This window comes from Acidovorax sp. Leaf78 (assembly GCF_001422735.1).
In the GTDB taxonomy this organism is placed as follows: Bacteria; Pseudomonadota; Gammaproteobacteria; order Burkholderiales; family Burkholderiaceae_C; genus Acidovorax.
Map to the genome: position 1 here is coordinate 509415 of NZ_LMLZ01000001.1, position 205274 is coordinate 714688.

At 64.9% G+C, this 205274-nt stretch carries 188 protein-coding genes and 1 tRNA gene (1 of these 189 only partly in view); 107 read left to right on the top strand and 82 right to left on the bottom strand.

What is annotated here, in order from left to right; genetic code table 11:
- On the bottom strand, nucleotides 1–344 hold the start of the coding sequence (locus ASF16_RS02250) for a catalase (RefSeq protein ID WP_056161990.1). 1783 nt of this gene lie to the left of the window's left edge; 344 of the gene's 2127 nt are visible here — the first part of the coding sequence; the start codon lies at nucleotides 342–344; its stop codon lies beyond the left edge, outside the window.
- A gap of 269 nt (nucleotides 345–613) precedes the next feature.
- Here ASF16_RS02250 and ASF16_RS02255 point away from each other — a divergent pair, with 269 nt between their 5' ends.
- A complete protein-coding gene (locus tag ASF16_RS02255; RefSeq protein WP_056161992.1) occupies nucleotides 614–2080 on the top strand; it encodes a rhomboid family intramembrane serine protease in 1467 nt (488 codons plus the stop codon).
- On the opposite strand, the gene ASF16_RS02260 is transcribed toward ASF16_RS02255, so the two are convergent.
- Both ASF16_RS02260 and ASF16_RS02265 read right to left on the bottom strand, forming a co-directional pair.
- Nucleotides 2072–3394 carry a tol-pal system YbgF family protein gene (locus tag ASF16_RS02260; RefSeq protein WP_056161993.1) on the bottom strand — a complete coding sequence of 441 codons (1323 nt, stop codon included), beginning with the start codon at nucleotides 3392–3394 and terminating at the stop codon, nucleotides 2072–2074. The two genes, ASF16_RS02255 and ASF16_RS02260, sit on opposite strands and share 9 nt — an antisense overlap.
- Before the next feature lie 15 nt (nucleotides 3395–3409).
- Complete coding sequence (locus ASF16_RS02265; protein ID WP_056161995.1) at nucleotides 3410–3949, bottom strand: hypothetical protein; 540 nt, start codon at nucleotides 3947–3949, stop codon at nucleotides 3410–3412.
- Between the two features lie 173 nt (nucleotides 3950–4122).
- Between ASF16_RS02265 and ASF16_RS02270 the strand changes: the two genes are divergently transcribed.
- From ASF16_RS02270 to ASF16_RS02290, 5 genes are all read left to right on the top strand, one after another.
- Nucleotides 4123–10140, top strand: a complete 6018-nt coding sequence (locus ASF16_RS02270) for an MG2 domain-containing protein (protein WP_056161997.1) — start codon at nucleotides 4123–4125, stop codon at nucleotides 10138–10140.
- A gap of 189 nt (nucleotides 10141–10329) precedes the next feature.
- On the top strand, nucleotides 10330–10779 hold the full coding sequence (locus ASF16_RS02275) for an SRPBCC domain-containing protein (protein WP_082516712.1): 450 nt from the start codon (nucleotides 10330–10332) through the stop codon (nucleotides 10777–10779).
- A 150-nt stretch (nucleotides 10780–10929) separates the two neighbouring features.
- A complete protein-coding gene (gene pbpC, locus ASF16_RS02280) occupies nucleotides 10930–13227 on the top strand; it encodes a penicillin-binding protein 1C (protein WP_156371893.1) in 2298 nt (765 codons plus the stop codon).
- Between the two features lie 309 nt (nucleotides 13228–13536).
- A complete protein-coding gene (locus ASF16_RS02285; RefSeq protein ID WP_056162002.1) occupies nucleotides 13537–15819 on the top strand; it encodes a diguanylate cyclase domain-containing protein in 2283 nt (760 codons plus the stop codon).
- A gap of 284 nt (nucleotides 15820–16103) precedes the next feature.
- Nucleotides 16104–17276 (top strand): alpha-hydroxy acid oxidase, encoded by a 1173-nt coding sequence (locus tag ASF16_RS02290; RefSeq protein WP_056162004.1) that lies wholly within the window; start codon nucleotides 16104–16106, stop codon nucleotides 17274–17276.
- A gap of 65 nt (nucleotides 17277–17341) precedes the next feature.
- Here the strand turns inward: ASF16_RS02290 and ASF16_RS02295 are convergent, their stop codons facing one another.
- The 4 genes from ASF16_RS02295 to ASF16_RS02310 form a co-directional block, all read right to left on the bottom strand.
- Entirely contained in the window at nucleotides 17342–19792 is a 2451-nt protein-coding gene (locus ASF16_RS02295; RefSeq protein WP_156371847.1) for a TonB-dependent receptor, read from the bottom strand.
- Nucleotides 19793–19991: 199 nt separating this feature from the next.
- Nucleotides 19992–20921: a FecR family protein gene (locus ASF16_RS02300; protein WP_056162008.1), complete on the bottom strand. Its 930-nt coding sequence runs from the start codon at nucleotides 20919–20921 to the stop codon at nucleotides 19992–19994.
- Complete coding sequence (locus ASF16_RS02305) at nucleotides 20918–21502, bottom strand: RNA polymerase sigma factor (RefSeq protein WP_156371895.1); 585 nt, start codon at nucleotides 21500–21502, stop codon at nucleotides 20918–20920. Before ASF16_RS02305 ends, ASF16_RS02300 begins: the two co-directional genes overlap by 4 nt.
- 109 nt (nucleotides 21503–21611) lie before the next feature.
- Nucleotides 21612–22355, bottom strand: coding sequence for an IclR family transcriptional regulator (locus ASF16_RS02310; RefSeq protein ID WP_056162010.1), 744 nt, complete (start codon nucleotides 22353–22355; stop codon nucleotides 21612–21614).
- 142 nt (nucleotides 22356–22497) lie between these two features.
- On the opposite strand from ASF16_RS02310, the gene ASF16_RS02315 reads away from it, so the two are divergent.
- The 6 genes from ASF16_RS02315 to ASF16_RS02340 all read left to right on the top strand — a co-directional run bounded on the left by ASF16_RS02315 (nucleotide 22498) and on the right by ASF16_RS02340 (nucleotide 28747).
- Entirely contained in the window at nucleotides 22498–24060 is a 1563-nt protein-coding gene (locus ASF16_RS02315) for a class I adenylate-forming enzyme family protein (RefSeq protein ID WP_056162012.1), read from the top strand.
- Nucleotides 24057–24872 carry a citryl-CoA lyase gene (locus ASF16_RS02320; RefSeq protein ID WP_056162013.1) on the top strand — a complete coding sequence of 272 codons (816 nt, stop codon included), beginning with the start codon at nucleotides 24057–24059 and terminating at the stop codon, nucleotides 24870–24872. The genes ASF16_RS02315 and ASF16_RS02320 overlap by 4 nt, the downstream gene beginning before the upstream one ends.
- Nucleotides 24869–25693 (top strand): hypothetical protein, encoded by an 825-nt coding sequence (locus tag ASF16_RS02325; RefSeq protein ID WP_056162015.1) that lies wholly within the window; start codon nucleotides 24869–24871, stop codon nucleotides 25691–25693. The genes ASF16_RS02320 and ASF16_RS02325 overlap by 4 nt, the downstream gene beginning before the upstream one ends.
- Before the next feature lie 45 nt (nucleotides 25694–25738).
- A complete protein-coding gene (locus ASF16_RS02330) occupies nucleotides 25739–26605 on the top strand; it encodes an SDR family NAD(P)-dependent oxidoreductase (protein WP_235507227.1) in 867 nt (288 codons plus the stop codon).
- 76 nt (nucleotides 26606–26681) lie between these two features.
- Complete coding sequence (locus ASF16_RS02335) at nucleotides 26682–27674, top strand: tripartite tricarboxylate transporter substrate binding protein (protein WP_235507228.1); 993 nt, start codon at nucleotides 26682–26684, stop codon at nucleotides 27672–27674.
- 122 nt (nucleotides 27675–27796) lie between these two features.
- Complete coding sequence (locus tag ASF16_RS02340; protein ID WP_056162017.1) at nucleotides 27797–28747, top strand: DMT family transporter; 951 nt, start codon at nucleotides 27797–27799, stop codon at nucleotides 28745–28747.
- A gap of 27 nt (nucleotides 28748–28774) precedes the next feature.
- On the opposite strand, the gene ASF16_RS02345 is transcribed toward ASF16_RS02340, so the two are convergent.
- Complete coding sequence (locus tag ASF16_RS02345; RefSeq protein ID WP_235507229.1) at nucleotides 28775–29158, bottom strand: cytochrome c family protein; 384 nt, start codon at nucleotides 29156–29158, stop codon at nucleotides 28775–28777.
- 219 nt (nucleotides 29159–29377) lie between these two features.
- On the opposite strand from ASF16_RS02345, the gene ASF16_RS02350 reads away from it, so the two are divergent.
- From ASF16_RS02350 to ASF16_RS02370, 5 genes are all read left to right on the top strand, one after another.
- Nucleotides 29378–29953, top strand: a complete 576-nt coding sequence (locus ASF16_RS02350; protein WP_056162019.1) for an RNA polymerase sigma factor — start codon at nucleotides 29378–29380, stop codon at nucleotides 29951–29953.
- 16 nt (nucleotides 29954–29969) lie between these two features.
- Nucleotides 29970–30761 carry an anti-sigma factor domain-containing protein gene (locus tag ASF16_RS02355; RefSeq protein ID WP_056162022.1) on the top strand — a complete coding sequence of 264 codons (792 nt, stop codon included), beginning with the start codon at nucleotides 29970–29972 and terminating at the stop codon, nucleotides 30759–30761.
- 205 nt (nucleotides 30762–30966) lie between these two features.
- Nucleotides 30967–31899, top strand: coding sequence for a DUF3034 family protein (locus tag ASF16_RS02360; RefSeq protein ID WP_056162023.1), 933 nt, complete (start codon nucleotides 30967–30969; stop codon nucleotides 31897–31899).
- 31 nt (nucleotides 31900–31930) lie between these two features.
- Nucleotides 31931–32419: a group 1 truncated hemoglobin gene (locus tag ASF16_RS02365; RefSeq protein ID WP_369817102.1), complete on the top strand. Its 489-nt coding sequence runs from the start codon at nucleotides 31931–31933 to the stop codon at nucleotides 32417–32419.
- Nucleotides 32420–32424: 5 nt separating this feature from the next.
- Complete coding sequence (locus ASF16_RS02370; RefSeq protein ID WP_235507230.1) at nucleotides 32425–33177, top strand: plastocyanin; 753 nt, start codon at nucleotides 32425–32427, stop codon at nucleotides 33175–33177.
- A 297-nt stretch (nucleotides 33178–33474) separates the two neighbouring features.
- Here ASF16_RS02370 and ASF16_RS02375 read toward each other — a convergent pair whose 3' ends face one another.
- The 8 genes from ASF16_RS02375 to ASF16_RS02410 form a co-directional block, all read right to left on the bottom strand.
- The gene (locus ASF16_RS02375) at nucleotides 33475–34464 is read right to left on the bottom strand and encodes a c-type cytochrome (protein WP_056162029.1); all 990 of its coding nucleotides are present in this window, start codon (nucleotides 34462–34464) and stop codon (nucleotides 33475–33477) included.
- Nucleotides 34465–34680: 216 nt separating this feature from the next.
- The gene (locus ASF16_RS02380) at nucleotides 34681–35751 is read right to left on the bottom strand and encodes an ABC transporter substrate-binding protein (RefSeq protein WP_056162030.1); all 1071 of its coding nucleotides are present in this window, start codon (nucleotides 35749–35751) and stop codon (nucleotides 34681–34683) included.
- 43 nt (nucleotides 35752–35794) lie between these two features.
- Nucleotides 35795–36973: an FAD-binding oxidoreductase gene (locus ASF16_RS02385; protein ID WP_056162033.1), complete on the bottom strand. Its 1179-nt coding sequence runs from the start codon at nucleotides 36971–36973 to the stop codon at nucleotides 35795–35797.
- Nucleotides 36970–38376, bottom strand: coding sequence for an NAD(P)/FAD-dependent oxidoreductase (locus tag ASF16_RS02390; protein WP_056162035.1), 1407 nt, complete (start codon nucleotides 38374–38376; stop codon nucleotides 36970–36972). The genes ASF16_RS02385 and ASF16_RS02390 overlap by 4 nt, the downstream gene beginning before the upstream one ends.
- On the bottom strand, nucleotides 38373–38699 hold the full coding sequence (locus tag ASF16_RS02395) for a (2Fe-2S)-binding protein (protein ID WP_156370855.1): 327 nt from the start codon (nucleotides 38697–38699) through the stop codon (nucleotides 38373–38375). Before ASF16_RS02395 ends, ASF16_RS02390 begins: the two co-directional genes overlap by 4 nt.
- Nucleotides 38700–38714: 15 nt before the next feature.
- Complete coding sequence (locus ASF16_RS02400) at nucleotides 38715–39509, bottom strand: ABC transporter permease (RefSeq protein WP_056162039.1); 795 nt, start codon at nucleotides 39507–39509, stop codon at nucleotides 38715–38717.
- 5 nt (nucleotides 39510–39514) lie between these two features.
- On the bottom strand, nucleotides 39515–40411 hold the full coding sequence (locus ASF16_RS02405) for an ABC transporter permease (protein WP_056162041.1): 897 nt from the start codon (nucleotides 40409–40411) through the stop codon (nucleotides 39515–39517).
- On the bottom strand, nucleotides 40408–41502 hold the full coding sequence (locus ASF16_RS02410; protein ID WP_056162044.1) for an ABC transporter ATP-binding protein: 1095 nt from the start codon (nucleotides 41500–41502) through the stop codon (nucleotides 40408–40410). The genes ASF16_RS02405 and ASF16_RS02410 overlap by 4 nt, the downstream gene beginning before the upstream one ends.
- Nucleotides 41503–41796: 294 nt before the next feature.
- On the opposite strand from ASF16_RS02410, the gene ASF16_RS02415 reads away from it, so the two are divergent.
- The 4 genes from ASF16_RS02415 to ASF16_RS02430 all read left to right on the top strand — a co-directional run bounded on the left by ASF16_RS02415 (nucleotide 41797) and on the right by ASF16_RS02430 (nucleotide 45779).
- Nucleotides 41797–42669 (top strand): IclR family transcriptional regulator, encoded by an 873-nt coding sequence (locus ASF16_RS02415; protein WP_056162046.1) that lies wholly within the window; start codon nucleotides 41797–41799, stop codon nucleotides 42667–42669.
- Between the two features lie 71 nt (nucleotides 42670–42740).
- The gene (locus ASF16_RS02420) at nucleotides 42741–43376 is read left to right on the top strand and encodes an N-acetyltransferase (protein WP_082516694.1); all 636 of its coding nucleotides are present in this window, start codon (nucleotides 42741–42743) and stop codon (nucleotides 43374–43376) included.
- 288 nt (nucleotides 43377–43664) lie between these two features.
- Complete coding sequence (locus tag ASF16_RS02425) at nucleotides 43665–45164, top strand: GGDEF domain-containing protein (RefSeq protein ID WP_056162048.1); 1500 nt, start codon at nucleotides 43665–43667, stop codon at nucleotides 45162–45164.
- 207 nt (nucleotides 45165–45371) lie between these two features.
- On the top strand, nucleotides 45372–45779 hold the full coding sequence (locus ASF16_RS02430) for a hypothetical protein (protein WP_056162051.1): 408 nt from the start codon (nucleotides 45372–45374) through the stop codon (nucleotides 45777–45779).
- Between the two features lie 72 nt (nucleotides 45780–45851).
- Here ASF16_RS02430 and ASF16_RS02435 read toward each other — a convergent pair whose 3' ends face one another.
- Nucleotides 45852–46634, bottom strand: a complete 783-nt coding sequence (locus ASF16_RS02435; protein WP_056162052.1) for a sigma-70 family RNA polymerase sigma factor — start codon at nucleotides 46632–46634, stop codon at nucleotides 45852–45854.
- A 90-nt stretch (nucleotides 46635–46724) separates the two neighbouring features.
- On the opposite strand from ASF16_RS02435, the gene ASF16_RS02440 reads away from it, so the two are divergent.
- The 3 genes from ASF16_RS02440 (at nucleotide 46725) to ASF16_RS25825 (ending at nucleotide 49032) form a co-directional block, all read left to right on the top strand.
- Nucleotides 46725–47321, top strand: a complete 597-nt coding sequence (locus tag ASF16_RS02440; protein WP_056162054.1) for an ATP-dependent Clp protease proteolytic subunit — start codon at nucleotides 46725–46727, stop codon at nucleotides 47319–47321.
- A 350-nt stretch (nucleotides 47322–47671) separates the two neighbouring features.
- Nucleotides 47672–48577: a hypothetical protein gene (locus ASF16_RS25820; RefSeq protein WP_156371849.1), complete on the top strand. Its 906-nt coding sequence runs from the start codon at nucleotides 47672–47674 to the stop codon at nucleotides 48575–48577.
- Complete coding sequence (locus ASF16_RS25825; RefSeq protein ID WP_156371851.1) at nucleotides 48577–49032, top strand: hypothetical protein; 456 nt, start codon at nucleotides 48577–48579, stop codon at nucleotides 49030–49032. The genes ASF16_RS25820 and ASF16_RS25825 overlap by 1 nt, the downstream gene beginning before the upstream one ends.
- Before the next feature lie 8 nt (nucleotides 49033–49040).
- Here ASF16_RS25825 and ASF16_RS02445 read toward each other — a convergent pair whose 3' ends face one another.
- On the bottom strand, nucleotides 49041–49943 hold the full coding sequence (locus ASF16_RS02445; RefSeq protein WP_056162609.1) for a LysR family transcriptional regulator: 903 nt from the start codon (nucleotides 49941–49943) through the stop codon (nucleotides 49041–49043).
- 255 nt (nucleotides 49944–50198) lie between these two features.
- Here ASF16_RS02445 and ASF16_RS02450 point away from each other — a divergent pair, with 255 nt between their 5' ends.
- From ASF16_RS02450 to ASF16_RS02480, 7 genes are all read left to right on the top strand, one after another.
- Entirely contained in the window at nucleotides 50199–51743 is a 1545-nt protein-coding gene (locus ASF16_RS02450) for an aldehyde dehydrogenase family protein (protein ID WP_056162056.1), read from the top strand.
- Nucleotides 51744–51899: 156 nt separating this feature from the next.
- A complete protein-coding gene (locus ASF16_RS02455) occupies nucleotides 51900–53090 on the top strand; it encodes an FAD-binding oxidoreductase (protein ID WP_056162058.1) in 1191 nt (396 codons plus the stop codon).
- A 186-nt stretch (nucleotides 53091–53276) separates the two neighbouring features.
- The gene (locus ASF16_RS02460) at nucleotides 53277–54191 is read left to right on the top strand and encodes an amino acid ABC transporter substrate-binding protein (RefSeq protein WP_056162060.1); all 915 of its coding nucleotides are present in this window, start codon (nucleotides 53277–53279) and stop codon (nucleotides 54189–54191) included.
- Nucleotides 54188–55429, top strand: a complete 1242-nt coding sequence (locus ASF16_RS02465; RefSeq protein WP_056162062.1) for a pyridoxal phosphate-dependent aminotransferase — start codon at nucleotides 54188–54190, stop codon at nucleotides 55427–55429. Before ASF16_RS02460 ends, ASF16_RS02465 begins: the two co-directional genes overlap by 4 nt.
- 45 nt (nucleotides 55430–55474) lie before the next feature.
- Nucleotides 55475–57172, top strand: coding sequence for a thiamine pyrophosphate-binding protein (locus ASF16_RS02470; protein ID WP_056162064.1), 1698 nt, complete (start codon nucleotides 55475–55477; stop codon nucleotides 57170–57172).
- Nucleotides 57173–57302: 130 nt separating this feature from the next.
- Nucleotides 57303–58376 carry a M48 family metallopeptidase gene (locus ASF16_RS02475; protein ID WP_056162065.1) on the top strand — a complete coding sequence of 358 codons (1074 nt, stop codon included), beginning with the start codon at nucleotides 57303–57305 and terminating at the stop codon, nucleotides 58374–58376.
- A gap of 174 nt (nucleotides 58377–58550) precedes the next feature.
- The gene (locus ASF16_RS02480; RefSeq protein ID WP_056162067.1) at nucleotides 58551–59747 is read left to right on the top strand and encodes a DNA polymerase IV; all 1197 of its coding nucleotides are present in this window, start codon (nucleotides 58551–58553) and stop codon (nucleotides 59745–59747) included.
- A gap of 166 nt (nucleotides 59748–59913) precedes the next feature.
- Here the strand turns inward: ASF16_RS02480 and queF are convergent, their stop codons facing one another.
- The 4 genes from queF to ASF16_RS02500 all read right to left on the bottom strand — a co-directional run bounded on the left by queF (nucleotide 59914) and on the right by ASF16_RS02500 (nucleotide 66105).
- Complete coding sequence (gene queF / locus ASF16_RS02485; RefSeq protein WP_056162069.1) at nucleotides 59914–60759, bottom strand: NADPH-dependent 7-cyano-7-deazaguanine reductase QueF; 846 nt, start codon at nucleotides 60757–60759, stop codon at nucleotides 59914–59916.
- A gap of 94 nt (nucleotides 60760–60853) precedes the next feature.
- Nucleotides 60854–61708, bottom strand: coding sequence for a 2OG-Fe(II) oxygenase (locus tag ASF16_RS02490; protein WP_056162070.1), 855 nt, complete (start codon nucleotides 61706–61708; stop codon nucleotides 60854–60856).
- 149 nt (nucleotides 61709–61857) lie between these two features.
- Nucleotides 61858–62628 carry a peroxide stress protein YaaA gene (gene yaaA, locus ASF16_RS02495; RefSeq protein ID WP_056162612.1) on the bottom strand — a complete coding sequence of 257 codons (771 nt, stop codon included), beginning with the start codon at nucleotides 62626–62628 and terminating at the stop codon, nucleotides 61858–61860.
- A gap of 267 nt (nucleotides 62629–62895) precedes the next feature.
- Entirely contained in the window at nucleotides 62896–66105 is a 3210-nt protein-coding gene (locus ASF16_RS02500) for an Rne/Rng family ribonuclease (RefSeq protein ID WP_056162072.1), read from the bottom strand.
- A 598-nt stretch (nucleotides 66106–66703) separates the two neighbouring features.
- Between ASF16_RS02500 and ASF16_RS02505 the strand changes: the two genes are divergently transcribed.
- The 4 genes from ASF16_RS02505 (at nucleotide 66704) to ASF16_RS02520 (ending at nucleotide 69893) form a co-directional block, all read left to right on the top strand.
- On the top strand, nucleotides 66704–67717 hold the full coding sequence (locus ASF16_RS02505) for an RluA family pseudouridine synthase (RefSeq protein WP_056162074.1): 1014 nt from the start codon (nucleotides 66704–66706) through the stop codon (nucleotides 67715–67717).
- A gap of 8 nt (nucleotides 67718–67725) precedes the next feature.
- Nucleotides 67726–68400, top strand: a complete 675-nt coding sequence (locus ASF16_RS02510) for an HAD family hydrolase (RefSeq protein ID WP_056162076.1) — start codon at nucleotides 67726–67728, stop codon at nucleotides 68398–68400.
- Nucleotides 68401–68405: 5 nt separating this feature from the next.
- Nucleotides 68406–68777 (top strand): Rieske 2Fe-2S domain-containing protein, encoded by a 372-nt coding sequence (locus ASF16_RS02515; protein WP_056162078.1) that lies wholly within the window; start codon nucleotides 68406–68408, stop codon nucleotides 68775–68777.
- Nucleotides 68778–68843: 66 nt separating this feature from the next.
- Nucleotides 68844–69893 (top strand): S49 family peptidase, encoded by a 1050-nt coding sequence (locus ASF16_RS02520; RefSeq protein WP_056162080.1) that lies wholly within the window; start codon nucleotides 68844–68846, stop codon nucleotides 69891–69893.
- Nucleotides 69894–70061: 168 nt separating this feature from the next.
- Here ASF16_RS02520 and ASF16_RS02525 read toward each other — a convergent pair whose 3' ends face one another.
- The 3 genes from ASF16_RS02525 to ASF16_RS02535 form a co-directional block, all read right to left on the bottom strand.
- On the bottom strand, nucleotides 70062–71240 hold the full coding sequence (locus ASF16_RS02525; RefSeq protein WP_235507231.1) for a toxin-antitoxin system YwqK family antitoxin: 1179 nt from the start codon (nucleotides 71238–71240) through the stop codon (nucleotides 70062–70064).
- 54 nt (nucleotides 71241–71294) lie between these two features.
- Nucleotides 71295–72071, bottom strand: a complete 777-nt coding sequence (locus tag ASF16_RS02530) for an SAM-dependent methyltransferase (protein WP_056162085.1) — start codon at nucleotides 72069–72071, stop codon at nucleotides 71295–71297.
- A 154-nt stretch (nucleotides 72072–72225) separates the two neighbouring features.
- Nucleotides 72226–72825, bottom strand: a complete 600-nt coding sequence (locus ASF16_RS02535; RefSeq protein ID WP_056162087.1) for a Maf family nucleotide pyrophosphatase — start codon at nucleotides 72823–72825, stop codon at nucleotides 72226–72228.
- A 25-nt stretch (nucleotides 72826–72850) separates the two neighbouring features.
- On the opposite strand from ASF16_RS02535, the gene ASF16_RS02540 reads away from it, so the two are divergent.
- From ASF16_RS02540 to nagZ, 22 genes are all read left to right on the top strand, one after another.
- On the top strand, nucleotides 72851–73402 hold the full coding sequence (locus tag ASF16_RS02540) for a DUF177 domain-containing protein (protein WP_056162089.1): 552 nt from the start codon (nucleotides 72851–72853) through the stop codon (nucleotides 73400–73402).
- Between the two features lie 184 nt (nucleotides 73403–73586).
- Nucleotides 73587–73769, top strand: coding sequence for a 50S ribosomal protein L32 (gene rpmF / locus ASF16_RS02545; protein WP_005794249.1), 183 nt, complete (start codon nucleotides 73587–73589; stop codon nucleotides 73767–73769).
- A gap of 105 nt (nucleotides 73770–73874) precedes the next feature.
- Entirely contained in the window at nucleotides 73875–74930 is a 1056-nt protein-coding gene (gene plsX / locus ASF16_RS02550; RefSeq protein ID WP_056162092.1) for a phosphate acyltransferase PlsX, read from the top strand.
- A complete protein-coding gene (locus ASF16_RS02555; RefSeq protein ID WP_056162095.1) occupies nucleotides 74930–75907 on the top strand; it encodes a beta-ketoacyl-ACP synthase III in 978 nt (325 codons plus the stop codon). The genes plsX and ASF16_RS02555 overlap by 1 nt, the downstream gene beginning before the upstream one ends.
- Nucleotides 75908–75967: 60 nt before the next feature.
- Nucleotides 75968–76918 carry an ACP S-malonyltransferase gene (gene fabD / locus ASF16_RS02560; RefSeq protein ID WP_056162097.1) on the top strand — a complete coding sequence of 317 codons (951 nt, stop codon included), beginning with the start codon at nucleotides 75968–75970 and terminating at the stop codon, nucleotides 76916–76918.
- Nucleotides 76915–77661: a 3-oxoacyl-ACP reductase FabG gene (fabG, locus tag ASF16_RS02565; protein WP_056162102.1), complete on the top strand. Its 747-nt coding sequence runs from the start codon at nucleotides 76915–76917 to the stop codon at nucleotides 77659–77661. Before fabD ends, fabG begins: the two co-directional genes overlap by 4 nt.
- A 102-nt stretch (nucleotides 77662–77763) precedes the next feature.
- On the top strand, nucleotides 77764–78003 hold the full coding sequence (gene acpP / locus ASF16_RS02570) for an acyl carrier protein (RefSeq protein ID WP_003058049.1): 240 nt from the start codon (nucleotides 77764–77766) through the stop codon (nucleotides 78001–78003).
- Between the two features lie 48 nt (nucleotides 78004–78051).
- Nucleotides 78052–79296, top strand: coding sequence for a beta-ketoacyl-ACP synthase II (gene fabF, locus ASF16_RS02575; RefSeq protein ID WP_056162105.1), 1245 nt, complete (start codon nucleotides 78052–78054; stop codon nucleotides 79294–79296).
- 195 nt (nucleotides 79297–79491) lie between these two features.
- Nucleotides 79492–79998 carry a hypothetical protein gene (locus ASF16_RS02580; RefSeq protein WP_056162109.1) on the top strand — a complete coding sequence of 169 codons (507 nt, stop codon included), beginning with the start codon at nucleotides 79492–79494 and terminating at the stop codon, nucleotides 79996–79998.
- A gap of 13 nt (nucleotides 79999–80011) precedes the next feature.
- Nucleotides 80012–80638: an RNA polymerase sigma factor RpoE gene (gene rpoE, locus ASF16_RS02585; RefSeq protein ID WP_056162119.1), complete on the top strand. Its 627-nt coding sequence runs from the start codon at nucleotides 80012–80014 to the stop codon at nucleotides 80636–80638.
- A gap of 51 nt (nucleotides 80639–80689) precedes the next feature.
- A complete protein-coding gene (locus tag ASF16_RS02590; RefSeq protein ID WP_056162122.1) occupies nucleotides 80690–81322 on the top strand; it encodes a sigma-E factor negative regulatory protein in 633 nt (210 codons plus the stop codon).
- A 39-nt stretch (nucleotides 81323–81361) separates the two neighbouring features.
- A complete protein-coding gene (locus ASF16_RS02595; protein WP_082516696.1) occupies nucleotides 81362–82453 on the top strand; it encodes a MucB/RseB C-terminal domain-containing protein in 1092 nt (363 codons plus the stop codon).
- Between the two features lie 165 nt (nucleotides 82454–82618).
- The gene (locus ASF16_RS02600; RefSeq protein ID WP_056162125.1) at nucleotides 82619–84091 is read left to right on the top strand and encodes a Do family serine endopeptidase; all 1473 of its coding nucleotides are present in this window, start codon (nucleotides 82619–82621) and stop codon (nucleotides 84089–84091) included.
- A 512-nt stretch (nucleotides 84092–84603) separates the two neighbouring features.
- The gene (gene lepA / locus ASF16_RS02605) at nucleotides 84604–86412 is read left to right on the top strand and encodes a translation elongation factor 4 (RefSeq protein WP_056162127.1); all 1809 of its coding nucleotides are present in this window, start codon (nucleotides 84604–84606) and stop codon (nucleotides 86410–86412) included.
- Nucleotides 86412–87389 (top strand): signal peptidase I, encoded by a 978-nt coding sequence (lepB, locus tag ASF16_RS02610; RefSeq protein WP_056162130.1) that lies wholly within the window; start codon nucleotides 86412–86414, stop codon nucleotides 87387–87389. The genes lepA and lepB overlap by 1 nt, the downstream gene beginning before the upstream one ends.
- Nucleotides 87390–87424: 35 nt before the next feature.
- Nucleotides 87425–87790, top strand: a complete 366-nt coding sequence (locus ASF16_RS02615) for a DUF4845 domain-containing protein (RefSeq protein ID WP_056162617.1) — start codon at nucleotides 87425–87427, stop codon at nucleotides 87788–87790.
- A complete protein-coding gene (rnc, locus tag ASF16_RS02620; protein ID WP_056162132.1) occupies nucleotides 87790–88473 on the top strand; it encodes a ribonuclease III in 684 nt (227 codons plus the stop codon). Before ASF16_RS02615 ends, rnc begins: the two co-directional genes overlap by 1 nt.
- Complete coding sequence (era, locus tag ASF16_RS02625; protein WP_056162136.1) at nucleotides 88470–89480, top strand: GTPase Era; 1011 nt, start codon at nucleotides 88470–88472, stop codon at nucleotides 89478–89480. Before rnc ends, era begins: the two co-directional genes overlap by 4 nt.
- Before the next feature lie 142 nt (nucleotides 89481–89622).
- On the top strand, nucleotides 89623–90390 hold the full coding sequence (gene recO / locus ASF16_RS02630) for a DNA repair protein RecO (protein WP_056162139.1): 768 nt from the start codon (nucleotides 89623–89625) through the stop codon (nucleotides 90388–90390).
- Nucleotides 90387–91175 (top strand): pyridoxine 5'-phosphate synthase, encoded by a 789-nt coding sequence (locus ASF16_RS02635; RefSeq protein WP_056162141.1) that lies wholly within the window; start codon nucleotides 90387–90389, stop codon nucleotides 91173–91175. The genes recO and ASF16_RS02635 overlap by 4 nt, the downstream gene beginning before the upstream one ends.
- A gap of 67 nt (nucleotides 91176–91242) precedes the next feature.
- Nucleotides 91243–91659 (top strand): holo-ACP synthase, encoded by a 417-nt coding sequence (acpS, locus tag ASF16_RS02640; RefSeq protein ID WP_056162146.1) that lies wholly within the window; start codon nucleotides 91243–91245, stop codon nucleotides 91657–91659.
- 51 nt (nucleotides 91660–91710) lie between these two features.
- Entirely contained in the window at nucleotides 91711–92802 is a 1092-nt protein-coding gene (nagZ, locus tag ASF16_RS02645) for a beta-N-acetylhexosaminidase (RefSeq protein ID WP_056162148.1), read from the top strand.
- Nucleotides 92803–92964: 162 nt separating this feature from the next.
- Here the strand turns inward: nagZ and ASF16_RS02650 are convergent, their stop codons facing one another.
- From ASF16_RS02650 to ASF16_RS02710, 13 genes are all read right to left on the bottom strand, one after another.
- The gene (locus ASF16_RS02650) at nucleotides 92965–93666 is read right to left on the bottom strand and encodes a mechanosensitive ion channel family protein (protein WP_235507239.1); all 702 of its coding nucleotides are present in this window, start codon (nucleotides 93664–93666) and stop codon (nucleotides 92965–92967) included.
- A 62-nt stretch (nucleotides 93667–93728) separates the two neighbouring features.
- Complete coding sequence (locus ASF16_RS02655; protein WP_056162151.1) at nucleotides 93729–94766, bottom strand: diguanylate cyclase domain-containing protein; 1038 nt, start codon at nucleotides 94764–94766, stop codon at nucleotides 93729–93731.
- 71 nt (nucleotides 94767–94837) lie between these two features.
- A complete protein-coding gene (gene lysS / locus ASF16_RS02660) occupies nucleotides 94838–96382 on the bottom strand; it encodes a lysine--tRNA ligase (protein WP_056162154.1) in 1545 nt (514 codons plus the stop codon).
- Between the two features lie 80 nt (nucleotides 96383–96462).
- Nucleotides 96463–97095: a sugar transferase gene (locus tag ASF16_RS02665; protein ID WP_056162156.1), complete on the bottom strand. Its 633-nt coding sequence runs from the start codon at nucleotides 97093–97095 to the stop codon at nucleotides 96463–96465.
- An 8-nt stretch (nucleotides 97096–97103) separates the two neighbouring features.
- Nucleotides 97104–98285, bottom strand: coding sequence for a DegT/DnrJ/EryC1/StrS aminotransferase family protein (locus ASF16_RS02670; RefSeq protein ID WP_056162158.1), 1182 nt, complete (start codon nucleotides 98283–98285; stop codon nucleotides 97104–97106).
- A 35-nt stretch (nucleotides 98286–98320) separates the two neighbouring features.
- Nucleotides 98321–99649: a UDP-glucose/GDP-mannose dehydrogenase family protein gene (locus ASF16_RS02675; RefSeq protein ID WP_056162174.1), complete on the bottom strand. Its 1329-nt coding sequence runs from the start codon at nucleotides 99647–99649 to the stop codon at nucleotides 98321–98323.
- A 64-nt stretch (nucleotides 99650–99713) separates the two neighbouring features.
- On the bottom strand, nucleotides 99714–100409 hold the full coding sequence (locus ASF16_RS02680; RefSeq protein WP_056162177.1) for a bifunctional 2-polyprenyl-6-hydroxyphenol methylase/3-demethylubiquinol 3-O-methyltransferase UbiG: 696 nt from the start codon (nucleotides 100407–100409) through the stop codon (nucleotides 99714–99716).
- Nucleotides 100406–101440, bottom strand: coding sequence for a glycosyltransferase family 2 protein (locus ASF16_RS02685; protein WP_056162620.1), 1035 nt, complete (start codon nucleotides 101438–101440; stop codon nucleotides 100406–100408). The genes ASF16_RS02680 and ASF16_RS02685 overlap by 4 nt, the downstream gene beginning before the upstream one ends.
- A gap of 14 nt (nucleotides 101441–101454) precedes the next feature.
- Nucleotides 101455–102537 carry a glycosyltransferase gene (locus tag ASF16_RS02690; protein ID WP_235507232.1) on the bottom strand — a complete coding sequence of 361 codons (1083 nt, stop codon included), beginning with the start codon at nucleotides 102535–102537 and terminating at the stop codon, nucleotides 101455–101457.
- Nucleotides 102530–103141 (bottom strand): acyltransferase, encoded by a 612-nt coding sequence (locus ASF16_RS02695; RefSeq protein WP_056162184.1) that lies wholly within the window; start codon nucleotides 103139–103141, stop codon nucleotides 102530–102532. Before ASF16_RS02695 ends, ASF16_RS02690 begins: the two co-directional genes overlap by 8 nt.
- Entirely contained in the window at nucleotides 103125–104357 is a 1233-nt protein-coding gene (locus ASF16_RS02700; protein WP_056162186.1) for a lipopolysaccharide biosynthesis protein, read from the bottom strand. The genes ASF16_RS02695 and ASF16_RS02700 overlap by 17 nt, the downstream gene beginning before the upstream one ends.
- A complete protein-coding gene (locus tag ASF16_RS02705; protein WP_056162189.1) occupies nucleotides 104354–106261 on the bottom strand; it encodes a nucleoside-diphosphate sugar epimerase/dehydratase in 1908 nt (635 codons plus the stop codon). Before ASF16_RS02705 ends, ASF16_RS02700 begins: the two co-directional genes overlap by 4 nt.
- 49 nt (nucleotides 106262–106310) lie before the next feature.
- On the bottom strand, nucleotides 106311–106952 hold the full coding sequence (locus tag ASF16_RS02710) for an LON peptidase substrate-binding domain-containing protein (RefSeq protein ID WP_056162191.1): 642 nt from the start codon (nucleotides 106950–106952) through the stop codon (nucleotides 106311–106313).
- A gap of 383 nt (nucleotides 106953–107335) precedes the next feature.
- Here ASF16_RS02710 and ASF16_RS02715 point away from each other — a divergent pair, with 383 nt between their 5' ends.
- The gene (locus ASF16_RS02715) at nucleotides 107336–107893 is read left to right on the top strand and encodes a YggT family protein (RefSeq protein ID WP_056162192.1); all 558 of its coding nucleotides are present in this window, start codon (nucleotides 107336–107338) and stop codon (nucleotides 107891–107893) included.
- A 156-nt stretch (nucleotides 107894–108049) separates the two neighbouring features.
- Here ASF16_RS02715 and accD read toward each other — a convergent pair whose 3' ends face one another.
- The 15 genes from accD to grpE all read right to left on the bottom strand — a co-directional run bounded on the left by accD (nucleotide 108050) and on the right by grpE (nucleotide 125775).
- Nucleotides 108050–108922 (bottom strand): acetyl-CoA carboxylase, carboxyltransferase subunit beta, encoded by an 873-nt coding sequence (accD, locus tag ASF16_RS02720; protein ID WP_056162197.1) that lies wholly within the window; start codon nucleotides 108920–108922, stop codon nucleotides 108050–108052.
- A gap of 173 nt (nucleotides 108923–109095) precedes the next feature.
- On the bottom strand, nucleotides 109096–109917 hold the full coding sequence (gene trpA / locus ASF16_RS02725; protein ID WP_056162200.1) for a tryptophan synthase subunit alpha: 822 nt from the start codon (nucleotides 109915–109917) through the stop codon (nucleotides 109096–109098).
- Nucleotides 109914–111191: a tryptophan synthase subunit beta gene (trpB, locus tag ASF16_RS02730; RefSeq protein WP_056162203.1), complete on the bottom strand. Its 1278-nt coding sequence runs from the start codon at nucleotides 111189–111191 to the stop codon at nucleotides 109914–109916. The genes trpA and trpB overlap by 4 nt, the downstream gene beginning before the upstream one ends.
- Nucleotides 111169–111957 carry a phosphoribosylanthranilate isomerase gene (locus ASF16_RS02735; RefSeq protein WP_082516697.1) on the bottom strand — a complete coding sequence of 263 codons (789 nt, stop codon included), beginning with the start codon at nucleotides 111955–111957 and terminating at the stop codon, nucleotides 111169–111171. Before ASF16_RS02735 ends, trpB begins: the two co-directional genes overlap by 23 nt.
- Nucleotides 111954–112775 carry a tRNA pseudouridine(38-40) synthase TruA gene (gene truA, locus ASF16_RS02740; protein ID WP_056162205.1) on the bottom strand — a complete coding sequence of 274 codons (822 nt, stop codon included), beginning with the start codon at nucleotides 112773–112775 and terminating at the stop codon, nucleotides 111954–111956. The genes ASF16_RS02735 and truA overlap by 4 nt, the downstream gene beginning before the upstream one ends.
- A gap of 52 nt (nucleotides 112776–112827) precedes the next feature.
- On the bottom strand, nucleotides 112828–115467 hold the full coding sequence (locus ASF16_RS02745) for a FimV/HubP family polar landmark protein (RefSeq protein ID WP_056162208.1): 2640 nt from the start codon (nucleotides 115465–115467) through the stop codon (nucleotides 112828–112830).
- Between the two features lie 288 nt (nucleotides 115468–115755).
- Nucleotides 115756–116913, bottom strand: coding sequence for an aspartate-semialdehyde dehydrogenase (gene asd / locus ASF16_RS02750; RefSeq protein WP_056162211.1), 1158 nt, complete (start codon nucleotides 116911–116913; stop codon nucleotides 115756–115758).
- A 380-nt stretch (nucleotides 116914–117293) separates the two neighbouring features.
- Nucleotides 117294–118370, bottom strand: coding sequence for a 3-isopropylmalate dehydrogenase (leuB, locus tag ASF16_RS02755; RefSeq protein ID WP_056162214.1), 1077 nt, complete (start codon nucleotides 118368–118370; stop codon nucleotides 117294–117296).
- A 76-nt stretch (nucleotides 118371–118446) separates the two neighbouring features.
- Nucleotides 118447–119097, bottom strand: a complete 651-nt coding sequence (leuD, locus tag ASF16_RS02760; protein WP_056162217.1) for a 3-isopropylmalate dehydratase small subunit — start codon at nucleotides 119095–119097, stop codon at nucleotides 118447–118449.
- Between the two features lie 10 nt (nucleotides 119098–119107).
- The gene (locus ASF16_RS02765; RefSeq protein ID WP_056162220.1) at nucleotides 119108–119236 is read right to left on the bottom strand and encodes an entericidin A/B family lipoprotein; all 129 of its coding nucleotides are present in this window, start codon (nucleotides 119234–119236) and stop codon (nucleotides 119108–119110) included.
- A gap of 87 nt (nucleotides 119237–119323) precedes the next feature.
- Nucleotides 119324–120745: a 3-isopropylmalate dehydratase large subunit gene (leuC, locus tag ASF16_RS02770; RefSeq protein WP_056162223.1), complete on the bottom strand. Its 1422-nt coding sequence runs from the start codon at nucleotides 120743–120745 to the stop codon at nucleotides 119324–119326.
- A 33-nt stretch (nucleotides 120746–120778) separates the two neighbouring features.
- On the bottom strand, nucleotides 120779–121735 hold the full coding sequence (locus ASF16_RS02775; RefSeq protein ID WP_056162226.1) for a LysR family transcriptional regulator: 957 nt from the start codon (nucleotides 121733–121735) through the stop codon (nucleotides 120779–120781).
- A 210-nt stretch (nucleotides 121736–121945) separates the two neighbouring features.
- Nucleotides 121946–123091, bottom strand: coding sequence for a molecular chaperone DnaJ (dnaJ, locus tag ASF16_RS02780; protein WP_056162229.1), 1146 nt, complete (start codon nucleotides 123089–123091; stop codon nucleotides 121946–121948).
- A gap of 84 nt (nucleotides 123092–123175) precedes the next feature.
- Nucleotides 123176–125155: a molecular chaperone DnaK gene (gene dnaK / locus ASF16_RS02785; protein ID WP_255354928.1), complete on the bottom strand. Its 1980-nt coding sequence runs from the start codon at nucleotides 125153–125155 to the stop codon at nucleotides 123176–123178.
- Between the two features lie 59 nt (nucleotides 125156–125214).
- Nucleotides 125215–125775, bottom strand: a complete 561-nt coding sequence (gene grpE, locus ASF16_RS02790; RefSeq protein WP_056162235.1) for a nucleotide exchange factor GrpE — start codon at nucleotides 125773–125775, stop codon at nucleotides 125215–125217.
- Between the two features lie 316 nt (nucleotides 125776–126091).
- Here grpE and rpsF point away from each other — a divergent pair, with 316 nt between their 5' ends.
- From rpsF to dnaB, 5 genes are all read left to right on the top strand, one after another.
- Nucleotides 126092–126526, top strand: a complete 435-nt coding sequence (gene rpsF, locus ASF16_RS02795; RefSeq protein WP_056162238.1) for a 30S ribosomal protein S6 — start codon at nucleotides 126092–126094, stop codon at nucleotides 126524–126526.
- Nucleotides 126527–126540: 14 nt separating this feature from the next.
- Nucleotides 126541–126831 carry a primosomal replication protein N gene (gene priB, locus ASF16_RS02800; protein WP_056162241.1) on the top strand — a complete coding sequence of 97 codons (291 nt, stop codon included), beginning with the start codon at nucleotides 126541–126543 and terminating at the stop codon, nucleotides 126829–126831.
- Between the two features lie 17 nt (nucleotides 126832–126848).
- Nucleotides 126849–127130, top strand: coding sequence for a 30S ribosomal protein S18 (gene rpsR, locus ASF16_RS02805; protein WP_044397946.1), 282 nt, complete (start codon nucleotides 126849–126851; stop codon nucleotides 127128–127130).
- A 12-nt stretch (nucleotides 127131–127142) separates the two neighbouring features.
- Nucleotides 127143–127595, top strand: coding sequence for a 50S ribosomal protein L9 (rplI, locus tag ASF16_RS02810; protein ID WP_056162244.1), 453 nt, complete (start codon nucleotides 127143–127145; stop codon nucleotides 127593–127595).
- Between the two features lie 170 nt (nucleotides 127596–127765).
- Nucleotides 127766–129190 (top strand): replicative DNA helicase, encoded by a 1425-nt coding sequence (gene dnaB / locus ASF16_RS02815; protein WP_056162249.1) that lies wholly within the window; start codon nucleotides 127766–127768, stop codon nucleotides 129188–129190.
- Nucleotides 129191–129385: 195 nt separating this feature from the next.
- Here dnaB and ASF16_RS02820 read toward each other — a convergent pair whose 3' ends face one another.
- The 4 genes from ASF16_RS02820 to ASF16_RS02835 all read right to left on the bottom strand — a co-directional run bounded on the left by ASF16_RS02820 (nucleotide 129386) and on the right by ASF16_RS02835 (nucleotide 132884).
- Entirely contained in the window at nucleotides 129386–129775 is a 390-nt protein-coding gene (locus ASF16_RS02820) for a hypothetical protein (protein WP_056162254.1), read from the bottom strand.
- A 1-nt stretch (nucleotide 129776) separates the two neighbouring features.
- The gene (locus ASF16_RS02825) at nucleotides 129777–131594 is read right to left on the bottom strand and encodes a PhoH family protein (RefSeq protein ID WP_056162256.1); all 1818 of its coding nucleotides are present in this window, start codon (nucleotides 131592–131594) and stop codon (nucleotides 129777–129779) included.
- Between the two features lie 207 nt (nucleotides 131595–131801).
- The gene (locus tag ASF16_RS02830) at nucleotides 131802–132287 is read right to left on the bottom strand and encodes a peroxiredoxin (RefSeq protein WP_056162260.1); all 486 of its coding nucleotides are present in this window, start codon (nucleotides 132285–132287) and stop codon (nucleotides 131802–131804) included.
- Between the two features lie 225 nt (nucleotides 132288–132512).
- Nucleotides 132513–132884 carry an Mth938-like domain-containing protein gene (locus ASF16_RS02835; protein WP_056162263.1) on the bottom strand — a complete coding sequence of 124 codons (372 nt, stop codon included), beginning with the start codon at nucleotides 132882–132884 and terminating at the stop codon, nucleotides 132513–132515.
- A gap of 154 nt (nucleotides 132885–133038) precedes the next feature.
- Between ASF16_RS02835 and ASF16_RS02840 the strand changes: the two genes are divergently transcribed.
- From ASF16_RS02840 to moaD, 7 genes are all read left to right on the top strand, one after another.
- Nucleotides 133039–134292, top strand: a complete 1254-nt coding sequence (locus ASF16_RS02840; RefSeq protein ID WP_056162265.1) for a pyridoxal phosphate-dependent aminotransferase — start codon at nucleotides 133039–133041, stop codon at nucleotides 134290–134292.
- Between the two features lie 33 nt (nucleotides 134293–134325).
- Complete coding sequence (locus ASF16_RS02845; RefSeq protein ID WP_056162268.1) at nucleotides 134326–135342, top strand: DUF1176 domain-containing protein; 1017 nt, start codon at nucleotides 134326–134328, stop codon at nucleotides 135340–135342.
- 71 nt (nucleotides 135343–135413) lie between these two features.
- Nucleotides 135414–136748: a homoserine dehydrogenase gene (locus ASF16_RS02850; RefSeq protein WP_056162271.1), complete on the top strand. Its 1335-nt coding sequence runs from the start codon at nucleotides 135414–135416 to the stop codon at nucleotides 136746–136748.
- Entirely contained in the window at nucleotides 136748–138184 is a 1437-nt protein-coding gene (gene thrC, locus ASF16_RS02855) for a threonine synthase (RefSeq protein WP_056162274.1), read from the top strand. Before ASF16_RS02850 ends, thrC begins: the two co-directional genes overlap by 1 nt.
- 287 nt (nucleotides 138185–138471) lie before the next feature.
- Nucleotides 138472–139026 (top strand): molybdopterin-guanine dinucleotide biosynthesis protein B, encoded by a 555-nt coding sequence (gene mobB / locus ASF16_RS02860; RefSeq protein WP_056162277.1) that lies wholly within the window; start codon nucleotides 138472–138474, stop codon nucleotides 139024–139026.
- Nucleotides 139027–139057: 31 nt separating this feature from the next.
- On the top strand, nucleotides 139058–140293 hold the full coding sequence (gene glp, locus ASF16_RS02865; protein WP_056162280.1) for a gephyrin-like molybdotransferase Glp: 1236 nt from the start codon (nucleotides 139058–139060) through the stop codon (nucleotides 140291–140293).
- A gap of 189 nt (nucleotides 140294–140482) precedes the next feature.
- A complete protein-coding gene (gene moaD, locus ASF16_RS02870; RefSeq protein WP_056162283.1) occupies nucleotides 140483–140734 on the top strand; it encodes a molybdopterin converting factor subunit 1 in 252 nt (83 codons plus the stop codon).
- 33 nt (nucleotides 140735–140767) lie between these two features.
- Here moaD and dapA read toward each other — a convergent pair whose 3' ends face one another.
- The 3 genes from dapA to ASF16_RS02885 all read right to left on the bottom strand — a co-directional run bounded on the left by dapA (nucleotide 140768) and on the right by ASF16_RS02885 (nucleotide 142640).
- Nucleotides 140768–141688, bottom strand: a complete 921-nt coding sequence (gene dapA, locus ASF16_RS02875; protein ID WP_056162286.1) for a 4-hydroxy-tetrahydrodipicolinate synthase — start codon at nucleotides 141686–141688, stop codon at nucleotides 140768–140770.
- 314 nt (nucleotides 141689–142002) lie between these two features.
- Complete coding sequence (locus ASF16_RS02880) at nucleotides 142003–142374, bottom strand: hypothetical protein (protein ID WP_056162289.1); 372 nt, start codon at nucleotides 142372–142374, stop codon at nucleotides 142003–142005.
- Nucleotides 142375–142385: 11 nt separating this feature from the next.
- A complete protein-coding gene (locus ASF16_RS02885; RefSeq protein ID WP_056162292.1) occupies nucleotides 142386–142640 on the bottom strand; it encodes a hypothetical protein in 255 nt (84 codons plus the stop codon).
- A gap of 77 nt (nucleotides 142641–142717) precedes the next feature.
- On the opposite strand from ASF16_RS02885, the gene ASF16_RS02890 reads away from it, so the two are divergent.
- From ASF16_RS02890 to ASF16_RS02910, 5 genes are all read left to right on the top strand, one after another.
- Nucleotides 142718–142948, top strand: a complete 231-nt coding sequence (locus tag ASF16_RS02890; RefSeq protein WP_056162294.1) for a hypothetical protein — start codon at nucleotides 142718–142720, stop codon at nucleotides 142946–142948.
- A 35-nt stretch (nucleotides 142949–142983) separates the two neighbouring features.
- Nucleotides 142984–143460: a molybdenum cofactor biosynthesis protein MoaE gene (locus ASF16_RS02895; RefSeq protein ID WP_056162627.1), complete on the top strand. Its 477-nt coding sequence runs from the start codon at nucleotides 142984–142986 to the stop codon at nucleotides 143458–143460.
- A 251-nt stretch (nucleotides 143461–143711) separates the two neighbouring features.
- A complete protein-coding gene (gene clpB / locus ASF16_RS02900) occupies nucleotides 143712–146318 on the top strand; it encodes an ATP-dependent chaperone ClpB (RefSeq protein WP_056162298.1) in 2607 nt (868 codons plus the stop codon).
- 86 nt (nucleotides 146319–146404) lie between these two features.
- Nucleotides 146405–146770: a hypothetical protein gene (locus tag ASF16_RS02905; protein ID WP_056162301.1), complete on the top strand. Its 366-nt coding sequence runs from the start codon at nucleotides 146405–146407 to the stop codon at nucleotides 146768–146770.
- A gap of 262 nt (nucleotides 146771–147032) precedes the next feature.
- On the top strand, nucleotides 147033–148472 hold the full coding sequence (locus ASF16_RS02910; protein ID WP_056162304.1) for a coniferyl aldehyde dehydrogenase: 1440 nt from the start codon (nucleotides 147033–147035) through the stop codon (nucleotides 148470–148472).
- On the opposite strand, the gene ASF16_RS02915 is transcribed toward ASF16_RS02910, so the two are convergent.
- Complete coding sequence (locus ASF16_RS02915; protein ID WP_082516698.1) at nucleotides 148444–150408, bottom strand: hybrid sensor histidine kinase/response regulator; 1965 nt, start codon at nucleotides 150406–150408, stop codon at nucleotides 148444–148446. The genes ASF16_RS02910 and ASF16_RS02915 overlap by 29 nt on opposite strands.
- Entirely contained in the window at nucleotides 150395–151030 is a 636-nt protein-coding gene (locus tag ASF16_RS02920; protein WP_056162307.1) for a response regulator transcription factor, read from the bottom strand. The genes ASF16_RS02915 and ASF16_RS02920 overlap by 14 nt, the downstream gene beginning before the upstream one ends.
- A 242-nt stretch (nucleotides 151031–151272) precedes the next feature.
- Here ASF16_RS02920 and ASF16_RS02925 point away from each other — a divergent pair, with 242 nt between their 5' ends.
- From ASF16_RS02925 to ASF16_RS02935, 3 genes are all read left to right on the top strand, one after another.
- Nucleotides 151273–151875, top strand: coding sequence for a hypothetical protein (locus tag ASF16_RS02925; protein ID WP_056162310.1), 603 nt, complete (start codon nucleotides 151273–151275; stop codon nucleotides 151873–151875).
- Between the two features lie 186 nt (nucleotides 151876–152061).
- Entirely contained in the window at nucleotides 152062–152586 is a 525-nt protein-coding gene (locus ASF16_RS02930) for a GNAT family N-acetyltransferase (RefSeq protein ID WP_056162314.1), read from the top strand.
- Nucleotides 152587–152778: 192 nt separating this feature from the next.
- Nucleotides 152779–153954, top strand: coding sequence for a class I SAM-dependent methyltransferase (locus tag ASF16_RS02935; protein WP_056162317.1), 1176 nt, complete (start codon nucleotides 152779–152781; stop codon nucleotides 153952–153954).
- Between the two features lie 196 nt (nucleotides 153955–154150).
- On the opposite strand, the gene ASF16_RS02940 is transcribed toward ASF16_RS02935, so the two are convergent.
- Nucleotides 154151–154762 carry a hypothetical protein gene (locus ASF16_RS02940; RefSeq protein ID WP_056162320.1) on the bottom strand — a complete coding sequence of 204 codons (612 nt, stop codon included), beginning with the start codon at nucleotides 154760–154762 and terminating at the stop codon, nucleotides 154151–154153.
- Between the two features lie 269 nt (nucleotides 154763–155031).
- On the opposite strand from ASF16_RS02940, the gene ASF16_RS02945 reads away from it, so the two are divergent.
- Nucleotides 155032–155985, top strand: a complete 954-nt coding sequence (locus ASF16_RS02945; RefSeq protein WP_156371857.1) for a tRNA-dihydrouridine synthase — start codon at nucleotides 155032–155034, stop codon at nucleotides 155983–155985.
- Nucleotides 155986–156127: 142 nt separating this feature from the next.
- Here the strand turns inward: ASF16_RS02945 and ASF16_RS02950 are convergent, their stop codons facing one another.
- The 10 genes from ASF16_RS02950 to ASF16_RS02990 form a co-directional block, all read right to left on the bottom strand.
- Nucleotides 156128–158089, bottom strand: coding sequence for a phospholipase D family protein (locus tag ASF16_RS02950; protein ID WP_056162629.1), 1962 nt, complete (start codon nucleotides 158087–158089; stop codon nucleotides 156128–156130).
- 145 nt (nucleotides 158090–158234) lie between these two features.
- Nucleotides 158235–159437 (bottom strand): ammonium transporter, encoded by a 1203-nt coding sequence (locus ASF16_RS02955; protein WP_056162323.1) that lies wholly within the window; start codon nucleotides 159435–159437, stop codon nucleotides 158235–158237.
- Between the two features lie 120 nt (nucleotides 159438–159557).
- Nucleotides 159558–160424 (bottom strand): RibD family protein, encoded by an 867-nt coding sequence (locus ASF16_RS02960; RefSeq protein ID WP_082516700.1) that lies wholly within the window; start codon nucleotides 160422–160424, stop codon nucleotides 159558–159560.
- A gap of 252 nt (nucleotides 160425–160676) precedes the next feature.
- On the bottom strand, nucleotides 160677–161129 hold the full coding sequence (locus ASF16_RS02965; protein WP_056162327.1) for a type IV pilin protein: 453 nt from the start codon (nucleotides 161127–161129) through the stop codon (nucleotides 160677–160679).
- Between the two features lie 23 nt (nucleotides 161130–161152).
- The gene (locus tag ASF16_RS25195) at nucleotides 161153–164545 is read right to left on the bottom strand and encodes a pilus assembly protein (protein WP_369817100.1); all 3393 of its coding nucleotides are present in this window, start codon (nucleotides 164543–164545) and stop codon (nucleotides 161153–161155) included.
- 333 nt (nucleotides 164546–164878) lie between these two features.
- Nucleotides 164879–165655, bottom strand: coding sequence for a PilX N-terminal domain-containing pilus assembly protein (locus ASF16_RS02970; RefSeq protein ID WP_156371859.1), 777 nt, complete (start codon nucleotides 165653–165655; stop codon nucleotides 164879–164881).
- 6 nt (nucleotides 165656–165661) lie between these two features.
- Entirely contained in the window at nucleotides 165662–166624 is a 963-nt protein-coding gene (locus ASF16_RS02975) for a PilW family protein (RefSeq protein WP_082516701.1), read from the bottom strand.
- Nucleotide 166625: 1 nt separating this feature from the next.
- The gene (pilV, locus tag ASF16_RS02980) at nucleotides 166626–167276 is read right to left on the bottom strand and encodes a type IV pilus modification protein PilV (RefSeq protein ID WP_056162333.1); all 651 of its coding nucleotides are present in this window, start codon (nucleotides 167274–167276) and stop codon (nucleotides 166626–166628) included.
- Nucleotides 167264–167848, bottom strand: coding sequence for a GspH/FimT family protein (locus ASF16_RS02985; protein ID WP_235507233.1), 585 nt, complete (start codon nucleotides 167846–167848; stop codon nucleotides 167264–167266). The genes pilV and ASF16_RS02985 overlap by 13 nt, the downstream gene beginning before the upstream one ends.
- 29 nt (nucleotides 167849–167877) lie before the next feature.
- Nucleotides 167878–168507: a GspH/FimT family pseudopilin gene (locus ASF16_RS02990; RefSeq protein ID WP_082516702.1), complete on the bottom strand. Its 630-nt coding sequence runs from the start codon at nucleotides 168505–168507 to the stop codon at nucleotides 167878–167880.
- 591 nt (nucleotides 168508–169098) lie between these two features.
- Between ASF16_RS02990 and rpsO the strand changes: the two genes are divergently transcribed.
- The 22 genes from rpsO to ASF16_RS03100 all read left to right on the top strand — a co-directional run bounded on the left by rpsO (nucleotide 169099) and on the right by ASF16_RS03100 (nucleotide 189789).
- A complete protein-coding gene (rpsO, locus tag ASF16_RS02995) occupies nucleotides 169099–169365 on the top strand; it encodes a 30S ribosomal protein S15 (RefSeq protein WP_005793232.1) in 267 nt (88 codons plus the stop codon).
- A 215-nt stretch (nucleotides 169366–169580) separates the two neighbouring features.
- On the top strand, nucleotides 169581–171830 hold the full coding sequence (gene pnp / locus ASF16_RS03000; RefSeq protein WP_056162341.1) for a polyribonucleotide nucleotidyltransferase: 2250 nt from the start codon (nucleotides 169581–169583) through the stop codon (nucleotides 171828–171830).
- Between the two features lie 107 nt (nucleotides 171831–171937).
- A complete protein-coding gene (locus ASF16_RS03005) occupies nucleotides 171938–172924 on the top strand; it encodes an NAD(P)H-quinone oxidoreductase (protein ID WP_156371861.1) in 987 nt (328 codons plus the stop codon).
- 2 nt (nucleotides 172925–172926) lie between these two features.
- Nucleotides 172927–173676, top strand: coding sequence for a triose-phosphate isomerase (gene tpiA, locus ASF16_RS03010; RefSeq protein WP_056162640.1), 750 nt, complete (start codon nucleotides 172927–172929; stop codon nucleotides 173674–173676).
- Nucleotides 173677–173718: 42 nt separating this feature from the next.
- Nucleotides 173719–174096 (top strand): preprotein translocase subunit SecG, encoded by a 378-nt coding sequence (gene secG, locus ASF16_RS03015; protein WP_056162347.1) that lies wholly within the window; start codon nucleotides 173719–173721, stop codon nucleotides 174094–174096.
- 114 nt (nucleotides 174097–174210) lie between these two features.
- Nucleotides 174211–174295: transfer RNA gene (locus tag ASF16_RS03020), tRNA-Leu, on the top strand.
- Nucleotides 174296–174368: 73 nt separating this feature from the next.
- Entirely contained in the window at nucleotides 174369–174728 is a 360-nt protein-coding gene (locus tag ASF16_RS03025; protein WP_055393226.1) for an NADH-quinone oxidoreductase subunit A, read from the top strand.
- 33 nt (nucleotides 174729–174761) lie between these two features.
- Nucleotides 174762–175241, top strand: a complete 480-nt coding sequence (locus tag ASF16_RS03030) for an NADH-quinone oxidoreductase subunit B family protein (RefSeq protein ID WP_007849129.1) — start codon at nucleotides 174762–174764, stop codon at nucleotides 175239–175241.
- A gap of 10 nt (nucleotides 175242–175251) precedes the next feature.
- Nucleotides 175252–175860, top strand: a complete 609-nt coding sequence (locus ASF16_RS03035; RefSeq protein ID WP_056162643.1) for an NADH-quinone oxidoreductase subunit C — start codon at nucleotides 175252–175254, stop codon at nucleotides 175858–175860.
- 27 nt (nucleotides 175861–175887) lie between these two features.
- On the top strand, nucleotides 175888–177141 hold the full coding sequence (locus tag ASF16_RS03040; protein WP_056162350.1) for an NADH-quinone oxidoreductase subunit D: 1254 nt from the start codon (nucleotides 175888–175890) through the stop codon (nucleotides 177139–177141).
- Nucleotides 177138–177677: an NADH-quinone oxidoreductase subunit NuoE gene (nuoE, locus tag ASF16_RS03045; protein ID WP_056162352.1), complete on the top strand. Its 540-nt coding sequence runs from the start codon at nucleotides 177138–177140 to the stop codon at nucleotides 177675–177677. The genes ASF16_RS03040 and nuoE overlap by 4 nt, the downstream gene beginning before the upstream one ends.
- Nucleotides 177674–179029: an NADH-quinone oxidoreductase subunit NuoF gene (gene nuoF, locus ASF16_RS03050; RefSeq protein ID WP_056162355.1), complete on the top strand. Its 1356-nt coding sequence runs from the start codon at nucleotides 177674–177676 to the stop codon at nucleotides 179027–179029. Before nuoE ends, nuoF begins: the two co-directional genes overlap by 4 nt.
- A gap of 14 nt (nucleotides 179030–179043) precedes the next feature.
- Entirely contained in the window at nucleotides 179044–181179 is a 2136-nt protein-coding gene (gene nuoG, locus ASF16_RS03055) for an NADH-quinone oxidoreductase subunit NuoG (protein WP_056162358.1), read from the top strand.
- Nucleotides 181176–182252: an NADH-quinone oxidoreductase subunit NuoH gene (gene nuoH / locus ASF16_RS03060; protein ID WP_056162361.1), complete on the top strand. Its 1077-nt coding sequence runs from the start codon at nucleotides 181176–181178 to the stop codon at nucleotides 182250–182252. Before nuoG ends, nuoH begins: the two co-directional genes overlap by 4 nt.
- Before the next feature lie 13 nt (nucleotides 182253–182265).
- Nucleotides 182266–182778 (top strand): NADH-quinone oxidoreductase subunit NuoI, encoded by a 513-nt coding sequence (gene nuoI / locus ASF16_RS03065; RefSeq protein ID WP_056162364.1) that lies wholly within the window; start codon nucleotides 182266–182268, stop codon nucleotides 182776–182778.
- Nucleotides 182779–182828: 50 nt separating this feature from the next.
- Nucleotides 182829–183500: an NADH-quinone oxidoreductase subunit J gene (locus ASF16_RS03070; RefSeq protein ID WP_056162366.1), complete on the top strand. Its 672-nt coding sequence runs from the start codon at nucleotides 182829–182831 to the stop codon at nucleotides 183498–183500.
- Entirely contained in the window at nucleotides 183497–183805 is a 309-nt protein-coding gene (gene nuoK, locus ASF16_RS03075; RefSeq protein WP_056162369.1) for an NADH-quinone oxidoreductase subunit NuoK, read from the top strand. Before ASF16_RS03070 ends, nuoK begins: the two co-directional genes overlap by 4 nt.
- 31 nt (nucleotides 183806–183836) lie before the next feature.
- The gene (nuoL, locus tag ASF16_RS03080) at nucleotides 183837–185891 is read left to right on the top strand and encodes an NADH-quinone oxidoreductase subunit L (RefSeq protein ID WP_082516703.1); all 2055 of its coding nucleotides are present in this window, start codon (nucleotides 183837–183839) and stop codon (nucleotides 185889–185891) included.
- Nucleotides 185892–185904: 13 nt separating this feature from the next.
- Nucleotides 185905–187380: an NADH-quinone oxidoreductase subunit M gene (locus ASF16_RS03085; protein ID WP_056162374.1), complete on the top strand. Its 1476-nt coding sequence runs from the start codon at nucleotides 185905–185907 to the stop codon at nucleotides 187378–187380.
- A 29-nt stretch (nucleotides 187381–187409) separates the two neighbouring features.
- Nucleotides 187410–188903, top strand: coding sequence for an NADH-quinone oxidoreductase subunit NuoN (gene nuoN, locus ASF16_RS03090; RefSeq protein WP_056162376.1), 1494 nt, complete (start codon nucleotides 187410–187412; stop codon nucleotides 188901–188903).
- Nucleotides 188904–188922: 19 nt separating this feature from the next.
- Entirely contained in the window at nucleotides 188923–189228 is a 306-nt protein-coding gene (locus tag ASF16_RS03095) for a DUF2818 family protein (protein WP_056162380.1), read from the top strand.
- A gap of 57 nt (nucleotides 189229–189285) precedes the next feature.
- Nucleotides 189286–189789 (top strand): DUF1178 family protein, encoded by a 504-nt coding sequence (locus tag ASF16_RS03100; RefSeq protein ID WP_056162381.1) that lies wholly within the window; start codon nucleotides 189286–189288, stop codon nucleotides 189787–189789.
- 221 nt (nucleotides 189790–190010) lie between these two features.
- Here ASF16_RS03100 and ASF16_RS03105 read toward each other — a convergent pair whose 3' ends face one another.
- A complete protein-coding gene (locus ASF16_RS03105) occupies nucleotides 190011–191825 on the bottom strand; it encodes an ABC transporter transmembrane domain-containing protein (RefSeq protein WP_056162384.1) in 1815 nt (604 codons plus the stop codon).
- A 505-nt stretch (nucleotides 191826–192330) separates the two neighbouring features.
- Here ASF16_RS03105 and ASF16_RS03110 point away from each other — a divergent pair.
- The 5 genes from ASF16_RS03110 to ASF16_RS03130 all read left to right on the top strand — a co-directional run bounded on the left by ASF16_RS03110 (nucleotide 192331) and on the right by ASF16_RS03130 (nucleotide 197107).
- Nucleotides 192331–193101, top strand: coding sequence for an ABC transporter ATP-binding protein (locus ASF16_RS03110; protein WP_056162387.1), 771 nt, complete (start codon nucleotides 192331–192333; stop codon nucleotides 193099–193101).
- Nucleotides 193101–193814: an ABC transporter ATP-binding protein gene (locus tag ASF16_RS03115; RefSeq protein ID WP_056162392.1), complete on the top strand. Its 714-nt coding sequence runs from the start codon at nucleotides 193101–193103 to the stop codon at nucleotides 193812–193814. The genes ASF16_RS03110 and ASF16_RS03115 overlap by 1 nt, the downstream gene beginning before the upstream one ends.
- Before the next feature lie 65 nt (nucleotides 193815–193879).
- Nucleotides 193880–195079: an ABC transporter substrate-binding protein gene (locus ASF16_RS03120; RefSeq protein ID WP_056162395.1), complete on the top strand. Its 1200-nt coding sequence runs from the start codon at nucleotides 193880–193882 to the stop codon at nucleotides 195077–195079.
- Nucleotides 195080–195205: 126 nt separating this feature from the next.
- Nucleotides 195206–196090 (top strand): branched-chain amino acid ABC transporter permease, encoded by an 885-nt coding sequence (locus tag ASF16_RS03125; RefSeq protein WP_056162398.1) that lies wholly within the window; start codon nucleotides 195206–195208, stop codon nucleotides 196088–196090.
- A 15-nt stretch (nucleotides 196091–196105) separates the two neighbouring features.
- Complete coding sequence (locus ASF16_RS03130; protein WP_056162400.1) at nucleotides 196106–197107, top strand: branched-chain amino acid ABC transporter permease; 1002 nt, start codon at nucleotides 196106–196108, stop codon at nucleotides 197105–197107.
- A gap of 65 nt (nucleotides 197108–197172) precedes the next feature.
- On the opposite strand, the gene ASF16_RS03135 is transcribed toward ASF16_RS03130, so the two are convergent.
- The 4 genes from ASF16_RS03135 to ASF16_RS25835 all read right to left on the bottom strand — a co-directional run bounded on the left by ASF16_RS03135 (nucleotide 197173) and on the right by ASF16_RS25835 (nucleotide 200570).
- Complete coding sequence (locus tag ASF16_RS03135; RefSeq protein WP_056162405.1) at nucleotides 197173–198309, bottom strand: lipocalin-like domain-containing protein; 1137 nt, start codon at nucleotides 198307–198309, stop codon at nucleotides 197173–197175.
- A gap of 37 nt (nucleotides 198310–198346) precedes the next feature.
- Nucleotides 198347–199435 carry a PLP-dependent cysteine synthase family protein gene (locus ASF16_RS03140; RefSeq protein ID WP_056162408.1) on the bottom strand — a complete coding sequence of 363 codons (1089 nt, stop codon included), beginning with the start codon at nucleotides 199433–199435 and terminating at the stop codon, nucleotides 198347–198349.
- 178 nt (nucleotides 199436–199613) lie between these two features.
- Nucleotides 199614–200081 (bottom strand): hypothetical protein, encoded by a 468-nt coding sequence (locus ASF16_RS26625; RefSeq protein WP_156371863.1) that lies wholly within the window; start codon nucleotides 200079–200081, stop codon nucleotides 199614–199616.
- A 36-nt stretch (nucleotides 200082–200117) separates the two neighbouring features.
- The gene (locus ASF16_RS25835) at nucleotides 200118–200570 is read right to left on the bottom strand and encodes a hypothetical protein (RefSeq protein WP_156371865.1); all 453 of its coding nucleotides are present in this window, start codon (nucleotides 200568–200570) and stop codon (nucleotides 200118–200120) included.
- A gap of 1178 nt (nucleotides 200571–201748) precedes the next feature.
- Between ASF16_RS25835 and ASF16_RS03150 the strand changes: the two genes are divergently transcribed.
- On the top strand, nucleotides 201749–201994 hold the full coding sequence (locus ASF16_RS03150) for a hypothetical protein (RefSeq protein WP_056162415.1): 246 nt from the start codon (nucleotides 201749–201751) through the stop codon (nucleotides 201992–201994).
- 106 nt (nucleotides 201995–202100) lie between these two features.
- Here the strand turns inward: ASF16_RS03150 and ASF16_RS27070 are convergent, their stop codons facing one another.
- The 4 genes from ASF16_RS27070 to ASF16_RS27080 form a co-directional block, all read right to left on the bottom strand.
- Nucleotides 202101–203174 carry an RHS repeat-associated core domain-containing protein gene (locus ASF16_RS27070; protein ID WP_082516705.1) on the bottom strand — a complete coding sequence of 358 codons (1074 nt, stop codon included), beginning with the start codon at nucleotides 203172–203174 and terminating at the stop codon, nucleotides 202101–202103.
- A 70-nt stretch (nucleotides 203175–203244) separates the two neighbouring features.
- The gene (locus ASF16_RS25840; RefSeq protein ID WP_156371867.1) at nucleotides 203245–203571 is read right to left on the bottom strand and encodes a hypothetical protein; all 327 of its coding nucleotides are present in this window, start codon (nucleotides 203569–203571) and stop codon (nucleotides 203245–203247) included.
- Nucleotides 203568–204446: an RHS repeat-associated core domain-containing protein gene (locus ASF16_RS27075; RefSeq protein ID WP_082516706.1), complete on the bottom strand. Its 879-nt coding sequence runs from the start codon at nucleotides 204444–204446 to the stop codon at nucleotides 203568–203570. The genes ASF16_RS25840 and ASF16_RS27075 overlap by 4 nt, the downstream gene beginning before the upstream one ends.
- Nucleotides 204447–204553: 107 nt before the next feature.
- Nucleotides 204554–205210, bottom strand: coding sequence for a hypothetical protein (locus ASF16_RS27080; RefSeq protein WP_369817104.1), 657 nt, complete (start codon nucleotides 205208–205210; stop codon nucleotides 204554–204556).
- Between the last annotated feature and the right edge of the window lie 64 nt (nucleotides 205211–205274).

The window sequence follows — 205274 nt, forward strand, 5'->3', positions numbered from 1 at the left end:
GCCGTGGTGTAGTCGCGCAGCGAATGGGTCAACTCGAAAAACCCGTGGGCGCCAGAGCCGCGGGCGTGCACGATGCGCTCGGGGATGCGCTCGTGGTCGAAGTGCGTGATCTTCTCGCGCAGGATGAAGTCTTCGAGCAGCGCAGGGCCGCGGGGCGAGGGGCGCAAAGAGTTCTGGTTGTCCGCTACCGGGATGCCCTGCTGGGTGGTCAGCACAGGGTGCTTGCCACCGGCTTGTTGCTGCAGCTCACCTGCGTTGCCGCGGTAGGTGTCGGACTGTGTGGAAGACGGGTAATTGGACGGCGATCTCTTGGTCGCGTTGCGCGACGTGGGGGCTCGTGCCATGGGTGCGCTCCTGGTGGATGTTGAAAGACGGGACAAACGGCAATCATTCGCGGGCTTGGCTGCCTGACAGGTAGGACGCCGCCCTATCTCTCCGTCCTCGGCAGTAGGAAATGTGGTTTGTGTGTCGGGAGACAGGAGCTCGCGGCTTTGCCACGCTGCGTAGCATTCCGCTGGCGCACACTCGGCGACGGCATGCGCCGCACGCGCATTGCCTGCACCGTCGGCCCTGTCTTCAGTGCACGTCGTCCGACCTTTATTCCTGTCGATCCATGTTCTACGCCATCCCCCTTGAAAGCCGGCCCACGTGGCGCAACCCCCCGTGGATGACGGTGGTGCTGATCCTCGTCAACATGCTGGTGTTCTGGGGGCCACAGCGTTCGGAAGAGAAGGCCCAGGACCGGGCGGCCCAGTTCTACCTGGCCAGCCCGCTGCCGGCGCTGGAGCTGCCGGGGTTTGTGGCTTGGCTGAAGACGACAGGATCGCCCAGAGCCAAAGCCGCCCAGGCTGCGTATGAGGCCAAGGAGCACGGGATACTGCTGCAGGCCATGGAGCAGGAGCCGGAATTCATGGCACTGCTCAAGGCAGACCGTGTTGTGGAGCCCAGCCATGCCATGCATGCGCAGTGGAAGACCCAGCGCCGCCAGTACGAAGCCCTTCAGCCACCGCCTTTCACGCACCGCTGGGCACAAAGCTACGAAAAGGATGCTGAATTTCGGCCGGTCACCTGGCTCACCGCCACCTTTTTGCACGGCAGCACGGGCCACCTTCTGGGCAACATGATCTTCCTGTTTCTCTTCGGCTTTTCGGTGGAACTTGCGTTGGGGCGTGGCACGTACCTCGCGTTCTACCTTCTGGGCGCGGTGGGTGGATCGTTGCTGGCGGGCTGGGTGTACGCGGGCAAAGGCAGCTACGGCCTCGGAGCGTCGGGCGCCGTGTCGGCCCTGATGGGAATGTACGCGGTGATGTACCGCCTGCGGCGCATCCGGTTTTTCTATCAGCTGTTCTTCTACTTCAACTACGTCACCGCGCCGGCGTTGATCCTGCTGCCCGCCTGGATCGCGAACGAGTTGCTGCAGCACTTCAGCAGCGGCGAGCCCGTGGCGTACATGGCCCACCTGGGCGGCTTGGTGGCGGGTGCACTGCTCATGGCCGCAGCCATGCGGGTGCGTCAGGTCCGGTTGCCCGAACCCGAGGCAGACCGGGCCGCCGACCCGTTCGATGCGCATGTGGCGCGTGCGCGCCGCCTGTCCGAGGCCATGCAGTTTGAAAAGGCGGCGGCCGAATGGCGCGCGGCGGCGCGACTGCGCCCGGACGACGCGGACACGCTGCGGGCCTGGTTCGGCGTCGCCCGGCTGATGCCGGCCAGCGACGGGTTTCACCGCGCCGCGCACCGCATCTTTCGCCTCAGCGCCACCGACGCCGCCACGCTGCAATTGCAGCACGCGAGCTATCAGACCTACCTGGACCAGGCCAAGCCGGGCGTCCGCCTCAAGCCCGACGACATGGCGAGGCTGGTCCGGCGCTTCGCGCGAGCGCACCACTTCCAGGATGCACAAAAACTTTGTCTGGCCCTGGTCCAGACGGCGCCGCACAACCCGGGCCTGGGCGACACCATTTCTGTGCTGGTCAATGGCCTGATGCAGGCGGGCCAGCGGGCGGAGGCGGCCGTCTGGCTACCGCATCTGCAGCGGCTCCTGCCGCAGGACGCGGTGACCCGCGCGCTGCAGTCAGGATGACGCGGCAACAGCGGTGGTGGCGGGCGCGTTGCGCAACAGCCAGCGCACTTCCTGGGTGGGTTCGCTGTCGGGGTAACGTGATTCCAGCGTCTTGAGGATCTGCTGCGCCATGTCGGCACGGCCCAGCCCCTGCACCAGGGCGCGTGCTGCCAGTTCGTAGGCCTGCGGAACGCTGTCGTGCCCGCGAAAGCGTTTGTCGAAGCCGGAGATCAACGCCAACGCGGCCCGCGCGTCCCCGGCGCGCCATTCGGCGTTGGCCAGCGCCAGGTTGGTGGGCGCATCGCCGACCACGAAGCCTGCGTCCTGTTTCCGGCAGGCCTTGTACACCTGAAGCGCCTCGGACGGCTGGCCTCGCCGCACCAGCAGGGCCATGAAGCGCTGCGCATGGTCCGTCAGCGATGCGCTCTTGTTCGCCAGCAGCAGGACGCGGTGGTACCGGCGCTGCGCAGCCAGTTCATCGGGTCGGGTGCGCTGGTCTTCGTAAGCCATGCCCAGGGCGCCGGCCACATCGCCGTCGGTAATCATCCTTGCCACCTGGGCGTCGGTCTCCTGCTGGGCGATCTGCTCGGGGGAGCGGCGGTCAGGTGCTGCACCGTCCCCGTCGTCGCCGCCGCCGGGCAGCAGGTCGACACCGAAGGCCGCGTGGTGCTGGTACATCGTGTAGCCCAGCAGGCTGGCCATGACCCAGCTGAAATAGATCAGCGCCAGATTGATCAGCGGCAGCAGAATCAGCCCGCTGAACAGCGGCAACAGCAACCCGATGGCCACCTGCGCTCCGGTCGACAGCAGGAACAGGAAGAAGCACAACAGCGCGTAGGGCCAGCCGATGATGCGGATGGTGTCCCACAGCGCGGCGGGCTTGAGCGACTCGGCGATGCTGCCGGTCTGCACCAGGAGCATGACGGTGGCGGGCAGCGTGAATGACATCACGAAGATGCCGAGGGTGGCCAGCAAGGGGCTGACGTACGACAGCCAGCCCAGCGCGAAGCCCTGCACGACCAGGATGACAAACAGCTTCCAGGGCAGGTGGGTCCACTCGTCATCGAGCTCGCGCGGAAAATCCGCAGCGCGGGAGATGCCCCGCGACCCCAGGGCAGTCACCTTGAACCCGTAGCGCGAGCTGGCCAGCATGATGCCGACCTCGATCAGCAAGATGGCCAAAAAGTCCGGCAAGAAGAACACCAGTTTGAACAGCAGGCTGCTCATCGCGAGCAGCGTGCCGTAGGTCAGGGGCTCGGTCTGCAGGGGGAAGGCAAAGAAGGTGTTGATCCGGTGCCAGAACGGACGGGGTGCGGTCGCGGCCTCGTGCTGCATGGGGACGGCCCGGCATTACTTGGAGAAGAAGTCGGATTGCGACATGCCGCGCCCACCTGCCACGCGCACCACTGTGCGCTGGTCGGACCGCAGGAGCTTCATCTGGCCCATCTCGCGCACCACCTGGTCGTTGAAGGTGCCGCTGAACTGCATCACGGTCTCTCCCATCTTGAGCAGGCTGGTGCCCTTGACCTGGGCGCTTTTGCGGCTGGGGTCGATCACGATGCTGTCGATGTGGAACTCGTACTCGATCGTCAGCACGCCGCCCATGCGGTCACCGATCCGCTCGAACATCTGCAGGCTGGTCTTGAAGGCCTCGCACTGCTGGCGCTGGTTCAGCGTGGTGCGCTGCGTCTGCCCGTTCATCACCGTCTCGTCCTGGATGATGGCCTGGGAGCTGAGCTGTTTGCACAGCAGTTCTGCATCCCGCTTGTACAAGGCGTGCGCACCGTCGTCATAGAACGCGCGCACCATTTTTTCGTCCAGCGTGCGGCCGCCGGCAAAGTAGTACCAGGCGCCCACGCACAGGGCGACCACCAAGATGATCTTTTTCACGACTCCCTCTCACTCTAATTTTGCGGCGCAGTATAGCGGCGGGTGCGCAGCGTTTTGTGCCGTTGATACGCGCCCGTGCGAACGGCTTGTTACGTTCGGTTGTCGCGTTGCGCCAGGCTGCCTGCGGCAGATCGGCTACGCTCGCGGTCGAGTCGGACGGAGAGATATCCATAATGAATTTGTTTCAAAATGCTCTGGTGCTGGTTTCTGGGGCACTCGTATCGCTGAGTGCCCAAGCCTTGCAGATCACCAGCTTTTCGCCCCAGGGCGAGGTGGCGAAGGTGCGCCAGGTCGTGGCCAAGTTCGATGCCGCGGCAGTCAACTTCGGCGACCCCAAGGCCCCGGCGCCCATCGCTTTGAGTTGCAGCGACGCCAATGCCACCAAGGGCACGGGTCGCTGGACGGGGGAGAAGGAATGGGTGTTCGACTTCGAGCGCGACCTGCCGCCCGGCGTACGCTGTACCGCTACGGTCAAGCCAGGATTCAAATCGGCCGCTGGCGCTGAATTGACGGGCGCCAAGAGCTATCAATTCAATAGCGGTGGGCCGTTCGTGCAGAACATGCGCCCTGGCTCTTACCAGGACATCGACGAAGAGCAGTTCTTCGTGCTCCAGTTCAACGGCCCCGCCACCACCGCCAGCGTGCAGGCCAATGTGTGGTGCACCGCCGAAGGCGTGGGTGAGCGCATTCCGGTGCGCATGATCGAAGGCGCGCAGCGCGCCGAAGTCCTGAAGATGCTCGGCCTGGACAAGAGCGCGGCGAAAGAGCCGCTGCAGTACGCCACGCTGGCCTGCAACCGGCGACTCACGTCGGGCTCGCGCATGCAGGTGGTGTTCGGCAAAGGCGTGGCCACACCGAGTGGTGTGGCCAACACGGTGGAAAAACGCTTCGACTACAAGGTGCGCGAGCCGTTTTCGGCGGAGTTCAGCTGCGAGCGCGAAAACGCCCAGGCCGCCTGCCTGCCGATCCGCCCCATGACGCTGTCCTTCAATGCGCCGGTGCCGCGCAAGCTGGCGTCGGCCATCCGCCTGAAGTCGGCGAAGGAAACGCTCAAGCCGCAGGCCGCCACCGACAAGGAAGAGCAGCAGGCGGACGCACTGGTCACCAGCGTGCAGTTCAGCGCACCCCTGTCTGAAAACACCGCCTTCACGCTCGAGCTGCCCAAGGATCTGAAAGATGCCTCGGGCCGCGCGCTGACCAATGCCGACAGCTTCCCGCTCAAGGTCGCCACGGGCGGCATGCCGCCGCTGGCCAAGTTTGCCGCCGCGTCTTTCGGCGTGGTGGAGCGTTTTGCCGAAGGCCCCGCATCCGACAACCCGCCCGCGCTGCTGCCGGTCACCCTGCGCAACGTGGAAGCCGCCCTGCGCGTGCAGGGCCTGCAGCCCGGCACCCCGGGTGCGGCAGCGCCCGCGGGCAAGGTGAGCACCTTCAAGCCCGGCACCGACGCCGACATCATCGCGTGGTTCCGCAAGGTCCGGCGCTATGACAACTACAACATCGAACGCAAGCAGGCGCGCCAGGACGTGACAGGCCCGCTGCCCAAGGTGCTGGACAACGACCGCGAGTATGTGCAGACCCGCATGCTGTCGCTGCTGGCCGGCAAGGGCGGCGTGAAGACGCTGGACCTGCCCAAGCCCGCCAGCACCGATGCCCGCCCGTTCGAGGTGGTGGGCATTCCGCTGTCGCCCGGCTTCCACGTGGTGGAGATCGCATCGCAAAAGCTCGGCGCATCGCTGCTGGACGACCGCCACGGCGATAGCCGCACGATGTACGTGCGCACCTCCGCGCTGGTCACCAACCTGGGCGTGCATTTCAAGCTGGGCCGCGAGAACGCCATGGCCTGGGTGACCACGCTCGACAAGGGCCATCCGGTAGAGGGCGCCAAGGTGCGTGTGTCCGACTGCCGTGGCAACGAAGTGGCCACGGGCGTCACCGACGCGCAGGGCCTGGCCCGGCTCGACGGTGTCTCGACCGACTCTCCCACCTGCAGTGAATCCGGCGGATACGGCGAAGGCGACGGCAGCCGCGGCTACTTCGTGAGCGCCCGCCACAAGGGCGCCGACGCAGTCGAGGACATGGCCTTCACCTGGAGCGACTGGCAGCGTGGCATCGAGCCCTGGCGCTTCAATGTGCCCACCAGCACCACGGCCGAGCCGGACGAACGCGCCCACACCATCTTCGACCGCACCCTGTTCCGTGCGGGCGAGACGGTGTCGATGAAGCACCTGCTACGCACCGAGACCCGCAAGGGCTTCGGCGTGCCCGCTGCGGGCCCCGACACCCTGGTCATCACCCACGTGGGCAGCGGCCAGCAATTCACCCAGCCCCTGGCCTGGCGCACCACGCCGAGCGGTGGCCTGAGCGCGCAGAACACCTTTGCCGTGCCGCCCGCCGCCAAGCTCGGCCTGTACCAGGTCGAGCTGCGCAACCAGTCCAACAACGGCCGCAGTTTCAGCTCGGGCGAGTTCCGGGTGGAAGAATTCCGCCTGCCGGTGCTCGAAGGCCGCATTGCGCCCGCCGACAAGAAGGCGCTGGTGCGTGTGCGCTCGGTGCCCACCGATGTGCAGATCAACTACGTGGCCGGCGGTGGCGCCGCCAACCTGCCGGTGCGTGTGTCGGCCATGGTGCGTGGCAAGACGCTGAACTACAGCGACTACGACGCCTTCAGCTTCAACCCGCCCCGCAAGCGCGATCAGTCGAACGCCAACAGCGACGACGAAGAAGCCACCGCCAGCCAGGATGCGCGCGTGATTGCTGACAAGCTCCCGCTCACGCTGAACAAGGACGGCGCGGGCAAGGTCACCATCGACAACGTGCCAGAGGCGCGTCAGCCGCAAGAGCTGCTGATGGAAGCCACCTACGCTGACCCCAACGGCGAAGTGCAGACCATCCGCAGCACGCAGGCCCTGTGGCCCGCGGGCGTGGTGGCCGGTATCAAGACCGAGGGCTGGGTATCGGCCCGCCAGAAGATCCGCTTTCAGGCGCTGGCACTGCAGCACAACGGCAAGCCGGCCGCCGATACGTCGCTGCAGGTGCAGGCCATGGCGCGCATCACCACCACCACGCGCAAGCGCATGGTGGGCGGCTTCTACAGCTACGACAACCAGACCGAGACCAAGGACCTGGGCACGCTGTGCAGCGGCAAGAGCGACGCACGCGGCCTGCTGCTGTGCGAGTCCAAGCTCGACGAAGCCGGCGAGGTGGAACTGGTGGTGACGGCCACCGACAAGGACGGCAACACCAGCGTGGCCGCATCGTCGGTGTGGGTCACGCGCCAGGGCGAGCTGTGGTTTGGCGGCGAGGACCACGACCGCATCGACCTGTTACCTGAAAAGAAGAGCTACCAGCCGGGCGAGACCGCCAAGTTCCAGGTGCGCATGCCGTTCCGCTACGCCACGGCGCTGGTGGCGGTGGAGCGCGAGGGCATCATCGACACGCAGGTGGTGCAGCTCAACGGCCAGGACCCGACCGTGAGCCTCAAGATTCAGCCTGAATGGGGCCCTAACGTCTACGTGAGTGTGCTGGCCCTGCGCGGCCGGTTGCGCGAGGTGCCCTGGTACAGCTTCTTCACCTGGGGCTTCAAGTCGCCGCGTGAGTGGTGGACGTCGTTCTGGTACGAGGGCAAGGAATACCAGGCGCCCACCGCGCTGGTGGACCTGTCCAAACCCGCGTTCCGCCTGGGCCTGGCCGAGATCCGCGTGGGCACGCAAGCCCACCAGATCGACGTGAAGGTCACGGCCGACAAGGAAAGCTACGCCGTGCGCGGCAAGGCGCAGGTCACCATCACCGCCACGCTGCCGGGCGGCAAGCCCGCCGCCAATGCCGAGGTGGCTGTGGCCGCCGTGGACCAGGCGCTGCTGGAGCTGATGCCCAATAATAGCTGGAACCTGCTCGAAGCCATGCTGCAGCGTCGCAGCTGGGGCGTGGAGACCTCCACCGCGCAGATGGAGATCATTGGCCGACGCCACTACGGCAAGAAGGCCGTGCCCGCGGGCGGCGGCGGCGGCAAGTCGCCCACGCGCGAACTGCTCGAGACGTTGCTGCTGTGGCAGCCCGCCATCGTGCTTGATGCCAACGGCCAGGCCAAGGTGACGGTGCCGCTCAACGATGCGCTCACCACCTTCAAGATCGTGGCGGTGGCCGATGCGTCCACTGGCCTGTTCGGTACCGGCAGCACCAGCATCCGCGCCACGCAGGACCTGCAGATCATCAGCGGCCTTCCGCCGCTGGTGCGCGAGGACGACCAGTTCCGCGCCCAGCTCACGCTGCGCAACACCACCAAGGCGGCGATGAAGGTCGAGGTGACCCCGCGCGCCACGCTGCTGGACTTGAAGCCGCAGACGGTGGACATACCGGCCGGCGAGGCACGCGAGGTGTCGTGGAACATCACGGCCCCCGCGCAGCTGGCACAGACCCGGTCGGAGTCCATCCTGTGGGAGATCGAGGCCAAGGACTCGGTCAGCGGTGCGCGCGATGCCCTGAAGGCAAGCCAGCGCATCATCCCGGCCGTGCCGCTCACGGTGCAGCAGGCCACGCTGGTGCAGGTAGACGGCAGCTTCAACCTGGACGTGAACCCGCCCGCCGATGCGCTGCCGGGCCGCGGCGGCCTCAAGATGTCGCTGCAGCCCAAGCTGGCCGAAGGCCTGCCCGGCGTGCGTGACTGGTGGGCCCGCTACCCGTTCGCCTGCCTGGAGCAAAAGACCAGCAAGGCCGTGGGCCTGCGCGACGGCGCGCTGTGGCAGACCGTGGTGGCGCAGCTGCCGACCTACCTGGACAGCGACGGCCTGGCCAACTACTTCCCGCCGCGCGATGGCGACGCCAACCGCGGCAGCGACACGTTGACCGCCTACGTGCTGGCCGCTACGCACGAGGCTGCGTCCGTCAACCCGGCCTTCGCCCTGCCCGACGCAGCCCGCGCACCCATGGAGCGTGGCCTGATCGCGTTTGTGGAAGGTCGCATCCAGCGCGACTTCTGGAGCCCGCGCAAGGATCTGGACATGCGCAAGGTGGCCGCGCTCGAAGCGCTGTCGCGCTACGGCAAGGCCCAGGGCCGCATGGTCAGCAGCATCACCATTGCGCCCAACCAATGGCCCACGCACACGGTGATCGACTGGGTCAACGTTTTGAAGCGCGTGGCCGATGTGCCCGAGCGCGACAAGCGCCTGGCCGAAGCGATGCAGATCCTGCGCAGCCGCCTGTCGTTCCAGGGCACCAAGCTCATCTTCAGCACCGAGCAGGATGACTACTGGTGGTGGCTGATGCAAAACGGCGACGTGAATACTGCGCGCCTGATGCTGGCCGTGATGGACGACCCGACCTGGAAGGACGACATGGGCCGCCTGGCCAACGGCTTCATCAGCCGGCAGCAGGGCGGTGCGTGGCACACCACCACGGCCAACCTGTGGGGCGGGCTGGCGCTGGAAAAATTCAGCGCCAAGTTCGAGGCCACGCCGGTGTCCGGTATCACCAAGGCTGCCATGGGCGCCAACAACGCTGCGGTGGACTGGAGCAAGGTCGAGCGCGTGAAGACCACCGACCTGACGGGCGCTGCGCACCAGACCACCTGGTTCGGTGCCCCCGCATCGGCGGGCAACCTGAAGAACAACGGCATGTTCCTGCCCTGGTCATCGGCTGCAGGCAAGGCGGGTGGCAAGGAGCAACTGGCCGTCACGCACCAGGGCCCCGGCAAGCCATGGCTCACGCTGCAGTCGGTGGCCGCCATCCAGCTGAAGGCACCCTTTGCTGCGGGGTACAGCATCACCAAGACGGTGACGCCCGTGGAGCAGGCCAACAAGGCGCTGCCGCCCGGCCAGTACACCCGCGGCGACGTGCTGCGCGTGACGCTGGAGGTGAACGCCAGCGCCGACATGACCTGGGTGGCCATCACCGACCCGATCCCGGGCGGCGCCACCATCCTGGGCAGCGGCCTGGGCCGCGACTCGGCCATCGCCACGCAGGGCGAAAAGGCGCGCACCGGCCCCGGCTGGCCCGCGTTCGAGGAGCGCAGCTTCGAGTCCTTCCGGAGCTACTACGAGTACCTGCCCAAGGGCACGGTCAAGATGGAATACACCGTGCGCCTGAACAACGTGGGCGACTTCGCGCTGCCCCCGAGCCGTGTGGAAGCTATGTACGCGCCCGAGATGTTCGGCGAGACACCGAATGCGCGGGTGAAGGTGGAGCCCGGCAAGTAAGGCCGCAGCGGGGCGGGCCCCAGGCCTGCTCCGGCCTTCCGGGACCGCCCGTCTTGGCCCTGCCTGGCGTTTGCAAATGGGCATGGGTATGGCCTGTATGCACTGCGGCGGCGAATCGGCGCGCCCCCGGTTCACCGGCATTGCCACCGGTATTCCCGGCACAATTTCCGTCCCCAAGGACCCATGACCATGACCGATGTTTCCATCAGCCCCGCGCCGTCAGGCGACCCGCTCACCGTTTCTGTAGAAGTGGGCTGCGACGCGCAGCGCGCCTGGCAGGCCTTCATCAGCCCGGCCGCCATCACCGCCTGGAACTTCGCCAGCCCCGAGTGGTGCTGCCCGCGGGCCGAGAACGACCTGCGTGTGGGCGGTGCCTTCAGCTACCGCATGGAGGCCAAGGACGGCTCCATGGGTTTCGACTTTGCCGGCACCTTCACCGAGCTGGTGCCCCACCGGCGGCTGCGCTACGCCCTGGGCGACAGCCGTGAGGTCGTGGTCGAATTCATCGACCTGCCTGGCGGCCGCACCGAGGTGCGGCAGTCGTTCACCCCGGACACGACCTTTCCGCCCGAGCAACAGCGCGCGGGCTGGCAGGCGATTCTGGAGAACTACAAGAAGTTTGTGGAGCCCGGCGGCTGATGGGCATGGCGCAGACCGCTGCGTGGCAGCTGGCAGCAGTGCACCGGCCGGGCCGTATCCATGGGCTGGCCTAGGTTCGTGCCGGCCCCGCGGGTGCAGAGCGGGGCTCTGCCGGCTGTGGCGCGGCCTCTGGTCGTGCTGGCGGTGTGCATGCTGCTGGGCGCGCCACACGCCCACGCCCTGCCGTCCTACGACGAGGTGCGGGCCGACTTCAAACCGTCCGACACCGTAGTGCTCTCGCGCGAAGGCGAGGTGCTGCAGCGCCTGCGCACCGACACCACGGTGCGGCGGGGCCAGTGGGTGGCCTTGGCCGATGTGTCGCCCGCACTGCGCACGGCGCTGGTGCTGAGCGAAGACAAGCGATTCTTCGAGCACAGCGGCGTGGACTGGCGCGCTGCGTCAGCCGCCGCCTGGGGCAACCTGTGGAACCAGCGCACGCGCGGCGCCAGCACCATCACCATGCAGCTCGCAGGCCTGCTCGACGGCGACTGGCGGCAGGGGCCGGGCGGGCGCACCGTGGTGCAAAAGCTCGGCCAGACGGTGGCCGCGCAGGTGCTGGACCGGCGCTGGCGCAAAGACCAGGTGCTGGAGGCGTATCTCAACCTCGTGCCGTTTCGCAGCGAACTGGTGGGCATCGATGCGCTCAGCCGCACGCTGTTCGGCAAAGCTGCCCACGGCCTGGACGACCGCGAGGCGGCGGTGGCGGCGGCCCTGGTGCGGGCGCCCAACGCGCGCCCCGCGCTGGTGGCCCAGCGGGCCTGCGGCGTGCTGCGCGACATGCAGGCCCAGCCGCCGCCAAGAAAGCTGCCCGCCACCGCGGGTGCCCCCGCATCGCAGGCCCAACCACCGCGTGTGGACTGCGATGCCCTCGACCTCTTCACCACCGCCGCGCTCCAGCGCCGCGCATTCGATGCCAGCGAGGGCGTGGCGCCGCATTTCGCGCGCTATCTGCTGCGCCAGCGTTTCAAGGACGGTGTGGCGGTGCCCGAGCGGGTGCAGAGCACGCTGCGCGCACCGCTGCAGCGCTTTGCTGTCAGCACCCTGCAGCAGCACCTTCGCGAACTCCGCGGGCGTAATGTGGAAGACGGCGCCGTGCTCGTGCTCGACAACGCCACGGGCGAGGTGCTGGCGTGGGTGGGCTCGTCCGGGCAACTGAGCCAGGCGAGCGAGGTCGATGGCGTGCTGGCGCTGCGCCAGCCGGGCTCCACGCTCAAGCCCTTCTTGTACGCGCAGGCCATTGCCGAGCGGCGGCTCACGGCGGCATCGCTGGTGGACGACTCGCCTGCCCACATCGCCACGGCGGGCGGTTTGTACATTCCGCAAAACTACGACCGGCAGTTCAAGGGCTGGGTGTCGGCGCGCACCGCGCTGGCCGCGTCGCTCAATGTGCCGGCGGTGCGCACGCTGGTCATGGTCACGCCCGACGCATTCCACCGGCAATTGCGCGCAGTGGGCATGCCGCTGCGCGAGAGCGGTGATTACTTCGGCTACAGCCTGGCGCTGGGCAGCCCCGAGGTGCCGCTGGTGCACCTGACCAATGCCTTTCGCACACTGGCCAACGGCGGGCAACTGAGCCCGGTGGACCTGGCCGCGCCCGCTCGTGGCCGGCCCCCTGCCTTCACGGCGGCCATCGACCCGCGAGCCGCGTTCATCGTGGGCGACATCCTGTCGGACGGCAATTCCCGCGCGCGCACCTTCGGCACCGACAGCGTGCTGGCCACACGCTTCTGGACCGCAGTGAAAACCGGCACCAGCAAGGACATGCGCGACAACTGGGCCGTGGGCTGGTCCGAGCGCTACACCGTCGGCGTGTGGGTAGGCAACGCCAGCGGCGCCGCCATGCACGACGTGAGCGGCACCAGCGGCGCAGCGCCCATCTGGGCGACCGTGATGGGCTTCTTGCATGCGCGCGAGCCCAGCCGTGCGCCCAAGGCACCTGCAGGCGTGCTCAAGGCTGCGGTGCGGTTTGGCCCCGGGCCCGCAGCCGCAGAGGCGCGCTCCGCCCAGCCGCTGGAGGCTGCTCGGGAGGAGTGGTTCTTGCAGGGTACGCAGCAACCCCTTTTTGCTATTGATTCAATAGCTGCTGGCGCCGATGTAGCAAGCGGTAGGGCCGCAAAAGACCCCAAACATGCCGCGCGGAAGCTGCCCGATGCCCCGCCCGGCGGGCCAGCGCGCATCACCGCCCCCGCCAGCGGCACCATCATCGCGCTGGACCCGGACATCCCGCCCGCCCGCCAGCGCCTGCAGTTCGCTGCCACGGGCGACGGCCTGCTGTGGCGGATGGACGGCAAGCCCCTGGGCCAGGGTCCGCGCGTGGCCTGGCTGCCCTGGCCCGGCCGGCATGTGGTGCAGATCACCGATGCCAAGGGCCAGGTGCTGGACGAGATCCGCCTGGAGGTCCGCGGCGCGGGTGTGGCGGCCACGCCGCCCCGGGGCTCTGCGAATTGACGGCGCCTGGCGCGGCAGCTACGGTGTGACTGACCGCACCAGGGGCTTTGCTGGAGCGCCTTGGCGGTATCGGGTTGAAGCCCGGCGACCAGCGTGGCGCGTCGACTGACCGCACAGGGCGGCCCTGCAAGGTCACTGTGCAGGATGACCGTGCGGGAGCCCGTGGATAGCTGGTCCGATGGTCAGAGGGTCGATGGTCAGAGGGTCCGATGGGGCGGGTGGCCGGCGTGGCAGCAATGCCATGCAACACCTGGTGGCATGTCAGCCAGCCGACAACGCCCCCCACTAGAATGGTTACCAAATATTTCTATGCCGTTCCTGCGCCAGTTCTTCTCCCACCGCCTTATCTGGTTGGCGCTGCTGTTGTCGCTGGGGATTGGTGCCCTGTTCGCCCGCACGATCTGGACGATCCGCACCGACGAGTGGAACTACGCCAGCCAGACCAACAGCAATCTGGTGCACACCCTGGAGCAGGGGCTCAGCTGGTCGCTCGACTCCATCGACAAGTCATTGGAGGGCGTGGCCCGCGAGGTGGCACGCAGCGATGTGTGGGCCCTGCCGCCCGACCTGCGCAACCGCGTCATTTTTGACAATTCGCTGCGGGCGCGCGGCGCGGGCGACGTGTTCGTGCTGGATGCCACGGGCAGCATCGTGCTCGACTCGGGCGCCAGCACACTGCGCCGCGCCAGCCTGGCGGACCGCGACTACTTCCAGGCCTTCGCCAAGGACGGGCACCAGGGACTTTTCATCGGCAAGCCGGTGCCTTCGCGCGTGACCGGGCTGAACGTGCTGCCCATGGCCCGCGCGTACCGCCACCCGGACGGCAGCTTTGCCGGCGTCGTGGTCGGGGCCGTGCGCCTAAGCTACTTCAATGAACTCTTCGGCTCGCTCGACCTGGGTGCCAACAGCGGGATCAATCTGTTTCGCCACGACGGAGTGGTCATCTCGCGGTATCCGTACGGCGATTCGGACGTCGGCAAGACCATTGCGGGATCGCCCAACCTGGAGCGCTTTCAGCGCGAGGGCAGTGGCGCGTTCGTGGGCGTGGCAGCCCTGGACGGGGTCGAGCGCCTGTATGCCTTCCGGCAGGTGGGCTCCTACCCGCTCATCATCAATGTGGCGCAGGCGACCGAAACGGTGCTGGCCAAGTGGTACCGCAGCGCGACCGTGCTGGGCGGTTTCGCGCTGCTGCTCATGCTCGCCTGCGTGGCCCTGGCCGCCATGTTCGTGCGCGAACTCACGCTGCGCCAGCAGGTGTCGGCCCAACTGCGCGAGGCCGAGCACCATCTGCGCACCATCCTCGATAACCTGCCGTCGGCTATCAGCTACTGGGACAGGGGCCTGCACAACCTGTTTGCCAACCAGGTGTACTTCGAGTGGTTCGGCGTGATGCCCGACAAACTGCGCGGTCAGCACGTGAGCCAGTTGCTGGGCCCCGATGTCTATGCGCAGAACCTGCCTTTCATGGAGCACGCGCTGGCGGGAGAGCCCCAGTTGTTCGAGCGCGCGCTGGTGGACGCGCGCGGCCAGGTGCTCCATGCCCTGGTGTCCTACCTGCCCGACGAGGTCGATGGCCAAGTGCGCGGATTCTTCGTACAAGCCACCGACATCACCGAGCGCAAGCGCATGGAGGATGAGCTTTTTGCCGAGAAGGAGCGCGTGCGCCTGACCCTGCAATCCATCGGCGATGCCGTGGTCTGCGCCGACGGGCAGGGCGCTGTCACCTACCTCAACCCTGTCGCCGAGCGCCTGACCGGCTGGCAGGCGTTTGACGCAGCGGGCCGCCGCATCGACGAAGTGGTGGTGCTGCGCAGCCCGCACAACGATGCCGTGCTGGCCAGCTCACTGCTGGCAGCCATCCAGAGCGGCGAGGGCGCCGATTCGGTGCGCGGCGTGATCGTGCACCGCACCAGCGGCCAACGGTTCCAGGTCGAGAAAACCTCCAGCCCGATCACCGACCGCCACGGCCAAGTCACCGGCGCCGTGGCCGTGCTGCGCGATGTGACCGAGGCCGTCGTCATGGCCGAACGCATGGCCCACCTGGCCCAGTACGACGCGCTGACCGACCTGCCCAATCGCGTGCTGTTGCAAGACCGCGCGCAAATGGCCATCACCCAGGCGCGGCGCGACGGCAAATGCCTGGCCGTCATGTACCTGGACCTGGACGGCTTCAAGGCCGTGAACGACAGCCTGGGCCACGACGTGGGCGACCTGCTGCTCGTGCAGTTCGCCCAGCGCCTCAAAGCCGCGGTGCGCGCGTCCGACACCGTGTGCCGCCAGGGCGGCGACGAGTTCGTAGTGCTGCTGCCCGGCCTGGAGGGCGTGGAGCCCGCCTGCGGCGTGGCCCGCAAGATCCTGGCATCGTGCGATGCCCCCTTCGAGCTGGCCGGCCGCATGCTGCCCATGGGCCTGAGCGGCGGCATCGCGCTGTACCCGCAGCACGGCGACACGTTCGACGCTTTGTCCCGCCACGCCGACAGCGCCATGTACGCCGCCAAGCGCGGCGGGCGCATGCGCTTCATGCTGTACCGCGGGCCTGACGCGGAGCCCGAGGTGGTGCAGGTGGACCCAGTCATAGGCCAGGACGCGTGATCGCCGCGGGCACCGCTTCGCTGGCGTTGCGCGTGGGCATGAACCAGCGCATGGGCATCCAATGCAGTTGCTATTAAATATGTAGCTGACGGCGCCCGCCCAGTGAGCGGTAGGGCTCTGAAAAGCCTGAAGTTCCACGACGGGTGCTGCGCGCACGCACCATCGGCGATGGAAATTTGTTGCAGCCCCGCGCAAATAATTTTGATGGCCGCGCCGCGCGCAACTGCCTACCATCCGGCGAGGCTTTAAAAACCGTTCAACGTCTTTTTGCTCTGGAGTGCCGCGTGCCTGACCTGTCCAAAATCACCAGCATCGAAGACCTGCGCGTCGTCGCCAAGCGCCGCGTGCCGCGCATGTTTTACGACTACGCCGATTCAGGCTCTTACACGGAAGGCACGTACCGCGCCAACACGCAGGACTTCCAGTCCATCAAGCTGCGCCAGCGCGTGGCGGTGAACATGGCGGGCCGCAGCACCCGCACCACCATGATCGGCCAGGACGTGGCCATGCCTGTGGCGATAGCGCCCACCGGCCTCACCGGCATGCAGCACGCCGACGGCGAGATCCTGGGCGCGCGCGCTGCCAAGGCCTTCGGCATTCCGTTCACGCTGTCGACCATGAGCATCTGCTCCATCGAAGACGTGGCCGAGCACACGGGCCGCCACCCGTTCTGGTTTCAGCTGTACGTGATGCGCGACCGCGACTTCATCGAGCGCCTGATCGACCGCGCCAAGGCGGCCAACTGCTCGGCGCTGCAGCTCACGCTGGACCTGCAGATCCTGGGCCAGCGCCACAAGGACATCAAGAACGGCCTGTCCACGCCGCCCAAGCCCACCATCGCCAACATGCTCAACCTGGCCACCAAGCCGCACTGGTGCCTGGGCATGCTGGGCACCAAGCGCCGCACCTTTGGCAACATCGTGGGCCACGCCAAGGGCGTGGGCGATTTGTCATCGCTGTCGTCCTGGACGGCCGAGCAGTTCGACCCGCAGCTCAACTGGGGCGATGTGGAGTGGATCAAAAAGCGCTGGGGCGGCAAGCTGATCCTCAAGGGCATCATGGATGCCGAAGACGCCCGCCTGGCCGTCAACAGCGGGGCCGATGCGCTCATCGTCAGCAACCACGGCGGCCGCCAGCTCGACGGCGCGCCATCGTCCATCGCCGCGCTGCCCGGCATTGCCGAAGCGGTGCGCCAGGCGGGCGGCGGCATCGAGGTGTGGATGGACGGCGGCATCCGCAGCGGCCAGGACGTGCTGAAGGCCCGCGCGCTGGGCGCACAGGGCACGCTGATCGGGCGGAGTTTCCTGTATGGGCTGGGGGCCTATGGCGAAGCGGGGGTGACGCGTGCGCTGCAGATCATTCAGCGGGAGCTGGATATCACGATGGCGTTTTGTGGGCACACCAACATCAACACGGTGGACCGGTCGATTTTGTTGCCGGGCACATACCCGGTGTGAAGGCCCGGGCGGGAGCCACGGCTGCAGCAGGCCGGTGCGCTGCTGGCCATGGCCGCGTTGCCCTGTCAATACTTGTAGCTCAGCGTGGCCATCACGCTGCGCGGCTCGCCGTAGTAGCTCTGGCGCGTCCAGCCATCGGGGCGGTCGAGATACTTGCGGTCCAGCAGGTTGTTGACTGTCACGGTGACGCGCGTCTTGGGCGTGATCTGGTAGCCGGCCTGCAGCGACAGCAGCGTCACGCTGCCCTGGCCCCAGTGTGCGCCATCGATGTTGTTGAAGATGGCACTGCGCACGCGTGCCCCTGCGCCCAGGCTCCAGCCGCCGTCAAATCGGTAGTCGGTCCACAGCGAGAAGCTGTGGCGCGGAAACACGGTGGTGAAAGGCTTGCCCTCCTGGTCGGGCGATGAGCGCAGCACCCGTGTGGTGTTGTACCCGTAGCCCGCGGTGAGGTTCCAGCGCGGCGACAGGCGGCCGGTCAGTTCGGCCTCAAGGCCCTGGCTGCGTACCTTGCCCGCGGCAATCGACGCTTCCGGGAAGTCCGGGTCGGTGATGGCGCGGTTCACATCCTCGATGCGGTAGATGCCGACGCTGCTGGCCAGCTTGCCGTCCAGATGCTCGCCCTTGATCCCCACCTCGACCTGGTGGCCCGCGCGGGGCTGCAGGTAGGCGCCGCTGCGGTTGCGCGAGGTCTGCGGATTGAAGATGGCGCTGTAGCTGCCGTAGGCAGACCAGGTGGGCGACAGCTCGTACACGGCCCCTGCATAGGGCACGGCCTTGGCGTTCTCGCGGCTGTCGTTGGCGCGGTCGATCAGGTCGCGGCTTTCGTACCAGGTCACTCTGGCGCCGGCCAGCAGCACGAGCGGTTGCGAGATGCGGATGCGTGCCTGGCCGAACACCGCGCTTTGGCGCAGATCGTTGTTGGCATAGGCGGGGTCGATGGTGACATCGGGCCGGGGCACATCGGGGTTGGGCGCGAAGACGTTCAACAGGAATCCGTTGTCTCCCCAGGTGCTGCCGTTGTAGGCATCGCGGCTGGTGCGCCGCTGGTGGCTGGCCCCCACCACGAACTCCTGCTTGAAGCCGCGCCATTGCACCGGCAGCGTCAGCATGCCTTGCAGGTTGGTCTCGCTCTGGTGGCGGAGGTAGAAGTAGGGCGATACCGTCATGTCGCCTGTGGCGCGGTCGACGTAGCTGTTGCCGAACCCGAGGGTGGTGTTCTCGTTGCTGTCCAGGTAGTTGGCGGTCAGGACCGCCCGGCCGCCGCCCTCCAGCCTGTGCTCCAGTTCGGCAAAGCTGCGGCGCATCAGCTGGCTGCTGCGGTTCCACAGAGCGCCAATGTAGGTGGATCGGTCCAGGTCGGGATACCCACCATCGGCATAGGCCGCGTAGCCCCAGAACGGGCGCCGGAGCGCGTGCTGCGCGCTGTGTCCCACAGACAGCGTGGTGTTGGGCGTGAAGTCGTATTCCAGCGTACCGTAGCCCAGCGGCTGGCGCGTGAAGGCGTGGTCGGTGACATAGTGCCGGTCTTCGTAGGCGGCCACCAGGCGTCCCCGCAGGCGCCCCTCTGCGTCCAGCGGACCGGTGATGTCGGCCTCTGTGTAGTAGTGGTTCCAGGAGCCGGCCGATGCACGCGCGTTGAAGCCGAAGATCGGCTGGGCGCGCTTGCGCACGAAGTTGACGGTACCGCCAGGGTCGCCCGCGCCCTGCAGCAGGCCGGCCGGGCCGCGCCAGACCTCCACCCGGTCGAACATCGCCAGCGCAAAGTCGTTGTCTCCGGTCTGCACCGACGAGGACACGCCATCGATCTGGTAGCGGTCGATGCCGTAGCCGCGCGACTCCACGGTGAAGCGACCGGTGCCGTAGGTGGTCACCTTGAGCGCGGTCGTGTACTGCATGGCGTCCTCCACGCGCAGGAAGTTCTGGTCTTCGATACGCTGGCGCGTCACCACGCTCACCGAATTGGGTATTTCGCGCGGCGCCTGCTCCATGAGGCCCAGGGTGGTGGTGCGGGCTGCATATTCGGGCAGCCCCTCGGTGGTGGCGCTGGCCTCCGCGGCCGCGGTCACCTTCACTTCATCCAGCGACGCGGCAGCGCCGGGTGCGGCGGAAGGCGCAGCCTGGCCCGCCTGCTCCACCACAAAGGTCTTGCCGCCGTCCGCGGGACGCGCGGCCAGGCCGCTGCCTGCCAGCAGTTGGTCCAGCGCCTGCCTGGCGGTGTAGGTGCCGCGCACTGCGGGGGCAGTGCGCCCGGCCGACAGGCTGCTGGCAAATACCACCTGAACGCCCGTGCGCTGGGCAAGGGCGTTGAGCGATTGCGCCAGTGGCGCTGCAGGCAGGTCCAGAGCCACCGGTGCCACAGCGGCGCCCGGCGGGGCCGCGGTCGGGACAGGCTGAGCCTGCGTGGCCATTGCGATCAGGGCGCTGCAGGCCAGCGCGGTCAGGCGCCAGCCCTGACCCGGGGCAGTGGGCGTGTGGCGGTGGGTGGCTCGGGGCTGCGGACGCAATGGCAGGGGCACGGGAATCTCCTCGTTGATGGTGGGTTCGCTGCCTGCAAGGCAGGCGCTCACGGGGAGTGCCGTTTCTCGGTGCCCATCACCCTACCCAGCGTCACAAAAAAATTTTCCGCTTTGTGCTGGATGACTTTTGCTATGAATTAAATAGCTTGTTGCGCTGGATGGACGAGCGGTAGCACAGGTTTTCATTCAGAAAGGTGCCTCAAGGCCTGCCTGGCCTGGGCAGCACCCAGCGTTCTCCGTCGGCGTCAGGCGGCGTGTCCACCCGCACAGGCAGGAAGCTGGGCAGCAGGGTCAGCAAAGCATCGGCATTGGCCGTGCGGTACACGCCGGAAACCTCCAGCTGCGCCAGCGAAGCATCTCCCAGCCGCACCGGGCGGCCGCTGTAGCGGGCGATCTCGGCCAGCACCTCGGGCAGGGGCGTGTGGTCAAACACCAGGTGCCCATGCCGCCACGCGGTGGCGTCCGTGGCGTTGACCGGCGCTGTGCTGCCCAGTGTGCCTGCCTGCACGTGGATTTGATCATTGGCTTGGAGCGTGGCATCCGCATGGTTGCCAGCCACAGCCACGCGCCCGCGCAGCACCGTGACCATGACGTCGTCGCCGCGCCGGCGCACGTCAAACGCCGTGCCCAGCACACGCACCTGGGTGCTGCCCGCATCCACCAAAAAAGGACGCCACCGCGAGGCCTGCACATCAAACAGCGCCCGACCCTCTTGCAGGACCAACCGGCGTGAGCGCAGGTGGCGCGACACCGTCAGCCGTGTGGAGGTGTCCAGCTCGACCACGCTGCCATCGGCCAGTTCCACAGAGGCGCGCCGGTCGGGCCCGGTGGCGATGTGCTCGGTGCGCCAGGCCGGGTCTTGCCACGCCAGCAGCGCGGCCGCGGCCGCCGGCAGCGCGACTGCCAGCAGGCGCGCAGGACGCCGCCGCTGGCCAGCAGTGGCGCCGTCGCGCGTGGCGTGGGGCAGTGGGGACAGCGCCTGCGGAGGCAGCGGAAAGCGCTCCTGCAACGCGGCGCGGTGCCGGGCCAGCGCTGCGTCAGCATCCGGCGATGCCGCCTCTGATGGGGCCGAGGAGGGTGCGGTGGGGCCTGTGGGCGCGATGGGCTGGCTCCTGCGGTGTGCGGTCATGGACGGGCCTCGCGCACTGCATTGGCACCGCAGGTGGCGATGCTGGCCGCCGGCGAACAGCTGCGTGCCAGCCGGGCCCGGGCCAGGTGGGTCCGGCAGGCCGCCATGCCTGCATGCAGGTGCTTTTCCACAGCCTTGCGAGAGATGCCCAGGCGCAGGGCGACTTCGGCGTGCGGCATCTCGTGGATCTTGTGCATCACGAATACCGTCTGGCAGCGCGGGGGCAGAGCCGCAATGGCGTCTTCCAGCCACCGCAGTTCGCGCTCGGCGTCCAGCTGCCGGCCCACATCGGGTGTGTCACACGCGTGGTCCGGCACATCGCCGGTGCTGTCGATGCGCGCGCGGTACGCGTCTTCGGCCCTGCACCGGTCCACCGCCATGTCGTGCGAGATGCGCCTCAGCAGTGCCAGCGGTACGCGCACCGGGCTGGTCGGTGGCTTTTCGAGGATGTGCACGCACACGTCGTGCACCACCTCGCGCGCAAAGCCTGCATCACCAAAGCGCCGCCGGACATGGGCGATCAACTCGTCGTAGTGGTGCGCCAGGGCACCCAGCAGGGTCAGGGGCGGCTCGCGCAGCACGGGCAAGGCAGTCGGAGTGGTGAGTGATGCGAATTATACGAATGAGAATTGTTATCTTTTGATGCGCGGCGTTTGTCTGGTCACTCGCAGCCTGCAGTCGCGACGGCTCCTACAACCCCTTTTGCAACCCCGCAATCTCCCGCTGCAGCGTCTGCACCACCATCCCCTCCCGCGGCTGCATCCGCGCCGTCATCGCACTCACGCTGATCGCACCGATCACGACACCGCCACGGTCGTGGATCGGCACCCCAATGCTCGTCACGCCCGCCACCGCATAGTTGGTGATGCTGGCGTAACCCTGCGCGCGCGCGGTCTGAATCAGCCCTAGCAGGGTCTCCCGCGTCAAGCCGCCGTAGGCATGCAGGTGCGGCTCGATGCGGTCCAGCACGTCCGGCAGCTCGTCCGGCGGCATGAAGCTCAGCAGCGCCAGCCCGCCGCCGCCGATGCCCAGCGGGCGGCGCTTGCCCACTTCCACGGTGAGCACCTGGATCGGAAAGCTGCCCGACTGCCGGTCCAGGCAGAACGAATCGGCCCCGCTGCGCACCACCAGAAAGGCCGTGTCTCCCGTCTCGGCGCTGATGCGCGCGAGGTACGGCGCGCACTGGTCGCGCAGGTGGAAGTGGGTGGAGGCGACCAGCCCCAGCTCATACGCGAAGTGGCCCAGGCGGTAGCGGCGCTGGGCGTCCTGCATCACCAGGCCGCCTTCGACCAGTTGCTTGAGCAGGCGGTGCACGGTGGGTTGCGCCAGGCCGCTGGCGGCCACCAGCGCGGACAGGCGCGCGCCGGACTTGTGTTCGGCAGAAATCAGGCGCAGCAGCTCGATGGCGCGGTCCAGGCTTTGTACGGTGGTCATGGCAGCATCAAATTCACGGTTAATCCGTATGGCGGACTTTAAGCCTTTGCTTGCAACGCATTGGTTGCAATAATTTGCATTGATTTTGCTACCGATTGTGCTGGTGGCAAGCATAAAAAAGTCCGTATCCCGGAATATCTGCATGTACCCCATCGACTTCTTTCACCGGGCCGCCCGGATGTATCCCCAGCGCACGGCGCTGATCGGCGGCGGCCAGGCCCTGACTTACACCGAGCTGGCGGCACGTGTGAACGCGGCAGCCTGCACGCTGCAGCAGTTGGATGCAACGCCCGGCTCGCGCGTTGGCATCTGCGCCGGCAATACGGTGGAGCACATCGTCGCGCTGCTGGCCGTGCTGGCGGCGGGCAAGGTGTGGGTGCCCCTCAACTGGCGCAACCCGGCGGCAGAGCTCAACCGCATCATTGCCTTTACCGACCCAAGCATCGTGCTGGCAGAACCCACCCATCTGGGCTCGCTGGACCTGGCGGGCGTGAAGGCCGTGCTGGCGTTGGGTCAAGGCAGCGAAAGCGGCGAAATTGGCGAGTGCGGCGACATCTATTCGACCCTGGACGTGGCCGCTGCCGCGCACACCGGTCAGCAGCCCCGGCCCCATGGCCGCTCGCGCGACGAGGCGCAGGCCATCAAGTTCACCGGAGGCTCCACGGGCGTGCCGAAGGGCGTGATGCAGCCCTACCGCGCGTGGGTGACCACGCTGGTCAACCAGATCCACGCGTTTGGCTTCGATGCGGACGACCGCTACCTCATCTCGGCGCCAGTCACGCACGGCACCTCTACCTACCTGCTGCCCATCCTTGCGCAGGGTGGCTGCCATGTGCTGCCGGGCAGCAACAAGCCGGCCGAGTTGCTGCGCAGCTTTCGTGAAGACGGCATCACCACCACCTTCATGCCGCCCACGCTGCTGTACATGCTGGTGGCCGAGGCGCATGGCGAGCGCCTTCAGCTGCCGCGCCTCAAGCACCTGATCTACGGCGGCGCGCCCATGCCGCCTGAAAAGATCCGTGTGGTGCGCGAGTGCTTCGGCCCCGTGCTGGAGACCACCTACGGCCAGACCGAGGCGCCGCAGGTGGTCAGCGTGATGCGGGCTGAAGACTTTGCGGACGAGGCCAACTGGCGCTCCGTGGGCCGTCAGGGCCTGCTGACCGACATGGCCATCATGAGCCCCGAGGGAGCGTTGCTGCCCACGGGCGAGGCGGGCGAGATCGTGGTGCGCGGCGACCTCATCATGAACGGCTACTGGAAGGCACCCGACAAGACGGCCGAGACCATCATCGACGGCTGGCTGCACACCGGCGACCGGGGCTATGTGGACGAGCGCGGCTACCTGTTCCTCAAGGACCGGCTGCGCGAGGTGGTCATCACCGGCGGCTTCAACGTCTACCCCATCGATGTGGAGAGCGTGCTCGACCAGCACCCGGCGGTGCACGAGTCCGCCGTGTTCGGCATCGAGGACGACAAGTGGGGCGAGGCCGTGCACGCGGCGGTGCAGCTCAAGCCCGGCGCGCAGGTCAGCGCGCAGGAGATCATCGCGTTTGCCAAGGAGCACCTGGGGTCCGTCAAGACGCCCAAGGCTGTGCACTTCTACGCCGACCTGCCGCGCAGCGTGGCGGGCAAGGTGCACAAGGTGACGCTCAAGGCCGACATCACGCGCCTGCTGCGCCAGGCCAGCCAGGAGAGGGTCGCATGAGCCAAAGCAGCAACAAACCCACCGACCGCCCGTACACCGAGCTGTGCACGCATTCGCAGACGTCGATCCACTACCGGGGCGACAACCTGGCCGACGATGTGCTGGGGCAGCGCGGCTTCACCGATGTGCTGTTCTCGCAGATCTTGAACCGGCGGGCTGATGCCGACGACCTGCGCGTGCTGGACGCAGCGCTCATCGCCATCATGGAGCACGGCCTCACGCCCAGCGCCATCGCCACCCGCATGGTCTACATGAGCTCGCCCGAGAACATCCAGAGCGGCGTGGCCGCAGGCCTCCTGGCCGTGGGCAGCCAGTTCGTGGGCACGGTGGAAAATTCGGCCATCCTGCTGCGCCAGCTCATCGATGCGCCCGAAGGCGTGGAGGCCGCCGCACGCGCCGCGGTGCAGCGCTACCGCACCGAGCGCAAGCCCATCCCCGGCTTCGGCCAGCACATGCACAAGCCCGACGACCCGCGCGCCGCCAGGCTGCTGGCCATCGGCCGCGAGCACCCGCGCTTCGAGGGGCGCTACCTGCACGCCATCGAGGTGCTCTCGCGCGAGGTGGATGCTGCCTTCGGCAAGCACATCACCATCAACGCCACGGGCGCGGTGGGCACGCTGCTGGGCGAGTTGGGCGTGCCCCCGGCGTTGATGCGCGGCTTTGCCGTCATCTCGCGTGCGGCGGGGCTGGTGGCGCACATCGCTGAAGAGCAGCGCGTGCCGTCCGCCCGCTTCGTGTGGGACCTGGTGGACCAGGAGGTGCCGTACCGCGGCACGGGCGAAGGCCACAACAAGGACCGGAGCGGCGAATGAGCGGCGGCACCCTGGCCCACGACGTACTGGTCTGCGACTCGGTCACCCGCATGGGGCCCGGCGTGCGCGGCCACGTGGCGGTGGCCGCATCGCACGGCGGCGTGTTTGCGGTGCACCTGGCCCTGACCGAGGGGGTGGCAGGCCTGGTGGTGTGCGACGCCGGCGTGGGCCTGGAGCGCGCAGGCATCGCGGGGCTGCACTACGCGGACAGCCTGGGCGTGCCCTGCGCGGCCATCCACCACCGGTCGGCCCGCATCGGCGACGGGGCCGACTGCGCGGCGCGCGGGTTGATCTCGTTCGCCAATACACGGGCGGTGGAGCTGGGCGTGCGCGTGGGCATGCCCGCCATGGAGGCCGCGCGTTGCATGGCGGCGGCACAGCTCGGCGCCGTCGACCCCGGTCCATCGCCCGGCGAGTCGCGCAAGGTGCTGCCGGGCACGCACGGGCACCGCGCCGTGGTGCTCATCGACTCGGCCTCGCTCGTGGACGAAGAAGACGCGGAGTCGGTGGTGATCACCGCATCGCACGGCGGACTGCTGGGCGGGCGGTTCGAGACCGCCATCAAGCTGCCGGTGTTCGCTGCGCTCTACAACGACGCGGGCATCGGCTGCGATGGGGCCGGCGTCTCGCGCCTGCCGGCGCTCGATGCTCGGTCCATACCCGCTGCCACGGTGGCTGCCAGCAGTGCCCGCATTGGCGACGCGCGGTCCGCATGGGAGACGGGGGTGATCAGCCGCGTGAACCAGGCGGCCTACGCCCTGGGGGCGCGCGAAGGGCAAGGCGCACGCGACTGGGCCGAACTCATGGCGGCCGTGCACTGAGCCTGAAGACCCGGCACCCACCCACAAAGAAAGAGACATTCATCCATGGCGACCACAGCACATGCAAGCAGCCCGGCAGCGTCGGCCGCGTACTTTCCGCCGCTCGATGCGCTGCCGGGCCGGGGCCGTGTGGCCGGCAAAGTCGCGCTGGTGTTCGGTGGCGGTTCGTCCGGCCCCGGCTGGGGCAACGGCAAGGCCGCAGCCATGGTGTATGCCCGTGAAGGGGCGCGCGTGGCGGTGGTGGACATCCGCCGCGAGGCGGCCGAGGAAACCCGTGCCCAGCTGTACGCCGAAGGCTTCGACACCGAGGCCTATGCGGCCGATGTGACCGACTCCGCCGCCGTGGCCGACGTGGTGCGGCGCGTGCATGCGCGCTATGGCGCCATCGACATCCTGCACAACAACGTGGGCATCACACGCATGGGCAGTGTGGTCGACATGGACGAGGCCACCTGGCAGCAGGTGATCGACACCAACCTCACGGGCGTGTTCCTCACCTGCAAGCACGTGGTGCCGGTGATGCTGGCGCGGGGGCGTGGCGCCATCGTCAACATATCGTCGCTGGCCTCACAGCAGATCAACAGCTACCCGTACACACCTTACTACGCGGCCAAAGCGGGGCTCAACCACCTGACGCGTGCGCTGGCCGTGCAGTACGCGGCGCAGGGCATCCGCGCCAATGCGGTGCTGCCGGGCGTGATCGACACGCCGCTCATCCACCAGCAGATCGCCGGGCAGTTCGCCAGCACCGAAGACATGCTGCGCACCCGCAACGCCGCCAGCCCGATGGGCCGCATGGGCCAGGCCTGGGACGTGGCCTACACGGCGCTGTTTCTGGCGAGCGACGAGGCACGCTACGTGACGGGCGTGTGCATTCCGGTGGATGGTGGCAAGGCCTGCACGGGCAAGTAGAGGCCGCCCAGGTTTCAGTTTCAGGTTCCAGGATTCATTGATCCTTTTATTCCAACAATCGCAGGAGACAACACCTATGAACACGCAACGAATGAACCGCCGCACGGCCGCAGGCGTCGCACTGGCACTGCTAGGGGTCGCAGCCGTGCTGCCCGCCGCCGCGCAGGGCGCCTTCCCCGACAAGCCGATCAAGCTGGTGGTGCCCTTCCCACCGGGCGGCACGTCGGACATCAGCGGCCGGGTGCTGGCCGATGCGCTGTCCAAGGAGCTGGGCCAGCCGGTGATCGTGGAGAACAAGGCCGGTGCGGGCGGCTCGGTGGGTGCGCGCTTCGTGGCCGAGGCCAAGGCCGACGGGTACACGCTGCTGCTGGGCACCACCAGCACCAACGGCACGAATTCGGCGGTGTACAAGAACCTGAGCTTCGATGCGCTCAAGAGCTTCACGCCCATTACGCGCATCCTGTCGGTGCCGGGGGTGCTGGCCATCAACAAGAGCTTTCCGGCCAAGAACTATGCGGAGTTCGCCAAGCTGGTGGGGCAGTCGCCGGGCAAGTTTTCGTACGCATCGTCGGGCAATGGCGGCGCCACCCACATGGCCATGGAGTACTACAAGTCGCTCAGCGGCCTGCGCGTGGTGCATGTGCCATACCGCGGCACGGGCCCGGCGCTGAACGACGTGATCGGCGGCCAGGTCGAGATGATCTACGACACCCTGGCGTCCTCGATGCCGCACATCAAGTCGGGCAACCTGGTGCCCATGGCCCTGGCCACGCCCCAGCGCCTGAAGGAGCTGCCCGACGTGCCCACGTTTGCCGAGCTGGGCCTCAAGAGCGCCAACGAAGGCTTCTGGAACGGCGTGCTGGCCCCCGCCGGATTGCCGGCCGATGTGCTGGAGAAGCTGCATGGCGGCATCGTGCGTGCGCTGCGCACGCAGGCCGTCCAGGACAAGTTCGCCGCGGCCGGTGCGATCACGGTCGAGGACACGCCCGCAGCCTTCACCAAGATCATTGCCGACGACATCGTGAAGTGGAAGAAGGTGGCCGAGACCAGCCACATCACGGCCGACTGAACTGCTCACGCTTTGACGGACCGGCTCGCTGGCGGTGTGGCGCGCCGAGCCCTCGCGCCCCTGCATGGCCGCACTGCCCATTGGCGTCGGGCGGCGCGCCAGGGGCCCGCTATAACCCTTGCATGACTCTTTCCTGGATTGCCTGGGCGTGGATACCGCTGACGCTGTGGGCCGCATTGGCACAGACCGCACGCAACGCCGCCCAGCGCTCGCTCACCGCCGAGCTGGGCACGCTGGCTGCCACGCTGGTGCGCTTTCTGTACGGCCTGCCGCTGGCCACGGCCTGGGTGGCGGGGCTGACCTTCTGGGGCGCGGGCGGCATTCCACAGTTCAACGGGGTGTATGCCGCGTGGCTCGCCATGGGCGCGCTCACCCAGGTGGGGGCCACGGCGTTCCTGCTCTTGGCCATGAAGGAGCGCAACTTCGTGCTCGCCGTGGCGTATTCCAAGACCGAGGTACTGCAGGTCGCGCTGTTCTCGGCCGTGCTGCTGCACGAGCTGCCCGGGCCGCTCGCGCTGGGCGCCATGGCTGCGGCCACTGTCGGCGTGGTGCTGCTGTCGCTGCCGCCGGGCGGTTGGCGGGCGCTGCGCGCCGGGTCTTCGGCCACGGCAGGGCAGGGCAGCGGCCGACTGGTGGTGTACGGGCTGGCTTCGGGCGCGTGCTTTGCGCTGGCGAGCGTGGGGTTTCGCGGTGCATCGCTGGCGCTGGCAGACGCCAACGCGGGCGTGGCGCCGTGGGTGGCGGGCGCCTGGGGCGTGTTCTGGGCGCAACTGCTGCAGTCGGTGGTGCTGGGCGGCTGGCTGCTGGCGCGGCAGCCCGGGGTGGCCGGCGCCATTGCGCGGGCCTGGCGCATGTCGGTGGTGGCGGGGTCGATGGGTGCGGTCGCGTCCATCGCGTGGTTCACAGCCTATGCGATGCGGCCCGCGTCCGACGTGCGCACGCTGGGCCTGGTCGAAGTGCTGTACAGCTACCTGGTGTCGCGCCGCGTGTTCCGCGAAAGCCTGACCCGCACCGAAGGCGCCGGGCTTGCGCTGGTGGTGGCCGGGCTGGTGGGCATCTGCGCGCAGTGGTAGGTAGGTAGTTAGGCTTCGCAGCCAGCGTCAAGGCAGGCGCTTCAGGGTGGCCAGGTAGGCCACCACGTCTTCCCGGTCGCGGTCATCGTCCAGGCTGTAGTCCATGCCCTGGCCGGGTATGAGGGCCTCGGGGTTGGCCAGCCAGGCTTTCAGCGTGGCCCGTGTCCACAAGACCTTGCTGTTGCGCAGTGCGGGCGAATAGTCGAAGTCCTTGAGCGCGCCAGCGCGGCGGCCCACCACGCCTCGGTGCGCGGGGCCGTCCTGGTGCGTGTCGGTGCTGTGGCAGCTGGCGCAGTGGGCGGTGTATACGGCGCGGCCGCGTTCGACCGACTGGGCCAGGGCGGGGCCGCCAGCAGCCCAGAGCAGGGCGGCGAGCAGCGCGGTGCACCCGGCGGTGCGTGTACGGGCCACTGTGTGGCCTGAAAAGGTAGGGGTCATCAGGGGTTTCTGGTGGGGCTACCCCTGCTGTACGGCCCAAAAGTCGGTCTGGATTCACGGCGTCGCAATGCCGGTCGATATTTCTGCCGCACACCACAACTGCGGCTGAATCCAAAGCGTCGGCTGTGGCGTATTCACCTACAGAAGATGCCTTTGCATCGTGAAGATCGACCAATCCCAGAGAATGGGCGCATGAGCACCCTGCACACCGACAGTGACCTGATGAACCTCCTAGACCGCATCGCCGCGCAGGACGACACTGCGCTCAAAAGCCTGTACGAGAGCACCTCGTCCCGGCTTTTTGGCCTGGCGATGCGCGTGGTGCGCAACCGCGATGCGGCCGAGGATGTGCTGCAGGAGTCCTTCCTGACCATCTGGCGGTCCGCCGGCAACTACCGCGCATCGCTCAGCCCTCCGATGGCGTGGATGGGGCTCATCGTGCGCAGCCGGGCGCTCGATGCCCTGCGCAAGCGCACCAGCGACCGGGCCGACCTGATGAACGAGCTGGACGACGCCCTGGCCGACACGCTGGAAGGCGATAGCACCAACCCCATGGACGCGACCGACGCGAGCGAGCAGGCCTTTGCGCTGCACCAGTGCCTGGGCAAGCTCGACAACAAGCAGCGCGAGGTGGTCAGCCTGGCCTACCTGCGCGACCTGAGCCACGGCGACCTCGCCGAGCAGCTCAAACTGCCTTTGGGCACCGTGAAGACCTGGATCCGGCGCGGGCTGGAGCAGTTGCGCGCCTGCATGGCGCGGTATGCCTGAGCCAGGAGGACTCGCCATGAATATCTCCCGACACCCTGAACTGCTCGACCGGCTGGCGGCCAGCTACGCACTGGGCACGCTGCGCGGCGGCGCGCGCCGCCGGTTCGAAACCCTGGCCCGTGACCAGGCCCCCGTGCGGGCCGCTGCGCTGGTGTGGCAAAGCCGGTGGTCCGGCCTGACCGAGCTGCAAGAGCTGGCCCAGCCGTCTTCGCACGTCTGGACCCGCATCCACAACCTGGTCGAGGCGGACAAGGCCGCGCAGGCCATGCAGGCCGCCCATGCAGCCCCGGCGCCAGCGCCCGCCAGCAGCTGGTGGCACAGCCTGCTTGTGTGGCGCGGCGCGGCCGCCGCAGGTGCGCTGGCCACGGTGGCGGCGGTGGCCGTCGGCGTGCAGGTGCACGGCGCGCTCAAGGCCACGTCGGGCCAGCAGATCGCCACGCTGCAGCAGCAACTGCAGGCCACCCCGCAGATCCAGTACGTGGCCGTGCTGGCGGACGACAAGGCGGCTGCATCGATGCTGGTCACCTTCGACCCCAAGAACAACCAGTTGGTGCTGCAGCGCGTGGGCGGCTTCCAGGAAGGCGCCGACAAGTCGCTGCAGCTGTGGGCACTGCCGCCCTCGGGCGGGCCGCGGTCGCTCGGAGTGCTGGGGCAGGAAAAGCTGCTCAAGCTGGTGGCGGGCGAATCCGACGTCCGGCAGGTGCCGGCGCTGGCCATCAGCCTGGAGCCCAAGGGTGGCGTGCCCAGCGCCACAGGGCCCACCGGGCCGGTGCTGTTCAAGGGCGAGCTGATCCAGCGCACGCTGTAGCGTTCGTCGCGTTAATCGCGCCCTTCGCGTTCCACGAGGGTGGGATGCGCGGGCGCCATGGCGCCTGCGGACCAGACCACTCAGCGTTTCGACCTTCCTCAGTGGCCCGCAAAAATTTCTGTCGTTTTTGAATCCAGCGTGTTCTGCGGTCCGTAAGTTGGGTGCAACATCCACTTACAAGCATTCCAACCGTTGGGAGATCACGATGAAACACAGGCTCCACTGCATCCTGCTGGCCGCGCTGGCCCTGGGCGCCGGCCTCGCGCAGGCCGACACCGGCAAGCTCTTGCTGACGGGGGGCGTCAGCACCATAGGCGGGTCGGCCGGCGGCGGGCTCACGCCCTGGGCCGTGATCGGCACCAACGCCACGGCGGGCGAGGTCGGCTACAGCGGCTACGTCATGCGGGCGGCCACGCAGGACTACAGCCTCAACGGCTACGGCGTGGCCGTCGGCCTGCATGACCGGGTGGAGCTGTCGCTGGCCCGGCAGGATTTCGATGCCTCGCCCGCGCTGGCGCTCAACGGCATCGCGCCCTTCGGCGTCACGCCCGGCCAGCACATCAAGATGGACGTGGTCGGCATCAAGGTGAAGGTGGCGGGCGACGCCATTCTGGATGCCGACAGCCTCATGCCGCAGATCGCGGTGGGCCTGGAGCACAAGCGCACGCACCCGGGCTCCATCGGGTCGGTGCTGGACTTTCTGGGCACAAGGACCAGTGGCACCGATGTGTATGTGAGCGCCACCAAACTGCTGCTCGCGCAAAGCCTGCTCGTCAACGGCACGCTGCGCTACACCAACGCGAACCAGAACGGCCTGCTGGGCTTCGGCTCGGCCGCACCGGGCAAGAACAGCCGCAGTCTGCAGCCCGAGTTCTCCATCGCCTATTTGTTGAGCAAAAACCTGGCCGTGGGCGCCGAGTACCGCTTCAAGCCCAACAACCTGCAGGCGCTGGGCGCGGCCGCCGGCCTGGGCGCCGCGCTGCGCGAGGACGACTGGAAGGACATCTTCATCGCCTGGGCGCCGACCAAGAACGTGTCGCTCACGCTTGCCTACGTGGACCTGGGGCGCATCGTGCCGGGTATCACGAACAACCGCCGCCAGACGGGCTACTACCTGTCTGCCCAAGTCGCGTTCTGATGTACCGAGTGACGCACCGGAGTACCCCATGATGAACAAACACCACCTTCTCGCCTTGGGCCTGGCCGTGATGGCCTGCATGGGCGCCCCTGCCGCCCTGGCCCAGGCTGCGCCATCGTCCACCGCGACCCCAGCCACCAACGCTGCCGCAACGTCAGCACCCGCAGGCCTGTACCTAGCGCTGGGCGAAAAGCCCGGCATCGCCCGCCTGATGGACGACTTCGTGAACCGCGTCGTGAAGGACCCGCGCATCGGCGGGCACTTCAAGGACGTGAAGCCCCAGGCGCTCAAGGAAAGCCTGACGGACCAGATCTGCCAGATCAGCGGGGGGCCTTGCAAATACGAAGGCGCCGACATGAAATCGGCCCATGCCGACATGGACATCAACAAGGGCCACTTCAACGCCCTGGTGGAGGTGCTGCAAAGCGCCATGGATGCCCAGGGCATACCCTTCGTCCAGCAAAACCGCCTGCTGGCCCTGCTCGCGCCCATGCACCGCGACGTGATCACCATCCGTTGAACGCCATGAAAAATACTATAGTTTTGATAGCTGCTTGCGCAGTATGGACGAGCGCCAGCGCCGGAAATGTCCAGATCCAGGTGCTGGACCGCGACGGCAAGCCGGTGCCCGACGCCGTGGTGGTGGTCTACCCGGGGGCCGCTACAGGCGCGCAGCCCAGCCTGCTGCAGGCCAGCCCCACCATCGAGCAGGAAAAGATGCGCTTCGTGCCCGCCGTGACGGTGGTGCCCGCGGGCGCCACGGTGCGCTTTACCAACCAGGACCGGTGGGACCACCACGTGCGCGGCAACCCCACCGGCGCGGCGGCGGCGGGTGCTGCTGCTCCATCTGCCAGCAGCAACTTCGAACTGCGCCTGGCCGGCAAGGCCGACGGCAAACCCGCCAACTTTGCCGACGTGAAGCTCGACGCGCCCGGCGTGGTGCTGCTGGGCTGCCACCTGCACGGCTCCATGCGCGGCCATGTGTTCGTGACCGATTCGGCCTGGACGCTCAAGACCGACAACGACGGCATCGCGCGCTTCCCGGCTGTGCCGGACGGCGGCGCCCAGGTGCGCGTGTGGCACGCCGAACAACTGGTGGACCTGCCGCGCAAGGCGCTGAACGTGGTGCCCGGCCCGGTGCTGGACACCGTGCAGCTGAGCGTGGTGCCCCGTGTGCGCCGCGCGCCGGCCGCCACGCCGTCCAACACGCCGGGCGGACCGGCGGGGTCGTACAGCCTGGCGCCTGCGCATGGCGGGCATGTGCATTCAGGGAGCTAACCTGTCCTGGCAGGGCAGGGCGTTCATGCTCGCCTTCGCCTTACCCCTGCCGCGCCTGCACCGCATTGCACCACCCACACCGTTCACGCTGACCTGATCGAAGCGCAGCGCAGGGCTTCGACCAGCTCAGCCCAACGGTGTGTGGTCCGAGCGAATGGTGACCCGAAAGATTGATTGCCCTAGCGGGTGGTTACCTGAAACGACAGTTGCCCGAGAGGCTGGTCGGGTGAAAGCATCGTTTTCGGAGCGGCGGGCGGGGCGGGCAGTTCAGCCTGCGCCGCTCACTCCTTGCGCGCCTCACCCCGGCAGCCTGAGCCCCATCGGTGTCGACGGCACGGTGTTGGCGCTGCTCTTGTCACCGCCCAGCGCCGGGGCACTCACGCTGCCCTGTTTAACGCTGCCGGCCGGTGCATTGAGGTACAGGTACAGCGCCTGTGCATCCGTGTCGCTCAACTGTCCCAGCGATTCGAACGGCATCACCTGGATGGGCGTGCCGTCGGGCCGCTTGCCGGTGCGCAGCATCGCCACGAAGCTGGCGGCACTGGGGTAGCGCGCCATGGCGCTGTCGGCGTGCTGGGCGCCGGGGCGGATGTCCGCGGCCGCAGGCCAGTCGGGCGGGCCGCCCGGGATCTTGCCGCCTTCCAGCGTGGCGCCGTGGCAGCCGATGCACATGTTGGCCACATATTGGCCGTTGGCCAGCGTCACGCCGGCCGGCACGGGGCGTGATGGCGCCAACTGGTGGTCGATGCGCGCAGCGGCGTCGGGGATCACGCCCAGGCCGTACAGCACCCAGGCGGGGCGGGGCAGGTCCACCACGGCCTGGGCCGTGACTTCCTGGGGCGGCAGCTGGCGCACGTATGAGACCAGCGCGTTCAAGTCGTCGTTGGTGAAGCGGTTGTAGTCTTCGCTGGGCATCACCATCACCGGGCGGCCGTTGGGTTTGACGCCGTGGCGGATCACGCTGTTCCAATCCTCGGGCTGGTAGCGGCCCACCACGCCCGCCGATGTGATGTTGGGTCCGACGATGCGCGTGCCCTTGCCGTCGTTCACGAACTCGCGGCCCGCTCCTTGCGCGCCATGGCAGTCGGTGCAGCCGCGCGATGCATACAGGTAGCGGCCGCGTTCGATGGTCTGCGCATCGGTGGTGTACGCCACGGGGCGGGGCTTGATGTCGATGTAGCGGTTGCGCCGCTGCTCTGCCAGGTACAGGCCGGTGGCTGCGGTGGCGGCAACGATCACGCCCAGCAGCAGTGCGCTGCCTGCAGTCCATTGAATCCAGCGTTTCATGGTGGGGCCCCTCTCCTTTGACTTCGACTTCGAATGAATTCCGTGTTCAGGCGGCGGATTCTGAAGTCGAAGAAGCGTTTTGGGGCACTCAGCTTTCGCAGGGTATGGCGGGGCCGGTGACATTTGTCACAAACAGCCCGGCCGCGTGGAGCGGCGCCCCAGCCGCTCCAGCGCCCAGCGCTCAACGCTCAACGCTCAACGCTCAACGCTCAACGCTCAACGCTCGATGGTCTTGTTCCAGCGCGTGTTCCAGGCGGGGCGGTTCGCGTTCACGCTGTCCCAGTCCAGCGTCACGGCGTTCTTCATCCATTGGCTGATCTGCGCGACCTGTGCCGCGCCCTCGCCCACGGCCGGTGCCTTGGGGTTGGTGGGGATCTGCGCGCCGAACTGCAGCACGTTGGCCTGCGCCAGCGGGCTCAGCAGAAACTCGGCCAGCTTTTGCGCCAGCTCGGGCTCGCTGTTCTTGGCGATCACGCACTGGCCGGTCATGAGCACCACCGAGCCTTCCTTGGGCTGCGCGTACTCCACCGGGATGCCCTTGGCCTTGAGCGCTGCCACCGCGGTGGGCGTGAGCGGGAACATCGCGGCTTCACCTGTTTGCACCATCTCGGAGATCTTGGCGGAGCTCGGGATGTACTCGAGCACGTTGGGGCCGATGGTCTTAGCCCAGTTGTTGAAGCCCGGCTCCACGTTCTTGTCATTGCCGCCCTGGATGCGGTTGAACATCAAAAAACCGTGCAGCCCGAACGACGACGACGGCATGGACTGGAACACCACCTTGCCCTTGTACTTGGGGTCCGCAAAGTCCATCCACGAGGTCGGCGCAGCCCAGCCCTTCTCGGTGAACATCTTGGTGTTGTAGGCGATGCCGGTCATGCCCAGGCTCACGCCGCTGGCCAGGTCGTCCTTGAAGCGGGCGGCCGGGTAGATGTCGTTCAGGTGCGGGTTGGGGCGCTGCTTCTCGCACAGGCCCATTCCCATCGCGCGCACCATGATGCCGTCATCGAGGAACATCACGTGCATCTGCGGCCGGTCCTTGTTGGCCTGCGCCTTGGCCAGGATGTCCGACGACGTGCCGGGCACCACCACGACCTTCACCCCATGCAGCTTCTCGAACGCCGGGAACACGTACTGGGTGTACGCCTTCTCCATCGTTCCGCCGTTCATGCCGATGTACAGCGTCTTGGTTTGTGCGGTGGCGGTACCGGCGGCCGCCAGGGCGATGGCAGCCGCCGCAGCCAGCAGGCCACGGCGCGGGGAGACGTTCGTGCGGAAAGCGAAGTTCATGGTGATTGCCTTTCGGTGGGTCAGGGGGTGAAGGATCGGCGGCTCAATGGGCCGGCACTGTGGTTATCGGGGTGGCGTTATCGACAGGCGTCGGTGGTTCGTCGAATCGCGCCAGAGAAAACGCGTCGATCGGTGTGCTGGTGTGCCCGTCGCGCGCCAGTTCGGCCAGCACTTCGCCCACGGCAGGGCCGATCTGAAAACCCGCGCCCGCAAAGCCGAAGCCGTGGATCAGGCCGGGCTTGGTGCGGCTCTTGCACAGCACGGGCTGGCGGTCGGGCAGGTAGCCTTCGGTACCGCTCCAGGTGCGGATGAAGTGCGCGTGCTTCAGGGCAGGCAGCAACTCGACCGCCTGCACGGTGAGCGACGCGATGGCGCTGCGCTCCGAGCGTGCGCGGTCGCCGTCGAGCCAGAAGCCCGACCCGCCGCCCAGCACCAGGTTGCCCCGCGCCACCTGGCGGCAGTAGATGCCACCGCCTTCCACGCCCAGGCTCCACTGCATGAAATAGGGAAGGGGCTCGGTGACCATCATCGCGGGGTGGCCGGAGCGCAGCGGCACCGGCTCGCCGAACTGCTCGGCCATGGCGCCGGCCCAGGCGCCCGCGCAGTTGAGCACCACCGGCGCCTGCACCTGCAAAGCCTGGCCAGAATGCAGCGTGAACAACTGCCGGCCATCGTGTTCGATGTGTGTGAGGGGCGATCGCTCGAAGATCTGCGCACCGGCACGCTGTGCAGCCAGCGCGAACGCGGGCGACACCAGGCGCGGGTTGGCCTGCCCGTCGTCCACGCACAGCGACCCTCCCACCGCCTTGCCGCCCAGCCACGGGCACTGTGCCCGCAGGCGCTCGCCGCTGATCAACTGGATGCCCAGGTCGAAGTCCCGGCTCAAGTCGGCGTAGTGCTCCAGCGAGGCCATGTCGACGTCGCTGCGCGCGATCTTGAAATGTCCGGTGCGCGCATATTCGCCATCGGTGCCGATGAGCTCGGGCAGGCGTGCCCAGATCTCGTGGGCGCGCTGGGCCAGTGGCAACTGGCTCAACGGGCGCCCTTGGCGGCGCACCCCGCCGTAGTTCACGCCGCTCGAGCGCGAGCCGCACAGGTCGCGCTCGAGCAGCACCACGTCTAAGCCCTGGCGGCGCAGGGCCAGCGCGGCTGACGCGCCCACGATGCCGCCGCCCACGATGGCGACGTCGGTTTTAATGGTGCGAGGCGTGCTGCTGCTCATGCGCTGGCTCCCGCGTCGGTGGCCTGCCGTGCCTGCAGGTGGATCGGTATCGGCTTGATCGGCGCCTGGCCGCGCAGCCGACCCACCCGCTCCACGGGTTGGCCGGTGGCCTGGGCCAGGATCTCGGCGGCTGCCACGCCGCAACTGCGGCCCTGGCAGCGGCCCATGCCCACGCGGGTGAGCGCCTTCAGGCGGTTCATCTCATCGGCGCCGGTCTCGCGCACGCAGGCGCGCAGCTCGCCGGCCGTGATGTTCTCGCAGCGGCACACCACCAGCGCGTCGGGCGCGTGCGCGGCCCAGTCGGTGGGGAAGGGAAACGCGCGCTCCAGCCCGTGGCGAAACCGCACCAGGCGATGGAGCTGTCCCTGCAGCGCCTGCATGCGCGCCGCATCCACGGCCGTCCCGTGGTCCTGCAGCAGTGCCAGCGCGGCCAGCTCGCCGGCCCACTCGGCCGCGTCGGCACCCAGGATGCCCGCGCCGTCGCCCGCCAGGTAAACGCCCTGCACGCTGCTGCGGCCTGCGGCATCGCGCTCGGGCAGGTGGGCGCGGTGCATCGGTGCCCAGGCAAAGCGGCAGCCCAGCAGGTCGGCCAGCTGTGTTTCGGAGCGCAGTGCGTAGCCAAAGCCCACGGCGTCGCAGTCCAGCGTGTGTTCGCGCCCGGCGCCATCGGCCCACACCACGCCCGCCACGCGGCCGTCGCCCAGCACGCGCACCGGGCGGATGCCGCTGTGGATGGGAACGCCGTGCGCGCGCAGCCAGCCCACGTAGTACACGCCTTTGGCAAACACCGCCGGCTGCGTGAGCATGGCGGGCACGGCGGCCAACTGGTCGGCCAAGCGCGCGGTGTCGAGCACCGCAGCCACCATGGCGCCAGCCTTGGCGTACTGGTAGGCCACCAGGTACAGCAGCGGGCCCGTGCCCATCAGCACCACCCGGCTGCCGATGGCACAGCCCTGGAACTTGAGCGCCACCTGCGCGCCGCCCAGCGTGTAGACCCCCGGCAGCGTCCAGCCCGGCAGGGGCAGCACGCGGTCGGTGGCGCCGCTGGCCACGATGAGCTGGCCGTAGGGCACGGTGCGCGTGGTCTGCGTGGGGCCGTGCAACACGTCCAGCAGGCCGCCCTGCGCGTTCCACACCAGGCTGTCGGGCTGGTAGTCGATCTGTGCGTGCAGGCCGTCCAGCGTGCCGTGCAGTGCGGTGGCACGCGCGGCCTCGGTGCCGTACAGCGTGGCGGGGGTGCGCTGGAAGTGCGCAGGCGGGCGGCGGTAGATCTGCCCGCCGCCGCGCGCGGCTTCGTCGATCAGCACCGGCCGCACGCCGTGGGCCGCCAGCGTCTGCGCGGCGCGGATGCCGGCCGGGCCTGCGCCCACGATCACGGGTTGCAAGGCAGGCGCCGTCGTCATGGCTGGCCCCCGCTAGCAAAGGTGGCCGCGTCGGCGGCTTCGGTGCGCAGCGCCATGCCGGGTGTGATGAAGGTGCTGCAGGCGCGCAGGCGCTCTCCGCTGTCGGTCGTCACCCAGCAGTCCTGGCAGGCACCCATCAGGCAAAAGCCCGCGCGCGGCTCGTGGCTGAACTCGTTGCGGCGCAGCTGTGCGCGCTGGGTGAGGATGGCCGTCAGCACGGTGTCGCCTTCCAGTGCCGTGGTGGGGCGCCCGTCCAGCGTGAAGGGAACGGCGCGGCGCGTGGTCTCTGCCACGCGGTGCAGCAAGGCGGTATTCACAGTCATCGCAGTCGCGCTCATCTACTTCCGTCCTACCAGCACGCGGTCCAGGCCATACACGCGGTCCAGCAGCACCATGGCAAAGGCGGTCACCGCCACCATCAGCGCCGACACGGCCGCCATCAGCGGGTCGATGGACTCGGTGGCATACATGTACATGCGCACCGGCAGCGTCACCGTGCTGGGCGAGGTGACGAAGATCGACATGGTCACTTCGTCAAAGCTGTTGATAAAGGCCAGCATCCACCCGCCCGTCACGCCCGGCAGAATCATCGGCAGCGTGATGCGCGTGAACACCTTGGCCTGGCTGGCGCCCAGCGACAGGGCTGCGTGCTCTGCGCTGCGGTCAAACCCCACCAGCGCCGCCACCACCAGACGCAGCGTGTACGGCGTGACGATGAGCGCGTGCGCCACCACCAGCCAGCCAAAGCTGCCCGTGCCGCCGATCAGCGCGAACAGGCGCAGCAGGGCCACACCCAGCACCAGGTGCGGGATGATCAGCGGCGACAAAAACAGCCCATTGAGAAAGCCGCGCCCGGGGAAGTCGTAGCGCGTGATGGCAATGCCCGCGGGCACTGCCAGCACTGTCGCCAGCGTGGCAGACGCCAGCGCCAGCCACAGGCTGTTCCAGAACGACTGCATGAAGTCCGGGTGGTCGAACACCGCCTTGAACCAGCGCAGCGAGAACTCGGTGGTGGGCAGCGTCAACGTGTTGTGCGGCGTGAAGGCGACGATGCACACCACCAGCAGCGGGGCCAGCATGAAGGCGATGACGAGCGCGTTGAACGCGAGGGCGATGGGGCCGTTTTTTTGCATCGCGTTCACCCGAGAGATTTTTTGTACCGACCTTCAACCAGACGGTTGTAGCTCAGCATCACCACCAGGTTGGCCACCAGCAAGGTCAGCGCAATGGCGGCGCCCAGCGGCCAGTTCAGCTCGTGCAGGTACTCGTCGTACACCACCGTGGCCACCATCTTCAGCCGCCGCCCGCCCAGCAGGCCGGGAATGGCGAACGAGCTGGCTGCCAGGCCGAACACGATCAGGCTGCCCGACAAGATGCCCGGCAGCACCTGCGGCAGCACGATGCGCCGCAAGGTGGTGAAGGGCGAGGCCTGCAGCGACAGCGCAGCGTTCTCCACGCCCGGGTCCAGCTTCTGCAGCGATGTCCACACGGGGATCACCATGAACGGCAGCATCACGTGCACCAGCGCCACCACCACGGCGATCTCGGTGTAGAGCATCTTCACCGGGCCGATGCCGACCAGGCCGAAGGCCGCGTTCACCAGCCCCTCGGGACCGAGCAGCATGCTCCAGCCAAAGGCCCGCACCACCACCGACACCAGCAAGGGCGCCAGCACCACCAGCAGCAGGATGGAGCGCCACGGGTTGCGCATGCGGCTGAGCACGTACGCCTCGGGTGCGCCAATCGCTACGCAGATCAGCGTGACCAGCCCGGCGATCCAGAACGTGCGCCAGAAGATCGCGTGGTAGTACGAATCGGCAAACACATGGCGGTAGTGCTCCAGCGTGAACTCGCCCGCCTTCACCCCCGTGGCCGGGTCGAACGCGTTGAACGACAGCACCGTCGTGAGCGCCAGCGGCACCAGCAGCAGCACGGTGAACAGCAGCAGCGCAGGGCCGGACAGCCACCAGGGCATGGCCTTCTTGCCCAGCAGCGGGTGGGGCGCTGCGGACAGGGTCGATGGGGCGGCTGTCATGGCGTGGCCTCGGCCTCGGCGCCAGCCACCGCGGATTCATCGGCGGGCAGCAGGCGCATGCAGTGGTCGGGCCAGTCCAGGCCGGTGCGGTCGCCTTCGTCCAGCGCGTTGCGGCCGTCGTTGGGCACCAGCACCATCACGTCGCCCAGGGGCGTGCCCACGCGGTACAGCCACTGGCTGCCCAGAAAGAAGCGTTCGCGCACTTCGCCGTCGATGCGGCCCTGCACTGCGGGCACCAACTGCAGCTTTTCAGGCCGCACGCTCAGCAGCACGGCCGCGCCGGGGCGAAACTGCGCGCCGTCCACCCGCACCTCGATGGGCCCGGCGCCCACATGGGTGTGGGTGCTGTTGGCCGATGTGACCTTGCCAGGCACCAGGTTGGCCTTGCCCACGAAGGTGGAGATGAAGCGGGTGCGCGGGTGCTCGTACACGCGGTGTGGGTGGTCGATCTGCGTGGCGCGGCCGGCCTCCATCACCACCACGCGGTCGCTGATGGACATGGCTTCGCTCTGGTCGTGCGTGACCATCACCGTGGTGGTGCCCACCTTGCGCTGGATCTGGCGCAGCTCGAACTGCATCTCCTCGCGCAGCTTGGCGTCGAGGTTGGACAGCGGCTCGTCGAGCAGCAGCACGGGCGGCTCGATGACCAGTGCGCGCGCCAGGGCCACGCGCTGGCGCTGGCCGCCCGACAGTTCGCGGGGGTAGCGCGTGGCGTGCGGCTCCAGGTGCACGAGGCCCAGGGCCTGGGCCACCCGGTCCTTGCGCTCGGCCTTGGGCACCTTGCGCATCTCCAGGCCAAAGCTCACGTTGTCGGCCACCGTCATGTGCGGAAAAAGCGCATAGCTCTGGAACACGATGCCCAGCCCGCGCGTGTTGGCCTTGGCGTGGGTGATGTCGCGCCCGTCCAGCTCGATGCGCCCGCTGCTCACCGCCTCGAAGCCCGCGACCATCTGCAAGGTGGTGGTCTTGCCGCAGCCCGAGGGGCCGAGCAGGGAGACGAATTCGCCTTTTTCCACCGTGAGGTTCATGGACTGCACCGCGCAGGTGCTGCCGTAGAACTTGGTCACGTCGGTAAGTTGGAGGAAGGACATGGGGGCCTTTCTTCGGGTTCCGGTTTCTTGCCAGGCGCGTGCTCTGACGGCGCGGCGCATGGATGTCTTTGTGCCGGGCGGCCTTTGCCAAACAAGGTGCCTTGGCACCGCTGCACCGCGGCGGTGCATGGGATCGTTCAGGATGGGGGTGCCCGGCGTTTTCAGTTCACTCTATTGCAACAACTGAACCAGATCGCACCGGGTATTCCACTAATCAGAATTTTTATTCAAATTATTCCGATCATTGGAATGTGATGGGTAAAATGGAACCCATCTATTCCGCAGGAACCACGCATGGAAGCAGCAACCGCAGGCACGGGCGGTGTCCCCCGGGTCTTTGCCCTCATCCGCGCCCTGGTGGCCGTGCAGGCCGAGGGCGGCCGGGTCACCCAATTGGCGCGTGCTATCGGTCTCACGCAGGGCACGACGCACCGTTTGCTGCAATCGCTGGTGGCCGAAGGCATGGTCGAGCAGGACGAGCGCAGCAAGCTCTACCGGCTGAGCATGGACTTCTTCGCCCTGGCTGCGCGCGCCGGCAACCCGGGCGACCTGCGCAGCCTGTGCCGCCCGGCATTGCTGCGGCTGTGCGGCAGCCTGGGCGACAGCATCTTTTTGCTGGCGCGCAGCGGCTTCGACGCCATCTGCCTGGACCGCAGCGAGGGGCCCTTCCCGATCCGATCGTTCACCGGCGACATCGGTGGCCGCGTGGCGCTGGGGGTGGGGCAGGGCGCGCTGGCCATCCTGGCGTTCCTGCCCGAGGCCGAGCGCGAAGAGGTCATCCGCTTCAACCTGTCCCGCGTGCGCGAGTACGGCGTGTACGACGAGGTGTATTTGCGTACCGAGATCGAGCGCGTGCGCCAGCAGGGCTACGCAGGTCGCAACACCGGCCTGCTCGAAGGCATGGCCGGTGTGGCCGTGCCCATCTGCGACCGCGAAGGCCGCGCCGTGGCGGCGCTGAGCGTGGGCACCATCGCCGACCGCCTGAACGCCGACCGCATGCCCACCGTGGTGGAACTGCTCAAGCGCGAGGCGGCCGCGATCGGGCCGAAGATCAATCCGTTCGATGCGACGCTGAGAAGGCCTGCGCAGAGCCTGGCGGGCTCGCCGCCCGAGCAGCGGTTTATGCCTGGCGCAGACCCGGCCTTGCTGCCGGGGCGTCCCGACTGACGAGCAACCGCGCGCATCCTGGCCTGCCGCTGTGCGATGCGCGCCCTGGCCTGCCACACACCACAACGCAGATGCACACACACCCTACATCCTCATCGCTGCCACCGCTGCCCGAGCCATCGCCGGTGTGCGACGCCCTGGCCACCGCGCTGATGGACGACCCGTTCTACCAGGCCGTCACCGTCGACAGCGCACACGACCCCGCACTGCGCCACCGCGTGCTGGCGCAATACTTTGCGCTGGCCATGGACGAGGCCAATGCGGTGGGCGAGGTGATGGTGTCGGGTGATGACGGCGCAGCGCTGTGGGCCACCAGCCGGGCCACCGCCAGCGAGAAGGCGGTGCACAGTGCGCGGCGCACCGAGGGCCTGGCCCGGTGCCTCGGCCCCATGGGTTTTGACAACTACCAGCGCATCGGTGCCGCGATGGAGGCGCAGGTGCCTGACCCGCTGCACGCTGCGTGGTACCTGTCGATCCTGGGGGTGCGCCCCGCAGCGCGGGGCCGCGGCGTGGCGCAGCGCTTGGTTGCGCAAACCTTGGCCCGCGCAGATGGGGCAGGCGCCACCTGTTATCTGGAGACCTTCAACGCGCTCAGCCTGGCGTTCTATCGACGCCTGGGCTTCGTGCGCGAGGTGCCCTGTGTGGAGCCTGTCTCGGGCCGTGCCTACTGGCTCATGGTGCGCGAGGCCAGGCCGCCGCGCGACTGATGGCACCGGGGGTGGGCGCCGTGAGACGCCGCAGCGTGGTGCCACGTCTTCCCACCCTCTGCGCACCTGCCCCCTGCAATAGCCTGTACCGGCCTGTACCGGCCTGAATCGACGCTGGCAATGGGGTGATCCGCCCGTTCATTCCGTGATTGATGCCGCGGTTTGTCCATAGTATGGTGGGCCTACAAGAGAAAAAGTCATGCAGCAGGAGTAGCCTCGTGCGAGGTCCTGCCGGTCTGGCAGGGGAGCGCGCGGACGAAGTCCGGCATGTGAGAGGGAAGCAAAAAGATGAAGCGTGATGTGCGCCTGGCGGCGCTGTTGTTGATCGCCGTGTACCTGTCGGTCGCCTCCACCACGGCGTGGCAGATCTGGTCCGCGCGGGATCACTCGCTGGCAGAAACCGACACCCAGAACCTGAACCTGGCCCAGACGCTCAACACCTACACCGAAGGCGTCATCACCCAGAGCGCCATGCTGCTGCTGGACTTCAGCGAGCGGCTGGAGGCCGAGGGCGCCGGGCCGGACCACCTGCAGCGCCTGCAGCGGCTGATCGACCGGCAGGAGCCCCTGCTCAACCAGCTCAACAGCCTGGTCATCTATGACGACTCTGGCCGCTGGCTGATGACGTCCACCGGCAAGGTGCCCGCGCAGGTCAGCGGCCTGGACAGGGCATTCTTTGCGCACCACCGTGGCAACCCGTCGCCCGAGCCCTTCATCGGCCCGCCCATCCAGAGCCGCTCCACCGGGGACTGGGTCATCACCGTGAGCCGCCGGTTCGACGGCCCAAACGGGCGCTTTGCGGGCGTGGTGGTGATCAGCCTGGGCATCAAGAGTTTTCTGGAGCAGTTCGGCAAGGTCGATGTCGGCACGGAGGGCGCCATCGGCCTCACCACCACCGGCGGCCAGATGCTGGTGCGCTACCCCTACCGTGAGCAGGACATGGGCCGTGACTTCTCCAAGTCTGCCAACTTCCAGCGCTTCTATTCGGGTGCAACCGCCGGCACTGCGTCGTTCAAATCCGGCATCGACGGCATACACCGGCTGTACGCTTATCGCAAGAGCGACCGCTATCCCCTGACCACCACGGTGGCCGTGGGCAAGGACGAAGCCCTGGAGGGCTGGTGGCGCCAGGCGCTGCTGACGGCGGGCGTGGTGGGTGCGTTGCTGGTGGGCATCACGGTCATCGGGTGGCACCTGCTGATCGACATCCGCCGCCGCACCCGCGCCGAGGCATCGCTGGTCGCCGCCCGGGAAGACCTGCTGCAGGTGAACCAGAAGCTCGAAGCCCTGGCCGCGCAAGACCAGTTGACGGGCCTGGCCAACCGCCGGTGTTTCGACGACACCCTGCACACCGAATGCCGGCGCGCCAGCCGCGAAGGCAAGCCGCTGTCGCTGCTGCTCATCGACGTGGACCACTTCAAGGGATTCAACGACACCTACGGCCATGTGGAGGGTGATGCCTGCCTGCAGGCCGTGGCCCGGTGCCTGGTGCAGCATGCCCAGCGCCCGGGGGACCTGGTGGCGCGTTATGGGGGCGAGGAGCTGGCGATCATCCTGCCCAACACCGACCTGGACGGGGCGCTGGTGGTGGCCGAGGTGGTGCGCAGGCAGGTCGAGGCGCTGGCGGTGCCACATACCGGCAGCGCGTTCGGCTGCGTCACGGTGAGTGTCGGGGCCGCGACGATGGCGGGGCCCTATGCGGAGGGCTGCGAGCGTCAACTCATCGAAACGGCAGACGGCGGCCTGTACCGTGCCAAGACGGCGGGGCGCAACCGGGCTGCGGTTTGACCTGCCCGTAGCGGCCACGGGCGGAGCAGGTGTCCTTGGGCGACACCCGCAGGTCACAACGATGGTGCAGTTCAAAAGCGAAAAGCGAAAGGCGAAAGGCAATCGGCTGGTTCGGTAATGCCGAATACCCAGTTCGGTTCAAGCTGGTGTGTCTTGCCGCCTGCCGTCCCCATACTCGGCACTTGCCGTTTTGAAAGGACGCATTCGATGTTTTACGCAATCAGCTGGTTTCTGTCGTTCATGCTGCTGGCCCTGTGGTCTGTGGTCTGCTGGGGCGTGCATGCGGTGACGCTGTGGGCCGTGTCCAGCGCTGGGGTGCTGTCGGCGGGGACGTCGGCGATGAACGCCGTCTTGCTGCCCGAGTGGATCCGGGCGTGGATGCCGCCGCAGCTGGCACGGGAGCTGGAGTCCGTGATCGCCTCGGCGGGCCCGGTGGTCCAGGGCGCCCTGGAAGCCGTTCCAGCGCTGTCCGGCACGGTGTCGGTTTTGGCATGGGCCCTGTGGGGCCTGGGGGCCGCCGTATTGTTGGCGCTGGCCATCGGTGCCCACGTGTTGATCGCGCTGTGGAAGCGCGGCAGCGCCGGGCCGCGCGCAACCGCTGTGCCCGTTCGCTGACGGATGCTTGAAGATGGCCGCTGCGCCTGGCCTGCATTGCAGGACGGCGCAGCGGCCTTTTTGCGTCTGGTACTACTGCAGCGCGGTGTGCAGATCGCACTCGGTGTTGCGCACCCCCAGCGGCAGCACGCACAGGGCCACGCCATCGAGCGTGAGCACCAGGCCCAGCTGGCCGCCCACCTGCACCACCCCGCAGGACGTGGTTGGCATGCTGGTGGTGGCTGGACGGGTGATGGCCGAAGACGCGCTGATGGGGGGCTGGCGCAGCATGGCCCACAGGGTTTGCGGGTCGCGCCATTGCAGGGACTGCAGGTACGCCCGCAGGACGGCAGGGTCGTGGCCCTCGCTGTCGCCCTGCACCGGGGTGTGCTCGCCACGACCTGCTGCCTGCCGCAGCTTGTGCAGTGCCCGGCGGATGTGCTGCCGGCTGGCAGCTTCGGTGCGACCGCTCGCCGATGCGATCTCGGCATGGCTGACCTCGAACACTTCGTACAGCAGCACGGCAGCGCCCTCGGCGGGGCTCAGGCACGCCGCCAGCTGGCGCAAGGCGTGGGCCACCTCTTCGGCCAGCGCCGCATCGCTCTCGGCCGACGGCGCCGCGGCGTGCGCCTGTGGCGTGGCCAGCCACTGCTGCATCCAATCGCGTCTGCGCAGCCGGTCGATGGCCAGGTGGCGCACCACGGTCAGCAGCCAGGCCTGGGCGGTATTGAGCGCGCGCGTGTCGGCCTCCAGCGCGCGGATGTAGGCGTCCTGCACCGCATCCTCCGCCTCTGCCGGGCCCAGCAGCCGCGTGGCGGCCCGCACCAGGCGGCTGCGGTCGGTGTCGATCAGGGCCATCCGGTATTCGTCGTGCATCGGCAAATCTTGCCACAGGCCTGCTGGGCGCGCGGATGTCACGAAACCGGCGCGCCGTTCGTCAAGGCAGTTCCACTACGAGGATTCACCGTGAACAGCCCAGACACCCCCGCACCGTCCAGCGCCACCGAGCCGCGCACCTCCTACCTGGAGGAGAAAGCCTTCAAGGCCCGCACCCTGCTGATCTTCGGCACCGTGACCGATGTGATCGCGGCCGATGTGACGCGCCGCCTGATCGCGCTGGACGCCGAGAGCGCCGACCCCATCGACGTGCTGGTCAGCTCGCCAGGCGGGCACCTGGAGTCTGGCGATGCCATCCACGACATCGTGCGCTTCATCGGTGCCCCGGTGAACATGATCGGCACCGGCTGGGTGGGCAGTGCCGCCACGCACCTGTACCTGTCCGTGCCCCGCGAGCGGCGCTACTGCCTGCCCAACACGCGCTTCCTGATCCACCAGCCCAGTGGCGGTGCGGGCGGGCCGGCCAGCGACATCGCCATCCAGGCCCGCGAGATCGTCAAGGCCCGGGAGCGCATCGCACGCACCATCGCGCGCGAAACCGGCAAGCCGCTGGCCGTGGTGCTGGAAGACATCGAGCGCGACCGCTGGTTGTCGGCCGAGGAGGCGGTCGAGTACGGACTGGTTTCGAGGGTCATCGAGCGCAAGATTGAACTCAGGGCCACTTAAAGTTGCGCGTGTTGGTCAAAAAAGGTGGCGCGCTACACGGGCTCTAAGGTCGTCAGCACCACTATTGCATCGCGGTGTTGGGGGGCTATTGTTGAGACCCTTCGCTTTCAATGCTGAGTTAGCAGCGGAGCATCATTCATATTCCTTTTGGTCAATTCCGCTTTCAGTATTGGTTAGCGTCCAGCGGCAACGCACAACACCGTGCCTCGCGCCCGCGACGGTTGGCTCGACATTACCGCGATGATTGGCGATTCGATAAATAACAAAATTTCATATTCTGTTCGATAAAGGCATATCCGATTTAAAGGCTGTGCGAGCACGAGCTCCCATGATAATTTAATGCACAGTGCGTGGATTTGGCGGGCAGATCCACGCCCCCAGGCTCAGCACGAGCCAATGGCGGTATTAAAATTCGTGAGGAATTCAAGTTGGTAGTTCAGAAAAAGACTGTTGAGCAGGTCGCGCAGAAAGCAAGTATCTGTCTAAAAAATAGAGAGAATGTACCGACCGCTCCGCTTTGGCATCTGGGGAAGGCTAAAGTCTTCGGTGTGACAGAGAGTTTTGATTTGGTGCAAAGTACAATTGACTATCTTGCCTGTAAAGCCAAAATAAACTCCAGTTTTACAGAGGATGAAAAAGAATTCTTAGTCAATATTTATGAGGCTTTTTGGTGGGGTGGTAAGTATCTGGGTTTTTCTGAGGCGGCGCTGCTCGCCAATCATTATGTTCATGGCGGCGGGCATGAGGTTATACTGAATCCATTTGTCTATCGGTATTCTGTTATTGTTCAAGATGCAATTGTTGCTTTGAAGAAATATATTTCAAATAGACAAAATACCAATAAATTTTTTGCGATTGCTAAAACGTCTGACGTGGAATTTCAACGTTCCAAATTTGCGGATCCTCTCCGCTCGCAAAATCGGCATAAACCCACTCAAGGAAACATGGTCACAAATGATGGTACTTTGAAGGCTGAAGAAATCAATGTTCGCTTGAAATATACTGACAACCGTTTTTACTTGATGGCGGCGACTTCGTATCAAAGGAATTTATTCTTCACTCGTTGGAGTGTCAGCAGTCTATATGATTTTGTTGATTATGCCGATGAGCAGGATGATAAAAATATCACCGAAATACCTCTGAATGGTCGGAAATTGCGATTGCCAGATGGGTTGTCTAACCATATGGAAAAGATAGGGATTGCAAAGAAATTTTGGTACCGTGTTGAGTGGCATGAGCATTGGAGGGTGGGGTAATGCGTTTAATGTTGAAATTATTATTTTTTTTACCTTTGTTGGTGATCTTGTTGGTAAGTTTCGTTGCTTGGAAATCAAGGTCTGGGCATGAATGCTTCGTATTTGCGGATTCTTATGTCGAAATTGCTCAGTTAAATATCGATGGCCGCAAGCACTATCTATATTCGATGGTCTCAGGATTTCAGGACAAGTCGAGGGGCGTGGCAATTTCAAATGACGTTATTCCTGAAATAATGTGCGATTACTCAAGCACTGGTCGTCGAATCAATTTGACAGATATCGAGGAAGGCCAGGCCATAAAAAAACTGGTCATCAGGCGAGTGGCCCCCTCTGACTTTCGGCTCGACGTCATTTATGGAGGACCGGCGCGAGCCAGTCAATTTCCTGGGATGTCTGGTGTCATCATTGAGATAGATGGCAAGCCAATCCATCGAATATCACAGCAGCCGCGGTAAACACCCGTCTATTGCGCCCGCCCCGCGCATTCCCCCACCACCCAGTCCCTGAATGCCTTCACCAGCGGCGTCTGCGCCCGCGCCTCCGGGTAGACCAGGTAGTACGCATCGGTGCTGGTCAGCACCTGGTCCGACAGTTCCACCAGGCTGCCGGCTGCCAGCTCCTGCGCGATCAGAAACCGCGGCAGCAGCGCCGCGCCCAGGTGGGAGACGGCGGCCTGGGCGATCATGGCGAAATGCTCGGACTGCGGCCCGCGCAGCGCCAGCGCGGCCGGGGCGCCCACCAGGTCGAACCATTCGGCCCACTGCGTAGGGCGGGTGCTTTGCTGCAGCAGCACCACGCGGGTCAGGTCCTGCGGGGTGTGAATGCCGTGGCGGTCGCGGTAGGTGGGGCTGCACACGGGCACAGTCTCTTCGTGCATCAGGTATTCGCACACGGCGCCAGCCCAGTGCGGGGCACCGAAGTGGATGGCCGCGTCGAATGGCGTGCCCGCAAAGTCGAAAGGCTCGGTGCGGGCCGAGAAGTTGACCATGGCCTCGGGGTGCAGCGCCATGAAGCCCGCCAGCCGCGGGATGAGCCAGCGGGTGGCCAGGGTGGGCAGCACCGCCAGGTTGAGCAGGCCGTCGGTGCTGGCAAAGGCCATGGCCTTCTGGGTGCTGGCCGACAGCTGCTGCAGCACGGCCTGCACGTCGGCGGCGTAGACGCGGCCGGCGTCGGTCAGCACCACGCGCTGGCGCACGCGGTGAAAGAGGGCGGTGCCCAGTTGCTCCTCCAATTGGCGGATCTGGCGCGACACGGCGCTTTGGGTGAGGTGCAGCTCCTCGGCGGCGCGCGACACGCTCTGGTGGCGGGCCGCGGCTTCGAAGGCCAGCAGATCGGCGGTGGAGGGTAGGAAGGAGCGGCGCAGCATGGTCATGCGTAGGGGGAATGATGAGCGTCGGCAGGGCGTGGGCTGGCCGCACTGCTGGCGCTGGCTGGTTGTGCGGCGGTGGTCCCGGTATTTTCGGGTACTTCATTCTCGAATGTGATCAAGTAGTTCCGTTTTTTTGCTATCCAGCACTGCGGTATTGGCGGATATTGGCGGGCATCGGCGCACCTGCGGCATCTTGCGGGCTGCGCCTGTTCATCTTTTTTGTCCTTGTCGTTCCGATCTTTGCGAGCCGCCATGTCCGCCACACCTGCTGCCACCTCCCTTGTGCCCGAAGTCGATCAACTGCTGCAGCGCCTGGGCGTGCCACGTGCGGCCTACAGCGGCGGCAGCCTGCAGGTGCGCTCGCCCATCACGGGCGAGGCCATCGGTGCTGTGCCAGAGGCCTCGCCGGCCCACGCCACGGCCGCCATCGGCCGCGCGCACGCCGCGTTCCAGGTGTGGCGCGATGTGCCAGCGCCCCGCCGCGGCGAGCTGGTGCGCCTGCTGGGCGAAGAGCTGCGCGCCGCCAAGGCGGACCTGGGCCTGCTCGTGACCATCGAGGCCGGCAAGATCCCATCCGAGGGCCTGGGCGAGGTGCAGGAGATGATCGACATCTGCGACTTTGCGGTGGGCCTGTCGCGCCAGCTGTACGGCCTCACGATTGCCACCGAGCGCCCGGGCCATCGCATGATGGAAACCTGGCACCCGCTGGGCGTGTGCGGCGTGATCTCGGCCTTCAACTTCCCGGTGGCGGTCTGGTCCTGGAACGCCGCGCTGGCGCTGGTGTGTGGCGATTCGGTGGTGTGGAAGCCATCTGAAAAGACCCCCCTCACGGCCCTGGCCACCCACGCCATTGCCCAACGCGCGGTGGCCCGCTTCAACGCAGCCGGTGGCGGCGCACCCGAAGGCCTGCTGGAGCTGCTCATCGGCCAGCGCGACATCGGCGAAGAGCTGGTGGACGATGCCCGCGTGCCGGTGCTGTCGGCCACGGGCTCCACTGCCATGGGCCGTGCGGTCGGGCCGCGCCTGGCGGCGCGCTTTGCACGCGGCATTCTGGAGCTGGGCGGCAACAACGCGGCCATCGTGGCACCCACGGCTGACCTGGACCTGGCCCTGCGCGGCATTGCGTTCGCTGCCATGGGCACGGCGGGCCAGCGCTGCACCACGCTGCGCCGGCTGTTCGTGCACGAGAGCATCTATGACCAACTGGTGCCCCAGCTGGCCAAGGTGTACGCCAACGTGCAGGTGGGCGACCCCCGCGCGGCCGGCACCTTGGTGGGCCCGCTGATCGACCGCCAAGCGTTCGACGGCATGCAAAAAGCCCTGGAGCACAGCCGCGCACTGGGCGCCACGGTGCACGGCGGTGGCCGTGTGGAAGGCATCGGCGGTGCCGACGCGCACTACGTGCGCCCCGCGCTGGTGGAGCTGAAGGCGCACGAAGGCCCAGCCCTGCACGAGACCTTTGCGCCCATCCTGTACGTGGTGCGATACAGCACGCTGGACGAGGCGATTGCGATGAACAACGCAGTAGGCGCGGGCCTGTCGTCGTCGATCTTCACGCTCAATGTGCGCGAGGCCGAGCAGTTCATGTCGGCCGCGGGTTCGGACTGCGGCATCGCCAACGTGAACATCGGGCCCAGCGGTGCCGAGATCGGTGGCGCGTTCGGCGGCGAGAAGGAAACCGGTGGCGGGCGCGAGGCCGGGTCCGACAGCTGGAAGGCCTATATGCGCCGCGCGACCAACACCATCAACTACTCGACCGCACTGCCGCTGGCGCAGGGCGTGACGTTCGATGTGTGACCTTGAGTCACCCCTGAGTCGCCTGCGGCGCCTTCCCCCGAAGGGGGACGCCGCCAGCGCGGCGGGGCGGCCCTTGCGCGGCGGCCGCTGGCCCACGCCGCGCCAGTCGTGAAGTTCCATCGGCAAACTCATTGTTGTAGCGTGTGAACGGTACCCATGGCCTCTGATTCCTCTCACTTCGTCATCATCGGCGGCGGCGTCATCGGCAGTGCCATTGCGTACTTCCTCACGCTGCAGCAGCCGAGCTGCTCGGTGGTGGTGGTCGAGCGTGACCCGACCTATGCGCGCGCATCGTCCGCGCTGTCGGCAAGCTCCATCCGCCAGCAGTTTTCTACTGACATCAATGTTCAGATCTCTGCCTACGGCATCGGCTTTCTGCGCCATGTGAACACGCTGCTCGCCTGCAACGGCGACGCGCCGGATGTGGGCCTGCACGAGGGCGGCTACCTGTACCTGGCCACCGCGGCCGGCGAGCCCACGCTGCGCGAGAACCATGCGCTGCAAAAGCGGCACGGCGCCGATGTGGCGCTGCTCAGCCCGCAGCAGCTGGCCGGACGGTTCCCGTGGCTGGCGCTGCAGGATGTGGCTCTGGGGTCGCTCGGGCTGTCGGGCGAGGGCTGGTTCGATGGCTACCTGCTGCTGACCGCGCTGCGCAAGAAGGCGCAGAGCCAGGGCGTGCGCTATGTGGCCGATGAAGCCGTGGGCCTGCAGATGGCCGGCAGCGACGGTGTGCAGCACGTCACCAGCGTGCAACTGAAAAGCGGCGATGCCCTCCCGTGCAGCTTTGCGGTGAATGCCGGCGGCCCCTGGGCGGCTGCCATTGCGGGCTGGGCAGGCATCGACCTGCCCGTGGTGGGCAAGCGCCGCACGGTGTTCCACCTGGCAAGCCCCGCGGCGCTGCCGGGCTGCCCGCTGCTCATCGACACCAGCGGCATCTGGCTGCGGCCGGAGGGCCCGGGCTTCATCTGCGGCTTTGCGCCGCAGGCCGACAACGACGCCGACTTTGCGCCGCTGGAGCCGGAGCACCACGCGTTTGAAGACCACGTGTGGCCGACCTTGGCCGAGCGCATTCCGGGCTTCGAGGCACTGCGCATGCAGGGCGCCTGGGCGGGCTACTACGAGATGAACACCTTCGATCACAACGCCATCGTGGGCCTGCACCCGGCGTGCGACAACTTCGTGCTGGCCAACGGGTTCTCGGGCCACGGCCTGCAGCAATGCCCTGCCGTGGGGCGAGGCCTGGCCGAACTGATGCTGACCGGGCGCTACCAAAGCCTCGATCTGTCACCGCTGTCCATCGAGCGCATTGCACGCAACGAGCCGCTGCTGGAAAAGAACGTGATCTGAATGCGTGCCGCAACCCGCAGCCTGCAATCCTCCGTCCGGAACATGCTCCGACCCAGCGCCAGGCTTCGACAAGCTCAGCCCGAACGGTCGGGGTGAGCCCTGAAGCCGGGCGCCTCCCCAAGCGGGGCCGCAGTACCTTTTCTCTCTTTCCCTTTGCCAACCACAACACCACCGGAGACAACGACCATGGCAACTTCCCGCACCCCCTTCACCGCGCTCGCCGCAGGCCTGACCCTGGCTTTCGCCACCTTGGCGCCCGCGAACGCGCAGACACCCACCACCCCCACGCTGGAGAAGATCAAGGCATCCGGTAAAGCCGTGCTGGGCGTGCGCGAGACCTCGCCACCCATGGCTTACGCGCTGGGCGCGAATGAAAAGTACGTGGGCTACCACGTGGAGCTGTGCGAACGCGTGCTGAAAGAAATCGTGCCCGACGCCAAGCTCGAATACATGGCCGTCACCGCGCAGAACACGCTGCCCCTGGTGCAGAACGGCACGCTCGACATCGGCTGCGGCCCCACCACCAACAACACCGCGCGCCAGCAGCAGGTGGCCTTTGCGGTGACGACCTATGTGAGCGAGGTGCGCATGGCGGTGCGCAAGGATTCGGACCTGAAGTCCATCAGCCAGCTGGGCAACCGCACGATTGCAGCCTCCACCGGCACCACAGCCGTGCAGCTGCTGCGCAAGCAGGAGCGCACGCTGGGCGCACCCGTCAAGACGGTGCTGGGCAAGGACCACCACGAGAGCTTCATGCTGCTCGAATCCGGCCGCGCCGACGCCTTCGTGCTGGACGACAACCTGCTGGCGGGCCTGATCTCCAACTCCAAGGACCCGTCGGCCTACCGCATCGTGGGTGAGCCGCTGGGCGCCGAGCCGATCGCGCTGCTGTTCCGCAAGGACGACCCCACCTTCAAGGCTGCGGTGGACGGTGTGCTCACGCGCCTGATGCAAAGCGGCGAGATGGAAAAGATCTACACCAAGTGGTTCGTGAACCCCATTCCGCCCAAGAACATGAGCCTGAACCTGCCGCTGGGCACCACGCTGCGCCAGCTGTTCGCCACGCCCAACGACAAGCCCCTGGAGTCCTACCAGCAATGAACGCCGCCATCCCCGCCACGGCCCTCCCCGCCACCGCCTTTCGCGCGGCCGACCGCATCAGCGCCATCGGTGTCTCGGACATCGTGCGCATCACGCAGGCCGCCAATGAATTGAAGCGCCAGGGCCAGCCCGTCATCGTGCTGGGCCTGGGCGAGCCGGACTTCGACACGCCCGTGCACATCCAGGAGGCTGCGCAGCGCGCCATGGCGCGGGGCGACACGCATTACACCGTGCTCGACGGCACGCCCGAGCTCAAGGCCGCCATCCAGCTCAAGTTCCGCCGCGACAACGGCCTGGATTTCGCCACCCACGAGATCACCGTGGGCGCCGGCGCCAAGCAGGTCATCTACAACGCGCTGATGGCCAGCCTGAACCCCGGCGACGAGGTGATCCTGCCCGCGCCGTACTGGACCTCGTACGCCGACATGGTGCTGATCGCCGGTGGCGTGCCGGTGGTGGTGCCGTGCAGCGAAGACAACGGCTTTCGCATCACGGCGCAAGAGCTGGATGCGGCCATCACGCCGCGCACGCGCTGGGTGTTCATCAATTCGCCATCCAACCCCAGCGGCACGGCCTACAGCGCCGAGCAACTGCGGCCCCTGCTGGAGGTGGTGCTGCGCCACCCGCAGGTGTGGGTACTGGCGGACGACATCTACGAGCACATCCTGTACGACGGCCATGCGTTTGCCACGCCAGTGGTGGTGTTGCCTGCGCTGCGGGACCGCACGCTCACGGTGAACGGCGTGTCCAAGTCGTACGCCATGACGGGCTGGCGCATCGGCTACGGCGCGGGTCCGCGCGCGCTGATCGCGGCCATGGCGGTGGTGCAGAGCCAGGCGACGTCGTGCGCGTCGTCCATCAGCCAGGCGGCGGCGGTGGCGGCGCTCACCGGCCCGCAGGACATCGTGGCCGAGCGCTGCCGCGAGTTCCAGGCGCGGCGCGACCTGGTGGTGGCATCGCTCAACGCATCGCCGGGCCTGCGCTGCCGCGTGCCCGAGGGTGCGTTCTACACCTTTGCCAGCTGCGAAGGCGTGCTGGGCCGCACTACACCGGGTGGCGCGCTGCTGCGCACGGACGCCGATTTTTGCGACTACCTGCTGCGCGAGTTCCACGTGGCGGTGGTGCCGGGCAGCGTGCTGGGGCTGGCGCCGTATTTCCGTATCTCGTACGCTGCGTCGATGGCTGATCTGCAGGAAGCCTGCGCGCGCATCCGCCGTGCGTGCGAGGCGCTGCGCTGACCCGCCTGTTTTTCTTGTTTGATTTCTCGTTCCGGACCTTTTGATATGACCACGCCTTCCACCTCCAGCCCCGCCCAGAGCCGCACCGGCGGCCAGATCCTGGTCCAGCAGCTCATCACCCACGGTGTGCAGCAGCTGTTTTGCGTGCCGGGCGAGAGCTACCTGGCCGTGCTCGATGCGCTGCACGATGCGGACATCGGCGTGACGGTGTGCCGCCAGGAAGGCGGCGCGGCCATGATGGCCGAGGCGCAGGGCAAGCTCACGGGGCAGCCGGGCATCTGCTTCGTGACGCGCGGGCCGGGCGCGACCAATGCGTCGGCGGGCGTGCACATCGCGCACCAGGACTCGACCCCGATGATCCTGTTCGTGGGCCAGGTGGCGCGCGGGGCCATGGGGCGCGAGGCGTTCCAGGAACTCGACTACAGCGCGGTCTTCGGCACCATGGCCAAGTGGGTGGTGCAGATCGACGACCCGGCGCGCGTGCCCGAACTCATCTCGCGCGCCTTCCACGTGGCCACCTCGGGCCGCCCCGGCCCGGTGGTGGTGGCCCTGCCCGAAGACATGCTGACGGAGGCGGCCACCGTGGCCGACGCGCTGCCCTACCAGGTCACCGAAACCCACCCCGGCGCCGCGCAGATGGCCGAGCTGGCCGAGCGCCTGGGCAAGGCGAAGCAGCCCGTGGCCATCCTGGGCGGCAGCCGCTGGTCTGAGCAGGCGGTGCGTGAGTTCACGGCGTTTGCTGCAGATTGGTCGCTGCCCGTGTACTGCTCGTTCCGCCGGCAGATGCTGTTTGCGGCCACGCACGCCTGCTATGGCGGCGACCTGGGCCTGGGCGTGAACCCCAAGCTGCTGGCGCGCATCCGCGCATCCGACCTGGTGCTGGTGGTGGGCGGGCGCCTGTCCGAAGTGCCGTCGCAGGGCTATGAGCTGTTCGACATTCCCACGCCCGCGCAGCCCTTCGTGCATGTGCATGCCGACGCCGATGAGCTGGGCAAGCTCTACCGCCCCACGCAGGCCATCCACGCCACGCCGCAGGCCTTTGCCGCGGCCTTGAACGCGGTGCGCCCTACGGCGCCGGTGCCGTGGAAGGCCCACACCGAAGCCGCCCATGCCGACTACCTGGCCTGGAGCGACCCGGCGCCCATCCGCATCCCTGGCGACCTGCAGATGGGGCAGGTGATGCAGCACCTCAAGGACGTGCTGCCCGCCGACACCATCTTCTGCAACGGTGCGGGCAACTTCGCCACCTGGATCCACCGCTTCTGGCCCTTCACCACGTTTGCGAGCCAGCTGGCGCCCACCAGCGGGTCGATGGGCTACGGGCTGCCCGCCGGTGTCGGCGGCAAGCGGCTGTGGCCGCAGCGCGAGGTGGTGATCTTTGCGGGGGACGGCGACTTCCTGATGCACGGCCAGGAGTTCGCGACCGCCGTGCAGTACGGCCTGCCGATCATCGTGGTGCTGCTGGACAACGCCATGTACGGCACCATCCGCATGCACCAGGAGCGCGAGTACCCGGGCCGCGTGAGCGCCACGGCGCTCAAGAACCCCGACTTCAAGGCCTACGCCCAGGCCTTCGGCGGCCATGGCGAGCGTGTGGAGCGCACCGAAGACTTCGCCCCCGCGCTGGCCCGCGCACGCGCGAGCGGCCTGCCCAGCGTGCTGCACTGCCTGATCGACCCCGAGGCGATCACGCCCACCGGCACGCTGCAGGGCATCCGCAAGGCGGCGCTGGCCAAGCAGTAGGCGGCGGCCCCGAGCGGGTGGGCGCGCGCGGCCAGGCCGTGCCATTTGTTACACGATGGTGGGGCGCGGGGCCCGGGTGGGGCCTTGGGGCGTGGAATGATCCACGTCCCCATCCATTTCACACGTTCCCATGCCCGCCCACAAACATGCCGACGCCCTGGTGTATGCCAGCAACCAGGTGATCCTGACCGACATCTCGTACACATCGTTCACCTACCCGGGCGACCAGGAGGCGCTGGCGGCGCTCAAGGGCATTCCGGGCGCGGGGCAGCTGCTGTCGTGGCTGGACGCCAATTTTTCCGAGCAGATCACGCACCTGAACAACAACGAGCAGATGGTGCGCATCAACGCCAACAACTATGGCTCGCTGTATGCGCTGGTGGAGCGTTGCTGCGCCATCCTGTCGTGCAAGGTGCCGGATGTATACATCACCACCAACCCCGAGCTCAACGCCTATACGTCGGGCCAGCGGCGCACCTGCATCGTGCTGCACAGCGGCCTGGTGGAAGCGCTCACGCCCGACGAGCTGTGCTTCGTCATCGGCCACGAGGTGGGTCACATCAAGGCCGCCCACGGGCTGTACCGGCAGCTGGGCGACATGCTGATCCGCTACTGGGACATCTTCGCGTCGGTCGTGCCGATCCCCGGCGTGGGCATGCTGCGCATTCCGCTGCTGCTGGCGTACTGGGAGTGGTACCGCCGGGCCGAATTCACCTGCGACCGCGCGGGCCTGCTGTGCCTGCAGAACCTGGGACCCGGCCTGAGCGCGCTGGCCAAGCTGTCGGGCAAGGTCACGGGCTACGAAGACGAGCGCAACATCGAAGAGACCATCGCACAGACCGAGGCCCACAAGGAGGTCAACAAGCTGGTGCAGCTGGTGTCCATCATGGAAAACTCCAGCACCACGCACCCCTTCATCCCGGTGCGCCTGAAGGCCCTGAAGGAGTACGCGGGCGGCGAGCAGTACCGCGAGATTCTGGCGGGCAACTACCGCCGGGACGTGCCGCAGCTGGCCGCTGCGCCTGCTGCACTGGCCGCGCCCGGCGACGAGGCTGCGGGCGGCGATGCGGCTGCGCTGCCGCAGCCCGGCGCCGCCGCCAGCGCCGGTGCCGGTGCTGCGGACGCCGCTGCGCCCTTGCTGGCCGCAGGTGCGCAGGCGGTGGACAAGTGGAAGAACTCGGCCGCCGGCCTGTTCAAGCGGTAGGCTGGAATGGCGGGGGCCGCAGGATAGGCCTGCACCCCGCCTGCGGCGCAGACACCGCGCAAAATAGCGGGTGTGACCGATCCTTCGCCCGACGCCTCTGCGCCTTCATCTGCTGACGCGCCATCTGCCGCCACGGCATCCACTGGCCGCCTGCGCCGCATCGCACACCTGGACATGGACGCGTTCTTCGCGTCGGTCGAGCTGCTGCGCTACCCGCAGCTCAAGGGGCTGCCCGTGGTCATCGGCGGCGGGCGGCGCAAGGTGGACGAGTTGCTGCTGCGCGGCCCGGACGGCACCGAGGAGCGCGAGCGGCGCTTCATCCCGGTGGAGGACTTCCCGCTGCTCAAGGACTACGTGGGCCGCGGCGTGATCACCACGGCCACCTACCCTGCGCGCCAGTTCGGCGTGGGTTCGGCCATGGGCATGATGAAGGCGGCCCGGCTGTGCCCGCAGGCCATCGTGCTGCCGGTGGACTTTGACGAGGTGCGGCGTTTCTCGCGCCTGTTCAAGAGCACCATCACCGACATCGCGCCGGTGATGCAGGACCGGGGCGTGGACGAGGTGTACATCGACTTCACCGACGTGCCCGGCGGCCAGCGCGAAGGGGGCCGCGTACTGGCGCGGCTCATCCAGAAAAGCATCTTCGACGTGACGGGGCTCACCTGCTCGATCGGCGTGGCGCCCAACCGGCTGCTGGCCAAGATGGCGAGCGAGTTCAACAAGCCCAACGGCATCTCCATCGTCTACGAGGACGACCTGCAGACGAAGATCTGGCCCTTGAACGTGCGCAAGATCAACGGCATCGGCCCCAAGGCGGGCGAGAAGCTGGCGGGCCTGGGCATCCACACCATCGGCGAGCTGGCCGCGCAGGACCCGCAGTGGCTGATTGCGCGCTTTGGCAAATCCAGCGGCGCCTGGATGCACCGCGTGGCCTGGGGCCGCGACGACAGCCCGGTGGTGACCGAGAGCGAGCCGGTGAGCATGAGCCGCGAGACGACGTTCGACCGCGACCTGCACGCCGTGCGCGACCGGGCGGAGCTGTCGGCCATCTTCACCGACCTGTGCGAGCGCGTGGCGGGCGACCTGCAGCGCAAGGGCTATGTGGGCAAGACCATCGGCATCAAGCTGCGCTACGACGACTTCAAGATCGCCACGCGCGACCAGACGCTGGACCGCTACACCCAGGACGCCGCCACCATCCGCCGCACGGCGGGCCTGTGCCTCAAGCGCGTGCCGCTCGACCGGAAGCTGCGCTTGCTGGGCGTGCGTGTGGGCACGCTGGAGCGGGTGGGTGAGGTGCCGGACGGCCCCCCGGAGCCGCGCGCGAGCCGGGTGCGCGAAGCGGACCCCCACACCCGACCGCTTTTTTAGGGGGCCGGTCCCGTTGCACTCGAACAATGCGTTCGGGCTGAGCCCTTCGACAGGCTCAGGACAGGCTCAGGAGAGGCTTGTCGAAGCCTTGCGCGGCGCTTCGACAAGCTCAGCGTGAACGGTTTCAAGTGCTTTTATGCCGACCCATCGGGGGTCCCCAGCAGGGCTACTGCCGCGCCGTGCGCACGTTGCGCGGCAGGCCTTGCGGGTGGCTGGTGCGCAGCGGGTTGATGTCCAGCCCGCCGCGGCGCGTGTAGCGCGCATACACCGTGAGCTTGATGGGTTTGCAGCGGGTCCACACGTCCATGAAGATGCGCTCCACGCACTGCTCGTGGAACTCGTTGTGGTTGCGAAAGCTCACCAGGTACTGCAGCAGGCCTTCCTGGTCGATCTGCGGGCCGCTGTAGCTGATCTGCACGCTGCCCCAGTCGGGCTGGCCGGTCACCAGGCAGTTGCTCTTGAGCAGGTTGCTGGTCAGCACCTCGGTCACGGGCGGCTGGCCCACTTCGGCGGTCAGCAGCTCGGGGGCGGGCTGGTACTGCGTGCATTCCACGTCCAGGCGATCCAGGCTCAGGCCGTCGAGCTCGTGCACGGGCTCCTGGTCGAACAGCTCGGGGCCGATGAGCCGCACACCCACGGTGGCCGGGTGCTCGCTGCCGCGCCAGGCGGCTTCGCTGATGTCGGTGCGGATGCGTGCCTGCACCTCGGCCGCATCGGCAAAGCGCGTGTTGTTGAAGCTGTTCAGGTACAGCTTGAAGGATTTGCTCTCCACGATGTTGGGCGTCTCGCACGGCACGGTGATGTGCGCCAGCGCCACCTGCGGCTTGCCGCGCTGGTTGAGCCACGACAGCTCGAACGCCGTCCACAGGTCGGCCCCGAAGAAGGGGGCTGCGCCGGTGACGCCGATCTCGGCCCGTTTGCCCGCCCGAGGGATGGGGAACAGCAGCGATGCGTCGTACTGGTCGATGTAGGCAGAGGATTTGCCGAGTTGGGATTGTTCTGGGGTGTTCATGCGGTGCCCGTGGACGGTGGCAGTTGGTTTGCTATGTTTTTAATAGCTGCTAGCGCTTATGGGGCAAGCGGTAGGGGCTGTTTTATTCAAATTTTCACTTGAATTCGCGCTCGCGCAGCCACTTGGTGGCGATCCACTTCTCGCCAGCGATCACCGGGGCGCCGCCGTGCAGGGTGCGGGTGGAGGGGTGGGGGCGCTCGTAGCTGAAGAACACGGCGTTGCCGCGCTGCGGCCCGACCTCGACATGCACGTCGGGGAAGGTGGTGCCGCCGCCTTTCTCGGGCGTGTTCAGGTACATCACCAGCGTGCCCACGCGCTGCCCGCCGCGCTTGACGATGGTGGGCGTGCCGGGCTCGGCCGGGTCGAAGTAGTCGTAGTGCGGCTTGTACTCTGCGCCAGGGCGGTAGTGCAGCACCTGCAGGCCTTCGCCGTTTTCTATGGGCCAGTTCAGCAGGCGGGCAATGCGCTCTTCGATGCGCTGCAGCAGTTCGCCTTCGCCGCGCTGGAAGAACATGCCATCGCTGGTGCGGTCGTCGTTGATCTCTTCGCCGCCGGTCTTGATCGCCACCGTGAGGGAGCGCGCCATGCGCGGCTCTGCCAGGGCGATCAGCGCATCGCACTCTTCGGGCGAGAGCAGGTTGCCAAACACCACGATGCGCGGCTGGGCCATGGCCAGCAGCACAGGGACCACGCGGTCGCCGCAATCCACCTGCGCGGGCGAGTCGCCCAGCTGCGGCTCGGGCACCGGCACGGCACTGGGCTGGCCTTGCTGCACAGCCAGCTCGTTGAGGTGGTCCTGCAGCGTGACTTCCATGGCATCGGCAGCCACGTCTTCGTCCCAGCCGGCATCGCGCATCGACTTCAGCACCACCGGCGCGGCATAGCCGGCCTGGGCCTGCTCGATGATCCAGCGGCGCAGTTCAGGGGTGATCGTTTGGGCGGTCGTCATATCAGCTCTCCATACAACAGGCACAACCAGAGGCCGGCACGCGCACGGTGGCGGGCTGTGCCGGGCCAGGGACGCCGTCGTCCCCCTGCACGCGCGCTGTGCGGCCAAGGGGCAACGGAAAGGCGGCGAAGCCGCTCAGGGCCATGCCCTCATCCTCTGCGAAAGACGAGGCGCTCCGGCGAGGAGGCCCCGGGGGCGAAAGCATAGCCGTCCAGGTCAAAACCTTCCAGTTTGTGCGGTGTCGCCACGCGGTGGGTGATGGCGTAGCGCGCCATCAGCCCGCGTGCGCGCTTGGCATGGAAGCTGATGATCTTGTAGTCGGTGCCCTTGAAGTCTTCGAACACGCAGTCGATGACGCGCGCCTTGAGCGCCTTGCGGTCCACGGCCTTGAAGTATTCCTGCGAGGCCAGGTTGATGACCACGGGCGTCTTGTCGGCGCGCAGGCGGGTGTTCAGGTGCTCGGCAATCTGGCTGCCCCAGTAGTCATACAGGTTGCTGCCGGCCTCGGTGGCCAGGCGCGTGCCCATCTCCAGACGGTAGGGCTGCATGCGGTCCAGCGGGCGCAGCACGCCGTACAGGCCGCTCAGGATGGCCACATGGCCCTGGGCCCAGGCCAGGTCCTCGGCGGACAGCGACCGGGCCTGCAGGCCGTCGTACACGTCGCCGTTGAAGGCCAGTGCCGCCTGGCGCGAGTTGGTGGCCGTGAAGCGCGGGCGCCACGCCTGGTAGCGGGCCACGTTGAGCGCGGCGAGCTTGTCGCTCAGGTCCATGAGCGAGGCAATGCTTTGCGGCGAATGCGTGCGCAGCACGTCGATGAGGGCTGTCGACTGCGGCACGAACTGCGGCGTGGTGTGCGGCAGGCCCTCGGGCAGGGGCGTGTCATAGTCGAGCGACTTGGCGGGCGAGAGCAGGAACAGCATGGGCAGGGCCGGGCGGGTGGTCGAAGGGTCGGATGGCGGGTGCGGCAGGCTGCCTGCATCGGCGATGCGGCAACCATGGGGCAGGGGGCGGTCGCCCTGGCGGCAGGGCTGCGGGGCGACGGACAAAATGGTAACTGCTGGGGCGGGCTTTGGCGCGGGCCAGGGTGATTTCGGTGGGCCGCCCCGCGCCCATGAAAAAAGGCGGCCCAGAGAGCCGCCTTTTTCGGGGTCACGCTGTGCCAGCGTGACTTGGGGCCGAAGCCGCGATCAGGCCGCGGGCGGCTTCTCGAACGGCAGGGTCAGGTCCGACAGGTCGCGGCGGGTTTCCACCAGCACCAGCGGGCCTTCGTCCAGCACCACCACGGGTGGGCGCTCGCGCGGCACGCGGATGGGGGTTGGCTCGGCAGCGATGGCGGCCTGCACGGCAGCGATCTTGTCTGCGTCCGAGTTCACCCACTGCAGGCCCGACGAGGCAGCAACCTGCTGCAGGTCGCTCACGGGCAGCGTGAAGGCTGTCACACGGGGCATGGACTCTGCGGCTGCGGCAGCGGGGGCTGCCGAGGGTGCGGCTGCCCGGGGTGCCACTGCCACCGGAGCTGGTGCAGGTGAAGGTGCGGGCGCAGCCACAGGAGCGGGCGCCGCGGCGGCAGGTGCCACCTGAGCAGGTGCTGTCACCGGGGCGGGCACTGCAGACGCTGTGGGCACTGCCACCGCGGGTGCGGCGTCTGCAGGTGCGGCAGGGACTGCTGCGCTGAAGTAGCTGCGGCGGGGCTGCTCGTCCTGATCGCCAGCGGCTGCGGCCACAGGGGCTGCGGATGCGGACACAGATGCGTCTTGCGGCGTGGCCACGGTGGGGTCGAAGTCCAGCATGGTCGAAGCTGCGTTAGCGGCGTCGGCATTGTCGCGGGGGCCACGGTCGCCACGTTCGCGGCGGTCACGGCCATAGCGGTCGCGGGAACGGCGCTCGCGGCGCTGCTCTTCGCTGACGGGGCCGCCGTTGCCATGGCCATTGCCTGCGGTTTCGTTGCCGGTCAGGTCCAGGTCGGGCAGCGCGGTCAGGGGCGAGGTGTCGACGAAGTCGCCGGCCACCGGTGCCGAGCCTGCTGCGCCGGCTTCCTGGCCTTCGGCGTTGCGGGGGCCGCGTTCGCCGCGGTTGCCGCGCTCGCCACGTTCACGGCGTGGGCCGCGATCGCCACGGGGCTGCTGGCCGGGTGCTGCATCGGCAGCGGAGCCGTTGCCGGGGCCGTTCGGGCCTTCCACCTGGGCTTGCGCTGCGGTGTTGTCACCGTTCATGCCAGCGGCCTGGTTGCGGCTTTCGGCGTCGCGGCGGCTGCGGCCACCGTCGCGGCCATTGCGGCCTTCACGGGGTTCGCGGCCGCCTTCGCGGGGTTCGCGGCCTTCGCCTTCGGGGCGGCGTTCTGCGTCACGCTGTGGGCGACCCTCAGCGTCGCGGGGGCCGCGGCCTTCGGCCGGGCGCTCGCCACGGGGGCGGCGGTTTTCACCGTTGCCTTCGCGGTTGCCGTCACGACCACCGCCTTCGCGCTGTCCGTCGCGGCCGCCACGGCCACGGCCGCGGCCTTCGCCGTTGCGTCCGTCGCGGCGGGGCTCGCCACGGCTGGTGGTGTCAGCGACTGGGGCGGGCGCCGGGGCTGCCACGGGTGCCGGGGCTGCGGCTGGTGGGGTGCCAAAGCCGAACAGGCTCTTGAGCCAGGCGAAGAAGCCTTGCTCCTGCGGTGCTGCGGGGGCGGGTGCCGCCGCAGGGGCTTGTGCCGGGGCGGGTGCGGGTGCGGCTGTGCCTGCGCCATGGCGCGGTGGCTGGCCGGCGCGCGGCGGGCGGGCCGCACCTTCGGGGCGAGGCTCGGCCATGGGGGCGGGCGCATCGGGCAGCACGCCCTTGATGACGGGGGTTTGCTTGTTGGTCGGCTCTTGCGAGCGGCGCGTCACGGCGGTCGGGTCTTCCACTTCTTCGGCGAGCTTGTAGCTGGCTTCGATGTGGTCCAGACGCGGGTCGTCGTGCTTCAGGCGCTCCAGGCGGTAGTTGGGGGTTTCCAGCGTCTTGTTGGGCACCATCAGCACGGCCACGCGCTGCTTGAGTTCGATCTTGGCGATCTCGGTGCGCTTTTCGTTCAGCAGGAACGAGGCCACTTCCACCGGCACCTGGCAGTGCACGGCAGCCGTGTTGTCCTTCATGGACTCTTCCTGAATGATCCGCAGGATCTGCAGGGCCGAGCTTTCCGTGTCGCGGATGTGGCCCGAGCCGCCGCAACGGGGGCAAGGGATGGAGGAGCCTTCGGACAGGGCGGGCTTGAGGCGCTGGCGGCTCATTTCCATGAGGCCGAACTTGCTGATGGTGCCGAACTGCACGCGGGCGCGGTCCTGGCGCAGCGCGTCGCGCAGGCGGTTTTCCACTTCGCGGCGGTTCTTCGACTCTTCCATGTCGATGAAGTCGATGACGATCAGGCCGCCCAGGTCGCGCAGGCGCATCTGGCGGGCCACTTCGTCGGCGGCTTCCAGGTTGGTGCGGGTGGCGGTTTCCTCGATGTCGCCGCCCTTGATGGCGCGGGCCGAGTTCACGTCCACCGAAACCAGCGCTTCGGTGTGGTCGATCACGATGGCGCCGCCCGAGGGCAGTTGCACGGTGCGGGCGTAGGCCGACTCGATCTGGTGCTCGATCTGGAAGCGGCTGAACAGCGCGGCGTCGTCGCGGTAGCGCTTCACGCGGGCGGCATGCTCGGGCATGACGTGCGCCATGAACTGGTGCGCCTGCTCGTAGATGTCGTCGGTATCGATGAGGATGTCACCGATGTCGTTGTTGAAGTAGTCGCGGATCGCGCGGATGACGAGGCTCGATTCCTGGTAGATCAGGAAGGCGCCCTTGCCGCCCTTGGCCGCGCCGTCGATGGCGGTCCACAGCTTGAGCAGGTAGTTCAGGTCCCACTGCAGCTCGGGCGCGGTGCGGCCGATGCCTGCGGTGCGCGCGATGATGGACATGCCGTTCGGGTATTCGAGCTGGTCCATCGCCTCCTTGAGCTCGGCGCGGTCCTCGCCCTCGATGCGGCGCGATACGCCACCGCCGCGGGGGTTGTTGGGCATCAGCACGACGTAGCGGCCGGCCAGCGAGACGAAGGTGGTGAGCGCCGCGCCCTTGTTGCCGCGCTCTTCCTTCTCGACCTGGACCAGCAGCTCCTGGCCTTCACGGATCACTTCATTGATGCGTGCCTGGCTGGGCGAGACGCCGGGGGCGAAGTAGCTGCGCGAGATTTCCTTGAACGGCAGGAAGCCGTGGCGGTCTTCGCCGTAGTCGACGAAGCAGGCTTCCAGCGAGGGCTCGACGCGGGTGACGACGGCCTTGTAGATGTTGCCCTTGCGCTGTTCGCGCCCTTCGATCTCGATTTCGTAGTCGAGGAGCTTTTGTCCGTCGACGATGGCCAGGCGCCGTTCTTCGGGCTGCGTGGCGTTGATGAGCATCCGCTTCATGATGCGATTCCTTCCGTGTTTCGCGGACGGCAGCGGTGCAGCTCACCTTCCGACAGGGAGGGCTGCGCGGGCTGCCGCCCACAGTTTCCAAACCAATACAACAAGCTCTACAGGAGCTGTGAATGCCTGGACTGACGCATCGAAACGAAGGGAATTGCCGGGGATGCCAATGATCTGCAGCGCTCTAGCGCAGCATCGTGAGGCAGGGGCGCGTGGATGGGGGCGAGTGGTAGGAGCGCAGTTTTGCTAGCAAAAGAGTAGCTGGTTGCGCTTGCTGGCTGGGCGCTGAGGGCGATTTTGAGCGTGCAGCCAAAGGCCGCAGCCTCCGCCACAAGGTCACCATCCATGCCATCAACAACCACATGCTCGCTTCGATCCGCTGGCAGGTGGCGCCCGGGTGGGGTGCATCTGCCAGCTTCTGGGATTCCGTATCAGTGTTTCAATCTGTCAGCCCGCCGCGCGCTGTGCAGGCCACCACAGGCATCTGGCCTGCAATCTGCGTGCACGACACCCGTTGGCATCGACGTGCCTGAACGTGGGGCAAGGGCTGTGTGGACTAAACTCCAGACAAATCAACCACTTACATGACAACGCGCAGGTGAAACACATTATAGGGGCCAAACCGCCCGCAGCGGCTGCGGGGCTTCCCGCAGTCCGCATGGTGGAGGTCGACGAAGACTCCGCGGGCCAGCGGCTCGATAACTTTTTGATACGCCATTTGAAGGGCGTGCCCAAGACGCACGTCTACCGCATCATCCGCAGCGGCGAGGTGCGCATCAACAAGGGCCGTGCGAGCGCCGACACCCGGGTGGAGGCGGGCGACGTGGTGCGCCTGCCGCCGGTGCGCATCTCCGACAAGGTGGCCGACAAGGCCGAGCGCCCCGCGCCCGCGCGCGAATTCCCGATCCTGCTCGAAGACGAGCATGTCATCGCCATCGACAAGCCCGCCGGCGTGGCGGTGCATGGCGGCAGCGGCGTGAGCTTTGGCGTGATCGAGCAGTTGCGCCAGGCACGCCCGCAGGCAAAGTTTCTGGAGCTGGTGCACCGGCTCGACCGCGACACCTCGGGCATTTTGCTGGTGGCCAAGAAGCGCTCGGCGCTCACCCACCTGCAGGACCAGTTCCGCGAGCGCGAGACCGGCAAGACGTACCTGGCGCTCGTCACCGGCGCCTGGCCGGCCAACAAGAAGGTCATCGACCTGCCGCTGCACAAATACCTGCAGGCCGACGGCGAGCGCCGTGTGCGCGTGACCACGGAGGACGACCCGGACGGCATGCGCTCCATCACGCTGGTGAAGGTGCGCAGCACGATCCCTGCGCGCCAGGCCCAGGGCCTGCCGGTGATGTCCCTGCTGGAAGTGACCATCAAGACCGGCCGCACCCACCAGATCCGGGTGCACCTGGCCAGCCAGGGGCATGCCATCGTGGGGGACGACAAGTACGGTGACTTCGACCTGAACAAACGCCTGCTGAAGCTGGGGATGAAGCGCATGTTCCTGCATGCGTGGCGGTTACAGTTCAACCACCCCGCCTCGGGCGAGCGCGTGGCGCTGAATGCCGAACTGCCGCCCGAACTGGCTGACTTCGTGACCCCAGCGCCCGACCAGGCGTGACACCGCCCATGCCCGCCTCCAGCTTCCGCCCCCGCCGCTACGACCTCATCGCCTTCGACTGGGACGGCACCCTGTTCGACTCCACCGCCATCATCGTGCGCTGCATTCAAGAGGCGGTGCGCGATGTGGGCGGCACCGTGCCGTCCGACAAGGATGCCGCCTACGTGATCGGCATGGGGCTGATGCAGGCCCTGGCCCACGCCGCGCCCGATGTTCCGCCCGAGCGCTACACCGACCTGGCCAACCGCTACCGGTTTCACTACGTGCAGCACCAGGACGACCTGAGCCTGTTCGAGGGCGTGCTGCCCCTGCTGAACGACCTGCGCGAGCGCGGCCACCTGCTGGCCGTGGCCACGGGCAAGAGCCGCCGCGGGCTGGACGAGGTGCTGCACACCGTGCAACTGCGCGGCATGTTCGACGGGTCGCGCACCGCAGACCAGACGGCCGGCAAGCCCCATCCGCTGATGCTGCAGGAGCTGATGGCCGAGTTCGACGTGGCGCCGGGGCGCCTGCTCATGATCGGCGACACCACCCACGACCTGCAGATGGCGGTGAACGCCGGCTGCGCGAGTGTGGGCGTGAGCTACGGCGCGCACGAGCCCGAGGTGTTCGATGCGCTCAAGCCCTTGCACGTGGCCCATTCGGTGCGCGAGCTGCACGACTGGCTGCTGGACAACGCCTGACTGCCATGGCCACCGACAGCATGATTCCCTTGTGCGGCAGCGGCGACCTGGTCGACGGCGGCTTGGCGGTGCCTTTCGATGTGGTGTACGCAGGCCAGACCTGCCGGGCGTTTGCCATCCGCTACCGGGGCGAGCCCCATGCCTATCTCAACCGTTGCACCCACGTGCCGATGGAGATGGACTACCAGGCCAACCGCTTTTTCGATGACACCGGCCAGTGGCTGCTGTGCGCCACGCACGGAGCCGCCTACCTGCCCAGCACGGGCGAATGCGCAGGCGGGCCGTGCCGGGGCGGGCTGGTCAAAATCCCTTTGACGGAAAGCGATGGTGCAGTGCACTGGCATACTGACCACCATCTGCAGCCCATCGCGTTCTGAAAACCCTCCCCACAGGCCCGATGCCGCCGCCGGCCGCGCCCGCTGCACCGTGCCAGGACCCATGACATGACCACCGATTCCCAACAGCCCGGTTCGTCGGGCTTTGACCCCAAGAGCAACCCCGCGCCCGATCTGTGGGCGCAATCAGCTACAAACTCAGGAGCATCTGTGAGCGACTCATCGCGTGAACCCGGCTGGGAGCGCGCCACGCTGGAAAAGCTGGCCTTTGCCACCCTCAATGAGCAGCGCAGTGCGCGCCGCTGGAAGATCTTCTTTCGCCTGACCTGGCTGGTGCTGATCGCCGCCATCGCCTTCATGGCGCTGCGCCAGGCATCGCCCAGCGCCAGCAAGACCTCGCCCCACACCGCGGTGGTGGACATCAAGGGCGAAATCGCCGCCGGGGCCGAAGCCAGCGCCGAGTTCGTGGTGGCCGCCATGCGCAGCGCGCTGGAAGACGAGGGCTCCCAGGCACTGGTGCTGCTCATCAACTCGCCCGGTGGCAGCCCGGTGCAGGCCGGCATCATCAACGACGAGATCGTTCGCCTGAAGGCCAAGCACGGCAAGCCGATCTATGCGGTGGTGGAAGAAACCTGCGCCTCGGCCGCGTACTACATCGCGGCGGCCGCGGACGACATCTACGTGGACAAGGCCAGCATCGTGGGCAGCATCGGTGTGCTGATGGACGGATTCGGCTTCACCGGCACCATGGAAAAGCTGGGCGTGGAGCGCCGCCTGCTGACGGCCGGCGAGAACAAGGGCTTCCTCGACCCGTTCAGCCCGCAGACCGAAAAGCAGCGTGCCTATGCGCAGACCATGCTCGACCAGATCCACCAGCAGTTCATCGCTGTGGTGAAGGAAGGCCGTGGCGACCGCCTCAAGACCACGCCCGATACCTTCAGCGGCCTGTTCTGGACCGGCCAGCAGGCTGTGGAAATGGGCCTGGCCGACAAGCTGGGCAATCTGGATTACGTGGCCCGTGAAGTGGTCAAGGCCGAGGAAATCATCGACTACACCCGCCGCGACAACGTGGCGGAGCGCCTGGTCAAGCGCTTTGGCGCGGCCATCGGTGTGGGCGCGGTGAAGTCGCTGGCCTGGGCCGGCCCTCAGCTGCGCTGAGCGGCTGAGCGGCTGAGCGCCACGGCGCCCGCGCTTTATAGCGTTGCAGTGGCCGGTGAGTCGGTCACCTGACGCGCATCCAGACGCGCAACCGGGCAACCATCAAGCCTTCCAGCCCCGTGCAACGTCATTGTTGCGCGGGGTTATTTTTTTTGGGGCAGGCCCGTATCAGCTGTCGGTTCCGGCAGCTTTGCGCTGGCGGGAGCCGTCTTCCAGGATGGTGTCGTCGGCGATCAGCTTGCCGGATTCATCCCACTGCTTGCGGGCCGTAAGGCGTGTGCGGCCCCGCGCGTCGGGGGTGGAGTACTGCTCCTCCGTCGCCAGCCGGCCGTTCTCGTGGAAGGCCTGCTGCGTGCCCACGGGCCACTGGTCCGCGTTGAGCTGCTCGCGCCGTGCCAGCTTGCCGTCGTCGCGGTACATCTCGCGCAGCTGGCGGGCGTCCTTGCCGCTGCCGCTGACGGTGCTGCGCTCGCGCACGGACCCGTTCAGGTACCAGCGTTCCACCTGTACCTCGCGGCCGTCTTCGAAACTGCGTTGCTCGATAGGCTGGCCTGATGCGCCATAGCGTCTGGCCCTGAAAAGCTGGCCGCGCGTGTCGCGCAGCGTGCGGTCGTCGGGGTTGAAGACACGTTCCTCGCGCAGCACGCTCTTGCCGCCCTCGGTGTAGAAGCTCTTGTGCACGCGCCGGCCGTCCACCACCAGTTGCTGGGCCGACACGACGCCGTCGCTGGACCACTCGGTGGCGCTCAGCAGGCGGCCCTGGTCGTAGCGCAGCTGCGCAGACCGCGCCCCGCTCTCGGCGAACAGCTCGGTGTCGGTGGCGCCGGCGAAGCCGCAGAGCTTGCGGTCGTCGGGCAGCACGCTGCTGCGCGGGCACAGCAGGCGCATGGGCTGGCCCTTGCTGTTGTATTCGACATGGAAAAGCTCTTGCCCCTCGCCATGAAACGACACGCGCTCCACCCGGCCCGTGGCGTCGAAGCGGCGCACAGTGCCCTGGGTGCGGCCGTTGTCGGCGGTTTCCTCGCGGCGCACCTGGCCGTTGGGCCAGAACTCCGCCACCCGACCGTGGCTGTTGCCGCGTTCGTTCACCGTGCGCTCACGCAGCAGCCGGCCCTCGCGGTCGAACATGCGCTCCTGGCCAATGAACTTGCCGTTGCGCAGCTCTTGCTCGCGCTGCAGGTGGCCGGTGTCTTCTTCCCGGCATCGCACCAGCCCCGACTTGCCCGCCAGCTCCGCGCCGTTGGAGACGTTGAGGGGCTTGCCATCCATTTCACAGCGAATAATGGCGCTGGCGCTTGCTCCATAAGCGCTGGCAGCTATAAAAATAGTAGTGACGATGTATTTCATGGGTGTGGCTCCATGGTGCTGTGCGCCGTCGTGCGCTGTTGCACGCTGCTTTTTTTACCGGCCCAGCGCGAACACGACAGGTGTGCGGTTGTCCGGTGCCGCGGGCTGCTGGCGCCATTGGCGGACCAGTTGGCTCTGGATGCGGGCTTCCGGCAGCGTCAGGCCGCTGGCCAGGGCCAGGCGGGTGTGGGGCTGCAGCGCCTGCACCAGGGCCTGCCACAGCGCCGCGTTGCGGTAGGGCGTCTCGATGAACAGCTGGGTCTGGCCGGTTTTCAGGGCCAGACCCTCCAGCTCCTTGATGCGCTGGGTGCGTTCCTGCGCATCCTGCGGCAGGTAGCCCACGAAGGCGAAGTTCTGCCCATTGAGCCCGCTGGCCGCCAGTGCCAGCAGCAGCGACACCGGTCCGACCAGCGGCACCACGCGGATGGAGAGATCGTGCGCCGCGCGCACCACGGATGACCCAGGGTCGGCCACGGCAGGCATGCCAGCCTCGCTGACCAGGCCGATGTCGTGCCCCGCCAGCGCGGCAGCCAGCAGGGGGCGCGCGTCGAACGGCGCGGAGCCCTTGTCGCCGTGGTCGCCCTTCTTGTGCACCTCGCGCGGCAGTTCGGTGATCTGCTGCTGCTGCAGGGGGGCGGCCAGCGGGTGCAGTGCATCGATGCGCTTGAGGTAGGCGCGGGTGCTCTTGGCGTTCTCGCACACCCAGTGCGTGAGGCGCGCGGCGGTCTGCAGGGTGCTGTCGGGCAGGGCGTCCTGCAGCGGGGCGGTGGTGTCGCAGCCAAAGTCGAGCGGGGCGGGTACCAGGAACAGGGTTCCGGTTTTTGTTTTCATTGGGAGTATTTAGTGCGTTGTTCAGGGTCCGAGGACTCAGAATTGGACGCGGTCCATGCCAGTGCACCCGTGGAACTGGCTTTGCCAGGCCACCGGGTGCGTCCCCCTCCCGAAGGAGAGGGGGAAGGCGCGAAGCGCCTCAGGGGGTGCTTGATCACGGCAACACCAGGCCCGCGGCGCGCAGCATGCGGCAGGTGCGGATCAGCGGCAGGCCGATGAGGGCCGTGGGGTCGTCGCTGTGGATGGCGTCGAGCAGCGCGATGCCCAGGCCTTCGCTCTTGGCACTGCCGGCGCAGTCGTAGGGTTGCTCGGCGCGCAGGTAGCGCTCGATCTCTTCATCGGACAAGTCTCGGAATTTCACTTCCACCGGCGCCAGGTCGACCTGCTCGAACCCCGTGGCTGCGCACACCACGGCCACGGCCGTCTGGAAAATCACCGTCTGCCCACGCATCTGGCGCAGTTGCTGGACGGCGCGTTCGTGTTCGCCAGGCTTGCCCAGCGGCGTGCCCGCCAGGTCGGCCACTTGGTCCGATCCAATCACGACGGCCTCGGGGTGCTGCTGCGCCACGGCGCGGGCCTTGGCCAGGGCCAGCCGCAGCGCCAGGGCGCGGGGGGCTTCGCCGGGCTCGGGGGTCTCGTCCACATGGGGGGCGGCCACGTCGAACGGCAGACGCAGCCGTTCCAGCAATTCACGGCGGTAGCGCGAGGTCGAGCCCAATACCAGAGGGCGTTGCAAGGGAGGGGATTGAAGCATGCGCCGATTCTCTTACACTGCCGCCATGACCAAGGAATTCTCCCCTCAACGCCTGGACGTGAAAGCCTTTGCACAGGCGGGCGGGCGGCTGTCGGGCCACGAATCACTTTTGAAGTACGAGCGCCTGGCCCAGGAGGCCAAAGGCCTGCACCCGGACCTGATGGTGGACTGGGAAGCCGTGGGCGAGGTGCGCACCGCGCTGGGCGGTATGGGGCAGGTATGGCTGCGCATCAAGGTCACCGCCAGCTTCCCCATGGAATGCCAGCGCTGCCTGACGCCGGTGGACGTGCCCCTGGAGGTCGACCGCGAGTTCCGCTTCGTGGCCGACGAGGCCACCGCTGAAGCGCTGGACGACGAGAGCGAGGAAGACCTGCTCGCCATGACCCGCGAGTTCGACCTGCGCGAGCTGATCGAAGACGAACTGCTGATGGCGCTGCCCGTGGTGCCCAAGCACGACGAATGCCCGACCTCGGTGCCCATGGCATCGACCGACGACGACTTCGAGGAAGCCAGTGCCGACAAGCCCAATCCCTTCGCGGCCTTGGCGGGTTTGCGCAAGGACACCAAGGGGCAGTGAGCCGCGCGAAGGGGCTTGCCGACCAGGCTGTCGCCTTGTGCCGACATGTGGAGGATGAGTCGCCCGAAAGGGTATAGACAGCCCCCAAAATCATTTGGGTTATAATCGAGGGCTTCACGCGAATCCCCTCGTGTCTTTATGGGCTGATCGCGTATTTACCAACCTATTCAGACCAGGAGCCATCATGGCCGTTCAGCAAAACAAAAAGTCCCCTTCCAAGCGCGGTATGCACCGTTCGCACAATGCCCTGAATGTGCCAGGCATTGCAGTGGAACCCACCACCGGTGAAACCCACCTGCGTCACCACATCAGCCCCAACGGTTTCTACCGTGGTCGCCAGGTGCTGAAGAACAAGTCCGAAGCCTGACCTTCGCACCATCCACAGGCCCGTTGCTACTGAAAGCGTAGCGCGGGCCTTTGTTTTGGTTATTGCATTTCATCGCTGGCCCACGGCCAGTCAGACTAGTCGCCCATGATCACACTGGCTGTTGACTGCATGGGGGGCGACCATGGCCCCCGCGTCACGCTCGCGGCGTGCCGTCAGTTTCTCGACAATCATCCGGATGCTCGCCTGCTGCTCGTCGGCCTGGCGGACAGCCTGCAGTCGTTTTCGCACGATCGGGCCACGGTCGTTGTCGCCACCGAGGTGGTGGCGATGGACGACCCGGTGGAAGTGGCCCTGCGCAAGAAGAAAGACTCTTCCATGCGCGTTGCCATCCAGCAGGTCAAGGACGGGGCTGCCGCGGCTGCCGTGTCAGCCGGCAATACCGGCGCACTGATGGCGATTGCCCGCTATCTCCTCAAAACCCTGGACGGCATCGACCGCCCTGCGATCGCCACCCAGTTGCCTAATGCCTTGGGCGGTGCCACCACGGTGCTGGACCTGGGTGCGAATGTGGACTGCTCGGCCGAGCATCTGCTGCAGTTCGCGGTGATGGGCTCCGCGCTGGTGTCGGCCCTTCAAGAGGGTGGCGAGCCCACCGTCGGCTTGCTGAACATCGGTGAAGAAGTCATCAAGGGCAGCGAAGTCATCAAAAGAGCCGGTGAACTGCTGCGATCTGCTGGCAACGCCGGCGATCTGAACTTTTTTGGCAATGTCGAGGGCAACGACATCTTCAAGGGTACTGTCGACATCGTGGTATGTGACGGATTTGTGGGGAACGTGGCCCTCAAGGCGAGCGAAGGTGTGGCGTCCATGATCATCGGCGCCCTGAAGGCCGAGTTCTCGCACAACATTTTCACCAAAATGGCTGCCATCGTGGCCTATCCGGTCCTAAAAGCGCTGATGAAGCGTATGGACTACCGGCGCTACAACGGTGCGGCGCTTTTGGGGCTGCGCGGACTGGTCTTCAAGAGCCACGGATCGGCGGACACAATGGCTTTCGAGCAGGCTTTGAACCGGGCGTATGATGCAGCCCGCAACAACCTGCTCGACCGCGTCCGGACCCGGATTGCGCATGCGGCCCCGCTCCTCGCGCCCGCAGATGCCCAGACCCAACCTGGCGTAGCGGCGACGACGAGACATTGATGAGACGCTACTCCCGCATTACCGGTACCGGCAGCTATCTGCCCCCGCGCCGGTTGACCAACGCCGATCTGGTAGCTGAATTGGGCCAGCGCGGTATCGAAACTTCGGACGAATGGATCGTGGAACGCACCGGTATCCGGGCGCGCCACTTTGCCGCGCCCGATGTCGGCAGCAGCGACCTGGGGCTGGAAGCCGCACGCAATGCCTTGCAGGCGGCGGGCCTGCAACCCACGGACATCGATCTCATCATCGTGGCCACGTCCACACCGGACATGGTGTTCCCCTCCACCGCTTGCATCCTGCAGAACAAGCTGGGTGCCAATGGCTGTCCCGCCTTCGATGTGCAGGCCGTGTGCAGCGGCTTTGTGTATGCGCTGGCGGTGGCCGACGCCATGATCCAGTCCGGCGGAGCCAGCCGCGCACTCGTGGTCGGCTCGGAGGTGTTCAGCCGTATCCTGGATTTCAACGACCGCACGACCTGTGTGCTGTTTGGCGACGGAGCCGGCGCTGTGGTGCTGGAGGCGTCAGACACGCCCGGCATCTTGTCGAGTGATCTGCATGCCGACGGCAAGCATGTCGGCATCCTGTGTGTGCCGGGCGGTGTCTCGGGTGGGCAGGTGCTGGGCGACCCACTGCTCAAGATGGACGGACAGGCCGTGTTCAAGCTGGCGGTCGGGGTGCTTGAAAAGGCAGCCCATGCCGTGCTGGCCAAGGCGGGCTTGGTCGAAGCAGATATCGACTGGCTGATTCCTCACCAGGCCAACATCCGCATCATGCAAAGCACCGCCAGAAAGCTCAAGCTGCCCATGGACAAGGTGGTGGTCACGGTGGACCAGCATGGCAATACGTCGGCGGCGTCCATTCCCCTGGCGCTCGACCACGGTGTGCGCACCGGTCAGGTCAAGAAGGGGCAGACCCTGCTGCTCGAAGGTGTGGGCGGCGGCTTCACCTGGGGCGCCGTGCTCCTGAAGTTGTAGCTTTCTGCGCTTGCTGGGCAAGCGGTAGGGCGAGATTTCAACCATATTTCTGGATTTTTCATGAAGACTTTTGCATTGGTCTTTCCCGGGCAAGGCTCTCAGTCCGTGGGCATGCTGGACGGCTGGGGCGACAACCCCGTGGTCTTGCAGACGCTGCAGGAGGCCTCGGATGCGCTGGGCGAGAACGTCGGCCAGTTGATCAAGGATGGCCCCAAGGAAGCGCTGGCACTGACGACGAACACGCAGCCTGTGATGCTGGTGGCGGGTGTCGCGGCCTGGCGCGTGTGGCGTGCCGAAGGTGGTGCGCTGCCGGCTGCGGTGGCCGGGCACTCGCTGGGCGAGTATTCGGCGCTGGTGGCTGCGGGCGTGCTCACGCTGGCGCAAGCCGCGCCGCTGGTGCGACTGCGCGCTGCCGCCATGCAGGAAGCCGTGCCGGTGGGTACGGGTGCCATGGCGGCCATCCTGGGCATGGATTCGGCCAAGGTCATCGCCGGGTGTGCCGAAGCACTGGCTTCGTTCGGCCCTGGCACTTCGGAAGTGGTCGAGGCGGTCAATTTCAACGACCCCATCCAGACCGTGATTGCGGGCACCAAGGCGGGCGTGGACAAGGCCTGCGAAGTGCTCAAGGCTGCAGGCGCCAAGCGCACGCTGCCCCTGCCGGTGTCGGCCCCTTTCCACTCCAGTCTGATGAAGCCCGCGGCCGATAAGCTGCGTGCAGCGCTGGCGGATGTGGCGCTCGCGGCGCCGCAGATTCCCGTTCTCAACAACGTGGACGTGGCCCTGCAGCAAGATGCCGACGCGATCCGCGATGCGCTGTACCGCCAGGCTTTTGGCCCCGTGCGCTGGGTCGAATGCGTGCACGCCCTGAAGGCGCGTGGCATCACCCACATCATCGAAAGCGGCCCTGGCAAGGTGCTGGCGGGCCTCACCAAACGCATCGACCCTGAACTGGTCGGTGGCGCCCTATTTGATCCGGCCTCGCTGGCCGAAACCCGGGAGTTGCTGGCATGACGGAAACCTCATCGGCAGCGCAGGTCGCGCTGGTCACCGGCGCATCGCGCGGCATCGGCGCGGCCATCGCGCTGGAGCTGGCCGTGCGCGGCTACCAGGTGGTGGGCACTGCCACTACGGACGAAGGCGCACAGCGTATCAGCCAGGCGCTTGCGGCCTACCCAGGCTGCCGCGGCGCCAATCTGAATGTGAACGACATGGCGGCCATCGACGCGCTGCTGGACACCATCGTCAAGCAGCAGGGCGGTCTGCACGTGCTGGTGAACAACGCAGGCATCACCCGCGACACCCTGGCCATGCGCATGAAGGACGATGACTGGGATGCGGTGCTCGACACCAATCTCAAGGCCGTTTTCCGCATGAGCCGCGCCGCCATTCGTCCGATGATGAAGCAGCGTTTCGGGCGCATCATCAGCATCACCAGTGTGGTGGGCGCGTCCGGCAATCCGGGACAGGCCAACTACGCCGCGGCGAAGGCGGGCGTGGCCGGCATGACGCGTGCACTGGCCCGTGAGCTGGGCAGCCGCAGCATCACCGTGAACTGCGTGGCACCCGGTTTCATCGAGACGGACATGACGTCCGTGTTGGCCGAAGAGCAGCAAAAAGCGCTCAATGCACAGATCCCGCTGGGCCACATGGGCAAGCCTCGGGACATCGCGCATGCGGTCGCTTATCTCGCCTCGCGCGAGGCTGGTTATGTGACGGGGCAGGAGTTGCACGTCAATGGCGGCATGTACATGTAATTAATGAAAGATAACGCCGCTTCATCCGGACGGCGGGCTGTTTAGGGCTTCTCCTTAAGCAGCTAGAATCGCGGATTCATTCACAACCCCCAGAGGGAAACCATGAGCGATATCGAAGCACGCGTCAAAAAAATCATTGCCGAGCAACTCGGAGTGGAAGAGTCCCAAGTCACGAACGAAAAGGCGTTCGTCGCTGACCTCGGCGCTGATTCGCTGGACACGGTAGAACTGGTGATGGCCCTGGAAGACGAATTCGGCATCGAGATCCCCGACGAAGACGCGGAGAAGATCACGACGGTGCAAAACGCCATCGACTACGCCAACACCCACCAGAAGGCCTGAGCGGCGCACTGCGCCTGACTCAAGCGATCAGCTAGAAGGTTTTCACGCATGAGCCGTCGTCGCGTTGTCGTGACCGGCCTGGGATGCGTCAGCCCCGTGGGTAACACGGTGGCCGAGTCCTGGGCCAATATTCTTGCCGGCCAGTCCGGCATTGACCTTATCACCAAGTTCGATGCATCGAACTTCGCCTGCAAGATTGCAGGGGAGGTCAAGGGTTTCGACCTGGAGTCGTACATCAGCGCCAAGGATGCGCGCGCGATGGACAGTTTCATCCACTTCGGCATTGCCGCTGCTGCACAAGCCGTGCAGGATGCGGGCCTGCCGACGGGTGAAGCGCTCAGTGAAGATCTGGCCACCCGCATTGCCTGCGTGATTGGCTCCGGGATCGGTGGCCTGCCACTGATCGAAAACACCCATGCCGAGCTCACCAACCGGGGTCCCCGGCGTGTCACGCCGTTCTTCGTGCCGGCGTCCATCATCAACATGGTGGCGGGGCATGTGTCCATGCGGTTTGGATTCAAGGGTCCTAACCTCGCTGTGGTGACTGCCTGCACAACGGGCTTGCATTGCATCGGCGAAGCGGGCCGCATGATCGAATACGGAGATGCCGACGTGGTCGTGGCGGGTGGTACCGAATCCACTGTCTCGCCGCTGGGCATCGGCGGCTTCGCTGCCATGCGTGCGCTGTCGACGCGCAACGATGATCCCAAGACGGCATCCCGCCCCTGGGACAAGGACCGCGACGGTTTTGTGCTGGGCGAGGGCGCCGGGGTCATGGTGCTCGAAGAGTACGAGCATGCCAAGGCCCGCGGTGCCAAGATTTACGCCGAACTGAGCGGCTTCGGCATGAGTGCCGACGCCGGCCACATGACGGCACCCAACATGGACGGCCCGCGCCGCGCGATGCTCAACGCCTTGCGCAATGCAGGCATGAATGCCGACCAAGTGGACTACCTGAACGCGCACGGCACCTCCACGCCGCTGGGCGACCTGAACGAAACGAATGCCATCAAGGCGGCCCTGGGCGACCACGCCTACAAGACCGTCGTGAGCTCGACCAAATCCATGACCGGCCATCTGCTGGGTGGAGCGGGCGGCATCGAAAGTATTTTCACCGTGCTCGCGCTGTACCACCAGAAGGTGCCGCCCACGATCAACCTGTTCAACCAGGACCCCGAGTGCGATCTGGATTACTGTGCCAACACGGCCCGGGACATGAAGATCGACGTGGCCGTGAAGAACAACTTCGGCTTCGGGGGCACCAACGGCACGCTGGTGTTCAAGCGCGCCTGAACGCGGTGTCCATTGCTTCGCGGTGGACACTGTGGATTGGTCTTTGGGGTGCAGTCTCTTTGCCTGCAGTTCTCAAACACGCCTGGAGCGCCCAGACGGCAGCGCGCTTTGCGTGCGCAGGCAAGGCGGGTTCTCGCAAACGCTGCGCTTGCACGCTTCTGAGTCTCCCGTCTTCAGCGTGAGGCATCAGGCCCCATGAGCAAGCTGGCGCGGTACGCCCCGGCGGTGAACTATCCCTTCGGACGCAGCAGCGTTCTGGCGGCTTTTCTTGTCGCCGTGGCGGCAGGGGGACTCGGCGGATTGGTGGCCTGGGCGTTGCAGGGCGTTCGTGCGGGTATCCAGTGGCCCGTCTGGGTGGCCATGGGCGTGTGGCTGGTAGCCGCGATCAATGCCTTTGATTTCTGGCGCCGTCAGCCTGTGGGCACCCTCCGCTGGGATGGGCAGTCCTGGTCGGTCACTGTGGCTGGCGGACATGCCGATGGGCAGGCCCGGGCACTTTCTGGCCCGCCGGGAATCTTTCTCGACATGCAGTCGCACTTGTGGGTGCATGTTTCGCCCGCGGGGCGTCGCGATCTCTGGCTATGGCTGGAGCGTTCAAGCCAACCCGAGCGTTGGATGGATCTGCGCCGTGCGGTATATTCGCGCGCCAAGCCGGGCGTTGACCCTGACGCAATCGCCCCGGCTGGTAGCCGTGGGGCGTGATTTTCGAGCATCAATGACTGTAAATACGCCTTCCCCTTCCGAGGACAGTGATCTCCAACTGGTGGAGCGCACGGTTGCGGGCGATCAGCGTGCCTACGAGTTGCTGGTCATTAAATACCAGCGGCGCATCGAGCGGCTCATTGGCCGGATGGTGCGCGATACGGACATCATTCCGGACATCGCGCAGGAAACCTTCATCCGCGCCTACCGGGCCCTGCACCAATTTCGCGGAGAGGCCCAGTTCTACACCTGGCTTTACCGTATCGCGGTGAACACGGCCAAAAAAGCGCTCATGGACATGAAGCGCAACCCGGTCATCTCTGAAAACGCGCTGCGAGGGAATGACGACGAAGATGAAACTTCCCGCCTCGGACATGAACTAACCAGCGAAGAAACCCCCGAAACCGTACTCGCTGCCCGAGAAATCGCGCAAGCCGTCAATGCGGCGATGGAGGCCTTACCCGAGGATTTGCGCCAGGCGGTCACGCTGCGTGAGATCGAAGGGCTGAGTTACGACGAGATCGCGCTGGCGATGGGATGCCCCATCGGCACGGTCCGGTCGCGAATTTTTCGGGCGCGGGAGGCCATTTCGGCCCGGGTGCGTCCTTTGCTCGAAAACCAGTCGGGCAAACGGTGGTGAGGTGATGAAATGAACAAGGCTGTAGCAAACATCAAATCGACGGGTAGTTCCATGGCGGACAGTACGGACAAACGAGAACAACTTTCTGCGCTGGCAGACGGGCAGCTGCAAGGCGCTGAACTGGCGGATGCGCTGGCCTATGCGGGCCAGGACGATGAAGCCATGGCCACGTGGGAGCTGTACCACCTGGTCGGCGATGTGCTGCGCTCGCCGGAGCTCGCGCAGTCCGTCGACACGGGTTTCATGAGCCGGTTGCGCACGGAATTGGCCAAGGAGCCGCTGCCGGTGCGGGCGCAGGAGCCCGTGCAGGTGGCTGTGGTGGCCCCTGTGGCAACGGCGGCAGCCAATGCGTCCGTTTTCCGCTGGAAGATGGCCGCGGGATTTGCCTCGATGGCCGCAGTGGCTGCCATCGGCTGGTCGTCGCTGTCCAGCCTGCAAGGCGGGGCAGGGCAGGTGCCGGCGGGCGCGCAACTGGCCCAGCAATCTGCGGAGCGCCCAGCACAGGCGGGCTCTGTGGCAGCGCCCGTGGTGGCGGTTGCCGATGCTGACGGGCAGCAGATCATGATCCGTGACCCGCGTCTGGACGAGCTGTTGGCCGCCCACAAGCAATTTGGAAGCACCTCGGCGTTGCAAATGCCGGCAGGTTTCTTGCGCAATGCCACCTTTGAGACTCCCAACCGCTGAATGCCTGGCCGGCACAGGCATTGGCATTGAGGTGGTGCGATGAACCCGCCAGGAGACGCAGTCAGCCCCGCAATGTTGGCGTATCGATGGCTCAAGGCACCAGTTCGGGCCGCGCTGTGCGTTTTTGGGGTGTCCTGTGCCATGGGGGCGCCGCAGGCAAGCGCACCTTTACCTTCATCTGCGCCTGCATCGGCAGTCGAGGTCGCTGCGGCCCCTGCTGAGCGCAACGTGGTGCAGTGGATCGAGCGCATGCACCGCGCGCCCTGCGCACGGCCCTATGTGGGCACGTTTGTGGTCCTGTCTGCCACCGGGGCCATGGCCAGCTCGCGGATCTGGCAGGCGTGCGATGCCCAGCAGCAGATGGAGCAGGTCGAAGTCCTGAGCGGCACGCCCCGGGTCATCTTCCGGCGCAATGACGAAGTACGCACGTTCTGGCCGCAGACCCGGGTGGTGCGGATGGACCGCAAGGAAGCGTCAGGCCTTTTCCCGCGCGTGCCCGCGGTCAACGGGGCGTCCATTTCCCAGTTCTATGTGTCCAAGCCTCTGGGCCAGGAACGGGTCGCCGGGCTGGTTGCCGAGGTCGTGTGGTTCAAGCCGCTGGATGGTCTGAGGTTTGGATACCGGCTCTGGAGCGAGAAAGAAACCGGTCTGGTCGTCAAGCTGCAGACGCTCGGTCCGGACGGCCGCGTGCTGGAGCAGTCCGCCTTTTCGGAGCTCGACCTCAATGCGCCCGTGCGCGCCGATCAACTCTCGCGCCTGATGGATGCAACCGCTGGCTACAAAGTGGTCGCGTCTGCGGTGGTCAAGACGACGGCCAAGGAAGAGGGCTGGACCCTGCGCCAACCCGTGGCGGGCTTCGTGCCGGTAAGCTGCAACAAGCGCGCCGTGTCTGCCACCGATGATGCCCAAGGCATCCTGCAGTGCCTGTACTCGGATGGCCTGGCGTCCGTATCGCTGTTCATGGAACCGTTCGATGCGCAGCGCCACCCGGCCCAGCCGCAGGTCTCCAGCATGGGCGCCACGCAGTTGCTCGCGCAAAAGATAACGCCCGACGTGTGGCTGACGCTAGTGGGCGAGGTGCCGATGCATACCCTGCGCCTTTTCGCCGGGCAGCTCGAGCGCACGCGTTGATGCGCATGCGGCGTACCGCAGCGCCGCTGGTTCCATGCCGTGCCGTGTCATGCAGTGCCGTCCAGGTTGAATATGCCTCTTGCCGGGGAACCAATTGGACGCACATTCTTCACAGTTACACACAGTTGTATGACGGCGTTCGTCACATTTCACGAAAGGTCAAAGATGTCGAAGTTTGATGGAACCGTGCTGCGCTCGTGGGCGCTTGCATCGGTGTTGGTGGGTGTGGCTGGCACCGCAGGGTTGTTGCCGCAGGTCGCGTTGGCGCAGCCTGCAGCGGCCGTGCGGGGCCTGCCCGATTTCACGGACCTGGTGGATCAAGTGGGCCCTTCGGTGGTCAACATCCGCACCGTGGAGAAGGCGTCCAGCCGGGCGGGCGCGAACGGCATGGACGAAGAGATGCTGGAGTTCTTCAAGCGTTTCGGCGTGCCGATTCCGAATACGCCGCGGCAGCAGCGCCCCCAGCGTCCGCAGCAGGACGAAGAGGCGCAGCCGCGCGGCGTGGGCTCTGGTTTCATCCTGACGGCCGATGGCTTTGTGATGACGAATGCCCACGTGGTCGAAGGTGCAGACGAAGTGATCGTCACGCTGACGGACAAGCGTGAATTCAAGGCCAAGATCATCGGTGCCGACAAGCGCACGGACGTTGCGGTGGTCAAGATCGAAGCCACGGGCCTGCCAGCCGTCAAGGTGGGTGATCTGAGCCGCCTGCGTGTGGGCGAATGGGTGATGGCCATCGGCTCTCCCTTCGGTCTGGAGAACACCGTCACGGCGGGCATCGTGAGTGCCAAGCAGCGCGACACCGGCGACTACCTGCCTTTCATCCAGACCGATGTGGCGATCAACCCCGGCAATTCCGGCGGACCGCTGATCAACATGCGCGGTGAGGTGGTGGGCATCAACAGCCAGATCTATTCGCGCTCAGGTGGCTTCATGGGCATCTCGTTCGCCATCCCGATGGATGAGGCGATCCGCGTGAGCGAGCAGTTGCGCGCGTCGGGCCGCGTGACCCGGGGCCGCATCGGTGTGCAGATCGGTCAGGTCACGCGCGATGTCGCGGAATCCATCGGCCTGGGCAAAGCCCAGGGTGCGCTGGTCACGGGTGTGGAGTCGGGCTCGCCTGCCGACAAGGCTGGCGTGGAGGCTGGCGACATCATCACGCGCTTTGACGGCAAGCCGATTGAAAAGGTGGCAGATCTGCCGCGCCTGGTGGGGAACACCAAGCCTGGCAGCAAGAGCACGGTGACCGTCTTCCGCCGCGGAGCATCGCGCGACCTGTCGCTCACCATCGCCGAGATCGAGCCGGACAAGGCTGTGGCAAAAGCGCCGGAGCGCGAAGAAAAGCCCAAGGCCTCGGCAGCAGCGCAGCAGGTGGGTCTTGCGGTGGCAGAGCTGACCGATGCGCAAAAGAAGGAGCTCAAGGTCAAGGGCGGCGTCGTTGTCACGGCTGCCACTGAAGCCGCAGCGCGGGCGGGCCTGAGAGACGGCGATGTCATCCTGTCGATCGCCAACACCGAAGTAGCAGGTGTGAAAGACTTCGAGTCAGTCTTGGCCAAGGCTGACAAGTCCAAGGCGATCAATGTGCTGTACCGCCGCGGTGAATGGGCGCAATACGCACTGATCCGTCCTGCCCGCTGAGTGCTGTCCTGGGGCGCGTAAAGGGGTGATGACGTGCGTCATTACCCCTTCGGCGTCTCGCCTTTTGGGGTGGTCGCACTATTTTTTTGCAGAGGTGCCCAAGGTCTTTGTGGCGCTTTAAAGTTAGCTTTCGCTTACATCGGTTTCGCTCTATCGATCGATTTCGATAGAATACGGGCACCTGTTCAAACCTTAACGGTATATTGAATGGCGTCGGGTTCACGATGCGGGATGCCAGCGTGCCATGCACAGCTGATCCACAGCTCACCCACAAGTTGTCCAGCGTTGTTGTTGTGCCAATTGTGAATAAGCTGTGCATAAAATTCATGTTGCAGCGTGACAACTCCCCTGAGATGCAGTCGGGCGGGCTTTTTTCAGCGGGCTTTTTGCCTACAATGAAGTTCCAACTATCGCAGTTGCCAATGATTGTTGGTTCAGGGCGCGTCGCCATTCGACGCGCCCTTTTTTCTTGTGCGCGCCGTTTTAATTCAATCACTTGACGTTTTTCGTTGATGAACCACATCAGAAATTTTTCCATCATCGCGCACATCGACCATGGCAAGTCGACGCTGGCCGATCGCTTGATCCAACGTTGCGGAGGTCTTGCTGAGCGCGACATGGAAGCCCAGGTGCTCGACTCGATGGACATCGAAAAAGAGCGTGGGATAACCATCAAGGCGCAGACCGCTGCGCTGCAGTACAAGGCCCAGGATGGGCAGGTGTACAACCTCAACCTGATCGACACCCCGGGCCACGTCGACTTCTCGTACGAGGTGAGCCGTTCGCTGTCTGCCTGCGAAGGTGCATTGCTCGTCGTCGACGCATCGCAAGGTGTCGAAGCACAGACCGTGGCCAACTGCTACACCGCGCTGGACCTCGGCGTGGAGGTGGTGCCCGTGCTCAACAAGATGGATCTGCCCAACGCCGATCCAGAGAATGCGAAGGCCGAGATCGAGGACGTGATCGGCATCGACGCGACCGATGCCATTCCCTGCTCGGCCAAGACCGGCATGGGCATCGACGAGATTCTGGAAGCCATCGTCGCGAAGGTGCCCGCACCGCGCGGCAATGCCGATGGCCCGCTGCGCGCGATGATCATCGACAGCTGGTTCGACAGCTACGTCGGCGTGGTCATGTTGGTGCGTGTGGTCGATGGTCGCCTGCTCAAGGGCGAGCGCATCAAGATGATGGCCAGCGAGGCTGTGTACAACGCCGACAACCTGGGCGTGTTCACGCCCGGCAACGAGCCTCGCAATTCGCTGGATGCGGGCCAGGTGGGTTACATCATCGCGGGCATCAAAGAGCTGCAGGCTGCCAAGGTCGGCGACACCATCACGCTGGAAAAGAAGCTGCCCAACAACGCCGGCCCCGCTGCCCAGGCGCTGCCCGGCTTCAAGGAAATCCAGCCGCAGGTGTTTGCGGGCCTGTACCCGACCGAGGCGAGCGAGTACGACTCCCTGCGCGATGCGCTCGAGAAGCTCAAGCTCAACGACGCGTCGCTGCACTATGAACCCGAGGTGTCGCAGGCGCTGGGCTTTGGCTTCCGGTGCGGATTTCTGGGCCTGCTGCACATGGAGATCGTGCAGGAGCGCCTGGAGCGCGAGTTCGACCAAGACCTGATCACCACCGCGCCCAGCGTGGTCTACCAGGTCGTCAAGGCCGACGGCGAAATCGTCATGGTCGAAAACCCTTCCAAGATGCCCGACCAGGGTCGCCTGGAGGAGGTGCGCGAGCCCATCGTCACGGTGCACCTCTACATGCCGCAGGAGTACGTCGGCCCTGTCATGACGCTCGCCAACCAAAAGCGTGGCGTGCAGATGAACATGGCTTACCACGGTCGCCAGGTCATGCTGACCTATGAGATGCCGCTGGGCGAGATCGTTCTGGACTTCTTCGACAAGCTCAAGTCGGTGTCGCGCGGCTATGCCTCCATGGACTACGAGTTCAAGGAGTACCGCGCCTCCGACGTGGTCAAGGTCGACATCCTGCTCAACGGCGAGAAGGTGGATGCCCTGTCCATCATCGTGCACCGCTCGCAGTCGCAGTACCGCGGTCGCGCCGTGGTGGGCAAGATGCGCGAGATCATCAGCCGCCAGATGTACGACGTGGCCATCCAGGCCGCCATCGGCGCCAACATCATCGCGCGCGAAACCATCAAGGCGCTGCGCAAGAACGTGCTGGCAAAATGCTACGGCGGCGACGTCAGCCGCAAGCGCAAGCTCCTTGAAAAGCAGAAGGCAGGCAAGAAACGCATGAAACAGATTGGCTCGGTCGAGGTGCCCCAAGAGGCGTTCCTGGCCATTTTGCAGGTGGAAGATTGATGCTTCAATTCATGCAGATTCTGACGTCGGCCGTGTTGGCCATTTTTGCCGGCTACATCGGCGCCTGGTATTTCGGCGCGCTCGAAGGCAACTTCGCCTTGCTGCTGTTTCTGGCGACGGTGGTCACGGGGGCGTACTGGCTGGCAGAGCGCTTTTACTTTCTGCCGCAGCGGCGGCGCGCGGCGCAAGCCGTGGAAGACGCCGCGGTGCAGCGCCGTGCCGAACTGGACCGCATGGGCATCCAGAAGGTCGACCTGGATGTCCAGGAGGCCAAGGGCCGCCTGCTCATGCAGCCTTGGTGGCTCGACTGGACCGCGGGCCTGTTCCCGGTCATTGTCGTGGTGTTCCTGCTGCGCTCGTTTTTGTTCGAGCCCTTCAAGATACCTTCGGGCTCGATGATCCCCACGCTACTGGTGGGCGACCTGATCCTGGTGAACAAATTCACGTACGGGGTACGACTGCCGGTGATCCACACCAAGATCATCGAAGGCAACACGCCCCAGCGCGGTGACGTGCTGGTGTTTCGCTACCCGCCACAGCCGACGCTCGACTACATCAAGCGCGTGGTGGGTGTGCCGGGCGACGAGGTGGCATACCTCAACAAGCGCCTCACGATCAATGGCAAGGCCGTGGACACCAAGGCCATGCCCGACTTCTTCGAAGAAGACTCGATGCGCTACTTCAAGCAGTTCGAAGAGCAGCTTGGCGCGCAGCCGCACCGGCTTTTGAACAACCCGGACGTGCCTGCCTTTGTGCAAGGTGCTTCCAACTTTGCGAACCGCCAGAACTGCCGCTACAGTGTGGAAGGGGTGGTTTGCAAGGTCCCTGAAGGCCACTATTTCATGATGGGTGACAACCGGGACAACTCACTGGATTCACGCTACTGGGGGTTTGTCCCAGAGGGCAACATCGTGGGGCGGGCCTTCTTCGTGTGGATGAATTTCGGTAATCTCAAGCGTATTGGCTCGTTTAACTGATGAGCCGGCTGTCTGTACAAATGGAGGGGAAGCACATGCATAGCAACTATTTCGGCCGCCGGTCTCGCCAGCGCGGCCTGTCTTTCATTGGCGTGGTTTTTCTTGGGTTGATTGCAGTTGCAATATTCGCAATTGGCGGGCAGTCAATTCCGATATTTTTGGAGTATCAAGCCGTAAACAAAGCCGCATCCAAAGCGGCCAAGGAAGGCTCGACTGTGAATGATGTCCGCGGGATATTTGATCGCGCGAGCGCTATCGACAACATTAGCGCGATACAGGGCAAGGATCTCGACGTGGTGAAGCGCGGAGACAAGATCGTCGTTTCTTTTAAATACTCCCGCGAAATCGCACTGGCAGGCCCTGCATTCCTTGTCTACCGTTTCGAAGGGCAAACCAAGTAGTGCATCCAGGCCTTCAATCGCTGCAGGCTCGCCTGCAGCACGTGTTTTCCAACCCTGCGCTGTTACAGCGCGCCACGACCCACCGCAGTTTCTCGGCCGATCATAACGAGCGCCTGGAGTTTCTGGGTGACTCCGTCCTGAACCTGGCGGTCGCCAGCCTGCTGTACCAGCGGCTGGCCGACCTGCCCGAAGGTGATCTCTCCCGCGTTCGCGCCAATCTCGTCAAGCAAGACACGCTGCACCAGCTTGCGCAGCGGTTGAAGATTTCCGAAGTGCTGCGCCTGGGCGAAGGCGAGTCGAAATCGGGTGGCCAGCAGCGCCCGTCCATCCTGGCGGATGCGCTGGAGGCGCTCATCGGGGCCGTCTACATCGACGCTGGCTATTCGGCCGCGGAGGCGCTGGTGCACCGGCTCTTCGAGAGCGTCGAAATCAACCCCCAGATGCAGGCGGCGTCCAAGGACGCCAAAACCGCGTTGCAGGAGTGGCTCCAGGGTCGCAAAATGAAGCTGCCGCAATACAGGGTAGTGGCGACGGTGGGCGCGGCCCACCGCCAGACCTTTGATGTCGAGTGCGACATCCCCGAACTGGGCCTGACCGAACGCGGCATCGGTGGATCTCGCCGTGCGGGCGAGCAGACCGCAGCAGCGGCCATGCTGGCCACATTGAAAGCAAAGAACCTATGAACAACGACGCAACCCATGATGTGGCCGGTGAAGAAGACGGCGCGCCAGGCGCCGGTGTCCAGAATGATCTTGAGGCCATGCTGGCTGCCTCCCGCCCGCCTGCGGCGGTAGAAGGCCAGCGCTGCGGGGTGATCGCCATCGTGGGCAAGCCCAACGTCGGCAAGTCCACGCTGCTCAACGCGCTGGTGGGCCAGAAGATCAGCATCACATCGCGCAAGGCCCAGACCACGCGCCACCGCATCACCGGCATCCGCACGCGTGAGCTCACGCAGTTTATCTTTGTCGATACGCCGGGCTTCCAGACGCGCCACGCCACCGCGCTGAACAAGTCCCTCAACAAGACCGTGATGGGCGCGATCGGCGACGTGGACCTGATCCTCTTCGTGGTCGAGGCGGGCAACTTCACGCTGGCCGATGCCAAGGTGCTGTCGTTGTTCAAGCCCGGCATCCCTACACTGCTGCTGGCCAACAAGCTGGACATGATCCACCGCCGCGCCGAGATCGCGCCCTGGCTCAAGAGCATGCAGGAGCGCCATCCGTTTGCCGAGTTCGTGCCCATGTCGGCCAAGAACAAGGGCGATATCGAGCGCCTCTTCGGCATCTGCGCCAAGTACCTGCCCGAGCAGGGCTGGTGGTACGCCGAGGACGAGCTGACCGACCGCAGCGAGAAGTTCCTGGCCTCCGAAACGGTGCGCGAAAAGCTGTTCCGCTTCACAGGCGACGAGTTGCCCTACACCTCCACCGTCGTCATCGACCGGTTCGAGGAAGAGGCGAGCAAGCAGCACAAACGTCTGGTCAAGATCGCCGCCACCATCGTAGTGGAGCGCGACAACCACAAGATGATGGTCATTGGCGACAAGGGTGAACGCCTGAAGCGCATTGGCACCGAGGCGCGGCAGGAGCTCGAAAAACTCATGGACGCCAAGGTATTCCTCGAACTCTGGGTCAAGGTGCGCTCGGGCTGGGCCGACGACGAGGCGCGTGTGCGCTCGTTCGGCTACGAATGAGCCGCCGCCACGACCGGACTGTTCAGTAGCAGCCTGGTCTGGTCGCTTGTCTGTGGAGCCACAACGCCCGGCCTGCCGCTCCCTGTCCGGGGCGGCAGCGTCCCTTTGACGATCCCTCTACTGCATCCAAAGACCCACCACCGTGGCTGCCGCCAAGCGCATCGCCGATGAACCCGCCTTCGTGCTGCACAGCTACGACTGGAGCGAGTCCAGCCTGATCCTGGAGGTGTTCTGCCGCCGGCAGGGCCGCGTGGCGCTGGTGGCCAAGGGGGCCAAGAAGCCCACTTCCAACTTCCGCCCGGTGCTGCTGCCGCTGCAGCCCTTGTTGCTTACTTACACCTTGTCGGGCGATGGCAGTGCCGATATTCACACCCTCAAGGGGGCCGAGTGGGTAGGCGGCCATGTGATGCCCACGGGCGATGCCTTGCTCTCGGGGCTGTACCTCAACGAATTGCTGCTGCGCCTGCTGGCGCGTGTCGACCCGCACACGGCCCTGTTCGACGCCTATGCGGGCGTGGTGCGCGTGCTGGCCAGCGAGCATGGCGATGCCCTGGAGCCCGTGCTGCGCAGCTTCGAGCTGCTGCTGCTGCGCGAGATCGGCCTGTTGCCCAGCCTGGACGCCCAGACCATGACCCTCGCGCCCCTGGAGCCCGCCACCCGCTACACGCTGGTGGCCGAGGGCGGCTTGCGCGCCGCGTCATCAAACGACCGGGCCAGCTTGCAGGGCCACCAGTGGCAGGCGCTGCAGCGGGCCCTGGACAACAGCACCGCCAGCTACACCGCCACACTGCGGGCCTGCGCGCCGGTGGCGGCCGAACTCAAACCCCAGCTGCGCGCCGTGCTGCAATACCATTGCGGCAGCCCGACGCTGCGCACCCGCCAGCTCATGATCGACCTGCAGGCCCTATGAACCAGCCATCCCACACCCGCCAGCCTTCGCACCCGACCACCGCCCTGTCGGTCAACGTCAACAAGGTCGCCCTGTTGCGCAACACGCGCCACCTGGGCATACCCAGCGTCACCCGCGCGGCCGAGCTGTGCCTGACGGCGGGCGCGCAGGGCATCACGGTGCACCCGCGGCCCGACGAGCGCCACATCCGCGGCCACGACGTGTTCGAGTTGGCGGCGCTGATGAAGGCCTGGCCCGACCGTGAATACAACATCGAAGGCAACCCGTCGCAGAACCTGATGGACTTCATCCGCCAGGTGCGCCCGCACCAGGCGACCTTTGTGCCCGACAGCGAAGACCAGTTCACCAGCGACCATGGCTGGAGCTTTCCGCACGATGCCGAGCGCCTGCAACCCCTGATCGCCGAATGCAAGGCGCTGGGCGTGCGCGTGAGCCTGTTCATGGACCCGGTGCCTGAGCAGATGGCCGCAGCCAAGTCCGCAGGCGCCGACCGTGTCGAGCTCTACACCGAGCCCTATGCCGCAGCCTGGGGCACGCCCCAGCAGGCCGAGCAACTGGCACGCTACCGCGATGCCGCCCAGGCGGCGCTGGATGCGGGCCTGGGGGTCAACGCGGGGCATGACCTGAACTGCGACAACCTGGCCGCCTTCGTGCGCGATGTGCCCGGCCTGCTGGAAGTCTCCATCGGCCACGCGCTGGTGGCCGACGCGCTGGAGCTGGGCTATGCCGCCACCGTGCAGGCGTACCTGGCGTGCATCCAGGCAGGTTCGACCGCAAAACGTTGATGCTCCTGATTTGATAGCTGATGGCGCTTGCCAGACAAGCGTTAACACCATTTTTTATTCAACAATCATGATTTACGGCATCGGTACCGACATCTGCGACGTACGGCGCATCGCCGCCAGCCTGGAGCGCCACGGCGACCGGTTTGCCCAGAAGGTGCTGGCCGACGGCGAGCTGGCCACTTGGCGCGAGCGGAGCAGCCGCTGGCCCGACCGGGGCCTGCGCTACCTGGCCACCCGCTTTTCGGCCAAGGAGGCCTTCAGCAAGGCCATAGGCCTCGGGATGCGCATGCCCATGACCTGGCGCCACTGCGAAGTAGCCAAGCTGCCCAGCGGCCAGCCGGTGATCGTGCTGCACGGCGCGCTCAAGGAATGGTTCGAAGCGCGGGGCCTGACGGCGCACCTGAGCGTGACCGACGAGACCGACTACGCCGCCAGCTTCTGCGTGGTCGAGAAAATGCAAGAAAAATTGGCCCCTATCGCTTGATTGACAAGCGCTGGAAGCTATTGTTTGTATAGCAAATTATTTGTGAAACCCATGACCGAACACGCACCCCTGATCCTCGACGTGGCTGGCTTAGAGCTCACCGCCGCAGACCGCCGCCGCCTGGCCCACCCGCTGACCGGCGGCGTCATCCTGTTTGCCCGCAACTGGACCGACCGTGCCCAGCTGCTGCAGCTCACCAGCGCCATCAAGGCGGTGCGCGACGACCTGTTGATCTGCGTGGACCACGAAGGCGGCCGCGTGCAGCGCTTTCGCACCGATGGCTTCACGCACGTGCCGCCGATGCGCGCCCTGGGCGAGCTGTGGATGGACGATGGCAAGGGTGCCAAGGCCATTGCCGGCAGCGGCGCCCTGCGGGCCACCAATGCCGCCACGGCTGCGGGCTATGTGCTGGGCAGCGAGCTGCGCGCCTGCGGCGTGGATTTCAGCTTCACGCCGGTGCTGGACCTGGACTGGGGCGAAAGCGGCGTCATCGGCGACCGGGCCTTTCACCGCGATCCGCGCGTCGTGGCGCTGCTGGCCAAGAGCCTCATGCACGGCCTGCTGCAGGCAGGCATGGCCAACTGCGGCAAGCACTTTCCGGGGCATGGATTCGTCAAAGCCGACTCGCACACCGAAGTGCCGGTGGACAAGCGCAGCCTCAAAGCCATCCTGGCCGACGACGCGGCGCCGTACCCCTGGCTCAGCACCACGCTTACCAGCGTGATGCCGGCGCACGTGATCTACCCCAAGGTGGACAGCCGCCCCGCGGGCTTCTCCCAGCGCTGGCTGCAGGACATCCTGCGCCGCCAGATGCGCTTTGACGGTGCCATCTTCAGCGACGACCTCAGCATGGAAGGCGCACGCCGCCTGGACGGCCAGGTGGTCAGCTACACCGACGCGGCGGTGGCGGCCCTGGAGGCCGGCTGCGACCTGGTGCTGTTGTGCAACCAGAGCGTGGGCGACGGCCAAGCGGTGGATGAACTCATCGACGGCCTGGAAAAAGCCCAGGCGCAGGGCCGGTGGCAGCCGAGCGTGGACAGCGAGTCGCGCCGCCTGGCGCTGCTGCCTGAAACACTGCCCCAGCCGTGGGATGAGCTGATGTACCAGCCAGCGTACATGCAGGCGCTCGACCTGCTGCCCTGAAGAGGACGCACAGGAGGCCGCACGAGAGGCTGACTGTCACCTCTGTGGCGCTGCAGTCCCGCTGCACACGCGGTGCGGGCGCACACCGGATGCGCGGGGATCAGGCGATAGAACAGATGGACAGGCACGGCGCGCACCCCGCGCAGAGCTGCGGACGCCTGTCTAAACCTGTGGTCCAGGGCCGCTGACTGCCACGGCAGGCGTCCCGCTGGCTTCCGCTGGCGATGTTGACGCGGACGTCGAGCCCGATGCCGATGCCGGTGATGCAGCCGGAGCAGCCGACGGGTGCGGCGCCACCGCAGGTGGCACCCCCTGAAACCGCCGCACCACGCGCTGAAACACCAGCGCATTCGGAATCTGCAGCCACGCCACGTGTTCTGCGGTGGCGCCATGGTCTTCCAGCGTGGTGTACAGCAGGTTGATGTCCACCACGCGGCCCTTGGCGCCGGGTTTCTCTGCCGTGTCCAGCACCTCGATATAGTCGCCGATCCGAAACGGCCGCACCGTGAAGATCAACAGCGCGCAAAACAGGTTGGACAGCACGCTCCACGCAGCAAAGAACGCCACCGCGCCCACGGTGGCAAAGCCGGTGAACGCCGTCCAGAGCACGGTGGCCGACACGCCCATGCGTTCGAGCACCAGCAGCAGCGCACTGGCCACGACCACCCAGCGGATCAGCCCGTTCATGGGCACGACCAGTTCGTCGGGCACTTGGTAGTGGGTGCTGGCGCGGCGCACGATGCGGCGCAGTACGCGTTGCAGCAGCCAGGCCACGAACAGGATCAGCAGGATCTGCGTGCCGGGAATGATGACTTCCAGCCAGTCCTGGATCCAGTCGGGCAACCGTGTTTTCAGAACCTGCATGCGCGAGACCGCAGAGCGTGCGTTGCGTTCGGTGGCATCAAACGAGAAGGCGGAAAAGAGACTCAATTGCGCAATTGCTCCAGGGTGTCCATCTGCATTTCAAAACTGAAAAACCGGTTGCGGCCCTGCGCCTTGGCGGCGTACAGGGCCTGGTCGGCCCGCATGATCATGCTCTCGGCGTTGGTGCTGTCGTCGGGCACGCAGGTGGTGATGCCGCCGGACAGGGTGAGCGTAGTGCCCAGGGGAGAGTCGGCGTGGGGCAGGGCGCGCACCTTGAGCAACTGGCCCAGCGCGCGGGCAAAGGTCATGGCGCCCGAGCGCGGCGTGTTGGGCAGGATGAGCGCAAACTCCTCGCCGCCATAACGCGAGGCCACGTCCCGCGGCCGCACGCACACTTCACGCAGCAGCCGGCCCACCTCCTTCAGGCACGCATCGCCCTGCACATGGCCGCTGGCGTCGTTGAAGAGCTTGAAGTGGTCCAGGTCGCACAGCATCAGCGTGAGCGGCGTGCCGTCGCGCCGCGCCGCCAAAATCTCGTTGTGCAGGATGCGGTCGAACCCGCGGCGGTTGACCAGGGCAGTGAGGGCGTCGACCTCCACCATGTCGTTCAGCCGCTGGTTGGCCACATGCAGCTCGGCAGACATGGACACCAGCCGGCGCCGCATGTCCAAGAGGCGCCGCATGGCCCGCAGCTTGGCCATGAGCACGATGGGCTTGACCGGCTTGACGAGGTAGTCGTCGCCGCCCACCTCGATGCCGCGCCACACGTCCAGCTCGTTGTCCAGGCCCGACAGAAAGATGATCGGTGTCCAGTCACCGGCTTCGCTCTCGCGCATCTGCTGCGCGACCCAGTAGCCGTCCTTGCCGGGCAGGCGGATGTCCAGCAGCACCAGGTCGGGCCGATGGGCCTTGAACAGTTGCAGCGCGGCGTTGCCTTCCGGCGCCTCGAAGATGTCGGTGACTCCCGCGTGCCGCAATTCAGCCACCAACGCAGCGCGGACGGAACCCTGGTCTTCAACCACCAGGACCGAGAATCCGCCGCCGCCAGATGCTGGGGGCTGCGTGGGGGGATAGGGCGTGCTGCTCGATGTGAATGGCACGGTGACTCCTCAGGCCTGTTGAACGCGGCAAGGGCGCAATCACCCGGGAAGCCCCGGGTGCCAGCGCTCTTTCAGGATTCGCGGCGCAGCGCAGGGAACAGGATCACGTCGCGGATGCTGGGGCTGTCGGTCAACAGCATCATGAGGCGATCGATACCAATCCCGCAACCCCCTGTGGGCGGCATGCCGTATTCCAGGGCCCGCACGAAGTCGTGGTCGTAGAACATGGCTTCGTCGTCGCCGCCGTCCTTGGCCGCCACCTGGGCCTGAAAGCGCGCGGCCTGGTCTTCGGCGTCGTTCAACTCGCTGAAACCATTGCCGAACTCGCGCCCGGTGATGTACAGCTCGAAGCGCTCGGTCACCTCGGGACGGGTGTCGTTGGCGCGGGCCAACGGCGAGATTTCGGTCGGGTGCTCCATGATGAAGGCGGGCAGCCACAGCTTGTCTTCCACCGTCTCTTCGAAGTACAGCACCTGCAGGCTGGCCAGCGAGCGCGTGGACAGCTTGTTCTTCTCTTCGTTCAGGCCCAGCTTCTTGAGGGCACTGGTCAGCCAGGCGGCGTCGTCCACATGGGCGCCGGCCTCGGTGTACTGGAAGATCGCTTCGCGGATCGTCAGGCGTGCGAACGGCTGCGACAGGTCGACCGCGCGGCCCTGGTAGGTCAGCTGCAACGATCCCGTGGCCTTGAGCGCCACCTCGCGGATCAGCGTCTCGGTGAAGTCCATCAGGTCCAAGTAGTTCCAGTACGCCGCGTAGAACTCCATCATGGTGAACTCGGGGTTATGGCGAACCGAGATACCTTCGTTGCGGTAGCTGCGGTTGATCTCGAACACGCGCTCGAAACCGCCCACGATCAGGCGCTTCAAGTACAGCTCCGGCGCGATGCGCAGGTACATCTCCTGCTCCAGCGCGTTGTGGTGTGTCACGAAGGGCTTGGCATTGGCGCCGCCCGGAATGGGGTGCAGCATGGGCGTCTCGACTTCCAGGAAGCCGTGGCTCACCATGAAGTCGCGCAGGCCGCTCACGGCCTTGCTGCGCGCCATGAAGCGCTTGCGAGCCTGCTCGTCGGTGATCAGGTCCACATAGCGCTGGCGGTACTTCTGCTCTTGGTCGGCCATGCCGTGGAACTTGTCCGGCAGCGGGCGCAGGCTCTTGGTCAGGAGGCGCAGGCTGGTCACCTTGACCGACAGCTCGCCGGTCTTGGTCTTCATGAGGGTGCCTTCGGCGCCCACGATGTCGCCCAGGTCCCAGTGCTTGAAGGATGCGTACAGCTCCTCGCCCAAGGCGTCGCGGGTCACGTACAGCTGGATGCGCCCGCCCACGTCGCCCAGCGATCCGTCCTGCACCGAGGCAAAGCTGGCCTTGCCCATCACGCGCTTGAGCATCATGCGGCCAGCCACCGAGACGGTCACGGGCGTGGCCTCCAGGGCCTCGTTCGTGGTGTCGCTGTGCTCAAGGTGCAGCTGTGCTGCCTTGTGGGCGGGCTTGAAGTTGTTGGGGAAGGCTACGCCGCCGCCATTGGCTTGCACCTCGCGCAAGGCGCGAAGCTTTTCGCGGCGCTCGGCGATGAGCTGGTTGTCGTCCTGGGAAGCGGGGGCGAGGTTCTGGTCTGACATAGGGGGCCGTCGGTACGGTGGCGTGAATTGGGGCCGGGCTCCGCAAAGGCAGGGTTCGGCCAAACCCCTCATTTTATCGGCTATGTGCCGTCTTTTGGCGCCATGTCCCTGTGCGAGCGTCCGCCCCACAGTGCGCCGGCTGTCTGCGCGATGATTTTCAGGTCGCCCCAGAGGGTGTGCGCGCGGGCGTACCGGGCCGCGTACTGCAGCTTGATGGGCAGAATTTCTTGCACGTAGGTCCGCTCGGGATCGCTGCTCTGGCCCAGCAGCGTGCTCTCGTCGCGGAACTCGATGGAGGCCATGTCGGTGATGCCCGGCCGCACGCTCAGCACGATGTCCCGCAGTGCATCGGGGTACAGCGCCACATAGCGGGCCACCTCGGGCCGCGGGCCCACGATGCTCATGTCTCCCACCAGCACGTTGATGAACTGCGGCAGTTCGTCGAGTTTGGTGCGCCGCAGCCAGTGGCCTGCGCGGGTGATGCGGGCGTCCGCCCCCACTGTGATGGCGGGGCCCGCCGCATCGGCACCGGCTTGCATGGTGCGGAACTTATAGATGCGAAACGGCTGCCCGGCACGGCCGATGCGGGTTTGCCGAAAGAAAATGCCACCGGCCGAGTCGAGCCGGACCCACAGCGCCACGGCCACCAGCACCGGCGCCAGCAGCACCAGCGCCAGCGCGGAGAAGGCCAGGTCGAACAGGCGCTTGGGCATGGGGTCGGTCAGCCCAGCACCTCGTGCAGCGCTGCGATCACGCGGTCCTGGTCGGCATCGCTCATCGCGGTGAACAGGGGGATGCTGATCATCGACTGGTAGGCCGCGTCGGCGTCGGGGAACATCTCTGGTGTGAGCTGGTAGCGGTCGCGCCAATAGGGGTGACGGTGCAGGGGTACATAGTGGACGCTGGTGCCGATTCCCCGGTCCGACAGGGCCTGGATCACGTCGTCGCGGCCCAGGCGTGCGCCTTGGCGCAAACGAATGACATACAGGTGCCAGGCATGCGTGTCGCCAGCGGGCGCGTCCGCGGGCAGCATCAGCGGCAACGTGGCCAGCTGCTGGTGGTACCGCGCCGCCAGGTATTGGCGCCGCTGCACAAAGCCCGGCAGGCGCGCGAGCTGCTCCACGCCCATGGCGGCTGCGATGTCCGTCATGTTGTATTTGAAGCCCGGTGCCACCACCTCGTAGTACCAGGCCGGTGTTTTGGACGTGAAGCGGTCGAATGCATCGCGGTTCATGCCGTGCAGGCGCATCACGCGCATGCGTTGGGCCAACTGCGGATCGCACGTGACCGCCATGCCGCCCTCGCCCGTGGTGATGGTCTTGTTGGCGTAGAAGCTGAACACGGTCACATCGGACTGCAGTTGCCCCACCAGCTGGCCCTGCCAGGTGGTGGGCAGGGCATGGGCCGCGTCTTCGACCACCTTGAGCCCATGCTCCTTGGCGATGGCAAGGATCTCGCCCATCTCGCAGGCCAGTCCGCCATAGTGCACCGGCATGATGGCCTTGGTCCGCGGCGTGATGGCGGCGCGGATCTTGGCAGGGTCGATGTTCAGCGTCACCGGGTCCACGTCTACGAGTACGGGGTCGGCGCCCAGGTAGCGAACCACCTCGACCGTGGCAGTGAATGTCAGCGTGGGGGCGATCACTTCGTCGCCAGGTCCGATGCCCAGGGCTTCCAGGGCCAGGTGCAGGCCTGCGGTGGCGGAGTTGACCGCAATTCCCTGTAGCCCATTGCCGCCCAGGTACTGCACGAACGCCTGCTCGAACTCTTTGGTCTTGGGCCCCGTCGTCACCCATCCCGAGCGCATGGCTGCAGTGGTCGCCTCGATCTCGGCAGGCCCGATGTCCGGCCTGGCGAAAGGGATGAAACTGGGCGGCGAAGAAGGGGTGGATGGTTGAGGCATGGGGGCTCGGTGGGCGATCGATGGGGCAGGCCGGGTCAGGGCGCGGCGCGGCCGATGGGGTGGTATTCAAGGCCCAGGGCCTTCATCTCGGCAGGCTCGAAAAGATTGCGGCCGTCGAAGATGACCGGTGCGCGCAGCGTGGCCGCGATGTGGTCGAAGTCGGGGCTGCGAAACTCTTTCCATTCCGTCACGATGATGAGCGCGGTGGCGCCGTCCAGCGCTGCATTGGCGCTGTCTGCAAAGTGCAGGCCTTGGCGGTCGCCCAGCCTCTTGCGCGCCTGCGCGATGGCCACCGGGTCGTACGCGCAGACCTCGGCCCCCCGCTGCAGCAGGTCGTGGATGACGGTGAGGCTCGGCGCTTCGCGCATGTCGTCCGTGCCCGGCTTGAAGGCCAGGCCCCACAGCGCGAATCGCAGGCCGCTCAGGTCGGGCCCGAAGCGCGCGAGCACCTTGCGCACCAGCACCCCTTTTTGCCGGTCGTTGACGGCCTTGACGCCTTCGAGGACCTGCAAATGGTGCCCATGGTCCGAGGCGGTCTTGAGCAGCGCGCTCACATCCTTGGGGAAGCACGAGCCGCCATAGCCGGCCCCGGCGTACAGAAAATGCGTGCCGATGCGCGGGTCCATCCCCATGCCATTGCGCACATGTTCGATGTCGACGCCCAGCGTTTCTGACAGCAGTGCCAGCTCGTTCATGAAGCTGATGCGCGTGGCCAGCATCGCGTTGGCCGCGTACTTGGTGAACTCCGCGCTGCGCACGTCCATCACCACGAAGCGGTCGCGGTTGCGCATGAAGGGCGCATACAGCGTGTGCAGGCGGCTGGCGGCCTCGGTATCGCTGGTGCCGACGATCACGCGGTCGGGCCGCATGAAGTCCTGCACGGCAGAGCCTTCTTTCAAAAATTCCGGGTTCGATGCGATGGAGTAGGCGGATTGCGTGGCGCGCTCGGCCAGCACCACATCCATGGCTTGGCGCACCTTGTCGGCGGTGCCCACGGGCACGGTGCTCTTGGTGACCACCAGCTTGTACTGGTCCATGTGCTGCGCCACGGCCCGCGCGGCGGCCAGCACGTGCTGCAGGTCGGCCGACCCGTCTTCGCCAGACGGCGTGCCCACGGCGATCATCTGGATCACGCCGTGCGCGACGGCCTGGACGACATCAGTCGTGAACTCCAGCCGCCCCGCTCGCGCATTGCGCACCACGATGTCAGACAGGCCCGGTTCGTGGATGGGGATGTGCCCCTCGCGCAGCGCACCGATGCGGTCGGCATCGTGGTCCATGCACACGACGTGGTTGCCCATCTCTGCAAGGCATGCGCCCGTGACGAGGCCTACGTACCCTGTGCCAATGACAGTGATCTTCATATGCGGTGCAGCGCCCTGTGTGCGGCATGCGCGGGGCGACGGGTGTGTGCGGTAGTGTTCATCTTCAAGGTTTGGCCACCCAGGTCAGGCGGTGGGTGCGCAGCGGATGCAGCAGTTGCGATGCCGGTGCAATCATCCACGCCGGCAGCCGCCGCGCGATGGGAGGCGCCAGCGTCAACCGGTGCGATTGCAGTTGCGCCCCGCGGAACAGGGATTGCAGCTCCTGCAACGGGACACGCCGGACGTCGGGGTTGCGGGGATTGTCCACCACAAAGTCGTACACCAGCACGCCCCCGCCCGGTGCCACCCAGCGCCACAGGGTCTCCGCCATTTCGCGGCGGAAGGCAGCGTCGAGCAGTGAACTGAACAGCGTGAAGGCGAGCACCGCATCCTGGCTGGCGGGCGGCACATCGGCGCGGCACGCATCGCCCTCCAGCAGGGTGACCGAACCGGGCAGGAGGTCCCGCGCCAGTGCTGCACGCTCGGGCAGAAGTTCGATGCCGGTCAAGTGGCCCGGGGTGGCGCCCAGGCGGATGAGGTCCTGCAGATTGCCTCCGCTGCCGCAGCCGACTTCCAGCATGCGCCGGTTGCCCAGGTTCGTCCAGCCATGGCCTGCCCAAGCGCGCACGATGGCGCGCAGGCGCTCCTGCTGGGCCTGCAGCGCGGCCGCGTTGCCATACAGGCTGTAGCGGGCCTCGTCGGCGGCTGCATCGCGCCGCGCATAGCGGTCTTTGACGGCCTGGGGTTCGTGCATCGTCATCGGGTGATCCGTGCAAAGTCGGCCGACGGTGTGCGCGACCGCACGATGTCCCACAGGCCCCGCCAGGTTCCCAGGCCATAGCCCACGTGGAAGGTCGCAATGGCCGCGGGCAGGCGGGGCAGCAGGGTCCAATCGCCCGCTGCCTGGGCGGCCGCTGCCGACGCTGCCAGCAGATAGCCGCCATAAGCCAGCGACAGCGCTGCGAAAGGTAGCGCTGTCCAGGCTAGCAGCGCCGTGCTAGCCACGGCAGTTGCCACGAAAATCGCGGGAACGAGCTGGCGCAGGGCCCCCGGCTGGCCGTGCTTGCGCATGACGAAGGGGCGCCAGTAGCCGTACTGCCGCTGCTGCGAGAACAGGTGCCGCAGCGAGTTGCGCGGATGGTAGGTGGAGCGGATCAACCGGCTTTGCCATATGCGCGCACCGGCCAGCCGCAGCCGCAGGTTGTGCTCATCGTCCTGGTTGCGCACCAGGGCTTCGTCGAAGGGGCCGTAGCGTTCGAACACGCCGCGCGGCCAGCAGCCCAGGTAGACGGTATCCACCGCGCCTTCGAACTGCACGTCGCGCGACCGGGCGCCGCCCACCACCCACCGGCACTGGAAGGCTGCCGCCACCGCCGCGCCCGTGCGGCCGGTGCCGCGGGCCACCCACGGCCCGCCCACGTTGTCGGCGCCCGTGCGCGACAGGGCTGCTATGCACTGGGCGAGGTAGTCGGGCGCGAACTGGCTGTGCACGTCCAGGCGCGCAATGATGGCTCCGCGGGCCCGGGCGATGCAGGCGTTCAGGCCGGTGGAGACGATGCGCCCGGGGTTGTCCACCAGCACCAGCCGAGGGTCGCTGGCGCAGCGCTCCTGCAGCCGTTGCCGGGTGCCGTCGTCGCTGTCGCCGTCGGCCACGAGCACTTCCATGCGCCATCCCTCAGGCAGCACCTGGCTGATGGCCGAGTCGCAGAAGGCATCGATGTGCTGCCGCTCATTGCGGCAGGGCACGATGACGCTGATGAGCAGCGGGTTCAAATCACGGTTCTCTGGCATGTTCACGGGTACGTTCACTGTGCGCCTGCCAGTTGCTGGTAGAGCGCATGCATGCGGTTCATCTGGGCGGCACGGTCGCCATGTTGGGCGATGCGCGCCGCATTGTGCTCACCCACCTGGCGCGCTGTGTCGTCGTCGGTCACCAGCGTACGCAAGGTGCCCGCCAGCGCTGCGGCATCGCCCGCCGGCACCAGCCATTGCGCACCGAGCCAGTGCCGGTTGGCCTGCAGGTCGCTGGCAACCACGGCCAAGCCGCAGGCCATGCTCTCGAGCACGGCGACCGAGGTGGCGTCGCTGTCGGGCACCGAGATGGAGATCTTGCAATCACCCAGCACGCGCGCCATGCCCGCGTCGTCCAGCCGGCCATGCAGGTGCACGCACTGCTGCAGACCGGCGGCCTGCACCTGCTGGCGCAGGGCGGGCTCCAGGCTGCCGCCACCGAGCAGGTGCAGGTGCAGGTCGTGGTCCTGCAGCCCGGCACGCAGGCGGGCGAAGGCGTCGATGATGGTGGCAATGCGGTAGTTGGGCTCCCAGGCGCGCAGGCTGACCAGGTGCGTGGCGGGCTTGCTGTGCCAGGGCGTGGGGCGAAAGCGGTTCAGGTCCACGCCCCAGTGGATCTCTTCGGCGGGGCGGGCAGGGCCGAACTGTGCCACGGAATCCATCAGGCTGGCCGAGTCCCCGGTGATCAGGTCCGCGTGCCGCAGCGTCCAGCCCGTGAGCCAGCGCATCCACGGGCTTTTGAGCGGCGTGACCAGCAGGTCGGTGCCCCAGGCCGTCATCACCAGCGGATGTTTGCCGCAGCGCGCCGCAAGATACCCGTACGACGTGATGTAGTGCGCGTGCACGATGTCGGGCGCCAATTCCCGCACGTGGCGCCGCGTTTCGCGGACGCGAAAAAGCCAGTCGGTGGAGCGATGCACCGGCCGCAGCGTGCGGACCTCCACCCCGGGTACCTGCGCGGGCCGGGCTGTGATCAGCGATACGCGCCAGCCGCGCTGCAGCATCTCGCGCGCCCAGCGCTGGACGTGCGGGCTGGTGGCATCGCCGAGCAGGCACAGGTGCCGTGGCGTTCGCGTGGGCTGCGTCATCTCAGTCATGGGCGGTATGCGGACTGGCCGGCGAAAGCGGCCCTGCCCACGATTCATAGTGCGGCACCAGCTCGGGGAACTGCGCCAGCAACTGCGCGTCCAGCGCGCGGACATCGCCGACCTGTCGCGCGGGAGCTCCGGCCATGATGGCGAAGTCCGGCACCTCGCCGCGCACCTGCGCATAGGCGCACACCACCACCCCCTTGCCCAGGCGCGATCCCGCCTCGATCAGGCTGTGCGGGCCGACGAAGGTGTAGGCGCCGATCTGCACCGGGGCGCTGATGTAGCCAGGCTTGGCGGCGCCTTCGTGCGTGGCATAGCCCCGGCCCAGCAGGCGGATGGCGCGGTGGGAGCTGTGGGTCACTATGCTCACGAAGTTGGTGATCTGCACACCTTCGCCGATCTGCAGGCCGCCGGCGGCGTCGATGAAGTTGAACTGCCCGATGAACACATGGTCCGCCAGCTGCAGGCCCTCGGCGCCTTCGATGCAGGTGCTGGGCGCGATGCGCGTGTGCGCGAGCATGCGGCCTGCCGCATCACGCTCGCCGAACACCATGCGGTAGAAAAGTGCCTGCCAGAGGCTGCGACGCCAGCGGTTAAGCAGCGCTCTCATGGGGGATGTCCTTCCAGTTCGCCAGGGCCCAGAAATAGTAGCCAAAGTAGGCCAGCATGCTGGCAGAAATGCCCCATCCTGCGCCGGTAAGGCCGCCCAGGTACAGCCCGGGCACGAGGCCTGCAAAGAACAGGCATTGTCCGACGAGCGCCAGGCGCAGTGCCCAGGCCTGCGCCTTCCAGGCCATGGTCACCACTGCCAGTGGGGAGGCGATGAAATGCAGGGCGATGTAAGGCGCCATGGCGCGGGCGAGTTCGCCGGTCTGCGCCCATTGGTCGCCAAAGGCCAGGGTGAAGAGATACGGCCCCCCCACCAGCAGGGCAGCTGCGAGGGGCAACGCGATGGCCGCCAGCCCCAGCACCGCACGCCGCAAGGTGGTGCGCGCTTCAGCGCTGCCCGTGGCCTGAAGCAACCGCGGGTACAGGGTTTGCGACAAGGCCCCGCCCACCAGCGTGGCCGGCGCCTTGAGGTAGCGCAGCGCCAGAGCCCAGACGCCTGCCGCCGCGTCGCCGGTGAGGGCGGCCACCAGCACCAGGGTGAGGGTGTCCTGCAGCGCGCCCAGGAAGGCGTGGGGCGTGTTGAGCAGTGGAAAGTCCCGGTGCCGCCGGGCAGCCGCAGCCAAGGCAGCCCGCGGCCTGCGCCACAGCCCAGGCCAGCCGCCTGCAGGCGCCGGGCGCGCCAGCAGGCAGGCAGCGGCGAGCGCGGTGGTGGCTGCGCCCAGCATCAGTCCCAGCGGGCCCATCTTCAGCAAGCCGAGCAGCAGCTGCATGATGGCGCCGCCGCCTTGCTGAACCAGCCGGGCCAGTGCCAGCAGCCCGAACCTCTGCGCCCGCGTGGCCCACATCGTGAGCCACTGCACGGTGCCGCCCGCTGCCACGGCCAGCGGCAGGCTCCACGCCAATGGCATCCCTTGCCAAAAAGCCAGCAGTGCACCTGCCGCGGCGGATGCTGCCGTGACGGCCAGCAGGATGCGCGCACACAACCCCATCAGGTCCGCGGCGCCCTCGTCGCTGGTCTCCAGCGGCAGCGCAAACTCGTACCGCGCGCAGGCCACCACCGCGATGTTGGTGGACACCGCCCATAGCAGCGCAAATTGCCCGTAGGCCTCGGGGCTGTAGACGCGCGTGAGGGCAGGGCCCAGCAGCAGTGGAATGGCATGGGCCGCAACGCTGCCCGTGAGCAGAGTCAGCGTGCCGCGCACAAGCCCTGGCTTCATGGCGCTTCCGCGGCTTCGGGCTGGTAGCCCGGCACCAACTGCCGCAGCAGTGCGGTCATGGCGCCGTGGTCCCCCGCCTGGGCGGCCTGCCGCAAGGCCTGTAACGAGGCCTGCAGTTCGTCCCAGGGCCGGTACTCTTCGCGGGCCCGCAGGATGCGGGGGTGGGCCGTGGGCAGCGGGTTGTCGCCGATCAGCAGTTCTTCATACAACTTTTCACCGGGGCGCAGGCCGGTGAAAACGATCTCGATGTCGCCCGCCGGGTGCCGGGCGTCGCGCACCGTCAGGCCCGACAGCGCCACCATGCGCTGCGCCAGGTCCAGGATCTGCAGCGGCTCGCCCATGTCGAGCAAAAACACGTCGCCCCCTTCGGCCATCGCACCCGCTTGCAGCACCAACTGGGCGGCCTCGGCGATGGTCATGAAGTAGCGCGTGACTTCCGGATGGGTCACCGTGACGGGGCCCCCGGCAGCGATCTGTTTGCGAAACAGCGGGATCACGCTGCCGCTGGAGCCCAGCACGTTGCCAAAGCGCACCATCGAAAAGCGTGTGGTGCATTTCCAGGGGCTGTCCGCAGCATCGGCACCGAACGGTGCGCGCGGCGACGCGGCCACGGCCTGCAGCACCATCTCGGCCACCCGCTTGGTGGCGCCCATGATGTTGGTGGGCCGCACTGCCTTGTCGGTGGAAATCAGCACGAAATGGCTGGCACCGTGCTCCAGCGCCACCCCCACCATGGCCAGCGTGCCGAAGACATTGTTCAGAATGCCTTCGCCTGCGTTGGCCTCCACCATGGGCACGTGCTTGTACGCGGCGGCATGGTAGATGGACGCGGGCCGGTACTGGCGGCAGATGTCGGCCATGCGCTCCTGCTGTGTCACGTTGGCCAGCAGGGGGACCAACTCGCAAGTGTGTTCGCCCTGCTGCGCCAGCGCCTGCAGTTCGTGGTGGATGGTGTAGAGCGCGAATTCGCTGTGGTCCACCAGCAGCAATTGCCGGGGTTGCTCGCGCACGATCTGCCGGCACAGTTCGCTGCCGATGCTGCCGCCCGCCCCGGTGACCAGCACCACCGTGCCCTGCAGGTTCCGGCCGAGCAGGCCCGGGTCCGGGGCCACGGGCTCACGGCCCAGCAGGTCCTCGATCTCCAGCTCCTGGAAGTCGGTGACCGTGACGCGCCCGCTGGCCAGGTCCGACAGGCCCGGCAGGGTGCGGATGCGCACAGGCAGGTCCCGCATGCCTTCGATGATCTCGCGGCGGCGCTGGCGTGTGGTGCTGGGCAGTGCAAGCAGGACGTCGGTGATGTCGAGCCGGCGCACCACATCGGCGAGTGCACGCGGCGAGTGCACGCGAACGCCGTTGATGCTGCGGCCGATCTTGCTGGCGTCGTCGTCCACAAAGCCTTTGAGCAGGTACTGGCGCATATTGCCCAGGCCCGCTGCAGTCTGGGCCCCGGCGTTGCCGGCACCGTAGATCAGCAGGCGGTACGGCGCGTGGCGGCTGCGGCCCGCCAGGGCCAGCCAGCCCAGTGCGCGGCTGGCGCCCACCAGCAGCATGAACAGCAGCGGCTGCAGGATGCCGACGCTGCGGGGCACGCCCTCCCATTGCGCCGCGAGCAGGCAGGCCAGCAGCAGCGCGCCGTAGATGGCCACCGCCTTACCCGTGGTGATGAGCGCGGTGATGCCGGTGTAGCGGAAGATGGCGCGGTACAGCCCCAGCTTGGCGAAGATGGGAAACGCGAGCGCAGGGGCCAGTGCGTAGGCCAGCCACTGCATGCCCTGCGGCCAGTGGAAGGTGTCCAGCCGCAGCGTGAAGGCGAGCCACATGGCTGCCAGGCCCAGGCACACGTCCATGACCACGACCACCAGGCGCTTGGCTGCGCGCGACCAGCCCAGGATGCGGTTCAGCATGGCCTTGGGAACCGTCGGTGTGGGCGGACGGCGGATGCCTCGCTGCCCATCATTGCGTGGGTGCAATGCCGGTGCGCTCCAGCACGTCGCCGACCAGCTCCAGCCGAACCAGCGGGTTGTCCAGCTCCATCAATCGCTGCTTGAGTTCCAGGGGCACGGGCAGCAGTTCGCACCAGCGGTTGGCCACCCAGCCGCAATCGTCGAGCTGCTCTGCCGTGGGGACGATGGACGTGGGCGCATCGGGGTCGCGCTGCTGCAGGGTGTGAAGCACCTGGGCCAGGGCGGTCGAGGCTTTCTGCAAATCGGGCGGAATGGGCACGGCCATGTCCTGGTCGAGGTGGTCCACATCGGCGATCCACAGGCCGTGCGGCAACAGGCTGCGCTGCGTGATGCGAAAGCGCTGGCTGCCGCGGCACACCAATGTGATCAGCCCCGGCTGCGGGGTGTCGATCTGCTCGATGACGGCTAGGGTGCCAACGTCGTTGAACTGCTCGTCCGGTGCGCCGGCCTGCCGCACCTCGCGCCCCTGGGTGAGCGACACCACGCCGAACGGCGCACCCGCCTGCTGGCATTTGCGCACCATGTCGAGGTAGCGCACCTCGAACACGCGCAGGGCCAGCACGCCGCCGGGAAACAGCACGGAGCCAAGCGGAAACAAGGGCAGCGATGACAGTGTGAGAGGCTGGGTCATGAATCGGAGATGACGAAGGGCAGCATGTTCATGTCGGTTTCCAAAAACGCCAGCAGGCGCTGCGGGTTGCCCACGGGCCCCGGTGGTTGTCAGGACGTCAGGCTTTGGCGGCTGGCTGGGCCACCCGCCTGCCTGTCGACCTGTCATCAGGGCAGGGGGGGAGGCTCGCAGCCGCTGCGTGGGCAACATCGCATCGTGCAACCGCCTCGTTGCCCGCCGACGCAAGCATGACCCAACGTTCGCACTTCACCGCGCAAAACCCGGGCTGCACAGGCAGGCGGGCCGGGCGATCCTTGGAAACCGATGGGGGAACACCCTACGTCGCTATCATCCCATGACACAGCGTCCTTTCAGCGCCACCCACCTGTTTTTGTCTCATCCCCATGCTCTTTCAGATCGCATCCTTCCTGCTCGACGTTATCGGTGGCCTGCTCACGGGGGCGTGCCTGCTGCGGCTGTACATGCAGTGGCAGCGCATTCCGTTCGCTAACCCCGTGGGTGGACTGATCTTTGCCCTCACGGACTGGCTCATCCTGCCGCTGCGCAAGGTGATTCCACCGGTGGGACGGCTGGATGTGTCGAGCCTGGTGGCCGCGGTGCTACTGCAGCTCACGCAGTACTTCCTGCTCGCCCTGCTGCTGGGCGCCATTGGGGCCGCTTCGGCGTGGGCCTGGCTGCCGTGGCTCGCGCTGTTCGGGCTGGCCCGTGTGGCGGTGTCGGGGCTGATCGGCCTGCTGATCGTCTACGCGGTGATGTCGTGGGTGCAGGCGCGCTCGCCGCTGTCGGATGTCATCGCCCGGCTGTGCGAGCCGGTGCTGCGGCCGTTTCGCCGCATCATCCCGCTGGTGGGCGGCATCGACCTGTCGCCCCTGGTGGTGCTGGTGCTGCTGCAGGTGGTGATGATCGTCCTGGGCCATCTGCAGGCCATTGTCATGCGTTGACCATGCGCTGAACAGCAAAAAATACCCATAAAAAAGGCCTCTACCGCTTGTTCGGTGAGGCCTTATTGCTATCAAAAATATAGTTATATTGCTGCGAACCGACGGCGCAGCCGTGCATCACGCCGTTGCTGGCACTACATCAGCACCGCATCAGCATCACATGACAGCGTCGGCCGGCAGGCGCTGCAGCATGGCCAGGCTGCTGGCCACGGTGTTGCGCAGCTCGCGGCGGTCGCAGATGAAATCGACGGCACCCTTGGTCTGCAGGAACTCGGCGCGCTGGAAGCCCTCGGGCAGGGTCACGCGCACGGTGGATTCGATCACGCGGGGGCCAGCAAAGCCGATCAGCGCCTTGGGCTCGGCGATCACGATGTCGCCCACGAAGGCGAAGCCGGCGCTCACGCCGCCCATGGTCGGGTCGGTCAGCACGCTGATGTAGGGCAGGCCCTTCTTGGCCAAGCGGGTCAGCGCTGCATTGGTCTTGGCCATCTGCATCAGGGACAGCAGGCCTTCCTGCATGCGCGCACCGCCGGTGGCGGTAAAGCAGATGAAGGGCACCTTCTGCTCGATGGCGGTTTCCACGCCGCGCACAAAGCGCTCACCGACCACGGAGCCCATGGAGCCGCCCATGAAGTCGAACTCGAAGCAAGCGACCACCACGTTGATGCTTTTGACCGCGCCACCGATGACGATGAGGGCATCGGTCTCGCCGGTGTTCTCCAGGGCCTCTTTCAGGCGCTCGGGGTACTTGCGGCTGTCTTTGAACTTGAGGGCGTCCACAGGCAGTACTTCCTGGCCGATCTCGTAGCGGCCTTCGGCGTCGAGGAACGAATTGAGACGCGGGCGGGCGCCGATGCGGTGGTGGTGGCTGCAGTGGGGGCAGACGTTCTGGTTTTGTTCCAGGTCGGACTTGTAGAGCACCGTCTCGCAGCTCGGGCACTTGATCCACAGGCCTTCGGGCACCTGGCGGCGCTCGGTGGGGTCGGTTTGCTGGATCTTGGAGGGCAGAAGTTTTTCGAGCCAGGACATGGTTTTCCTCTGTGTGAATGGGCCAGTGGCGGCACGGCCTTGAAACTGGCGCGGCCTAAAGGCCAGGGCTCCCGCGCAAGGGCCGCCCCGCCGCGCAGGGAGCGTCCCCCTTCCCGCGCAAAGCGCGAGAGAAGGGGGAAGCGGCAAAGCCGCTCAGGGGGATGCTCTTTATTTTACGCGTCTAGCGCCTTGCGGATGCCGCGCAGGAAGTCGATGGTCAGGGGCACCACCTTGGCGTGCTCCTGGTCTTCGATCAGCTGGATGATGCGGCTGCCGATGACCACCGCGTCCGCCACCTTGCCGATGGCCTGGGCCGTGGCTGCGTCGCGGATGCCGAAACCCACGCCGACAGGGATGTGCACATGCTCGCGGATGCGGGGCAGCATCTGCTCCACGGCCGCGGTATCAAGCGCGCCGGAGCCGGTCACGCCCTTGAGCGACACGTAGTACACATAGCCGCTGGCCACGCGCGCCACCTGGGCCATGCGCTCGTCCGTGCTGGTGGGGGCCAGCAGGAAGATCAGGTCCATGCCGTGGGCACGCAGGTCGGCCGCGAAGGCTTCGCATTCCTCGGGCGGGTAGTCGACGATGAGCACGCCGTCCACGCCGGCTTCGGCGGCATCGCGCACGAAGGCGCTCTCTCCGCCCGCCTGGCTGTGCACCTGGTCGTAGCGTTCCACCGGGTTGGCGTAGCCCATGAGCACCACGGGCGTGGTGGTGTTGCGCTTGCGGAACTCGCGCACATGGTCGAGCACTTGCACCATGCCCACACCCAGGCCCAGCGCCTTTTCGCCAGCCTTCTGGATCACGGGGCCGTCGGCCATAGGGTCGGAGAAGGGCACGCCCAGCTCGATCACGTCGGCACCAGCCTCCACCATGCCGTGCATGAGGGCAGGCGTGATGTCGGCAAAGGGGAAGCCTGCGGTGACGTACGGGATCAGCGCCTTGCGGCCCTGGGCTTTCAGCTGTTCAAAGGTGGTCTGGATGCGGCTCATGGCTTGGCGTCTCCTGGGGCGCCCTTGACGGTCAGGCCGCGCATGGAAGGGCGGTCGTAGAAATCTTCACCCGACAGGTCAGCCACGGTGCCGATGTCCTTGTCGCCCCGGCCCGAGAGATTGACCAGGATGGCCTGGTCTGGCCGCATGGTCGGCGCGAGCTTGAGGGCATAGGCGAAGGCGTGGCTCGATTCCAGCGCCGGGATGATGCCTTCGGTGCGGCACATGTGGTGGAAGGCCGAGAGCGCTTCGTGGTCGGTGATGCCCACATATTCGGCACGCCCGATTTCTTGCAACCAGGCGTGCTCAGGGCCGACGCCGGGGTAGTCCAGGCCCGCGCTGATGCTGTGCGTCTCGGTGATCTGGCCGTTGGCATCCTGCAGGATGAAGGTGCGGTTGCCATGCAGCACACCCGAGCTGCCGCGCTGCAGCGATGCCGAATGCTTGCCGCTGTCCAGGCCCTCGCCCGCCGCCTCCACGCCGATCAGGCGCGTCTTGTCGAACGGGATGTAGGGGTGGAAGATGCCCATGGCGTTGCTGCCGCCGCCCACGCAGGCGATCACGGCATCGGGCTGCTCGGCGGCGATCTTCTGCTCGGCCAGCATGGCGGGCATCTGCTCGATGGATTCCTTGCCGATCACGCTCTGGAAGTCGCGCACCATCATCGGATAGGGGTGCGGGCCCGCCACCGTGCCGATGATGTAGAACGTGTTGTCCACGTTGGCCACCCAGTCGCGCATGGCTTCGTTCAAGGCGTCCTTGAGCGTCTTGCTGCCGGACTCGACTGGCACCACGGTGGCACCCAGGAGCTTCATGCGAAAGACGTTGGGGCTTTGGCGCTTGACGTCTTCGCTGCCCATGTAGACCACGCATTCGAGGCCGTAGCGCGCGCAGATGGTGGCCGTGGCCACGCCGTGCTGGCCCGCGCCGGTTTCGGCGATCACGCGGGGCTTGCCCATGCGGCGCGCCAGCATGGCCTGGCCGATCACGTTGTTGATCTTGTGGGCGCCGGTGTGGTTGAGGTCTTCGCGCTTGAGATAAATCTGCGCGCCGCCCAGCTCGCGGCTGGTGCGGGCGGCGTGGTAGACCGGCGAGGGGCGGCCCACGAAGTGCTTGAGCTCGTATTCGAATTCGGCGAGGAAGTCGGGGTCGTTCTGGTAGCGGGCGTAGGCCTCGCGCAGTTCCTTGATGGCGTGGGTCAGTGTTTCGCTGACGAAGCTGCCGCCGTAGGAGCCGAAATGGCCTGAAGCATCAGGTTGCTGATAGGAATTCATGAGGGTTCTTTGCAAGTTGGGCATCGGCCGCGCGCACGGCGGCGATGAACCGTTGGATCTTTCCGGCGTCCTTGATGCCCTTCAGGGGCTTGCCATCGGGGCTGTTTGGATCCGTGGCCTCGACGCCGGAGCTGACATCAACCGCCAGCGTGTGGCAACGCGGGCGTACTTGCAAAATGCCATCGGTCACGTTTGCAGGCGTGAGTCCACCAGACAAAACGAGGTGAGAGCTGACGCTTGGTGGAAGGAGTGACCAATTGAATGCCTTGCCGCTGCCGCCGTATCCGTCGACATGGGCGTCGAGCAGGATGGCTTGGGCGTGAGAGTAATCGTGGGCGTATTTTACGAGGTCGAAGCGGGCCGCCCCGTCACCCAGGGGAATCCGCGCTGCCCGCAGGTAGGGGCGCGCGCCCTGGCCGGTGGCTGCCAGGCAGTCCTCGGGCGTCTCGTCGCCATGAAACTGGATGGTAGCGCCCGCTATCAGGGCGCTGGCAGCTATCACATTAGTAGCAGTCTCGTTGACGAACAGCAGTACCGGCGTCACAAAGGGCGGCAGGCGGCGGGCCAGCTGGGCCGCGCGCTCCGGGGTGACCGCGCGCGGACTGGGGGCATACAGCACGAAACCGACGGCGTCGGCCCCGGCCGCCACGGCCGCATCCACATCCTGCTCGCGCGTCAGCCCGCAGATCTTGATGCGGGTGCGGGCGGCGGGCTGCGCCGGCTCAGGATGGGCTTCCTGCGAGAGGGGCGAGTGTGATGTCGTCATGGCAGCCAATCATACGCAGCCGTGCGCTGGGGCAGGCCCCATTCGGCGTCGTAGAGCGGGCCCTGGAAGTACAGACCGTCTGGAGAAAACGTCGGGGCGGCGGCATCGCGCGACCGCGCTGCCAGTACCTGTCCGATCCAGTCCGCAGGCTGGTTGCCTTGGCCGATGGCGACCAGGCAGCCCATGATGTTGCGGATCATGTGGTGCAAAAACGCGTTGGCTTCGAACTCGAAACGCCAGTAGCAGGAGCTCCAGCCCAGCTCCGGGTGGGGCTCGCCCAACCCGCGGCGCGAGATGTCGATGCGCTGCAGCGTCTTGACGGGCGACTTGGCCTGGCAGGCCGAGGCGCGGAACGAGGTGAAGTCGTGCTCGCCGAGCAACTGGTCTGCCGCCTGCCGCATGGCGTCGTGGTCGAGCGGGTGGTACACCCAGCCCACGCGCCCCGCGTCCACGCTGGGGCGCACCGGCGACTGCAGCAGCACGTAGGCATACCGCCGGGCCACGGCGCTGCCGCGGGCGTGAAACCGGTCTGGCACCGGCTGGGCCCACTGCACCGCAATGTCTGGGGGAAGGAAGGTGTTGGTGCCGCGCACCCACGACGAGGCTGCGCGGTCGAGCCCGGTGTCAAAGTGCACCACCTGCATCAGCCCGTGGACACCGGCATCGGTGCGGCCTGCGCACAGCGTGCTGACGGGGTGCGTGGCAAAGCGGCCCAAAGCCGCTTCGAGTTTGTCTTGAATGGTGTTGCCAGACAGCTGGCTTTGCCAGCCGCTGTACGCCTGGCCGTTGTAGCTGACCCCCAGTGCCACCCGTGTCATGGGGCGGCCTGGGTGAGGGGGAAGGACGCCGTGCGGAGAAAACCCGGCCGCATCAGCCCAGTTCGGCCAGCATGCGCTGGGCGCGGGTCTTGAGGGCGCCGCTGGATTCGGCCACCACTTCTTCGATCAGCGTGCGGGCGCCGTCCGTGTCGCCAATGGCGTTGAACTCTTCGGCCAATGCCAGCTTGGTGGCCAGCGGGTCGTCCTGGGCGCTGGCGAAATCGTCCAGCGACGCAGGAGCGGGCACGACGGCCTTGGGCGCTGGCGCGGCCATGGGGGTGGAGGGCGCATTCAGGTCCAGCGACAGATCGCCGAGATCGAACTCCATGGGACCGGAGTCCTGTGCCTGGGCCGACAGCGGGATGGGGCCGGAAGGCGCCATCGACAGGTCGTCCACGCTCGGGAAGTCCAGGTTGGCGCTGGGAGGCGCTGCCGTCATGGGGCTGGGCGCCGTGTCGGGAGAGTTCCATGCCGGCGCAGTGGCGGACGGCAGGTCTGGCATGTCCAGACCCGAGCGCAGCGTCGAAGGCTCTTCGGCGGCAGGGGCCGCACGGCCAGCAGATGCTGCCGCAGCCGCTGCGGCGAAGCCGCCGGGCGCTGCAGGTGCTGCCGACGGTGCATCGGTCAACGCATCGTCGGGCAAGTCCAGGTCAAGGTCCAGATCCAGGTCTGGAGGCAGCGCTGCAGTGGCTGCCGCTGCGGTGCTGCCCGTGAAGGTGCTCGGGAAGCCGCCGGGTGGCAGCGATGGCGATTCGTCTTCGGCCAGGCCGGGGCGGCCGCCGGGCTGGTACAGGCGGTTGTCGGGGTCCAGGTCGCGGCCCAGTTCGGCAATGCGGGCCCAGTCAGGACCCTCGCCCTGCGTGAGCTTGAACACGTCGCCCGCCACGGCTTCCAGGGCCTTGCGGTCCTGGCGCTTGGCGTAGATCTCGCCCAGCTTCACGTGCACCGACACGCGGGCCGGGTTGTGGCGAATGGCTTCCTTGAGGATTTCCTCGGCCTGCAGGTCGCGGCCATAGGCCAGGTACACATCGGCTTCGGCCACAGGGTCCACATCGCCGCCGGCATCGAGCTGGCTGGGCGAGTAGGCCATGGACGAGCCCGTGGTCATTTCGCTGTTGGCGGTATCGACACGCTGTCCACCGCTGGCGCCGAAGAACGAGTCGGGCTGGATGCGGCTTTCGAGGAAGGAGCTGTCCACACCGTTGTTCTGGCGGCGGCGCTGCACCACGCGGTAGGCGCCATAGCCCAGCAGCAGTGCCAGCAGGCCTCCAGCGGCCAATGGCAGGATCGGGTCGTCCATGAGGCCCGAGAGGAAGCTCGATTCCTCTGCGGGAGCAGGTGCCGGAACAGGCACAGGGGTGCGTACGGGCGCCGATGCCGGTGCCGAGGCGGGCTCGGACGCTGCCTCTGCGGGCGTGGCGGCATCGCCAGGTGCACTGGCCGGCGCGGCGGTATCGACCGGGGCCGATGCCGTGGTTTCTGGCGCTGCAGGCGCTGTGGGTGTGGCGGGCACTGCCGGGGTTTGCACAGCCACGGCCGCGGGGGCACTGGCTGCCGCAGCTGGTGCTGCCGCAGCGGGCGTGGCGGAGCTGCCAGCGGGTGCCGAGGCGGCGCCCAGTTTGTTCAGGTCCGTGATGTTCTTGGAGAGCTCGGCCATCCGCGTGGCGGCTTCGCTGGCCTGCTTGTCCTTGGCGACTTGGTCTTCTGCCGCCTTCTGGCCCTTGACGGAGCCCTTGGACAGCGTGAGCTTGTCGGGGGCGGCCGTTGCAGGCTTCTTGTCTTCGACCCGTGTCTGCACGGAGCCCGATGCCGAGCGCTCGGCTGCGGCGACGGCGGTGGAAGGCGCGGCGCCCGCCAGCTTGCGGCGGAAGTCGTTGAAGTCGCGGGCCTGGGCGGCCAGGATCTGGCGGGCTTCAGGGGCCGGCGTGGCCTGTGCGGCGCTTTCGCTCGGCATCTGCAGCACGGCGCCTGCCCGCAGGCGATTGACGTTGCCCTGGATGAAGGCATCAGGGTTGGCGCGCATCATGGCGACCAGCATCTGGTCGAGTGATACGCCCGAAGGACGGTAAGCATTGGCAAGGCGGCCGGCGGTATCGCCAGACTGCACCGTGACGCCGTCTGCCGGAGCGGTGCGGGGCGCTGCCGCGGGGCGTGGGGCTGGCGGTGCAGCTGCCGTGGAAGGCTCGGTCACACGGGGAGTGACCGGCGCGCGCACTGCGGGTGCGCTCTGGGCGGCCGGGGCGGAAATCTGGGGCGATGCCGTCACCGACGGCGCGGGGCGGCGCATCGCTGGCGGATCGAACAGCATGGTGTAGCTGCGCACGATGCGGCCAGAGCCCCAGTTGGCGTCCAGCACCAAATCCAGGAAAGGCTCGTTCACCGCGCGGTCGCTCGACAGGCGAAGGACGGCGGTGCCGTCGGGGCGGCGCTGCAGCTGGATCTGCAGGTTGTTCATGGACTGCGTGTATTCCATGCCCTGGGCGCGGAACACATCGGGAGACGCCGTGGTGGCGCGCAGCGATTCGGCTTCGGCCGGGGTGATCTGGGGCAGGTCGATTTCGGCGCGAAGAGGCTCGCCCAAGGCAGACTGCACAGTGATGCGCCCCAGCGCCAAAGCGGATGCGTCCGTGGCATAAAAGCCAGCCGACGCCACGGCCGCGGCCGCCAGGACAGAGAATTTCCAACGATGCATGTTTGCCAACAACTGATGAGGATTTTTTGCGGCTCGGACGAGCGATGCTTTTTTTGTCATGGTCTGGTCCCGCCCCGGCGCGTGAAAATATGTAAAAAGCACCATAGCATCAATGTTTTGCACTGACAAGCTGAGGTGGCGCGGAAGCTTTGGCAGGCCTGCATGCGCACCAAGTTGGGGCGTCTAGTTGTTGCCAATTGCCAACGTGGCGTAACTGAGTGTGTCCAGATGTCGGCATAAAAAAAGCGCGCTCAGCTGGGGGCTGGGCGCGCTTTTCAAGGGGGCGGATCAGGCTTCGAGCAGGATGCGCAGCATGCGGCGCAGCGGCTCGGCAGCACCCCACAGCAACTGGTCGCCGATGGTGAAGGCGCCCACATATTCGGGGCCCATCGCCAGCTTGCGGATGCGGCCCACAGGGATGGTCATGGTGCCGGTCACGGCCACGGGGGTCAGGTCCTTGATGGTGGCTTCGCGGGTGTTCGGGACCACCTTGGCCCACTCGTTGTCGGCGGCGATCATGGCTTCGATGTCAGCCAGGGGCACGTCCTTCTTGAGCTTGAAGGTCAGTGCCTGGCTGTGGCAGCGCATGGCACCCACACGCACGCAGAAACCGTCGACCGGCACCGCGGCGGATTGGAAACCTTCGCCCTGGCCCAGGATCTTGTTGGTCTCGGCCATGCCCTTCCATTCTTCCTTGGACATGCCCCAGGCGGGATCGTCCTGGCTCTTGCCCAGGCCCAGGTCCTTGTCGATCCAGGGGATCAGGCTGCCGCCCAGGGGCACGCCGAAGTTGGCGGTTTCGGCGCCGGTCAGGGCGCGTTGCTTGGCGATGACCTTGCGGTCGATCTCCAGGATAGCGCTCTTGGGGTCGTCCAGCAGCGAGCGCACTTCGGCGTTCAGCGTGCCGTACTGCGTGAGCAGTTCGCGCATGTGCTGGGCACCGCCGCCCGATGCCGCCTGGTAGGTCTGGGTGCTCATCCATTCCACCAGGCCCGCCTTGTACAGCGCGCCCACGCCCATCAGCATGCAGCTCACGGTGCAGTTGCCGCCGATCCAGTCCTTGCCGCCGTGGGCCAGGGCATTCTGGATGACCGGCATGTTGACCGGGTCGAGCACGATGACCGCGTTCTTCTCCATGCGCAAGGAGGATGCGGCGTCGATCCAGTGGCCGTTCCAGCCGGCCGCGCGCAGCTTGGGGTAGACCTCGTTGGTGTAGTCGCCGCCCTGGGCGGTGATGATGATCTCGCAGCGCTTCAAGGCCTCGATGTTGAACGCGTCCTGCAGGGCAGTCTCGTTCCTGGCCTGGGCAGGGGCCTTGCCGCCTGCGTTCGAGGTGGAGAAGAACAGGGGTTCGATCAGATCGAAGTCCTTCTCTTGCTGCATGCGGTCCATCAGGACCGAGCCGACCATGCCACGCCAGCCGACCAACCCTACCAACTTGCTCATTTCAACGCCCCTTTCAGTGTAAGAAACAGTGCCCGACCGGGACTGACCTTTGCCCCGGCTCGTCTGGGCCAGGGAGGGCGCACGACGATACCGGAGCTGGGTCAGCCCGTAATGGTCGTGGTTTTGGTGGTGATTGCGCGCACAGCCACGCCTGCCAGGGCGGCAGTAGCGGTGTTCAGGTCGAACGGGCGGGCGGCAAACATGGGCGAGATTGTACCGGATCGCATCTGAATACCGCATTTTTACGCCCGAACCGCTGTATTTCAGTGCTGCCCGATGCTTTTGGGCGACAGCTGAATATGCGGCACCCATAAAAAAGCGCCGCGGTGCGGCGCTTTCTCGGGGTGAGGTCGGGGCGGCGGCGGGCCGTGCCCGTCGGCTTATTGCGCCGACAGCGCCTTCACCACGGCGTCGCCCATTTGCGACGTACCCACCTTGGTGGTGCCTTCGCTGTAGATGTCCGGCGTGCGCAGGCCTTGCTCCAGCACCTTTTGCACGGCGGCTTCGATGCGCTTGGCGGATTCATCCTGGTTCAGCGAGAAGCGCAGCATCATCGCGGCCGACAAAATGGTGGCCAGCGGGTTGGCCACGCCCTTGCCCGCGATGTCGGGGGCGCTGCCGTGGCTAGGTTCGTACAGGCCCTGGTTGCTGCTGTTCAGGCTGGCCGACGGCAGCATGCCGATGGAGCCCGTCAGCATCGAGGCTTCGTCCGACAGGATGTCGCCGAACATGTTGCCGGTCACGATCACGTCGAAGGCCTTGGGCTTCTTCACCAGCTGCATGGCGGCGTTGTCCACATACATGTGCTCCAGCTCCACGTCCTGGTAGTCCTTGTGCACGTCGATGACCACGTCCTTCCAGAACTGGAAGGTCTCCAGCACGTTGGCCTTGTCCACGCTGGTGACCTTCTTGCCGCGCTTGCGGGCCGCCTCGAAGGCCACGCGGGCGATGCGTTCGATCTCGGGGCGCGAGTAGCGCATGGTGTCGAAGGCTTCTTCGGCACCGGGGAAGTGGCCGTCCACCGCCGTGCGGCGGCCGCGGGGCTGGCCGAAGTAGATGTCACCCGTCAGCTCGCGGATGATGAGGATGTCGAGGCCGGCAATCAGCTCGGGCTTGAGGCTCGATGCGTCCACCAGTTGCTCGTAGCAGATGGCCGGGCGGAAGTTGGCGAACAGGCCCAGGTTCTTGCGCAGGCCCAGGATGGCTTGCTCGGGGCGCAGGGGGCGGTCGAGCTTGTCGTACTTCCAGTCGCCCACAGCGCCGAACAGGATCGCATCGGAGTCCTTGGCCAGCTTCAGGGTGGCTTCGGGCAGCGGGTGGCCGTGGGCCTCGTACGCGGCGCCGCCGACCAGGGCGGATTCCATCTCGAAATTCAGGTCCAGCACTTCCAGGACCTTGACGGCCTCGGCGACGATCTCGGTACCAATGCCGTCACCCGGCAACACTGCGATTTTCATTATTTGCTTCTCTTTTGATAGCGGCTAGCGCTTGTCCATCAAGCGGTAGCCGTTGTTTTTGCCAAAAACCGGGTGTTCAGGACACCATCGAATGCGCCAGCCAGGGCTTGGCCGCCAGCCGCTCGGCCTCGAAGGCCTTGATCTTGTCGGACTTGCGCAAGGTGAGGCCGATGTCGTCAAAGCCGTTGAGCAGGCAGTACTTGCGAAAGGCGACGACGTCGAACGGGATCTCTTCGCCCTGGGGGCGCACCACGACCTGGCGTTCCAGGTCGATGGTGAGCTGGTAGCCGGGGAAGGCGGCCACTTCGTCGAACAACTGGGCCACGGTGGCCTCGGGCAGCACGATGGGCAAGAGGCCGTTCTTGAAGCAGTTGTTGAAGAAGATGTCGGCAAAGCTCGGTGCAATGACCGCACGGAAGCCGAATTGGTCCAGCGCCCAGGGCGCATGTTCGCGGCTGGAGCCGCAGCCGAAGTTCTTGCGGGCGATGAGCACGCTGGCGCCCTTGTAGCGCGGCAGGTTCAGCACGAAGTCGGGGTTGGGCTTGCGGGCGGACTCGGGGATGCCGGGCTCGCCCTTGTCCAGGTAGCGCCACTCGTCGAACAGATTGGGGCCGAAGCCCGTCTTCTTGATCGACTTGAGGAACTGCTTGGGGATGATCGCGTCGGTGTCGACGTTCTCGCGGTCCATGGGGGCGACGAGGCCCTTGTGCACGGTGAATTTCTGCATGGTGGAGTGCTTATTTGTTGGCAGCGCGCTCGAGCGCGCCACCGGCCCGTTGGACGTCCTGGCCCACGCCCTTGACGGTGTTGCAGCCCGCCAGCAGGAAGGCCAGCGAGAGGGCGATGAATGCGGCGATCTTTGTCATGGCAAGGCTCCTTCAGGCAATGGAGAGGTCAACGGACGGTGTGGAACAAAAGGTGGATGAAAGGCGAATAGGGCGGCCAGCCAGCGCTCAGGAGAACTGGCGCACATCCACGAAGTGGCCGTGCACGGCAGCGGCGGCGGCCATCGCGGGGCTCACCAGGTGCGTGCGGCCGCCGGCGCCCTGGCGCCCTTCGAAGTTGCGGTTGCTGGTGGAGGCGCAACGCTCGCCGGGCTCCAGCCGGTCGGCGTTCATGGCCAGGCACATCGAGCAGCCGGGTTCGCGCCACTCGAAGCCCGCGGCCTTGAAGATCTGGTCCAGGCCTTCGCGCTCGGCCTGCTCCTTGACCAGGCCGGAGCCGGGCACCACCATGGCCAGCTTCACGTTGCTGGCGACCTTGCGGCCCAGGTTCTTCACCACGGCGGCGGCTTCGCGCATGTCTTCGATGCGGCTGTTGGTGCACGAGCCGATGAACACCTTGTCGATGGTGATGTCGTTGATCTGCTTGCCGGGCGCCAGACCCATGTAGGTGAGCGCACGCTCGATGGCGCCGCGCTTGTTGGCGTCCTTTTCCTTGTCGGGATCGGGCACGCGGGCGTCGATGCCCAGCACCATCTCGGGCGAGGTGCCCCAGGTCACCTGCGGCTGGATCTCGGCGGCGTTGAGCTTGACCACGGTGTCGAACTGCGCGTCCGCGTCGGAGTGCAGCGTCTTCCAGTAGGCCACGGCCTGGTCCCATTCCACGCCGGTGGGCGACAGGGGGCGGCCCTTCACGTAGTCGATGGTCTTGTCGTCCACGGCGACCAGGCCCGCGCGCGCGCCGCCTTCGATGGCCATGTTGCACACGGTCATGCGGCCCTCCATGCTCAGGCTGCGGATGGCAGCGCCTGCAAACTCGATGGTATAGCCCGTGCCGCCGGCCGTGCCGATCTTGCCGATGATGGCCAGCACGATGTCCTTGGCGGTCACGCCCTTGCCCAGGGTGCCGTCGACCTGGACCAGCATGTTCTTGGCCTTCTTGGCCAGCAGCGTCTGCGTGGCCATGACGTGCTCGACCTCGCTGGTACCGATGCCATGGGCCAGCGCGCCGAAGGCGCCATGGGTGCTGGTGTGGCTGTCGCCGCACACCACCGTCATGCCCGGCAGCGTGGCGCCGTTTTCAGGGCCGATCACGTGGACGATGCCCTGGCGTTTGTGCATGAACGGGAAGAACGCCGCCGGCGTGATCTGCGCCATGTTGTCGTTCAGCGTGGTGATCTGCTCTTTGCTGATGGGATCGGTGATGCCGTCGTAGCCTTGGTCCCAGCCCGTGGTGGGTGTGTTGTGGTCGGCCGTGCCCACGATGGAGCTCATGCGCCAGACCTTGCGGCCCGCCTCGCGCAGGCCTTCGAAGGCCTGGGGGCTGGTGACTTCGTGCACCAGATGGCGGTCGATGTAGAGCACGGAGGTGCCGTCCTCTTCGGTGTGGACGACGTGTTCGTCCCAGATCTTGTCGTACAGCGTGCGTCCCATGGGTGGCTCTTTTCTTTCGGTGGGGGTTTGATTTTAGTGGCGGTGCTCTGGCGTGTCGGCAGCCGCCTCGCGCGGAGACAGATGCTCTGCCAGCAGGCGGGCGGTGACGGGCAGGGCGTCGAAGTCGCGGGCCACCACGCGCAGTTCGCGGTGCGCCCAAGCGTCCGACAAGGGGACGGCGACCAGGCGGCCCACGCCGCGCATCAGCTCGAAGGCCCGGTCGGGCAGCAGGCCTACGCCCAGGCCGTTGTCGATCATGCGGCACATGGCGTCCAGGCCGGTCACCTGGATGCGCTGGCGCAGCGGCCGGCCAGCCGCGGCAGCCGCCGAGCGCATGGCCAGGCTGATGCTGCTGTTGGCGTGCAGGCCCACGATGTCCCAGTCGAGGACTTCTTCAAAATTGATAGCTGCTTGCGCCGACAGGGCGTGCCCTGCAGGCATGACGAGCACCAAGCGGTCCGCGCGGTAGGGGCGGCTTTGCAGATCTGTGGCGCCGTTGCTGCCGGCCATGTTCACGTTGCAGATGCCCAGGTCGGCCGCGCCTTCCTGCACGGCGTGCAGCACGTCGGTGCTCAGGTGCTCCTGCAGGTCGATCTTGATCTGGCTGTGCTCGCGGGCAAAGGCGCCCAGGTCTTCGGGCAGGAACTGGAAGATGGCCGAGATGTTGGCGTGCATGCGGACATGGCCGCGGACGCCGTCGGCGTATTCGCTGAGCTCGCCCTGCATGCGCTCCAAGCCGAAGAGCACCGTGCGCGCGTGGTGCAGCAGGCTTTCGCCCGCGGGCGTCAGGGTCACGCCGCGGCTGTGGCGGTACAGCAGCGCGGTGTCGACGGCGGTTTCCAGGTCCGACAGGCGCTTGCTCACGGCCGACGCTGCAATGAACTCCCGCTCGGCAGCGCGGCCGATGCTGCCCAGCTCGCACACCGCCACAAACAGCTGCAGCGAAGTCAGGTCAATGCGGCGCGCAAAACTGCGCTCGGAGCTTTTCATCGGGTGTGGGGGTCTTGTGCTTCTCGTTTGGAGAAGGCGTTGCGGTATTTTCTTCTAAATGAACCCGTGTTGTCATCGCGTACCGCGATGTCGTCCATCGCGTGTGCGGTCTTCTCGGGGTGCGCGGGCCGTAAAAAAACCGCACGGGCCTTGCAGGCGCCGTGCGGTTTTTTTTGAGGGGGGTGGGTACCCGTTGGGTACCTTGCCCGATCAGCTGAAGAAGTTCTTCAGCTTGTCCGTCCAGCTTTCGCCGCTAGGCGAATGGCGGCCGCCACCTTTCTTGAGCGAGTCTTCCAGCTCCCGCAGCAGCTTGCGCTGGTGCTCGGTCAGCTTGACGGGCGTCTCGACCGCGATGTGGCAGTACAGGTCGCCCGGGTAGCTGGCGCGCACACCCTTGATGCCCTTGCCTCGCAAGCGGAACTGCTTGCCGGCCTGGGTGCCTTCGGGGATGTCGATGGCCGCCTTGCCTTGCAGCGTGGGCACTTCGATCTCGCCACCCAGGGCTGCGGTGATGAAGCTCACCGGCACCTGGCAGTGCAGGTCATCGCCGTCGCGCTCGAAGATGTCGTGCTTCTTCAGGCGGATCTCGATGTACAGGTCGCCCGGTGGGCCGCCGTTGGTGCCCGGCTCGCCGTTGCCGGTGCTGCGGATGCGCATGCCGTCGTCGATGCCCGCAGGAATCTTCACTTCCAGCGTCTTTTGCTTCTTGATCTTGCCCTGGCCATGGCACGTCGTGCACGGCTCGGGAATGATCTTGCCCGTGCCGCGGCAGTGCGGGCAGGTCTGCTGCACGCTGAAGAAGCCCTGGCGCATCTGCACCGTGCCGGAGCCTTGGCAGGTGCCGCAGGTCTTGGCGGTGGTGCCGGGCTTGGCGCCGCTGCCGTGGCAGGTGTCGCAGCTGTCCCACGAGGGGATGCGGATCTGCGCGTCCTTGCCGCGGGCGGCTTCTTCCAGGGTGACTTCCATGGCGTAGCTGAGGTCATTGCCCCGATACACCTGGCGGCCACCCGCGCCACGTCCGCGCCCGCCCTGCTGGCCGAACATGTCGCCGAAGATGTCGCCGAACGCCTCGGCAAAGCCGCCGAAGCCCTCGGCCCCTGCACCGCCGGGGCCGCGCATGTTGGGGTCCACGCCGGCATGGCCGTACTGGTCGTAGGCGGCCCGCTTCTGCGGGTCGGAGAGCATCTCGTAGGCCTCCTTGGCCTCCTTGAACTTCTCTTCGGCAGGCTTGGCGGCATCCCCCTGGTTGCGGTCAGGGTGGTGCTTCATCGCCAGCTTGCGATAAGCCTTCTTGATCTCTTCATCCGACGCGTTCTTGGGAACGCCCAGGATTTCGTAAAAGTCTCTTTTGGACATGGTCTTTCTGAGCCCGGTTGGAACAGGAACGCCGCGCAGCTCCCTGGGAGCATTGCGCGGCGGCTCGGGTCAACGGGGGCGTGCTCAGCCCTTCTTGACTTCCTTCACCTCGGCATCGACCACGTTGTCGTCGTCCGCAGGCTTGGACGACGAGGCCGAGGCACCGCCACTGGTGGCGTCTGCACCGCCTGCTGCGCCCTGGCCGGCTTGCGCAGCCTGCGATTCGGCGTACATCTTCTCGCCCAGCTTCTGGCTGGCGGCCATCAGCGCGGTGGTCTTCTCGTCGATGGCAGCCTTGTCTTCGCCCTTCAAGACTTCTTCCAGGGCCTTCACGGCGGCCGTGATCGCGTCCTTCTCACCCGCATCGAGCTTGTCCCCATGCTCGGTCAGGCTCTTGTTGACGCTGTGCACAGCTGCTTCGCCCTGGTTGCGGGCCTGCACCAGCTCGAGCTTCTTCTTGTCGTCGGCGGCGTTGAGCTCGGCGTCCTTCACCATCTGCTGGATTTCTTCTTCCGACAGGCCGGAGTTGGCCTTGATGGTGATCTTGTTTTCCTTGCCGGTGCCCTTGTCCTTGGCGCCGACGTGCAGGATGCCGTTGGCGTCGATGTCGAACGACACTTCGATCTGCGGAATGCCGCGCGCTGCCGGTGGAATGCCTTCCAGGTTGAACTCGCCCAAGAGCTTGTTGCCCGCCGCCATTTCACGCTCGCCCTGGTAGACCTTGATGGTCACTGCAGGCTGGTTGTCGTCCGCGGTCGAATACGTCTGCGCAAACTTGGTCGGAATGGTGGTGTTCTTCTGGATCATCTTGGTCATGACGCCACCCAGGGTTTCAATACCCAGGGAAAGCGGGGTCACGTCCAGCAGCAGCACGTCCTTGCGGTCGCCCGACAGCACCTGGCCTTGAATGGCGGCGCCCACGGCCACGGCTTCGTCAGGGTTCACGTCCTTGCGGGGTTCCTTGCCGAAGAATTCCTTAACCTTTTCCTGCACCTTGGGCATACGGGTCATGCCGCCGACCAGGATCACGTCATGGATGTCGGACACGGACACGCCGGCGTCCTTGATGGCCATGCGGCAAGGAGCGATGGTGCGCTCGATCAGCTCATCCACCAGCGACTCCAGCTTGGCGCGGGTCAGCTTGATGTTCAAGTGCTTAGGGCCCGACGCATCGGCAGTCACGTAAGGCAGGTTGATGTCGGTCGAGGCCGAGTTCGACAGCTCGATCTTGGCCTTCTCGGCCGCTTCCTTCAGGCGCTGCAGGGCCAGAACGTCGTTCTTGAGGTTGACGCCCGATTCCTTCTTGAACTCTTCGATGATGAAATCGATGATGCGCTGGTCGAAGTCTTCGCCGCCCAGGAATGTGTCGCCGTTGGTCGACAGCACTTCGAACTGCTTTTCGCCGTCCACGTCCGCGATCTCGATGATGGACACGTCGAACGTGCCGCCACCCAGGTCATACACGGCGATCTTGCGGTCGCCCTTTTCCTGCTTGTCCAGGCCGAAGGCCAGGGCAGCAGCGGTGGGCTCGTTGATGATGCGCTTGACGTCCAGGCCCGCAATGCGGCCGGCGTCCTTGGTGGCCTGGCGCTGTGCGTCGTTGAAGTACGCAGGCACGGTGATGACGGCTTCCGTCACGGGCTCGCCCAGGTAGTCCTCGGCCGTCTTCTTCATCTTGCGCAGGATGTCGGCAGACACCTGCTGGGCCGACAGCTTGTTGCCGCGCACTTCGATCCAGGCGTCGCCGTTGTCGGCGGCCACGATCTTGTAGGGCATCAGGTCGATGTCCTTTTGCACTTCTTTTTCGGTGAACTTGCGGCCGATCAGGCGCTTCACGGCGTACAGCGTGTTCTTGGGGTTCGTCACGGCCTGGCGCTTGGCCGAGGCGCCGACGAGGATCTCGCCGTCTTCCTGATACGCCACGATGGACGGGGTGGTGCGAGCGCCTTCGCTGTTCTCGATCACGCGGGTCGTGTTGCCCTCCATGATGGAAACGCAGCTGTTCGTGGTGCCCAGGTCAATGCCGATGATTCTTCCCATGATTTTTCTCCGTGATGCTTGAATGGTTTGGATGGCTAGTAACTTGTGGATAACTTGGCTGGCTTCAAGCCGTTATCCACCATTTATTTGGGGGCGGCGACGGTGACGAGGGCAGGGCGCAGCACGCGCTCGGCGATCACATAGCCCTTTTGCAGCACGGCGACCACCGTGTTGGCTTCTTGTGTGGAATCGGCAGGTGCAGGCACCATGCTGATGGCCTGGTGCTGGTGCGGATCGAACTTGGCGCCTGCAGCGGGGTTGATGGCCAGGACCTTGTTGCGCTCCAGAGCCGACGTCAGCTGGCGCAGCGTGGCATCGGCGCCTTCGCGCAACTGCTGGGGCGTGGCTTCCTTGATGCCCAGGGCGGCGTCCAGGCTGTCGGCCACGGGCAGCAGGCTCTCGGCAAAGCTCTCGATGCCGAACTTGCGGGCCTTGGAGACTTCGTCCTCGGCGCGGCGGCGGGCGTTTTCAGCCTCTGCCTTGGCGCGCAGGAACTGGTCGGCCAGTTCGGCGCTCTTGGCCTTGAGCTCGGCCAGCTCGCCCTGCAGCCGCGCCAGCTCGTCGGAGGCGTGGGCAGCCATGGCGGCTTCAACTTCTTCGGGGGCGGCGGCGCTCTGTGGGGTGGGTTGGCTGGTGTCTGACATGTCTTGGTCTGAAGGTGAATAAACAGTGAAACAGTGAATACGCGCGGGATGTGGGGACGTGCCCCCTGCATTTCAAGGTGCGGCGCAGGGGCTTATGGCCGCCTCCCCGGGGACGGCGCGTTTTGCTGTAGGGCATGTCGTCCCGCCTGGCGAATTTGCAAGGCCCCCAGGCAATTTGGGTGCCACATTTCGGGGTTTTGCCGGGGCCGGAACAGCCGTGAGTGTACAAGCGGCGCAGGGCGGGCTATAATTGCCGGCTTTGCCTTGCCACACCGCTTCTAGACGCAGCGGGTGGTGTCATCCAAAAGGAGTCTGCATGCGTCATTACGAAATCATTTTGTTGATCCACCCGGATCAAAGCGAACAAGTTCCAGCGATGCTGGAGCGCTACAAGGGCATGATCACCGCTGGCGGTGGCAAGGTGCACCGCGTGGAAGACTGGGGCCGCCGTCAACTGGCGTACCTGATCAACAAGCTGGCCAAGGCCCACTACCTGTGCGTGAACATCGAAGCCGACCAGGCTGTGATGGCTGAACTGGAGCACGCCTTCAAGTTCAACGACGCCGTGCTGCGCCACCTGACGGTTCAGAAGAAGAAGGCCGACACGGGCCCATCTTCGATGATGAAGACCGTCGAGCGCGAAGAAGCCCGCAAGGCTAGCCAGGCTGAATACGCAGCCGCCGGTGGCGAGCGTGGTGACCGTCCTGATCGCGCCGAGCGCCAGGAACGTCCAGAGCGCGCCGAGCGCTGATCCAGCCCGTTGGAGTGGAGAACCGCGTAGTCTTGACCGCATGTATCGCAGAGGCTGAACCCCTGCGCTACACACCCGCCGGATTGCCTGCCCTCACGCTGCGGCTCGAACACGAGTCCCGGCAGACCGAAGCAGGCCACCCCCGCGAAGTCAAGGCTGCCATGAAGGCCGTCGCCTTTGGTGCGATGGCCGAGCGTCTGGCAAGGCAGAACATCGGAAGTCTCTGGACTTTCAGTGGATTTCTGGCTACCCCGCGCAATGGCAAGACCGCAGTGCTGCACATCCAGGATATTCAACAAAATTAATTTTCAAGGGGTCCGCAATGGCCACGTTCAAGAAGTTCAACAAAGACAAGCGCCCAAAGCGCAACACCCAGTCCCTGCTGTTCAAGCGCAAGCGCTTTTGCCGCTTCACGGTGACCGGTGTTGAAGAAATCGACTACAAGGATGTCGATACGCTGCGCGATTTCATCGCCGAAAACGGCAAGATCATCCCCGCACGCCTGACCGGCACGCGCGCCATCTATCAGCGTCAGCTGAACACCGCCATCAAGCGCGCGCGCTTCCTGGCCCTGGTGCCTTACAGCGACCAGCACAAGATCTAAGGAGCACAACCCATGCAAATCATTCTGCTCGACAAGGTTGTGAACCTCGGCAACCTGGGTGAAATCGTCAAGGTCAAGGACGGCTACGCCCGTAACTTCCTGATCCCCGCTGGCCGCGCCCGTCGCGCCACCGAATCTGCCAAGGCAGAGTTCGAAGCCAAGCGCGCTGAACTCGAAAAGGCAGCAGCTGCCAAGCTGGCAGAAGCCCAAGCCCAAGGCGAAAAGCTGGCTGGCACCACCGTCAAGCTGACGCAAAAGGCTGGCGTGGACGGCCGTCTGTTTGGTTCCGTGACCAACCATGACATCGCCGAAGAGCTGAACAAGCAAGGCTACAAGATTGCCAAGTCGCAAATCCGCCTGCCCAACGGCCCTATCAAGGTCGTGAGCGACAGCACGGTGAGCGTGGCTCTGCACACCGACGTGGTGGTGGACGTGACCGTGTCGGTCTACGGCGAAACCGCCTGATCGTCACCCAGTGACTTTTGCAGAAGCCGCCCCCGGGCGGCTTTTGTCTTTGGGTCACCGCTTTTTGTACATGGTTGCCCACGGGTAGTCCACCACTTACCCACAGGTTTATCCCCGCGTATGCCTCGCCAGTGCGGGAGCTGCATGCAGCCTTTGCCCGGAGAACCGTCATGTCCGCAGTCTTTCCCCCCCTTGAGGAGAGTGGTTTCGAGCCACACGTGTCGCAGCCAGACCGCGAGGTGGCCCAGCTGCGCGTGCCGCCGCATTCCATCGAAGCCGAGTCCAGCGTGCTGGGCGGCCTGCTGCTGGACAACAACGCCTGGGACCGCGTGGGCGATCTGCTGGTGGAGAGCCACTTCTACCGCCACGAGCACCAGATGGTGTATTCGGCCATCGGCGCGCTGATAAATGCCAGCAAGCCGGCCGACGTCATCACCGTTTTCGAGCACCTGAAGAATCAGGGCAAGGCGCAGGACATGGGTGGCCTGGCCTACCTCAACAACCTGGCCCAGTACGTCCCCAGCGCCAGCAACATCCGCCGCTATGCCGAGATCGTTCGCGAGCGCGCCATCCTGCGCAAGCTGGTCACGGCGAGCGATGAAATATCGACCAACGCCTTCAACCCGCAGGGCAAGACGGTGGAGCGCATCCTGGACGAGGCCGAGGCCAAGATCTTCGCCATCGGCGAAGAGGGCTCGCGCACCAAGCAGGGCTTCCAGTCGCTGGACACCCTGGTGATCGACCTGCTCGACCGGGTGCAGGAGATGGCAGACAACCCGGTGGACGTGACCGGCGTGCCCACCGGCTTTGCCGACCTGGACCGCATGACGTCGGGCCTGCAGGCGGGTGACATGGTGGTGCTGGCGGCCCGCCCGTCCATGGGCAAGACCTCGTTCGCGGTGAACATCGCCGAACACGTGGCACTCAACGAAGGCCTTCCGGTCGCTATCTTCTCGATGGAAATGGGCGCCGCCCAGCTGGCGGTGCGTATCGTGGGCTCCATCGGCCGGGTGAACCAGGGCAACCTGCGCACGGGCAAACTGACCGACGACGAGTGGCCGCGCCTGACCGAGGCGATTGAAAAGCTGCGCACCGTGTCGCTGCACATCGACGAGACCCCTGGCCTCACCCCCGGCGAACTGCGGGCCAACGCCCGGCGCCTGGCGCGCCAGTGCGGCAAGCTGGGGCTGATCGTGGTCGACTACCTGCAGCTCATGAGCGGCTCGGGCGCCGGCAGCTCCGACAACCGCGCCACCGAGCTGGGCGAAATCTCCCGGGGTCTCAAGATGCTGGCCAAGGAGCTGCAGTGCCCGGTGATCGCGCTGTCGCAGCTCAACCGCTCGGTCGAGCAGCGCACCGACAAACGCCCCATGATGTCCGACCTGCGGGAGTCCGGCGCCATCGAGCAGGATGCCGACATCATCATGTTCATCTACCGCGACGACTACTACAACAAGGACAGCAAGGAGCCGAACGTGGCTGAGGTCATCATCGGCAAGCAGCGTAACGGCCCCACAGGTACCGTGAAGCTGTTCTTCCAGAAGAACCAGACCCGCTTTGAGAACCTGGCGATGGGCTCGGGCGACGATTATTGATAAAAAAATAGCCGCTACCGCTTGTCTATCAAGCGCTAGCAGCTATCAATATGTGAGCATCTTGCGGGTGCCGCTCTGGCACCGCAAGTCGTCTTTTGTCAAAGAGGGCTGGCACCTTGCCAGCCCTGTCACCGTTGTTCAGCTCCGTCCCGCCCCTGTGGCGCCACCGGGGCGCTCCACTGCGTTACAGCTGCTCTACTGCCGCAGCACCTGGATCAGCAAGCCCGCACCCAGTACGCCCAGCACCGCTACCGCAGCGGTCAGGCGCTGGCTGCGCTTTCGCAGTGCTTCCACGGCTTGCACCACCTGGGCGTTCTGCTCGGCCAGTGACTGGATCAGCACGGCGGATGCCTGCTGCTCCTGTTCCAGGCGTACCACGCGGTCCTGCCACTGGCGCAGGGCCGCTTCAGGCGTTGCAGCCAGGCTGGCCGGTGCGCCCGCAGCGGTGTCCGACCCGGCTGCACCACCGTGACCCGCCCGGGTAGAACCCATGAGCTTTCTGGCCGCAGCCAGCACCTGGGGCGTTGCCTCGATGACGTCGCGCCACGGCACCAGCTTGAGGGCGGTAATCCATCCAGCGGCCAACTCAGAGCACCTCGCTCGCGAAGTCGGCCAGGCGCGAGCGTTCGCCGCGCGCCAGGGTGATGTGCCCGCTGTGCGGCCAGCCCTTGAAGCGGTCCACCGCATAGGTCAGGCCTGAGGAGCCTTCGGTCAGGTACGGCGTGTCGATCTGCGCCAGATTGCCCATGCAGATGATCTTGGTGCCGGGGCCCGCGCGGGTGATCAGCGTCTTCATCTGCTTGGGCGTCAGGTTCTGCGCCTCGTCGATGATCACGTATTTGTTCAAAAAGGTGCGGCCGCGCATGAAGTTCATGCTCTTGATCTTGATGCGGCTGCGGATCAGCTCGTTGGTGGCGGCGCGGCCCCATTCGCCGGCATTGCCGCCGTCGCCCTTGGCCAGGAATTCGAGGTTGTCGTCCAGCGCGCCCATCCAGGGGCCCATCTTTTCTTCTTCGGTGCCGGGCAGAAAGCCGATGTCCTCGCCTACGCTCACGGTGGCGCGGGTCATGATGATCTCGGTGTAGCGGCGGTCGTCCAGCACCTGGGTCAGGCCCGCGGCCAGGGCCAGCAGGGTCTTGCCGGTGCCGGCCGTGCCGGTCAGGGTGACGAAGTCGATGTCGGGGTCCATGAGCAGGTTCATGGCGTAGTTCTGCTCGCGGTTGCGCGTGGTCACGCCCCACACCGCGTGCTTGGCCGAGCCGTAGTCCTTGAGCGTCTGCAGCACCGCCGTCTTTTCGCGGATCTCGCTCACGCGGGCGAACAGGCTGGGCTCGCCGGGCGCTTCGAAGTACACGAACTGGTTGATCATCAGCTGGGGTACGATGGGCCCGCCGATGCGGTAGTAGGTGTGCGCGCCGTTCTGCCAGCTTTCAACGTTCTTGCCGCTCTTGGCCCAGAAGTCGGGCGGCAGCGCCAGCACGCCGGCGTACAGCAGGTCGCCGTCTTCCAGAGTCTTGTCGTTCTGGTAGTCCTCGGCGTTCAGGCCCAGGGCGCGCGCCTTGACGCGCATGTTGATGTCCTTGGACACCAGCACCACTTCGCGCGGTGCGTGTTCCTTGCGCAGGGCCTCGACCACACCCAGGATCTGGTTGTCGGCCTTGCCTTGCGGCAGGCTGGTGGGCAGGCTGTAGTCCAGCGGTGCGGTCTGAAAGTACAGGCAGCCGCCGGCAGCGCGCTGCCCGGTGGAGTCAAGCTTCAGGCCGCGCCCGATGTCGGCGCCCTGCACGCCAGCCAGTGCGTCCAGCGAGCGGCTGGTCTGGCGGCCATTGCGGGCGACTTCGGTCATGCCCTTTTTGTGGCCGTCGAGCTCTTCCAGCACGATCATCGGCAGGAAGATGTCGTGCTCTTCAAAGCGGAACAGGCTGGTGGGGTCGTGCAGCAGCACGTTGGTGTCCAGAACGAACAGCTTGGTCGGGCCCTGGGACTTGCTGCGCTTGCTGCGGCTGGCCGATGGCGCTGCTGCAGCCACAGGGGCGGCCACGGCGGGGGCTGCTGCTGCGGCAGGCGCAGCGGTGGTGCGTGCCGGGGCCTTGCGGGCGGGGCTGCGGGCCTCCACCGGGGCGGCTGGCTCGGCCCGGGTGCTGCGCGTGGCCGTGCGCTCTGCCGTGGTGGCGGGCGTTGCGGGTGCGGTGCTGGAGACGACCTGTAAGGAGGCCGTGCGTTCGGCCGCTGTCTTGCGGCCTATGCTGCGTGCCGGTGTCGCCACTTCGGGTGCCGAGCTGATGGCATCGGCTGCTTCTGCAGCGGTGGCCGTAGTGGCCGCTTTGCCGGGGCGGGCGGTCACATCGTAGGCTTCGGGGGCGAGGAGGGCGGCGCGCCGGCTGGGGGCTGGGGGCAGGGGCATGGTGACAGGGCCTCGGTCAGTGACGGTGGAAATATCGAAAGTCAGAAAGCAAAAAGCCGCCTGGAGACCAAGGCGGCTTTTTGGGATGGGGCAGTAGACGTTGCGGGAACCAGGAGCATCAAACCATTATGCCTATTCCTGATGTCAGGCCTGGGCAAAACCGCAGAGCTGTCGCATGGATGCGCTGTGTTCCCGTGCAATCTGCTGTCAGGCGGCTTTTTTCAGGGCCTTGATGGACTTCACGGCCTTGAGGACTTCGTCCACGTGGCCGGGGACCTTCAGGCCACGCCATTCCTGCACCAAAATGCCATCCGGGCCGACCAGGAAGGTGCTGCGCTCGATGCCCTTGACCTTCTTGCCGTACATGATCTTGTTCTTGACCACGCCGAACATGTGGCACATCTTCTCTTCGGTGTCAGCGATGAGTTCGAAGGGCAGTTCGAGCTTTTCCTTGAAGTCGTCGTGCGACTTCATGTTGTCGCGCGACACGCCGAACACGGCGGCGCCAGCCTTCACGAAGTCCTTGTACTTGTCACGGAACTGCATGGCTTCCGTGGTGCAGCCCGGCGTGTTGTCCTTGGGGTAGAAGTAGAGCACCATGATCTGGCCAAGGTGGGTGGTATTGGAAACCTTGAGTCCACCGGTCGCGTTGGCTTCAAATTCGGGGAGGGGTTTGTTGACAACGATCGCCATATCACTTCAATCTCTCAGGATGTAGTCGTTGATAAGCCGGGGGAAGCGGGTGTGTTATTGCTCTTGTGAGTGCCCCCGACCGCAACCCGTGATTTTACTCCGAAATCGATTGCTAACCAAATGTAAGACTGTGTGTCCAAGCCTTTCGCGCACAGGTCACCGCGCGGCAGCGCCCGCGAAAGCGCCGGGCGGCGCCATCCGCTGATCAGGCGGATGGGTTCGGCATCAAGTTTCCAGCAGCAGGGCGGCGACCACGTTGCGCCCTTCGCTTGCCAGGATGTTGTAGGTGCGGCAGGCGGCAGCCGTGTCCATGGTTTCCAGACCCAGCCGGCGGGCGATCAGTGGCGCCAGCCAGGCCGGGGGCGGAAACCGGTTGCGCGTGCCGCTGCCGAAGATGACGAGCTCCGTCTCCAGCTGGGCCAGTTGCGCGAAGTGTTCGGCCGTGAGGTCTTCAAAACGCGCGCAGGGCCAGGCCTCGCGCAGGCCGTTCGAGCCGATGATGACGCTGTGGGTGATCTTGTCGGCGTCCACGCCGATCCAGCCGGGGCCGTATCCGCTGATGGTTTGTGCGTTCGAGCGGTCGGGCTGAAATTTCATGGGTGTCGCAGGCAGCCGTGGCGGGCGGCGGTGTGGCAGCGGGCCTTCGGGAGAAGGGGCCGGTGGTACATCTGATCTGTGGTCAAATTATAGGTTCGCCAAGGTGCCCGCCGCTCTGGCCCGCCACCTGACCATACTCCTTCACCGTCAGCGCATGAAAACCGTCCAGAAATCCGCCAAGCTCGCCAACGTCTGCTACGACATCCGGGGGCCGATCATGGACGCGGCCAAGCAGATGGAGGAAGACGGGCACAAGATCATCAAGCTCAACATCGGCAACCTGGCGGTGTTCGGTTTCGATGCGCCGGAGGAGATCCAGCTGGACATGATCCGCAACCTGCCCAACTCGGCAGGGTATTCGGACAGCAAGGGCATCTTCGCGGCGCGCAAGGCGGTGATGCACGAGACGCAAAAGCAGGGCATCAAGGGCGTGGCGCTCGACGACATCTACCTGGGCAACGGCGCCAGCGAACTCATCGTCATGGCCACCAACGCGCTGCTGGACAACGGCGACGAACTGTTGCTGCCCTCGCCCGACTACCCGCTGTGGACGGCCGCGGCCAGCCTGTCGGGCGGTACGCCGGTGCATTACCTGTGCGACGAGGCCAACGGCTGGATGCCCGACCTGGCCGACATCCGCGCCAAGATCACGCCCCGCACGAAGGGCATCGTGGTCATCAACCCCAACAACCCCACCGGCGCGCTGTACTCGGACGACCTGCTCAAAGGCATCGTCGCCATCGCCCGCGAACACGGCCTCGTGATCTTTGCGGACGAGGTGTACGACAAGGTGCTGTACGACGGCACCCAACACACGGCCATCGGCTCGCTGAGCCAGGACGTGCTCACGCTCACCTTCAACTCGCTGTCCAAGAGCTACCGCTCCTGCGGCTATCGCGCGGGCTGGCTGGTGGTGTCGGGCGACAAGAAACCTGCCCGGGACTACATCGAGGGTCTGAACATGCTCTCGAACATGCGCCTGTGCGCCAACGTGCCCGGCCAGTGGGCCGTGCAGACGGCGCTGGGTGGCTACCAGAGCATCAACGAGCTGGTGGGCGAGGGCGGCCGCCTGCGCAAGCAGCGCGACCTGGCGTACGAGCTCATCACCGCCATCCCTGGCGTGACCTGCGTCAAGCCCCAGGCGGCGCTGTACATGTTCCCGCGCCTGGACCCGGCTGTGTACCCCATCGAGGACGACCAGCAGTTCTTCCTGGAGCTACTGCAGGAAACCAAGGTCATGCTGGTGCAGGGCACCGGCTTCAACTGGGCGGCTCCCGACCACTTCCGCATCGTGTTCCTGCCCCACGAGGACGACCTGCGCGACGCCATCGGCCGGGTGGCGCGCTTCCTGGAGCAGTACCGCAAGCGCAAGCAGGCTGCTGCGGCGGCAGCCTCGGCTGCGGCTTGAGTGGCGCGCCGCCGAGTGAGGAGGGCTTTTCACATGCGTATCCGTTTCGTCGCCCACCGCGCGGTGGCCGTGCTGGCCTTGGCTGCAACGTTGCCGTCCGCGCACGCCGCAGACCCCAAGCCAGAGCCCGTCAGGTTCCAGCACAAGGATTGGGCGCTGCAATGCGACAACACGCGCACCTGCCGCGCTGTGGGCTACCAGTCGGAGGACGGTGATTCCGAACCTGCCTCCATCCTCCTGACGCGTCCTGCAGGCCCGAATGCGCCGGTGCAGGTGGACCTGCAGGTCTATTCCGAAAAGGCCGACCCCGCGGCGCTCGATCTGCAGGTGGGCAAGCTTTCGCTTCGCGGCCTGGAGGGGACCATCCCGCGAGTGCCAGCCGGCCAGGTGCCGCGCCTGCTGCAGGAACTGCTCAGGAACGACGAGGCAACGCTGTCAGCAGGCAACGACCGGTGGACGCTGTCCCTGGCAGGGGCCAGCGCCGTGCTGCTCAAGATGGACGAGGCTCAAGGCCGCATTGGCACGCCGGGCGCGCTGGTGCGGCGCGGTACCAAGGCGGAGTCCTCGGTGCTGCGGCCCGCGGCCGCGCCCGTGGTCAAAGGTGTCTTGCCGGTGGCGCCTCGCAAGGGCGATGGTGCGCTGGCCAGGCCCCTGCTCGCCGAGATCGACCGTGCCAGTGTGGCCGACCAGTGCAACGGCCAGGACCCGCTGAACCCGTCCACCGCCCAGGTCCGCCGGCTCACGGACCGCAAGCTTTTGGTGTCCCTGCCCTGCGGCATGGGCGCCTATAACTACAGCAAACTGCTGTGGGTCGCCAGCGACCTGCCGCCCCACAAGCCCGAGCCTTTGCAGGACGTGGACGGCGAGTTCGATGCTGACACGGGCTCTGTCCATTCGGCTATGAAGGGCCGCGGCATCGGCGACTGCTGGTCGACGCGCGACTGGCAGTTCGACGGGCAGGGCTTCGTGCTCACCCGTGAAGCTGGCGACAGCATGTGCCGGGGCTTTCCTGGCGGCGCCTGGCAGTTGCCGAGCTACGTCACGCGCTGAGGCCCAGCCCCGCTGCGCCGCGGCTGCCTGTCCTCCATTTCAACCCGATTCAACCCTTTTCCAACATCACCATGAAACCCATCCAAGTAGGCCTTCTGGGCATCGGCACCGTCGGCAGCGGCGTGTTCAACGTGCTCCAGCGCAACCAGGAAGAAATCCGCCGCCGGGCCGGCCGCGGCATCGAGATCACCATGGTGGCCGACCTCGACGTGGACCGTGCCCGGGCCGCGGTGGGTGACGGTATCGAGGTCGTGAACGACGCCCGCGCCATCATCGCCAACCCCGACATCGACATCGTCATCGAGCTCATCGGCGGCTACGGCATCGCCCGTGCGCTGGTGCTCGAGGCCATCGCCGCCGGCAAGCACGTCGTCACCGCCAACAAGGCGCTGCTGGCCGTGCACGGCACCGAGATCTTCGCGGCCGCATCGGCCAAGGGCGTGATGGTGGCCTTCGAGGCCGCCGTGGCCGGTGGCATCCCCATCATCAAGGCGCTGCGCGAAGGCCTGACGGCCAACCGCATCCAGTGGATCGCCGGCATCATCAACGGCACCACCAACTTCATCCTGTCCGAGATGCGCAGCAAGGGTCTGGACTTCGATGTGGTGCTGAAAGAAGCGCAGCGCCTGGGCTACGCCGAGGCCGACCCGACCTTCGACATCGAAGGCGTGGACGCCGCGCACAAGGTCACGCTGATGAGCGCCATCGCTTTCGGCGTCCCGGTGCAGTTCGACAAGGCCTACGTCGAGGGCATCACCAAGCTGTCCGCCGCCGACATCAAGTACGCCGAGCAACTGGGCTACCGCATCAAGCTTTTGGGCATCACCAAGCGCGTCGACAAGGGCGTGGAGCTGCGCGTGCACCCGAGCCTGGTGCCTTCCAAGCGCCTGATCGCCAACGTCGAAGGCGCGATGAACGCCGTGGTGGTGCAGGGCGATGCCGTGGGCACCACGCTGTACTACGGCAAGGGCGCGGGCAGCGAGCCCACCGCCAGCGCCGTGATTGCCGACCTGGTGGACATCGCCCGCCTGCACACGGCCGACCCCGAGCACCGCGTACCGCACCTGGCCTTCCAGGCCCATACGCTGACCGACGCCATGGGCACGCTGCCGGTGCTGCCGATGAGCGAAGTGGTCACCAGCTACTACCTGCGCCTCTCCGTGGCCGACCAGGCCGGCGTGCTGGCCAAGGTCACTGGCCTGCTGGCTGAGGCCGGCGTGAGCATCGACGCGGTGCTGCAGCGCGAAGCCGATGAAGTGGGCGGCGAGGGCGCCACCCAGACCGACCTGATCATCCTGACCCACGACACCCGCGAAGGCACCATGGACGCCGTCATCGCCCAGATGCAGGCGCTGCCCACGGTGCTGGCGCCCATCACGCGCATCCGCAAGGAGGAACTGAACTGATGCTGTACATCTCCACCCGCGGCCATGCCGACCGCAAGCATTTCTGCGACATCCTGCTCGAAGGCCTGGCGCCCGACGGCGGCCTGTACTTGCCCGAGCAGTACCCCAAGATCACCGGTGCCGCCCTGACCAAGCTGCGCAAGGCCTACCACGAGCAGGGCTACGCCGAACTGGCCTTCCAGATCCTGTCGCTGTACATCGACGACATCCCTGCCGCTGACCTGAAGGCCATCTGCGCCAAGACGTACACGGCCGAAGTGTTCGGCACGGGCGAGATCGTGCCCCTGCGCCACCTGGAAGACGGCCTGTGGCTCGAAGCCCTGTCCAACGGCCCCACGCTGGCCTTTAAGGACATGGCCATGCAGCTGCTGGGCAACCTGTTCGAGTATGAACTCAAGCGCCGCGGCGAAGAGCTGAACATTCTGGGCGCCACCAGCGGCGACACCGGCAGCGCGGCCGAGTACGCCATGCGCGGCAAAGAGGGCGTGCGCGTCTTCATGACCTCGCCCCACGGCCGCATGAGCGCTTTTCAGCAGGCGCAGATGTTCAGCCTGCAGGACGAGAACATCCACAACATCGCCATCGAAGGCGTGTTCGACGACTGCCAGGACATCGTCAAGGCCGTGAGCAACGACCTCGACTTCAAGCGCAAATACAAGATCGGCACCGTCAACTCCATCAACTGGGCGCGTCTTTTGGCGCAGGTGGTGTACTACTTCGCGGGCTACATCCAGGCCACCGAGACCAACGACCAGAAGGTCAGCTTCACCGTGCCGTCGGGCAACTTCGGCAACGTCTGCGCGGGCCACGTGGCGCGCCAGATGGGCCTGCCGATCGCCAAGCTGGTGGTCGCCACCAACGAGAACGACGTGCTCGACGAGTTCTTTCGCACGGGCTCGTACCGCGTGCGCGCAGCAGCCGACACGCACGAGACGTCGAGCCCGTCGATGGACATCAGCAAGGCCAGCAACTTCGAGCGGTTCATCTTCGACCTGCTGGGCCGCAACGGCCAGCGCACCAAGGCCCTGTTCAGCGCCGCGCTGCAGACCTATGGCCGGTTCGATTTGAGCGCCGATCCGCTGTTCGCCGATGCGGCGGGCAAGTACGGCTTTGAAAGCGGCAAGAGCACCCACGCCGACCGCCTGGCCACCATCCGCGACACCCACCAGCGCCATGGCGTGACCATCGACACCCACACCGCCGACGGCGTGAAGGTGGCGCGTGAGCACCGTGGCGACGCGTCGGTGCCGATGATCGTGCTGGAGACCGCGCTGCCCATCAAGTTTGCAGAGACCATCGAAGAAGCCCTGGGCCACGCGCCCGAGCGGCCCGAGAAGTTCGCGGGCATCGAAGACCTGCCCAAGCGCGTGCAGGTGATGCCCGCCGATGTGGACCAGGTCAAGGCGTACATCCAGCGGGTGTGCGATGACGCCTGAGTGAGCAGTCCAGCGCAGCGGGGCAGGGTCCCGGTGCTGGCGTGCCTTGGCCGTGGCACCGCAGGCGGATTCAGCGGATCGGCAGGGCCCCGGCGCCGCGCTGGCGCCGCCAAGCAGCCGTCGCGGCCCTCGCGGCCCTCGCGGCACCGCTGGCTGGCCGCCACCGCGCGGCTTGACGGCCCCGAGAGCAGCGCTGCAGAGCGTTATTGAGCATAAAAATGGCCGCTACCGCTTGATAGGCATGCGCAAGCAGCTATTAAAAATGTAGCGACCGCAAGGAGCGATGGATGAAGGTGATCGGTTTTGCAGGCTTCTCCGGCAGTGGCAAGACCACGCTGGTCGAGCAACTCATCCCCGAGCTGCGCTTGCGCGGGCTGCGGGTGTCGGTGGTCAAGCACGCGCACCACAGCTTCGACGTGGACCACCCCGGCAAGGACACCTACCGCCACCGCGAGGCCGGTGCGTTCGAAGTGGTGGCGGCGTCCGACAAGCGCCTGATGCTGGTGCGCGAGTTCGAGCGCCCTGCCACGCTCTCGGTGCACCACCTGATCGCCGAGCTGTACGCGGGCGTGGACTGGGTGCTGGTGGAAGGCTTCAAGGACAGCGACCTGCTCAAGGTCGAAGTCTGGCGCGCGCCCGAAGCCGGCCAGACGGCCAAGCCCGTGCGCTACCCCGAGGACGACTTCGTGGTGGCTGTCGCCACCGACGCGCCCGGTGCGCTCACGGTGCCCACGCAGTTGCCCCTGCTCGACCTCAACGCCCCGTCCGCGGTGGTGGACTGGCTGGTGCAGAACGAACAGCGGTTCGAGTACAACGAAGAGCTCTACGGGGCCGGGATGTAGTCCCATTCAAGCGACGGGAATCACCACCACCATGAACCGCCCCCTCAAATCCCTGGACGACGCGCTGGCCGAGCTGCTGGCGCACGCCGTGCCGCCGGCAGCCACGCAGGCGGTGTCCACCTTCGACGCCGATGGCCGGGTGCTGGCGCAGGACTGCGTCTCGGCGCTGCACGTGCCCCCGCAGGACAACAGCTCCATGGACGGCTACGCGGTGCGCCGGGCCGACGTGCCCGCGGCGGGCACGGTGCTGCCGGTCTCGCAGCGCATTGCCGCGGGCAGCGCGGGCGAGCCGCTGCAAAGCGGCACGGCAGCGCGCATCTTCACCGGCGCGCCGGTGCCCGAGGGCGCCGATGCCATCCTGATGCAGGAAGACTGTGAAGCCCTGGCGGACCAGGGCAGCGTGCGCATCAACGCCGTGCCCCAGCCCGGCCAGTGGATCCGCCGAGCGGGTGAAGACATCACCCGCGGTGCCGTGGTGCTGGCCCGGGGCACGCGCCTGACGCCCGCCGAGCTGGGCCTGGCCGCGAGCATTGGCCTGCACGCGCTGCAGGTCGCACGCCGGCCGCGCGTGGCGCTGTTTTCCACCGGCGACGAGCTGGTGATGCCCGGCGAGGTGCCGCCCGAGCAGATGCGCCCCGGCGCCATCTACAACAGCAACCGCTTCTTTTTGCGCGCCATGCTGCAGCGGCTGGGCTGCGAGGTGACCGACCTGGGCATCGTCCCGGACCGGCGCGACGCCACGGTGGAGGCGCTGCGCAGCGCCAGCGCAGACCACGACCTCATCCTCACCAGCGGCGGCGTGTCGGTGGGTGAAGAGGACCACATCAAGCCCGCTGTCGAGTCGCTCGGCCGCCTCGACCTGTGGCAGATCGCCATGAAGCCCGGCAAGCCGTTCGCCTACGGCCAGATCCCGCGGGCAGAGGGCGCTGCGCACTTCATGGGCCTGCCCGGCAACCCCGTGTCGAGCTTTCTGACCTTTGCACTGCTGGTGCGGCCGTTCGTGCTGCGCCTGCAGGGCGTGCAGGACGTTGCCCCCAGGTCCATCGCTGCCCGCGCCGATTTCAACTGGCCCAAAGCCGACAAACGCCGCGAATTCCTGCGCGTGCGTCACAACGCAGCCGGCGGGCTCGACCTGTTCGCCAACCAGAGCTCGGGCGTGCTCACCTCGGCCGCTTGGGGCCATGGCGTGGTGGACAACCCGGCGGGCCAGACGATTGCCGCTGGCGATACGGTGCGGTTCATCGCTTTCTCGGAGCTGCTGGAATGAAACACCCCCTGAGTCGCTTCGCGCCTTCCCCCTCTCTCGCATTGCTATGCAATGCGGAAGGGGGACGCCCCCAGCGCAAGCGCTGGATACGCCGCCTTCGCGGCGGGGCGGCCCTTGCGCGGGGGCGCTGGCTCAGAGCGTGCCAGTTTCATGCGCTGCAAATGACGCGCCGCGTTATGGAAAACTGAGATGAAAGTCGGTATACGTTACTTCGCCTCCATCCGCGAGGCCATTGGGCACGGCAGCGAGGCGGTCGAGACCTCGGCCGCCACGCTGGGTGCCCTGCGCGACGAACTGATCGCCCGCGGCGGGGCCCACGCCAGCAGCCTGGCGCGCGGCCGGGCCGTGCGCATGGCGCTCGATCAGACCTTGAGCGATGAATCCGCCATCCTGGCCGATGGGGCCGAGGTGGCGTTTTTTCCCCCGGTGACGGGCGGTTAGCTGGGCGCACTTTCTCGCGCGCGGCCAGTCACCTCAAAGCGCCTGCAAACGATCTTGCAGCGCCTTCGAGGCCGGCATCATCGGCGCGCGCAGTTCGCTGCGCATCCACCCTTCATGCGCCAGCATCGCCTTGAGCGGGGCCGGGTTGGGCTCGGCAAAACATGCGTCCACCCAGGGTTGCAAGGCTTGCCACACCGGGCGTGCTGCGGGCAGGTCGCCTGAGCGCAGCAAAGCCGTCAACTCCACAAACTGCGGTGTTTGCCAGTGCGCGCTGGCCGAGATGGCGCCGGCGCCGCCCAGGGCCAGCGTGTGGAATATCTGCGCGTCTTCGCCCGTCAGCACCTGCAGCCGGCCATCGGCGATCAGGGCCTGCGTCTTGGCCGGGTTGCCACCGCAGTCCTTGATGCCCTGGATGCGCGGATGCGCCGCCAGCGCCAGCAGCGTTTCGGTGGTGATCGTGGCACCCGTGCGGTAGGGAATGTCGTAAATCAGCACGGGCACCGCGCTGGCGTCGGCCAGGGTGCGAAACCAGTGCAGCAGGCCTTCTTGCGAGGGGCGAATGTAGTGGGGGGCGGACACCAGCAAGCCCGCCACCGGGTAGTGCGCCAGCGCGCGCACCTGCTCCAGCATCTGGCCCTGGTGGTAGCCCGACAGGCCCATCACCACGGGCAACCCCTGGGCGGCGCCCAGCACGGTCTCCAGCACCTGCAATTGCTCGGCCTTGTCGAGGGCCGCCGCCTCGCCGGTCGAGCCGCAGGCCACGAAGCCCGCAACACCGTCGGCACAGAGCCGGGCGGTGAGGGCGGCCAGGGCCGGATGGTCCACGGCACCATCCTTGAACGGCGTGACCAGGGCGATCCACAGCCCGCTGAAGACGGTGCGGGTGGGTGCAGGGAGTGTGGCCTCGGGTGTAGTGGCGAGGGCAGCGGGGGAAGGTGTCGTCAGTGTGCGCATGCGCAGGGTCCTTTCAAGGTTCGACCAAGGGAAGAACCGTCCGAAAAAGAACGCGCGGAATGCCGGGGAGGGAAGAAAAAGAAAGCGGGATTTCTCTACCAGGTGGTTCCGTCGCTCATCCGGACGGAACCACAGCTCCGGTCAGATGAGCTCTGGTTTTTTGGCTTTGACCACGCACTGCAAGGCCACCGCGGGAGCGGTGATCAGGGCAGAAATGCGGTGCGTGGGCATGGGGCGCAGTATAGCGACGAGCCTGCAAAAAGATGTCTGATGGGCGCCACGGCAGGCAACGGGCTGATGCAGGCCAGCGGGCCTCAGCGCTCCTGGCCTGGTGCGGGTGCTTCGGCTGGGTTCCCTGGATCGTCGGCAGGTGGCGGCGGCAGCAGCTCCGGGCAAGGCCAGTTCAGCATCTCTGCCAAGCGCGTGACGATCCACGTCGCCTCGGCCACCGACACGCCCGATTCGGCGCTGCACAGCCCGGCGTGGATGCGCCGCAAGATCTCGGCCTCCGACGGCGCCTGCACGTGGTACAGCGTCTGCGCATGCTCCACCAGGTGGCCCGCCAGGTCCTCGCACAGTTCGTAGCGGGTGCGCACCACGGCGGGCTTCCCCGTCAGCCGGTTGCGGGTGTCGCTGTACACGGCCATGAAGGAGGGCGGGACGTGGATCTGGTTGTCGTCATCCATGGGCGTCTCGCTCAATCGGGCGTGAACAGGCGCTCGAACCGGGCCTGGTCGGCAGGCAGCTCAAAGCTCACCACCTGGCCCATCTTCATGTCCGACAGCCGGCACGCCGCGAACAGCGTGGTCTTGCCCGCCAAGTCCATCACATCGAGGTCGATGATGGCGTAAGGGTAGGGCACGAAGACCTGGTGCTCGAACACGTCCTTGTGCGCATTGCGCGGCGAAGGGTAGAGCTTGTAGAGGTCGGTGGTGATGGTTTGCGTGGCCATGGAGGTGGGGAAGCGCCCTGCGAGCGGGCACTGGGGGTAAAGTGCGGGCCCATCGTACAGACAATCACACATCCTCCATGGCAAAACCCAAAAGTGAATGGCCCGGCAAAGTCCTGGCCCTGGTGCAGGGCGGCAACATCGACGCCGCCATCGCCCAGATCAAGGTGGCCCCGACCGTGGGCGACGTGACGCGCCTGCAGGCACTACTGGCCAAGCTGCCGCCGAAGCCGGCGCTCGCGCAGTTGAACAAAGTGGTCGAAGAAGAGCTCGCCCTGCTGGCCGCGCCCCGGCTGCACCGCTCGCCATGACCACGCCGCGCGACTTGCCCCCGGGTGCCGTCACCATGGCGTCGCCCCGCGTTTCCATCCAGACGCAGGACTTCGACCTGTCCACCGAAATCGCCGCGCTGCGCAGCCATAACAAGGGCGTAGGCGCGGTCTGCAGTTTCATCGGCACGGTGCGCGATCGCAATGAAGGCGATGCCGTGTCGTCCATGGAGCTGGAGCATTACCCCGGCATGACCGAAAAATCCATCGAGGCCATGGTGGACGAGGCCCTGCGCCGCTTCGACATCTTCGGCGCCCGCATCATCCACCGCGTGGGGCTGCTGCAGCCGCTCGACCAGATCGTGCTGGTGGCCGTGACCAGCGCGCACCGCGGCCAGAGCTTTCAGGCCTGCGAGTTCTTGATGGACTACCTCAAGACCCAGGCCCCGTTCTGGAAGAAGGAAGAAACCCCGCAAGGCGCCCGCTGGGTGGATGCGCGGGTGAGCGACGACGCAGCGCTGGCACGCTGGGGCATCACGGCGCAGAACGCATAGGGCTGCCCGGGGCTGCCGCAAGCTGCCGTTCGGCTGCGGTGCACCTGGCGCATGGGTGCAAGCAGATCATTTCAGGTCAAAAATGCCTCTGCCGCGCTTTGGGTAAGCGCAGAAAGCTATTAAAAATATAGCAATGGGATGCGACGCACTCACGGGAGTTTGCTGACCCGCGTCATCACTGGTCGAGGTGACTGTCTTGAAATCGGGCATTTCCCGCCCCAATTGGTCTGCAATTCGGAGGACATTCACCCATGCGTCTCGACAAATTCACCACCAAGTTTCAAGAAGCCCTGAGCGACGCCCAGACCCTCGCCCTGGGCAGTGACCACGCCTACATCGAGCCCGTCCACGTCATCGTGGCCATGCTGCGGCAGGACGATGGCCCGCGGGCGCTGCTGCAGCGCGCCGGCGTCAATGTGCAAGGTTTGCTGGCCGCGGCAGAGTCCGCTGTGCAGCGCCTGCCCCAGGTGCAGGGCAACGACCAGGTGCAGGGCGGCCCGGAGCTCGGCCGCGTGCTGCAGGCCACCGAGAAGGAAGCCATCAAGCGCGGCGACCAGTTCATCGCGAGCGAGCTGTTCCTGCTGGCCGTGATCGACAGCAAGGGCGAGGCGGCGCGCATCGCCAAGGAAAACGGCCTGACCCGCAAGAGCCTGGAGACCGCCATCGACGCGGTGCGCGGCGGCCAGAAGATGGACAGCGCCGAGGCCGAGGGCCAGCGCGGTGCCCTGGCCAAGTACTGCATGGACCTGACCGAGCGCGCCCGCATCGGCAAGTTGGACCCCGTGATCGGCCGCGACGACGAGATCCGCCGTGCCATCCAGGTGCTGCAGCGCCGCACCAAGAACAACCCCGTGCTCATCGGCGAGCCCGGCGTGGGCAAGACCGCCATCGTCGAAGGCCTGGCCCAGCGCATCGTGGCGGGCGAGGTGCCTGAGTCGCTCAAGGGCAAGCGCGTGTTGTCGCTCGACATGGCCGCCCTGCTGGCCGGTGCCAAGTACCGCGGCGAGTTCGAAGAGCGCCTCAAGGCCGTGCTCAACGAGCTGGCCAAGGACGAGGGCCAGACCATCGTCTTCATCGACGAGCTGCACACCATGGTGGGCGCGGGCAAAGGCGAAGGCGCGATGGACGCGGGCAACATGCTCAAGCCCGCCCTCGCGCGTGGCGAGCTGCACTGCGTTGGCGCCACCACGCTCGACGAATACCGCAAGTACATCGAGAAGGATGCTGCGCTGGAGCGCCGCTTCCAGAAGATCCTGGTGGGCGAGCCCACGGTGGAGGCCACCATCGCCATCCTGCGCGGCCTGCAGGAAAAATACGAGGTGCACCATGGCGTGGACATCACCGACCCGGCCATCGTGGCCGCGGCCGAGCTGAGCCACCGCTACATCACCGACCGCTTTTTGCCCGACAAGGCCATCGACCTGATCGACGAGGCTGCCTCCAAGATCAAGATCGAGATGGACTCCAAGCCCGAGGTCATGGACCGCCTGGACCGCCGCCTGATCCAGCTGCAGATCGAGCGCGAGGCCGTGCGCCGCGAGAAGGACGAGTCGTCGCTCAAGCGCTTCGGCCTGATCGAGGAAGAGATCGCCAAGCTGCAAAAGGAGATCGCCGACTACGACGAGATCTGGCAGGCCGAAAAGGCCCAGGCCCAGGGCAGCGCGCAAGTGCGCGAAGCCATCGACAAGCTCAAGTTCCAGATCGAGGAATTCACCCGCAAGGGCGACTTCAACAAGGTGGCCGAGCTGCAGTACGGCAAGCTGCCAGACCTGGAGCGCCAGCTGAAAGAAGCGCAGGCGCAAGAGGATGGCAAGGACGGTGCTCCTGCCCCGCGCCGCCTGCTGCGCACGCAGGTGGGCGCCGAAGAGATCGCCGAAGTGGTGAGCCGCGCCACGGGCATTCCCGTGTCCAAGATGCTGCAGGGCGAAAAGGACAAGCTCCTGCAGATGGAAGACAAGCTGCACGAGCGCGTGGTCGGCCAGGAGGAGGCGATTGCCGCGGTGGCCAACGCCATCCGCCGCTCGCGCTCGGGCTTGTCGGACCCGAACCGTCCCACGGGCTCGTTCCTGTTCCTGGGCCCCACGGGCGTGGGCAAGACCGAGCTGTGCAAGGCGCTGGCGGGCTTCTTGTTCGACAGCGAAGACCACCTGATCCGCATCGACATGAGCGAGTTCATGGAGAAGCATTCGGTGGCCCGCCTGATCGGCGCGCCGCCCGGCTACGTGGGCTACGAGGAGGGCGGCTACCTGACCGAAGCCGTGCGCCGCAAGCCCTACAGCGTGCTGCTGCTCGACGAGGTGGAAAAGGCCCACCCCGATGTGTTCAACGTGCTGCTGCAGGTGCTGGACGACGGCCGCCTGACGGATGGGCAGGGCCGTACCGTGGACTTCAAGAACACGGTGATCGTGATGACGAGCAACATCGGCTCGCACCTGATCCAGGCCATGGTGGGGCAGGACGCCGAGGACATTAAGGAAGCGGTGTGGGGCGAGCTCAAGAACCACTTCCGCCCCGAGTTCCTGAACCGCATCGACGAGACCGTGGTGTTCCATGGCCTGGACGCGCAGCACATCGCCGCCATCGCCAAGATCCAGCTGCACCAGCTGCAATCCCGGCTGGCCAAGATGGATTTGGACTTGCAGGTGTCGGACGCGGCCTTGGCAGAATTGGCCAAGGTGGGGTTTGACCCCGTGTTCGGCGCGCGGCCGCTCAAGCGGGCGATCCAGCAGCGGCTGGAGAACCCGCTGTCCAAGCTGCTGCTGGAAGGGCGGTTCCCGCCCAAGAGCGTGATCCCGGTCACGGTGAACCCGGTGCTGGAGCCCGGCGTCTTTCAGTTCGGCGCTGCAGCGCAGGGCTGACAGACTGATGTGTTGAACGCGCACGCCGCCCGGGGCTCTCACGAGGCCCGGGCGGCGTTGGCGCAGTTGTGAAGGAGAGGTGTCGTTTGAACGAATTTGTTGCAGGGGTTCTGCGTTTTGTGGTGCGCCTCGTGGTGGTGGCCCTGGGGCTGGTGCTGTTCTTGAGCCTGCTCGCGGGTGTCATGGTGCTGGCGCTGGTCTGGGCATTGCGCGCAGGCTGGGCCCGGCTTACCGGCAGGCCCGTCACCCCGTGGGTCATGCGCATGGACCCGCGCACGGGCTTCAGCACCGCGTTCCGCTCCACCCAGCGCTGGTCGTCGGCGGCACCGGCGGGCCCGCAGAACGCGTCCGAATCCGACGACGGCGTGCAGGAGCCCGCAGCGTCGCGCCGCGGCGGCATCCTGCCCGGTGCGGCCCAGGTGACCGATGTGGAGGCGCGGGAGTTGCGCTGATCGGTGTTTTTAAGCACTGACGCTCTGGCGCTTTGGGTATCAGCGACGGTGGTGCCTGCCGCGCAGCAGTGATCCGCACCCCTCCGCATCCCTTCGCATCGACGCAGCTCTCTAGACAGAGCTTTTTGACACCGCACGCGGGCCCTGCGGCCCGATACTGCGACATGCTCCCGCCCGCACCGTGCAGGCGCCGGCCCTGCATGCATGCGTGCTTGTCAGCGCAGGGCCCGGCGGGCCGGTGGCACCTCCTTATCATTCAGCCATGACACCAGCCGATATCCACGCCCACTTCGATCTTCAACGCCAGGTGAGCCGCGCGCACGTCGACGTGCCCCTGCTGGTGCGCCGCGAGCGCCTGCTGCGCCTGTCCAAGATGCTGGACGAGAATGGCCCGGTGCTGGCAGCCGCGGTGCAGGCCGACTTCGGCATGCGGTCGCCACGCCTGACCGAGGTGGCGGACTTCTTCGTGCTGCGCACCCTGCTGTCGCACACGCTGAGCCACCTAGCCAAGTGGATGAAGCCGCGCAAGGTGCGCACGCCCATCTTCCTGCAGCCCGCCAGTGCCCACATCCAGCGCCAGCCGCTGGGCGTGGTGGGTGTGATTGCTCCGTGGAACTACCCCGTGCAACTGGCGCTGGCGCCGGCCATCACCGCGCTGGCGGCGGGCAACCGCGTGATGCTCAAGCCCAGCGAGCTCACGCCGCACACATCCGCCCAGCTGGCCGCGCTGGTGGCGCAGTTCTTCACGCCGGACGAGTTCTGCGTGGTGCAGGGCGACGCCAATTTGTCGGCGCTGTTCGCGTCGCTGCCGTTCGACCACCTGGTGTTCACCGGCTCCACCGCCGTGGGCCGCAAGGTGGCGCAGGCCGCGGCCCAGCACCTCACGCCCACCACGCTGGAGCTGGGGGGCAAGTCGCCTTGCATCATCGACGGGCACTGCGACATGCAGGACGCGGCCCTCAAGATCGCGCACGGCAAGCTGCTCAACGCCGGGCAGACCTGCATCGCGCCCGACTACGTGCTGCTGCCGCGCGGCCGCGAGGGTGAGTTTGCCCAGGCCTATCGCACGGCCGTGGCGCGCCTGTTCCCCACCATCGAGGGCAACGGCGACTACGCCTCCATCATCACGCCGCGCCACCATGCCCGGCTGCGCACGATGCTGCAGCAGGCCCAGACGCAGGGCGCCGAAGTGCAGACCATCGACCCCGCCGCCGGCAAACCCGCTGTGCCCACCGTGGGCACGCTGGGCGATGGTGCCAGCCGCCAGATGCTGCCCACGCTGGTGTTCGGCGCCACGTCGGCCATGCAGCTCATGCAGGAAGAGATCTTCGGGCCCATCCTGCCCGTGGTGTCGTACGAGCGGCTGGACGACGCCATCGCGCACATCAATGCCGGCCCGCGCCCGCTGGCGCTGTACTGGTTCGGCCAGAACGAGGCGGTACGCGACGACGTGCTGCGCCGCACGGTGAGCGGTGGCGTGACGGTGAACGACACGCTGATGCACATCGCCCACGACAACCTGCCGTTTGGCGGCGTGGGCGACAGCGGTTGGGGCGCCTACCACGGTGAGCAGGGCTTCTTGCGCTTTTGCCACCAGAAGTCGGTGCTGGTGCAGTCGCGGTGGTCGATGGGGTCGATGTTCTACCCGCCCTACGGCGCGAAGTTCGACCAGGTCATGGGGCTGCTGCGGCGCTGGTTGTAGGTGCTGTCGCCGCGGCGGAGGTCGGCGCAGGGGCCGTCGCAAACCCGCTGTCGATCTCATCAACGTCTGCAGCGTTCGCTGTGCTTGGTGGGTGTGCTGTGTACGGCTGGGTGATGAGCTGCACGATGGCGTCGCGCAGTTGGCGGGTAGACACTGGCTTGTGCAGCAGCAGGGCCGAGGTGGACTGCGCGTCGCGCAGGCGCTGGGGCGAGGTATCGCCCGTCAGGATGATCGCCGGCACCGGCGTGCCCAGGTAGGCGCGCAGGGCCTGCAGCACCTGCTTGCCGGTCTCTTCATGGCGCAGGCGGAAGTCCGTGATGATGAGGTCGGGCACGATGTCGAGCGCGGTATCTTCCAGGCACTCCAGCGCATCCTTGCTCGACTCGGCCGTGATGCACAGGCACCCCCAGCTTTGCAGCAGCGACTGCATACCGGTGCGCACGGCCTCGTCGTCGTCGATGGCAAGAATCTTCAGACCGCTCAGGGAGCGTGCATCCGTTGGGGGCGACATGGCGCTGTCGTCTTCCAGTGCGCCCTGCCACCGGTCCAGCCACAGGCGGAACACGGAGCCGCGGCCCGGGCGCGACATGACCTCGACCGAGGTGCCCATCTCGCGCGCGAGCCGCTGCACGATGGCCAGCCCCAGCCCCAAGCCCTTGCGGCGGTCGCGCTCGGGGTTGCCCAGCTGGTGGAATTCCCGAAAGATGTCGTCCCACTGGTGCTGCGGTATGCCGGCTCCGGTGTCCCACACCTCCAGCGCCAGGCGCTTGCCCCGCGTGCGGCACGCAATCAGCACGCCGCCCTGGCCGGTGTAGCGCAGTGCGTTGGAGATGAAGTTGTGCATCACCAGACCCACCAGGGACCGGTCTGCATGCGCCGCGGCCGATGTCTCGCGGGTGCGGTACACCAGCCCGGCCGTGTCGGCCTGCACGCCGAACTCCTGCTCCAGCGCGCTCAGCAGGGGCTGCAACGCAAACGGGGCAGGGCGCACCTTGACCACCCCGGCCTCCAGGCGCGAGTAATCGAGCAGCGTGGTGAGCATCTCGGCCGCGGCGCCCGAGGCCGCGTGCGCATGCCCGAGCACCGTCCGCTGGTGGTCGCTCAGCGGGCTGCGCTGCAGCGATTCGAGAAACAGCCCCATCGCGTGCAGCGGCTGGCGCAGGTCGTGGCTGGCCGCGGCCAGAAAGCGGGACTTGTCGCGGTCGGCACGCTCGGCGGCCTCTTGCGCGGCCAGCGCGCGCTGGGACTCGGCACGCAGTTCGGTCACCAGCCGGTCGTTCTCAAGCTTGAGCGCGATGCTGCGCCGCGTGGCGCGGTCGGCCGTGCGCGCCTGCATGCAGGTCAGTGCAAAGTAGACGCTGGTCAGGAACAGCGCGGGCCACATTACCGCACCGCCTTCCACCGCCACCGCGATCATCACGCCACCCATGGCGCAGGTGAGGTAGGTGACGTACGCCCGGTACAGCGGCGCGCCCAGGCCGAGCGCCCCCGACGACACGGTGCTGATGATGCCGATGGCATAGATCACGCTCTCTTGCGTGCCCCAGTACAGCACCACATAACCCAGGCTGCCCCAGCTGAGTCCCATCGCGGCCATGCAGGCAATGAGCTTGCGCGCCGCCTGGGGCGCAGGGTCGGTGAAGGGGGCGATGCTGCGCAGCGTGATGTACACCCCGAGCACCACCATGGCGTGCAAAACGAGCCAGATGGTGGTGGCCTGCGTGTCGGCCACGGGGGCCATGACCCACAGCGTACCGAGCGCCGTGGCCAGCGACGCCAGCAGCGTCATCGGGAAGTTCTGCCGCAGCAGCGCGGCCTGCTCGCGCAGCACCTCGTCGCGCTCCCACACCGGCCAGCCAGCCCGGGCCGCCCAGTCGCTCCAGCGCGGGGCTGGCGTGGCGGCTTGCTGGGTCGGCAGGGTTTTAGAGGGTGTCATGGAGCAGCGGGGTGGACAGCCCCATGCGCTGCGCGGCCAGCAGTGCGGCGCTGCGGCTGTTGACGCCCAGCTGCGCAAAGATGGCGGCCACGTGCACGCGCACGGTGTTCTCGCTCAGGCCCAGGTCGCGGGCGATGACCTTGTTGGGCTTGCCGGTGCACAGCAAGGCCAGCACTTCCAGTTGCCGCGCGGTGAGTGACGGCGCACCCGGGACGCGCACAGCGGCGCTGTGGCTGCTGTGGATGGGAAAGCAGGGCTGCCCTGCCAGCGCGCAGGTGATGGCGTCGAGGATGTCCTGCGCACTGGCGGACTTGAAGAGAAAACCGTCGGCGCCCCGGGCGCGTGCCTCGTGGATGGCGTCCGGCGCCACGCTGGCCGACACCAGCACGATGCGGGCGCGGGGGCAGGCCTGGCGCAGCGGGCGCAGGCCATCGAGGCCATTCATGCCGGGCAACTGGATGTCCAGCAGCACGAGGTCGGTGTCCACAGCCTGCAGTGCACAGGCTTCGGCGATGGAGCCCGCTTCGGCGATCTCTCCCACGTCGGCATGGTCCTGAACGATCAGGCGCAACCCGGTGCGAAACAGGTTGTGGTCATCCACGAGCAGGAGACGGGCAGTCATCCGGCAAGTATTACGCACAAAAAGCTGTTGTTGACTAGTCCATTTGTGCGATGGACGCCGGATAGGTCAATTTTTAGACTTTCCGTCAAGCATTGAAAAGCATCTTGTTGGCGGCCAAGCCGCTTCACACATGGCTGCCCCCGAGGCGGCGGCCCGCCCGGCGGCGGGGTGTGAAGACATCGATGGGGTGATCACCAATGCGCAACTTTGTTTATTCACATTTGCTATTGAGAGGTTCTCCCATGACTATCGAAGCATCCATCCACGGTTCTGCCTCCTCCGCCAGCCGCCAGCCCCGCAACGAGCGACGAAGCTCTGCACCCGCTGCCGTGCAGTGCGCCACCGGCCTGGGCGGCAATTCGGTGGCCCACATCGTCGAAGAAAACTGCCCGGGCATGCAGGCCTCGGCGGGTGTGGTGATCGAACACCTGGATGCCCAGGCGGGCACCTGGCAGTTTTCGGTCGACGACGGGCAGACCTGGCGCGCCATTCGCACCGATCTCGTCAACCGCCCAGGCAATATGGGGCTGGCGCTGGACCGCGACGCGCGGCTGCGCGTGCTGCCGTTTGGTGGGCACCGGGTCAGTGGCGTGCGCGTGGCGTTTCATACCGTGCAGCGCAGCCACGGGCAGGGCAACGGCAGCTACCGCGCCTACGCCAGTGACGACCGGGATGACGGCTCGCGCACGGTGACGCTGGTGCTGGGCCTGGCGGCCATCAACGGCACGCCGCCCGCGGTGCACGTTCCCCGCCCGCGCAACAAGCGCGCACTGGTGCAGCGGGCTGCTGCAGCCGCTGCGGCGTCGTCATCCTCGGCGCTCACAGGCTCCATGGCGATGGCCTGAGCCGCGGTTTCGCACATGCCCCAGCTTCAGGGAGGACCTGCGCTGCCTGCCACAAAGTGAGCCCCACGGGGGCGAATCTGAACGTTTGACGAGGGCAAAGCAGGGCCCTCTACGGGGTGAAAAACCGTTTGCGGCGACAATGCCGGTCCTTTCGTATTTTCATTCCCGTTTTCGTTCGGTTTTTCCATGTCCAGTATCCAGGTTCGTCCCGCTACGCTTCGCGATGCAAAAGCCATCGCCCAGATCCATACCGTCTCTGCCCAAGAGGCCTACAAAGGGTTGGTGCCAGACGAGCAGTTGAAGTCCATGTCGTCGGTTGAAAAGCGCCAGGCCTACTGGCGCGAGGCCATCGAGTATTGCGAACCCCAGGTCCAGGTGGCCATTGACGGCGAGAAGATCGTCGGCTTTGTCGGCTACGACCGTTCCCGCGATGAAAAGTCCCGCCCCACCACTGGTGAGATCTGGGCCATCTACGCCGCCCCCACGCACTGGAACCAGGGCGTGGGCCTGGCCCTGTGGGACGCCGCCCGTGACGGCCTTCAGGAAGAAGGCTGCACCAACGTGACGTCGTGGGTGCCGCTGCGCAACGAGCGCGCCCTGCGGTTCCATGAGATGGCCGGCTTCAAGCGTGAGCTGTCCACCGCCAAGACCGCCGTGATCGGCGGCGTCAAGATCGAAGAAGTGCGTTTGAAGCGCCCGATCAACGCTTGATGGTGTGAACCCCCTCTCCGAGCCGCTGGGCGCCGTCTTTCCGCTTGCGCTTTGCCGCGCTGTGCGGTCATTTGGATGCTGTCGCCACACAGCGGTTATTGCCCGGCATCCACGGCCCAGCAGGCCGTGGTGGTGCCGCCTGTCAGTGGTACACGCAGCGCCGTGAAGGATCCCATGTCGACCTCTCTTCCCATGATCGCGTGGACCCATCAAGGCGAGCCCCGGCAAGCCCAGTGGCGCTCCGAAAGTGGCGCTCCCGTGCCGCGCCGTGTCGTCACTGCCGATGACACCTTGGCCGCAGACACCGCCTTTCGCATGGCGGCTGAGGGCACAGGCCTGCTGTGGGAGGGCGACTTCCAGAACGCGCGCCACCTTCTGCAGGCGCTGATGCGCCGGGCCGAGCGCAAGCCCCGCAAGGCGGCTGCCCGGTCGGCGCAGAAGCTGGCGGTGGCGACAGCGGCAGAGGCCTTTCACCTGCACCGCCAGGCACAGGCCCAACGTGCCCGTGTACTCGCGGCCATCCTGATCCCGCTCGAGGGTGACTACAGCATCGCGCTGCGCCGCGCGCCCGACTGGCGCCAGGCCTGCACCGAGGCCTGGGGCCCTGCCACGGGCGAGCGGTCGGTCGCCACGCTGCGCGAGCTGCTGGGCCTGCTGGGCGCGCACGAATGGCGCAAGAAGGGCGTGGAGGTGCCTGCACTGGGCGCGGCGCCGCTCAACCGCATCCACCCCCACTACGGTGTGTTCTCGCCTGTGCGGGGCGAGTATGTGGACCTGATCGCCAACACACCCCTGCCGTCCAAAGAGCTGGCTTTCGACATCGGTGTCGGGACCGGCGTGCTGTCGGCCGTGCTGGCCCGCCGTGGCGTGCAACGCATGGTGGCCACCGACCAGGACCCGCGTGCGTTGGCGTGCGCTCGCGACAATCTGCAGCGCCTGGGCGTGCTGCCCCGCGTGGAGTTGCTGCAGGCGGACCTGTTCCCGCCCGGCCGCGCGCCGCTGGTGGTGTGCAACCCGCCCTGGCTGCCTGCCCGCGCCAATTCGCCCATCGAGCATGCGGTGTACGACGAAGGCAGCCGCATGTTGCGGGGCTTTCTGACCGGGCTGGCCGACCACCTGGAGCCCGGGGGCGAGGGCTGGCTGATTCTGTCCGACCTGGCCGAGCACCTGGGCCTGCGCCCGCGCGATCAGCTGCTGGTCTGGATCGCCGAGGCAGGACTGGTGGTGCGGGGCCGGCACGATGTAAAGCCACGCCACGCCAAGGCGGCAGAGGCGGGCGATGCTCTGCATGCGGCACGCGCGGCCGAGGTCACGTCGCTCTGGCGGCTGGGTGCTGCTGCAGCTGCTCCATCTGCTCCATCTGCCTAACAAGCCGTTGACCCGTGCCTGGGCTGGCTGGACTACTTGGTCTGGGTGTGACGGGGCATGGTTGCGTGAACGATTGATCGATGACCCATTGGCCTTTGACCGCCTAGTCGATCTGTCGATCAATCAAGCCGCCTGTATCTAGCTGGCGCTCCGGGCGCTCTGCCCTCTGCTTATCTTTCGGTCAGATCTTTTGAGTTCAGCTCAGGACGGCTGGCTGGGTCGTGTCGAACGACTTGGCAGGTGTGGTGGCCGTTGCGGGGAGCAGTTGCTCAAAACGCTCGCGCAGGCTCGCTGCCCGCTCTTCGCCTGCGGCCAGAGCGACCTCGTCGAACATGGCTTCGCCCACGTCGAGCATGCTGTCCTGGTCTTTGGCGGCACGCAGTGCTTCACGAAACTGCTGCGCCATGACCGGGTCGCGGCGGGCGAACAGGCGTTCGCAGGCATCGAACAGGTACATCCGCGCACCGGCCAGCGACCGCAGGGCTTCGGCAGGCTCCTGGCGTGGGGCGGGGGCTGCGGCTGGGGACGACGTTGATGGCCGGCTGGCTGTGGCTGTGGCTGTGACTGTAGCGGTGGACGAGGCGGGTGCTGGCGGCGACTCCGTGGGCGGCAGCTCGGCGGGGCCGGTGAGGTAGCCCTGCCGCATGAGGTTGTCCACGATTTGCGCGCCGATGCCGTTGTACATGGCCTGCAGGTCCGACAGTGTTTTGCCGTCGGCCAGCAGCAGCAGCGAGCGCTCGCGCAGGCTCAGGGTGCGCACGCCGGGGGACAGCTCCAGGCGGGCTTTGTCGGTTTTTTGCAGCAGCATGGCGTGTCCTGTTCACGGGTGATGGCGCTGATTGCACCAAGCGGCGATGACGCTGTGATGACCCCGTGCCGCACAATGGCGGGCTGCCGTGATTGCCTTGACGGCTGCAGAAACTGCTGGATGTGCGATTGCTATGTTTTTTATAGCTGCTGGCGCCCGTCTAATAAGCGGTAGAGCACTTTTATTTCATAGTCTGGCTGAATGCCTTGCCGTCCGCATTCCGTGCACGCCACGGGCGGCGGCCGGCGAGGCCCCTGAACCGAACCGCGATGACCTTGCTGCTGGCCCCCATGGAGGGGCTCCTCGACTTTGTGCTGCGTGATGTGCTGACCCGCGTGGGCGGGGTGGACCGCTGTGTGTCCGAGTTCATCCGCATCACGGGCACGCTGCTGCCCGACAAGGTCTTTCTGCGCTATGTGCCCGAGCTGCGCAACGGCAGCCGCACCCTGGCCGGCGTGCCGGTGCGTGCCCAGTTGCTTGGGTCCGACCCCGTCAGCATGGCCGAGAACGCAGCCTGCCTGGCGGCGCTGGGTCCTGAAGGGATCGACCTGAACTTCGGCTGCCCGGCCAAGGTGGTCAACCGCCATGGCGGCGGCGCGGCCTTGCTGCAGGACCCCGAACGCATCGCTGCCGTAGTGGCTGCCGTACGGCGCGCGGTGCCTGCGCATCTGCCGGTGTCCGCCAAGATGCGCCTGGGCTTCAACGACACGGCGCTGCTGCGCGAATGCGCCCAGGCCATGGAGGCTGGAGGCGCCTGCGAGCTGGTGGTCCACGCCCGCACCAAGGCCGACGGCTATCGCCCGCCAGCGTACTGGGAACACCTGCCCGCAGTACGTGCTGCCGTGCGCATCCCGGTGGTGGCCAACGGCGAGATATGGACCGTGGCCGACGCGCAGCGCTGCCGCGAGGTGTCGGGCTGCGACGCGCTCATGCTGGGCCGCGGCATTGTGGCGGACCCAGGGTTGGCCCGGGCCATCCGCGCTGCCGATGCAGGCCAGCCGGGCACAGACCTTGTTACGTGGCCCGAGCTGCTGCCGCACATTGCTGCCTTTTGGCAGCTGGTGTGCGACGACCTCGAGCCCCGCCAGCGGGCAGGGCGCCTCAAACAGTGGCTCAACCTGCTGCGCCGACGGTTCCCCGAGGCGGAGATTGCCTATCAGCACGTGCGCACGATGACGGACCAGCGCGCTATCACCGCCTGGGTGGCGGCCCAGCAGGCCTGAGTCTGTTGAGCACTCGGGGTGCGGTGGCTCGGCCGTTCGTTGGTCCGTCTGCGTACTTGTCAGGTTGTCAGGCTCTCTAGCCTGAGCCCCTTGCATCCACCGCGCGGATACCACTGCGCAGATGCGCTGCGTCTTGCGACTTTCAGAGCAAATGATCGGGCGCGAGCGGGCCCAGCAGTTGCAGCATCAGGCGCAGCGGGGTACTGGCGTCGGGCTCCGACGTCGCGTCCGGCAAGCCGCTGCCTGCGGGGGCGCGCCACACCAGGCGGCTGCCATCCAGCTCCACCCGCCAAGCGGCGTCCCGCAGTGCACCGTCGATCTGTGCGGTGGCGCGTCGCGACAGGTCGCCACTGCGGATCAGCAGCGCGATCTCGGTGTTTTGCCGCTGCGAGCGGATGTCCAGGTTCATCGAGCCGATGGCCAGCAGGCGGCCGTCCATGATGAGCAGCTTGGTGTGCAGCATGGCGCGCGAACTGCCCATGGACCCGCCCGCGCTGCCGCCCTTGCCACCGCTGCTGCCAGTGGAGCCCAGGGAGCCGCTGAGCACGCCGGGCAGTTCGCTGCGCATCTCGTACAGCTCCACGCCCATGGCCAGCAGCTCGGTGCGGTGGCGTGCGTAGCCTGCGTGGGCAATCGGCGCATCGTTCGAGGCCAGGGAGTTGGTGAGCACGCGTACCCGCACGCCCCGCGCGCGCGCGGCGGCAAAGGCCTGCTTCATGTCAGGCCCTGGGACGAAGTAGGGCGAGATGATGAGCAGATCGCGCTGCGTCTGCCCCATGAGCTGCAGCAGGCCATCCACCACCGTGTCCATCTGGGCTTCGCGCAGCTCGCTGTTGTCGCCGGGCGCGCGGTCGGGCGGCAGTGCATTAGGTGCAGCGCCCATGACTCCGGACGTGTCCGCCGCATTGCCTGGTGTGGCAGCAGCGGAAGTGGAGGTAGAGGTAGCGGAAGCAGTGGAGGAAGTAGCGGAAGCGGCTGCGGCCGCAGCGGCCGTGGGCAACGCCGCAGCAGGGGCTGTGGCGGCACGCGGACCGCGGGATGTGATCGCTACTGGGGTGGCCTTCGCCGGCGCCTGTTCTGGCAGGGTAGGGGGCGCGTTGCCGTCTGGCGGGATCTTGGCAGGCTTGTCCACCAGCACCGCTGCGGGCGCCCAGGTGAACTGCGCCTGGGCCAGGTCCATGGGCTGCTGGTCCCAGATGCGCGCCCGCTGCGTGGCGGTGCTTTGGCGGCCGTCTCCCCCAGGCTGATTGTCTGGCGCCAGCGTGCCGCCCTGGCCCTTGACGCGGTCTTGCTGGGCTGCATCGGTGGTGCGCATGCGTTCGCGCAGCGCGTCCAGCTCCTCGCGGGTGACGAGCGACTGCACCGGGTAGGCGCGGTCGTTGTTCCAGTAACTGTCGAAGCTGCGCGAAAGGTCTTGAACGATAGGGCCTGCAGCCAGCACATCCAGGTCCACGAAGTTGCCTGAATCGGCATTGCCGAAGTACGCGTCTCCCAGATTGCGCCCGCCGGTCACGCCCATGGCGTTGTCCGCGATGAAGAGCTTGTTGTGCATGCGCTGCTGCACGCGCGAGAAGTCGCCGATCATGCTGAACATGCGGCCGATGGGTGAGCCCCGCGCGCCGGTCAGCGGGTTGAACATGCGCATCTCTATGTTGGGTACGAACGCCAGGCGCATCACCTGCGCGTCGCGGCCCGTGCTGTGAAAGTCGTCGAGCAACACGCGCACCCGCACGCCCCGATTGGCGGCTGCCACCACGCTCAGCAGCAACCGCTCGCTGCTGGCATCGGCATGGATGGCGTAGTACTGCAGGTCCAGTGTCTTCTGCGCAGCGTCCACCAGGGCCAAACGACTGCCGTAAGCGGCCTGCGGGCCGCTGAGAAGTAAAAATCCTGACTGGTGACGTCCACCGGCAGCGGCACGCCGCGCATCCACCAGTTGCCCCAGCGCGGTGCCCGCGGGGGCTGCCAGGGCGCTGGTCACCGGCCGCTCGACATCCTTGGGCAAGCCCGCGCAGCCCGTGATGGCCCCGGCCATGAGGACGGCCAACAGGGCCAACCAACCGTAGCGGGCTGTGGTGTTGAGAAAGGCAGGGGCGGTGAGCATGCGCGGCATGGCGCGATTGTGACCGCGCACCGGCTGTCGTGCCTGTCGGACGCCGCGCCTACGCAGGTGTCGTCGTGGGCTGGCAGACAAAAAAAGCCAGCTCGGCTGCGCTGGCGTGATGGGCCAGACCGCGCCCTGTTCCTGGCTACCAGCTCACTTCACGGTCTGGCGTGGAGCTGATCTTGTGAATCGACAGATCAGCGCCGTCGAATTCTTCTTCTTGGCTCAGCCGCAGTCCCACCGTGCTTTTGAGAATGCCGTAGACCACCAACCCGCCTGCCAGCGCCCATGCCACGCCCAGAGCGCTGCCGATCAGTTGGGCGGAGAAGCTCACGCCCCCCAGGCCGCCCAACGCCTTGCTGCCAAAGATCCCGGCAGCCAGCCCGCCCCAGGTGCCGCACAGGCCATGCAAAGGCCAGACGCCCAGCACGTCGTCTATCTTCCATTTGTTCTGCGTGAGCGTGAACATCAATACAAAAATGGCGCCTGCCACTGCCCCCACCACCAGCGCGCCCAGCGGGTGCATCAGGTCAGAGCCCGCGCACACGGCCACTAGTCCGGCCAACGGCCCGTTGTGCACGAAGCCCGGGTCATTTTTGCCAAACACCAGCGCAGCCAGCGTGCCGCCCACCATCGCCATCAGGGAATTCACAGCGACCAGGCCCGAGAGCTTGTCCACCGTCTGGGCGCTCATCACATTGAAGCCGAACCAACCCACCACCAGCACCCAGGCGCCCAGCGCCAGGAACGGAATGTTGGACGGCGGATGGGCGGAGATGGCGCCGTCCTTGCGGTACCGGTTGGCACGCGAGCCGAGCAGAATCACCGCCGGCAGCGCGATCCAGCCGCCCATCGCATGCACCACGATGGAGCCCGCAAAGTCGTGGAATTCCTCGCCGGTCAAGCCTTTGATCCATGCCTGCACGCCGAAGTGCTGGTTCCAGGCGATGCCTTCAAAAAAGGGGTAGACGAAGCCGACGATCACCGCGGTAGCCATCAGCTGCGGCCAGAACTTCGCACGTTCGGCAATGCCACCCGACACAATCGCCGGAATGGCCGCGGCAAAAGTCAGCAGGAAGAAGAATTTGACCAGTGAGTAGCCGCTTTGCTGCACGAGGGACTCCGCACCCACAAAGAAGTGCGTGCCGTAGGCCACGCTGTAGCCCACCACGAAGTACACCACGGTGGACACCGAGAAATCCACCAGGATCTTGACCAGCGCATTGACTTGGTTCTTCTTGCGAACTGTGCCCAGTTCGAGAAAGGCGAACCCGGCATGCATGGCCAGCACCATGATGGCGCCCAGAAGAATGAACAAGGCGTCTGTGCCCTGTTTGAGTGCTTGCATACCGTCCTCTTGCGTTGTATTGATCTTTTCTGGTGCGAAAAAGCTATGTTCCCCAGAACTGCACCAAAATAAAGCAATAAACATGCCGGTTATGGTGCTATGTGATGCACCATCGTGGGTCTAGAAGTTATCCCGGCCTTCTACCCGCGCAATCACACGCAAATCGGACCCTACCATTTCCACTGACTCGAACTGCAACTGCAGCCCGTCCGCCAAAGCAGTCAACGGCCCCCAGTTGGTCATGCCTAACCCGCTGCCCAACAGCCGTGGCGCCAGATACACCAGCAACTCGTCCACCAGACCCTCTCGTACCATTGACCCGTTGAGCTTGTGGCCCGCTTCGACATGCAACTCGTTGATGCCGCGGCGGCCCAGGTCTTTAAGCATCGCCGCCAGATCCACTTTGCCGGCTGCGTTGGGCAGATAAATAACCTGGGCTCCTCGGTCTTCTAGCGCCGCTTGCTTGGCGCTGTCTTGCACGGCGGCATAAATAAAACATTGCCGACCGGTCATCAGAACATGCGCGTTTAGAGGCGTCTGGAGCCTGCTGTCTACCACCACTACAGCCGGCTGCTTCGGCGTCGGCACCTCACGCACGTTAAGCCGAGGGTTATCGTCCAACACAGTGCCGATGCCGGTCAGCACTGCGCATGCGCGTGCCCGCCACGCGTGGCCGTCCACACGAGCGGCTCTCGAGGTGATCCACTGGCTGGCGCCGTTGTGTAACGCGGTAGTTCCGTCTAGAGAGGCGGCCGTCTTGACTCTGACCCAAGGTGTGCCACGGACCATCCGGCTGAAGTAGCCAATGTTGAGTTCACGGGATTCTTGCGCTCCATGGCTCGTATCAAATTGGACTGCAGCCAGAGGTGATCTTTTTAGTGCGTTGGCTTCCACGGATTGATCGTGGTCCGGGTCTGCCGCTCCGACAGTGGCAATACGAGTAGTTATCGACACGTCTTCGCAAACCCTTTTGTAGTCATTTTCCATGCTAACAGTTCGAACGTTGCACAGGATATTGCATCACGCATTTTCTACATCCTGAATTCCCACTCTATAACTGCGATTTCAATGTCCCTGCCGTTTCGTTGAGTAATCGGGTTTGAGAGTTTTTCGTCAGCCGTTGTTTTGATCAACTATCGGTTTTTAGGTATGGAGTTAATAATGCTCGAGCTCTCAGATAAACCACCTGATAAAATACACAGTTTGCGTAATGGTCACGCGCAAGAAAACAACCCCACTCTATTTACGCCAACACTCTTCAATCGTCGCGCCACCAGATTGATTAACTATGCCACGTACGCCAGTGTTAGTAAGCGTGTAGTCTCCGCACTTATCTATCGCTTGCGCCCCAGCTCTTCGAGTTGCAATTAATGTATAGACAGCGCTCGAAGGTGCGCCAGAGAAGCTGATAGTGTAGCGTTTGGATGTGTCAGCGCTCCAAGTTAATGAACCGGGCAGTGCATAGTATGGCCCTGCACCTGTAGCGGGATAGACACCAGTCGCTGTTGCGGCTCTCTCCATCCACTGCTGAGCCTGCAAAAGGCCAGTCCGGGCATCGGCCCGATGCCCACGCCGAACGTATTCGGCGTAACTGGGATACGCTATTGCCGAGAGAATCCCAATGATCGCTACAACGATCATCAATTCTATCAAAGTGAAGCCCTTTTGAACCTTGGAGAGGTTTATATTCATAATATATCCTACAGGCGGAGAATTTATTGATTTTGACGCCAGCTTGGACGCATTGTCCACTCGGGCATGGTCGCCAGTTTCTCAGGCCCGCAACTTGCACCTGGTGGGCATGGAACGCCGCCACCACTCCCACTTTTTGAATCAATATCGGAATTCTCGAATTTATTTTTTCTGATAATGCTATGAGGGCCCTTGGCAACTTTAGCGCGAGAAATACTTATCAAGACGGTCCCGTCAACCACTGCATCGCCACCGGGCGAAGCAACCGTGCCTAATGTGAACTTACCATCCTTGTCTTTATCCACCACTGAGACGGATGGGGCTTTTCCGTCCATGATATTGATGAATGTCCGATATTGTCGTTCACCGTCCACTGATGTCGATTCACAGCTTTCTACATTCGGGTCCACATTTGACCCTTTTGCGGGCACTTGCGACCACGCGGTCAACAAATTACTGCCATCGTAAAATTCAAGAGGTTTCAGTAACCGCTCGCCAATTGCGGGCAGATCCACATACCATCCGTTCAAATTGGCCCACGTCGACTTGTCTAGAACGTCGACTTCCTTGATTGCGCCAAAAGTGCCAGCGTCAATCTCAATAAACTCGCGTTTGGCCAGTTTGGCCATACTTACACCCGTTCCAAGTGCTACGGGAGTGGGAACGCATGTTGTTCCAGGGCAGGTACCTGCACCCGGATGCACTTCAAGCCTTTTTCCAAAAGGTGTCGTAATCACGCGATAGCGCGTGTTATCCAGTGCTGAGTACAGAGTCTGAACGTCGACATTGGACGGATCAGTTTTGCTGACGTTGCGCCCCGTGCCAAACGACACCATCATGCCACCCACATCCAGCGTTTTTGCCGATGGACCTGAGCCTATTACCATCTGACGGTCGTTTGCGCGCACCGTGGGCGGAGCCGAGATGGCCTGTGTTTTTGTACGTGGACCATTCAGCGCCGCGGGCCCCTGGGCTGTAAACAAAGGATTGCCTCCAAACGCAATTTTCCAGTTGCTAGAGTCGTAGCTAGTCAGGTCGAATTTCCACATATTGCCAAGGTTGTCGCCCGCATACACCACATCAACAAGGCCATCGCCGTTGATATCTACCAACCGCGGAGATCCCAGGCCGTTGTCATTGGCTCTGCCGGTGCCCGCCGCATCGTTCGTTGCCGCAATGCGCACAAGCTCTTTTGCACCGTCCAGATACTGGATCAAAAGCACCGGACGTTGGTTCGCACTGTTGTACCCGTTGCCCAAAACGACTGCCCACCGCTTGTCATTCATGCGGGTTATTTGACTGGTGCGCATTCCGTCGTTGTCATCTTTTACCGGTCGCGCTGTGATATTGCCGATATCCTTGTCTTCGGCTACAACCTGTAAACAAGTTGTTTTTTCCACGCCGGTCAAAATTGCACAATTTGCAGCTGTTTCGCTCGATCCGCGAGTGCGATCAAGTCGGACAATTTGCGCTGCATTGGCCTCCATGAACCCTGGAGTGCTATCCGGTAAATTAGCCGCAGTGGGGTTAGTGACATCTAGAACATAATATCCTTTACCGCCTAAACCCAATGTGCCCACTAGCATTGTTCGCCAGTTGGGTGCATAAGTAGCGTATGTGGGATCACTAGGGTCTTGAACGCCCCCATTAAGATCTATGTCACCTGTCATGGGTGAGCCGTCTACGTAGTACTTGTGTTTATTGTTGTACTGTGGATCGGTCAATAACGTAAGTGTAGGAATAACCCCACGCGGGACATACGAAATTTTTTCCTGCCCATCCAAAGCTGCAAAGCCGTGTAGCATTCCGTCGTTGCCACCCACGTAAAGCATGCCAGGACGGGTTCGACTATTGCGCACAAACGTCGTATAACCCTTTAATACATAATCTGACGCTGGTGCTCCTGTGTACCACACGTCAGAGTTGATGATGTCGCCCTGGATGCTTTGGCGTTGGCGGAACGTCTTGGTAGCTGTGTACCCCGTAGGATCAACACCTTCAAGTGACTTGTCGCCTCGGATATAGTCCAGTCTTTGTTGGCCTTTGGTAGCGCCCTCATCAGTCCCACTCATATTCTTCTGCAACCACAGCTTTTGTGTTGCGCTAAGTCGGCTTTCATCCGCTGCCCATCTAAAAGGGACGCCTCCTTGATAAGCCGTGCCCGTCCACTTGTCGCTCCAGCTCAAGACCATCCGCGTGCCGACATTACTTGCATCGAGCAGGTCAGCAGTATTTTTTCCATTCCATGTAGGATCGGGATAGCTCGTTCCATCTTTTCTGACTTTTTCAGCTGTGACGAAACCTTTCCAAAATTTCTCAGGTTCATAAGCCGCCGTATATTTTCCCACCTCACTGCGGGAAACGTTAGAGCCGCTTGTGGCACTGGAACTTAGATCGGGATCCGTCGCGGTATTGATTTGTGCAAAAATGTCCCGGAAGGCTTTTTCCAAATCTTGCCCACGCGTTACCGCATAGAAGCGACCACGTCCATTGAGGGCTCCGTGCCAGAGGTCAAGAGCTCGTACATCCTCTCCGTTCCCCATGTTAGGCCAAAGGTGGTTGCCTGTAACCAGATCTGGAAAGCTGCTAGCGTTGTTAAAGCTGAACGGGAGTTGTTCGGTGGCTGGTGGAGCTATAATGCTGGGCGCGCCGGGCCAAGTGGTTGCATCGTTACTGAAGCCAATACCATACGTCACCATGTGAGGCCAGGTGGCTGGATTATATCGAGGGTTCCAATAACGTTCCAGAATGGCAGATTTACCTGCCTTATCAAGGCCAAAATTTTCAGTAGCGGGCGCTGCGCGGTAGTCTGCAGCTGGCTGCATCGTGCCGGTCATGCCTGTAGTTTGCATGGCCGTGGACCAACTGTAGAAAGCCCAGTCTGCAAGAGTGTTGTTGAAAGAATCGCGGTACAGCCGCGTTTTCGCTTGGTCCGTTGCCGTAGTGCCACCATACACCATCCCGTCCGGCAAAATTTTAGTCGTACTATTATCTTGCGCCCCGCCAGACACTCCTCCATTCCAGCGTCCGTCTGACATAAAGATATGATAAGTACGGCGGCAAGCTAAATATGGAGAGCCCGTTGTGCCAGGGTCGCTTGCCCACGCACTGTTAGTACCAAGGGGCTGGCGCATATACGCGTCCGCTTGGCTAAACATCAGATGCGAAGGCGTTCCGTTGCTCGGAGTCAAGCTACTAACGAAGTTAAGAAAATTAGTCCGATGTGCACCTTGCAAGACACGCATCGAATTGGTGTTCATGTTTGTGGTGTTGACATTGGAGGCATTGCTTGCATTGCCATTGTTCCACATCACTTGCCAAGATAGGCGGATTTTCTTGTCAGGTAGAAGGGATGCGTCATATTCCGGATGGGTGGGGTCGAAAACTGATTTCAGTGCATACTTCAAAACGTTCATGCGCTGTGCGTTCACAGGCCATGAACCGTCGGGATTCGGTGTAACCACTGTAGCGCTACCGTTCGCACTGCTATTGACCCTGAACGCCATACTCCCCGAGTCATCCACCGAGATAATTACGTTAGGTCGGACATATGGCTCCACTACGCCAGGGGGGGCTTCGGTCAAATCTAACGCCAAAACGCTAGTAGGGGCGAGCGTAGCGCTTACCGCTAAGGCAAGCAGATTTTTACGAAAATGGGGGGCTGCAGTGCGGCGCATGACTCGCTCCTTTGATTTGATCTGTGATATTTACAACTGCGTCGAACTGATTAGTTTCATGCAGGTGCGGAATTAATCGGGCTTTACCTGCCGCACGTATGTCTGCTGAAGCACAGCCATGGTGCCAGGCTTTCGGCCATACGCCAGTGCGGTGATTCGGTAAATAACATTTGGTTTTAAATTAAATCGAAGTAAATTAGTGCTGCTGCTATCAACGACGACGCGCGAATTCTTGCTGCTCTCGTCATACTGCATAATTTCGATCCAGTACCATCCACCACTGTTGTTGCTGCTAACATCGGCGAGAATAGGATTTGCGGGTGTGCTGGAGTTTCCGGTAGCAGCGCCAGAATATTGGCCGTATCGCGCACCAATATTGGGTTGGGTCATGTCAGACAATTTTGCTTCACCTGGCGCTAGAGGCGTGGTGCTGATTGTGTTCCAAAAATCCTGTCGTCCGTCACGTTTGGTACATAAGCCATCACGACACTTGGTTGACTGTTGATCCAAATCTGCAAGGAGTGGTGTAACTTCTTGCTTTTCTAATGGGATCTTATACGCAGCAGGAAGGCTGTCGCGGCAGTTAGCGCCGGCGCAAGAATTTCCGTCTGGACCCTCCCCTCGAATGTCAAGCTCCGCATCCTGCAATAAGGCTTGGGCAGCTTCAAATGCACGCTGGTAATCGGCATCGTTGCCAACAACTAGTTCATTAAATAATGATGTCCGTGATGCCCATAGCGCAAGGAGCATTGAAAGCATTACGAAAACTATCACAACGAAGAGCGCCACACCGCTTTGCGTATGCGCATGGCGGCGGCGGTTAAATGAGGGCTTAATTTGTATGGGCATGGTGGCTTACATCGCAGCTGGAAGCACTGGTGAACCGACAATTCCCTGGCTACGAAGCTGAAAGACGTTTCTAAATGCAATGTGCATTCGTTTGGCGCGTATGCCGCTAAGCATACTCATATCAACACTCGTTGAACCGTCGCAATCGGTGTATGTACTGCCAGCTGGCAAATCGATGCGCTCATTGCCAAAAAGAACTACGCATACTTCAACAGCCTGCACCTGAGGCCAATTATTGGTTACGCCTGTAGCATCCACTAGCTTAATCATAGGGATGCTTGGTGTAGATGTTGTATCCTGTAATAAATAACGAACTTGGAAATTGGCGACGTTTTGCAAAATAGGCTGCGAAGCGGCACTATTGCCGGCGCAACGCAATACGAAATTGCCTGAATCAAAATCAAAAACGCTTTGCATTCTTTGGTCTGTGCTTGAAGCATCGTCCGGACCTCCGAGACAATTACGTGTTAAAGATTTCTCGCTTGCGCTTGTAAATACAGCTTCGGTGTAGCGCCTGAATCCAACGGTGAGGCTATCCGGAGAATCGGTGCCTGAAATGGTTTGCTTGGCCACATTAGCGGTATAGCTGAATGCCGGGCTGGACGCTGATTCAGCTGCAGTTTCGAAGCCTACTGGCGCCAAGTACCCGCTTGCGGTTACTACCGAACCCGGATTTAGATTTAAGCGCATTGATCCCGCTTGGCGCAGCTGCTGCCCGAACAAACGCATCGCGTACGCGCCTTGTTGTTGGATAGTACTAGCATCACTAACAGTCCCTGAAATGCTTCGGGATATCATAAGTGCAGACATCGCTACTGCTACGACAAGCAAGCCGATAGCTATACCTACCATGAGCTCCAACAAGGTAACGCCCCTTTGCCCGCTAAATGGGGGCAACGAATTTGGAAAATGTGCGTGAGCGTGGGCGCGCGGGACTGCTTTGCTGCTCACATTCCATGTCGATTTCATCTCAGGCTCCGGGACAATAATACGCTGGGGAGTTAGCGCCAGGCGCGTAAGGTGCACACCTCGCCGACACGGGGATATATTGCAGATGGCAAATGTAATCTGCAGGACACGCCAAGGTGGCTCCTGCAGTCAAGGTTCCGGTGTTATCACGGACTTTGGTGGCGTCGACGTCGACGGTTTTTCGGCCCTGCCCCTCGTTCTCGCGCCATGCAATCATTACGCCTAATTGTCGTCTTTGTTGTGCCCCCACGGCTGTCTCTGCAGGGGGAATGAAAACTTCGGCCTGGCCTAGCGGGAGCGCGTCGCGTACAGACTTCTTCCAGGAGGCAATGTCATAGCTGGCGAGAGTTGCGTGATCACAACCGCTGGAACATGAGCCAGGCGCAGGAGCGGCGCTGAAAACTGATACATAGCTCGCCAGATTCGCCAAGCCATTCGGATTGACGCGAATGCGTTCACTCAAATCTTCGATAAGTCGAATCGCTTGTGCACGACGGACCGTGGTAGATGTGTCCGCCAACGTGCGCATTTGTACGCCCACGATTCCCATTATGCCTAACGCCATGACGATGATGGCAACAAGCGACTCGATGAGCGTAATGCCGTGCTGGCGAGAGACGTGAGCGGGATGTGAAGAATTTAATCGCGACATGGAATAGCCTCTGGAGGAATTATGCGAATACGTCCACCCGAACTCATGCACAAGCCTAATGCAGCGGGATGGGTGGTGGGTCGATTCAAGGGTACTAGGCTAAAGCCAGGCCAGACGCCATCAACCAGGCCCCACTGATCAAACTTGATGCTGATGCCTCCGCCAGTACGTGTAACCTGCACCTTACCGGGCGCATCCACGCGCTGAAGAACAATTTCAGTAGCACCGCAGCTACCACTGTTGTCGGAGTCCGCGCAAACTATCCAGCCACAATCCCAGTCTTGCTTGCTTTTTGCTGTAGTGCAGCCGTTAGTGTTGTTGCTAATTTTCTGAACGGTGACGTGTCCCGCGCGCTTTACCGCTTCCGATCGGGCAAATTGAAAAGTGGACTGCAAATCCTCTTGGACTCGACGGACGCGCCATTTGTCATTCAACGAACTGAAAGAGGGCGTTGCCAATCCTGCCAGCAGTGCCAAAACAGCCAGCGTAACCGCTAGCTCGATAGCCGTGAATCCGTTTTCAAAGGAGCAACGGATCATTCTTTTATTAATGTTTTGCCGAGTACTGAGCATGAGGATTTATGAAAAAGAGCCTTGTTGCTCTAGCACGCTTCATTGCCCATTTTGCGAGTGATGCGTCCCCCGCTGCTGACGCAGATTCGAGCGGCATTGCTGTCAGCCAGTGTCTTGCCTTGTGGCATCAAATCGAAAAACATCGCCGTCGGTGCATTTGCTCCACCCGTATGTGAAAGCATGCCCCATCTGTCGACCGATATCTTTCCGGAGTTTCCGGGAAGATTGATCGAAATTCGAGTTGGTGCTGCCACGACCTGTAAAGTGCACTCGTTAGGGTTATTTGCGGCGATGCACGCTCCTTGCGTACCGTTACCGTCGGCATCGAAGAAAACGTTCCAGCCGCAGCCCCATTGATTGTTGGCCGTAGCGGTAGTACAGGGGCCTGAATTAGGACTTTTTTCAATAATTACGCTGCCGCTCCGTTTGATTGCTTCTGAGCGGGCAAAGTAAATCGTTGATTGCAAATTTTCAGCGGCCTCGCGCACACGCCATCTTTCCATCAGTGGTCTAAAACTAGGCAGTGCCAGAGCCGTGAGGATGGCTAGGATCGACACCACCACCATCAGTTCAATGGCGGTGAAGCCATGAGAGGTGAACGGCGCGGGACACGAGCGGCTGCAAAGGCCGTAGGGAAGTGGTTGGCGCAATATCTGCATGGGCGAATGCTAAGGCCGTCCTACCCTGCCGCAATTCCTGGTCTGACAAATGGCGGTCGGGTGGAGATGAACGGCTCAAGGCTTTGTCCTAGCGGGTGTAGCCTCTGCATGCGCCAGCGTTGTGCATGCCTTTGCATTCCCTAGCCATTCTTCGGTCGTGTTCACTGTGTGATTCTTCAGAAGTGCTGCGCTGATATGTAACCTTGCTAGATCCTTTCTTCCTGGTAGAAGCAGGGGCGAGAGGGGGGCCATCGTTGGCTCCACTTTTGGCTAGCACTGGGACGGGACTGCCCATTAGCGCTACAGCTGTAATGCACGCAGCCGTCCGAATGAGCAAATTTCTTGCGAGTTGCAAGGGCGTGTTCGTTGCGTGCAGAAGGGCATTTCGCCTGTGAGACATGGCAATTTCCGTGGTGTGATTGTTGTTGGGGCAGCGAGCAGGTCAATCTTGGGAGGGGCAAATTCCATCCAAGGCTATAATAGTGAGGTTTTGCACGGTGCAAGACGCACGCCGGTGGCCGTTCCAGCCGCTGGCGCAAGTAAAAACCATGGCCCGCACATCATCCTGCAGGCCCAATCCAAGGAAAACCAATGATCGCATCCTCCATCAAGGCCGAAGTCGTCAAGGCCAACGCCCGCGCTGCCAATGACACCGGTAGCCCAGAAGTCCAAGTGGCTCTGCTGACCGCTCGCATCAACGAACTGACCCCTCACTTCAAGACGCACGCCAAGGACCACCACGGTCGCCGCGGCCTGCTGCGCATGGTGAGCCGCCGCCGCAAGCTGCTGGACTACCTGAAGGCCAAGGACGCTGACCGCTACACGGCTCTGATCGCCAAGCTGGGTCTGCGTAAGTAAGCGCATTCGCATGTCAAAACGCCTGGGTTAGCACGCTAGCTCAGGCGTTTTTTACTTCGGAGACGCAAAACAGAGCGAAGCTGTGTCATTCCAATGGTCCTGATGCCCTGGTCGAGGGTGATAGCACCGCTGGAATGGCATCGTGTTCTGAATTGCCTCCGGCCCTTGCTGGCTCTGCGTAGCCAGCTACATAAACCGAAGCAAAAGGAGTCATCATGACCATCTTCAACAAAGTGACCAAGTCCTTCCAGTGGGGCGACAAGACCGTCGTCATGGAAACGGGCGAAATCGCACGCCAGGCCTCCGGCGCCGTGCTGGTCAACATCGACGACACCGTGGTGCTGGCCACCGTGGTGGGCTCCAAGATCGCCAAGGCAGGCCAGGATTTCTTCCCGCTGACTGTCGACTACATCGAGAAGACGTACGCCGCCGGCAAGATCCCCGGCAGCTTCTTCAAGCGCGAAGCCAAGCCCAGCGAACTCGAAACGCTGACCAGCCGTCTGATCGACCGCCCGATCCGCCCCCTTTTCCCCGAAGGCTTCCACAACGACGTGCATGTGGTCATCCACACCATTTCGCTGAACCCTGAAGTGGACGCTGACATCGCCGCCATGATCGCCGTGAGCGCTGCTCTGTCGATCTCGGGCCTGCCGTTCAACGGCCCCATCGGCGCCGCACGCGTTGGCTACATCAACGGCGAATACGTGCTGAACCCTGGCCAGACCGCTCGCAAGAACTCGCAGATGGACCTGGTCGTGGCCGGTACCGAAGCTGCCGTGCTGATGGTCGAGTCCGAAGCGCAGCAATTGCCCGAAGACGTGATGCTGGGCGCTGTGGTGTTCGGTCACGAACAAGGCAAGGCGGCCATCAACGCCATCCATGAACTGGTGCGTGAAGCCGGCAAGCCCGTGTGGGACTGGCAGCCGCCTGCCAAGGACGAGCCCTTCATTGCCAAGGTGTCGCAACTGGCCGAAGAAAAGCTGCGCGCTGCCTACCAGATCCGCAGCAAGCAAGCCCGCACGCACGCACTGCGCGAAGCCACGGCTTCTGTGCTGTCGTCGCTGAAGGCCGAAGGCGCTGAATTCGACGCCGTGAAGGTCGAAGGCCTGCTGTTCGACATCGAAGCCAAGATCGTGCGCAGCCAGATCCTGGCCGGCGAGCCCCGCATCGACGGCCGCGACACGCGCACCGTGCGCCCCATCGAAATCCGCAATTCCTTGCTGCCCCGTACCCACGGTTCGGCATTGTTCACGCGTGGCGAAACCCAGGCGCTGGTGATCTCCACGCTGGGTACCGAGCGTGACGCGCAGCGCATCGACGCGCTGGCCGGCGAGTTCGAAGACCGCTTCATGTTCCACTACAACATGCCTCCCTTTGCCACTGGCGAAGTGGGCCGCATGGGCTCTACCAAGCGCCGCGAAGTGGGTCATGGCCGTCTGGCCAAGCGCGCGCTGATCGCCGTGCTGCCGACCAAGGAAGAGTTTCCCTACACCATCCGCGTGGTGTCGGAAATCACGGAATCCAACGGTTCTTCGTCCATGGCTTCGGTCTGCGGCGGCTGCCTGTCCATGATGGACGCCGGCGTGCCGATGAAGGCCCACGTGGCTGGTATCGCCATGGGTCTGATCAAGGAAGACAACCGTTTTGCCGTGCTGACCGACATCCTGGGTGACGAAGATCATCTGGGCGACATGGACTTCAAGGTGGCCGGTACCACCAGCGGCATCACCGCGCTGCAGATGGACATCAAGATCCAGGGCATCACCAAGGAAATCATGCAGGTCGCACTGGCGCAGGCCAAGGAAGCGCGCATGCACATCCTGGGCAAGATGCAGGAAGCCATGGGCGAAGCCAAGACTGAAGTGTCTGACTTCGCGCCCAAGCTCTACACGATGAAGATCAACCCCGAAAAGATCCGTGACGTGATCGGCAAGGGCGGTGCGGTGATCCGTGCGCTGACCGAAGAGACCGGCTGCCAGATCAACATTGAGGAAGACGGCACGATCACCATCGCCGCGACCGACGCAGCGAAGGCCGACGTGGCCAAGAAGCGCATCGAGCAGATCACGGCCGAAGTCGAGATCGGCAAGATCTACGAAGGCCCTGTGACGAAGATTCTGGACTTCGGCGCACTGATCAACCTGCTGCCCGGCAAGGATGGCCTGCTGCACATCAGCCAGATCGCGCACGAGCGTGTCGAGAAGGTCTCCGACTACCTGACCGAAGGCCAGATCGTGAAGGTCAAGGTCATGGAAACCGACGAAAAGGGCCGTATCAAGCTCTCGATGAAGGTGCTGTCGGACCGTCCTGCCGGTGGTAGCGATCGTCCGGCGCCTGCAGAGCGCGGCGACCGCGAACCCCGCCGCGACCATGGTCGTGACGGCGGCCGCCCATCGGGTGACCAGCAACAGCAACAGCAGCAATCCCTGGCTTCGGACGGTGCGTCCGAGCAGGTGGTGGGCTGATCCGGCTGACGGGTCTATTTGCTATTGATTTTGTAGCTGCTGCCGCTTGTTGATCAAGCGGTAGCGGCCAAAATCGTTCAAACACCAGCTTTCCAATGAACCGCAACATGCGCGCTGTTGAGATCACCGCTTTCGGCGGGCCGGAGGTGCTGCGCCTGGGCGAGCGGCCAGTGCCGCAGCCCGGCGATGGCGAACTCCTGATCCGTGTGGCGGCCAGTGGCATCAACCGCCCCGATGTGCTCCAGCGCAAGGGGCACTACGCACCCCCGCCGGGAACTTCAGACCTGCCCGGTCTGGAGGTGGCGGGCGTGGTGGAGTCTGGCGATTCGACCGCAATGGCCGCAGCCGGCATCCGCGTCGGTGACCGGGTGTGCGCGCTGGTCGCGGGTGGCGGGTATGCGCAGTGGTGCGTGGCGCCCGTTGTCCAGTGCTTGCCCGTGCCTGAAGGGTTCAGCGATGTCGAGGCGGCATCGCTGCCTGAGACCTTCTTCACGGTGTGGAGCAATGTCTTCGACCGGGGTCGTCTGCAAGCGGGTGAGAGCCTGCTGGTGCAGGGCGGCACCAGCGGCATTGGCGTGACGGCGTTGCAGCTGGCGCATGCATTCGGTGCGACGGTCATCGCGACGGCGGGCAGCGACAGCAAGTGCGCAGCCTGCCTGGAGTTGGGTGCGCACCATGCCATCAACTACAAGTCACAGGATTTCGTGGCCGAAGTCCAGCGCATCACCGATGGCAAGGGTGTCGACGTGGTGCTCGACATGGTGGCGGGCGACTATGTGGCGCGCGAAGTGGAGTGTCTGGCGGAGGATGGCCGTATCGTCATCATCGCCGTGCAGGGCGGGGTGAAGGGCGACTTCAATGCGGGGCTTGTCCTGCGCCGCCGCCTGACCATCACCGGTTCCACGCTGCGCCCTCGTTCCGTGGCGTTCAAGGGTGCCATCGCGCAAGCACTGCGCGAGAAGGTGTGGCCTTTGCTGGCTGAAGGCAAGGTGCGGCCGGTCATCCACAGCACGTTCGAGGCGGCCCATGCGGCCGACGCGCATGCGCTGATGGAGTCGAACCAGCACATTGGCAAGATCGTTTTGACGTGGTGATCATGAACAGCAAGAAGAAACTCATTGCCGGCAACTGGAAGATGAACGGCAGCCTGGCTGCCAACGAAGCGCTGCTCCGGGCCATCATTGCGGGCTTGGGTGATGCCGTTTGCGATGTGGCCGTGGCAGTGCCTGCGCCTTATCTGGCGCAGGTGCAGTCGCTCACTTCCGGGTCTGCAGTGTCTGTCGCATCGCAGGATGTGTCGCAGCATGAAGCAGGTGCGTTCACCGGTGAGGTGTCCGCAGGCATGCTCAAGGACTTCGGCGTGCGGTATGCCCTGGTGGGGCACTCCGAACGCCGCCAATACCACGGGGAAACCGACGTGGTGGTGGCCGAAAAGGCGCAGCGCGCACTGGCGGCCGGCGTGACGCCGATCGTCTGTGTGGGCGAAACCCTGCAGGAGCGCGAAGCAGGGCAGACCGAGGTGGTGGTCAAGCGCCAACTCGCCGCTGTCATTCATCTCAACGGCCACTGCATCAGTGAAGTGGTGGTGGCGTATGAGCCGGTGTGGGCGATCGGGACAGGCCGCACGGCATCGCCTGAACAGGCGCAGGCCGTGCATGCCGTGCTGCGGGCGCAACTGGCCGCTGCCAGCGAGCACGCCGACCGCATCCGCCTGCTGTACGGCGGCAGCATGAATGCCGCCAATGCAGCGCAATTGCTTGCGCAGCCCGATATCGATGGCGGGCTCGTTGGTGGAGCATCCCTCAAGGCCCCCGACTTTTTACAAATCATTGCCGCTGCCCGTTGAGGTGGTGGTCCAAGCATCTATTCAATCAGGAGTGAACAGAGAATGAACGTGATCGTGAATGTGGTTTTGGCAGTGCAGATGCTGTCGGCGCTGGGGATGATCGGACTGGTTCTGGTCCAGCATGGCAAGGGTGCCGACATGGGCGCCGCCTTCGGCAGTGGTACCTCGGGCAGCCTTTTCGGCGCCAGCGGTAGTGCCAACTTTCTGTCCCGCAGCACGGCAGTGCTGGCGGCTGTTTTCTTCGTGGCAACCCTGGCGCTGGCCTATTTCGGCAATTCCCGTCCCGCAGGCACGGGCAGCGTGCTGGAGTCTCCGGCGGCTGCAGTGCCTGCTGGTTCGGCGCCTGCTGCGTCGGCGCCCGAAGTGCCTGCTGCTCCTGCCGTACCGGCATCGGGCGCTGCGCAGATTCCGACCAAATAATCTGCCCTAAATTGGTTCGGCAAAGCCGAACCAGGGTTTTTCCGGAGTAGAATCCCGGATTGTCTGGAAAGCCAAAACCGCAAGGTTCCTCATGCCATCCAGATGCACACATCAGCCGTCGTGGTGAAATTGGTAGACACGCTATCTTGAGGGGGTAGTGGCGAAAGCTGTGCGAGTTCGAGTCTCGCCGACGGCACCAAAACAAAGGCCTCCCCGACATGCCCTGCGAAGGACATGTCGGGCCAGGCTACAGCGGTGAGCACATCCTCAAGATGAACCTCGATCAGTACCTCCCCGTCCTTTTGTTCATCTTGGTTGGCATCGCCGTTGGCGTTGTCCCCTTGGTACTAGGCTACATACTGGGCCCCAATCGCCCGGATGCCGCAAAAAACTCCCCCTACGAATGCGGCTTTGAGGCCTTCGAGGACGCGCGAATGAAATTCGACGTGCGCTACTACCTCGTGGCCATCTTGTTCATTCTGTTCGATCTCGAAATCGCCTTTCTCTTTCCGTGGGCCGTTACCTTGCATGAGGTGGGCATCGCTGGATTCGTGGCGGTCGTGATTTTCCTGGCCATCCTGGTCGTGGGTTTTGCCTACGAATGGAAAAAGGGTGCCCTGGATTGGGAATGAGCTGGCTTTTGCAGCAAGCACAAGGATGATGCAATGATTGAAGGCGTGATGAAGGAAGGCTTCATCACCACGAGCTATGACTCCGTGGTGAATTGGGCCAAAACCGGCTCGCTGTGGCCCATGACCTTCGGTCTGGCCTGCTGCGCGGTCGAAATGATGCACGCGGCGGCAGCGCGCTACGACATCGGCCGCTTCGGTGCCGAAGTGTTCCGCGCCAGCCCCCGCCAGTCCGATCTGATGATCGTGGCCGGCACGCTGTGCAACAAGATGGCGCCGGCACTGCGCAAGGTGTACGACCAGATGTCGGAGCCCCGCTGGGTGCTGTCGATGGGCTCGTGCGCCAATGGCGGCGGGTACTACCATTACAGCTACTCCGTGGTGCGCGGTTGCGACCGTATCGTGCCTGTGGATGTGTATGTGCCCGGCTGCCCGCCCACGGCAGAAGCGCTGATCTACGGCATCATCCAGCTGCAGCAGAAGATCCGCCGCACCAACACCATTGCTCGTGTCTGAAGGGTTGATGATGACTTCTGTTGCCATTCGGCCTGAAAAACTCAAGGACCACATCGCCGCGGCCTTGGGCTCCAAGGTGCGCCAGATCTCGATCGCCCTGGAAGAGGTGACCGTGGTGGTTGCTGCGGCCGATTACCTCGAAGCGATGCGCGTCCTGCGCGATGCCGAAGGTTGCCGTTTCGAACAACTGGTGGATCTGTGCGGGGTGGACTACTCCTCCTACGCCGACCAGGTGCATGAAGGCGCGCGCTATTGCGTGGTGTCGCACCTGCTGTCCGTCAGCCTGAACCAGCGCGTGCGCGTGAAGGTGTTCTGCGCGGACGACGATTTTCCGGTGGTGGCATCTGTGTCCGACCTCTGGAGCTCTGCCAACTGGTACGAGCGCGAAGCGTTCGATCTGTTTGGCATCGTGTTCGACGGCCACAACGATCTGCGCCGCATCCTGACGGACTACGGCTTCATCGGCCATCCTTTCCGCAAGGACTTCCCGCTGTCGGGCCACGTCGAGATGCGCTATGACACCGAGCAGCGCCGCGTGGTGTACGAGCCCGTGTCGATCGAGCCGCGTGAAATCACGCCGCGCATCATCCGCGAAGACAAGTACGGAGGCCTGCACTAAGGCGCCCTGCGCCCCACGTGACCCACCATGGCTGAAATCAAGAACTACTCCCTGAACTTTGGTCCGCAGCACCCGGCAGCACACGGCGTGCTGCGGCTGGTGCTCGAGCTCGACGGCGAAGTCGTGCAGCGCGCCGACCCCCACATCGGCCTGCTGCATCGCGCGACCGAAAAGCTCGCCGAGCACAAGACCTATATCCAGTCGCTGCCCTACATGGACCGGCTGGACTACGTCTCGATGATGTGCAACGAGCACGCCTACTGCCTGGCCATCGAGAAGCTGATGGGCCTGGAAGTGCCCATCCGCGCGCAGTACATCCGTGTGATGTTCTCCGAAATCACCCGTCTGCTGAACCACCTGATGTGGCTCGGTTCGCACGGCAACGATTGCGGCAGCTCCACCATCCTGATCTACACCTTCCGCGAGCGTGAAGACCTGTTCGACATGTACGAAGCCGTCTCCGGCGCGCGCATGCACGCGGCGTACTTCCGTCCGGGCGGCGTGTACCGCGACCTGCCGGATTCCATGCCGCAGTACAAGGTCAGCAAGATCAAGAACGCCAAGGCCCTGGAGGCCATGAACAAGAACCGCCAAGGTTCCATGCTCGACTTCATCGACGACTTCACGCAGCGCTTCCCCGCCTGTGTGGATGAGTACGAAACCCTGCTGACCGACAACCGCATCTGGAAGCAGCGCACCGTCGGCATCGGCGTGGTGCCCCCGGAGCGCGCGCTGAACCTGGGCATGACCGGCCCCATGCTGCGGGGCTCGGGCATTGCCTGGGACCTGCGCAAGACGCAGCCCTACGACGTGTACGACCGCATGGACTTCGATGTGCCGGTGGGCAAGACGGGCGATTGCTACGACCGCTACCTGGTGCGCGTGCATGAAATGCGCGAGTCCAACCGCATCATCAAGCAGTGCGTGGACTGGCTGCGCGCCAACCCCGGCCCGGTGATCACGGACAACCACAAGGTGGCTGCGCCGTCCCGCGAATCCATGAAGTCCAACATGGAAGAGCTGATCCACCACTTCAAGCTGTTCACCGAAGGTTTCCATGTGCCCGAGGGCGAGGCTTATGCCGCCGTCGAGCATCCCAAGGGCGAGTTCGGCATCTATCTCGTGAGCGATGGCGCCAACAAGCCTTACCGCCTGAAGATCCGCGCTCCTGGCTTTGCCCACCTGGCCACGCTCGATGAAATGGCCCGTGGTCACATGATCGCCGACGCCGTGGCCATCATCGGCACCATGGATATCGTGTTCGGGGAGATTGACCGATGAGTAGTACGACCGAATCGAAGAACCCCGCTGCGGGTACCGCTGCCGCCATCACCGAGGCGACGCTCGCCCGGTTTGCGCGTGAAGTGGCCAAGTACCCGCCCGAGCAGGCGCAGTCCGCCGTGATGGCCTGCCTGGCCATCGTGCAGCAGGAGCAGGGCTGGGTCAGCGTCGAGAGCGAGGCCGTGATCGCCGATTACCTGGGCATGGCCCAGATCGCGGTGCACGAAGTCACCACGTTCTACAACATGTACAACCAGCAGCCGACGGGCAAGTACAAGCTCAACGTTTGCACCAACCTGCCTTGCCAGCTGCGCGACGGCCAGAAGGCATTGCACCACCTCGAGAAGAAGCTGGGCGTGACCATGGGCCAAACGACGCCCGATGGCCTGTTCACGCTGCAGCAGTGCGAGTGCCTCGGCGCCTGCGCCGACGCGCCCGTGATGCTGGTCAACGACCGCACCATGTGCAGCTTCATGGACACCGACAAGCTTGACCAGCTGGTCGACGGCCTCAAGGCCGCAGAGGGGCAAGCATGACCACTGCCGCACAAATCCTCTCGCAGTTTCAGGCGACCGGCGTCCAGACCTGCTTCCACGACCGCCACATCAACCCGCAGATCGTTGCGGGCCTGGATGGCACGAACTGGGGCATCAAAGACTACGAAGCGCGTGGCGGCTACGAAGCGCTGCGCAAGATCCTGGCCCAGGGCGAAGGCGCAGGCCTGACGCAAGACCAGGTGATCGCCACCGTCAAGGAATCGGGCCTGCGCGGCCGCGGCGGTGCGGGCTTTCCGACCGGTCTCAAGTGGAGCTTCATGCCCCGCTCGTTCCCGGGCCAAAAGTACCTGGTGTGCAACTCGGACGAAGGCGAACCGGGCACCTGCAAGGACCGCGACATCCTGCAGTTCAACCCGCACATCGTCATCGAAGGCATGATCATCGCGGCCTACGCGATGGGCATTTCCGTGGGCTACAACTACATCCACGGCGAAATCTTCCAGACCTACGACCGCTTCGAAGAAGCGCTCGAAGAAGCACGCGCTGCGGGTTACCTGGGCGACAAGATCCTGGGCAGCAACTTCAGCTTCCAGTTGCATGCAGCGCACGGTTTCGGCGCCTACATCTGCGGCGAAGAAACCGCGTTGCTCGAATCGCTGGAAGGCAAGAAGGGCCAGCCGCGCTTCAAGCCACCGTTTCCGGCCAGCTTCGGTCTGTACGGCAAGCCCACCACCATCAACAACACCGAGACCTTCGCGGCCGTGCCGTGGATCATCCGCAATGGCGGCGCGGCGTACCTCGAGTGTGGCAAGCCCAACAACGGCGGCACCAAGATCTTCTCGGTCTCCGGCGACGTGGAAAAGCCCGGCAACTACGAAGTGCCCATGGGCACCCCGTTTGCCAAGCTGCTTGAACTGGCCGGTGGCGTGCGCAAGGGTCGCCAGCTCAAGGCGGTGATCCCGGGTGGCTCGTCCTCCCCGGTGCTGCCCGCGTCCGTCATCATGGAATGCACGATGGACTACGACTCCATCGCCAAGGCCGGCTCGATGCTGGGCTCCGGTGCCGTGATCGTGATGGATGACTCCCGCAGCATGGTCGAGAGCCTGCTGCGCCTGTCGTACTTCTATTCGCACGAATCCTGCGGCCAATGCACGCCCTGCCGCGAAGGCACGGGCTGGATGTGGCGCGTGATCGACCGCATTCAGCACAACCAGGGCCGCACGGGCGACCTGGACCTGCTCAATTCGGTGGCAGACAACATCCAGGGCCGCACGATCTGCGCGCTGGGCGACGCCGCCGCAATGCCGGTGCGCGCCATGCTCAAGCATTTCCGTCCCGAGTTTGAAGCACTGATCCGGAACAACGCCTCCCAGGCCGCGACCTCCGCCTGATCGCGAGAAGACATATGGTTGAAATTGAACTGGACGGTCAGAAAGTGGAAGTCGCCGAAGGCTGCATGGTGATGCATGCAGCCGAGAAGGCGGGCACGTACATTCCGCATTTCTGCTACCACAAGAAGCTCTCGATCGCCGCCAACTGCCGCATGTGCCTGGTGGACGTCGAGAAGGCTCCCAAGCCCATGCCTGCCTGCGCCACGCCGGTGACGCAGGGCATGATCGTACGCACCAAGAGCGACAAGGCCATCAAGGCCCAGGCGTCGGTCATGGAGTTTCTGCTGATCAACCACCCGCTGGACTGCCCCATCTGCGACCAGGGCGGTGAGTGCCAGCTGCAGGACCTGGCCGTCGGCTACGGCGGTTCGTCCTCGCGCTACGAGGAAGAAAAGCGCGTGGTCTTCCACAAGGACGTCGGCCCGCTGATCTCCATGGAAGAGATGAGCCGCTGCATCCACTGCACCCGCTGCGTGCGCTTCGGCCAGGAAGTGGCCGGCGTGATGGAGCTCGGGATGATCCACCGTGGCGAGCACTCCGAGATCACCACCGTGGTGGGCGATACCGTGGACTCCGAGCTGTCGGGCAACATGATCGACATCTGCCCCGTGGGCGCGCTCACGAGCAAGCCGTTCCGCTACAGCGCCCGCACCTGGGAACTCTCGCGCCGCCGCTCCGTCAGCCCACACGACTCCACCGGCTCCAACCTGATCGTTCAGGTCAAGAACCACAAGGTGATGCGCGTGGTGCCGCTCGAGAACGAAGCCGTCAACGAGTGCTGGATCGCCGACCGCGACCGCTTCTCTTATGAATCGCTCAACAGCGACGACCGCCTGACCCAGCCCATGCTCAAGCAGGGCGGTGTCTGGAAGACCGTCGACTGGCAGACCGCGCTCGAGTACGTGGCCAACGGCCTCAAGAACATCAAGAACGACCACGGCGTGGGCAGCATCGGCGCCCTGGTCAGCCCACACAGCACGGTCGAGGAGCTGTACCTGGCCGGCGCGCTGGTGCGCGGCCTAGGCAGCGACAACATCGACTACCGCCTGCGCAACGCCGAGTTCGCCGCGCCCGAAGGCATCCGCTGGCTGGGTACGTCCATCGCTTCGCTGTCCACGCTGCAACGCGTGCTGGTGGTGGGTTCCAACCTGCGCAAGGACCATCCGCTGTTCGCACAGCGCATCCGCCAGGCTGCCCGCCATGGCGCTCAGGTCAGCGCAGTGGGTTCGGTCGCCCAAGATTGGGCCATGCCCGTGCAGTCGTTCATGGCGCAAGGCGCCGACGAATGGGTGCAGACGCTCGGTGGCATTGCCTCCGCCGTGGCCCAGGAAAAGGGCGTTGCCGCTCCTCAAGGTGCTGCAGCCCACAACGACGCCACCCAGGCCATTGCCCGCTCGCTGCTGGGCGGCGAACGTAAGGCCGTGCTGCTGGGCAACGCCGCAGCGCACCACGCGCAGGCCACGCAATTGCTCGCTCTGGCCAACTGGATTGGCGAGAACACGGGTGCGTCCGTGGGCTATCTGACGGAAGCCGCCAATACGGTGGGCGCGCAGTTTGCGGGTGCTCATCCTGTGAACGGTGGATTGAGTGCGGGCCAGATGCTCTCGGGTGGACTGAAGGCGGCTTTGCTGCTCAACACCGAGCCTGTTTATGACTCGGCTGCAGGTGCCAACGCTGCTGCTGCGCTGTCTGGTGCAGAGATGGTGGTGACCTTGAGCCCCTTCAAGGCCAACCTGGAGTTCAGTGACGTTCTGTTGCCAATTGCTCCCTTCACTGAAACTTCCGGCAGCTTCATCAACGCCGAAGGCCGCCTGCAAAGCTTCCATGCCGTGGTGCGCCCGCTCGGCGATACCCGCCCTGCGTGGAAGGTGCTGCGTGTGCTGGCCAATCTGCTGGGTGTGTCCGGTTTCGACTTCGAGACCTCGCAAGACGTGCTGGCACGCGCCACCAACGCGGCGGCCGGTACGCTCACCCGCGTGCCCGCTGAACAGCTGTCCAATGTGGTGACGGCGGCGGTGCCTGCTGCGGCAGGATCGGCCGGTGAGCCTGTGGTCGCTTCCATCTACCAACTCGACGGCCTCGTGCGCCGTTCCACGTCGCTGCAGCTCACGGCTGATGCGCGCCTGGCTCGTGAAGGAGTCGCTGCATGATCGACGCGATCTACAACGCGGGCCTGAACCTGCTGGCCTTCGGCTGGTGGACGGGTGCCGTCTGGCCTGTGCTCTGGGTGCTGATCAAGATCGTCTGCATTCTGGCGCCCCTGATGGGTGCCGTGGCCTACCTCACGCTGTGGGAGCGCAAGCTGCTTGGCTTCATGCAGGTGCGCCACGGTCCCAACCGCGTGGGCCCCATGGGTCTGCTGCAGCCCATCGCCGACGCGCTCAAGCTGCTGACCAAGGAAATCATCCAGCCCACGGCTGCGAGCAAGGGCTTGTTCGTGCTCGGCCCGGTCATGGCCATCATGCCGGCGCTGGCCGCCTGGGTCGCGATCCCCTTCGGCCCCGACGTGGCCCTGGCCAATGTCAATGCGGGCCTGCTGCTGGTGATGGCCATCACCTCCATCGAGGTGTATGGCGTGATCATTGCCGGCTGGGCATCGAACTCCAAGTACGCCTTTCTGGGCGCGCTGCGGGCTTCAGCACAAATGGTGAGCTATGAAATCGCCATGGGCTTTTGCTTCCTGGTGGTGATCATGGTGTCGGGCAGCATGAACCTGACCGAGATCGTCATGTCCCAAAGCCGCGGCATGGCCGCCAACATGGGCCTGTCGTTCCTGTCGTGGAACTGGCTGCCCCTGCTGCCGATCTTCCTGGTGTACCTGATCTCCGGTGTGGCCGAGACCAACCGCCACCCCTTCGACGTGGTCGAAGGCGAAGCCGAAATCGTGGCCGGCCACATGGTCGAGTATTCGGGCATGGGCTTTGCCATCTTCTTCCTGGCCGAATACGCCAGCATGTGGCTCGTGTCCATCCTGGCCGCGCTCATGTTCCTGGGTGGCTGGCTGCCTCCGGTTGAGTTCCTCTCGTTCATTCCGGGCTGGATCTGGCTGGGTATCAAGACTTTCCTGGTGGTGTCCATGTTCATCTGGATCCGTGCCACCTTCCCGCGCTTCCGCTATGACCAGATCATGCGTCTGGGCTGGAAGATCTTCATCCCGGTGACGCTGGTGTATCTGCTCTTCGTGGGTGGATGGCTGCTGTCGCCCTGGAACATCTGGAAATAAGCGGGACACAAAAATGACTGCCGTTGTTGCTGCTGCACCTTTCTCGTTCAAAGACTTCTTCAAGAGCTTCATGCTCGTGGAACTGCTCAAGGGCATGGCCCTGACCGGTCGCTATGCGTTTCGCCGCAAGGTGACAGTGCAGTTCCCTGAAGAAAAGACCCCTCTGTCGCCGCGTTTCCGCGGCCTGCACGCGCTGCGCCGTTATGAAAACGGCGAAGAGCGCTGCATCGCCTGCAAGCTGTGCGAGGCCGTGTGCCCCGCCATGGCCATCACCATCGAATCGGATGTGCGTGAGGACGGCTCGCGCCGTACCACGCGCTACGACATCGACCTGACCAAGTGCATCTTCTGCGGCTTCTGCGAAGAAAGCTGCCCGGTGGACTCCATCGTCGAGACGCACATCCTCGAATACCACGGCGAAAAGCGTGGCGACCTGTACTTCACGAAAGACATGCTCCTGGCCGTGGGCGACCGGTACGAAGGCGAAATCGCGGCAGCCAAGGCTGCGGACGCGAAGTACCGCTGAGCGGTGCAGAGCGCGGCCTCTTTGCCAGACTTTCTATAAAGACCCGATTCATGGACGCCAAGACTGGTTTCTTCTATCTCTTCTCGGTGGTGCTGCTGTTTGCAGCCTTCCGGGTGATCACTGCCCGCAACCCCGTGCATGCGGTGCTGTACCTCATCCTTGCGTTCTCGCAGGCCGCCGCCGTGTGGCTGCTGCTCAAGGCCGAGTTCCTGGCCATTGCGCTGGTGCTGGTGTACCTGGGCGCGGTCATGGTGCTGTTCCTTTTCGTGGTGATGATGCTGGACATCCACATCGACACCGTGCGCAAGGGGTTCTGGAAGCATTTCCCGCTGGCTGCCACGGTGGGAGCGCTGATCGCTCTTGAAATGGCCGCTGTGCTGATGGGCGGTTTCCGCGGCATGGACGAGCCCAAGGCCGTCGCCACGGCACTCGATGCAGCGGGCCAGGTGGTGCAGTACTCCAACACCAAGGCACTGGGCAAGCTGCTCTATACCGAATACCTGTACCCCGTTGAAATCGCTGCGGTCATTCTGCTGGTCGCCATGATTGCCGCCATTGCGCTGACACTGCGCCAGCGCAAGGACAGCAAGGCCATCAACCCGTCGCAGCAGGTTCGCGTGCGCGCCGGTGATCGCCTCGAAGTCGTGAAGGTGGCTGCCACCCAGAAGGCTGCGCCTGAAGCGCCTGCCGTGCCTGCTGCCACCGAGGAGAAAAAAGCATGACGCTGACATTGGGCCACTTTCTCTCGCTGGGCGCGATGCTGTTCGCGCTGGCCGTGATCGGCATCTTTCTGAACCGCAAGAACCTGATCGTGCTGCTGATGGCGATCGAGCTGATGCTGCTGGCGGTCAACATGAACTTCGTGGCGTTCTCGCACTACCTGGGCGACATGCATGGCCAGGTGTTCGTGTTCTTCATCCTGACAGTGGCAGCTGCCGAGTCGGCCATCGGTCTGGCCGTCCTGGTGCTCCTGTTCCGCAACAAGTCCAGCATCAACGCGGAAGATCTCAACACCCTCAAGGGTTGATGGGTCACCAGCATTCCCAAGGTTCTCAAGAATGAGTCAAACCCTCTCTGCTTCAACGCTCCTGGCCGTGCCGCTGGCACCGCTGGCGGGCGCCTTGCTGGCCGGCATCTTCGGCACGACCTTCGGTGGTAACTGGATCGGTCGCCGGCTCTCCCACACCCTCACCATCCTGGGCGTGCTCGTTGCGTTCGTGCTGTCGGCGATGACGCTCAAGAGCGTGGCGCTCGACGGTGCCCGCTTCAACGAGACGCTCTACACCTGGATGGTGGTGGGCGGCCTCAAGATGGAGGTCGGTTTCCTGATCGACAGCCTCACCGCCATGATGATGGTGGTCGTGACCTTCGTGTCGCTGATGGTGCACATCTACACCATCGGCTACATGGAAGAGGACGACGGCTACAACCGTTTCTTCGCCTACATCTCGCTGTTCACGTTCTCCATGCTCATGCTGGTCATGAGCAACAACCTGCTGCAGCTGTTCTTCGGCTGGGAAGCCGTGGGCCTGGTGTCCTATCTGCTCATCGGTTTCTGGTTCAACAAGCCCACGGCGATCTTCGCCAACATGAAGGCCTTTTTGGTCAACCGTGTGGGTGACTTCGGCTTCATCTTGGGCATCGGCCTGATTGCTGCCTATACGGGCACGCTCAACTACAGCGAAATCTTCGCCAAATCGGGTGAGCTCGGTGGCCTGGCGTTCCCCGGTACCGACTGGATGCTGATCACCGTGATCTGCATCTGCCTGTTCATCGGCGCGATGGGCAAGTCCGCGCAATTCCCGCTGCACGTGTGGCTGCCCGACTCGATGGAAGGCCCGACCCCCATCTCGGCGCTGATCCACGCGGCTACCATGGTGACCGCAGGCATCTTCATGGTGTCGCGCATGTCGCCGCTGTTCGAGCTGTCCGACACTGCGCTCAACTTCATCCTGATCATCGGCTCCATCACGGCGCTGTTCATGGGCTTCCTGGGCATCATCCAGAACGACATCAAGCGCGTGGTGGCGTACTCCACGCTGTCGCAGCTCGGCTACATGACCGTGGCCCTGGGTGCCTCCGCCTACTCGGTGGCCGTGTTCCACCTGATGACCCACGCGTTCTTCAAGGCGCTGCTGTTCCTTGGCGCCGGCTCGGTCATCATGGGCATGCACCACAACCAGGACATCCGCTGGATGGGCGGCGTGCGCAAGTACATGCCCATCACCTGGATCACCTCATTGCTGGGCTCGCTCGCACTGATCGGCACGCCCCTGTTCTCGGGTTTCTACTCCAAGGACAGCATCATCGAGGCGGTGCACTTCAGCCAACTGCCCGCTGCGCATTTCGCGCACTTCGCAGTGCTGGCCGGCGTGTTCATCACCGCGTTCTATTCGTTCCGCATGTACTTCCTGGTCTTCCACGGCAAGGAACGCTTCGACCAGAACCCTGACGCCCACCACGATGCGCACCACGACGACCATGGCCACGGCCATGATGACCACCACAGCCATGATCCGCACGAATCCCCCTGGGTTGTGACGGTGCCGCTGGTGCTGCTGGCCATACCTTCGGTGGTGGTGGGCTTCATGTTCATCCAGCCCATGCTGTTCGGCGACTTCTTCAAGGGCGTGATCTTTGTCGATGCGGTCAAGCACCCTGCGATGGCCAAGCTGGCCGAGATCTTCCACGGCCCGGTGGCCATGGCCCTGCACGGCCTGCAGACGGCGCCTTTCTGGTTGGCTGTGGCGGGTGTGGCCCTGTCGTACTACATGTACATGGTGAATCCGGCTTTGCCTGCGGCGATCAAGCGCACCTGCATGCCGATCTACACGCTGTTCGAAAACAAGTACTACCTCGACTGGATCAACGAGAACATCCTGGCCCGCGGTGCGCGTGCTCTGGGTACGGGCCTGTGGAAGGGTGGCGATCAGGCCATCATCGACGGCACGCTCGTCAATGGATCTTGGAAGGTCGTGCGCAGCGTGTCCGGTGTCGTGCGCTGGATGCAGTCCGGCTTCATCTTCCACTACGCGCTGGTGATGATCCTGGGTGTGTTCGCGCTGATGACCTGGTTCGTCTGGGGCGACGTGTTCCTGCAGCTCATCAAATAAGGAAAACAACAAAATGGGTCTGTTGAGTCTTGCAATCTGGTCACCGATCGCCTTCGGTGTGCTGCTGCTGGCCATTGGCCGGGATGAGCATGCCCGCGCCGTGCGCTGGTTGGCTCTGGTGGGCGCCGTCGTTGGCTTCCTGGTAACGCTGCCCCTGTACGAAGGCTTCCAGCTCGGAACCGCAGCGATGCAGTTCGTCGAGAAGGCGGCCTGGATCGAGCGCTTCAATGTGCATTACCACCTGGGTGTGGATGGCATCTCGTTCTGGTTTGTGCCCCTGACAGCCTTCATCACGGTGATCGTGGTGGTCGCGTCGTGGGAGTCCATCACCGAGCGCGTGAACCAGTACATGGGCGCGTTCCTGATCCTGTCCGGTCTGATGATCGGCGTGTTCACGGCGCTGGACGGCATGCTGTTCTACGTGTTCTTCGAAGCCACGCTGATCCCGATGTATCTGATCATCGGTATCTGGGGCGGCCCGAACAAGATCTACGCGGCGTTCAAGTTCTTCCTGTACACGCTGCTCGGCTCGCTGCTCATGCTGATCGCGCTGATCTACCTGTACAACCAGTCTGGCGGCAGCTTCGACATCGCCACGTGGCACCAACTGCCCCTGAGCGCCCGCGCGCAGACGATGCTCTTCTTCGCATTCTTTGCCGCCTTCGCGGTCAAGGTGCCGATGTTCCCGTTCCACACTTGGCTGCCCGACGTTCACGTGGAAGCGCCCACCGGCGGCTCCGCCGTGCTGGCCGCGATCATGCTGAAGCTGGGCGCCTACGGCTTCCTGCGTTTTTCCATGCCCATCGCCCCCGACGCATCGCGCGAGTGGGCCTGGCTGATGATCGCGCTGTCGCTGATCGCCGTGATCTACGTGGGCCTGGTGGCTATGGTCCAGAAGGACATGAAGAAGCTGGTGGCGTATTCGTCCGTCGCGCACATGGGCTTCGTCACGCTGGGCTTCTTCATCTTCAACGACCTGGGCGTGTCCGGCGGGCTGGTGCAGATGATTGCGCACGGCTTCGTCTCGGGTGCAATGTTCCTGTCCATCGGCGTGCTGTACGACCGCGTGCACTCGCGTGAAATCTCGGCCTACGGCGGCGTGGTCAACACCATGCCCAACTTCACCGCGTTTGCGCTGCTGTTTGCCATGGCCAACTGCGGTCTGCCGGGCACAGCCGGTTTCGTGGGCGAGTGGATGGTCATCCTGGGCGCGACCAAGGCCAACTTCTGGATCGGACTGGCCTCGGCCACGGCGCTGATCTTCGGCGCGGCCTACACCCTGTGGATGTTCAAGCGCGTGTACCTGGGCCCCGTGGGCAACGACAACGTCAAGGGCCTTACCGACATCGACAGCCGCGAATTCCTGGTGCTGGCCGTACTCGGCATCGCGGTGCTGGCCATGGGCCTGTATCCCCGTCCGTTCACGGACGTGATGGACACGTCGGTCGCCGAACTGCTCAAGCATGTCGCGCAGCCCAAGCTGAACTGACCTGACCAGACTGAACTGAGAGATACGAGATGATTGACAACATCAGCTGGCTAGCGATCTACCCCGAAATCGTGCTGTTGGCCATGGCCTGCGTCATAGCGCTGGTCGACCTGGGGGTGCACAGCACCCGCCGCACCGCCACCTATGTGCTGACCATGCTGACCCTGGCTGTCGTGGCTGCCCTGCAGGCGATGTACGCCACCAGCGGCAACACCTTCTATGGCTTCGGCAACATGGTGGTGAGCGATGCCATGGGCAACTGGCTCAAGTGCTTTGCCACGGTGGCGATGATGGTCACGCTGGTCTATGCGCGCCCCTACGCGGCAGACCGCGGCATGCTGCGCGGCGGCGAGATGTTCACCCTGTCGATGTTCGCGCTGCTGGGCATGTTCATCATGATCTCGGGCAACAACTTCCTCGTGATCTACCTGGGCCTGGAGCTGCTGACCCTGTCGAGCTATGCGCTCGTGGCCCTGCGCCGCGACAACGCCACGGCCACTGAAGCGGCCATGAAGTACTTCGTGCTGGGCGCGATGGCCAGCGGCTTCCTGCTGTACGGCCTGTCCATGATCTATGGCGCCACCGGCTCGCTCGATATCGGCCAGGTGTTCAAGGCCGTCAATTCCGGCCAGATCCGCCACCAGGTACTGGTGTTCGGCCTGGTGTTCGTGGTCTCGGGCTTGGCCTTCAAGCTGGGTGTGGTGCCTTTCCACATGTGGATTCCCGACGTGTACCAGGGTGCTCCGACCGCCGTCACGCTGATGATCGGCGGCGCGCCCAAGCTGGCGGCGTTTGCCATCACCATCCGCCTGCTGGTGGACGGCCTGCTGCCGCTGGCCATCGACTGGCAGCAGATGCTGGCGGTGCTGGCCATCGGCTCGCTGCTGGTGGGTAACCTGGCTGCCATCGCGCAGACCAACCTCAAGCGCATGCTGGCGTACTCCACGATCTCGCAAATGGGCTTCGTGCTGCTGGGCCTGATGTCGGGCGTGGTGAACGGCAACGTCGATGCCACGGCCGTCGAGAACGCCTACAGCGCGTCCATGTTCTACGTGGTGACCTATGTGCTGACGACCCTGGCCGCATTCGGCGTGATGCTGCTGCTGGCGCGCGAGGGTTTCGAGAGCGAAGAGATTTCGGACTTTGCCGGCCTCAACCAGCGCAGCCCGCTGTACGCCGGCATCATGGCCGTGTGCCTCTTCTCCATGGCCGGTATTCCTCCGCTGGTGGGCTTCTATGCCAAGCTGGCCGTGCTGCAAGCCCTGGTAGCCTCGGGCCAGACGCTGTACATCGCCATGGCCGTGTTCGCCGTGATCATGTCGCTGATCGGTGCCTTCTACTACCTGCGCGTCGTCAAGGTCATGTACTTCGATGCACCGCTGACGGCCTCGAGCGTGTCGGCGCCCGCAGACGTCCGCGTGGTGCTGACCTTGAACGGCGCGCTGCTGCTGGTGTTGGGCATTCTGCCCGGCGGGCTGATGGCCCTGTGCGCCGACGCCGTGGTGCGTGCGCTGGCGACCTGACCGCGCCCGCTGTCGCACTGTGTCTCTTACCGGATCTGTCTGGCTGGTCATCATCGCGGCGTTGATCGCCGCGAACCTGCCTTTCGTAAACCATCGCTGGCTGGCCGTGGGTCCGGCGGCCGCGCCCCGCAAGCCTTTGGCGGGGCGGCTGGCGGAGTTGATCGTGCTGTACTTTCTGGTGGGCGGTCTGGCATTGTTGCTGGAGCGCCGCGCCGGGCAGATTGCTCCCCAGGGCTGGGAGTTCTACGCCATCACCGGCACCCTGTTCCTGACCCTGGCCTTCCCGGGTTTCGTCTACCGGTACCTGCTGCGCCGCCACGGCTGAGGCGCCCGCAGTGCTACCGGTTGCCGCCTTGTCCTGCTCGTCCGTTGCAGCGCTGCCATGAAGGTGCTTGATCTCCAATGCCGCCACGGCCATGTCTTTGAAGGCTGGGTCGCGTCGGAGGACGACTTTCAGGGCCAGCGCGAGCGTGGTTTGGTGCAGTGTCCGATGTGCGCGGACGACCAGATCGAAAAGCGTCTGAGTGCGCCGCGCCTGAACTTCGGCGCGCGGGAGCCCTCGGCAAGCTCTGCCGCGCAGGCGTCGTCCGCGACAGGGGAGGTGGTGCCGAGCAGCCCCGCTGGTACGACTGCGGCTCTTGACGCAGGGGTGTTGCCACCCGCCTTGCAAGCCGCTTGGCTGCACCTGGCACGCAAGATTGTCGCCAACACTGAGGACGTGGGATCACGCTTCGCCCAGGAGGCACGCCGCATGCACCATGGCGAGGCCGAGGAGCGCGCCATCCGCGGCCAGGCCACGCCCGACGAAGCCGTGCAACTGATCGAAGAGGGCATCGCGGTGATGCCGTTGCCTCTGCCCGCTTCTGCCAAGGAAACCCTGCAGTAGAGGGGCGTGGGCCGGGCGCGGGAGGGCTTGGCAAGCCTCCGCGAAGTCCTGTGAATGCGGTTTTTGAGTGTTTTAAGGCTCTACCGCACTACCAGAGCGCGCTAGCGGCTATGCTTTTAGTAGCAACTGCTGCACCGCATCGGCGCTGAGCACTCCACTTCCTCTTTACTGCTCCCGCAGCGGCAACCGGAAGGCGCCCGGCAGTCGCTGCCCGCCCGCCTTCACGACGTGAACTGCAGCGCCGCCAGCCGGGCATACACCCCGCCTTGCGCGAGGAGCGCCGTGTGCGTGCCTTGTTCCACGATGCGCCCATGCTCCAGCACCACGATGCGGTCGGCATTCTGCACGGTGGCCAGCCGGTGGGCGATGACCAGGGTGGTGCGGCGCCCGGTGTGGCGCTGCATCGCGATGTCCAGCGCGGCCTGCACCATGCGTTCGCTTTCGGCGTCCAGGGCGCTGGTGGCCTCGTCGAGCAGCAGCAAGGGCGGGTCCTTGAGCATGGCCCGTGCAATCGCGATGCGCTGGCGCTGCCCGCCCGACAGGCGCACCCCGCGCTCGCCGAGAAACGTGCCATAGCCCTCCGGCAGCGCCATCAGGAAGTCGTGCGCGAATGCGGCGCGCGTGGCGGCCATCACTTCCTCGTCGGTGGCGTCCGGGCGGCCGTAGCGGATGTTCTCCATGGCCGATGCGGAGAAGATCACGGCGTCCTGCGGCACGGTGCCCGTGCTGGCGCGCAGGGTGGTGAGCCGCAGGTCGCGGATGTCGATGCCGTTCAGGCGAATGTGGCCTGCCGGGCGACCGTTCGCGCCCATGTCCACGTCGTAGAAGCGCTGCAGCAGCTGGAACACCGTCGTCTTGCCGGCACCGCTCGAACCCACCAGCGCCACGGTTTCGCCGGGCGCCAGGCGCAGCGAGAAGTCATGCAGCGCAGGCTGGTCGGGCCGCGAGGGGTAGTGAAACTGCACGTTGTCGAACTCCACGGCCAAGCCTTGGCCTGACAGCGGCAGGTCTTTGGGCGCAGCTGGATCAGCCACGGGGGATCGGCTCGCCAGCAGCTCCATCAGACGTTCGGTGGCACCCGCTGCGCGCAGCAGGTCGCCATACACCTCGCCCAGCACCGCCACGGCGCCTGCCAGCAGCATGACGTACACCACCGTCTGCCCCAGGTGCCCCGCAGTCATCTGGCCCGCCAGCACAGCCTCGGTGCCGCGGTACAGGCCCCACAGCAGCAGCGCCGCGTTGGCGATGATGATGAAGGCCACCAGCAGCGCGCGTGCACGGCTGCGCGTCACGGCCACCTGGAAGGCGTTTTCGGTGGCCTGCATGAAGCGGCTGGTTTCGCGCCGCTCGGCCGTGTAGCTTTGCACCACCGGCACGGCATTCAGCACCTCGGCCGCAATGGCGCTCGAATCCGCCACCCGGTCCTGGCTGTCGCGCGACAAGCGGCGCACGCGCCGCCCGATCCACATGGTCGGCAGCACCACCAGCACCACGGCCACCAGCACGATCGACATGACGTACGGGTTGGTCCAGATCAGCATCGCCAGAGCGCCGATGCCCATCACCGCGTTGCGCAGCCCCATCGACAACGATGAGCCCACCACCGTCTGCACCAGCGTGGTGTCGGCCGTCAGCCGCGACAGCACCTCGCCGGTCTGTGTGGTCTCGAAGAACTGCGGGCTTTGCTGCAGCACGTGGCCGTACACCGCGTTGCGCAGGTCGGCCGTCACCCGCTCGCCCAGCCAGCTCACCATGTAAAAGCGCGCCGCCGAGAAGACCCCCAGCGCGACGGCTACGGCGAACAGCGCCTCGAAGTGGTTGCGCAGCGCCATGGTCTGCGCGCCCTTGTCGGCGCTGACGAGGCCCGAGTCCACCAGATTGCGCAGCGCCAGCGGAAACGCCAGCGTGGCCAGCGCCGCCAGCACCAGAAACACCACCGACAAAGCGATGCGTGCGCGGTACGGACGCAGGAAGGGAAAGAGCCCGCTGAGGGACCGGGGTGCGCCGCGCGCGGGCGTGGAGGGGAGGGTGGCCATGCTCGAAGTGTAGGCGGGCGTGCCTGTCCGGCCGTGCCAGCCACAGGCGGCCCTGCACACCCGCGGGCTTCCGGCCACGCTCTGAAGTCAAGGGCGCTGCGCTGATGCAGGAGGCAGCACGGCTCTGAAATATTCAGGGCCGCAGAGTGTGCCCAATGGTGCACCCTCTGTCTTGCCTTCATGCAGTTGTAAGCAAGCGCTGCAGGAACCGTGGCTCGCATCGCGTGCGCCAGCAAGGGTTTTCAACCGGCGACAAAGGGCCTGCAACCCGCACGTGGCAAGGCGCAGACAGGCCCAGGCAGGCGCCGCGCGATACCCGAAATGATGACCGCCATCCTGCGCACCACGGGTCAGCGCGACCCATAGGCGTTTATACATAGGCATTAGTCCCAGTATCTACCGCAGGGTAGGCAGGCATACGATGCACGGCGACACAACGCATGCATGGGAGTCTTGCTGGCCAAGGCTTTCTTCCTCAGCCCCCTTACGGAGCGACCCTGGCGCAATGAGCGACGTCATTCTTGAAACCCACAGCCTGACCAAAGAGTTCAAGGGATTCACCGCAGTCAGCGACGTGAATCTGGCCGTGCGCCGGGGCTCCATCCATGCACTCATCGGCCCCAATGGCGCAGGCAAAACCACCTGCTTCAACCTGCTGACGAAATTCCTCACACCCACGTCCGGCACCATCCAGTTCAACGGGCACGACATCACCCGCGAGCAGCCCGCGCAGATCGCGCGCCGTGGCGTGATCCGCTCGTTCCAGATCTCGGCGGTGTTCCCGCACCTCACCCTGATGGAGAACGTGCGCCTGGGACTGCAGCGCAAGCTGGGCACGTCATTCCACTTCTGGCGCAGCGAGCGCAGCCTGCACCAGCTCGATGACCGGGCCATGCAGCTGCTGGACGAAGTGGGCCTGGCCGACATGGCCGATGAAGTCACCGTGAACCTGCCCTACGGCCGCAAGCGCGCGCTTGAGATTGCCACCACCTTGGCCATGGAGCCCGAGCTCATGCTGCTGGACGAGCCCACGCAGGGCATGGGCCACGAGGACGTGGACCGCGTCACCCAGCTCATCAAGAAGGTGTCTGTGGGGCGCACCATCCTCATGGTCGAACACAACATGAAAGTCGTCTCCACCATCGCCGACCGCATCACCGTGCTGCAGCGCGGCGCGGTGCTGGCCGAAGGCCCGTATGCAGAAGTGTCCAACAACCCCCAAGTGATGGAAGCCTATATGGGAACGACTGACGGGCAACTGCAGGGGGCACACTGATGGCCGGCACTCCCGCACTCGAAATCAAAGGCCTCGAAGCCTGGTACGGCGAGTCGCACGTGCTGCATGGCGTGGACATCGTCGTGCAGCCCGGTGAAGTCGTCACGCTGCTGGGCCGCAACGGCGCCGGCCGCACGACCACCATGCGCGCCATCATGGGCTTGACCGGTGCACGCAAGGGCTCGGTCAAGATCAACGGCGTGGAGACCGTGAACATGCCCACGCACCGCATCGCCCACCTGGGCGTGGGGTACTGCCCCGAAGAGCGCGGCATTTTCTCCAGCCTGTCGTGCGAAGAAAACCTGCTGCTGCCGCCAGCGCTCAAGACCGGCACGCCCGGCATGTCGGTGCAAGAGATCTACGCCATGTTCCCCAACCTGGCCGAGCGCAAGAACAGCCAGGGCACGCGCCTGTCGGGTGGCGAGCAGCAGATGCTGGCCGTGGCCCGCATCCTGCGCACCGGTGCCAATCTGCTGCTGCTCGACGAGATCTCCGAGGGCCTGGCCCCGGTCATCGTGCAGGCGCTGGCCCGCATGATCACCATGCTGCGCGAGAAGGGCTACACGGTGGTCATGGTGGAGCAGAACTTCCGCTTTGCGGCGCCGCTGGCCGACCGTTTCTATGTGATGGAGCACGGCCGCATCGTCGAGAAATTCGGCGCGTCCGAACTGGCGGAGAAGATGCCCGTACTCACTGAACTGCTGGGTGTCTGACCACAGGTCCGCCAGCGATCCCCATTTTCTTTTCTTCAACCAACCACACCCACAGGAGACAATCCATGAAGAAGAACCAACTCACCGCGCTGGCATTGGTGCTGGCCGCAGCGGGCCTGGCCACCTCGGCCGCGCACGCGCAGGACAAGGTCAAGATCGGCTTCATCACCGACATGTCCAGCCTGTATTCCGACGTGGAAGGCAAGAACGGTGCATTGGCCATCCAGATGGCCATCGACGATTTCGGCGGCAAGGTGTTGGGTCTGCCGATCGAACTCATCTCTGCCGACCACCAGAACAAGGCGGACATTGCCGCGTCGAAAGCGCGCGAATGGGTGGACACCCAAGGCGTCACCATGCTGTTCGGCGGCACGAACTCCGGCACGGCGCTGGCGATTGCCAAGGTGGCAGAAGAGAAGAAGCGCGTGTATTTCAACAACGGCGCCGGCAGCTCCGCACTGACCAACGAGCAGTGCAGCCCCTACACCGTGCACTACGCGTACGACACGGTCGCGCTGGCCAAGGGCACGGGCTCTGCCATCGTCGATGCGGGCGGCAAGAGCTGGTACTTCCTGACCGCAGACTACGCCTTCGGCCATGCGCTGGAGGCGGATACGACCACGGTGGTCAAGGCCAAGGGCGGCAACGTGGTGGGTGCGGTGCGGCACCCGCTCAATGCATCGGACTTCTCGTCGTTCCTGCTGCAGGCACAGAACTCCAAAGCGCAGATTCTCGGTTTGGCAAACGCCGGCGGTGACACCATCAACGCCATCAAGGCCGCCAAGGAGTTTGGCATCGGCAAGAACATGAAACTGGCGGGGCTGCTGATTTTCATCAGCGACATCCACAGCATGGGCCTGCGCAATACCGAGGGCCTGCAGTTCACCACCAGCTGGTACTGGGACCTGAACGATGACACCCGCAAGTTTGCCGCCAAGTACTTTGAAAAGACCAAGCGCATGCCCGGTGAAGTGCAGGCCGCGGACTACTCTGCCACGACGACGTACCTGAAGGCCGTGGCCGCTGCGAAGTCCACCGACGCCGACAAGGTGATGGCCGAGCTCAAGAAGATGAAGATCGACGACTTCTTCGCCAAGGGACAGATTCGAGCCGACGGCCGTTATGTGCACGACATGTACCTGATGCAAGTCAAGAAGCCCGCCGAGTCCACCAAGCCCTGGGACTACTACAAGCTCGTCAAGAAGCTGCCGGGCGACCAAGTCTTCACGACCAAAGCGGAAACGAAGTGCGCGCTCTGGAAGTAAACGCCTGACACGGCGTCAGCAAGCCCGGGTGCCATTGCGGCACTCGGCTTGCTGCGGCGGCCTTGCAGGGCTGCCAGACCACTCCGCTGTCTGCTCTGAACCTCTCTGAACCTGCCGTTGCCTCCCATGGAATTCTTTGGTGTCTCATTGCCCGGCCTGTTGAGCCAGCTTCTCCTGGGGCTGGTCAACGGTTCGTTCTACGCAATTCTCAGCCTGGGGCTGGCCGTCATCTTCGGCCTGCTCAACGTCATCAACTTCGCGCACGGCGCGTTGTTCATGACCGGCGCCCTGTTCACCTGGATGGCGATGAACTATTTCGGCATCAACTACTGGTGGATGCTGGTGTTGGCGCCGCTGATGGTGGGGCTGCTGGGGGTTCTGATCGAGCGGCTGCTGCTGCGCTGGATCTACAAGCTCGACCACCTGTACGGCCTATTGCTCACGCTGGGCCTGACGCTGCTGATCGAAGGGGTTTTCCGGTCGATCTATGGTGTGTCCGGCCTGGGTTACGACACGCCAGAGTTGCTGGAAGGCGCGACCAACCTCGGCTTCATGATCATGCCCAACTACCGCGCCTGGGTCGTGGTGGCATCGGTGGTTGTGTGCCTGGCTACCTGGTACGTGATCGAAAAGACCAAGCTCGGCGCCTATCTGCGCGCCGGTACCGAAAACCCCCGTCTGGTGGAGGCCTTCGGCATCAACGTGCCGGTGATGGTGACGCTGACGTACGCCTTCGGTGCCGCGCTGGCCGCGTTTGCCGGCGTGCTGGCCGCGCCGGTCTACCAGGTCACGCCGCTCATGGGGCAGAACCTCATCATCGTGGTGTTCGCGGTGGTGGTGATCGGCGGCATGGGCTCCATCATGGGCTCCATCCTCACGGGGCTGGGCCTGGGCGTCATCGAAGGCTTCACCAAGGTGTTCTACCCCGAAGCGTCGTCCACCGTGGTGTTCGTCATCATGGTCATAGTTCTCCTCATCCGCCCCGCCGGCCTGTTCGGCAAAGAAAAGTAAGCAGGGGCCGCACGCATGAACCTCAAGAACATCGCCCCCATCGGTTACGGCCTGCTGCTGCTGGGCCTGGTTGCCGCGCCGTTTCTGGGCGCCTATCCCGTCTTCGTGATGAAGCTCATGTGCTTTGCATTGTTTGCTTCGGCCTTCAATCTGCTGCTGGGCTTCACCGGCCTGCTGTCCTTCGGCCACGCGGCCTTCCTGGGCGGTGCAGCCTATGTGGCCGGGCACGCCATCAAGGTCTGGGGCCTCACCCCTGAGGTGGGCCTGCTGCTGGGCACCGCGGGTGGCGCGCTGCTGGGCCTGCTGTTCGGCTGGCTGGCCATCCGCCGCCAGGGCATCTACTTTTCGATGATCACGCTGGCGCTGGCGCAGATGCTGTTCTTCGCCTGCCTACAAGCGCCCTTCACCGGCGGCGAAGACGGCCTGCAGGGCGTGCCGCGCGGCAAGCTGTTCGGCCTGATCAGCCTGCAGAGCGATCTGGTCATGTACTACGTGGCCCTGGTGATCGTGGTGCTGGCGTTCCTCGTCATCGTGCGCACCATCCACTCGCCGTTCGGCCAGGTGCTCAAGGGCATCAAGGAGAACGAGCCGCGCGCCATCTCGCTGGGCTACGACACGCACCGCTTCAAGCTGCTGGCCTTCGTGCTGTCGGCCGCACTGGCCGGCCTGGCGGGCTCGCTCAAGACCCTGGTGCTGGGCTTTGCCACGCTGTCCGACGTGCACTGGACGGCCTCGGGCCAGGTCATCCTGATGACGCTGGTGGGCGGCCTGGGCACGCTGTCGGGTCCGCTGATCGGCTCGGCCGTGGTGGTGCTGCTGGAAAACAAGATCGGCGAATTCGGCAATCTGCTCGCCGCCCTGACCAGCGTGGAATGGTTCAAGACGCTGGGTGAGTCCGTCACCATGGTCACGGGCCTGATCTTCGTGATCTGCGTGCTGGCTTTTCGCCGCGGCATCATGGGCGAGATCATCGCGTGGATGGACCGGCGGCGCGGGGGCGGTGCGCCCCGGCACTGACGGCACAGGGTTTTTGTCGGCCGATGAAATCCTCAGCCGCTGCCACCTGGGAACGCCCACACGTTCTAAAGGCGCAGCGGTTTTCCGTATCCGGTGAGCTCCAGGTAGCCGCGCCCCACGGGCTCGCCCGCTGCGTTCAACAGATCGCACAGGCCCTCCCAGTAAATAGCGCCGGTCGAGCCGCTGCTGTCGAGCTCCTGGTTGTCCAGCAGTGCCTGCACCTGGTAGGTGCCCACAGGCGTCTGCACGCGCCACTGCACCGGGTAGCGCACGCCGCTGGCAGGGCTGGTCCACCAGCGTTCAGGCGTGAAGGTCACGGTATCGGCGTTGAAGACCTGCACGGCGCCGCCTGGCACGCGCAGCGAACCGCCGGCCCACACGGCGGAGCCGTCCGCACGGCGCAGGCGGAACGCGGTCAGCGCACCGCCGTCCTGCAGGTTCATGCCGATCCAGTCCCACCCCACCACGTCGGGGTGCATCAGCGTCTCGCTCCATTCGTGGTCCATCCAGGCGCGGCCCGTACCGCTGGCAACGGCCATGCGCTCGGCACCCACCGTGATGGAGCCGCTGACCGCCAGCTGCGGCTGGCTGTAGTAGTAGCTGGCCTGCCCGGCATCGGGCCCCTTGCGCGACAGCCCCTGCTGGCCCTGCAGCAGCAAGGGCTGGGTGCTGTCGAGCTCCAGCTGCAGCCGAAAAGCGCTGGCTTCGATGCGGGCGGTGTAGCGACTGTCGGCACCGGGAGTTTGCCCATTGGCGTACAGGTCGCTGCGCACCAGCGACCAGTCCTGCAGCCGGATGTCGGTGTCGGTCTCGCTCGCACGGGCCACGCCAAAACCGGCGCGGGCGATGCGCTGGTCGTGCATCAGCTTCCCGCCGCGCAAATCTGTCACCGCCGCATGGGCAAACAGCAGTTGCTTGGCCGCGAATGCCGATTGCAGGCCCTGCGTCACGTCCACGCGCGACCGGAAGAACGTCACCTGAAACCCCCACGGCTGACCCGCCGCCTGCACGTGGCCGGTGATGTACCACCACTCGGTGCGCAGCTCTGGGTGGCTGCCATGGTCGCGTGGAAAGCTCAGCGCCCGGGCGGACAGGGCCTGCGCCGCCCTCGGCCACAGCAGCAGCCCCTGGCCCAGAGCGCCCAGTCCTGCGGCTTGCAGGCTGGACGCCAGCATCCAATGGCGGCGCGCGGGGCTGTGCATGGCGGGTGTTGGGGCTGAGTCGGCGATGGAGGTGATGTCAGCCGATCAGTGCATCCACTTTCTGCTGCGCACCGGAGCAGTCGCCGAAGGTGCGGTCCACCCAGTCGGTGTCGAAATACGTGGGCAGATAACGCTCGCCGGCATCGCACAGCAGCGACAGAATCGAGCCGCGCTCACCCCGCTCGCGCATTTCGCCCGCCAATGTGAGCATGGCCACGAAGTTGGTGCCGGTGGACGGACCCACGCGCCGCCCCAGCAATTGGGACAGCGCCCGCATGGCCGCGACAGACTCGCAGTCCGCCACGTCGATCATGCGGTCCACCAGCGTGCGAATGAAGCTGGGCTCCACGCGCGGGCGGCCAATGCCTTCGATGCGCGAGCCTGGCGCCGTCAGCGTTGCGTCGCCCGTGCGGTGGTAAGCACTGAACACCGAGCCCGCCGGGTCGGCCACGCAGACCTCGGTGGCGTGGCGCTGGTAGCGCACATAGCGGCCGATGGTGGCGCTGGTGCCGCCGGTGCCCGCACCTACCACGATCCAGCGCGGCACGGGATGGGGCTCACGCGCCATCTGCGTGAACATGCTCTCGGCAATGTTGTTGTTGCCGCGCCAGTCCGTGGCCCGCTCGGCATAGGTGAACTGGTCCATGTAATGACCGCCGGTCTCGGCGGCGATGGACCGGGCGGCCTCGTACACCTCGCCCGCACGGTCCACGAAGTGGCATCGACCGCCATGGAATTCGATCTGCGCGATTTTCTCTGGCGATGTACTGCGAGGCATCACCGCCACGAAGGGCAGGCCTAACAACCGCGCAAAGTAGGCCTCGCTCACGGCAGTGGAGCCGCTGGATGACTCCACCACCGTCGAGCCTTCGTGGATCCAGCCATTGCACAGCGCATACAGGAACAACGACCGCGCCAGCCGGTGCTTGAGGCTGCCCGTGGGGTGCGTGGATTCGTCCTTGAGGTACAGGTCAATGCCGTGTGCCGTGAAGGCAGGCAGCCGCAGGGGGATCAGGTGGGTGTCGGCACTGCGCTGGTAGTCGGCTTCGATGCGGGCGATGGCGGAGTGGAGCCAGTTGTAAGGCGAGGAGGCCGCCTGGGCTAACGATGATGTCGAGATGTGCATCGCATGATTGTCGCAGCGGGCACTCGATGACGACACAACGCTGAAGTGGCCTGTGCATGTTGGACATTGTGCAAACCTTGTCAAAGGCGGCTCATTTGCACCTATTCCGAAATAATGGAAGAACTGGCGCGCGGCACGCCGTCGAGGGTATTTAGTTATTTCAGCTCTATCCCACTGATCAGCTTGAAAAAATATCGTCCGTTTCTTTCGAGGGTGACATATAGACAAAGGCCAGAGTGAGAAGCAGGTCTTGTCGACAGTAAAAGCCAAGCGACGCATAGCCTTGGCCACCTCCTGCCATGGTGACATTGCGCACTAAGATGAACTTGGGCGTATCTCCCAACACCTCCGCTGGGGCCTCCTCAGCTCTTGAGAAGAAATCGGTATTGGCCATACTGCATCGCCCTGAAGGAACTACGTCGGCCGGATTTTCATAGTTCACGATAACTGTCATATCCTTGGAAGGGTCGAACGCGATCACCGTGTCTGTCTTATTATTTTCGATGTGGTAATTTTCTGGAAAATCAATTGAAAATTTTTCTGAAGAAAATTTATAGTTGGATGTGACGGCGCATGAGGAAGTCAGCGTAAGTAGACAGGTAGTTAAAATTGTGTTGATTGATCTAAGGGTTGAGAGTCTTGTCACATTGTGCGATTTGGTTTGTTGTATTTTATATGCTGATTAATCTTCAATCAGCAGAATCGCCTCAGAAAAATTTTTCGTTCCGAGCTTGATGGTGGAGAAGAAGTAATTTTTGGCAGGATGCCTTATAGTCAATTCAAATTCATTTGTCTTCCGAACTAGTGAGGATCCAATTTTTAAACAATCGTTGTTTTCTAGCGGAAAATGAAAAATCAATCCATATAGCTTCATGCCTTTTGAGGCTTCGTTAAAACTTAAGATTTCAATTTTTTCATCATTTTTAAAATAGAATTTATTATTATTTTTCCTTGCAAAAATTAAGTCTTCTTCGCCACTCCTTGCTGCTAGAGTAAATTTTGATTTTTGTGAGTCTAGCTGCTCGGAGATTGTTTTCCATAGTGTGCATTTAGGTTCTTCTATTTCAGTTGCATACGCTGAAGATTTTATAAAAAGCAGCAGTAATATTGAAAATATTGATGTTGTTTTTTGCATTGATTTTGAGGGTTTTTTTTTGGTGACTATGAGCCTGCGTTGACTTCAGGATTTGGACTAGATGCTGGTGCTGGACATGTGGTTTGTGGAGAGCTCGCCTGAGGGCCAGGGGTTTGAGAAGTGCCAGGGTAGCCGCCAAATGTTGCGGCAAGGCCGAAACTGGTAGCCCAGCTGTAGCGCTTCATTTAATAGTTGGTGCAGCATCTCCTCATCGCGGTGTGGCATTTCGTGCGTTGACCTTCGCCAGCCACCAAGGCCAGCAGGATTTAGAGGTGATATACCCTTAGTTCGATTGGCTACCCGTAATAGTGAGGTCCCGACAGGTTGCTTTGGCCTGCTGTACATAAGCAAAGCATGGGATAAATATTTATGGCGCGAAATTTGTGCGCGTCATAAGCATAAATGCTGCTAGAAATAAAAACTCGATCAACTTAAATTCTGAAGCGATAAACATAAGGGGAATAGGGATTTTGGCAATACCATCCACTCTGATAAAAAATAAAAGAGCCACTAAAGTATTAATAAAAGCAAGGGCGAACAAAATAATAAGCCAATTTTTATCAAAATCCATCGCGAATTTATTTAATTCATATATAAATATTGAAAACAAAAAATACAGTGTAATATTTACCTTCTCATTAAATTTTTGCATTTTATTTAAATATTAGAATTGCAGAATTTATATGTTTTTGGCTGACTCTTCAGTACCCTTTGATGCTGGCTGACGCCATTCAGATGGCTTTTTGGGTAAAGGTTTTTAGGTCTTTTTCATGGCTGTATTGCACGTAATTTTCTTCTCTTTGCTAGGGCCGGGGCCGTAGAAAAAATCATGGGTTTTGCAAATGAAGTACGTACTATCGAACAGTGGAGCACTTCGAACTTCGCCTCGTTAACGCCGACGCTCAATTTTCTACCGCACCAATTAAAATATCTCGCCTATCACCATTCGATCTGTTTGGTCCATATGTCCATATACAAATTCAAACTATGACGCACACTAAACGTGCCACGGCACTAGCACGCTGTTCGCTGCGCACAATGTCCTGAACGGCACAATCATCGGGCAAAGGTCATCCGCGCAAATGCACGATTAAGTTTCGAGCAGAACGTTACACTGCGATAGATTGCGACTATGCCCTTCAGGCATACCGACGGGATGTCAACGATGAAGAAGTGTTATGGCTTGGACGGTGCACGCTGCATCTGCCGACGAACAGCAGCGCGTCCAATTCGAACACATCCGCGCGTTAATACAGCAGGCCACCGGTAACAGAGTCGGAATGGCTTGGGCAAACCAAGGCACGATGCCCGACAAGGCAAAAGAGGCGGTCTCTGCCAATAGCGTAAACCTGCAAATCTTTAAGCTGTCCAAGCGCTGGGTGGTGGAGCGAGGCTTAGGCCGGCTGGCGCTCTTGGGACCATGAAAGTTTGGCCGCTGTGCCCAGTAGGATGCACCTTCTTACCTTTGCCGCACTCATACTCCCCAATACTTAGCGGGGTTTGCTTCGTTGGGTAAGTTGCTGCAATTATCTAAATACAATCTTTATAGAAAGAACAGGCTGCAGTAAAAAATATAATAAAATAAATGGGCGTAAAAATTACCCCTGAAATAATCCACTTCTTCAATCCATATTTAAGTCCTGGAAGGTAGGTGAAGGCTATTATTGAGCTGGATAGTAAATCTCTTTGTACATCATTTTTGAGATAATTAAAATTATAATATAGGTAGTATGAAAAAAGTACAGAAAGAAAACAGGAGATGCATAGCATCAACAATAACTTGAAAATATCTTTCATGGCTGCATATAGAATTTGCCCACGGGGGGCTATAATGTTGGTTATAGGTAGAGGGTTTGCGTAGCCGGGAGCTTGCCATTGCCCGCCAGTTTCAAGACTGGGCGGAACACCTCCAGCTCTTTGTATGATTCCTGATACATATGAATTGCTATTGTATTTTCCAGGATCCATTTTTCCATCTATAGATCCTGGGACGGGTGATATGCTTGGTTTTGAGTATGGCAGACAGTTACAATATTCTTTTGAAGCCTCTTTTAGCTTTTTTAGAAACTCACAGTCACTCATTCCCTCCGGGCGTGGAATAATTTGTCGAGAAACAATTCCTTTTGAATCTTCTGGATAATTTGGTGCTGATTTGAGATTTCCGTTTGCAAAATTGCCTGATGGTTGGCCTCCCAGCGTACTAGTACCGCCCAAGTCGCAGTTTTTATCATCCGGAGTAAGTTGGATCGCGAGATGATAAGAGTCAGGATTTGTTAGTCTACCTACAGGCCCTGCCGCAGAGTGGCCTACAATTTGGGCCTCTAGCCCTTTAGGATCTATAAGTTGCAATGGTTGATTTGTGTAGCGATACGCGTGGAAGCCTCCCCTTAATCCGATAGGGTCTTGGCTAACATACTGCCCCACCCCGGGATCGTAGTACCTAAACCGGTGGTAATGCAGTCCGGTCTCTGCATCAAGCTGCTGCCCCTGCAAGCGGATGGGTTGATGGATGTGGTGGGGGTTGTACTCCTGCTCGATCTCGCCCCAGGCGCCGTACCTGTCGGCCCAGCTTACGTCTCCCGCTTGATCGCCGTTCGCGTTCACGAGCGCAGCGGATGCGCAAGGATAGACACCTTAAGCATCTTAATAAAATCATATTTCCAAACCGAATTAATCAAGCATCACCGCCAAGCCTTAAGATCAAATAACCACATCCGCCCACAAAGTAAAGCCAAACAATAAAGATTGTTATTTTTATAGAAATTATAATAGCGCGGATTTTTTTACCAAATTTTTTGCCGTTATTTGCAGCAATCCATTTTGTAAATTTCCAATTATTGCCCGGCGTATTATTTAATATAATATGAGGGGAACCAATTTTTATAAATTCATCAGGATAGTCCCGTTGCAGCTCTTGAAATAAAAATTGACAAAGTACCATTCCCACTATTGCTATAAAAAAAACAATCCACACCAAAATCTGCATGGAATTATCATTCATGGCTTATACCCAATCGTAACTCCTGTTGATACTCCAACGGTACCTACGCCTGGAGAAATCTTCCCAGACAGCCCGCCCACTCCCCCAGCTGCCTTAGCTGATATGCCCAACATTCCATTTCCAGCCGACGCGTTGCCCTGGATAATTATTCCTTTCGGACCACTCCCAACCACTAACTCTTGGCCTGCTGCAGTGCAACTTGCACTCAAACCAGCTTGCGGACCCACGCCAACATACTGAACTCCGTTTTCATTGTTGTATTCAACTGTCGCGCCTATAGGGCCGACTCCTCCACGGTATGAACAAGTCATACCAGAGGTGGGTTTAACTTGAATGGGTGGGAGTTCGGGTTTGCTCGAATTGGCAGGTGGCAGTCCAGCTGCGCACTCAGCTGTTGCACACATACTCTTTTGTCCCGGACCAGGTCTAGTTGGGAAATTTACCGGACCTCTATTTTTAAGGTCGAAAAGGCCTAAAGGATCAACGGAGTTCAGTGAATCATGGTCTACATAAGAAGATCCATTAGTTCCTCCTAGCAAACCAATCGGATCCTGAGTTACATACTGCCCCACCCCGGGATCGTAGTACCTAAACCGGTTGTAATGCAGTCCGGTCTCTGCATCAAGCTGCTGCCCCTGCAAACGAATGGGTTGATGGATGCGGTGAGGGTTGTACTCCTGCTCGATCTCGCCCCAAGCGCCGTACCTGGCGGCCCAGCTCACCTGTCCTGTCTCTTGCCCGTTGGCATTCGCCAGCGCAATGGGTGTGCCCAAGTGGTCCGTCACGAAGTGCCGGATGGTCAGCGGGTGGTTATCTTCGATGTGGGCTTGGGTGTCCTTGATGAGCTGCAGCGACTCTTGCACTTGGCTTCGCATCTCCTGCGNAACAACTGGGTGGCCCCGCCTCTTTTCCGTTGGCGTTGACCAGCGCAATGGGTGTGCCCAGGTGGTCCGTCAGGAAGTGCCGGATGGTCAGCGGGTGGTTATCTTCGATGTGGGCTTGGGTGTCCTTGATGAGCTGCAGCGACTCTTGCACTTGGCTTCGCATCTCCTGCGGTAGCAGGGTGGACAGCTGGAAGTCCGGCTGCAGAACCTCGTTCAACGCTTGATGCAGCATCTCCTGGTCGCGTTGCTGCAGCTCTGGTTCTGGCGCTTGTGGGTCGCCGCTGCCGGCCAAAGCCAGCAAAGTATCGACCGGGTTGGTTTGCCCATCTTTGTGGCGCTCGATCTGCAGCAGAGGCACAAAGCTGCCCGGCTCGTACACCGTGTGGTGGATCTGCCCGTGGGATTGGGTGTGCACTGGTTTTGCTTTGCACCTGTCCTTGCGGGTCGATCCGTGTGACTTGCCTGAGTTGGTGCAGGCCGTCGTAATGCAGGGCGGTGGTGCTGCCATCGCCGTGGCGCGCCTCCGTGCGGTTGCCCCAGTCGTCATACCGGTAGTGGATGGCGCCTTCATCATCTGCGCCCTGGCTCCAGCCGATGCGGTTGTCTTGCCAGCGCTCCACGTGCTCTGTGGCAGGGTTGTCCGTGGTAGGTTGGGGCTGCAGCAAGTTAAAGCGTGGGTCGTGCAGGTGCTGCCGGACCTGGGCGGTCCAGTCTGCGCCGGTAGCGGTGTTGCCGCCCGAGTTCTTGCCGGGCACTGGGTCAGGCAGCCGGTTGCCCGCCGGGTCCAGTCTCCAGCGCGCTTGCTGCTCGCCCTGGGCA

Excerpts from the sequence above, each read along its gene's own strand:
- ASF16_RS02430 (WP_056162051.1), top strand. The coding sequence starts at position 45,372 with ATGTTTTACGCAATCAGCTGGTTTCTGTCGTTCATGCTGCTGGCCCTG.
- ASF16_RS02950 (WP_056162629.1), bottom strand. The coding sequence starts at position 158,089 with ATGCTCACCGCCCCTGCCTTTCTCAACACCACAGCCCGCTACGGTTGG.
- ASF16_RS02385 (WP_056162033.1), bottom strand. The coding sequence starts at position 36,973 with ATGAGCAGCAGCACGCCTCGCACCATTAAAACCGACGTCGCCATCGTG.
- ASF16_RS02260 (WP_056161993.1), bottom strand. The coding sequence starts at position 3,394 with ATGCAGCACGAGGCCGCGACCGCACCCCGTCCGTTCTGGCACCGGATC.
- pilV (WP_056162333.1), bottom strand. The coding sequence starts at position 167,276 with ATGTCGCGATTAAATTCTTCACATCCCGCTCACGTCTCTCGCCAGCAC.
- ASF16_RS02590 (WP_056162122.1), top strand. The coding sequence starts at position 80,690 with ATGGCGGACAGTACGGACAAACGAGAACAACTTTCTGCGCTGGCAGAC.
- nuoI (WP_056162364.1), top strand. The coding sequence starts at position 182,266 with ATGACTGCCGTTGTTGCTGCTGCACCTTTCTCGTTCAAAGACTTCTTC.
- rplI (WP_056162244.1), top strand. The coding sequence starts at position 127,143 with ATGCAAATCATTCTGCTCGACAAGGTTGTGAACCTCGGCAACCTGGGT.
- ASF16_RS02840 (WP_056162265.1), top strand. The coding sequence starts at position 133,039 with ATGAAAACCGTCCAGAAATCCGCCAAGCTCGCCAACGTCTGCTACGAC.
- ASF16_RS02985 (WP_235507233.1), bottom strand. The coding sequence starts at position 167,848 with ATGCTCAGTACTCGGCAAAACATTAATAAAAGAATGATCCGTTGCTCC.
- leuC (WP_056162223.1), bottom strand. The coding sequence starts at position 120,745 with ATGGGACGCACGCTGTACGACAAGATCTGGGACGAACACGTCGTCCAC.
- ASF16_RS25195 (WP_369817100.1), bottom strand. The coding sequence starts at position 164,545 with ATGAACGTTTTGAAGTATGCACTGAAATCAGTTTTCGACCCCACCCAT.
- ASF16_RS02690 (WP_235507232.1), bottom strand. The coding sequence starts at position 102,537 with ATGACTGAGATGACGCAGCCCACGCGAACGCCACGGCACCTGTGCCTG.
- ASF16_RS02355 (WP_056162022.1), top strand. The coding sequence starts at position 29,970 with ATGAATATCTCCCGACACCCTGAACTGCTCGACCGGCTGGCGGCCAGC.
- fabF (WP_056162105.1), top strand. The coding sequence starts at position 78,052 with ATGAGCCGTCGTCGCGTTGTCGTGACCGGCCTGGGATGCGTCAGCCCC.
- ASF16_RS02695 (WP_056162184.1), bottom strand. The coding sequence starts at position 103,141 with ATGAGAGCGCTGCTTAACCGCTGGCGTCGCAGCCTCTGGCAGGCACTT.
- queF (WP_056162069.1), bottom strand. The coding sequence starts at position 60,759 with ATGAACACCCCAGAACAATCCCAACTCGGCAAATCCTCTGCCTACATC.
- ASF16_RS27075 (WP_082516706.1), bottom strand. The coding sequence starts at position 204,446 with ATGCGAAGCCAAGTGCAAGAGTCGCTGCAGCTCATCAAGGACACCCAA.
- fabD (WP_056162097.1), top strand. The coding sequence starts at position 75,968 with ATGAAGACTTTTGCATTGGTCTTTCCCGGGCAAGGCTCTCAGTCCGTG.
- ASF16_RS02455 (WP_056162058.1), top strand. The coding sequence starts at position 51,900 with ATGGCCTCTGATTCCTCTCACTTCGTCATCATCGGCGGCGGCGTCATC.
- ASF16_RS02600 (WP_056162125.1), top strand. The coding sequence starts at position 82,619 with ATGTCGAAGTTTGATGGAACCGTGCTGCGCTCGTGGGCGCTTGCATCG.
- ASF16_RS02450 (WP_056162056.1), top strand. The coding sequence starts at position 50,199 with ATGTCCGCCACACCTGCTGCCACCTCCCTTGTGCCCGAAGTCGATCAA.
- ASF16_RS02925 (WP_056162310.1), top strand. The coding sequence starts at position 151,273 with ATGACTATCGAAGCATCCATCCACGGTTCTGCCTCCTCCGCCAGCCGC.
- ASF16_RS03040 (WP_056162350.1), top strand. The coding sequence starts at position 175,888 with ATGGCTGAAATCAAGAACTACTCCCTGAACTTTGGTCCGCAGCACCCG.
- ASF16_RS02735 (WP_082516697.1), bottom strand. The coding sequence starts at position 111,957 with ATGACGACATCACACTCGCCCCTCTCGCAGGAAGCCCATCCTGAGCCG.
- ASF16_RS03130 (WP_056162400.1), top strand. The coding sequence starts at position 196,106 with ATGAACCTCAAGAACATCGCCCCCATCGGTTACGGCCTGCTGCTGCTG.
- accD (WP_056162197.1), bottom strand. The coding sequence starts at position 108,922 with ATGTCCTGGCTCGAAAAACTTCTGCCCTCCAAGATCCAGCAAACCGAC.
- rpsO (WP_005793232.1), top strand. The coding sequence starts at position 169,099 with ATGATCGCATCCTCCATCAAGGCCGAAGTCGTCAAGGCCAACGCCCGC.
- ASF16_RS02970 (WP_156371859.1), bottom strand. The coding sequence starts at position 165,655 with ATGCCCATACAAATTAAGCCCTCATTTAACCGCCGCCGCCATGCGCAT.
- ASF16_RS02460 (WP_056162060.1), top strand. The coding sequence starts at position 53,277 with ATGGCAACTTCCCGCACCCCCTTCACCGCGCTCGCCGCAGGCCTGACC.
- ASF16_RS03025 (WP_055393226.1), top strand. The coding sequence starts at position 174,369 with ATGAACCTCGATCAGTACCTCCCCGTCCTTTTGTTCATCTTGGTTGGC.
- ASF16_RS25835 (WP_156371865.1), bottom strand. The coding sequence starts at position 200,570 with ATGCAAAAAACAACATCAATATTTTCAATATTACTGCTGCTTTTTATA.
- ASF16_RS02340 (WP_056162017.1), top strand. The coding sequence starts at position 27,797 with ATGACTCTTTCCTGGATTGCCTGGGCGTGGATACCGCTGACGCTGTGG.
- ASF16_RS02580 (WP_056162109.1), top strand. The coding sequence starts at position 79,492 with ATGAGCAAGCTGGCGCGGTACGCCCCGGCGGTGAACTATCCCTTCGGA.
- rpsF (WP_056162238.1), top strand. The coding sequence starts at position 126,092 with ATGCGTCATTACGAAATCATTTTGTTGATCCACCCGGATCAAAGCGAA.
- nagZ (WP_056162148.1), top strand. The coding sequence starts at position 91,711 with ATGACCGAACACGCACCCCTGATCCTCGACGTGGCTGGCTTAGAGCTC.
- ASF16_RS02480 (WP_056162067.1), top strand. The coding sequence starts at position 58,551 with ATGGACGCGTTCTTCGCGTCGGTCGAGCTGCTGCGCTACCCGCAGCTC.
- ASF16_RS02300 (WP_056162008.1), bottom strand. The coding sequence starts at position 20,921 with ATGACCGCACACCGCAGGAGCCAGCCCATCGCGCCCACAGGCCCCACC.
- ASF16_RS02420 (WP_082516694.1), top strand. The coding sequence starts at position 42,741 with ATGCACACACACCCTACATCCTCATCGCTGCCACCGCTGCCCGAGCCA.
- ASF16_RS02515 (WP_056162078.1), top strand. The coding sequence starts at position 68,406 with ATGGCCACCGACAGCATGATTCCCTTGTGCGGCAGCGGCGACCTGGTC.
- glp (WP_056162280.1), top strand. The coding sequence starts at position 139,058 with ATGAACCGCCCCCTCAAATCCCTGGACGACGCGCTGGCCGAGCTGCTG.
- ASF16_RS02895 (WP_056162627.1), top strand. The coding sequence starts at position 142,984 with ATGGCGTCGCCCCGCGTTTCCATCCAGACGCAGGACTTCGACCTGTCC.
- ASF16_RS02665 (WP_056162156.1), bottom strand. The coding sequence starts at position 97,095 with ATGCCCAAGCGCCTGTTCGACCTGGCCTTCTCCGCGCTGGCGCTGGTG.
- asd (WP_056162211.1), bottom strand. The coding sequence starts at position 116,913 with ATGAGCAAGTTGGTAGGGTTGGTCGGCTGGCGTGGCATGGTCGGCTCG.
- ASF16_RS02335 (WP_235507228.1), top strand. The coding sequence starts at position 26,682 with ATGAACACGCAACGAATGAACCGCCGCACGGCCGCAGGCGTCGCACTG.
- moaD (WP_056162283.1), top strand. The coding sequence starts at position 140,483 with ATGAAAGTCGGTATACGTTACTTCGCCTCCATCCGCGAGGCCATTGGG.
- ASF16_RS02635 (WP_056162141.1), top strand. The coding sequence starts at position 90,387 with ATGAACCAGCCATCCCACACCCGCCAGCCTTCGCACCCGACCACCGCC.
- ASF16_RS02685 (WP_056162620.1), bottom strand. The coding sequence starts at position 101,440 with ATGCCAGAGAACCGTGATTTGAACCCGCTGCTCATCAGCGTCATCGTG.
- ASF16_RS03135 (WP_056162405.1), bottom strand. The coding sequence starts at position 198,309 with ATGCACAGCCCCGCGCGCCGCCATTGGATGCTGGCGTCCAGCCTGCAA.
- grpE (WP_056162235.1), bottom strand. The coding sequence starts at position 125,775 with ATGTCAGACACCAGCCAACCCACCCCACAGAGCGCCGCCGCCCCCGAA.
- ASF16_RS02670 (WP_056162158.1), bottom strand. The coding sequence starts at position 98,285 with ATGCCTCAACCATCCACCCCTTCTTCGCCGCCCAGTTTCATCCCTTTC.
- ASF16_RS02465 (WP_056162062.1), top strand. The coding sequence starts at position 54,188 with ATGAACGCCGCCATCCCCGCCACGGCCCTCCCCGCCACCGCCTTTCGC.
- ASF16_RS02650 (WP_235507239.1), bottom strand. The coding sequence starts at position 93,666 with ATGCAGGTTCTGAAAACACGGTTGCCCGACTGGATCCAGGACTGGCTG.
- ASF16_RS03120 (WP_056162395.1), top strand. The coding sequence starts at position 193,880 with ATGAAGAAGAACCAACTCACCGCGCTGGCATTGGTGCTGGCCGCAGCG.
- ASF16_RS02555 (WP_056162095.1), top strand. The coding sequence starts at position 74,930 with ATGAGACGCTACTCCCGCATTACCGGTACCGGCAGCTATCTGCCCCCG.
- fabG (WP_056162102.1), top strand. The coding sequence starts at position 76,915 with ATGACGGAAACCTCATCGGCAGCGCAGGTCGCGCTGGTCACCGGCGCA.
- rpmF (WP_005794249.1), top strand. The coding sequence starts at position 73,587 with ATGGCCGTTCAGCAAAACAAAAAGTCCCCTTCCAAGCGCGGTATGCAC.
- ASF16_RS02830 (WP_056162260.1), bottom strand. The coding sequence starts at position 132,287 with ATGGCGATCGTTGTCAACAAACCCCTCCCCGAATTTGAAGCCAACGCG.
- nuoN (WP_056162376.1), top strand. The coding sequence starts at position 187,410 with ATGATTGACAACATCAGCTGGCTAGCGATCTACCCCGAAATCGTGCTG.
- ASF16_RS02615 (WP_056162617.1), top strand. The coding sequence starts at position 87,425 with ATGCATAGCAACTATTTCGGCCGCCGGTCTCGCCAGCGCGGCCTGTCT.
- ASF16_RS02380 (WP_056162030.1), bottom strand. The coding sequence starts at position 35,751 with ATGAACTTCGCTTTCCGCACGAACGTCTCCCCGCGCCGTGGCCTGCTG.
- leuD (WP_056162217.1), bottom strand. The coding sequence starts at position 119,097 with ATGCAGAAATTCACCGTGCACAAGGGCCTCGTCGCCCCCATGGACCGC.
- ASF16_RS02445 (WP_056162609.1), bottom strand. The coding sequence starts at position 49,943 with ATGCTGCGCCGCTCCTTCCTACCCTCCACCGCCGATCTGCTGGCCTTC.
- plsX (WP_056162092.1), top strand. The coding sequence starts at position 73,875 with ATGATCACACTGGCTGTTGACTGCATGGGGGGCGACCATGGCCCCCGC.
- ASF16_RS03030 (WP_007849129.1), top strand. The coding sequence starts at position 174,762 with ATGATTGAAGGCGTGATGAAGGAAGGCTTCATCACCACGAGCTATGAC.
- ASF16_RS02975 (WP_082516701.1), bottom strand. The coding sequence starts at position 166,624 with ATGAAATCGACATGGAATGTGAGCAGCAAAGCAGTCCCGCGCGCCCAC.
- ASF16_RS02350 (WP_056162019.1), top strand. The coding sequence starts at position 29,378 with ATGAGCACCCTGCACACCGACAGTGACCTGATGAACCTCCTAGACCGC.
- ASF16_RS03105 (WP_056162384.1), bottom strand. The coding sequence starts at position 191,825 with ATGGCCACCCTCCCCTCCACGCCCGCGCGCGGCGCACCCCGGTCCCTC.
- ASF16_RS02400 (WP_056162039.1), bottom strand. The coding sequence starts at position 39,509 with ATGCAAAAAAACGGCCCCATCGCCCTCGCGTTCAACGCGCTCGTCATC.
- lysS (WP_056162154.1), bottom strand. The coding sequence starts at position 96,382 with ATGTCAGACCAGAACCTCGCCCCCGCTTCCCAGGACGACAACCAGCTC.
- tpiA (WP_056162640.1), top strand. The coding sequence starts at position 172,927 with ATGAACAGCAAGAAGAAACTCATTGCCGGCAACTGGAAGATGAACGGC.
- ASF16_RS03150 (WP_056162415.1), top strand. The coding sequence starts at position 201,749 with ATGGCTTGGACGGTGCACGCTGCATCTGCCGACGAACAGCAGCGCGTC.
- secG (WP_056162347.1), top strand. The coding sequence starts at position 173,719 with ATGAACGTGATCGTGAATGTGGTTTTGGCAGTGCAGATGCTGTCGGCG.
- dnaB (WP_056162249.1), top strand. The coding sequence starts at position 127,766 with ATGTCCGCAGTCTTTCCCCCCCTTGAGGAGAGTGGTTTCGAGCCACAC.
- nuoL (WP_082516703.1), top strand. The coding sequence starts at position 183,837 with ATGAGTCAAACCCTCTCTGCTTCAACGCTCCTGGCCGTGCCGCTGGCA.
- nuoE (WP_056162352.1), top strand. The coding sequence starts at position 177,138 with ATGAGTAGTACGACCGAATCGAAGAACCCCGCTGCGGGTACCGCTGCC.
- ASF16_RS25825 (WP_156371851.1), top strand. The coding sequence starts at position 48,577 with ATGCGTTTAATGTTGAAATTATTATTTTTTTTACCTTTGTTGGTGATC.
- ASF16_RS02920 (WP_056162307.1), bottom strand. The coding sequence starts at position 151,030 with ATGACTGCCCGTCTCCTGCTCGTGGATGACCACAACCTGTTTCGCACC.
- ASF16_RS02940 (WP_056162320.1), bottom strand. The coding sequence starts at position 154,762 with ATGCTGCTGCAAAAAACCGACAAAGCCCGCCTGGAGCTGTCCCCCGGC.
- ASF16_RS02390 (WP_056162035.1), bottom strand. The coding sequence starts at position 38,376 with ATGACGACGGCGCCTGCCTTGCAACCCGTGATCGTGGGCGCAGGCCCG.
- ASF16_RS03035 (WP_056162643.1), top strand. The coding sequence starts at position 175,252 with ATGACTTCTGTTGCCATTCGGCCTGAAAAACTCAAGGACCACATCGCC.
- dnaJ (WP_056162229.1), bottom strand. The coding sequence starts at position 123,091 with ATGTCCAAAAGAGACTTTTACGAAATCCTGGGCGTTCCCAAGAACGCG.
- ASF16_RS02910 (WP_056162304.1), top strand. The coding sequence starts at position 147,033 with ATGACACCAGCCGATATCCACGCCCACTTCGATCTTCAACGCCAGGTG.
- pnp (WP_056162341.1), top strand. The coding sequence starts at position 169,581 with ATGACCATCTTCAACAAAGTGACCAAGTCCTTCCAGTGGGGCGACAAG.
- ASF16_RS02845 (WP_056162268.1), top strand. The coding sequence starts at position 134,326 with ATGCGTATCCGTTTCGTCGCCCACCGCGCGGTGGCCGTGCTGGCCTTG.
- ASF16_RS02435 (WP_056162052.1), bottom strand. The coding sequence starts at position 46,634 with ATGCACGACGAATACCGGATGGCCCTGATCGACACCGACCGCAGCCGC.
- ASF16_RS02850 (WP_056162271.1), top strand. The coding sequence starts at position 135,414 with ATGAAACCCATCCAAGTAGGCCTTCTGGGCATCGGCACCGTCGGCAGC.
- ASF16_RS02710 (WP_056162191.1), bottom strand. The coding sequence starts at position 106,952 with ATGACCCAGCCTCTCACACTGTCATCGCTGCCCTTGTTTCCGCTTGGC.
- ASF16_RS02700 (WP_056162186.1), bottom strand. The coding sequence starts at position 104,357 with ATGAAGCCAGGGCTTGTGCGCGGCACGCTGACTCTGCTCACGGGCAGC.
- ASF16_RS02490 (WP_056162070.1), bottom strand. The coding sequence starts at position 61,708 with ATGACGACCGCCCAAACGATCACCCCTGAACTGCGCCGCTGGATCATC.
- ASF16_RS02530 (WP_056162085.1), bottom strand. The coding sequence starts at position 72,071 with ATGAAAACAAAAACCGGAACCCTGTTCCTGGTACCCGCCCCGCTCGAC.
- acpS (WP_056162146.1), top strand. The coding sequence starts at position 91,243 with ATGATTTACGGCATCGGTACCGACATCTGCGACGTACGGCGCATCGCC.
- ASF16_RS02960 (WP_082516700.1), bottom strand. The coding sequence starts at position 160,424 with ATGGAAAATGACTACAAAAGGGTTTGCGAAGACGTGTCGATAACTACT.
- ASF16_RS02415 (WP_056162046.1), top strand. The coding sequence starts at position 41,797 with ATGGAAGCAGCAACCGCAGGCACGGGCGGTGTCCCCCGGGTCTTTGCC.
- nuoH (WP_056162361.1), top strand. The coding sequence starts at position 181,176 with ATGATCGACGCGATCTACAACGCGGGCCTGAACCTGCTGGCCTTCGGC.
- rpsR (WP_044397946.1), top strand. The coding sequence starts at position 126,849 with ATGGCCACGTTCAAGAAGTTCAACAAAGACAAGCGCCCAAAGCGCAAC.
- trpA (WP_056162200.1), bottom strand. The coding sequence starts at position 109,917 with ATGAGCCGCATCCAGACCACCTTTGAACAGCTGAAAGCCCAGGGCCGC.
- ASF16_RS02890 (WP_056162294.1), top strand. The coding sequence starts at position 142,718 with ATGGCAAAACCCAAAAGTGAATGGCCCGGCAAAGTCCTGGCCCTGGTG.
- ASF16_RS02595 (WP_082516696.1), top strand. The coding sequence starts at position 81,362 with ATGAACCCGCCAGGAGACGCAGTCAGCCCCGCAATGTTGGCGTATCGA.
- acpP (WP_003058049.1), top strand. The coding sequence starts at position 77,764 with ATGAGCGATATCGAAGCACGCGTCAAAAAAATCATTGCCGAGCAACTC.
- ASF16_RS02360 (WP_056162023.1), top strand. The coding sequence starts at position 30,967 with ATGAAACACAGGCTCCACTGCATCCTGCTGGCCGCGCTGGCCCTGGGC.
- ASF16_RS02955 (WP_056162323.1), bottom strand. The coding sequence starts at position 159,437 with ATGCAAGCACTCAAACAGGGCACAGACGCCTTGTTCATTCTTCTGGGC.
- ASF16_RS02715 (WP_056162192.1), top strand. The coding sequence starts at position 107,336 with ATGCTCTTTCAGATCGCATCCTTCCTGCTCGACGTTATCGGTGGCCTG.
- ASF16_RS02475 (WP_056162065.1), top strand. The coding sequence starts at position 57,303 with ATGCCCGCCCACAAACATGCCGACGCCCTGGTGTATGCCAGCAACCAG.
- rpoE (WP_056162119.1), top strand. The coding sequence starts at position 80,012 with ATGACTGTAAATACGCCTTCCCCTTCCGAGGACAGTGATCTCCAACTG.
- ASF16_RS02405 (WP_056162041.1), bottom strand. The coding sequence starts at position 40,411 with ATGACAGCCGCCCCATCGACCCTGTCCGCAGCGCCCCACCCGCTGCTG.
- ASF16_RS02765 (WP_056162220.1), bottom strand. The coding sequence starts at position 119,236 with ATGACAAAGATCGCCGCATTCATCGCCCTCTCGCTGGCCTTCCTGCTG.
- ASF16_RS02285 (WP_056162002.1), top strand. The coding sequence starts at position 13,537 with ATGCCGTTCCTGCGCCAGTTCTTCTCCCACCGCCTTATCTGGTTGGCG.
- ASF16_RS02835 (WP_056162263.1), bottom strand. The coding sequence starts at position 132,884 with ATGAAATTTCAGCCCGACCGCTCGAACGCACAAACCATCAGCGGATAC.
- ASF16_RS02395 (WP_156370855.1), bottom strand. The coding sequence starts at position 38,699 with ATGACTGTGAATACCGCCTTGCTGCACCGCGTGGCAGAGACCACGCGC.
- ASF16_RS02775 (WP_056162226.1), bottom strand. The coding sequence starts at position 121,735 with ATGAAAAGCTCCGAGCGCAGTTTTGCGCGCCGCATTGACCTGACTTCG.
- ASF16_RS02680 (WP_056162177.1), bottom strand. The coding sequence starts at position 100,409 with ATGACGATGCACGAACCCCAGGCCGTCAAAGACCGCTATGCGCGGCGC.
- ASF16_RS02315 (WP_056162012.1), top strand. The coding sequence starts at position 22,498 with ATGTACCCCATCGACTTCTTTCACCGGGCCGCCCGGATGTATCCCCAG.
- ASF16_RS02965 (WP_056162327.1), bottom strand. The coding sequence starts at position 161,129 with ATGAATATAAACCTCTCCAAGGTTCAAAAGGGCTTCACTTTGATAGAA.
- ASF16_RS02915 (WP_082516698.1), bottom strand. The coding sequence starts at position 150,408 with ATGACACCCTCTAAAACCCTGCCGACCCAGCAAGCCGCCACGCCAGCC.
- ASF16_RS02885 (WP_056162292.1), bottom strand. The coding sequence starts at position 142,640 with ATGGCCACGCAAACCATCACCACCGACCTCTACAAGCTCTACCCTTCG.
- leuB (WP_056162214.1), bottom strand. The coding sequence starts at position 118,370 with ATGAAAATCGCAGTGTTGCCGGGTGACGGCATTGGTACCGAGATCGTC.
- ASF16_RS02705 (WP_056162189.1), bottom strand. The coding sequence starts at position 106,261 with ATGCTGAACCGCATCCTGGGCTGGTCGCGCGCAGCCAAGCGCCTGGTG.
- mobB (WP_056162277.1), top strand. The coding sequence starts at position 138,472 with ATGAAGGTGATCGGTTTTGCAGGCTTCTCCGGCAGTGGCAAGACCACG.
- ASF16_RS03100 (WP_056162381.1), top strand. The coding sequence starts at position 189,286 with ATGAAGGTGCTTGATCTCCAATGCCGCCACGGCCATGTCTTTGAAGGC.
- ASF16_RS02500 (WP_056162072.1), bottom strand. The coding sequence starts at position 66,105 with ATGAAGCGGATGCTCATCAACGCCACGCAGCCCGAAGAACGGCGCCTG.
- ASF16_RS02370 (WP_235507230.1), top strand. The coding sequence starts at position 32,425 with ATGAAAAATACTATAGTTTTGATAGCTGCTTGCGCAGTATGGACGAGC.
- nuoF (WP_056162355.1), top strand. The coding sequence starts at position 177,674 with ATGACCACTGCCGCACAAATCCTCTCGCAGTTTCAGGCGACCGGCGTC.
- ASF16_RS02880 (WP_056162289.1), bottom strand. The coding sequence starts at position 142,374 with ATGGATGACGACAACCAGATCCACGTCCCGCCCTCCTTCATGGCCGTG.
- ASF16_RS02525 (WP_235507231.1), bottom strand. The coding sequence starts at position 71,240 with ATGAAATACATCGTCACTACTATTTTTATAGCTGCCAGCGCTTATGGA.
- lepB (WP_056162130.1), top strand. The coding sequence starts at position 86,412 with ATGCTTCAATTCATGCAGATTCTGACGTCGGCCGTGTTGGCCATTTTT.
- thrC (WP_056162274.1), top strand. The coding sequence starts at position 136,748 with ATGCTGTACATCTCCACCCGCGGCCATGCCGACCGCAAGCATTTCTGC.
- pbpC (WP_156371893.1), top strand. The coding sequence starts at position 10,930 with ATGCTGCTGGGCGCGCCACACGCCCACGCCCTGCCGTCCTACGACGAG.
- ASF16_RS02410 (WP_056162044.1), bottom strand. The coding sequence starts at position 41,502 with ATGTCCTTCCTCCAACTTACCGACGTGACCAAGTTCTACGGCAGCACC.
- ASF16_RS03070 (WP_056162366.1), top strand. The coding sequence starts at position 182,829 with ATGGACGCCAAGACTGGTTTCTTCTATCTCTTCTCGGTGGTGCTGCTG.
- nuoG (WP_056162358.1), top strand. The coding sequence starts at position 179,044 with ATGGTTGAAATTGAACTGGACGGTCAGAAAGTGGAAGTCGCCGAAGGC.
- ASF16_RS02310 (WP_056162010.1), bottom strand. The coding sequence starts at position 22,355 with ATGACCACCGTACAAAGCCTGGACCGCGCCATCGAGCTGCTGCGCCTG.
- ASF16_RS02745 (WP_056162208.1), bottom strand. The coding sequence starts at position 115,467 with ATGCATCGTTGGAAATTCTCTGTCCTGGCGGCCGCGGCCGTGGCGTCG.
- ASF16_RS02275 (WP_082516712.1), top strand. The coding sequence starts at position 10,330 with ATGACCGATGTTTCCATCAGCCCCGCGCCGTCAGGCGACCCGCTCACC.
- nuoK (WP_056162369.1), top strand. The coding sequence starts at position 183,497 with ATGACGCTGACATTGGGCCACTTTCTCTCGCTGGGCGCGATGCTGTTC.
- ASF16_RS02540 (WP_056162089.1), top strand. The coding sequence starts at position 72,851 with ATGACCAAGGAATTCTCCCCTCAACGCCTGGACGTGAAAGCCTTTGCA.
- trpB (WP_056162203.1), bottom strand. The coding sequence starts at position 111,191 with ATGAATTCCTATCAGCAACCTGATGCTTCAGGCCATTTCGGCTCCTAC.
- ASF16_RS02320 (WP_056162013.1), top strand. The coding sequence starts at position 24,057 with ATGAGCCAAAGCAGCAACAAACCCACCGACCGCCCGTACACCGAGCTG.
- ASF16_RS02945 (WP_156371857.1), top strand. The coding sequence starts at position 155,032 with ATGACCTTGCTGCTGGCCCCCATGGAGGGGCTCCTCGACTTTGTGCTG.
- ASF16_RS02675 (WP_056162174.1), bottom strand. The coding sequence starts at position 99,649 with ATGAAGATCACTGTCATTGGCACAGGGTACGTAGGCCTCGTCACGGGC.
- ASF16_RS25840 (WP_156371867.1), bottom strand. The coding sequence starts at position 203,571 with ATGAATGATAATTCCATGCAGATTTTGGTGTGGATTGTTTTTTTTATA.
- ASF16_RS02510 (WP_056162076.1), top strand. The coding sequence starts at position 67,726 with ATGCCCGCCTCCAGCTTCCGCCCCCGCCGCTACGACCTCATCGCCTTC.
- ASF16_RS02375 (WP_056162029.1), bottom strand. The coding sequence starts at position 34,464 with ATGAAACGCTGGATTCAATGGACTGCAGGCAGCGCACTGCTGCTGGGC.
- truA (WP_056162205.1), bottom strand. The coding sequence starts at position 112,775 with ATGACACGGGTGGCACTGGGGGTCAGCTACAACGGCCAGGCGTACAGC.
- ASF16_RS02990 (WP_082516702.1), bottom strand. The coding sequence starts at position 168,507 with ATGCAGATATTGCGCCAACCACTTCCCTACGGCCTTTGCAGCCGCTCG.
- yaaA (WP_056162612.1), bottom strand. The coding sequence starts at position 62,628 with ATGCTGTTCCTGCTCTCGCCCGCCAAGTCGCTCGACTATGACACGCCC.
- ASF16_RS02255 (WP_056161992.1), top strand. The coding sequence starts at position 614 with ATGTTCTACGCCATCCCCCTTGAAAGCCGGCCCACGTGGCGCAACCCC.
- ASF16_RS02535 (WP_056162087.1), bottom strand. The coding sequence starts at position 72,825 with ATGCTTCAATCCCCTCCCTTGCAACGCCCTCTGGTATTGGGCTCGACC.
- ASF16_RS03085 (WP_056162374.1), top strand. The coding sequence starts at position 185,905 with ATGGGTCTGTTGAGTCTTGCAATCTGGTCACCGATCGCCTTCGGTGTG.
- ASF16_RS02270 (WP_056161997.1), top strand. The coding sequence starts at position 4,123 with ATGAATTTGTTTCAAAATGCTCTGGTGCTGGTTTCTGGGGCACTCGTA.
- ASF16_RS02365 (WP_369817102.1), top strand. The coding sequence starts at position 31,931 with ATGAACAAACACCACCTTCTCGCCTTGGGCCTGGCCGTGATGGCCTGC.
- ASF16_RS03110 (WP_056162387.1), top strand. The coding sequence starts at position 192,331 with ATGAGCGACGTCATTCTTGAAACCCACAGCCTGACCAAAGAGTTCAAG.
- ASF16_RS03125 (WP_056162398.1), top strand. The coding sequence starts at position 195,206 with ATGGAATTCTTTGGTGTCTCATTGCCCGGCCTGTTGAGCCAGCTTCTC.
- ASF16_RS02825 (WP_056162256.1), bottom strand. The coding sequence starts at position 131,594 with ATGCCCCTGCCCCCAGCCCCCAGCCGGCGCGCCGCCCTCCTCGCCCCC.
- dapA (WP_056162286.1), bottom strand. The coding sequence starts at position 141,688 with ATGCGCACACTGACGACACCTTCCCCCGCTGCCCTCGCCACTACACCC.
- lepA (WP_056162127.1), top strand. The coding sequence starts at position 84,604 with ATGAACCACATCAGAAATTTTTCCATCATCGCGCACATCGACCATGGC.
- ASF16_RS02935 (WP_056162317.1), top strand. The coding sequence starts at position 152,779 with ATGATCGCGTGGACCCATCAAGGCGAGCCCCGGCAAGCCCAGTGGCGC.
- ASF16_RS02325 (WP_056162015.1), top strand. The coding sequence starts at position 24,869 with ATGAGCGGCGGCACCCTGGCCCACGACGTACTGGTCTGCGACTCGGTC.
- ASF16_RS02330 (WP_235507227.1), top strand. The coding sequence starts at position 25,739 with ATGGCGACCACAGCACATGCAAGCAGCCCGGCAGCGTCGGCCGCGTAC.
- ASF16_RS03140 (WP_056162408.1), bottom strand. The coding sequence starts at position 199,435 with ATGCACATCTCGACATCATCGTTAGCCCAGGCGGCCTCCTCGCCTTAC.
- ASF16_RS03005 (WP_156371861.1), top strand. The coding sequence starts at position 171,938 with ATGCGCGCTGTTGAGATCACCGCTTTCGGCGGGCCGGAGGTGCTGCGC.
- ASF16_RS02520 (WP_056162080.1), top strand. The coding sequence starts at position 68,844 with ATGACCACCGATTCCCAACAGCCCGGTTCGTCGGGCTTTGACCCCAAG.
- clpB (WP_056162298.1), top strand. The coding sequence starts at position 143,712 with ATGCGTCTCGACAAATTCACCACCAAGTTTCAAGAAGCCCTGAGCGAC.
- ASF16_RS02930 (WP_056162314.1), top strand. The coding sequence starts at position 152,062 with ATGTCCAGTATCCAGGTTCGTCCCGCTACGCTTCGCGATGCAAAAGCC.
- ASF16_RS02470 (WP_056162064.1), top strand. The coding sequence starts at position 55,475 with ATGACCACGCCTTCCACCTCCAGCCCCGCCCAGAGCCGCACCGGCGGC.
- era (WP_056162136.1), top strand. The coding sequence starts at position 88,470 with ATGAACAACGACGCAACCCATGATGTGGCCGGTGAAGAAGACGGCGCG.
- ASF16_RS02425 (WP_056162048.1), top strand. The coding sequence starts at position 43,665 with ATGAAGCGTGATGTGCGCCTGGCGGCGCTGTTGTTGATCGCCGTGTAC.
- ASF16_RS03115 (WP_056162392.1), top strand. The coding sequence starts at position 193,101 with ATGGCCGGCACTCCCGCACTCGAAATCAAAGGCCTCGAAGCCTGGTAC.